General features: G+C 68.8%; 190 protein-coding genes, 3 tRNA genes and 6 pseudogenes (2 of these 199 only partly in view). 101 read left to right on the top strand and 98 right to left on the bottom strand.

Going from position 1 to position 230,686, the window contains the following annotated elements; translation table 11 throughout:
• Positions 1 to 370: the final stretch of a threonine/serine exporter ThrE family protein gene (locus ACH4EW_RS08230; protein ID WP_398253112.1), read on the top strand. Its footprint begins 1,334 nt before the window's first position; only the last 370 of its 1,704 coding nucleotides appear in the window; its start codon lies beyond the left edge, outside the window; its stop codon occupies positions 368 to 370.
• A gap of 224 nt (positions 371 to 594) precedes the next feature.
• Here the strand turns inward: ACH4EW_RS08230 and ACH4EW_RS08225 are convergent, their stop codons facing one another.
• Positions 595 to 1,305 (bottom strand): DedA family protein, encoded by a 711-nt coding sequence (locus ACH4EW_RS08225; protein ID WP_398253109.1) that lies wholly within the window; start codon positions 1,303 to 1,305, stop codon positions 595 to 597.
• A gap of 150 nt (positions 1,306 to 1,455) precedes the next feature.
• On the opposite strand from ACH4EW_RS08225, the gene ACH4EW_RS08220 reads away from it, so the two are divergent.
• A complete protein-coding gene (locus tag ACH4EW_RS08220; RefSeq protein WP_398253106.1) occupies positions 1,456 to 1,821 on the top strand; it encodes a YbjQ family protein in 366 nt (121 codons plus the stop codon).
• Positions 1,822 to 1,867: 46 nt separating this feature from the next.
• On the opposite strand, the gene ACH4EW_RS08215 is transcribed toward ACH4EW_RS08220, so the two are convergent.
• On the bottom strand, positions 1,868 to 2,626 hold the full coding sequence (locus ACH4EW_RS08215; RefSeq protein WP_398253103.1) for a MerR family transcriptional regulator: 759 nt from the start codon (positions 2,624 to 2,626) through the stop codon (positions 1,868 to 1,870).
• Positions 2,627 to 2,874: 248 nt separating this feature from the next.
• On the opposite strand from ACH4EW_RS08215, the gene ACH4EW_RS08210 reads away from it, so the two are divergent.
• From ACH4EW_RS08210 to ACH4EW_RS08200, 3 genes are all read left to right on the top strand, one after another.
• Positions 2,875 to 4,110, top strand: a complete 1,236-nt coding sequence (locus tag ACH4EW_RS08210) for an ion channel protein (protein ID WP_398253350.1) — start codon at positions 2,875 to 2,877, stop codon at positions 4,108 to 4,110.
• Between the two features lie 169 nt (positions 4,111 to 4,279).
• Complete coding sequence (wrbA, locus tag ACH4EW_RS08205) at positions 4,280 to 4,903, top strand: NAD(P)H:quinone oxidoreductase (protein ID WP_398253100.1); 624 nt, start codon at positions 4,280 to 4,282, stop codon at positions 4,901 to 4,903.
• 69 nt (positions 4,904 to 4,972) lie between these two features.
• The gene (locus ACH4EW_RS08200) at positions 4,973 to 6,397 is read left to right on the top strand and encodes a glutamate decarboxylase (protein ID WP_398253098.1); all 1,425 of its coding nucleotides are present in this window, start codon (positions 4,973 to 4,975) and stop codon (positions 6,395 to 6,397) included.
• 52 nt (positions 6,398 to 6,449) lie between these two features.
• Here ACH4EW_RS08200 and ACH4EW_RS08195 read toward each other — a convergent pair whose 3' ends face one another.
• The 4 genes from ACH4EW_RS08195 to ACH4EW_RS08180 form a co-directional block, all read right to left on the bottom strand.
• Positions 6,450 to 7,091 (bottom strand): PadR family transcriptional regulator, encoded by a 642-nt coding sequence (locus tag ACH4EW_RS08195; RefSeq protein WP_398253095.1) that lies wholly within the window; start codon positions 7,089 to 7,091, stop codon positions 6,450 to 6,452.
• Positions 7,092 to 7,124: 33 nt separating this feature from the next.
• On the bottom strand, positions 7,125 to 7,661 hold the full coding sequence (locus tag ACH4EW_RS08190; protein ID WP_398253092.1) for a DinB family protein: 537 nt from the start codon (positions 7,659 to 7,661) through the stop codon (positions 7,125 to 7,127).
• A 91-nt stretch (positions 7,662 to 7,752) separates the two neighbouring features.
• Positions 7,753 to 9,210, bottom strand: a complete 1,458-nt coding sequence (locus ACH4EW_RS08185) for an aldehyde dehydrogenase family protein (protein WP_398253089.1) — start codon at positions 9,208 to 9,210, stop codon at positions 7,753 to 7,755.
• 54 nt (positions 9,211 to 9,264) lie between these two features.
• Positions 9,265 to 10,146 (bottom strand): helix-turn-helix domain-containing protein, encoded by an 882-nt coding sequence (locus ACH4EW_RS08180; RefSeq protein ID WP_398253086.1) that lies wholly within the window; start codon positions 10,144 to 10,146, stop codon positions 9,265 to 9,267.
• 327 nt (positions 10,147 to 10,473) lie between these two features.
• Here ACH4EW_RS08180 and ACH4EW_RS08175 point away from each other — a divergent pair, with 327 nt between their 5' ends.
• Entirely contained in the window at positions 10,474 to 10,974 is a 501-nt protein-coding gene (locus tag ACH4EW_RS08175; protein WP_398253083.1) for an ATP-binding protein, read from the top strand.
• A gap of 70 nt (positions 10,975 to 11,044) precedes the next feature.
• Here ACH4EW_RS08175 and ACH4EW_RS08170 read toward each other — a convergent pair whose 3' ends face one another.
• The 6 genes from ACH4EW_RS08170 to ACH4EW_RS08145 all read right to left on the bottom strand — a co-directional run bounded on the left by ACH4EW_RS08170 (position 11,045) and on the right by ACH4EW_RS08145 (position 16,605).
• Positions 11,045 to 11,287: a DUF397 domain-containing protein gene (locus ACH4EW_RS08170; RefSeq protein WP_037690973.1), complete on the bottom strand. Its 243-nt coding sequence runs from the start codon at positions 11,285 to 11,287 to the stop codon at positions 11,045 to 11,047.
• Positions 11,288 to 11,535: 248 nt separating this feature from the next.
• Entirely contained in the window at positions 11,536 to 13,701 is a 2,166-nt protein-coding gene (locus ACH4EW_RS08165) for an FUSC family protein (protein ID WP_398253080.1), read from the bottom strand.
• Between the two features lie 149 nt (positions 13,702 to 13,850).
• A complete protein-coding gene (locus ACH4EW_RS08160) occupies positions 13,851 to 15,053 on the bottom strand; it encodes a DUF2786 domain-containing protein (protein WP_398253077.1) in 1,203 nt (400 codons plus the stop codon).
• Positions 15,054 to 15,251: 198 nt separating this feature from the next.
• Complete coding sequence (locus tag ACH4EW_RS08155; protein WP_398253074.1) at positions 15,252 to 15,857, bottom strand: hypothetical protein; 606 nt, start codon at positions 15,855 to 15,857, stop codon at positions 15,252 to 15,254.
• 153 nt (positions 15,858 to 16,010) lie between these two features.
• Entirely contained in the window at positions 16,011 to 16,346 is a 336-nt protein-coding gene (locus ACH4EW_RS08150) for a hypothetical protein (RefSeq protein ID WP_398253071.1), read from the bottom strand.
• A 67-nt stretch (positions 16,347 to 16,413) separates the two neighbouring features.
• Positions 16,414 to 16,605 carry a hypothetical protein gene (locus ACH4EW_RS08145; protein ID WP_398253347.1) on the bottom strand — a complete coding sequence of 64 codons (192 nt, stop codon included), beginning with the start codon at positions 16,603 to 16,605 and terminating at the stop codon, positions 16,414 to 16,416.
• 177 nt (positions 16,606 to 16,782) lie between these two features.
• On the opposite strand from ACH4EW_RS08145, the gene ACH4EW_RS08140 reads away from it, so the two are divergent.
• Entirely contained in the window at positions 16,783 to 17,622 is an 840-nt protein-coding gene (locus ACH4EW_RS08140; RefSeq protein ID WP_398253068.1) for a Scr1 family TA system antitoxin-like transcriptional regulator, read from the top strand.
• Complete coding sequence (locus ACH4EW_RS08135; RefSeq protein ID WP_398253065.1) at positions 17,619 to 17,828, top strand: DUF397 domain-containing protein; 210 nt, start codon at positions 17,619 to 17,621, stop codon at positions 17,826 to 17,828. Before ACH4EW_RS08140 ends, ACH4EW_RS08135 begins: the two co-directional genes overlap by 4 nt.
• A 413-nt stretch (positions 17,829 to 18,241) precedes the next feature.
• On the opposite strand, the gene ACH4EW_RS08130 is transcribed toward ACH4EW_RS08135, so the two are convergent.
• Positions 18,242 to 18,727: a hypothetical protein gene (locus tag ACH4EW_RS08130; RefSeq protein ID WP_398253062.1), complete on the bottom strand. Its 486-nt coding sequence runs from the start codon at positions 18,725 to 18,727 to the stop codon at positions 18,242 to 18,244.
• Between the two features lie 103 nt (positions 18,728 to 18,830).
• Positions 18,831 to 19,037: a hypothetical protein gene (locus ACH4EW_RS08125; protein ID WP_398253059.1), complete on the bottom strand. Its 207-nt coding sequence runs from the start codon at positions 19,035 to 19,037 to the stop codon at positions 18,831 to 18,833.
• A gap of 155 nt (positions 19,038 to 19,192) precedes the next feature.
• Here ACH4EW_RS08125 and ACH4EW_RS08120 point away from each other — a divergent pair, with 155 nt between their 5' ends.
• From ACH4EW_RS08120 to ACH4EW_RS08090, 7 genes and pseudogenes are all read left to right on the top strand, one after another.
• Positions 19,193 to 20,518: an XRE family transcriptional regulator gene (locus ACH4EW_RS08120; RefSeq protein WP_398253056.1), complete on the top strand. Its 1,326-nt coding sequence runs from the start codon at positions 19,193 to 19,195 to the stop codon at positions 20,516 to 20,518.
• Positions 20,519 to 20,594: 76 nt separating this feature from the next.
• Entirely contained in the window at positions 20,595 to 21,416 is an 822-nt protein-coding gene (locus ACH4EW_RS08115) for a class I SAM-dependent methyltransferase (RefSeq protein WP_398253053.1), read from the top strand.
• A gap of 345 nt (positions 21,417 to 21,761) precedes the next feature.
• Positions 21,762 to 22,223, top strand: a pseudogene (locus ACH4EW_RS08110) (class IV adenylate cyclase); the annotation flags it as partial.
• A 541-nt stretch (positions 22,224 to 22,764) separates the two neighbouring features.
• Positions 22,765 to 23,805, top strand: coding sequence for a DUF1259 domain-containing protein (locus ACH4EW_RS08105; RefSeq protein WP_398253051.1), 1,041 nt, complete (start codon positions 22,765 to 22,767; stop codon positions 23,803 to 23,805).
• Positions 23,806 to 24,042: 237 nt separating this feature from the next.
• Positions 24,043 to 25,248, top strand: a complete 1,206-nt coding sequence (locus ACH4EW_RS08100; protein ID WP_398253048.1) for a cytochrome P450 — start codon at positions 24,043 to 24,045, stop codon at positions 25,246 to 25,248.
• Positions 25,249 to 25,718: 470 nt separating this feature from the next.
• The gene (locus ACH4EW_RS08095; protein ID WP_398253045.1) at positions 25,719 to 26,774 is read left to right on the top strand and encodes a type III polyketide synthase; all 1,056 of its coding nucleotides are present in this window, start codon (positions 25,719 to 25,721) and stop codon (positions 26,772 to 26,774) included.
• 128 nt (positions 26,775 to 26,902) lie between these two features.
• The gene (locus ACH4EW_RS08090) at positions 26,903 to 28,597 is read left to right on the top strand and encodes a bifunctional 3'-5' exonuclease/DNA polymerase (protein ID WP_398253043.1); all 1,695 of its coding nucleotides are present in this window, start codon (positions 26,903 to 26,905) and stop codon (positions 28,595 to 28,597) included.
• Between the two features lie 6 nt (positions 28,598 to 28,603).
• Here ACH4EW_RS08090 and ACH4EW_RS08085 read toward each other — a convergent pair whose 3' ends face one another.
• Both ACH4EW_RS08085 and ACH4EW_RS08080 read right to left on the bottom strand, forming a co-directional pair.
• Positions 28,604 to 28,840: a hypothetical protein gene (locus tag ACH4EW_RS08085; protein WP_398253040.1), complete on the bottom strand. Its 237-nt coding sequence runs from the start codon at positions 28,838 to 28,840 to the stop codon at positions 28,604 to 28,606.
• A 302-nt stretch (positions 28,841 to 29,142) separates the two neighbouring features.
• Complete coding sequence (locus tag ACH4EW_RS08080) at positions 29,143 to 29,817, bottom strand: 4'-phosphopantetheinyl transferase (RefSeq protein WP_398253037.1); 675 nt, start codon at positions 29,815 to 29,817, stop codon at positions 29,143 to 29,145.
• Positions 29,818 to 30,053: 236 nt separating this feature from the next.
• Here ACH4EW_RS08080 and ACH4EW_RS08075 point away from each other — a divergent pair, with 236 nt between their 5' ends.
• Positions 30,054 to 31,352, top strand: a complete 1,299-nt coding sequence (locus ACH4EW_RS08075) for an MFS transporter (RefSeq protein WP_398253034.1) — start codon at positions 30,054 to 30,056, stop codon at positions 31,350 to 31,352.
• 82 nt (positions 31,353 to 31,434) lie between these two features.
• The gene (locus tag ACH4EW_RS08070) at positions 31,435 to 32,445 is read left to right on the top strand and encodes a 3-oxoacyl-[acyl-carrier-protein] synthase III C-terminal domain-containing protein (RefSeq protein WP_398253031.1); all 1,011 of its coding nucleotides are present in this window, start codon (positions 31,435 to 31,437) and stop codon (positions 32,443 to 32,445) included.
• A gap of 226 nt (positions 32,446 to 32,671) precedes the next feature.
• On the opposite strand, the gene ACH4EW_RS08065 is transcribed toward ACH4EW_RS08070, so the two are convergent.
• The 6 genes from ACH4EW_RS08065 to ACH4EW_RS08040 form a co-directional block, all read right to left on the bottom strand.
• Positions 32,672 to 33,142, bottom strand: coding sequence for an SET domain-containing protein-lysine N-methyltransferase (locus ACH4EW_RS08065; RefSeq protein ID WP_398253028.1), 471 nt, complete (start codon positions 33,140 to 33,142; stop codon positions 32,672 to 32,674).
• Positions 33,143 to 33,347: 205 nt separating this feature from the next.
• Positions 33,348 to 34,613, bottom strand: coding sequence for a beta-ketoacyl-[acyl-carrier-protein] synthase family protein (locus ACH4EW_RS08060; RefSeq protein WP_398253025.1), 1,266 nt, complete (start codon positions 34,611 to 34,613; stop codon positions 33,348 to 33,350).
• Positions 34,610 to 36,118, bottom strand: a complete 1,509-nt coding sequence (locus ACH4EW_RS08055; protein ID WP_398253022.1) for a class I adenylate-forming enzyme family protein — start codon at positions 36,116 to 36,118, stop codon at positions 34,610 to 34,612. The genes ACH4EW_RS08060 and ACH4EW_RS08055 overlap by 4 nt, the downstream gene beginning before the upstream one ends.
• Positions 36,115 to 36,411, bottom strand: coding sequence for a phosphopantetheine-binding protein (locus tag ACH4EW_RS08050; protein ID WP_398253020.1), 297 nt, complete (start codon positions 36,409 to 36,411; stop codon positions 36,115 to 36,117). The genes ACH4EW_RS08055 and ACH4EW_RS08050 overlap by 4 nt, the downstream gene beginning before the upstream one ends.
• A gap of 46 nt (positions 36,412 to 36,457) precedes the next feature.
• The gene (locus tag ACH4EW_RS08045) at positions 36,458 to 36,637 is read right to left on the bottom strand and encodes a hypothetical protein (protein ID WP_398253018.1); all 180 of its coding nucleotides are present in this window, start codon (positions 36,635 to 36,637) and stop codon (positions 36,458 to 36,460) included.
• Positions 36,638 to 37,532: 895 nt separating this feature from the next.
• Positions 37,533 to 38,033: a hypothetical protein gene (locus tag ACH4EW_RS08040; RefSeq protein ID WP_398253015.1), complete on the bottom strand. Its 501-nt coding sequence runs from the start codon at positions 38,031 to 38,033 to the stop codon at positions 37,533 to 37,535.
• Between the two features lie 349 nt (positions 38,034 to 38,382).
• Here ACH4EW_RS08040 and ACH4EW_RS08035 point away from each other — a divergent pair, with 349 nt between their 5' ends.
• Entirely contained in the window at positions 38,383 to 39,801 is a 1,419-nt protein-coding gene (locus tag ACH4EW_RS08035) for a helix-turn-helix domain-containing protein (RefSeq protein WP_398253012.1), read from the top strand.
• Positions 39,802 to 39,897: 96 nt separating this feature from the next.
• Here ACH4EW_RS08035 and ACH4EW_RS08030 read toward each other — a convergent pair whose 3' ends face one another.
• The 7 genes from ACH4EW_RS08030 to ACH4EW_RS08000 all read right to left on the bottom strand — a co-directional run bounded on the left by ACH4EW_RS08030 (position 39,898) and on the right by ACH4EW_RS08000 (position 55,388).
• Entirely contained in the window at positions 39,898 to 41,646 is a 1,749-nt protein-coding gene (locus tag ACH4EW_RS08030) for an acyl-CoA dehydrogenase family protein (protein ID WP_398253009.1), read from the bottom strand.
• The gene (locus ACH4EW_RS08025; RefSeq protein WP_398253007.1) at positions 41,643 to 41,987 is read right to left on the bottom strand and encodes an acyl carrier protein; all 345 of its coding nucleotides are present in this window, start codon (positions 41,985 to 41,987) and stop codon (positions 41,643 to 41,645) included. Before ACH4EW_RS08025 ends, ACH4EW_RS08030 begins: the two co-directional genes overlap by 4 nt.
• Before the next feature lie 256 nt (positions 41,988 to 42,243).
• Positions 42,244 to 43,485, bottom strand: coding sequence for a cytochrome P450 (locus ACH4EW_RS08020; RefSeq protein ID WP_398253004.1), 1,242 nt, complete (start codon positions 43,483 to 43,485; stop codon positions 42,244 to 42,246).
• Positions 43,486 to 43,516: 31 nt separating this feature from the next.
• On the bottom strand, positions 43,517 to 44,293 hold the full coding sequence (locus tag ACH4EW_RS08015) for an SDR family NAD(P)-dependent oxidoreductase (RefSeq protein ID WP_398253001.1): 777 nt from the start codon (positions 44,291 to 44,293) through the stop codon (positions 43,517 to 43,519).
• A 49-nt stretch (positions 44,294 to 44,342) separates the two neighbouring features.
• Positions 44,343 to 45,422, bottom strand: a complete 1,080-nt coding sequence (gene gntD / locus ACH4EW_RS08010; RefSeq protein ID WP_398252998.1) for a guanitoxin biosynthesis L-enduracididine beta-hydroxylase GntD — start codon at positions 45,420 to 45,422, stop codon at positions 44,343 to 44,345.
• A gap of 202 nt (positions 45,423 to 45,624) precedes the next feature.
• Entirely contained in the window at positions 45,625 to 52,125 is a 6,501-nt protein-coding gene (locus ACH4EW_RS08005) for an amino acid adenylation domain-containing protein (RefSeq protein ID WP_398252995.1), read from the bottom strand.
• Positions 52,122 to 55,388, bottom strand: a complete 3,267-nt coding sequence (locus ACH4EW_RS08000) for an amino acid adenylation domain-containing protein (protein ID WP_398252993.1) — start codon at positions 55,386 to 55,388, stop codon at positions 52,122 to 52,124. Before ACH4EW_RS08000 ends, ACH4EW_RS08005 begins: the two co-directional genes overlap by 4 nt.
• Before the next feature lie 314 nt (positions 55,389 to 55,702).
• Between ACH4EW_RS08000 and ACH4EW_RS07995 the strand changes: the two genes are divergently transcribed.
• The 3 genes from ACH4EW_RS07995 (at position 55,703) to ACH4EW_RS07985 (ending at position 58,719) form a co-directional block, all read left to right on the top strand.
• Positions 55,703 to 57,334, top strand: coding sequence for an AMP-binding protein (locus tag ACH4EW_RS07995; protein WP_398252990.1), 1,632 nt, complete (start codon positions 55,703 to 55,705; stop codon positions 57,332 to 57,334).
• 102 nt (positions 57,335 to 57,436) lie between these two features.
• Entirely contained in the window at positions 57,437 to 57,778 is a 342-nt protein-coding gene (locus tag ACH4EW_RS07990) for a PadR family transcriptional regulator (protein WP_398252987.1), read from the top strand.
• Positions 57,775 to 58,719 carry an HAAS signaling domain-containing protein gene (locus ACH4EW_RS07985; RefSeq protein WP_398252984.1) on the top strand — a complete coding sequence of 315 codons (945 nt, stop codon included), beginning with the start codon at positions 57,775 to 57,777 and terminating at the stop codon, positions 58,717 to 58,719. The genes ACH4EW_RS07990 and ACH4EW_RS07985 overlap by 4 nt, the downstream gene beginning before the upstream one ends.
• Positions 58,720 to 58,861: 142 nt before the next feature.
• Here the strand turns inward: ACH4EW_RS07985 and ACH4EW_RS07980 are convergent, their stop codons facing one another.
• Positions 58,862 to 59,878 carry a diiron oxygenase gene (locus ACH4EW_RS07980; protein WP_398252981.1) on the bottom strand — a complete coding sequence of 339 codons (1,017 nt, stop codon included), beginning with the start codon at positions 59,876 to 59,878 and terminating at the stop codon, positions 58,862 to 58,864.
• A gap of 208 nt (positions 59,879 to 60,086) precedes the next feature.
• On the opposite strand from ACH4EW_RS07980, the gene ACH4EW_RS07975 reads away from it, so the two are divergent.
• The 3 genes from ACH4EW_RS07975 (at position 60,087) to ACH4EW_RS07965 (ending at position 67,743) form a co-directional block, all read left to right on the top strand.
• Entirely contained in the window at positions 60,087 to 60,875 is a 789-nt protein-coding gene (locus ACH4EW_RS07975; RefSeq protein ID WP_398252978.1) for a thioesterase II family protein, read from the top strand.
• A gap of 242 nt (positions 60,876 to 61,117) precedes the next feature.
• Positions 61,118 to 67,534 carry an amino acid adenylation domain-containing protein gene (locus tag ACH4EW_RS07970; RefSeq protein ID WP_398252976.1) on the top strand — a complete coding sequence of 2,139 codons (6,417 nt, stop codon included), beginning with the start codon at positions 61,118 to 61,120 and terminating at the stop codon, positions 67,532 to 67,534.
• Positions 67,531 to 67,743: an MbtH family protein gene (locus ACH4EW_RS07965; protein WP_398252973.1), complete on the top strand. Its 213-nt coding sequence runs from the start codon at positions 67,531 to 67,533 to the stop codon at positions 67,741 to 67,743. Before ACH4EW_RS07970 ends, ACH4EW_RS07965 begins: the two co-directional genes overlap by 4 nt.
• 192 nt (positions 67,744 to 67,935) lie before the next feature.
• Here ACH4EW_RS07965 and ACH4EW_RS07960 read toward each other — a convergent pair whose 3' ends face one another.
• The 14 genes from ACH4EW_RS07960 to ACH4EW_RS07895 all read right to left on the bottom strand — a co-directional run bounded on the left by ACH4EW_RS07960 (position 67,936) and on the right by ACH4EW_RS07895 (position 90,919).
• The gene (locus ACH4EW_RS07960; protein WP_398252970.1) at positions 67,936 to 70,869 is read right to left on the bottom strand and encodes a hypothetical protein; all 2,934 of its coding nucleotides are present in this window, start codon (positions 70,867 to 70,869) and stop codon (positions 67,936 to 67,938) included.
• 2 nt (positions 70,870 to 70,871) lie between these two features.
• Positions 70,872 to 72,755 (bottom strand): HSP90 family protein, encoded by a 1,884-nt coding sequence (locus ACH4EW_RS07955; RefSeq protein WP_398252967.1) that lies wholly within the window; start codon positions 72,753 to 72,755, stop codon positions 70,872 to 70,874.
• 57 nt (positions 72,756 to 72,812) lie between these two features.
• Positions 72,813 to 73,796, bottom strand: coding sequence for a hypothetical protein (locus tag ACH4EW_RS07950; protein ID WP_398252964.1), 984 nt, complete (start codon positions 73,794 to 73,796; stop codon positions 72,813 to 72,815).
• A gap of 213 nt (positions 73,797 to 74,009) precedes the next feature.
• A tRNA-Thr gene (locus ACH4EW_RS07945) sits at positions 74,010 to 74,083 on the bottom strand.
• Between the two features lie 119 nt (positions 74,084 to 74,202).
• Complete coding sequence (locus tag ACH4EW_RS07940) at positions 74,203 to 75,729, bottom strand: alpha/beta hydrolase (protein ID WP_398252961.1); 1,527 nt, start codon at positions 75,727 to 75,729, stop codon at positions 74,203 to 74,205.
• Between the two features lie 147 nt (positions 75,730 to 75,876).
• A complete protein-coding gene (locus ACH4EW_RS07935) occupies positions 75,877 to 77,082 on the bottom strand; it encodes a DNA polymerase III subunit delta' (RefSeq protein ID WP_398252959.1) in 1,206 nt (401 codons plus the stop codon).
• Between the two features lie 188 nt (positions 77,083 to 77,270).
• The gene (gene tmk / locus ACH4EW_RS07930; RefSeq protein WP_398252956.1) at positions 77,271 to 80,480 is read right to left on the bottom strand and encodes a dTMP kinase; all 3,210 of its coding nucleotides are present in this window, start codon (positions 80,478 to 80,480) and stop codon (positions 77,271 to 77,273) included.
• Between the two features lie 260 nt (positions 80,481 to 80,740).
• Positions 80,741 to 83,608, bottom strand: coding sequence for a type I DNA topoisomerase (gene topA, locus ACH4EW_RS07925; protein ID WP_398252953.1), 2,868 nt, complete (start codon positions 83,606 to 83,608; stop codon positions 80,741 to 80,743).
• Positions 83,609 to 83,949: 341 nt separating this feature from the next.
• On the bottom strand, positions 83,950 to 84,147 hold the full coding sequence (locus tag ACH4EW_RS07920) for a hypothetical protein (RefSeq protein WP_398252950.1): 198 nt from the start codon (positions 84,145 to 84,147) through the stop codon (positions 83,950 to 83,952).
• Between the two features lie 199 nt (positions 84,148 to 84,346).
• Positions 84,347 to 85,861: a methyltransferase gene (locus ACH4EW_RS07915; protein WP_398252948.1), complete on the bottom strand. Its 1,515-nt coding sequence runs from the start codon at positions 85,859 to 85,861 to the stop codon at positions 84,347 to 84,349.
• Between the two features lie 101 nt (positions 85,862 to 85,962).
• The gene (locus tag ACH4EW_RS07910; RefSeq protein ID WP_398252945.1) at positions 85,963 to 86,580 is read right to left on the bottom strand and encodes a small secreted protein; all 618 of its coding nucleotides are present in this window, start codon (positions 86,578 to 86,580) and stop codon (positions 85,963 to 85,965) included.
• Between the two features lie 305 nt (positions 86,581 to 86,885).
• The gene (locus ACH4EW_RS07905) at positions 86,886 to 89,327 is read right to left on the bottom strand and encodes a sodium-translocating pyrophosphatase (protein ID WP_398252942.1); all 2,442 of its coding nucleotides are present in this window, start codon (positions 89,325 to 89,327) and stop codon (positions 86,886 to 86,888) included.
• 296 nt (positions 89,328 to 89,623) lie between these two features.
• On the bottom strand, positions 89,624 to 90,106 hold the full coding sequence (locus ACH4EW_RS07900) for an ATP-binding protein (RefSeq protein WP_398252939.1): 483 nt from the start codon (positions 90,104 to 90,106) through the stop codon (positions 89,624 to 89,626).
• A 459-nt stretch (positions 90,107 to 90,565) separates the two neighbouring features.
• Complete coding sequence (locus tag ACH4EW_RS07895) at positions 90,566 to 90,919, bottom strand: STAS domain-containing protein (protein WP_003967428.1); 354 nt, start codon at positions 90,917 to 90,919, stop codon at positions 90,566 to 90,568.
• A gap of 78 nt (positions 90,920 to 90,997) precedes the next feature.
• Between ACH4EW_RS07895 and ACH4EW_RS07890 the strand changes: the two genes are divergently transcribed.
• Positions 90,998 to 93,535, top strand: a complete 2,538-nt coding sequence (locus tag ACH4EW_RS07890; protein WP_398252935.1) for a DEAD/DEAH box helicase — start codon at positions 90,998 to 91,000, stop codon at positions 93,533 to 93,535.
• On the opposite strand, the gene ACH4EW_RS07885 is transcribed toward ACH4EW_RS07890, so the two are convergent.
• From ACH4EW_RS07885 to ACH4EW_RS07860, 6 genes and pseudogenes are all read right to left on the bottom strand, one after another.
• On the bottom strand, positions 93,417 to 93,797 hold the full coding sequence (locus tag ACH4EW_RS07885; protein ID WP_398252933.1) for an Rv3654c family TadE-like protein: 381 nt from the start codon (positions 93,795 to 93,797) through the stop codon (positions 93,417 to 93,419). The genes ACH4EW_RS07890 and ACH4EW_RS07885 overlap by 119 nt on opposite strands.
• 122 nt (positions 93,798 to 93,919) lie before the next feature.
• Positions 93,920 to 94,276 carry a TadE family type IV pilus minor pilin gene (locus tag ACH4EW_RS07880; RefSeq protein WP_398253344.1) on the bottom strand — a complete coding sequence of 119 codons (357 nt, stop codon included), beginning with the start codon at positions 94,274 to 94,276 and terminating at the stop codon, positions 93,920 to 93,922.
• 40 nt (positions 94,277 to 94,316) lie between these two features.
• Entirely contained in the window at positions 94,317 to 94,517 is a 201-nt protein-coding gene (locus ACH4EW_RS07875; protein WP_398252930.1) for a DUF4244 domain-containing protein, read from the bottom strand.
• A 58-nt stretch (positions 94,518 to 94,575) separates the two neighbouring features.
• Positions 94,576 to 95,370, bottom strand: a complete 795-nt coding sequence (locus ACH4EW_RS07870) for a type II secretion system F family protein (protein WP_398252927.1) — start codon at positions 95,368 to 95,370, stop codon at positions 94,576 to 94,578.
• Positions 95,367 to 96,248: a type II secretion system F family protein gene (locus ACH4EW_RS07865; protein WP_398252924.1), complete on the bottom strand. Its 882-nt coding sequence runs from the start codon at positions 96,246 to 96,248 to the stop codon at positions 95,367 to 95,369. Before ACH4EW_RS07865 ends, ACH4EW_RS07870 begins: the two co-directional genes overlap by 4 nt.
• Positions 96,245 to 96,556 (bottom strand): annotated as a pseudogene (locus ACH4EW_RS07860) (ATPase, T2SS/T4P/T4SS family); the annotation flags it as partial. The pseudogene ACH4EW_RS07860 and the gene ACH4EW_RS07865, both read right to left, overlap by 4 nt.
• 73 nt (positions 96,557 to 96,629) lie before the next feature.
• On the opposite strand from ACH4EW_RS07860, the gene ACH4EW_RS07855 reads away from it, so the two are divergent.
• The 11 genes from ACH4EW_RS07855 (at position 96,630) to ACH4EW_RS07805 (ending at position 106,610) form a co-directional block, all read left to right on the top strand.
• On the top strand, positions 96,630 to 98,177 hold the full coding sequence (locus ACH4EW_RS07855; protein ID WP_398252921.1) for a recombinase family protein: 1,548 nt from the start codon (positions 96,630 to 96,632) through the stop codon (positions 98,175 to 98,177).
• Entirely contained in the window at positions 98,174 to 98,524 is a 351-nt protein-coding gene (locus ACH4EW_RS07850; protein ID WP_398252918.1) for a hypothetical protein, read from the top strand. The genes ACH4EW_RS07855 and ACH4EW_RS07850 overlap by 4 nt, the downstream gene beginning before the upstream one ends.
• Positions 98,521 to 98,847 (top strand): hypothetical protein, encoded by a 327-nt coding sequence (locus ACH4EW_RS07845; RefSeq protein WP_398252915.1) that lies wholly within the window; start codon positions 98,521 to 98,523, stop codon positions 98,845 to 98,847. Before ACH4EW_RS07850 ends, ACH4EW_RS07845 begins: the two co-directional genes overlap by 4 nt.
• Positions 98,848 to 99,342: 495 nt before the next feature.
• Positions 99,343 to 99,567, top strand: a complete 225-nt coding sequence (locus tag ACH4EW_RS07840; protein ID WP_398252912.1) for a hypothetical protein — start codon at positions 99,343 to 99,345, stop codon at positions 99,565 to 99,567.
• Positions 99,564 to 101,021: a phage/plasmid primase, P4 family gene (locus ACH4EW_RS07835; protein ID WP_398252909.1), complete on the top strand. Its 1,458-nt coding sequence runs from the start codon at positions 99,564 to 99,566 to the stop codon at positions 101,019 to 101,021. The genes ACH4EW_RS07840 and ACH4EW_RS07835 overlap by 4 nt, the downstream gene beginning before the upstream one ends.
• A 606-nt stretch (positions 101,022 to 101,627) precedes the next feature.
• The gene (locus ACH4EW_RS07830; RefSeq protein WP_398252906.1) at positions 101,628 to 102,515 is read left to right on the top strand and encodes a hypothetical protein; all 888 of its coding nucleotides are present in this window, start codon (positions 101,628 to 101,630) and stop codon (positions 102,513 to 102,515) included.
• Positions 102,516 to 103,126: 611 nt separating this feature from the next.
• The gene (locus tag ACH4EW_RS07825; RefSeq protein WP_398252903.1) at positions 103,127 to 103,462 is read left to right on the top strand and encodes a P27 family phage terminase small subunit; all 336 of its coding nucleotides are present in this window, start codon (positions 103,127 to 103,129) and stop codon (positions 103,460 to 103,462) included.
• A gap of 1,007 nt (positions 103,463 to 104,469) precedes the next feature.
• Positions 104,470 to 104,736, top strand: coding sequence for a hypothetical protein (locus ACH4EW_RS07820; RefSeq protein ID WP_398252900.1), 267 nt, complete (start codon positions 104,470 to 104,472; stop codon positions 104,734 to 104,736).
• Entirely contained in the window at positions 104,717 to 105,235 is a 519-nt protein-coding gene (locus tag ACH4EW_RS07815; protein WP_398252897.1) for a DUF6879 family protein, read from the top strand. The genes ACH4EW_RS07820 and ACH4EW_RS07815 overlap by 20 nt, the downstream gene beginning before the upstream one ends.
• 9 nt (positions 105,236 to 105,244) lie before the next feature.
• Positions 105,245 to 106,093 carry a helix-turn-helix domain-containing protein gene (locus ACH4EW_RS07810; protein WP_398252894.1) on the top strand — a complete coding sequence of 283 codons (849 nt, stop codon included), beginning with the start codon at positions 105,245 to 105,247 and terminating at the stop codon, positions 106,091 to 106,093.
• A gap of 283 nt (positions 106,094 to 106,376) precedes the next feature.
• Entirely contained in the window at positions 106,377 to 106,610 is a 234-nt protein-coding gene (locus ACH4EW_RS07805) for a hypothetical protein (protein ID WP_398252891.1), read from the top strand.
• A gap of 247 nt (positions 106,611 to 106,857) precedes the next feature.
• On the opposite strand, the pseudogene ACH4EW_RS07800 reads toward ACH4EW_RS07805, so the two are convergent.
• Positions 106,858 to 107,712, bottom strand: a pseudogene (locus ACH4EW_RS07800) (TadA family conjugal transfer-associated ATPase); the annotation flags it as partial.
• Positions 107,709 to 108,809 (bottom strand): septum site-determining protein Ssd, encoded by a 1,101-nt coding sequence (ssd, locus tag ACH4EW_RS07795; RefSeq protein ID WP_398253341.1) that lies wholly within the window; start codon positions 108,807 to 108,809, stop codon positions 107,709 to 107,711. The pseudogene ACH4EW_RS07800 and the gene ssd, both read right to left, overlap by 4 nt.
• A 527-nt stretch (positions 108,810 to 109,336) precedes the next feature.
• On the opposite strand from ssd, the gene ACH4EW_RS07790 reads away from it, so the two are divergent.
• Positions 109,337 to 110,176: an HAD family hydrolase gene (locus ACH4EW_RS07790; RefSeq protein ID WP_398252888.1), complete on the top strand. Its 840-nt coding sequence runs from the start codon at positions 109,337 to 109,339 to the stop codon at positions 110,174 to 110,176.
• Positions 110,177 to 110,628: 452 nt separating this feature from the next.
• On the opposite strand, the gene ACH4EW_RS07785 is transcribed toward ACH4EW_RS07790, so the two are convergent.
• Complete coding sequence (locus ACH4EW_RS07785) at positions 110,629 to 111,453, bottom strand: oxidoreductase (protein WP_398252886.1); 825 nt, start codon at positions 111,451 to 111,453, stop codon at positions 110,629 to 110,631.
• Positions 111,454 to 111,555: 102 nt separating this feature from the next.
• Here ACH4EW_RS07785 and ACH4EW_RS07780 point away from each other — a divergent pair, with 102 nt between their 5' ends.
• From ACH4EW_RS07780 to ACH4EW_RS07750, 7 genes are all read left to right on the top strand, one after another.
• Positions 111,556 to 112,551, top strand: a complete 996-nt coding sequence (locus tag ACH4EW_RS07780) for an ATP-binding protein (protein WP_398252883.1) — start codon at positions 111,556 to 111,558, stop codon at positions 112,549 to 112,551.
• Between the two features lie 815 nt (positions 112,552 to 113,366).
• The gene (locus tag ACH4EW_RS07775) at positions 113,367 to 116,102 is read left to right on the top strand and encodes a bifunctional SulP family inorganic anion transporter/carbonic anhydrase (RefSeq protein ID WP_398252880.1); all 2,736 of its coding nucleotides are present in this window, start codon (positions 113,367 to 113,369) and stop codon (positions 116,100 to 116,102) included.
• Positions 116,103 to 116,341: 239 nt separating this feature from the next.
• Positions 116,342 to 118,306 carry an acetate--CoA ligase gene (gene acs / locus ACH4EW_RS07770; RefSeq protein WP_398252877.1) on the top strand — a complete coding sequence of 655 codons (1,965 nt, stop codon included), beginning with the start codon at positions 116,342 to 116,344 and terminating at the stop codon, positions 118,304 to 118,306.
• Positions 118,307 to 118,552: 246 nt separating this feature from the next.
• Entirely contained in the window at positions 118,553 to 119,959 is a 1,407-nt protein-coding gene (gene nhaA, locus ACH4EW_RS07765; RefSeq protein ID WP_398252875.1) for a Na+/H+ antiporter NhaA, read from the top strand.
• Positions 119,960 to 120,006: 47 nt separating this feature from the next.
• The gene (locus ACH4EW_RS07760) at positions 120,007 to 120,540 is read left to right on the top strand and encodes a phage holin family protein (protein WP_398252872.1); all 534 of its coding nucleotides are present in this window, start codon (positions 120,007 to 120,009) and stop codon (positions 120,538 to 120,540) included.
• Positions 120,537 to 121,628 (top strand): alpha/beta fold hydrolase, encoded by a 1,092-nt coding sequence (locus ACH4EW_RS07755; RefSeq protein ID WP_398252870.1) that lies wholly within the window; start codon positions 120,537 to 120,539, stop codon positions 121,626 to 121,628. Before ACH4EW_RS07760 ends, ACH4EW_RS07755 begins: the two co-directional genes overlap by 4 nt.
• Positions 121,629 to 121,734: 106 nt before the next feature.
• A complete protein-coding gene (locus ACH4EW_RS07750) occupies positions 121,735 to 121,929 on the top strand; it encodes a hypothetical protein (RefSeq protein ID WP_398252867.1) in 195 nt (64 codons plus the stop codon).
• An 84-nt stretch (positions 121,930 to 122,013) separates the two neighbouring features.
• Here ACH4EW_RS07750 and ACH4EW_RS07745 read toward each other — a convergent pair whose 3' ends face one another.
• From ACH4EW_RS07745 to nth, 3 genes are all read right to left on the bottom strand, one after another.
• Positions 122,014 to 123,219 (bottom strand): MarP family serine protease, encoded by a 1,206-nt coding sequence (locus ACH4EW_RS07745; RefSeq protein ID WP_398252864.1) that lies wholly within the window; start codon positions 123,217 to 123,219, stop codon positions 122,014 to 122,016.
• A gap of 88 nt (positions 123,220 to 123,307) precedes the next feature.
• A complete protein-coding gene (locus ACH4EW_RS07740; protein WP_398253338.1) occupies positions 123,308 to 124,054 on the bottom strand; it encodes an NUDIX hydrolase in 747 nt (248 codons plus the stop codon).
• A gap of 122 nt (positions 124,055 to 124,176) precedes the next feature.
• Positions 124,177 to 124,980, bottom strand: a complete 804-nt coding sequence (nth, locus tag ACH4EW_RS07735; protein ID WP_398252861.1) for an endonuclease III — start codon at positions 124,978 to 124,980, stop codon at positions 124,177 to 124,179.
• Positions 124,981 to 125,464: 484 nt separating this feature from the next.
• Here nth and ACH4EW_RS07730 point away from each other — a divergent pair, with 484 nt between their 5' ends.
• Positions 125,465 to 126,139, top strand: coding sequence for a Crp/Fnr family transcriptional regulator (locus ACH4EW_RS07730; RefSeq protein ID WP_014046869.1), 675 nt, complete (start codon positions 125,465 to 125,467; stop codon positions 126,137 to 126,139).
• Positions 126,140 to 126,471: 332 nt separating this feature from the next.
• On the opposite strand, the gene ACH4EW_RS07725 is transcribed toward ACH4EW_RS07730, so the two are convergent.
• The 4 genes from ACH4EW_RS07725 to ACH4EW_RS07710 form a co-directional block, all read right to left on the bottom strand.
• Positions 126,472 to 127,302: an MBL fold metallo-hydrolase gene (locus ACH4EW_RS07725; RefSeq protein ID WP_398252857.1), complete on the bottom strand. Its 831-nt coding sequence runs from the start codon at positions 127,300 to 127,302 to the stop codon at positions 126,472 to 126,474.
• The gene (locus tag ACH4EW_RS07720; protein ID WP_398252855.1) at positions 127,299 to 128,207 is read right to left on the bottom strand and encodes an NUDIX hydrolase; all 909 of its coding nucleotides are present in this window, start codon (positions 128,205 to 128,207) and stop codon (positions 127,299 to 127,301) included. Before ACH4EW_RS07720 ends, ACH4EW_RS07725 begins: the two co-directional genes overlap by 4 nt.
• 169 nt (positions 128,208 to 128,376) lie before the next feature.
• Positions 128,377 to 128,847 carry a RidA family protein gene (locus ACH4EW_RS07715; protein ID WP_398252853.1) on the bottom strand — a complete coding sequence of 157 codons (471 nt, stop codon included), beginning with the start codon at positions 128,845 to 128,847 and terminating at the stop codon, positions 128,377 to 128,379.
• Entirely contained in the window at positions 128,847 to 129,005 is a 159-nt protein-coding gene (locus tag ACH4EW_RS07710) for a DUF4177 domain-containing protein (RefSeq protein WP_003967454.1), read from the bottom strand. Before ACH4EW_RS07710 ends, ACH4EW_RS07715 begins: the two co-directional genes overlap by 1 nt.
• Positions 129,006 to 129,076: 71 nt before the next feature.
• Between ACH4EW_RS07710 and ACH4EW_RS07705 the strand changes: the two genes are divergently transcribed.
• Together ACH4EW_RS07705 and ACH4EW_RS07700 are read left to right on the top strand one after the other, a co-directional pair.
• Positions 129,077 to 130,063: an ArsA family ATPase gene (locus ACH4EW_RS07705; protein ID WP_398252851.1), complete on the top strand. Its 987-nt coding sequence runs from the start codon at positions 129,077 to 129,079 to the stop codon at positions 130,061 to 130,063.
• The gene (locus ACH4EW_RS07700) at positions 130,060 to 131,448 is read left to right on the top strand and encodes an ArsA family ATPase (RefSeq protein WP_398252848.1); all 1,389 of its coding nucleotides are present in this window, start codon (positions 130,060 to 130,062) and stop codon (positions 131,446 to 131,448) included. The genes ACH4EW_RS07705 and ACH4EW_RS07700 overlap by 4 nt, the downstream gene beginning before the upstream one ends.
• A gap of 13 nt (positions 131,449 to 131,461) precedes the next feature.
• On the opposite strand, the gene ACH4EW_RS07695 is transcribed toward ACH4EW_RS07700, so the two are convergent.
• Positions 131,462 to 131,812, bottom strand: a complete 351-nt coding sequence (locus ACH4EW_RS07695) for a WhiB family transcriptional regulator (RefSeq protein ID WP_187438703.1) — start codon at positions 131,810 to 131,812, stop codon at positions 131,462 to 131,464.
• 386 nt (positions 131,813 to 132,198) lie between these two features.
• Here ACH4EW_RS07695 and ACH4EW_RS07690 point away from each other — a divergent pair, with 386 nt between their 5' ends.
• Positions 132,199 to 134,406 carry a transglycosylase domain-containing protein gene (locus ACH4EW_RS07690; RefSeq protein WP_398252845.1) on the top strand — a complete coding sequence of 736 codons (2,208 nt, stop codon included), beginning with the start codon at positions 132,199 to 132,201 and terminating at the stop codon, positions 134,404 to 134,406.
• 96 nt (positions 134,407 to 134,502) lie between these two features.
• On the opposite strand, the gene ACH4EW_RS07685 is transcribed toward ACH4EW_RS07690, so the two are convergent.
• The gene (locus tag ACH4EW_RS07685; protein WP_398252842.1) at positions 134,503 to 134,967 is read right to left on the bottom strand and encodes a GatB/YqeY domain-containing protein; all 465 of its coding nucleotides are present in this window, start codon (positions 134,965 to 134,967) and stop codon (positions 134,503 to 134,505) included.
• Positions 134,968 to 135,046: 79 nt separating this feature from the next.
• On the opposite strand from ACH4EW_RS07685, the gene ACH4EW_RS07680 reads away from it, so the two are divergent.
• On the top strand, positions 135,047 to 135,985 hold the full coding sequence (locus ACH4EW_RS07680; protein WP_398252839.1) for a metallophosphoesterase: 939 nt from the start codon (positions 135,047 to 135,049) through the stop codon (positions 135,983 to 135,985).
• Positions 135,986 to 136,083: 98 nt separating this feature from the next.
• Positions 136,084 to 136,157: transfer RNA gene (locus tag ACH4EW_RS07675), tRNA-Pro, on the top strand.
• Between the two features lie 203 nt (positions 136,158 to 136,360).
• On the opposite strand, the gene ACH4EW_RS07670 is transcribed toward ACH4EW_RS07675, so the two are convergent.
• Positions 136,361 to 136,531 (bottom strand): hypothetical protein, encoded by a 171-nt coding sequence (locus ACH4EW_RS07670; protein ID WP_398252836.1) that lies wholly within the window; start codon positions 136,529 to 136,531, stop codon positions 136,361 to 136,363.
• Between the two features lie 123 nt (positions 136,532 to 136,654).
• Between ACH4EW_RS07670 and ACH4EW_RS07665 the strand changes: the two genes are divergently transcribed.
• Positions 136,655 to 137,470 carry a hypothetical protein gene (locus ACH4EW_RS07665; protein WP_398252833.1) on the top strand — a complete coding sequence of 272 codons (816 nt, stop codon included), beginning with the start codon at positions 136,655 to 136,657 and terminating at the stop codon, positions 137,468 to 137,470.
• 74 nt (positions 137,471 to 137,544) lie between these two features.
• On the opposite strand, the gene ACH4EW_RS07660 is transcribed toward ACH4EW_RS07665, so the two are convergent.
• The 3 genes from ACH4EW_RS07660 to ACH4EW_RS07650 form a co-directional block, all read right to left on the bottom strand.
• Positions 137,545 to 139,056: a LacI family DNA-binding transcriptional regulator gene (locus ACH4EW_RS07660; protein WP_398252830.1), complete on the bottom strand. Its 1,512-nt coding sequence runs from the start codon at positions 139,054 to 139,056 to the stop codon at positions 137,545 to 137,547.
• Positions 139,057 to 139,088: 32 nt separating this feature from the next.
• The gene (locus ACH4EW_RS07655; RefSeq protein WP_398252828.1) at positions 139,089 to 139,466 is read right to left on the bottom strand and encodes a helix-turn-helix domain-containing protein; all 378 of its coding nucleotides are present in this window, start codon (positions 139,464 to 139,466) and stop codon (positions 139,089 to 139,091) included.
• A 126-nt stretch (positions 139,467 to 139,592) separates the two neighbouring features.
• Positions 139,593 to 140,105: a multiprotein-bridging factor 1 family protein gene (locus ACH4EW_RS07650; protein ID WP_398252825.1), complete on the bottom strand. Its 513-nt coding sequence runs from the start codon at positions 140,103 to 140,105 to the stop codon at positions 139,593 to 139,595.
• 294 nt (positions 140,106 to 140,399) lie between these two features.
• Between ACH4EW_RS07650 and ACH4EW_RS07645 the strand changes: the two genes are divergently transcribed.
• The 4 genes from ACH4EW_RS07645 to ACH4EW_RS07630 all read left to right on the top strand — a co-directional run bounded on the left by ACH4EW_RS07645 (position 140,400) and on the right by ACH4EW_RS07630 (position 145,177).
• Entirely contained in the window at positions 140,400 to 141,656 is a 1,257-nt protein-coding gene (locus ACH4EW_RS07645) for a DUF3631 domain-containing protein (RefSeq protein WP_398253335.1), read from the top strand.
• Positions 141,657 to 141,888: 232 nt separating this feature from the next.
• Complete coding sequence (locus tag ACH4EW_RS07640; protein WP_398252822.1) at positions 141,889 to 142,698, top strand: DUF2637 domain-containing protein; 810 nt, start codon at positions 141,889 to 141,891, stop codon at positions 142,696 to 142,698.
• Positions 142,699 to 142,832: 134 nt separating this feature from the next.
• Positions 142,833 to 143,483: a MobC family plasmid mobilization relaxosome protein gene (locus ACH4EW_RS07635; RefSeq protein ID WP_398252819.1), complete on the top strand. Its 651-nt coding sequence runs from the start codon at positions 142,833 to 142,835 to the stop codon at positions 143,481 to 143,483.
• Positions 143,480 to 145,177, top strand: a complete 1,698-nt coding sequence (locus tag ACH4EW_RS07630; protein ID WP_398252816.1) for a relaxase/mobilization nuclease domain-containing protein — start codon at positions 143,480 to 143,482, stop codon at positions 145,175 to 145,177. Before ACH4EW_RS07635 ends, ACH4EW_RS07630 begins: the two co-directional genes overlap by 4 nt.
• Here the strand turns inward: ACH4EW_RS07630 and ACH4EW_RS07625 are convergent, their stop codons facing one another.
• Together ACH4EW_RS07625 and ACH4EW_RS07620 are read right to left on the bottom strand one after the other, a co-directional pair.
• Positions 145,178 to 145,735, bottom strand: a complete 558-nt coding sequence (locus ACH4EW_RS07625) for a flavoprotein (RefSeq protein ID WP_398252813.1) — start codon at positions 145,733 to 145,735, stop codon at positions 145,178 to 145,180. It abuts the gene before it with no gap.
• The gene (locus ACH4EW_RS07620; RefSeq protein ID WP_398252810.1) at positions 145,732 to 147,009 is read right to left on the bottom strand and encodes a helix-turn-helix domain-containing protein; all 1,278 of its coding nucleotides are present in this window, start codon (positions 147,007 to 147,009) and stop codon (positions 145,732 to 145,734) included. Before ACH4EW_RS07620 ends, ACH4EW_RS07625 begins: the two co-directional genes overlap by 4 nt.
• Positions 147,010 to 147,184: 175 nt before the next feature.
• On the opposite strand from ACH4EW_RS07620, the gene ACH4EW_RS07615 reads away from it, so the two are divergent.
• From ACH4EW_RS07615 to ACH4EW_RS07585, 7 genes are all read left to right on the top strand, one after another.
• Complete coding sequence (locus ACH4EW_RS07615; protein ID WP_398252807.1) at positions 147,185 to 147,619, top strand: ATP-binding protein; 435 nt, start codon at positions 147,185 to 147,187, stop codon at positions 147,617 to 147,619.
• A gap of 39 nt (positions 147,620 to 147,658) precedes the next feature.
• Positions 147,659 to 148,942 (top strand): UDP-N-acetylglucosamine 1-carboxyvinyltransferase, encoded by a 1,284-nt coding sequence (locus ACH4EW_RS07610; protein ID WP_398253332.1) that lies wholly within the window; start codon positions 147,659 to 147,661, stop codon positions 148,940 to 148,942.
• On the top strand, positions 148,939 to 150,171 hold the full coding sequence (locus ACH4EW_RS07605) for a metallophosphoesterase (protein WP_398252804.1): 1,233 nt from the start codon (positions 148,939 to 148,941) through the stop codon (positions 150,169 to 150,171). The genes ACH4EW_RS07610 and ACH4EW_RS07605 overlap by 4 nt, the downstream gene beginning before the upstream one ends.
• Positions 150,171 to 150,710, top strand: a complete 540-nt coding sequence (dcd, locus tag ACH4EW_RS07600; RefSeq protein WP_398252802.1) for a dCTP deaminase — start codon at positions 150,171 to 150,173, stop codon at positions 150,708 to 150,710. The genes ACH4EW_RS07605 and dcd overlap by 1 nt, the downstream gene beginning before the upstream one ends.
• On the top strand, positions 150,707 to 151,243 hold the full coding sequence (locus tag ACH4EW_RS07595) for a dCTP deaminase domain-containing protein (RefSeq protein WP_398252799.1): 537 nt from the start codon (positions 150,707 to 150,709) through the stop codon (positions 151,241 to 151,243). The genes dcd and ACH4EW_RS07595 overlap by 4 nt, the downstream gene beginning before the upstream one ends.
• The gene (locus tag ACH4EW_RS07590) at positions 151,240 to 152,361 is read left to right on the top strand and encodes a glycosyltransferase family 4 protein (RefSeq protein WP_398252796.1); all 1,122 of its coding nucleotides are present in this window, start codon (positions 151,240 to 151,242) and stop codon (positions 152,359 to 152,361) included. The genes ACH4EW_RS07595 and ACH4EW_RS07590 overlap by 4 nt, the downstream gene beginning before the upstream one ends.
• Positions 152,362 to 152,459: 98 nt before the next feature.
• Entirely contained in the window at positions 152,460 to 153,497 is a 1,038-nt protein-coding gene (locus tag ACH4EW_RS07585; RefSeq protein ID WP_398252794.1) for a serine hydrolase domain-containing protein, read from the top strand.
• A gap of 5 nt (positions 153,498 to 153,502) precedes the next feature.
• On the opposite strand, the gene ACH4EW_RS07580 is transcribed toward ACH4EW_RS07585, so the two are convergent.
• The 3 genes from ACH4EW_RS07580 to ACH4EW_RS07570 form a co-directional block, all read right to left on the bottom strand.
• Positions 153,503 to 153,811: a hypothetical protein gene (locus tag ACH4EW_RS07580; RefSeq protein ID WP_398252791.1), complete on the bottom strand. Its 309-nt coding sequence runs from the start codon at positions 153,809 to 153,811 to the stop codon at positions 153,503 to 153,505.
• 132 nt (positions 153,812 to 153,943) lie between these two features.
• Positions 153,944 to 154,249: a hypothetical protein gene (locus tag ACH4EW_RS07575; RefSeq protein WP_398252788.1), complete on the bottom strand. Its 306-nt coding sequence runs from the start codon at positions 154,247 to 154,249 to the stop codon at positions 153,944 to 153,946.
• A 93-nt stretch (positions 154,250 to 154,342) separates the two neighbouring features.
• Positions 154,343 to 154,915: a hypothetical protein gene (locus tag ACH4EW_RS07570; protein ID WP_398252786.1), complete on the bottom strand. Its 573-nt coding sequence runs from the start codon at positions 154,913 to 154,915 to the stop codon at positions 154,343 to 154,345.
• 239 nt (positions 154,916 to 155,154) lie between these two features.
• On the opposite strand from ACH4EW_RS07570, the pseudogene ACH4EW_RS07565 reads away from it, so the two are divergent.
• Positions 155,155 to 155,830 (top strand): annotated as a pseudogene (locus ACH4EW_RS07565) (serine hydrolase domain-containing protein); the annotation flags it as partial.
• Between the two features lie 20 nt (positions 155,831 to 155,850).
• Here the strand turns inward: ACH4EW_RS07565 and ACH4EW_RS07560 are convergent.
• Positions 155,851 to 157,044, bottom strand: coding sequence for a hypothetical protein (locus tag ACH4EW_RS07560; RefSeq protein WP_398252783.1), 1,194 nt, complete (start codon positions 157,042 to 157,044; stop codon positions 155,851 to 155,853).
• A 147-nt stretch (positions 157,045 to 157,191) separates the two neighbouring features.
• Here ACH4EW_RS07560 and ACH4EW_RS07555 point away from each other — a divergent pair.
• The 6 genes and pseudogenes from ACH4EW_RS07555 to ACH4EW_RS07530 form a co-directional block, all read left to right on the top strand.
• Positions 157,192 to 157,409, top strand: a pseudogene (locus ACH4EW_RS07555) (glyoxalase/bleomycin resistance/dioxygenase family protein); the annotation flags it as partial.
• Between the two features lie 141 nt (positions 157,410 to 157,550).
• A complete protein-coding gene (locus tag ACH4EW_RS07550) occupies positions 157,551 to 157,886 on the top strand; it encodes a hypothetical protein (RefSeq protein ID WP_398252781.1) in 336 nt (111 codons plus the stop codon).
• Positions 157,887 to 158,959: 1,073 nt separating this feature from the next.
• Positions 158,960 to 159,487, top strand: coding sequence for a hypothetical protein (locus ACH4EW_RS07545; RefSeq protein WP_398252778.1), 528 nt, complete (start codon positions 158,960 to 158,962; stop codon positions 159,485 to 159,487).
• A gap of 15 nt (positions 159,488 to 159,502) precedes the next feature.
• Positions 159,503 to 162,076: a hypothetical protein gene (locus ACH4EW_RS07540; RefSeq protein WP_398252776.1), complete on the top strand. Its 2,574-nt coding sequence runs from the start codon at positions 159,503 to 159,505 to the stop codon at positions 162,074 to 162,076.
• Positions 162,073 to 162,852, top strand: a complete 780-nt coding sequence (locus ACH4EW_RS07535) for a hypothetical protein (protein WP_398252773.1) — start codon at positions 162,073 to 162,075, stop codon at positions 162,850 to 162,852. The genes ACH4EW_RS07540 and ACH4EW_RS07535 overlap by 4 nt, the downstream gene beginning before the upstream one ends.
• Positions 162,849 to 163,049, top strand: coding sequence for a hypothetical protein (locus ACH4EW_RS07530; protein ID WP_398252771.1), 201 nt, complete (start codon positions 162,849 to 162,851; stop codon positions 163,047 to 163,049). The genes ACH4EW_RS07535 and ACH4EW_RS07530 overlap by 4 nt, the downstream gene beginning before the upstream one ends.
• 120 nt (positions 163,050 to 163,169) lie before the next feature.
• Here the strand turns inward: ACH4EW_RS07530 and ACH4EW_RS07525 are convergent, their stop codons facing one another.
• Positions 163,170 to 164,303, bottom strand: coding sequence for a barstar family protein (locus tag ACH4EW_RS07525; RefSeq protein ID WP_398252768.1), 1,134 nt, complete (start codon positions 164,301 to 164,303; stop codon positions 163,170 to 163,172).
• Between the two features lie 484 nt (positions 164,304 to 164,787).
• Between ACH4EW_RS07525 and ACH4EW_RS07520 the strand changes: the two genes are divergently transcribed.
• The gene (locus tag ACH4EW_RS07520) at positions 164,788 to 166,905 is read left to right on the top strand and encodes a hypothetical protein (RefSeq protein ID WP_398252765.1); all 2,118 of its coding nucleotides are present in this window, start codon (positions 164,788 to 164,790) and stop codon (positions 166,903 to 166,905) included.
• A 281-nt stretch (positions 166,906 to 167,186) separates the two neighbouring features.
• Positions 167,187 to 168,203, top strand: a complete 1,017-nt coding sequence (locus ACH4EW_RS07515) for a hypothetical protein (protein WP_398252762.1) — start codon at positions 167,187 to 167,189, stop codon at positions 168,201 to 168,203.
• 1,036 nt (positions 168,204 to 169,239) lie between these two features.
• Here ACH4EW_RS07515 and ACH4EW_RS07510 read toward each other — a convergent pair.
• Entirely contained in the window at positions 169,240 to 169,470 is a 231-nt protein-coding gene (locus ACH4EW_RS07510) for a hypothetical protein (RefSeq protein WP_398252759.1), read from the bottom strand.
• A gap of 194 nt (positions 169,471 to 169,664) precedes the next feature.
• Between ACH4EW_RS07510 and ACH4EW_RS07505 the strand changes: the two genes are divergently transcribed.
• Both ACH4EW_RS07505 and ACH4EW_RS07500 read left to right on the top strand, forming a co-directional pair.
• Positions 169,665 to 170,456 carry a hypothetical protein gene (locus ACH4EW_RS07505; protein ID WP_398252756.1) on the top strand — a complete coding sequence of 264 codons (792 nt, stop codon included), beginning with the start codon at positions 169,665 to 169,667 and terminating at the stop codon, positions 170,454 to 170,456.
• Positions 170,457 to 170,652: 196 nt separating this feature from the next.
• Complete coding sequence (locus ACH4EW_RS07500) at positions 170,653 to 171,078, top strand: hypothetical protein (protein ID WP_398252753.1); 426 nt, start codon at positions 170,653 to 170,655, stop codon at positions 171,076 to 171,078.
• Between the two features lie 276 nt (positions 171,079 to 171,354).
• Here ACH4EW_RS07500 and metG read toward each other — a convergent pair whose 3' ends face one another.
• The 4 genes from metG to ACH4EW_RS07480 all read right to left on the bottom strand — a co-directional run bounded on the left by metG (position 171,355) and on the right by ACH4EW_RS07480 (position 175,789).
• Positions 171,355 to 173,076: a methionine--tRNA ligase gene (gene metG, locus ACH4EW_RS07495; protein ID WP_398252750.1), complete on the bottom strand. Its 1,722-nt coding sequence runs from the start codon at positions 173,074 to 173,076 to the stop codon at positions 171,355 to 171,357.
• A gap of 378 nt (positions 173,077 to 173,454) precedes the next feature.
• Positions 173,455 to 174,960, bottom strand: a complete 1,506-nt coding sequence (locus ACH4EW_RS07490) for a LacI family DNA-binding transcriptional regulator (RefSeq protein WP_398252747.1) — start codon at positions 174,958 to 174,960, stop codon at positions 173,455 to 173,457.
• 30 nt (positions 174,961 to 174,990) lie between these two features.
• Positions 174,991 to 175,341 carry a helix-turn-helix domain-containing protein gene (locus ACH4EW_RS07485; RefSeq protein WP_398252744.1) on the bottom strand — a complete coding sequence of 117 codons (351 nt, stop codon included), beginning with the start codon at positions 175,339 to 175,341 and terminating at the stop codon, positions 174,991 to 174,993.
• A 196-nt stretch (positions 175,342 to 175,537) separates the two neighbouring features.
• Positions 175,538 to 175,789, bottom strand: a complete 252-nt coding sequence (locus ACH4EW_RS07480) for a helix-turn-helix domain-containing protein (RefSeq protein WP_398252742.1) — start codon at positions 175,787 to 175,789, stop codon at positions 175,538 to 175,540.
• A 624-nt stretch (positions 175,790 to 176,413) separates the two neighbouring features.
• Here ACH4EW_RS07480 and ACH4EW_RS07475 point away from each other — a divergent pair.
• The 6 genes from ACH4EW_RS07475 (at position 176,414) to ACH4EW_RS07450 (ending at position 182,472) form a co-directional block, all read left to right on the top strand.
• Complete coding sequence (locus ACH4EW_RS07475) at positions 176,414 to 177,331, top strand: hypothetical protein (protein WP_398252739.1); 918 nt, start codon at positions 176,414 to 176,416, stop codon at positions 177,329 to 177,331.
• Positions 177,328 to 178,026 carry an ATP-binding protein gene (locus tag ACH4EW_RS07470; RefSeq protein ID WP_398252736.1) on the top strand — a complete coding sequence of 233 codons (699 nt, stop codon included), beginning with the start codon at positions 177,328 to 177,330 and terminating at the stop codon, positions 178,024 to 178,026. Before ACH4EW_RS07475 ends, ACH4EW_RS07470 begins: the two co-directional genes overlap by 4 nt.
• Before the next feature lie 94 nt (positions 178,027 to 178,120).
• Positions 178,121 to 179,416, top strand: coding sequence for a hypothetical protein (locus tag ACH4EW_RS07465; RefSeq protein WP_398252733.1), 1,296 nt, complete (start codon positions 178,121 to 178,123; stop codon positions 179,414 to 179,416).
• Between the two features lie 540 nt (positions 179,417 to 179,956).
• Positions 179,957 to 180,244, top strand: coding sequence for a mobilization protein (locus tag ACH4EW_RS07460; RefSeq protein WP_398252731.1), 288 nt, complete (start codon positions 179,957 to 179,959; stop codon positions 180,242 to 180,244).
• Complete coding sequence (locus ACH4EW_RS07455) at positions 180,241 to 181,983, top strand: relaxase/mobilization nuclease domain-containing protein (protein WP_398252729.1); 1,743 nt, start codon at positions 180,241 to 180,243, stop codon at positions 181,981 to 181,983. The genes ACH4EW_RS07460 and ACH4EW_RS07455 overlap by 4 nt, the downstream gene beginning before the upstream one ends.
• Positions 181,984 to 182,091: 108 nt before the next feature.
• Positions 182,092 to 182,472: a hypothetical protein gene (locus ACH4EW_RS07450; protein ID WP_398252726.1), complete on the top strand. Its 381-nt coding sequence runs from the start codon at positions 182,092 to 182,094 to the stop codon at positions 182,470 to 182,472.
• 250 nt (positions 182,473 to 182,722) lie between these two features.
• Here the strand turns inward: ACH4EW_RS07450 and ACH4EW_RS07445 are convergent, their stop codons facing one another.
• Positions 182,723 to 183,547: a DUF317 domain-containing protein gene (locus tag ACH4EW_RS07445; RefSeq protein WP_398252723.1), complete on the bottom strand. Its 825-nt coding sequence runs from the start codon at positions 183,545 to 183,547 to the stop codon at positions 182,723 to 182,725.
• Between the two features lie 336 nt (positions 183,548 to 183,883).
• Positions 183,884 to 184,222, bottom strand: coding sequence for a DUF317 domain-containing protein (locus tag ACH4EW_RS07440; RefSeq protein ID WP_398253330.1), 339 nt, complete (start codon positions 184,220 to 184,222; stop codon positions 183,884 to 183,886).
• Positions 184,223 to 184,623: 401 nt separating this feature from the next.
• On the opposite strand from ACH4EW_RS07440, the gene ACH4EW_RS07435 reads away from it, so the two are divergent.
• Entirely contained in the window at positions 184,624 to 185,328 is a 705-nt protein-coding gene (locus ACH4EW_RS07435) for a nucleotidyltransferase domain-containing protein (RefSeq protein ID WP_398252720.1), read from the top strand.
• 137 nt (positions 185,329 to 185,465) lie between these two features.
• Here ACH4EW_RS07435 and tyrS read toward each other — a convergent pair whose 3' ends face one another.
• From tyrS to ACH4EW_RS07415, 4 genes are all read right to left on the bottom strand, one after another.
• Positions 185,466 to 186,869 (bottom strand): tyrosine--tRNA ligase, encoded by a 1,404-nt coding sequence (tyrS, locus tag ACH4EW_RS07430; RefSeq protein WP_398252718.1) that lies wholly within the window; start codon positions 186,867 to 186,869, stop codon positions 185,466 to 185,468.
• Between the two features lie 338 nt (positions 186,870 to 187,207).
• The gene (locus ACH4EW_RS07425) at positions 187,208 to 188,422 is read right to left on the bottom strand and encodes a damage-control phosphatase ARMT1 family protein (protein WP_398252715.1); all 1,215 of its coding nucleotides are present in this window, start codon (positions 188,420 to 188,422) and stop codon (positions 187,208 to 187,210) included.
• Between the two features lie 55 nt (positions 188,423 to 188,477).
• The gene (locus ACH4EW_RS07420; protein WP_398252712.1) at positions 188,478 to 189,449 is read right to left on the bottom strand and encodes an FAD-dependent oxidoreductase; all 972 of its coding nucleotides are present in this window, start codon (positions 189,447 to 189,449) and stop codon (positions 188,478 to 188,480) included.
• Positions 189,450 to 189,459: 10 nt separating this feature from the next.
• Positions 189,460 to 190,905 carry a carph-isopro domain-containing protein gene (locus tag ACH4EW_RS07415; protein ID WP_398252710.1) on the bottom strand — a complete coding sequence of 482 codons (1,446 nt, stop codon included), beginning with the start codon at positions 190,903 to 190,905 and terminating at the stop codon, positions 189,460 to 189,462.
• A 203-nt stretch (positions 190,906 to 191,108) separates the two neighbouring features.
• Here ACH4EW_RS07415 and ACH4EW_RS07410 point away from each other — a divergent pair, with 203 nt between their 5' ends.
• From ACH4EW_RS07410 to ACH4EW_RS07370, 9 genes are read left to right on the top strand one after another with little or no spacing between them, the layout of a single operon-like run.
• Positions 191,109 to 191,624, top strand: coding sequence for an ATP-binding protein (locus tag ACH4EW_RS07410; protein WP_398252707.1), 516 nt, complete (start codon positions 191,109 to 191,111; stop codon positions 191,622 to 191,624).
• Between the two features lie 59 nt (positions 191,625 to 191,683).
• Positions 191,684 to 193,003: a glycosyltransferase family 4 protein gene (locus ACH4EW_RS07405; RefSeq protein ID WP_398252705.1), complete on the top strand. Its 1,320-nt coding sequence runs from the start codon at positions 191,684 to 191,686 to the stop codon at positions 193,001 to 193,003.
• Entirely contained in the window at positions 193,000 to 193,998 is a 999-nt protein-coding gene (locus ACH4EW_RS07400) for a D-2-hydroxyacid dehydrogenase (protein ID WP_398252702.1), read from the top strand. The genes ACH4EW_RS07405 and ACH4EW_RS07400 overlap by 4 nt, the downstream gene beginning before the upstream one ends.
• A 3-nt stretch (positions 193,999 to 194,001) precedes the next feature.
• Positions 194,002 to 195,111 carry a radical SAM protein gene (locus tag ACH4EW_RS07395; protein ID WP_398252700.1) on the top strand — a complete coding sequence of 370 codons (1,110 nt, stop codon included), beginning with the start codon at positions 194,002 to 194,004 and terminating at the stop codon, positions 195,109 to 195,111.
• Entirely contained in the window at positions 195,111 to 196,232 is a 1,122-nt protein-coding gene (locus ACH4EW_RS07390; RefSeq protein ID WP_398252697.1) for a hypothetical protein, read from the top strand. Before ACH4EW_RS07395 ends, ACH4EW_RS07390 begins: the two co-directional genes overlap by 1 nt.
• A 17-nt stretch (positions 196,233 to 196,249) precedes the next feature.
• Entirely contained in the window at positions 196,250 to 197,041 is a 792-nt protein-coding gene (locus ACH4EW_RS07385; RefSeq protein WP_398252696.1) for a radical SAM protein, read from the top strand.
• A gap of 22 nt (positions 197,042 to 197,063) precedes the next feature.
• Positions 197,064 to 198,788 (top strand): carbamoyltransferase, encoded by a 1,725-nt coding sequence (locus ACH4EW_RS07380; RefSeq protein ID WP_398252693.1) that lies wholly within the window; start codon positions 197,064 to 197,066, stop codon positions 198,786 to 198,788.
• Positions 198,789 to 198,793: 5 nt separating this feature from the next.
• Complete coding sequence (locus tag ACH4EW_RS07375) at positions 198,794 to 199,408, top strand: HD domain-containing protein (RefSeq protein ID WP_398252690.1); 615 nt, start codon at positions 198,794 to 198,796, stop codon at positions 199,406 to 199,408.
• Complete coding sequence (locus ACH4EW_RS07370; RefSeq protein ID WP_398252687.1) at positions 199,405 to 200,391, top strand: glycosyltransferase; 987 nt, start codon at positions 199,405 to 199,407, stop codon at positions 200,389 to 200,391. The genes ACH4EW_RS07375 and ACH4EW_RS07370 overlap by 4 nt, the downstream gene beginning before the upstream one ends.
• A 7-nt stretch (positions 200,392 to 200,398) precedes the next feature.
• Here ACH4EW_RS07370 and gltX read toward each other — a convergent pair whose 3' ends face one another.
• The 5 genes from gltX to ACH4EW_RS07345 all read right to left on the bottom strand — a co-directional run bounded on the left by gltX (position 200,399) and on the right by ACH4EW_RS07345 (position 207,328).
• Positions 200,399 to 201,772: a glutamate--tRNA ligase gene (gltX, locus tag ACH4EW_RS07365; protein WP_398253327.1), complete on the bottom strand. Its 1,374-nt coding sequence runs from the start codon at positions 201,770 to 201,772 to the stop codon at positions 200,399 to 200,401.
• Between the two features lie 131 nt (positions 201,773 to 201,903).
• On the bottom strand, positions 201,904 to 202,635 hold the full coding sequence (locus ACH4EW_RS07360; protein ID WP_398252684.1) for a restriction endonuclease: 732 nt from the start codon (positions 202,633 to 202,635) through the stop codon (positions 201,904 to 201,906).
• 604 nt (positions 202,636 to 203,239) lie between these two features.
• Positions 203,240 to 205,093: an ATP-dependent nuclease gene (locus ACH4EW_RS07355; RefSeq protein ID WP_398252681.1), complete on the bottom strand. Its 1,854-nt coding sequence runs from the start codon at positions 205,091 to 205,093 to the stop codon at positions 203,240 to 203,242.
• A 667-nt stretch (positions 205,094 to 205,760) separates the two neighbouring features.
• Positions 205,761 to 206,417, bottom strand: coding sequence for an Eco29kI family restriction endonuclease (locus ACH4EW_RS07350; RefSeq protein ID WP_398252678.1), 657 nt, complete (start codon positions 206,415 to 206,417; stop codon positions 205,761 to 205,763).
• A 71-nt stretch (positions 206,418 to 206,488) separates the two neighbouring features.
• Positions 206,489 to 207,328, bottom strand: coding sequence for an Eco29kI family restriction endonuclease (locus ACH4EW_RS07345; protein WP_398252675.1), 840 nt, complete (start codon positions 207,326 to 207,328; stop codon positions 206,489 to 206,491).
• A 119-nt stretch (positions 207,329 to 207,447) separates the two neighbouring features.
• Between ACH4EW_RS07345 and ACH4EW_RS07340 the strand changes: the two genes are divergently transcribed.
• The 9 genes and pseudogenes from ACH4EW_RS07340 (at position 207,448) to ACH4EW_RS07300 (ending at position 217,573) form a co-directional block, all read left to right on the top strand.
• Positions 207,448 to 208,800, top strand: coding sequence for a DNA cytosine methyltransferase (locus tag ACH4EW_RS07340; protein WP_398252672.1), 1,353 nt, complete (start codon positions 207,448 to 207,450; stop codon positions 208,798 to 208,800).
• Between the two features lie 4 nt (positions 208,801 to 208,804).
• Positions 208,805 to 209,605, top strand: a complete 801-nt coding sequence (locus ACH4EW_RS07335; protein WP_398252669.1) for a very short patch repair endonuclease — start codon at positions 208,805 to 208,807, stop codon at positions 209,603 to 209,605.
• Positions 209,606 to 210,540: 935 nt separating this feature from the next.
• A complete protein-coding gene (locus tag ACH4EW_RS07330; RefSeq protein ID WP_398252666.1) occupies positions 210,541 to 212,886 on the top strand; it encodes an ATP-binding protein in 2,346 nt (781 codons plus the stop codon).
• Positions 212,883 to 214,547, top strand: a complete 1,665-nt coding sequence (locus ACH4EW_RS07325) for a DEAD/DEAH box helicase family protein (RefSeq protein WP_398252663.1) — start codon at positions 212,883 to 212,885, stop codon at positions 214,545 to 214,547. Before ACH4EW_RS07330 ends, ACH4EW_RS07325 begins: the two co-directional genes overlap by 4 nt.
• On the top strand, positions 214,544 to 215,143 hold the full coding sequence (locus ACH4EW_RS07320; protein WP_398252660.1) for a hypothetical protein: 600 nt from the start codon (positions 214,544 to 214,546) through the stop codon (positions 215,141 to 215,143). Before ACH4EW_RS07325 ends, ACH4EW_RS07320 begins: the two co-directional genes overlap by 4 nt.
• Positions 215,144 to 215,152: 9 nt before the next feature.
• On the top strand, positions 215,153 to 216,505 hold the full coding sequence (locus ACH4EW_RS07315; protein WP_398252657.1) for a sigma factor-like helix-turn-helix DNA-binding protein: 1,353 nt from the start codon (positions 215,153 to 215,155) through the stop codon (positions 216,503 to 216,505).
• 147 nt (positions 216,506 to 216,652) lie between these two features.
• A tRNA-Pro gene (locus ACH4EW_RS07310) sits at positions 216,653 to 216,719 on the top strand.
• A gap of 60 nt (positions 216,720 to 216,779) precedes the next feature.
• Positions 216,780 to 216,964 (top strand): annotated as a pseudogene (locus ACH4EW_RS07305) (hypothetical protein); the annotation flags it as partial.
• 135 nt (positions 216,965 to 217,099) lie between these two features.
• Positions 217,100 to 217,573 carry a carboxymuconolactone decarboxylase family protein gene (locus tag ACH4EW_RS07300; protein ID WP_398252654.1) on the top strand — a complete coding sequence of 158 codons (474 nt, stop codon included), beginning with the start codon at positions 217,100 to 217,102 and terminating at the stop codon, positions 217,571 to 217,573.
• Between the two features lie 163 nt (positions 217,574 to 217,736).
• On the opposite strand, the gene ACH4EW_RS07295 is transcribed toward ACH4EW_RS07300, so the two are convergent.
• The gene (locus ACH4EW_RS07295) at positions 217,737 to 218,240 is read right to left on the bottom strand and encodes an FBP domain-containing protein (RefSeq protein WP_398252651.1); all 504 of its coding nucleotides are present in this window, start codon (positions 218,238 to 218,240) and stop codon (positions 217,737 to 217,739) included.
• Between the two features lie 1,104 nt (positions 218,241 to 219,344).
• Here ACH4EW_RS07295 and ACH4EW_RS07290 point away from each other — a divergent pair.
• A complete protein-coding gene (locus ACH4EW_RS07290; protein WP_398252648.1) occupies positions 219,345 to 220,142 on the top strand; it encodes an SGNH/GDSL hydrolase family protein in 798 nt (265 codons plus the stop codon).
• Positions 220,143 to 220,217: 75 nt separating this feature from the next.
• Here the strand turns inward: ACH4EW_RS07290 and ACH4EW_RS07285 are convergent, their stop codons facing one another.
• On the bottom strand, positions 220,218 to 221,054 hold the full coding sequence (locus ACH4EW_RS07285) for a class I SAM-dependent methyltransferase (RefSeq protein ID WP_398252645.1): 837 nt from the start codon (positions 221,052 to 221,054) through the stop codon (positions 220,218 to 220,220).
• A gap of 70 nt (positions 221,055 to 221,124) precedes the next feature.
• Between ACH4EW_RS07285 and ACH4EW_RS07280 the strand changes: the two genes are divergently transcribed.
• Both ACH4EW_RS07280 and ACH4EW_RS07275 read left to right on the top strand, forming a co-directional pair.
• Positions 221,125 to 223,023, top strand: coding sequence for a S9 family peptidase (locus ACH4EW_RS07280; protein WP_398252642.1), 1,899 nt, complete (start codon positions 221,125 to 221,127; stop codon positions 223,021 to 223,023).
• A 211-nt stretch (positions 223,024 to 223,234) separates the two neighbouring features.
• The gene (locus tag ACH4EW_RS07275) at positions 223,235 to 224,125 is read left to right on the top strand and encodes an SURF1 family protein (protein WP_398252639.1); all 891 of its coding nucleotides are present in this window, start codon (positions 223,235 to 223,237) and stop codon (positions 224,123 to 224,125) included.
• Between the two features lie 98 nt (positions 224,126 to 224,223).
• On the opposite strand, the gene ACH4EW_RS07270 is transcribed toward ACH4EW_RS07275, so the two are convergent.
• The 7 genes from ACH4EW_RS07270 to ACH4EW_RS07240 all read right to left on the bottom strand — a co-directional run.
• The gene (locus tag ACH4EW_RS07270) at positions 224,224 to 225,450 is read right to left on the bottom strand and encodes a hypothetical protein (RefSeq protein WP_398252636.1); all 1,227 of its coding nucleotides are present in this window, start codon (positions 225,448 to 225,450) and stop codon (positions 224,224 to 224,226) included.
• 71 nt (positions 225,451 to 225,521) lie between these two features.
• Complete coding sequence (locus tag ACH4EW_RS07265; protein ID WP_114245292.1) at positions 225,522 to 226,097, bottom strand: SigE family RNA polymerase sigma factor; 576 nt, start codon at positions 226,095 to 226,097, stop codon at positions 225,522 to 225,524.
• A gap of 360 nt (positions 226,098 to 226,457) precedes the next feature.
• Positions 226,458 to 227,522, bottom strand: a complete 1,065-nt coding sequence (locus tag ACH4EW_RS07260; RefSeq protein ID WP_398252633.1) for an aspartate-semialdehyde dehydrogenase — start codon at positions 227,520 to 227,522, stop codon at positions 226,458 to 226,460.
• Positions 227,519 to 228,790 carry an aspartate kinase gene (locus ACH4EW_RS07255; RefSeq protein ID WP_398252630.1) on the bottom strand — a complete coding sequence of 424 codons (1,272 nt, stop codon included), beginning with the start codon at positions 228,788 to 228,790 and terminating at the stop codon, positions 227,519 to 227,521. The genes ACH4EW_RS07260 and ACH4EW_RS07255 overlap by 4 nt, the downstream gene beginning before the upstream one ends.
• A gap of 417 nt (positions 228,791 to 229,207) precedes the next feature.
• Positions 229,208 to 229,867, bottom strand: coding sequence for a DUF5063 domain-containing protein (locus ACH4EW_RS07250; protein WP_398252627.1), 660 nt, complete (start codon positions 229,865 to 229,867; stop codon positions 229,208 to 229,210).
• Between the two features lie 113 nt (positions 229,868 to 229,980).
• Entirely contained in the window at positions 229,981 to 230,580 is a 600-nt protein-coding gene (gene recR, locus ACH4EW_RS07245; RefSeq protein ID WP_398252624.1) for a recombination mediator RecR, read from the bottom strand.
• An 82-nt stretch (positions 230,581 to 230,662) separates the two neighbouring features.
• Positions 230,663 to 230,686: the 3' end of a YbaB/EbfC family nucleoid-associated protein gene (locus ACH4EW_RS07240; protein ID WP_266365457.1), read on the bottom strand. 312 nt of this gene lie beyond the right edge of the window; 24 of the gene's 336 nt are visible here — the last part of the coding sequence; its start codon lies beyond the right edge, outside the window; the stop codon is at positions 230,663 to 230,665.

Below are 230,686 nucleotides of genomic sequence, written 5' to 3'. Positions count from 1 at the left end.
CTGGGTGATCTACGGAGCGATGGCCAGGACCGGCGACATCTCGCCGGTGCTCGCGACAGCGACGGCGGCCGGCCTGGTGGGCCTGTTCGGGCAGCTGTTCTCGCGCTACCGGTACACCTCGTCACTGCCGTTCATCACGGCGGCGATCGGTCCGCTGCTGCCCGGCTCGGCGACGTACTTCGGTCTGCTGGACGTGGCACAGGGCAATGTGAACGCCGGGCTCGCCTCACTGTCGACCGCGGCGGCGACAGCGCTGGCCATCGCGATCGGGGTGAATCTGGGAAGCGAGATCTCCCGGCTGTTCATGCGGGTGCCGGGGGCGATCGGCGGGGCGAACCGCCGCGCGGCCAAACGGACGCGCGGCTTCTAACGACCTCACCCACGATTGGCAGTGGGAGAAGGAGCGGTGTCTGGGGCCTTCGAATCCAAGGCGGAGGAGGGAGGGTGGCGAATGGGGCCTCCCCTGCTCGAGCGAAGCCGAGAGCTCGGGGAACATCGCGACTGACGACAACGCGGGAGGCGGAGGTCTCAGACGCTGCGACGCCGCTGCCAATCGTGGGTGAGGTCGTAAGAGCCCGCCGGTACGGCTCCGGGTCAGCGCTTGGCGTGGCGGCCGCGCTGGCCCACGGACGGGCTGCTTCCGGCCGGGCCGTGGCCCTCGCCGCCGCCCGCCGCCGCTTCCTTCTTCGACCTGGAGCGGGCGCGCAGGAACTCGATCACGATCGGCATCACCGAGATGAGCACGATCAGGATGAGAATGCCCTCGATGTGCTTGTGGACGAACTCGATCTTCCCCAGGCCGGCGCCGAGCAGTGTGACCCCGACGCCCCAGAGCACACCGCCGATGATGTTGAACATGATGAACGAGCGGTAGTTCATCCGGCTGACACCGGCGATGATCGGCGTGAACGTACGCACGACGGGCACGAAGCGTGCCAGGATCAGCGACTTCGGTCCGTACTTCTCGAAGAACTCGTGGGCCTTCTCGACGTTCTCCTGCTTGAAGAGACGGGAGTCCGGCCGCTTGAAGAGCGACGGGCCGACCTTCCGGCCGAAGAGATAGCCCACCTGGTCGCCGGCGATCGCCGCCAGCGCCACCAGGAGGCAGACCAGCCACAGCGGGTACTCCAGCTTGCCCGCGGTCACCAGCAGACCCGTGGTGAAGAGCAGCGAGTCACCGGGGAGGAAGAAGCCGATCAACAGTCCGGACTCGGCAAAGACGATGAGAAGGACGCCGATGAGTCCGAACGTGCTGATCAGATAATCCGGGTCCAGCCAGCTCGGGCCGAGCGCAAGCGTATTCAAGGGTCCGGGGCTCCTGGATCGATCGATGGCAGCTGCAGTGGCCGCCCCAAGCTATCAACGCGAGATGACGTCCCCGGGTTCCAGTGGCCTGTGCAAGGATGCACACTCCGGCGAACCGGGGCAAAACCTTTCTTCAGGAGGTACCGCACGATGGGCATCGAGGAATACGGCGGCGGGCAGTCGGGCCGGCCCGACGTCCTGGTCGTCACCACGAATGACATACCGGGCTACCAGGTGACCCAGGTCATCGGAGAGGTCTTCGGCCTGACGGTCCGCTCCCGCCACCTGGGCAGCCAGATCGGCGCCGGGCTGAAGTCGATGCTCGGTGGCGAACTGAAGGGGCTGACCAAGACCCTCGTCGAGACCCGGAACCAGGCGATGGAACGGCTCGTCGAGCAGGCGAGGGCCCGAGGTGCCAACGCGGTGCTGATGATGCGCTTCGATGTGACCGAGGCGGCCGACGTGGGCACGGAGGTATGTGCGTACGGCACGGCGGCCGTGATCACCAAGAACTGAGGGACGCGCCCACGGGGGGCGAGGGTGCCCCCACCCCCCGTAACGGCTACGCGCGGCGCTCCGCGTTGGCGTCGATCGCGTCCCGCAGGTGCTCGGCCAGGCCCGGCCGCATCGAATCGTAGTAAGCGCGGAACCGCGGGTCGGACACATACATCTCGCCGAGCCCCCGGTGCATCTCGGGCGTGCACTCGTAGAACCACCCGGTGATGTGGAGCCGGTGGGCCTCAGCAAGGTCCATCGCCCGTTCGCCGGTGGCCGGCTCGCCGGCCTCCATCAGCGCGCTGTAGGCGGCGCCCCAGTCGGCGACCTCCGCCTGCATCCGTTTCCAGTCGTCCTTGGTGTACCGGGCGGCCCGGCGCTGCGACTCGGTGTACGCGGCGGTGCCGCCCCAGCGGCGCTCGGCCTCCTCCGCATGCTCCTCGGGGTCCTTGCCCCCGAAGACCTCGAACTTCTCCTCGGGCGTGAGGTTGATGCCCATCTTCCGTGCCTCCATGGCTGTTTCGACGGCGGCGGCCATCTTTCGCAGTTCGGCGATCCGGTCGGACAGCAGCCGGTACTGGCGCCGCAGATGTTCCTGCGGGTCCGCGTCCGGGTCGTCGAGCAGTACCGCGATCTCGTCGAGCGGGAAACCGAGCTGCCGGTAGAACAGGATCTGCTGCAGCCGGTCGAGGTCACCGTCGTCGTAACGGCGGTGACCCGCGTGACTGCGCCCGCCGGGCGAGAGCAGTCCGATGCCGTCGTAGTGATGCAGGGTTCGCACCGTCACTCCGGCGAATCCGGCGACCTGTCCCACGGAGTAGTCCATGACTCCCCGCTCCCTTCTCGTTCCGGGTACGCACCGAGCCTGAGTCCTGACGTGACGTGAGGTGCAAGCCCGAAACGCCGCCATCCCGGCCACCCGCGGGGCTTATACAACTTTTGCATCGATATGGTGATCCGGTGGCCACAGATTCTCCCGATCCGACCAGAGCCGTTCCCGCCGTAAGCACTCCGGCCGAAACCGCTCTCGCCGTTGCCGATCCCGCCGAAACCGCTCTCGCCGAAACCACCCCCATACGCCGGCTGCTGCCCGTCATCGTGCCCGCGCTGGTCGTCGGTACCGTCTCGGCGCTCGTCCTGCTCGGTGTCAGCCGGCTCGCGGAGGAACTGCAGGCCGTGCTCTGGGGGACGCTTCCCGACGCGCTCTCCATAGGCCGCTACTCCACGTTCTGGATGATCGCGGTGCTCACCACGAGCGGGCTGGTGGTCGGGCTGCTCATCCGGGCGGTGCCCGGCCATGCCGGCCCCGATCCGGCGACCACCGGACTGGTCGATCCGCCGCTGGCGCCGGGCGTGGTCCCCGGGCTGCTGCTCGTGACGGTCCTCACTTTGGCGGGCGGGATCAGCCTCGGTCCGGAGAATCCGATCACGGCCGCCAATGTCGCGCTGGCCTACTGGCTCGGCCGACGGTTCGCGCCCGGCACCCCGGCGGCGCTGTGGGTCCCCCTCGCCGCGGCCGGCACCATCGGCGCACTCTTCGGCACCCCGGTCGCTGCCGCGCTGATCCTCTCCGAAACCCTCGCCTCCCGTGGCCAGCCCGGTGCGCTCTGGGACCGGCTCTTCGGCCCGCTCGCGGCGGGCACCGCCGGTGCACTCACCACGACACTGCTGGCCCACCCCAGCTTCGACCTGCCGCTTCCGGCCTACACCCACCCGCACTGGAGCGATCTGCTCCCCTCGGCCGTCATCGCCGTGGCGGGCGCGCTGCTCGGCCTGATGGCGGTGTACGCCTTCCCGTATGTGCACCGGGCCTTCCGGGCCCTGAAGCGCCCTGTCCTGGCTCTGACCCTCGCCGGGCTGCTGCTCGGCCTGCTGGGCGCGCTGGGCGGCCCCCTCACCCTGTTCAGGGGGCTCGACGAGGTGAAGGAGCTCGCCGCCGACCCGAGCGGCTGGTCGGCCGGGCAGTTCGCGGTCATGGCCGTGGTGAAGACGGCCGCACTGCTGATCGCGGCGACCTGCGGCTTCCGGGGAGGACGGATCTTCCCCGCCGTCTTCGCGGGAGTCGCGCTGGGACTGTGCGCCCATGCCCTGGTCCCGTCGGTGCCGACGGTGCTGGCGGTGACCTGTGCGGTGCTGGGGATGCTGCTGGCCGTCACCCGGCAGGCCTGGCTGAGCCTGTTCACCGCTGCGGTGCTGGTCGGCGACGCGGCCGTGCTCCCGATACTGTGCATCGCCTCGTTGCCGGCCTGGTTGCTGGTGACCGGGCGGCCGCAGATGCAGCTGCACGAGGACGGCACGCCGCTGAAGTAACGACCTGGGGACCGACAGGGAGCGGGCTCGCGCCGCCCCGAGGCCGTAAGCCCGGTCCGGCCCCCTGGCTCCGCCGCTCGGCGCGCCGGATGCCCCTGACTTCCGTATCGTCGCATCCATATGGATACGTCTTGATATGTCCCGTCAGGCCCTGTCGGAGGTTTCCGCGATGCCCACGCCCGTCAACGTCGCCGTCATCTACTACTCCTCGACCGGCACCATCGCCACGATGGCCAAGGCCATCGCGCAGGACGCCGAGAAGGCCGGTGCGGAGGTACGGCTGCGCAAGGCCGGTGAGCTCGCCCCGCAGGCGGCCATCGACTCCAAGCCGGCCTGGGCCGCCAACGCGAAGGCGACCGCGGACATTGCCGAGGCGTCGAAGGACGACGTGATCTGGGCGGACGCCGTGATCTTCGGCACGCCGACCCGGTTCGGCAATGTCGCCGCCCAGCTCAAACAGTTCATCGACACCCTCGGTGGCCTCTGGCAGGCGGGCCGTCTCGCCGACAAGGTCTACAGCGGCTTCACCTCCACCAGCTCCCCGCACGGCGGCCAGGAGTCCACGCTGCTCGCCCTCTACAACACGGTCCACCACTTCGGCGGCATCCTGGTCGCCCCCGGCTACACGGACCCGTCGAAGTTCGTCGACGGCAACCCTTACGGCACCTCGCACGTCGCGGGGGAGGGCGACATCCCGGTCGGCGTGCAGACCCTGACCGCCGCCCGGGTCCAGGCCGAACGGGTCGTGAAGTTCACCCGGGTCATCAAGGACGGGCTCGCCGCCGAGAGCTGAACCACCGCGCACCGACAGGACCGTCGCGGGTCGCCATGACCGCCGGGAGCCGAGAAGGGCTGTTCGCCTATGCCTCTCCACAAAGGTTCACCCCACGGGACGGAACCGTCGAAGGAACGCCGCAGGCTCGCCCTCAACCCGTTCTTCGGGGAGGCCGACCCGACCGCCGGGATGGAGTTCGCGCCGCCCCGGCACCGGCTGCCCGACGGGCCGATGCCGCCCTCGACCGCGTACGGCCTGGTCCATGACGAGCTGATGCTCGACGGCAATGCGCGGCTCAACCTCGCCACCTTCGTCACCACCTGGATGGAACCCGAGGCCGGGGTGCTGATGGGCGAGTGCCGCGACAAGAACATGATCGACAAGGACGAGTACCCGCGCACCGCCGAGCTGGAACGGCGCTGCGTGGCGATGCTCGCCGAACTCTGGAACGCCCCCGACCCCTCGGCCGTCGTGGGCTGTTCGACCACGGGCTCCAGCGAGGCCTGCATGCTCGCCGGCCTGGCGCTGAAACGCCGTTGGGCAGCCAGGAACGCCGACCGCTACCCGGCGGCCGCCCGGCCGAACCTGGTCATGGGCATCAATGTGCAGGTGTGCTGGGACAAGTTCTGCAACTTCTGGGAGGTCGAGCCGCGCCTGGTCCCGATGGAGGGCGAACGCTTCCACCTCGACCCGCAGGCCGCGGCCGGCCTCTGCGACGAGAACACCATCGGCGTCGTCGGCATCCTCGGCTCCACCTTTGACGGTTCGTACGAGCCGGTCGCGGAGCTCTGCGCGGCGCTGGACGCCCTTCAGGAGCGCACCGGCCTCGACATCCCCGTCCATGTCGACGGGGCATCCGGTGCGATGGTGGCGCCGTTTCTGGACGAGGACGTGGTGTGGGACTTCCGGCTGCCCCGGGTCTCCTCCATCAACACCTCGGGGCACAAGTACGGGCTGGTCTACCCGGGCGTCGGCTGGGCGCTGTGGCGCTCGCCCGCCGAGCTGCCCGAGGAGCTGGTCTTCCGGGTCAACTACCTGGGCGGCGACATGCCGACCTACGCACTGAACTTCTCCCGGCCCGGCGCACAGGTGGTGGCGCAGTACTACACCTTCCTGCGGCTGGGCCGGGACGGATACCGGGCCGTTCAGCAGGCGTCCCGGGACGTTGCCGTCGGGCTCGCCGAGCGGATCGAGAAGCTCGGGGACTTCCGGCTCCTCACCCGGGGCGACCAATTGCCCGTCTTCGCGCTGACGACCGCCCCGGACGTGCAGGCGTACGACGTCTTCGACGTGTCGCGGCGGCTGCGTGAGCACGGCTGGCTGGTACCCGCGTACACGTTCCCCGCCAACCGGCAGGATCTGTCGGTGCTGCGGGTGGTGTGCCGCAACGGCTTCTCGTCCGACCTCGCCGAGCTGCTGCTCGAGGACCTCCGGCTGATCCTGCCCGAACTGCGCAGCCAGCCATACCCGTTGAGCCGCGACAAGCAGGCGGCGACGTCCTTCCACCACTGAGAGCCCTCAGTGGCCGATCCGGTGCGCCTCGGACCTCATGCGTCAACCTTGATCACTCGTCGTCGCCGGGATCGTGGACACCTGTCGCGTACGGGTTCTTCTGCCCCTCGGCGAGCACGCCGACGAACGGTTCGCCCTCCCCCGCGAAGGTGTACGCCCCGCCCTCGATGCGGGCGATCAGCCCGCGCGTCCACTCGGCCCCGGCGTCCGCCGAGTGGACCCACATGTTCATGATTTCGCCGATGTGACCGATCGACTCGGGCCCGGCCTCCGGCGTGTAGTACTCGGTGGCCGAGGCCCGCCAGGCCGTGAGACCGGCCACCCTCTCCTTGAGCAGCGCGATCGCCTCGGCCCGCTCCAGGTCGACGATGCCGCCGAGGCCCGCCGACAGCACGTCCAGTTTCTGGTCGTACGAGGTCAGCGCCGCACGCAGCAGCGTCAGGTACTCCTCGTTGCCCCGATCGGTGATCTCGTACTCGGTACGGGGCGGGCCGCCCGCCGTGCTCGGAGCGGTCTCGTGGGCGACCAGCAGCCCCTGCTTCGCCATCTGCTTCAGTGCGTGATAGACCGATCCGGGCTTGGCGTTGGACCACTCGTGCGCACCCCAGTACTCCAGGTCGTTACGGACCTGATAGCCGTGCGCCCGGCCGTGCTGACGCACGGCGCAGAGGACCAGCAGCCGGATCGCGGACATGTCACGCACCCTTTCTATTCAACTTTGACGAGACTATCCCTCCGCCTCGGCGACCAGCTCGAACGCGGTACGGCCGTCCAGGGACTCCCGGATGATGTCGGCGTGCCCGGCGTGCCGGGCGTGCTCCTCGACGAGATGGAGCAGCAGCCAGCGCATCGAGACCCGCCCGTCCTTCGGGAACCACGGCGTATCGGGCAGCGGGAAGGTGTCGTCCATGCTGGGCACCGAGCGGATGAACTTCTCCACCTCGGCCGCGACACCGTCCCAGAACTCCAGCATCCGCTCCATGGTCTCGTCGCCGACGAGCCGGAAGCTGTCCGCCCAGGTCTCCTCGTCGCGGTATGTCTCGCTCGGCCGCTGCTGAGCCATCCGCAGCCAGTTCAGCTCGACCTCGGCGACATGCTTGAGCAGCCCGGAGAGGGAGAGTTCGCCGGCGCTGGGCCGGCTCGCCGCCTGTTCCTCGGTCAGACCGATGAGCGAGCGCCGGATCGCGCCGCGCTGCGCCTCGACGAAGGAGAGAAGCGCGCCGCGCTCGTCGCCGTGGGCTTCCGCGGGAACGTGAGTGACCATGATGTCCGCCTTGGGGAACCGTGCCGGTTTCTTCCTGACACCGACCAAGCTACGGGCCCTTGCGGTCGTCTTCTGTCCTCAACCATCGGTGTCAGAAAGGGAATGCCGTCCGGCCGTGCTGGATGGACATCCACTTCTGGGTGGTGAAGGCGTCCACGGTCGCCGCGCCGTTCACCCGGCCGATACCGGAGGCCTTCTCGCCTCCGAAGGCCACCAGCGGATCGTCCTGGACGGTGGAGTCGTTGACGTGGAACATCCCGCTGACGACTCGCTGCGCGAACCGCACCCCGCGCTCGGCGCTGCGGGTGTGCACCGCGCCGCTCAGCCCGTACGGGGTGTCGTTGGCGATCCGTACGGCATCGTCCTCGCCGTCGACCGTCACCAGCAGCGCGACCGGGCCGAACACCTCCTGGGACAGCAGCGGGGAGTCCTCGGGAAGCCCGGTGAGCACGGTCGGTTCGACGAGGCTGCCGCGGGTCCGGCCCCGCACGAGTGCGGTGGCCCCCTCGGCGATCGCCCGGTCGACCAGGGCGGTCAGGGCGTCGGCCTGGAAGGTGCTGATGACCGGGCCGATCCGGGTCTCCGGGTCGCGCGGGTCGCCGGTCCTCAGCGCGGCCACCCTGGCGGTGAACTTCTCGGTGAACTCCCGCTCGACACCGCGGTCCACCAGGAGGCGGTTGGCGGCCATGCAGACCTGCCCCTGGTACACGAAGCGGCTGAAGACGGCCGCGTCGACCGCGTAGTCGATATCGGCGTCGTCCAGCACCACCAGGGCGCTGTTGCCGCTGAGTTCGAGGATCGTCCGCTTGAAGTGTCCGGCCGCGGTCGCGCCGACATGGCGGCCGACCCGTTCCGTGCCCGCGAAGGAGATCACCTTGGGTACGGGGTGCTCGATGAACGCGTCCCCTATTTCGGCGACATCGGTGATCAGTACATTGAGCAGTCCGGCGGGCAGTCCGGCGTCCTCGAAGATCTTGGCGATCAGTCCGCCGCCGACGACCGGGGCATTCCGATTGGGCTTGATGACGACCGCGTTACCGAGCGCGAGAGCCGGTGCGACGGACTTCATCGTCACCAGGAAGGGGAAGTTGAAGGGGCTGATCACCCCTATGACACCGACGGGCTGCCGGTAGAGGCGGTTCTCCTTGCCGTCCACCGGGGAGGGCAGGATGCGGCCCCGGGGGCGCAGCGCCTGCTGGACCGCGTCACGCAGGAACTCCTTGGCGACGCGCACCTCGTACTCCGCCTTGAGACGGGTGCCGCCCAGCTCGTCGACGATCGCCTCGACGATGTCGTCGTGCAACTCCTCGGTGATGCGCAGGGCACGTTCCAGGACGCTGCCGCGCTCGTACGGGCCGGTGGTGGCCCAGGACCGCTGGGCGCGCTCGGCGGCGCGGTAGGCCAGGTCGACCTCCTGCGCGGTCGCGATGGTGATCGCGGCGAGTTTCTCCCCGTTGTAGGGATTGAAATCGATGATGTCCCACGAGCCGGTTCCGGTCCGCCACTCACCGTCGATGTACTGGTCGGCCAGCTCGTAGAAGAAGGACATGCGATCCCTTAATTCAGGTGCAGACTCCCGTCGAACCGTCATCGTACTGATGAATCAAGTGAGTTGAAGTAGACCGCGGAGCAGATCACGGCTCTCCTCGGGGCCGGGGCTGTCCTCGTGCAGCCGCGCCATGGCCTTTTCGTACTGAGCGACTTCTTCGGCCTTGTCCAGATAGAGCGCACTTGTCAGCTGCTCCAAATAGACGATGTCCGACAGATCGGATTCCGGGAATCGAAGCATCGTAAAAGAACCGCTCTCCCCCGCATGCCCGCCAAAACTGAAGGGCATCACTTGGAGAGTGATGTTGGGCTGTTCCGACATTTCGATCAGATGCCGCAATTGTCCGCGCATCACTTCACGGTCGCCGTACGGCCGACGCAGCGCCGCCTCGTCCAGTACGGCGTGGAAACCGGGTGCGCGTTCGGAGACGAGGGCCTTCTGGCGCTCCAGCCGCAGCGCGACCCGGCGGTCGATCTCGACGGCCGGGGCGTCGCCCATGCCCCGGGCGACGACCGCGTGCGCGTACGACTCGGTCTGCAACAGGCCGTGGACGAACTGGACTTCATAAACCCGGATGAGCGATGCCGCTCCCTCCAGACCGATGTACGTCTGGAACCACCCGGGCAGTACATCTCCGTAACTGTGCCACCAGCCCGCCACATTGGCCTCGCGGGCCAAGCCGAGCAGGGCGTCGCGCTCCGCCTCGTCCGTGACACCGTAGAGCGTGAGCAGGTCCTCGACATCCCTGGCCTTGAAGCTCACCCGTCCCAACTCCATGCGGCTGATCTTCGATTCGGAAGCCCGGATGGAGTAGCCGGCCGCCTCGCGGGTGATCCCGCGCGAGTCGCGCAGCCGCCTGAGCTGCGAGCCCAGCAGGATGCGCCGCACCACAGATCCACTCGACTCGCCTGCCGCCACTGGTCCGGCCCTCCCCATCGCTTCCTGGAAACCGGAGCTCCCCCCAGAACCCCAAGTGCCGGATTCTGCCACCAAAACGCTTCAGCCCGTACTCGTTCGATTACGGAAATGAGAAGACTCACGGCAAGCTACGAAAATACACGCAGGAAGAAATGACCAAGAACCGGCACGGGGTCGGACAGGTCAGGCGCGTGCACGTGCATCTGCCCTTGCATCTGCCCTGCGCATTCGGAACGATGGTCCTCGCGCACCTGCGTGCTCGTTCGTGTTGTGCCGCTGTTACCCGCAGTACCGATACAGCCGCGAATCCCGGGAGTGCCTCGCATGGGGACGAATGGATCGACGATGCTCGAGCCGTTACGGCAGGGGCTTCCCCCCATCGATCCCTCAGCCGCCTCCGGATCGGCCACCTGCACCTTGCCCGCCCGCTACGAAGCCGTCGGCGGGGCACGGCAGTTCACCAGGACGACGCTGAACGGCTGGGGACTGGGTGAGCGTTTCGACGACGTCGCACTGGTCGTCTCCGAACTCGTGACCAACGCCCTGCGGCACGCCCTGCCCGCGGACATCGCGCCGACGCCTCAGGAGCCGCCCGTACGGCTGCACTTGATTCGCTGGAGCTCGCGCCTGGTGTGCGCCGTGCGCGACCTCAGCCAGGAGAGCCCCATGGCCTCCGAGGCTCCCGACTCGGCGGAGTCGGGCCGCGGCCTCTTCCTGGTGGAGTCCTTCAGCGACTCCTGGGGCTGGCACCCCTCCCCCGTTCTGGGAACGGAAAACCGGAACACCGCGGCAATACCGCGCGGCAAGGTGGTCTGGGCACTGTTCCGGCTGTCCGACGGAAGATGACCCGCGCGGCGACCGCGCGGGCCGGCGGCGGGAGGCGGCGGGGGCGGACGCCGCCCCCCGCGGGGCGCGGTCAGCCGCCCGCTATGAGGTGGTCGAACTCCCCGTCCTTCACCCCGAGCAGCAGCGCCTCTATCTCGGCCGGCGTATAGACCAGGGCAGGCCCGTCGGGGTGGCGTGAATTCCGCATCGCCACATCCCCGTCGGGCAGTTTCGCGAACTCCACACAAGATCCCTGGGAGTTGCTGTGTCTGCTCTTCTGCCAGACGACTCCGCGAAGCTCTGTGGCCGCCATGCCGTTGTACACGTGGTGCACAGGACGCTCCCCGAGTTGCAAGGTGCAGGTGTCAATTGCCTCGGATCATAGCTCTGTTCAATTACGCCTGCATGAGCAGATGCATGAGCGAATGCACGTGCACGCGGGGTATTCCTGTGATTACAGCTCCGGCCACAGAGACAGACGCACGAGACACCTGTTTGGCTCCGCGCACCCCGAGTTGGGCACCCCATCCCGGGGGTGCGCGGGCAACCCGGCGCGGCCTTTCGCCGACAAGGGGGAATTCCTCAGGCTCCCGGTGAGGGCGGCGGCTTCGGGGGGTGCCGGTTCGGCTTCGACGCCCCGTCCAGTCCCCGGGAGAACTCCTCCAGGACTTCGAGGAGGAGGCCTGCCCCGTTCCGTACGAACGGGTCCTCCTCCCCCTCGCCCGTCCTCTGCTGCGCGTCCCACCGCGCCAGCGCCTCACGCACTTCCGCCCAGTCCGGTACGCGCCGCTCCCGCACTTCCTTCGCGCCCTGTTCGGTGGCCCGGCGCAGCGCTTCGGCCAGGTGCGCGGCGGCCGGTACGGGGGTGGCGCCGCCGCTCGGGAGGTGGGCCTCCAGCAGCATCGCGACCCGGCCGAACTGGGCGAGGGCGTGCTGGGTGTCGTCGGCGGCGGCATGGGAGAGGCCGCGGTTGCGTACCGGTTCGTGCCGCGCGGCGGCCAGCGCCTCCTGCCAGGCGACGCGGGCCTCGCGGGTGTCGAGCAGGGCGGAACGGACGTCGTCGTGGCCGCGCTCGGCCGGTTCGGCGTACTGCTCGACGACCGAGGCGGCGTACCGCCCGTCCGCCTTCAGCCAGTCGCCGAGCCTGCCGCGAAGCCTCGGGGTCTCCCAGGCCGGGTAAGCCGCGTACGAGATCATCGCGAGGAGGCCGCCGACGAGGGTGAGGACGACCCGTTCGAACACGGTCTGCGACCAGTTGTTGCCCGCCATGCCGAGCAGAAAGACGACGTACGCCGAGACACATGCCTGGCCGACCACGTATCCGGTGCGCATCAGCAGATACATCAGCAGGGCGCAGAGCACGGAGAGCATCGCGGTCAGAGTCACACCGGGGTGGGTGATCTCGACGATCGCGGTGGCGAGCGAGACGCCGACGATCGTGCCGCCGAAGCGGGCCACGGAACGCCCGTACGTCTGGGAGAACTCCGGCCGCATCACCATCACGGCCGCCATGGGCGCCCAGTAGCCGTGGCCGAACGGCAGCGCGGCGCCGATGAGATAGCCGACGGCGACGACGACGGAGACCCGCACGGCGTGCCGCAGGATCGGTGAACCGGGGCGCAGTTCGGCGCGCATCGCCTTCACGACGACGGGGACCAGCCGCAGGAGGGTGGGCCGGCGGCGGTGCGTGGCGGGCGTCTCCTCCCCGGCGGCCCTGATGGTCTCCGCCGCTTCCTCGGCCTCGGCCCGCTCCTCCTTCGTCCCCTCGCCCTCGGCCGTCTCGATGACATCGGAGAGCAGCGCGCCGAGCCGTTCGGCGGCGCGGCGGGGCGGTCCGGCGAGGAGAGTGCCGGTGTCGGGGGTCTTCAGCGCGGCGACGGCGGACGGGGAGAGCTTCACCGGTTCGCCGTGGCGGATCGCATGGGCCGCCGAGTCGAGCACGGATCCGGCGGCGGCGAGGAGCTCGCGGACCCGGTCCCGCTCGGGCCCCTCGGACGGAACGCCCATCGCCGGGTCCGCGAGCGAGGCGAGCACCGGCCTGATCCGTTCGGCGACACCGCGGGGGCCCCGCAGCTCGGGCGGCCGGCGGCGGGCCTGCCACGGGGTGACGGCGGCCGCGCTGCGGGCCTTCATCAGCGGCACCGGGTCGAAGGCGGCGAGCGGGTCCTGGCGCAGTCGCCGGGCGTAGCCGGCCTCGGCGGCCAGCGCATCGGCGAGGGCGTCACGCTGGGCGCCCCATCTCCGTACCGGGAACAGGACGATCAGCGCCGCCTGCACCACACCGCCGAACAGCATCATCGCGGCATGCACGGCCGAGTTCGCGACGGAGGTGGGCAGGGTGACCGTCACCAGCATGATCGCCACGTTGGACGACGCGATGATGCCGCCCGTCGGTCCCGCCGCCCAGGCCAGGCCCGCGAGAAACGTCCAGAGCACCAGGAGGGCCAGGAACAGCGGCATGTGGGAGCCGGTGAGAAAGCCGAGGAACGTCGACACGGCGAGGCTCGCCCCGGAGACCAGGGCGAGGACCGGCCGGGGACGCCAGCTGCGCTGGAACGTCGCGATGGCCGCCTGGAACGCGCCGAACGCGGAACTCGCGGCGACGACGGGCCCGAAGAACGCGAGGCTGATCCCGATGACGAGGGCGAGCCCGGCCGCACCGCGGATCGCGACGAGCGGTTCGAGACGCCGCCGCTCGATCGTCAGCCCCGAGCGGGCGGTCTCTTTCAGCGCCCAGAGCCAGCTCATGCCCAGAGCCTAGCCGGAATACCCGATAAGCCCGAGTTGCCGGAAATATAAGAGGTTTCTAGTGCCGTGACGGGGGCAGACCCTGCCGGTCGCGGTGCTAGCGGTTCCCGCGCCTGCCGTGACGGGGGCAGACCTTGCCAGTCGCAGCGCTAGCGGTTTCCGCGCCTGCCGTGGATCCCCGGCCCGCTCCCGCCCATCCTCGCCCGGTCCGCCGCGGCCGTTCCACAGGTCCATCCGTCGAGGTCCGTGGCGCCCCGCACGCGCGTGGTCGTGGTCTCGGGGAACATCCGCTCGGCGGTGTCCGTGACGGCCATGTCGCGGGCGGCGAGGACCGGGAGCAGATGAGGTGCCGCCACCCCTGCGGCTTCGGATCCGGTCTCGGCCTCGACTTCGACTTCGGCGGCCGCGGTGACGCGGGCGGTGTCGGCGACGAGCCTGCTGCCCAGGCGCTGGGCGTACGCCATCAGGAAGGACTGCCTGAACGTCTTGGTCCGCTTGCGTCCGCCGGCCCGCTGGCCCGCCTCCGCCTTGGTCATCGCCACCGTGCCCTGGACCAGCAGGGAGGTGTACAGCATCTCCACGGCCTCCAGGTCCGGCTCGAAGCCGACCACCGTGGAGAAGCCGAGGTCGCTGTTCCACACCGCTCGGCAGCGGTTCGCGGAGGCGACCGCGTCGAGCAGGATCGCCTTCGCCGTCTCGTACGGGGCATCCACCCCGATCCGGCACGCCCCCGGCGCCTCCTTGCTGTGGGTACGGGCGGCGAGCAGGGCCTCGTCGATGGAGTGCCGGGCCATCAGCTCCTGCGCCTTGGTGGTGAGTGCCTCCGCCTCCTCGGGGAAGCCGGTCGCCTCCGCCTTGGCGAGCAAGGCACGGATCCGGGTCAGCATCCGGGGTTCGTCGTGTGCGGGCGGCAGGTGCGGCCCGTGCGGGGAGGTGCCGGGCGGCGGCCCGACCGGTTCGATGGCGGGGAGCCTGAGCAGCAGCCGGTACAGGCCGAGGAGGGCGGAGGCGTAGGAGAACCGGTCAGGCCTGTTCCGGGGCGGCGCGGCGGGGAGCCCGTCGAGCTGGGACCGCCAGCGGGGCGGCAGCTGCTCGTACCGTCCGGTCTCCGACGCGATCAGCCCGGCGGCGAGGCCGACCGCGGTCTCGTCGCATTCGCGGCGGACGATACGTACGACGTCGGCTGGCTGCCAGCCGCGCTCCCAGGCCCGGCGGACGAACTCCTCGCCGCGCCTGACCAGTTCTGCGTCGGCCGTCGGATCGGCGGCCAGGAGGGAGGCTCCGGTGTCGAGACCGGCGTCGCCGTCCGAGTAGAGGGCTGCCGCGAATGCCTGGTCGATCACCGGTTCCATGAGGTCAGGGTAGGCAAGGCGCCGGGCGGACGGGACGCCGGACGGGTCCTGCCCGCGCCCGCCCCTGCAGGTCGGAGACCTGCCCGTACCGCCCGTCCACACCCTGTGGATATCGCACACGGCTTGCTCAACCCTCAGCCCCGCCCTCGGTGGGGTCCGAGGACCGACCCCTTTGAGGGGGAGGCGGTGTGGTCCGGGCTATGGAAGGCCGACGGTCGTCACACCGCGCAGTTCGCGGTGGAGGCGAGACGCCAGCATGCCGGGGAGCCGGGGCTTGTCGTACGCGGAGAGCACGTCGCGCTCGGAGGTGTGCCATCCGGTGTCGGTCAGCCGGTAGAGGGTGCCCGACACCCCGTAGAGGCGGGGCTTGCGCACCCGCAGTACGACGTACTCGGCCCTGCACAGGAACGGGCACTGCCGAACCGACACCCGTACGTGCTCGGCGCACAGCGGCGGCATGGACGTGATGGACCTCTCCGGCCACGTCGGGGGCGAGCCCTCGCGCCGCCAGTCGATGAACAGCCACCCGTTCCGGTCCCGGTCGGCCGGCCCGCCGCAGACCTGGCACAGCATGTCCTCCATGCATGCGCGCTGCCGCCGCACATTCATGCAGTCGTACAGAACGCGCCCGCCCGTGGACTCGGACACGCGGACCCACAGGTTCCCGTGATGGTCCCGGTCCTCCGGGCGCGTGTTGCGGTACGCGAGCCGCGGCCCACCCGGAGCAAAATCGACCTTCAACTCATTTTCGAGTCCGGGCAGTTCGTCGGTACGTGACGCGACGTACGGCGTCAGGAGAGGCATGGGACAGTCCCTTTCGGCTGTCGGATGGAACCGCCCGACTGCCACCGCCCCCAGAAACAAGGGGACAGCCTGGCGGAATCTGCGGGGGCTACGGGTCTTGCGAGGTTCGCGGGGCACGCGGAGTTCGCGGGTTCTGACGGGTTCGGCGAGGGGCTACGCGGCGATCGGCGCGCCCGCCTCGGCGGCGGACTCCGCTGCTTCCGGTACTGGTACGCACAGCGGGCGGGCGGTGAGCCCGTACCAGCATGTTCCGTCCCCGGTGATGAACTCGAACTCGATCCCTGCGGCGAGGCGTTGCAATGCTTCATCCTGGCGTTGGTCGTCGGCGGCCCGGGCACGTAGTGCGGTCGGTGCGTCGGGCACGGGCGACGGCACCGGCCGTAACACGTACGGGGAAATCCACGGGGTGCCCTGGTCCGGGTCCAGCCCGTTGGCGAGCCGTACAGCTTGCCCGTGCAGCCACCGGAGCGCGAGCCGGGGCGACGCCACGAGAGTCCCGCCCAGGTGGACGGTCGTCCGGCCGTCACCCGCATACGCCCCGCAAGGAACAGCCCCGTCACAGCAGCTCACCACGGCTACGACGGTTGGCACGGGCGAGTTCGGCACGCAACCGCTCTATCGGGTCGGCCGGCCGTACGCCCTCGGGGACGACGGTCCACTCGACCCCTCCACCGACCGGACGCAGAGACCACTGGCCGCACCACTCACCACGAAACTCGCCGACCCGATCCTGCGATAGGTCCACCATGAGCGTGCCGGGGACCGGGGCCGGGGCGCGTGGGGGTTCCTGTTCGTTCGAGGCACCGTTCTTCACAGACACGGACCACTCCTCTCCGTAGTGATTCCACTACCAGGGCGACCCAGAGTGACCTACAGTCAGCTTCCCTTCAACTAGCCGAAACCGAAGGAAGAGAAGGGTTGCAACATGGTCAACCGCAGGGAGTTAAACCCGGAATCAAGCCCGGAGGCGGCCTACGGGGCCCGTGTGCGCAGGCTGCGGGAGGACCGTGGCTGGAGCCAAGAGGACCTAGCCGGGAAGGTGGCATATTCCAGCCAGCATATTTCTGCTGTTGAAACTGCTCGGAAACCGCCGACCCTTCCCTTCTCACGCAAGGCCGACCTCGTCTTCGGTACTGGCAGTTCTGCCGAGTCGTTCGAGCGCGAGTGGCGCGACATGCGGCATGGCGTACTGCTGGAGGGCTTCCCGGAGTACGTCGGGTATGAGGGGCGCGCGGTAGAGATCCGGCTGTTTGAGATCGGGCTCATCCCTGGCTTGCTTCAGACACCGGAGTACGCACGGGCCTTGGCGGATGGTGACGTGTGGCGTGGTTCCATCACGCCTGGACAGGCGGATGAACGTGTCTCGTTCCTGGCGGAGCGGCAGGCGACGTTGGCGAGGCCCCGGCCGCCCATGATGCTTGTTGTGATGGACGAGAGCTGTCTCCATCATGCCGTCGGCGGTCCGGATGTCATGGCAGCTCAGCTTCAACGGTTGGCCGAGGTCGCGTCCCTCCCTAACTGGATGCTCCAGGTGTCACCCTTTGGCATAGGGGCACGTCGCTCGTTCAATCTTCCGCTGTACCTGCTGACACTGTCGGACCGCACGGTCATGTCCTACGCCGAGTCCGCCCAGCAAGGCCATCTTGAGCGGGAAACCACGTGCGTACTCCCCTTGCTGACGGCCTACCATCAACTACAAGCCGAGGCGTTGTCCCAGGCGGAATCCGTAGCGTTGTTCCACCAGTTGCGAAAGGGCCTCCCGTGACGACCGAATCTCCCCGTTGGTTCAAGTCCTCGTACAGCTCGAACGGTGGCGCCTGCATCGAGGTCGCTGTGAACCTCGTCACCCCGAGTGGCTTGGTCCCCGTCCGTGACTCGAAGAACCCGGGCGGTCCAGCGCTGAACACCTCCGCCGAAGCGTTCGCATCCTTCGTGGCGGGTGTCAAGTCCGGGGAACTCAAGGCGACCTGACACGTAATCAACAACTGTTGGCCCCAAGATGTCCCATCGCGCTCAGTGCGGTGGGACATCTTGTCATGCGATGTGCACAACGTGGCGATGGACTCATGTCCAGCTACGCGAGGTCATCCCCGCGTGCACGGGGATGACCCGGGGGCGGTCGACCGGAGCGGTCTTGTTGGGCTACACAGCAGGCTGTCCGCTGCCGGGGCACATCTCTTGTGATCCCTGTGCCTGATGCATGGTGGTCGGGGTGCCGGGCGCGGAGCCCACGATGGCGCCGCAGACGGGGCATCCGCCCTCGCACAGGCCGGGGTCGAATCGGTGGCCGGGGCTGGTGTGACTGCACATATCAGTTCCTCCTTGACGGGGCGGTGCTGACAGGTGGTGCACTTGCACTCCGGCCCGGCCGGCGGGGCGGAGAGTCAGAAAGCGGACTGAAGATCGAACGGCTGTCCGCCCTTGCCCTGACCTGCACGGGCAGTGTGCTGGAACAGGATGAAGATCTTGGACTCGCTGTGGAACACGAGGCCCACCCCCGGGTGAGTGTTCGGCTCGGCCGCCATCTCGCCGGACGTGTAGGCATACACGTGTGCAATCTCGGCGTTGCCCGCGTTTGTGAACATGGCCGCCAGGTACTGCTCAGCCCGCGCGGGGGTGATCTTGCCGTCCTCGTACAGTTCCGGTACAGGGACTTCGACCGGAGGCTCATCCATGACGGGCACTTCCGGGCGGTCGTACTTGTCGCTGGTGGACGCGGCGGTGATCGCCGCCCACAGCTGCGAACCGGTGGTGAAGGTGATGTGGACTCCGAACGGCCGGCCCTCCTCCTGCCAGGGCTCGGCAGCCTGCACATCCGGGGCTTTCATCAGAGTCTCGACAGCGAATTCTTGGAAGCGCGCGGGTCGCATTTGTGATCATTCCTTCCGAGGCGGCCGAGTCAGTCTAGGGGGATGGGGCGCGCGATTCCGGCTCGCTGAGGGGTGGGCCCGCCCGTGACTGGTCAGCGCATGATCAGCCGCGAGCGGGAGTCATTTGGCGGGCCAGGCCCGACCCGGCCGGTCCCACGAGGACCTGGAGCTGTTCCTGCCGCTGCCGCAGGGTGTCGGAGTTGCTGTCGCAGATCGCGACGAGCTCGGCCCTGCTGGATGCGAGCAGGCCGGGCAGGTGGTCTTCGATCGCCTGGTGGCCGAGGCCGATGACCGCAGCGCGTCGTTTCATGCGCGGACTCCTTCCGCTTCGTGAAGGAACATGTCGGTGCACGACGAGTAGAGCCCAACTCCTGGTCACCATCCAGGCGTTGCCTGTAGTCCCGAGGTTGTCCCGCTATCGCCCGCAGTAGCCTCACGGTCACCGTCAATGATGGGATTGGCCCCGTGGACGACCAGATCCGGCACCCCCTCGCGTATGCCCGCGCGCTTCGCGGCTGGTCCCAGACCGACCCCGCGGCCCGCATCCACCACGCTGCCAGGAACAGGCCCGAGGGGCTTCGCTCCGGCACCGACAAGGCCGCCGTCAGCAAGTGGGAGAACTGGCGGAAGACGCCCAGCATCGAATCCCAGCTCCTGATCGCCGAAGCCTTCGACGTCCCGATAGGTGACCTGGAAGCCTTCGAGTGGCCTCACTGGCTCCCCGGCCAGGAAAAGCCAGTGCCGCTCGGATCGTCGTTCATCGTCCACGCACTTCGAGACGCACAGAGAGCCACAATGGACCATCGCCGCCGCACCTTCATGACCTTCAGCGCGCTCGCCCTGGCCGGGCTCTCCACCCAGTGGGCCACCCTCGAACCCGACCGGCTCACTACCTCCCTGAACGGCAAGCGGGTCGACGGCGAACTGGTCGATTGGTTGGAGGACACCAGCACCAAGCTGACCGCCATGCCCACCGAACAGCGCCAGCACACCGCGAAGCTGATGGACGCCCAGCTCGACACGGTCACCGACTTGCTTGAGCAAGGCCGCTACACCGAACCCGTCGGCCGACGGCTTCACCTGCTGGCCGCCTCCCTGGCCAGCACCTGCGGCTGGCACCGCTTCGACCAGGGGCACCACTTCACGGCGGGCAAGCTCTGGAATGCGGCTCTCACCAACGCGCACGCCGCCCGCGACCGCGACCTCGGCGCCGGTATCCTCTCAGACCTCGCCTACCAGTCGATCTGGCTCACTCAGCCCGACGCCGCCGTCGAACCGCTCAGCCAGGCCCTCATCCACACCCAGCACCCCACCGCCCGTTCCCTGCTTCACCTCCGCCGGGCCCGCGCGCACGCCGCCCTCGGTGCCACCGCCGACTGCCACCGCGACCTGGCCGCTGCGGAGATCGCCCTGCTGACCGACAGCCCCGACCCGACACCGGCCTGGTGCCGGTGGATGAGCACGGCGGACCTGGCCGTCGACTCCGGCCAATGCATGCTCGACCTCGGCCGCACCGACGACGCGCACGCCCACATCGACGAGGGCATGAGCCTGCTGCCACGCTCCCGCGACAAGACCCGCGGGATCTTCCTGACCTACGAGGCCCGCAGCCTGCTGAAGGCCCGCGAGGTCGAGCAAGCCGTCGCCGTCGCGAACCAGTCCCTCGACCTCGCCACCCGGATCGGCGCCGAACGGTGCGTCACCCTGGTGCGCGAACTCGCTCCGGGGTTCAGGCCGTACCGGCAGGTAGACGGCGTCAGCGACCTCATGGACCGCCTCCGGGCCGGCTGAGCAGGGGCGGCCTCCGCGTCCGCATCCACGAGGTGACCCGCCGGCCCGCTCTCGCCAGCAACCCCACGGAGCCACGATGACCGCCCAGCCCGCGCGTGATCATTTGGTCACCGACCGCAGCCTTCTCTCCACCAAGGCATACGGCACGGGCCAGCACCTGGCCGCTCGCCAGTCTCTCTACCAGTGGCAAACGCCGCGCCACGATCTTCCGGGCATCGTCGTGAACGAACTGGCCGGCATACGCGGCGCGGTCACGGACGTGGGTTGCGGGAACGGGAGGTTCGTAGCCCGGGTCCGGGAGGACCGTCCTGACCTGACCGTCCTTCCCATGGACATTTCTCCCGGCATCCTCGGCACCACTCCCGGAGCCGTCGTCGCGGACATCCAGCAGCTGCCCATCGCGCACGGAGCCCTCGGCGCGGTCCTTGCGCTGCACATGCTCTACCACGTCGAGGACCAGGCCCAGGCCGTGCGGGAACTGGGCCGGGTCCTGGCACCCGACGGCATCGCGGTCATCTCGACCAACAGCCGGACCGACAAGCGGGAGCTGGAAGATCTCTGGCGTAGTGCCGCAGGTGACGTGCTGGGTATCAAGGAGGGGCCGGCCCGCGTGCAGTTGTCCGCCCGCTTCACCTTGGAGGATGCCCCGGTGGTCCTCGGCGCGGTCTTCGGTGATATCCGTACGATCCTCCTGCGCGGGGTGATCGCGGTGACCGACGCCGAACCCGTCATCGCCCACTTGGCGTCGTACGAAGCCTGGGCGGACCAGATGGGCGTGCCGTTCGAGGAGACGATCGAGCGCGCGCGAGAGCGGGTCAACGAGGCCATTCACACCGAGGGCGCGTTCCGTGTCACCTGCCTGGGCGGCATGCTCATCTGCCGGGAAACCCGGCTGTAGGCCAGTGGACCATGTGTGGACCGCCATCGGCGGCGAGGAGCCCCGAGAGCGGGAAACGAGCAGGTCAGCCACGTTGAAGACGCTTCCCCCAGCACCCTCTTGAAATCCGTAGGGACGTGAAAGCGTTCCCGTGGGTTCGAATCCCACCGCCCCCGCAGGTCATAGACATGCTGGTCAGAAGGGGTACCTCTCGTTGAGGGGCACCCCTTCTGCATAGAGGGTGTCTCACCTTGATCCGGTTCTGTCGCATTGCGGATCAGCGCGTGTGGACCAGGCGTGGACCAGATCTTGGCCGGTTGCCCCAGCTCAAGCAGTCTCTGCCACTGTGAGAGAAAGGACCTTGCGCAGGTGTTCTCCAAGACCATGTTCACGCGTCTGATCTTCGAGAACGACGCCGTTCAAGGGGAGCAGTGGCTGCGGCTGCGCGACGAGGGGGGTAAGACGACGCTGACGCTGAAGCAGGTCACCGACGCCAGCCACATCAACGGCACCACGGAGATCGAGGTCGAGGTCAACGACCTGGAGAGGACCGCCGAACTCCTCAAGGCCCTCGGCCTCCGCCAGGTGCGCTACCAGCAGAACTACCGGGAGGAGTGGCAGCTCGACGGCGTCACCTACGATCTCGACACCTGGCCCGGCCTGCCCACCTTCCTGGAGATCGAGGGCCCCTCGGAGCAGGCGGTGCGCGAGGCGGCAGCCGCGTTCGGCTTCGACTACACCGAAGCCCGCTTCGGCAGCATCGACCTGATCTACAAGAGCGAAGCCGACAGGGACATCCTTGCCGAGCCCGCCCTCCTGTTCGCCTGAGCCTCCCTCGCCCCTCCGCGCCCCCGACGGTCAAGCCACCGTTGGGGGCGTACGCGTCTGGCAACGCTGAGTCGGTACTGGGCGTTCGCGCCCGGTCCAGAGGGTCACGGTTCACCCGTCGCCGAGAGGGAACAGGTTACCGTCGGCCCCGACCTGGCCGACGGCACGGGACCATCCCCGCGTGGGCGGGGAGCAGACTTCCTGACCTGCGGGTTTAGGCGGCGGGGTGGCTGTTTTTACTTACTTTCTTGAATCGCGACATTGAGGACAAAGGACTCCTTCTGGCACACCATCACGGTCACACCACCAGGCCGCGCGAAAACCGGGCACGCGGGCGCGGGCAGCGTGCGACATGGAGACTACTCGGCCGCCACGGCTGCCGTCGGCCCCTGGCGGGGATCGCCAACACAGGGTCAGCTCTCAGGAGACGCGTGACCCGTCAGGACTATTGGTCCATCCGGCCCGACCTTCTGACGAAGAATCCCCTTTCATCCTTTTGTTCATGTTTCGCGTGTTTTCATCTCGCCATGGAGGCGATCACGTGAAGACCCATGACAGGACCGAAGACCGACAGCAGAACGCGAACGCACGGGCGTTCACCTCACGACGGCGGATGCTGGCGGCAGCGGCGCTCGCGCCGGTGCTGAGCGCCGCAGGAGCGTCCACCGTCGCCGCGCGCGCCCTGCCCAACGACCCCATCGGACCCACTGGGCCCTCCGCGCCGGGGCACCACAGGCGGATCAAGCCGGTGCCCACCGGCCTGGCGGACTGGGCGGGCGTAGCGAAAGCACTGGGCCGCACCGGCGACATGCTGCGCGCAACGACCTACCACACGGCCTTCCCCCGGCGGGATCTTCGGGTGGTCTCCGACGGCGTCGTCGTCACACCGGGGCTCGCGCTGGGCACTCATGTGGCCTTCGTCCGTTACGCCGACGGCAGCACGATGCTCATGGGCGACGTGGTGGTCACCGAGAACGAGCTGCAGTGTGTGACCGATGCCTGGCAGGCGCACGGAATCGAGCAGACCGCGCTCCACAAGCACCTGCTCGCCCAGACCCCCGACATCTGGTGGACCCACGTCCACGCACACGGTCACGACGCGGTTGCCCTGGCCCGCGGTCTGCGCGCCGGACTCGACCGCACCGGAACCCCGCCCGACCTGCCGCCGGGCCCGCCGACCCCGATCGACCTGGACATCGCCGGAATGGAGGCGGCGCTGGGCACCAAGGGCGTCAGCGACGGCGAGGTCTACAAGTGCGTCTTCCTCCGCCGCGAGACCATCGCGGACGGCCATCTGATCCTTCCCCCCGGCCTGGGATCGACCAGCGCGTTCACCTTCCAGCCGCTGGGCGGCGGCCGGGCCGCGCTCGCGGGCGACTGCGCCATGCTCGCCAGCGAGGTCCAGAACACACTGAAGGCCCTGCGGCGGGGAGGGATCAAGCTCGTCGAGCTACACAACCACCACCTGGCGGAGGACCCCCGCCTGTTCTTCACCCACTTCTGGGCCGTGGGCGACGCCGTCGAACTCGCCCGGGCGCTGCGCCCCGCGGTCGAGGCCACCAACGTCGTACCGTCCCTCTGAGGCCGACCGTTCACGCCGAACGCGCCTGAATCCGCCGAGTTCGTCGGGCCGCACCGACCGAACAGGGTCGCTGGACCGATTGCGCCGGTCCAGCGACCAGGCCTGTCGAATCCGTTCTGCATATGGACCAATCGGCCCGAGGTGGCGCGTGCCTGCGCGGGTGACCGGGCACCCATGTCTCGTCCAGCCCGCAGATCCCTCGAAACGCCCGTCAGATCCCCCCCTCTGGAGCTCCGCATGGAACCAGCCGCCGGCGCACGGTACTGCCCGTTCGACTATGCCGAGGCCCTCGAATTCGACCCGGTGCTCAGGCACTTGATGACCGAAGAACCCGTCTCCCGCATCCGGCTGCCGCACGGCGAGGGCGAGGCATGGCTCGTCACCGGCTACGACGACGTGCGCACGGTTACCACCGATCGGCGCTTCAGCCGGAGCGCCATCATCGGCCGTGACTTCCCCCGCATGACCCCTGAGCCGATCGTTCAGGACGAAGCGATCAACGTGATGGACCCGCCGGGCAGCAGCCGCCTGCGCAGCCTGATCTCGAAGGGCTTCGCGCCTCGTCACATGGAGCGCATGAGGGTGCGCACCCAGCATGTCGTGGACGAGTTGCTGGACCGGATGGAGGAGCACGGCGCCCCCGCCGACCTCTTCGCGCATCTGGCGGACCCGCTGCCTCTGATGACCATCTGCGAGGTCCTCGACATCCCCGAGGGCGACGACGCTCAACTGCGTGCCCACGCCCGGACCATGATGGACACGACCGTCGAGAACCGGGACAACGCGGTACGGTCCAAGGCCGATCTCCGCGCCTACTTCCAGAAGTTGACGGCGCAGCGGCGCGAGAACCCGGGCGACGACCTGATCAGCGCGCTGGCCACGGCTCGCGACGGGGACGAGATCCTCAATGACCAGGAACTGACCGTGATGGCCATGGTCCTGCTCATCACCGGCCAGGACACCACCACGTACGAGATCGGCAACATCTGCTACACGCTGCTCACCAGGCCGAACGAGCTGGCCATGTTGCGCGAACGCCCCGACATGCTCCCGCAGGCCATCGAGGAGCTGCTGCGCTTCATCCCCTTCCGCAAGGGGGTCGGCATCCCCCGTGTCGCCACCGAGGACGTGGAACTGAGCGGGGTGATGATCCGGGCGGGGGACATCGTGCATGTCTCCTATCTGACGGCCAACCGCGACCCCCGGAAGTTCGACCGGCCCGACGAGCTGGACCTGGAGCGGCAGGGCACGTCCCATATGACCTTCGGCTGGGGTGGCCACCACTGCCTCGGCGCCCCGCTCGCCGCCACGGAACTGGAGGTCGCCATCGGTACGCTGCTCAAGCGCTTCCCCACACTGAAACTGGCGACGCCCGCCGAGGAGGTGCGCTGGAACAAGACCTCGATCTGGCGCTATCCCCTCGCACTGCCTGTCACCTGGTGAGAGGGGCGGTTCGGTAACGCACCGGGCCTCTGTGCACGGACAGTGACTTTCATTGATGACGCGTCGACTTTCATTGATGACGCGTCGCAGCAGGACGCCCGGCAACCCGGAACGATCCCGGGGCGCCGGGCGTCCTGCTGCGCGCGGTGCGGCTGCTCGACGTGCGGCCCTGATCCGCCTGCCGTAACGTGATCCCGACGGCCACCCGAGCCGTGGCGGATCAGCATCCGCCCATGAACGGCAGCAGTGCCGCGACCTGCAAGGTTTGCCCAGTCGCGGCACCAGAACTCAGTCTTCGACGGTCGGCCCGTCCGCGCCCGTATACAGGGGTACCGAACCCGGCGCAGGAATCCACCGAAGCTCCGTTTCGCGCGGCACCGCGCGTGCGGAGCTTCGGTGACCACTCCCGCGTCGGTGAACACCCCGTTCCTGGCCCGGCGGTGTGGACCAAGTCCGCTAGGAGGAGTTCCATGGCGGTTCTCTGCAAGCCGGCAATCGAGGTTCCCGAGTACGTCATCACCAACGAGGAAACCCTGGAGCTGGCCCGACGGTTGCACGGCGACCATCCGCAGATCGACCTGGTCCTTCGTCTGATCGAACATACCGGGGTGCGGAAACGGCACCTGATCCAGCCGATCGAGAAGGTGCTGCAGCACCCGGGCTTCGATGCCCGCAGCATCACCTACGAACAGCAGACCAAGGCCCGGGTGCCGGCAGTGGTACGCCGGGCACTCGACCACGCCGGACTGGAGCCGCGGCAGATCGACTTGATCGTTTACGTCTCCTGCACCGGTTTCATGATGCCTCCGCCGACCGCATGGCTCATCGGCGAGATGGGCTTCCGGCCGGAGACACGGCAGCTGCCGATCGCCCAACTCGGCTGTGCCGCGGGCGGCGCAGCCGTCAACCGGGCCCATGACTTCTGCACGGCGTACCCCGACGCCAATGCGCTGATCGTCGCCTGCGAGTTCTGCTCGCTGTGCTACCAGCCCACCGATCTGGGTGTCGGATCGCTGCTGTCCAACGGCCTGTTCGGCGACGGCATAGCCGCCGTCGTGGTCCGCGGCAACGGTGGCACCGGAGTGCGCCTGGAGCGCAACGGCTCGTACGTCATTCCGGACACCGAGGACTGGATCTCCTACGCGGTCCGGTCCACCGGATTCCACTTCCAGCTCGACAAGCGTGTGCCCGGAACCATGGAGCCCCTCGCCCCGGCCCTGAGCGCCGTCGCGGAGGAGCACCGGTGGAACGCCAGCAAGATGGACTTCTACATCATCCACGCGGGCGGCCCGCGCATCCTGGACGACCTGAGCCTCTTCCTCGACGTGCCGCCGGAAGCGTTCCGCTTCAGCCGCGCCACGCTCACCGAGTACGGCAACATTGCCAGCGCGGTGGTGCTCGACGCCCTTGGCCGCCTGTTCGACGAGGCTTCGGCGCTTGACGGCCACCGCGGTCTGATGGCCGGCTTCGGCCCCGGCATCACCGCCGAGATCTCCCTGGGCTCCTGGACGACGGGCTCCGATTGAGGCCGGTCGGCACATGGGGGGGAGAAGGATTGGCGGAGCCATGGTGATCGACGACAACGCGGCAGATGTGCGTGCTCAGCCCCGCGCCCCCGCCCCCCTTGTCAGTGCCGGGTGCCAGACTCGACAACATGACCGAACGTTGGGCTCTGGCCACCACGGAGAACGGCGGCGCCCTCCTCGTGCCGCTGGACTCCACCGGCCTGCCCACCGCCCCGGTCCTGACAGAACCCGACCTCGTGGAGGCGGTCCGCTCCCGCCCGGCTGTCACACGCTGGGTCTGGCGGTCCACCGCCGAGATCTACCCTCGCCTGCTCGCGGCCGGCGTCCCCGTGGCCCGTTGTTACGACATCGAGGTCGCCGAGTCCCTCCTCCTTGCCCACGAGGGCCGTCTCGGCGAACCCCGTTCCGCAGCCGCCGCCCACGCCCGCCTGCGCAACGCCCCCGTCCCCCCCGATCCTCCGCCGCGCTCCGCCGAGCCCGGCTCGCAGTCCGCCCTCTTCGAGCCGCAGTCCGGCACGGACCTGCCCTTCGACAACCTGCTCCAGGTCTACGCCGACCAGCTCCGCCGCCACGACGCCACCGCACACCCGGGCAGGATGCGCCTGCTGACGGCCGCCGAGTCGGCCGGCATGCTGGTCGCCGCCGAGATGAACAGGTCCGGCCTCCCCTGGCGCGCCGACGTGCACCGGGACGTGCTCCACGAACTGCTCGGCGAGCGTTACGCGGGCGGCGGCGAGCCCCGCAGGCTGGCCGAGCTGGCCGACGAGGTGTCGGCCGCCTTCGGCAGACGGGTCCGCCCCGACCTCCCCGCCGACGTGGTGAAGGCGTTCGCACAGGCGGGCATCAGAGTGAAGTCCACCCGGCGCTGGGAGCTGGAGGAGCTGGACCATCCGGCGGTGCAACCTCTCATCCAGTACAAGAAGCTGTACCGGATCTGGACGGCGCACGGCTGGAGCTGGCTCCAGGACTGGGTGCGTAACGGCCGCTTCCGCCCCGAGTACCAGCCGGGCGGCACGGTCAGCGGCCGCTGGACGACCAATGGCGGAGGGGCGCTGCAGATCCCCAAGGTGATACGGCAGGCGGTCGTCGCCGACGAGGGGTGGCGCCTCGTCGTCGCGGACGCCGACCAGATGGAGCCCAGAGTGCTGGCCGCGATCTCCCGCGATCGCGGACTGATGGAGGTGGCGGGCCATGACGGCGATCTCTACACGTCGCTGTCGGACCGGGCCTTCCACGGCGACCGGGACCACGCCAAGCTCGCCCTGCTGGGCGCTGTCTACGGCCAGACCTCGGGCGACGGGCTGAAGAACCTGGCAGCTCTGCGCCGAAGATTTCCACTGGCCGTGGCCTACGTCGACGATGCGGCGAAGGCAGGCGAGGAAGGCCGTCTCGTACGGACGTGGCTGGGCCGGACCAGTCCCCCCGCGGCCGGGAGCGGGGAGAGCGAAGAGGCCGGTATCCTTCAGGAGAGCACGGAACAGCCCTCTCCGGACGGAGAGTTCACCCCTGGTTACGCATCGTCGAACGCCCGCGCACGGGGGCGCTTCACGCGAAACTTCGTGGTGCAGGGCAGCGCCGCGGACTGGGCGCTGCTGCTCCTGGCCGCCCTGCGTCAGTCGCTCGGCTCCGCCGGTCTCCGGGCCGAGCTGGTGTTCTTCCAGCATGACGAGGTGATCGTGCACTGCCCTCAGGAGGAGGCCGAGGCGGTCGTGGAGGCGATCCGGGCAGCCGGTGATCTGGCCGGGCGGACCGCCTTCGGCGAGACACCGGTGCGTTTCCCGTTCACGACGGCGGTGGTGGAGCGCTACTCGGACGCGAAGTAGTGCCGATCACCCGCCGGAGCCGGGCGTACCGGGCCCTGGGGGCTCCCCGCTCTCCCGCTGTTCACCCTTGTCCGGCCCGGAAGCAGGTCGCGCGCGCGATCCCTCGCCGAACCCGGCCAGCCCGTGGTCGTAGTGCGCGGGACGCAGATGCTGATGCCGGTGCCGGGCATTGAGCAGATGAATGACGAACGCCGCGATCGCGATCATCGCGAGGACGACAACGACGGTGACCAGAGTGTTCATGCGGTACGGGCCCCCTTCGATGCGCAGGCCGACAGAGGCGGCTCACCGGGAGCCGTACACATCCAGGCTACTCCGCGGACCAGCACCCGCCCGCTGGACAGCGGCCCCACGGATCCGGCAGGAGAACCCTAGGGCGTGTTTCGAAAGTGGCGTCGTCCGCCCGCAGGGCGGGGCCGGGGGTGTCCGGTGCGTGCGATCGCAAGGCGGAGGGAGGAGAGCGCAGCGGGCTGCGCCGACGACCGACAACGCGGCGAACGTGCGTGCCGGACACCCCCGGCCAGACGGGACTTTCGAAACACGCCCTACCGGCCTGCAGTGCGCGGCACCACCACTACGGTGAGCAGAAACCCGGAACGCGCGGCCCAACGGCCCGTGATGCCCGCCGCGCAGGGGCCCGCAGGGGGCATCGCGGCACTCGGCGGCACCGTACGGAACGTGCCGTCAGGCCGCAGCCGTACCGCGAAGTCCTGGAAGCCGAATCGGGTTGGCGTCCAGGGTGCAAACGCTTTGTAGGAAGCCTCTTTGGCGCAGAAGAGCAAACGGTCGAGCGGCAGACCGGCATCCTCCGGGAACTGCTGCCGGAGCCAGTCGCTCTCGGGTCCCGTGACGATCCGGGACGCGACGACATCGGGAAGGGGCTCCTGGGGCTCGGCGTCGATACCGAGAGCGGCGAATTCCGCGGTGCGCGCGACGGCAGCCGCGCGATAGCCCCGACAGTGGGTCATGCTGCCCAACACGCCCGCCGGCCAGCGGGGAGCGCCCAGCGGACCCGGCACGAGTGGCGTCGGCGCCACCCCGAGACGGGCCAGCGCCGCGCGGGCGCAGCCTCGCACCGTCGTGAATTCCTTGCGCCGCTCGTCGCACACTCCGTCCACCACAGCCTGTTCGGCAGGGAAGAGCGTGGCTGTCGACTCCGGCCCCGAGTCGCCGAACGCGTCCTGGGCACGGACCCCCGCAGGCACGAGATCAGCGATCACACCCGAACTCCTCGCAGCGCGGGCAGTCCCTTCCGCGCATCACAGTGCCGCACCATCGACGGAGATCGTAACGACCTCGCCCGCGTCCCGCCCCGTACGAGCGGCAACTCACCCCCGGGAGTTGCCGGTGTGCTGCCTGGTCCGGCCCCTGACGCATCGACCAGCATGCAAGCACAAGGTCCACGGCGCACGCCCGGACGAGCACGAAACACCAGCGGGCGGGGAGACGGGTACCCATGGCGCAGTCGCGTCCCGAGGAGACTGAGGAAGCTCCGGCAAAGCTTCCGTCGCTGTGGCGCAACCGCGACTACATGTACTGGTGGTCCGGGAACGGCCTGTCCACGCTGGGCACCAGCGTGTCGACGCTCGCCTTCCCGTTGCTCGTCCTCCACCTCACCGGATCGGCGGCGCAGGCCGGCATCATCACCGTCCTGCACATGATCGGCAGTCTCGCCACCCTCATCGTGGGTGGAGCGCTGGCGGACCGGGTGTCCCGCCGCGCCATCATGTGCCTCGCCCCGCTGGTCCAGGCGTTGTCGATGGGCGTCGTCGCCCTGCTGGTGTACCGCGGCGACCCGTCGATCAACCTGATCGGCGCGATGGGTCTGGTCAGTGGGCTCGCGGCCGGGTTGAGGGCCGGCGTCTCGATGCCGGTGCTGCGCCGCATTGTCCCCAAGGAGCAGGTCACCAACGCGACGGCGCAGGGCATGGGCCGCGACATGGTCGCCCAGTTGGTCGGTGCTCCCCTCGGTGGCCTGCTGTACTCCATGGGACGTTGGATCCCGTTCCTCTTCGACGCGGTCTCCTTCCTCTTCGTCACCCTGGGCTCCGCGCTGATCCGTCGGCCGCTGGGCCCGGACCGGCGCACCGACGACGCGGCGCAGGCCGGCCTGGCCGCGGACGTGCGCGACGGCCTGCGCATGATCAAGCGCAGCGACTACCTCGTGTTCACGCTCGTCTGGGGAGCCCTGCTGAACGCCGTGGCGGAGGGTTTCACCCTGCTCTTCGTCGTACTCGTGCAGGACCGCGGCGGCAGCCCCACGGCAGTCGGCACCGCGACCTCGCTCGCGGTCACCGGCGGCGTCATCGGAGCCGTACTCGGACCGTGGCTGATGCAGAGGCTGGGCGCACGGCGCGTGCTTCTCCTCTCCGCGTGGGTCTTCGTGACGTCCTTCGCCGTCGTGGTGCTGGTCCCCCGGCCGTGGCAGATCGGTCTGGTCATGATGGTCGCCATGATCGGCATGGTGCCGATCAACGTCGTCACCGAGTCGTACGAGGTCCGCCTGGTTCCGGATCAGTACCTGGGCAGGGTTGCCGCAACGGGCCGGTTCTTCATCCAAGGGGTGCAGTGGGTCGGTCCGCTGGGAGCGGGCGTCCTCGCCGACGCGGCGGGGGTGGACCGGGCCATTCTCATCATGGCGGCGGCCATGGCCCTGCTGGCGATCGTGCTGCACGCCGCCCGGCGGTACCTCGCGATCCTGGACACTCCGCTGGCCGAGGTGCAGGAACTTCCCCTGCCGGCCACCACCTCTTGAGCCGGGCGCCGGATCCGGCAGCCCAGTCGTCGACGCAGGACTGATCACCGTGGGAGTGGAAGGACAACAAGTGGAGGCGTCAGTGAAGTTGGGCATCGTCGCGACCGGCAGTGCGTTCGGTGAGCGACGGACCGTGGCTGAGACGGCGTGGGAGTACGTGCCCTATCCCGAGGAGGTCGCCGGTCTGGGATACGAGGCCTATCACCGAGTGGCCGACGGCGTCACCGCGACCGGCCTCGCGGCGGAGGCGGCCCGCGAAGCCCTGGAGAACGCGGACCTCGGCATCGCCGACGTCGACCTGATCGTCGTCGGCAACTCCGATGTCCCCGAGTACCTCGGCTGGGACGGCTCGGCGGCGGTGGCCAAGGCACTGGGCGCCCACGGCACGCCCACGGTGCTCTTCACCCAGGCCTGTGCCGCCTGGTCGCTGGCGCTCGATCATGCGGCGGGCGCGATGGCACTCTCGCCCGACACGAACACCGTGTTGGTGGTCCTGGTCAACGTGGTCAGCGAGACGCATTCCAACCGGATGGACTTCAACGGTTCCATCGCCAGTGACGGTGCCGTCGCCGCCGTCCTGCGCCGGGGGCATCCACGCGTCCGCCGGCTCTCCTCCGCGCGCTTCACGAACCCCGAGTTCGCGGATCTGTTCCGCATCGAGTTCGGCGGTTCCGCCGCCCCCGTACCGCCCGCGGGCCAGAAGCACCTGGACCCGATGGTCGCGGTCTACGAGCACTTCGGCCGGGACCCCGAGCGCCTCCAGGGATTCGTGAAGGAGATCGGCGGGCGGCTCGGGGATGTGGTCGACCAGGCCCTCGCACGTGCCGGCAGGGACCGGACGCAACTCGCCCGTCTCGTCTACCTCAACGACAACCAGCAGGCGATCCGCGCCGCAGCCGACGCGGTCGGCATCCCCATCGAGCGCACCAACGCCGAACTGGCCCGCGAACTCGGCCACATGGGCGCGGCTGACCAGCTGATCTGTCTGTGGCAGCACATCGAGGCCGGAGAGCTGGCGGCGGGCGACCTCGTGGCACTCGCGGGCGTCGCGTCACCCGGCATGCACTGGTTCTGCACGCTCATCGAGGTCTGAGCCAGTACAGGTCGCTGCACTGGTTGTTCATCCTGTGGCCCGGGATCGCTCCTTGAGCGTCTCGGGCCGTTCAGCAGTTCTGCCGCCGCCGGCTCCCGCGCCCTGCGCCGCTCCCGAGGACTCGCCGGAACTCACGTCCAGCACACCGTTGGCCGGCCAATACATCGACCGGCCAACGGCGTGCTGCACGCTTGTCCGCGGCACCGCGGGCCGCGAGAGGCGAGTCTCAGTCCCGCTCCGCCATGAGTTCCTCGATGTGGGCGTTGATCCTGTATCGCTTGAGGGCATCGGCGGTCAGGAAGGCGGCACCGGTGACCTCGCCCACGCAGTCCGTCGAGCCGCAGGCGCACCGGAACGGGCTGGACATGTCCCACTCGGTGGAGGGATAGAAGAAGGTCAGCTCGTCACCGGGCTCGATCCGGCAGGTGCTGACGACCTTGCCGGCGACGGCGTCCACGAAGGTGTTCGGGTCGCAGGAGTGGTTCAGGAACCGGATGTCGTTCCCTATGACGTGCAGGTTCCGTTCGACCTGGATCGTGTACCTGGAGGCGTCCGCCGGGACGCAGTCGCTCAGGGGCATGACCTCGGCTCCCACCTCGATGACCGTACTGGCCACCAGGCCGGTCCCGGCGGTGCATCCCGTGGCGGTCCGGTAGTTCTTCTCCACCGTGAGCTGGTCACCGTGCAAGTTGCTCATGACTGTGGTGCCTTTCGTCTCTTCCGTTCCGGCTGTGCGCAGCCGGTTCCGTGCGTCCGCCCACCGGCTTCAGCTCCTGCTGTTCCGCGGTGGGCCGACATCCCATTGGGGCGGGCTTGTTGGATGGACAAGGGGACGGCTGTGGCGTGGGCGGGCCGGTTCGTTCCCGGCCCGCCCACCGCTCCATCGGGTCGCGCGGCGCCGGTCAGCGGCCGTCGAACGACCTCACGACGAGCACGGCGTTGTGACCGCCGAACCCGAACGAGTTGCTCATGGCGGTACGGATCTCGCGCCGCTCCGCCTCCTGGGTGACGAAGTTCAGCTCCGGATCCTCGGGGTCCGGGCAGTTCGTGGTCGGCGGTACGGTTCCGGTGCGCATCGCCTCGACGGTCACGATCAGGTCGACGGCGCTCGCCGCGCCCATCATGTGACCGAGGACGGACTTCACCGAGGTGGTGGGAATCTTGGCGAGACGGTCTCCGAACACCTCTCGGAGAGCCACGATCTCGACCCGGTCTCCGCCGGCGGTCCCCGTGGCATGGGCGTTGATGTAGTCGATGGCGCTGACGTCCGTGTCCGCGTCCGACAGCGCCAGCCGCATCGCCCGTTGCAGCCCCCGTCCCTCCGGGTCCGGAGAGGTCAGGTGGTAGGCGTCGGTGGTCGCGGCGTAACCGACCACCTCGGCCAGGATGTCGGCGCCCCGCCGCATCGCGTGCCCGGCTTCCTCCAGCACCACCACACCGGCGCCGGCGCTCATCACGAACCCGTCGCGCCCCAGGTCGAAGGGGCGGCTCGCACCGGCGGGATCGTCGTTCCGTCTGGACAGCACCCCGGTCCGCTCGGTCGCCGCCATGTCCACCTTGGTGAGGCAGTCGTCCGACGCGCCGGCGATGACCACATCGGCCATGTCCGTCGCGATCATGCGCGCGGCGTCGCCGATGCAGGTCGCACCCGTCGCGCAGGCCGTGCTCATCGCGCCGGACGGGCCCTGCGCGCCGAAGCGCATCGCGACTTCCACGGCCGCGGAGTCGATGCCGCCACTGACGGCGAAGTACGGGCTGACGCCGCGGGGGCCGTCGGCGATCAGCGCCTCCGTGGCCGCGATGATCGTCTTCTCCGCTCCGTAGCCCGAGCCGATGAGCACCCCCAGCCGGTCGGGCCGGGACATCGGCATGGTCAGGCCCGACGAGTCCACCGCCTGGACCGCGGCGGCGAGCGCGTACTGGGCGAAGGGGTCCAGGCGCCGGACCGCCCGTTTCGGCATGAACACAAGGGGGTCGAAGTCACGCACCTCACCGGCGATGGTCACCGAGAGGCCGGTGGTGTCGAACCCCGTCACCGTGTCGATCCCGCTCCGCCCGGACAGGAGCGCCTGCCACAGGGACGGGATGTCCGGGCCCACCGGTGTGACCGCGCCGCAGCCGGTCACCACGACCCGTCGTGGTGTTTCCCGTACCGCTCCGGCCCTCACAGCACGGCTCCGTTCCGCGTGCGGCCGCTCCATATCACCGGGTGGTCGTCGCGCAGCAGCAGCCGCAGCCGACCGGTGTCGATCTTCCCGTTCCGGTTCAGCGGAAGGTCGGGGACGACCACGACGTGGTTGGGATGCTCGTACGAGGCGAGCATCGAACAGATCAGTTCCCGCCAGAGCTGCGGGTCGCCCTCGTCGGGATCGGCCACGACGAAGATCAGGCGGCTTCCCCACCTCTCGTCGTCGACCGGAACGACCACGACCTGCCGTCCGCAGCCGCTCGCCTTCGCGGCGAGAGCCTCCGGATAGAGCAGATGTCCCATCCGGTGGACGGCATGGGAGCGGCCGATGACAAACAGGTCGCCGTCGTCCGAGAGATAGCCGAAGTCACCGGTCCGGTACCACTCGCCGGTCTGTTCTCGAATCGTTCCGTCGGGTTCGAGATAGCCGGCCATGCCGTCCGGGGACCGCACCCAGATCTGGCCGAACTCCGCTCCCGCCGAGTCATCGGGGCCGGGCGCGCCGTCGCCGCTCTCAGGGGCCACCCGGACGTCGATCCCCTTGAGCGTCCTGCCGCATCCCAGCGGATGAGCGGGGGTGGCGAAGGCGACGTTGCCCAGCTCGGTACTGCCGTAGCCGTCCAGCAGCGGGGCGCCCACCAGGGACCGGAACCGTACGCTCAGCGTCTGGTCCAGGGGGGAGCCGCCGGTGCACCAGAGACGGACGCCCTCCAGACCTTCGAGCAGCCCCGGGTTCCGCTGGGCCAGGTTGAGCAGGCTCCGGTACGTCGCCGGCGTGGCGTCGACGATCGTGGCGCCGTGGGCCGCGCCCGCCCTGATCGCCAGGTCGATACGCCGGAACGGGGAGACCAGCATGGAAGCGCCGGCGAGATAGGCGAGAAAGATGAGCGAGAGCCCGTACTGGTGGGAGAACGGCAGCAGCGGAAGGAACGTGTCGCTGTCCCGGTAGCCCATGTGCGCCACGGTCCGCCGCAGGTTGGTGAGGAAGCCTCCCCCCGGCTTGACGATCGCCTTGGCCCTGCCCGTCGATCCGGTCGACCACGCGACCAGGGCATCGGTGCGCCTCTGCCACCTGGAGAAGTCCAGATCGGTGGGCGCTTCGGAGGAAGGACCGGGAGCGGCTGTGAGGCTTTCGAGACTCAGGAAGCGCGGCGCGCCGGGTCCCGGGCACAGCCCGTCGTCCGGACCGTCGCCGATCACCCAGCGAACCCGGCACTGCTCGATCACGGTACGGGTCTCCGCACCGGTCTGGCGGTGGTCCAGGAGGACCAGGGACGCGTCCAGATGCGCGAGCGCCAGCAGCGCGTACACATACGCTGCGGAGTTGTCGGCCTTGAGTACGACCCGGTCGCCGGGCCTGAACCCGTGCCGTTCCATTTCCCGTGCGACGCCAAGAGAGGCGGCCACCATATCGGCCCGGCTCGGAACCTCGACACCGTCCGTGACTTCGGTTTGGACGAGCGTCGTCGCCGGTGCTCCGCTCACGACGCGCCGCCACCGGCCGCGGCCCGCTCAGCGGCCTCCCGGATCGCGCGCACGGAGCGGAAGTTCCTGGGGGACAACTCGTCGTACGGCAGTGTCACGCCGTACCGCTTCTCCAGCCAGGCCGAGACGTGCAGCACGCCGAGACTGTCGATCACACCCTCGGCCAGCAGGTCCTGCTCCGCGTCCAGGCCGTCCGCGTCGTCGTCCAGGAAGTGGTCGATCACGAACCGGGCGATCTCCTCCTCGGAGATCGTGGGCACCTTCATCAGTGCGGCGGGGTGCTCAGGGGGCATGGTTGTCCTCTCGGAGAGTGCGCGGGTCGCTGGCCGCTTCATGTCGTCAGACTTCGATGAGCGTGCGGAACCGGTGCGTTCCCGGTACCGCGAGGGCCACGAGATCGCCCGGCGTCCGCTCCCCGGCCCGTATGTGCTCGTCCAGGCGGACAAGTTGGCCGACCGCGCTCATGTGCCCGGGCCGATGCCACTCGCTCCCCCATCCGCCTGCTGCCTCGTCGGCCATGCCACGTGGCGTGAACCCCCGTCATGGATGCTCGGCGATGCCTCACCGCTCGACCAGGCAGCACACCGGCAATTCGAGGGGACACAGCACCGGCAATTCAGGCAGCAGAACCCTCTCCCAAGACCCGCTGCACGCCCGGCTCTTCACCCCGCCCGCGAATTCGCCCAGGGACGGCGACCTCGGAATTCGCACCACGCCACAGCCGACCACTGCCCTGGCCACGCGGGGCGAGTGGACTGCGCGGGATTCAACGAACTCCCGGTAACACGACTGTTTCTGACTGTGAAGATGTTAAGGAAACCCTAAGCTGGAATTGTGGCCGCGGTCATGGCAGATTGTGTTTGGGGTTGATTGGCTCTATGGGACCGGTCGGCCGTGCGGACCGTCATCGGTGAAGCGGGGACATGACCCGATTTGCCGAGTGCGGGCAAGTACCGCAACGCGGAAGACGAACTGAAGGAGTTTTGGATCGAGAGCGGCGGTGACTGCGCAGGTCTTGATCACGCGTGAGTGGTCGGCAGCCAGGTGTTTGCGGTGAAGTGAGCGCGGAGGTGATGGGGTTGAGGCCGTGTTTAGTGGCGGTGGACAGGCGGGAACGCACGAGGAGCCGGCGGCTCACGCCGGTGCGTGTGCACCAGCCGCCGGAGGTCTCCGCCTGGACTTCGGTCCTGCGGATGTCCTGCTCGGCCTGGCTGTTGGTGAAGGACACGGTCGGCTCGCACAGGAAGCGCAGGAAGTCGTCGCGGCGGGCCATCCGGTCGGCGAGCTGCCAGGCGAAAGGTTCCTTCTCCCCGGGTGGAGGGCCGGCGTCGGCGGCCCGGCCGCAGCGCACCGCGTGGCGGAAGCGTTCGGTGAATCCGGTGACCTCCTGGCTGGCGAGGATGGTTCGGCCCGCTTAGCAGACGGCGTGGGCATCGGTACCGGCACCTGTGACGGCGGTACCGGTGAAGTACGGCAGCACACCGGCTGCCTTCACCACCTCCGCTCCGCGCCGGGGGTGAGCGATGTACCGGGTCAGTCGGCCGACGGCCCGTTCCGGTGCGGCGGCCAGGAAGCCCTCCGAGAGGCCGGAGCCGGCCGACGCGGCGGTGCGGGCACTGGGCAGACGCTGCTGGACCTGTGCACAGACGGCCGGCGCGGCCGCGCCGGGTCCGTACCGACAGAGCGCGATGACACCCTCCGGCGCCACCGCCATGAGCGCTTCACCGCAGTCGGCGCACGCGGAGGGCCGGTGCTCGGCGATCTCGTCCGGATCGGCAACCCGTTCCAGGGTGCGGTCCTCGTGGCCCGGCCGGTCCTCACTGCGACGGCCCGGCCACCGACGCCGATAACGCGACGCGGGCTTGCGGAACGGCGATGTGGACGAGGGCGGCTTGGAGTGATTCGAAGATCCCACGGCTAGACGCCGCTTCAATTCGGCGTTCGCCGGCCGCACCCGGCCTCGACTGCGGATCCACAATCACGTGCACGAGATCGTCGTACGACGATGACGCTTCGCCAGAGCCGCGAACCGGTCACCGCCAGGTCACACGACGTCGTGAGCAGTCGAGGTGCGGAAGCACTCGGCGAACCATTTCTTCACGGGCTATTGACGCCCATCCGCAGCGGTGCGCCTCCGTCGGATTCTGAATGCCGTCCCGCGTGACCAGCGGAGCCGGTGCTCACCGATTCGCGCGCACGGTCCCATTCGTGTGCCCAGCGTGAGGTGCACACGACACAGCTCATCTCAGGGGGATGACTTTTACATGCAGGTTCCGAACGACCTCTTCCCGTTTGACAGAACAGATATCCGCCAGCTGCGGGACTTTCTTCTCAACCAGCGCAGAGTCTCCGGCTGGACGCAGGAGGAGCTTTCCGAGCGCTCCGGCGTCAGCGTCCGCACGATTCGCAATCTGGAGACCGGCTCCAACACCAACCCGCGCCGGACCTCGGTGGGACTGCTGCTCTCCGCGTTCGGTGTCACCGCCACCGACATCTCCGAGACTGTGCTCTGGGGCAGTGCGGGCTGGCCGGTGCTGCCCGAGCGGCGCCCGGAATCGCACCAGTCGAACGCGTCGGCACTCCCGCCGTGGCGTGGCCCCCGGCCGCTCAACGATCCGCTGGTGGGCCGGCAGGCAGACCTGCGGCACGTCCTGGCCACCACACAGCGCAGCCGGCTCGTCGTCCTCACCGGCGCCGGCGGCGTGGGCAAGTCCCGTCTCGCCCACGCGGCAGCGGCCCGGCTGCGACCGCTGTTCCGGGACGGGGTGGCCATCGCCGAGCTGCACGACTGCCCACCCGAACACCGTGACCCCGCTCTCGCGAACAGAGAGCTGATGCGCATCGTCCGGGAGCTGGACAGCGAGGACGCCCTGCCGCGCGACAGCTCACAGACCGGGCGGCGGCTGCTGGTCCTGGACAACGCCGAGCATGTCGCACACCAGGCGGGACGTATCGCGCGGCAGCTGCTCGGCGAGCATCCGGGGCTCCATCTGCTGATCACCTCGCGCCGCGCCCCGGCCGTCGGTGCGGGCGAGACCTGGGAGGTCGAGCCGCTGCGGGTCGACTGCCAGGGGGACGACAACGCGACCGTGCCGAGCGCGGTGGAACTCTTCCTGCGCCGGGTGCAGGCCAGTCTGCCGACTCTCGACCTGGACAACTGCCTGCCAATGGTCAACAGGCTGTGCCGGCTCCTCGACGGCGTACCGCTGACCATCGAGATAGCCGCCCAGCGGCTCAGATCGCTTCCGCTCACCTCGCTCCTCAAGGACGGCACGCTCTTCCACCTGCTCGACCAGGTCGACGCGGGCGATCTGTCCCGGCACCGCACGCTGTCAGGAAGCGTGCGGTGGAGCTACGAGCTGCTCCCCCAGCCGCATCGGGAACTGCTGCGCGAACTCGCCGTGCTGCCGGGTGCCTTCTCCCTGGACGACGTACTGAGGGCGCAGCAGGGCAGTCGCTCCGGGGCGACGCGGGTCGCCCACCTCCTGGCAGAACTCGCGGATGCCTCACTGGTCCACATCGAGCGGCAACTGGATTACAGATACCGCGTCCATTCGCTCGTACGGCACTGCGTGCTCTCGCAGGTGGGCCGGCCCGGCGCCTCGGGGCCTGGCCGGTTGCCCGCGCAGGGCGGCCCTTGGCCGGTACCCGCGGACAGAGCTCGGCGTCCCGCCATGCAATGACCTCGGCACCGGTCCGGCGGCATCGGACACCGCGGAGGGGCCGCGGTGCCATGGCGGGGCCTAACGACCTGGGGGATAACACGGCTGCTGTCCTGCTCAGTCGCCGACCACCCCCGCGGCTTCCTTGACGGCTCGGACCGAGAAGTACTCCGGGCCGTCAAGGCTCGACAGCATCCGCTCCTCCAGCCACGGCAGGAAGCTCTCGTCCAGCTCGGCCGTCGGCTCCAGCCGCTGCAGCAGCCGCTGCAGCACCAGCACCAGCCAGCCGGTGCCGCCGGCCGAGGAGCGCTCCCGCTCGAAGGAGTACAGCCAGGTGTAGAGGCAGGAGGCGGCCGCGTGGTGAACGCAGTGCTCGGCCGCCTGGTCCTGCCCCCGCACCGTCGCCGCGTCGAGCGATTCGGCGGCGATCCGGGTGTAGAAGGCCGTCCGGCGCGCGGAGAGTTCACCGACGACCTTGATGAGCGCGGCGGCCTCGGGCGGCGGCAGTTCGCGCTCCGCGATCCGCAGGGCCTCTTCCACGGCCGGGCTCCAGCCCCGGGTGATCTCGTCCTCGGTGGCGTTGGTCAGCCGGAGCGCCCGCCCCGACGGATGCCAGACCGGGGCTTCCTGCGACCAGTCGAAGAGCTGCCGCAGCACGTCGTCACCGCCGGGTGCCGGACGGTCTGCCACCCGGGCCACGGCCGGCAACTGCGAGGCGACGCTGTGGAGGTTGACGTGCGTCGTGCCCTCGAAGATGCTCGCGATCGCATGGTCGCGCTGCAGCTTCTGGAACGCACCCGAGGCCACGCCCTCGCGCAGATAGCTGCGTGCCCCCAGGACCCGGGCGGCCTCCTGCACGACCTCCTCGCCGAGCGTCGGAACCAGGTACTTGACCACGGAGGACCACAGGCTGAGCCGGGACGGCACGACGGACAGCGAGCGCGCCACCGGCAGTGCCGTGCACTCGGCGATCAGCAGATCGAGGTACGAGTTCACCAAGTGCCGCCGGATGACGGGGATCCGGTAGATCTCCTGCCCGTACAGCACCCGCTCCTGCGCGTGACGCAGCGCGATCCGCAGCACCGAGTCCATGGTGCCGAGGGACAGTCCGCCGATCGCCGTGCGCGTGATCTGCAGCACCTGCAGGATCTCCGCCAGGCCCGCACCGCGGCGGCCGAGCAGCGCTCCGGCGGGCACCTTCGTCCCCCGGAAGGTGATCCCGCTGAGGTCGTGCCCCCGCAGGCCCACGGTTCGTACGAAGGGGTGGTTGTCCCAACTCCCCTCGTCGAGCTGCTCCTTGTCGAGCAGCAGCAGTGACGAGCCGGCACCCTCGACAGCGGCGTAGACCGTGACGAAGCGGCCCCGGGTCGCATTGCCGAGGGGCCACTTCTCGCCGGTCAGGACGAACCCGTCACCGTCGGGCACCGCCGTCGTCTCGTTGGTTCCCAGGTCGCTGCCGTGGTCCGGCTCGGACACCGCGAAGCAGGCGAGGTCCCCGTCGAGGATGCCCCGCGCGACCTTCTCGCGCTGCTCCTCGTCACCCCACAGCCACACCGGGTTGACGCCGAGGATCGCGGAGCCGAACATCACCGCGACGGTCAGATTGCGGCGTGACAGGGAACGGGTCAGCAGGAAGAGCTGTTCCAGGTTCCGCAGGCGGCCGCCGAACTCCTCGGGCACCAAGTACTGCGCGAATCCCCATGACTTGACGAGTTCCACCGCGCCCGGGGGCAGGGCGCCTTCCTCCTCGTGCGCGACCGTCTCGGCGTAGCTGAACGGGCCGGACGGAGCGGCCGGGTCACCGAGCACCCGCTCCAGGTCCGCGGCCAGTTCGTAGGCCGGGCGGTCGAAGGCGCGGCCCGTCACGCCGCGGGGCCTTCGTAGCCGTAGCGGGCGAAGACGGACGTCACGGCGTCCTCTTCGGGCAGCTGCGCCCGGCCCTCGGTCACCTCGGCGCAGACCAGCGCGATCACGTCGCTGACGCGCTCCAGCTTCATGGCCTCCTCGGGGTTCAGCGGCCGGAGGTCGTACAACTCCTCCAGGTTGTAGCCGAGTTCCGCGAGCACGAGGGAGTGGAAGCCGAGGTCGCCGACGAGGCGCTGCTCCGCCTCGATCCGGGGGAGCTTGCGCGGTGCGATCAGCTGCACCAGGCCGCTCACCACGGGAGAGACGGCTTCGGTGACGCCGGCGGCAGGGGTCTGAGTCATGCGATCGACGGTAGGGCGGGCCCACCACCGGGCCCAGGCAACGGACCCGGCAAACACACGGCAACTCCACTACCGCCAGGCACACTTACGATTTGGGGGCCGATAGACCGACCGGCAAATGGGGGCGTCCCCCATTTGCCGGTCGGTCCATGCTCGAATTGCCGCCGCACTGCCGGGCCGCGGCTCCCGGCCCGGCGAGCCCGTTCCGGAGGCGTCGACGACAGCCGTGCTCGACGTCCTGGTGCCGCGACCGGCACTAGCGGAGGCCGGCGGGTTCGGCGGTGAGGGACACCGGCTGCGTTGACAGGCCGCTCAGGAAGTTGGAGTACACGTAACGGCACGCACCTGCCGGCCGGGCCTCGGCCACCAGCTCGCGCAGGCTCTCCAGGAGAGCCGTCAGCTCGGCTCGGGCCAGGAACGCGCCGAGGCAGAAGTGCGCTCCGTGCGCGAACGACAGGTGCTTGTTGGGGCTGCGCGCCAGATCGAAGTCGTCGGGCCGGTCGAAGACCCGCTCGTCGCGGTTGGCGGAGGCCATCCAGGTGGTGACGACGTCGCCGGCCTCGACAAACTGGTCGCCGAGGAACACATCCTGAGTCGCGGTCCGTCCGCTGTGCAGGGCCGGGGTCGTCCAGCGCAGCACTTCCTCGACCGCCGAAGCCGTGCTCACCGCGCCGGTCTTGAGCGCCTTCCACTGGTCGGGCCGCTCCATCAGCGCCTGCAGACCGCCGACCATCGAGAAGCGGGTCGTCTCGTGCCCGCCCATGATGATGCTGTAGCAGTTGAAGACGATTTCCTCGTGGGTCAGCGGCCGCCCGTCGATCTCCTTGGTCACCAGGAGGCTGACCACGTCGTCGTACGGCTTCTCATGGCGTGCGGCGGCCAGTTCGGAGAAGTAGAGCAGCAGGCCGTTGCGCGACGACCAGGTCGCCTCCTCGTCGGGGATGCCGTCCGCGGAGGACAGCGCGGAGGAGGTGAGGTCGATGATGTGCTGCCGGTCGGAGGCCGGCACGCCGAGCAGGTCGCAGATCGCGGCGAGCGGGATGTGCGCGGCGACGTCGGCGGCGAAGTCCACCTCGCCCCGCTCCACCGCCTCCTCGACCAGTCGCCGGGTGCCGCGCCGCACACTCTCGACCACGACGTCGAGAGAGCGGGGCGAGAACGGCTTCAGCAGGGCGCTGCGCAGCGCCTTGTGCGGTCGGCCGTCGGTGACGGCCAGCATCTTCCCCGCTGCCGAGTCGCCGCCGGACAGCAGTGTGTCGAGTACGTTGCCCTGCTCCGAGGTGAAGGTCTCGCTGTTGTTGAGCACCGAGACGATGTCGGCGTAACCGGACACCACCCAGAAGCCGGGGGCGCTCCCGGTCTCGGGCTGCCAGTGCACCGGCGCTTCGGTGCGCAGGTGGCGCCAGATCGGCCCGAGGTCGTAACCGGCGTGCAGCAGCGGATCGGCGAGATCGATTTCGCCGATCCGGTCCGGGGTGAGCGCGGGGCGGGTGTCCATGGTTTTTTCCTCGACCTCTGTGGTGTGCCGGTCAGTCTTGGTTCAGCGGCTTGGTGGGGCCGGGGAAGAACGCGGTGGTGGCACCGGCGGTCTCGGCGCCGTCCACCACGAACTGCTGGCCCGAGACGAACGACGCCTGTGGGGAGGCCAGAAAGTGGAAGACGTCCGCGATCTCCTCGGGAAGGGCGTGCCGGCGGGCCGGGATGCGTTCGTTGACCTCGTCGAGCATGGCGTCGGTGTACTCGGCGCGCTGCATGGGAGTCAGTACGGCGCCGGGTGCGACGCACGCGGTCCTGATCAGCGGGCTCAGCTCGACGGCGAAGGTCTGGCACAGCGAGGCCACGCCCGCCTTGCTGGCGTTGTAGTCCGCGTAGAGCGGGTAGCCGCGGGAGCCGTTGACGGACGCGGTCGCCAGCAGTACGCCGTCGCCCTGGCGCAGCATGTGCGGCGTGGCGTGCCGCCACAGGGCGAGCACTCCCATCAGGTTGACGTCCAGGGTGCGCCGCGCCTGGGCCTCGGTGAGGTCGAGGATGCCGTGCCGGACGCTGATGCCCGCGTTGGCGATGACGACGTCGAGCCGGCCTCGCTCGGCGTGCACCTGATCGACGGCGGCCTGGACGCCGGACCAGTCGGCGACGTCCAGCTCGATCCAACGGAGGTGGCCGCCGCCCTCGCGGGGCCCGTCCTCGGTGCCCGGTGCGGGCGGCCGCAGGTCGAGGTTGACCACGTAGTCGCCGGAGCGGGCGAACCGCTCGGCGGTGGCCTGCCCGATTCCGCTGGAAGCGCCGGACACGACGACTGTGCGCATGGGTTTCTGCTGCCTTTCTGCGGGTACGGCGGGACGGTGCGGGGCCGGCTCAGACGATGACGCGGTGGTGGTCGAACGCGTAACCGCTGAAGTTGCGCCGCAGATTGCGGCTGACGGTGAGCTTCTTGAGCCAGCGGTCGGTCCCGTCGTACCGGGCCGTGAACGGCCGACGGCCGTGCACGGCCCGGTAGTTGTCCACGAGCAGCATCGAGCCGGGGCCCACCGCGATGTCCTGCTGCACCCGCTGCAGCTCGGCCATGAGCCGGTCGAGTGCGGCCTCGGCCTCGACGTCTCCTGAGCCGACGTGCATGAAGGGCCGGTCGATGCGCAGGTACGGGTTGAGCCGGTCGCCGAAGAGGACCGCGGTCGGCGTGGGCCGGTCCACCATGTCCTGGAACTTGGCCAGTGCGGGGTGGCCGGGGGCCGCCGCCGCCAGCTGCCGGATGTGCTCGGTGTCCGGCAGGATGTGGAAGCGGGCCTCGGCGAGCACCTCGCGGTCACGGTCGTCCAGCCGTATGTCGCGTACGGAGGCGATGATGGTCGGCACCCGGTCGAAGTTGCGCAGACCGAGCAGCAGCAAGTAGTCACAGCGGTTCGGGTGGAAGCCGTCCTCGGTGTGGAACTCGAGGAGGCTCTCGCTGCCGTATCCGCTCTGCCGGTCCTCGTCGCCGCGGATCGGCAGGATGTTCTGGATGATGCGGCCCTCCTGAAGGGTCGCCCAGCCGAACGGATCGCCCAGCACCATGCCGCAGAGCGCCAGCCACAGCTCCTGCTCCCGGGCCGCCTTGCTGTGGATGGCCTCGCGCCAGTGTCCCGGCGTGGGGCCGAGCCGGGCGTCGTCCACCGGGAAGCCGTGCACCAGGGCGGCGGCCGCCCGCTCGGTCCGGCGGTAGGAGAGCAGGAAGGAGCGCAGCCCGGAGGGCAGCAGCTCCTCCGCCGCGTGGGCCCGGTCGTAGAACTCCGGCAGGTCGGGTGCCCCGTGGGCGTCACCGAGCCGCGACGCCGCGTCGCGCAGCCGGGCGACCTCCTCGGCGTCGAGGTGGTATTCGAGCGGGGTGTCGACGTGGTCGCTGTCCCGGGCGGCCGTGTCCGGGCGGGACGCGTCAACAGCAGGGGGGAAGGTTGTCATGTCGTTGGTCCTCACCAGGTCGTGACCGCTCGGGTCGTCCGTCGTCCGGTCCTGTGCGGTCCGCGCGTTGCCGCCGGATCGCGTGGTGGTGCCCACTGGACCGGCCGAGCAGGGTCCCGGCCGTACTGGTCCAGCGGTCGTGCGAGTGGTGCAAGTGGTGCGAGTGATGCGAGTGGTGCGTACGGTCAGCCGCTCGGGCCGGCTACTGCCAGTCCTCGGCGAACTCCGCGAGTTCGTCCTCGTCCAGGACGAGCAGCGGCTCCGCCGGACCGGCCTCGTCGCCGTCCGGGCCCGGGTCCGGGGCGAGCTCCTTCACCGCGGCGGCGAGCGCTGCCACGGTCTTGTGGGTGAACACGTCGCGGGGGCCGATGTCCAGGCCGTCCGCGCGGGCCAGGGTGACGAGCTTGATCGAGATGATCGAGTCGCCGCCGAGGTCGAAGAAGCTGTCGTCGACACCGACCCGCTCCGCTCCCAGCGCCTTCGCGAACAGCGCGCACAGCTGCTCCTCGCGTGCGGTACGGGGTGCCCGGCCCGTGCTGCCGCCGGAGAAGTCCGGCGCGGGCAGGGCATTGCGGTCGAGCTTGCCGCTCGGTGTCACCGGCAGCCGGTCGAGGACGACGACGGCCGCGGGCACCATGTACTCGGGCAGGGCGGCGGCGACCCGGTCGCGCAGCGCCGCCGGATCCGGCCGGCCGGCCGGATCCGGGGCCACGTACCCCACCAGGCGCCGGAGGCCGGGCTGGTCCTCGCGGACGACCACGGCCGCCTGGGCGACCAACGGGTCGTCGGCCAGTACCGCCTCGATCTCGCCCGGCTCGATCCGGAAGCCGCGCACCTTGACCTGCTGGTCGGCCCGGCCCAGGTACTCCAGGACTCCGTCCGGGGTGCGGCGCGCGACATCGCCGGAGCGGTACATCCGCGTGCCCGCCGGGCCGAAGGGGTCGGCCACGAAGCGTTCCGCGGTGAGCCCGGCCCGGCGCAGGTAGCCGTGCGCGAGGCCGTCGCCCGCCAGGTACAGCTCTCCGGGCGCCCCCGCCGGGACCGGCCGCAGCGCGTCGTCCAGCAGGTACACGCGGGCGTTGACGACCGGCTCGCCCAGCGGCGGGCTGGTCCGGCCCGCCAGCGGACGGCTCATCGTCGCCATGACGGTCGCCTCGGTGGGGCCGTAGGCGTTGACCATGCGGCGTCCGGCCGACCAGCGTTCGACCAGGTCCGGCGGGCATGCCTCGCCGCCCACGACGAGGGTGACACCGGGCGGCAGACCGTCCTCGGGCAGCACGGCGAGCGAGGACGGCGGGAGCAGCAGCGTGGTCACACCGTGCCGGGACACCGTCGCTGCCAGGGCCGGCCCCGGCAACAGCTCGTCGGCGGTCGCGATGACCGCGCTCGCCCCGGTCAGCAGGGCGGTGGCCAGCTCCCACACCGAGGCGTCGAAGCTCGGCGAGGCGAACAGCAGCACCCGCTCGTCCGCGCGCAGGGCGAGCCCGTCGCGCTGCTGGTCGACCATGGCCGCGATGCCGAGGTGGGGTACGAGCACGCCCTTCGGGCGACCGGTCGACCCGGAGGTGTAGATCAGGTACGCGGTGGTCCCGGGCCGCAGCGGCGCCGAGCGGTCCGCGTCGGTCAGGTCCGCGTCGGACAGGCCGGCGATCCACTCCGCCGCCTCGCCGAGGAGGTCGATCGAGGCACCGGCCATCGGTGCGGAGCCGTCCAGGAGCAGCGTGCGTCCGGCGCCCGCCTCGGCCATCAGGTCCGCCGCCGCACCGGTGGTGAGGACGAGGTCGGGCCGCGCGTCGTCGATGACGTAACGGAGCCGTTCCAGCGGATAGTTGACGTCCAACGGCAGGTAGGCGGCGCCGGTCTTGAGGACGGCCAGGACCGCGAGGACGGACCGGGCGGACTTCGGCATCGCGATCGCGACGACGCACTGCGGGCCGATGCCCCGGGCCACGAGCGCCCGGGCGAGCCGGTTGGCCTGCGCGTTGAGTTCGCCGTAACCGACCGCGAGCGTGCCCTCGTACACCGCGACGGCGTCGGGCCGGAGCCGTACCTGCTCCTCGAACAGCTCGGGGAAGGTCGTGCCCGGCAGTTCGCGGTGTGCGCCCGCGGCGGCTTCGAGCAGCCGGCCGCGCTCCTGTGGCGTCAGCAGGTCGATCCGCCCGAGGGGCACCGTCGGCTCGTGGACGAAGCTGTCGAGGACCTTGCGCACCCGGGTGAGGAGTGCGGTGGGCAGCTCAGCGGTGAAAAGGTCGGCCCGGTAGCTGAGTTCCAGACTCAGCCGCTCGCCGGGCATCACAACCAGACTGAGCGGATAGTGGGAGGCGCCCGGCACGGGCTCGTCGTCGAGGGACAGGCGCAGGCCCGGGACCTGCTCCTGGATGGCCGCCCCGTCGAAGGGGGTGTTCTCGAACCCGATGACGGTGTCGAAGAGTTCGCCGAGACCCGCGATCCGCTGCACCTCGGTGAGACCCAGATGGTGGTACGGGCGCAGCTCGGCCTGCTGGGCCTGCAGGTCGGCCAGGGCGAGGCCGAGCGGCCGTGCCGGGTCGAGCCCCACCCGGACCGCGACGGTGTTCATGAACAGACCGACGATCTCCTCCGCGCGCGGGAGCTCCGGCGGACGCGCGGCGGTGGACGCGCCGAACACGATGTCGTCCCGGCCCAGCAACTGGCCCAGTGCCATGGCCCAGGCGCCCTGCACCACGGTGTTGAGCGTCAGGCCCGCGGCGCGGGCCGCGGCGGACAGTGCCGTGGTCTGCGCGGCGTCGAGGACCGACGTGACCAGATGGGGCACGGCCGCGGCGGCGGCCTCGGCATCCGGGGCGACGAGCGTCGGCTCCTGGAATCCGGCCAGTGCCTCGCCCCAGGCCTTCGCGGCCAGCTCGTCGTCCTGGTCGCCGAGCCAGCGGAGGAAGTCGGCGAACTGCGCGGGCGGACGGGCCCCGTCGGTGCCGCCGCGGGCGTAGAGCGCGAACAGGTCGCGGAAGAACAGCGGGAGCGACCAGCCGTCCAGCAGCCCGTGGTGGTACGTCACGAGCAGCAGGTGCTCGTCGGCCGCGAGCCGGACCAGGGTGACCCGCAGCAGCGGAGGCTTCGCGAGTTCGAAGCGCCGGACGCGGTCCTCGTCGATCAGCTCCGCGAGGCGCGGGCGGCGTTCGTCCTCGTCCAGTCCGGAGAAGTCGACCTCCTGCCACGGCACGGACACGTTCTCGTGCACCAGCTGGACCGAACGGCCCGTGCTCAGGAGCCTGAAGGAGGCGCGGAGCGCGGTGTGGCGGGCGAGGACCGCGTCGACGGCCTTGCGCAGCACGGCGGGCGAGAGCGTACCGGTGAGCTTGACGGGTGCCTGGGCGGTGTAGACGTCGACGCCGTCGGCGGCCAGCAAGGCGTGGAAGTGCATGCCCTGCTGGAGCGGAGTCAGCGGCAGTACTCCGGCGGTCCGGTCTCCGTCCGCGTCGAGTTCCGCGCGCTCCGCGTCGGTCAGGACGATCAGCGGCCCGTCGGCGGGGGCAGCCGCTCCGTTCGTACCGTGCGGGTCGGCGTCCTGGGCCACCCGGGCGAGCCGGGCGATGGTCTTGTGGACGAAGACATCCTTGACGGTGAGAGCCAGTCCGGCCCGGCGGGCCCCCGCCGCCAGCTGCATCGAGATGATCGAGTCGCCGCCGAGGTCAAAGAAGCTGTCGTCGACACCGATCCGCGGCCGGCCGAGGACCTCGGCGAACACCTCGTGCAGCACACGCTCCCGCTCCGAGGAAGGGGCCCGGTACGCCGCCGAGGCCCGGAACTCCGGGGCCGGCAGCGCCCGCCGGTCCACCTTGCCGTTCGGAGTCAGCGCGAAGGCGTCCACCACCATCACCACCGCCGGAACCATGTACTCCGGCAGCCGCCCCGCGACGAACTCGCGCAGCGCGTCGGTCCGTACAGGGGCGCCGGCGGCAGGACGCACGTATCCCACGATCCGCTGCACGCCCGCGCCGTCGGCGGACACCGACGCCACTGCCTGGTCCACCGAGGGGTCCGCCGCCAGTGCGGCTTCGACCTCGCCCAGTTCGATCCGGTGGCCCCGGATCTTGACCTGGAAGTCCGATCGTCCGCAGTACTCCACGTCGCCGTCCGCCCGGCGACGTCCCAGGTCACCGGTGCGGTACATGCGGGCGCCCGCCGGGCCGAAGATGTCGGCCACGAACCGCTCGGCGGTCAGGCCCGGACGGCCGAGGTAGCCGCGGGCCACCCCGTGGCCCGCGATGTACAGCTCGCCGACCACTCCGGCCGGCACCGGCCGCAGCAGGGGGTCGAGCACATACACCCGGGTGTTGTCGGCGGGGGTGCCGATGGAGGGCCGGGCGGATCCGTCGGCGTGGCAGAGCATCGCGTCGACCGTGCACTCGGCGGGACCGTACAGGTTGTACACCGACAAGCCCGGTACGGCCTGCAGCTCGTCCCACAGGGCGTCGCCGACCTCCTCGCCGCCGAGGGCGAGGGTGCCTGTGCGGTGCCGCTGCCCAGCCGTCTCGAACATGCCTGCCGCCAGCATCTGCCGGGCGACGGACGGTGTGGTGTCGAGGACGTCGACCGCCGCGCCCACCACGTAGTCGACGAGCGCCAACGAGTCCTTGCGGACGGTGTCGTCGACGATGTGCAGTTCGTGTCCGGCGACCATCCACAGCAGCTGGCTCCACGAGGCGTCGAAGCCGAGCGAGTTGGTGAGTGCGGCGCGCAGCGTCCGGCCGCCCTGCCTGGCCTGCTCCGGTTCGAAGAAGTTCGCCCGGTGGCTGTGGAACATGTTGACCAGGTTGCGGTGCTCGACGGCGACGCCCTTGGGGCGGCCGGTGGAGCCGGAGGTGTAGATGGCGTAGGCCAGGTCGGCGGGGCGCAGCACGCCGAGGCGGTCGCCGTCCGTGAGGTCCGTCGCGTCCTCGGGCCGTACGGTCTCGTCGGCCCGGAGCACCGGCACTCCCCCGGGCACGGCCGACGCGGTGGTGCCGTCGGCGAGGAGGAGCGCGGGACCGGCCTCCTCGCAGATCGCCGCGATCCGCTCGGCGGGATGGTCGGCGTCGATCGGCAGGTACGCGGCGCCCGACTTGAGGACGGCCAGGATCGCCGTCACCGCTTCGGTGGTACGGGGCAGGGCGACGCCGACGAGACGGCCCGGTCCCGCGCCGTGGGCGACGAGCAGCCGGGCGAGCCGGTTGGCGTCGGCGTTGAGCCGGCCGAAGGTCAGACGGGTCGTGCCGTCGACGACGGCGCAGGCGTCAGGGGTCGCGCGGACCTGCGCCTCGAACAGCTCGGGCAGGGTCCCGGCCGAGTGCGTGACGGTGCGGCCGCTCGATGCCCGCAGGATCTCCTGCTGCTCGGCGGCCGAGCGCGACGGCAGCCGTCCGGCCGGCAGCTCGGGCCGGTCGGTGATGTCCTGCAGCACGGTGCACAGGCGCGAAAGGATGCCGGACGCCGCTTCGCCGGTGTAGACGTCCTCGCGGTAGTTGAGTTCGAAGCGGAGCCGGTCGCCGGGGTGGACGGCCAGGCTCAGCGGGTAGTGGGTGCCTTCGAGCGTGTCCTCGACGACGTCCCGCAGCATGGTGACGTCGAGGCCGGGTACCAGAGAACTCCGGACGGCTTGTTCGACGGGGACGTTCTCGAAGGCGATGGTGGTGTCGAAGAGCTCGGTGACGCCGACGGCGCGGTGGATGTCGGCGAGGCCGAGGTATTCGTACCCCATCACTGCCGTCTGCTCGTCCTGGATCCGGGCGAGCAGGTCCGCCACCGGTTCGGCCGGGTCGACCCGTACCCGGGCGGGGACCGTGTTCATCATCAGGCCCACCATGCGGTCGGCCGCCGGGAGTTCCGGCGGGCGTCCGGCGACGGTGTTTCCGTAGACGATGTCCTGACGTCCGGTGAGCACGGTCAGCAGCAGTGCCCACGCGCCCTGCACCATGGTGTTGGTGGTGAGCCCGTGCGCGCGGGCGGCCTCGACGAGCCGTGCCGTCTGGGTCTCGGACAGGTGCGCGACCACGCGCTGCTGGACTCGGTGGGACGAACCGGTGCCCGCTCCGTGTCCGACCAGGGTCGGTCCTTCGACGCCGGACAGCGCGGCCTGCCAGGCCCGCTCCGCCTCGGCGTGGTCCTGCTCCGAGAGCCAGCCGAGGTAGTCCTGGAAGGGGGCGGCGGGTTCCAGCTGGTCCGCCTTGCCGCCGTCCCGGTAGATCCGGAACAGGTCGCCGAGGATCAGCGGGAGCGACCAGCCGTCCATCAGGATGTGGTGGTTGGTGATCACCAGGACATGCCGGTCGGCTGCGAGCCGCACCAGCGTGAACCGCAGCAGCGGCGGCTTCGTCATGCCGAAGCGGCGGGAGCGGTCCTCGGCCAGCAGCCGGGCGAGCCGCAGCCGGCGCTCGTCCGTGCCGAAGCCGGAGAGGTCGATCTCTTCCCACGGCGCGTCGACCTCCCGGGCGACGGCCTGGACGGCCTCGCCCGAACGGCGCTGCAGGAACCCGGCTCGCAGGCTCGCGTGGCGGGCGAGCAGAGCCGTGCAGGAGTTGCGCAGCGCCTCGGCGTCCAGGGCCCCGACCAGCTCCAGGGGCGTCTGTACGTTGTAGAAGTCGACGTGCTCGCTGTTGGCACTTCCCTCTTCGAAGAGGGAGTGGAAGAGCATGCCCTGCTGCAACGGCGTGAGCGGCAGCACCGCTTCCAAGGATGTCTGTCTCACAGTGATGTCTCCCACTGGGCTTCGAGCTCGTCGAGCTCGTCCGCGTCGATCTGCACCAGGCTCCCGGTACGGGGTGCTCCGGCTTCGGGGTCGGTGTCCTGGGCGATCCGGGCGAGCCGGGCGATGGTCTTGTGGACGAAGATCTCTTTGACGGTGAGAGCCAGTCCGGCCCGGCGGGCCCCCGCCGCCAGCTGTACCGAGACGATCGAGTCGCCGCCGAGGTCGAAGAAGCTGTCGTCGACACCGATCCGCGGCCGGCCGAGGACCTCGGCGAACACCTCGTGCAGCACACGCTCCCGCTCCGAGGAAGGGGCCCGGTACGCCGCCGAGGCCCGGAACTCCGGGGCCGGCAGCGCCCGCCGGTCCACCTTGCCGTTCGGAGTCAGCGCGAAGGCGTCCACCACCATCACCACCGCCGGAACCATGTACTCCGGCAGCCGCCCCGCGACGAACTCGCGCAGCGCGACCGGGTCGAGCCGGCCGGCCGCGGCGTCGCCGGTGTCCGCGGCGGGCACGACGTACGCGACGAGCTGCCGGAACCCCGGACGGTCCGTACGGACGATCGCGACAACGTTGCCGACGCCGGGCGCCTGCGCGAGGACGCTCTCGACCTCGCCCAGCTCGATGCGGAAGCCCCGCAACTTGACCTGGCCGTCGGTGCGGCCCAGGTAGGTCAGTTGGCCGCCCGCCGTCCACCGGGCCACGTCACCCGTCCGGTACATCCGCCCGCCGGGCGCGCCGAACGGGTCGGCGACGAACCGTTCCGCGGTGGTCAGGGGGCGGCCGAGGTAGCCGCGGGCGAGCCCGTCGCCGCTCAGGTACACCTCGCCCGCGACTCCGGGAGGCACGGGCCGCAGCGCGTCGTCGAGCAGCCGGACCCGGGTGCCGAGGACCGGGCGCCCCATGGGCGGGACGATCCGCCCGCACAGCGGCTCGCTCATGGTCGCGATGACCGTCGACTCACTGGGGCCGTAGGCGTTGACCATGCGCCGGCCGGGCGACCAGCGCTCGACCAGGTCCGGTGAGCAGGCCTCGGCGCCGACGACCAGGGTGATGCCCTCGGGCAGTCCTGCCGGGGGCATGGCGGCCAGTGCGGAGGGGGCGAGCAGCAGACAGCCGGCCCCGGTTTCCTGGACGAGGTCCGCCAGTTCCTGCCCGGGGGCCAGCCGCTCGGCCGGGGCGACGACGGCACACGCGCCGGTGAGCAGTGCGGTGCACAGCTCCCACACCGATGCGTCGAAGCTGGGCGACGCGAACTGCAGCACACGGGTCTTCGGCGTCACCTCGAGGGCGGCGGCCTGCTGCCGCGCCAGAGCGGCCAGACCCGTGTGCTGGACGACCACGCCCTTGGGGCGGCCGGTGGAGCCGGAGGTATAGACGACGTAGGCCGGGTGTTCCGGCAGCAGCGGCGCCCGGCGCTCGCGGTCCTCGAGGTCGGTGCCGGGCTGCTCCGCTGCCGGGGAGCCGACGGGGCTGCCCGCGTCGTCCAGGTACAGCCGCGGCACTCCCGGGGCCAGCGTCCGGTCGTCGGCCTCACTCGTCGTCAACAGGAGCAGCGGGCCGGTGTCGTCGAGCATGCCGGTGACCCGGGCCCGCGGGTAGTCGAGGTCGACCGGGAGGTAGGCGGCGCCCGACTTCAGCACCGCGAGCACGGCCGTCAGCGCGGCGACGCCGCGCGGCAGGGCGACAGCCACCAGGCGCTCGGGTTCCGCGCCCCGCTCGACCAGTGCCCTGGCCAGACGGTTGGCGCGGGTGTTGAGCTCCGCGTAGTCGATGGGCCCGGCGGACCCGGCGGACCCGGCTGCGGAGATCACCGCGGGCGCGTGCGGGGTCCGGCGGACCTGCGCCTCGAACAGCTCGGGGAAGGTCCGGGGCGCGACCGGCTGCGCCGGATCCGGGGTCCCGGCGCCCGCGGCGAGTACCCGGATGCGTTCGGCGGCCGTCAGGACGTCCACCCGGGCGAGCGGCAGGTCCGGCGCGGCGGCGAGGAACCGTCCGAGGAAGTCGAGGAACCGGCCCTGGTGCTCGGCCAGTTCCTCCGCGGTGTAGCGGTCGGGGTTGGCCTCGAACTCGATCCGCAGGTCGCGGCCGTCCGGACCGGGGTGGCAGGTGATGTTCAGGTCGGACACCTGTCCGCCCGACAGCGCCGTCAGGACCGCTTCGCGCCCGGCGAACGGGGTCTCGGAGCCGGACGGCATGATGTTGACGAGCACACCGAAGAGCTGCTCGTTCGAGCCGAGGAGCCGCAGGTCGCGCCGGAGTTCGTCGTACGGGTGACGCTGGTGCGTGAGGAGCTCGCCGAGCCGCTGCGCGACGTGCCGGACCAGCTCGGTGCGGCTGTGCGCGGGGTCGACGGTGAGCCGCAGCGGGAGCGTGTTGGAGAGCATGCCGGGCACGTTGTGGGAGTTCGCGCCGAGCCGTGCGGTGACGGGGACACCGAGGGTCAGGTCGCGGGCCCCGGTCATGCCGTGCAGGTAGGCGGCGACGGCCGCCATCATCGCCACCGTCCACGGGGTACGGGCGGCCCGCCCCGCGGTGTGCAGTGCCCGCAGCTCGGCCTCGGGCAGCGCCGTGGTCGCGGAGAGTGCTATCCCCGCGGCGCTCGTCGGCGTTCCCGGCGCCAGGCTGACGGTCTCGGGCCGGTCGGCGAAGGTCCGGGTCCAGTAGGCCGTGTCGGCGGTGCGGTCCTCCGACGCGCGGTAGGCCGCCTCGTCCGCCAGCAGCGACTGAAGACGGCCCAGCGGCTCGCCCGTCGGCTCGCTCCCCGCGGCGAGCGCCTCGTAGACGGCGGCGATCCTGCGGGAGTGCAGCATCGAGCCGTAACCGTCGGACAGGATGTGGTGGCTGCGCTGGTACCAGAGGTAGTGGTCCGTCCCCACACGCATGAGCACGTGCACGGACAGCACGTCCGTCAGCAGGTCGAGCGCGGTGGCGCGGTCGCGGTCCATCAGCGCGCGGGCCGCGGCGAAGGGGTCCTGCTCCGCGCTGAGGTCGAGCTCCTGCCACGTCGAGCAGCCCGGCGCGACCGGCCGCTGATACGGGCCGTCCGGCCGTTCCACCAGTTCGACGTCGAAGGTCCCGCTCTCGCCCTCCGCCCGGCGGATGGCGCGCCGCAGCAGCTCACCGTCCACCGGACCCCGGATCTCCATGACGACCACGGTGTTGTAGGCCGGGTTGCCGGGGTCGAGCCGCTGGGCGAAGAACACTCCTCGCTGGGCAGCCGTCAGCGGAAGCAGACCGTTGTCGGCGTCGCCTGAAGTCATGGGATGGTCGCCACTCTTTCGTGCACACCGGCGGGCCGGCAGCTCGGTTCCGACGACGATGGTGCATCGCCCGCGCGGCCGCCCACCAGGCAACCGACCGGCAATCGGGGTGCTGGTCGAAATGCCGCCCGGCCCCGCGTGAGTTACCGGCCGCTTGCCTGGCGGCCGCGGGAGGCGCGTGGCGATGATGCGCAGCATCCGGGCACGACACCGCGCCCCCGTGCGTACCGGACGTGCCGTTGAGACCGACCGGCACATGGGGGGCGACGCCCCCCATGTGCCGGTCGGTCTAAATCCTGGAGAGGACAAGTACGTTGGGAATCCCGGACCGGGGCCTGCTCACGTGGCTGGACGAGGCATCCACCGAACGCGGCCTGTACTACGCCAACCGCGGGGACGACTGGGACTTCTGGTCCTACCGCGACCTCGGCCAACTGGTGCTGAGGACGGCCGCCGCGCTGCGGGCGAAGGGCGTCGGGGAGGGCGACGTGGTGGGCCTGGTGCTGCGCTCCAGCCCGGGCTTCGTCGCCGGATTCTTCGGTGCGCTGGCCGCCGGGGCAACGCCGTGCTCCATCGCCCCGCCGTTCGCCTTCCAGCGGGCCGACGAGTACGAGCAGCACGCGGGTCATCTGTTCGAGACCGCTCGGCCCAAGTACACCATCTGCGACGACGAGTCGCTGGAGCGGATTCGCAAGATCACCGCCCCGGTGGGCCTGACCGAACCGGAGATCTTCGAGGAACTCGTCGCCGGTGTCGGCCCGTTGGAGAAGCCGCTGCCGCTGCCGGAGACCGCGCTGCTGCAGTTCACCTCGGGGTCGAGCGGCTTCTCACGCGGCGTGCGGATCTCCGCCGACGCCCTGCGGGCCAACCTCACCGGCATGCGCCGCTGGATCGGCTGGACCCCGGACCACCCCGGCATCAGCTGGCTGCCGGTGCACCACGACATGGGCCTCGTCGGCTTCCTGCTCAACGCGGTCGTCACCGGCTGCGACGGCTGGATGATGCAGCCGGACGACTTCATCCGCTCGCCGCTGCGGTATCTGCGCTGCATCAGCGAGAGGGGCGCCGCCATGACGGGCATGCCCAACTTCGGCCTGGCGTACATCCTGCGCCGGGTCAAGCCGGCCCAGCTGGAGGGGCTGCGGTTCGACTCGATGCGGGCCGTGATCATCGGCGCGGAGCGGGTCGACCCGCAGGTCCTCGATGACTTCCACGCGCTGCTGGGGCCGCACGGCCTCGACCGCGGCACCCTGCTCCCCGCGTACGGCGGCGCGGAGGCGACTCTCGCGGTGACCGGACTGCGCCCCGGGGAAGGCTGGTCGACGCAGGTGCCAGACGACGGCGACGCGTCGTCCCTCGCCGGAACCGCGGTGGTCGGCTGCGGCCGTCCGCTGGAGGGCCGGACGGTGACGATCGTGTCGGAGGACGGCGAGGAGCTGCCGGACGGGCAGGTCGGCGAGATCGTCGTCACCGGGGTGTCGATCGCGAGCGGGTACATAGGTGACGCGGGCTCAGCCTCCGGCACCAGCCTCGCCGGGGCGGGGCTGGATTCCGGGGACGCGGGCTTCGTGCGCGACGGGCAGCTGTTCGTGATCGGCCGGCTCGGTGACGGGCTCAAGGTGAGCGGGAAGATGGTCTTCGCCGAGAGCCTGGAGACCCTGCTGCACCAGCGGGGGATTCCCGAGCGCCGCGTCGCCGTCCTGCTCGGCGTCCGGGACGGTGTGCCGACAGGCGTGGCCGTGTTCGGCGGGGTACAGCCCGGCTGGCGGGAGAGCGCCCACGAGGTCCTGTCCGAGTGGCTCGGCGATGCGCACCTCCAGGCCGTCGAGCTGCCCCGGGGCGGCATCGCGGTCACCTCCAGCGGGAAGCCCCGCCGCCGGGTCATCTGGAAGGCGCTGTGCGCGGGTGAGTTCTCCGATACCACTGTGCCGCTGACCGCGGAGTGACCCGGGCAAAGACGGGACGGGGGTGACGCCGCCAAGCCGCTGGAGCGTCACCCACTACCGTCGGGGTAGCAATAGTGTGCGCCACACACTATTGTTTCTCTCGTGTCCTCCGTAGAAGAGCTGACTCTTGCCCAGGCCCATGAACTGCGCCGCGGGACGGTGGTCCTGGCCTGCCTGGCGCTGCTCCGGGAGCCGAGTTACGGCTATGCGCTCCTGGAGACGCTCAACGGCGCCGGGGTCACTGTCGACGGCAACACCCTCTACCCCCTGCTGCGCCGACTGGAGAAGCAGGGCCTGCTCACCAGCGAATGGAATACCGACGAGTCCCGGCCACGGAAGTTCTACCGCGTGAGCCCCGACGGCTCCCTGGTGCTCACCGGCCTGGTCCGCGAGTGGCAGGACCTCGCCGCCTCGATCTCAAGACTTACCAAGGAGAATGGATGAGCACGACCACGCTCACCGAGCGCTACGTGAACGAGGTCGTCCGGCGCCTCCCGGCGGACCAGCGGGACGACATCGCCGACGAGCTCCGCGCCATGATCGCCGACACCGTCGAAGCACGTGACCCGGCCGGTGCTCAGTCGGCGGAGCGCGAGGTGCTCACCGAGATGGGCGACCCCATCCGGTACGCGGCCCGCTACACGGACCGCCCGCTCGCGCTGATCGGGCCGGACTACTACCCGACGTACGTCCGCCTGCTGACGCTCCTCCTGAGCACCGTACTGCCGGCCATCACCGTCGTGTTCGTACTGATGGAACTGGCCGACACCCAGGACGTCGGCGCGGCCGTCGGTGAGGGCGTCAGCACGGTGCTCACGGTCGGCGCCCAGATGATCGCCGGGCTCACCGTGGTGTTCGCCCTGGCCGAGCGGGTCCGCAACCGCGACGGTGAGCTCGCCCGTACCGCCGACTGGACCCTCGACGACCTGCCCGAGGAGCGGCAGCCGGACAAGGGCGGCGTCGTGGCCTGCGCCGGGGCGGCGTGGTACACGCTGTTGATCTCGCTGATCGTGTGGCAGCACGTCGCGAAGCCCTTCCGGGCCGACGGCGACAGCCAGGGCATCGAGGTGCTCGACCCGGCCCTGTGGTCGGGATGGATCTGGCCCGTCCTCGTCGGCCTCGCCGGAATGCTGGCGGTCTCGCTGGCCCGGGTGACCGCGCGCGGCTGGACCGTTCGGCTGGCCGTCCTGAACGCCGTCGCCCAGGCGGTGTTCGCCCTGCCGCTGGCATGGGTCCTCCATCGCCGGCTGCTCTTCAACCCGGATTTCCTGGAGGTCGCCGGCACGGACGCGCTGACGCAGCAGGTCTACTCGGGGGCGGCGGTGATCGTGCTCGTCATGGGCGTGAGCGCGGTGGTGACGGGCTTCCGCTCGGTGCGGCGCTGACGGTGCCCCGGCGACCTCGGCCGTGCTGACGTCCGGTGCGGCGGACCATGCGGCGGTGCCCGGGCGAACGCGTTCACGCGCGCGTTCGCCCGGGCACCGTGAAGCCGGCCAGAAGCCCACCATGTTCGGACGGGGCCGGCCGTCAGCGGATCCGCATGGCTTCCGGGCGCACCAGGTTCTCGGCGAGCAGCAGCTCCTTCACCTTGTCCGAGAGCATGTCCAGCTGCCGGAGCACATGGATGACCTGCTGGAACAGCATCTGCCGGTAGGTGGCCATCATCGGGTTGGTCCGGGCGAAGTGCAGACCCTTGTCCACGTCGAGCTCCATCCGCTCCCAGACCTCACGCAGCATGAACCGGCGGGACATCAGCTGGATCGCCTCCAGCAGGAAGTCCTCGCGCTCGCGCAGTTCGGCGGAGGTGACCTGCCCGTACATGCCGGTGAGCGCGGTGACTCCGAAGGCGATGTGCCGGGCCTCGTCCTGCGCGACCATCTTGGTGATCTGCCGGATCACCGGATCGCCGAAGCCGCTGCTCGCGAGCCGGAGCGCGGTGATCGCCAGGCCCTCGACGACCACCTGCATGCCGAGGTAGACGATGTCCCACCTGGACTCCGACAGCAGGTCGTGGAGCAGCGTCTTGAGTCCGGGGTTGATCGGGTAGACGGATTTCAGCTTCTCGTCGACGTAGCGCCCGAAGGCCTCGACGTGCCGGGCCTCGTCGGCGACCTGTGAGGCGGCATAGGTCTTGGCATCGAGGTCGGGCACGGTCTCGACGAGGCGGGCCGTGGTCACCAGCGCGCCCTGCTCGCCGTGCAGGAACTGGCTGCACATCCACGCCTGGTACTCCCAGCGGAACTGGGTGAGCAGTTCGCGCGGCACCGGGCTGCCCTCGCCGACGACGAAGGACGCGAGCCTCGCACCGTTCTCCTCCGTCAGTTCGGCGCCGAACCGGACGTCGTGATCCCAGTCGATGTCGGTGGTGGCGTTCCACTGCGAGACCTTGTTCTTCTCGTAGAGGTTCCACACACGGCTGTCGCGGTCGCCGTAGTTCCAGTTCAGGCAGGCCTTGAACATCGCATCGACCTCCATGAGGTCGGCCTTGACGGCGTCCAGGGTGAAGAGCGTCGTGTCGGACGCCTCGTCGGGAACTGTGGTCATTGGATTGCGGTCCACCCCTCGGGCCCGGAACAGGACTGTTTTCCGCCAGTCTTGGTGGCCTGCGGAACCCGCCTCCAGGCAGTGGTCCGGGCAACTTGGCGGCAGACCGGTTGCCGGTCCCCGTGCCTGGTCCCGCCGGCACCGCCGCCCCACGATGAGCGGAACAGGCTGCCGCCCTCGATGCGAACCGGCCGACGAGAGGAGCCATATGGGAACCCCTGCCGCCACACCGGCCACCTCCCTCGGCAGCGCGCCGACGCCCGACCGGGACCGTCCGTGGATCGTCGGCCGGGTGACCGTGCCCCGCCCGCGGCTGCGGCTGATCTGCCTGCCGCAGGCGGGCAGCAGCGCGGGCTCGTTCGCGCCCTGGCGCCTCGTGCCGCCGCCCGGGGTGGAACTCGCGACAGTGGAGCTGCCCGGTCGGGGCGTGCGCAGCGCGGAGCGAGTGCCCGACACCCTCGAAGAGCTGGCCGATGACGTGATCGATGGCATTCCGGACGAACTCGACGGGCCCTATGCGCTCTTCGGGCACAGCTTCGGCGCGCTGCTCGCCTACGAGATCGCCGTACGCGTCAGCCGGCGCGGTCTTCCCGCGCCCCGCGCGCTGCTCGTGTCCGCTTCACGGGCGCCGCACGCCCCGGTGCGCAGGCGGGTCTCGGATCTGGACGACTCCGGTCTGCTCGCCTGGCTGGACGGGTTCGGCGGCTTCCCTCCGGAACTGGCGCGCTACCCGGCGTACTTGCAGTACGCGCTGCGTACGATCCGCCGCGACCTCGCCCTCACCGAGGTCTACCGGGCCGCCGGGCCGGTACCGGTCGACTGCCCGCTGCACGTCTTCGGCGGCACCGAGGACCCGCTCGTGAGCGAGGCGCAGCTGGAGTCCTGGCGCGACTGCGCTGCGGCCGACTTCACGGTCCGGCTGCTGCCCGGCGGGCACGACTACCTCTTCACCGGAGCGTCGGCCACACTCGACGCCCTCGTGGCGACGCTTCGCTGACCGGCGTCGGGGGCGAGGCCGTAAGAGCAGGCGCCCTCCATCGGAGCTGATCCGCTCACCGGTAGTCCGGTCCGGCCGAAGGGCCGGTGCCAGGCAGGGAAGCTGCCGGTCGGCTGCCTGTCCCGCACTCCGGCCGTGGGAGAGCATCGCCCTGTCGGTCGTATCCCCCCTCCCGTTCCACAGACCGCTACCCGCCGCAGTCCACACCGTCCGCCTACGGGGAAGACCTCACAGTGAACGAAGTGCCTCAGTCGCCGATCGAGTCCGCACTGCCCCTCACGCCGCTGCAGGAAGGCATGCTCTTCCACGCGCTGTACGACTCCGAGGCCGTGGACGTCTACAACATCCAGGCCGACTTCGAGCTGCTCGGGGATGTCTCGGCAGAGCGGCTGCGCGCGGCCTGCGCCGCCACGCTCGCGCGTCATGCCATCCTCCGGACCGGCTTCCGCCTGCGCGGGAACGGGCAGCCGGTGCAGCTGGTGCGCCGCTCCGTGGAGACGCCATGGACGGAGCTCGACCTGTCCGCGGAATCCGAGTCCGCGGGCCGGGAACGGCTGCTGGCCTTTCTTGAGGAGGAGCGGCTGCGCCGCTTCGACATGGCGGCGCCGCCGTTGATGCGGTTCGCGCTGATCCGGCTGGCGGAAGGACGGCACGCATTCGTTCTGACGTACCATCACATTCTTCTGGACGCCTGGTCGTTGCCGCTGGTGCTGCAGGACCTGCTCGCGCTGTACCGGGGCAACGGCGAGGCGGACAGCGGGCTCGCTCCCGTCACCCCTTTCTCCGACTTCCTGCGGTGGCTCTCCCGGCAGGACCGCCCCGCCGCGGAACAGGCCTGGCAAGGCGCCCTCCAGGGCCTGGAGGAACCGACGCTCGTCGCTCCCGGCGCGCCGTCGGCGGGCGCCGGCGCGATGCCCGGACTGACCTACATGACGCTCCCGGAGCACACGACCGAGGCACTGTCGGCGATCGCCCGGCAGCACGGCCTCACCCTCAACACGGTGGTACAGGGCCTCTGGGCGCTGCTGCTCTCCCTGCTGACCGGGCGGGACGACGTGGTCTTCGGCCAGACCGTGCACGGCCGCCCGCCGCAGTTGCGCGGCGCCGATTCCATGGTGGGCCTGCTCATGAACGCGGTCCCGGTCCGGGTGCGGATCGCCCCCGCGGAGTCGATGGCCGCCCTCTTCGCCCGGATCCAGGACGAGCAGTACGGGCTCGACCCGCACCACCACCTCGGGCTGGCCGAGGTGCAGCGGCTGGCCGGGCTCGGCGCGCTCTTCGACACCTCGACCGGGTTCGGCAACGCGCCCTTCGACTGGGCATCCGTGCAGGAGATCGTGCCCGGCCTGCGGGTGGCTCTGCTGGAGGCAGACACAGAGGCGAGCGGGCAACAGGAGATCACCGGCTCCACCCACTACCCGCTGAGCGTCTTCGCCACCCCCGGCCCCCAACTGCGCCTCGAACTCAACTACCGCACCGATCTGTTCGACGCCGACCGCATGGACCTGATCTGCTCCCGGCTGCGGTTGCTGCTCGACACCTTCGTCGAGGATCCCACGACCCCTGTCGCGGCCATCCCGCTGATGGCTCCCGACGAGCGGGCCCAGGTGCTGGACGCATGGGGCAGCGGCGGCCCGGGGACAGAGCCGCAGCCGGCTGCCGGGCGCCGGCCGGCGACACTCCCCCAGCGGTTCGAGGAGCAGGTGCACGCGACGCCGGAGGCGATGGCCGTGGCCGACGCGGAACGCTCGCTCGACTACCGCGGTCTCGACGAGGCGGCCAACCGGCTCGCCCGGCTGCTGCTGGCGCGCGGGGTACGGCCCGGTGACCTCGTCGCCGTGGCGCTGCCGCGCTCCACGGACCTGGTCGTGGCCCTGCTCGCCGTCCTGAAGACGGGGGCCGGGTATGTGCCGATCGACCTCGGATACCCCGAGGAGCGCATCTCGTTCATGCTCGACGACGCCGCTCCGTCGGTCGTCCTCTGCGCCGACATCACGCATCCGGCGCTCACCGGGCGCCCGTCGGTGGTTCCGGTCGCCGATCCGGCCGTACGGAACGAGCTGGCACTGCTGCCGGGGCACCGGGTGGACGACTCCGAGCGCGGTGCACCGGTGCGGCTCGCGGACATCGCCTACGTCATCTACACATCGGGATCGACCGGCCGCCCCAAGGGCGTCGCGGTGGAGCACCGTACGGTCGACGGCTACCTCGACTTCGCCCGCGCGGCCTACCCGGGCCTCGCCGAGCAGGCTCTGGTGCACTCGCCGCCCTCCTTCGACCTCACCGTCACCGGCGTCTTCGGGCCGCTGCTCTCGGGCGGCCTGGTGCGGATCGTCGACCTGGACGACTTCGACGCTCCGGTCGGACACGGTCCCCTGGGCGGGGCGCCCGCGTTCGTGAAGGCCACGCCGAGCCACCTGCCGGTGCTGGCCGCGTCCCAGGAGTGGTACTCACCGACCCGTGACCTGGTCCTGGGCGGAGAACAGCTGACCGGCGAGGCGCTGGCGGAGTGGCGCGAGGGCCACCCGGGGGTGACGGTCGTGAACGAATACGGCCCCACCGAGGCGACCGTGGGCTGCATGGAGTACCGCCTGGAGCCCGGGGACCCGCTGCCGCAGGGCGCGGTGCCGATCGGCCGGCCCGTCGCCGGTGCCCGGACATATGTGCTGGATGCGCTGCTGCGCCCGGTACCGCCGGGCATCCCCGGCGAGCTGTACATCGGCGGTGCCGTACTCGCCCGTGGATACGTCAACCGGCCGGGTCTCTCGGCGTCCCGCTTCGTCGCCGATCCCTTCGGCGCGCCCGGCACCCGGATGTACCGCACCGGGGACATCGCCTGGTGGCGGCCCGACGGAGTCATGGTCTACGGCGGCCGGACCGACGACCAGGTCAAGGTGCGCGGCTTCCGGATCGAGCTGGGCGAGGTCGAGACCGTGGTCGCCTCCGACCCCGCCGTCGCACAGGTCTCGGTGGTGGTCCGGCAGGACCGGCTCGGGGCACCTCGGCTGGTGGCGTACGTCGTGGCGGCGGCCGGCCGGGACGCCGAACTCGCCACGCTCGACGAGCGGATCGGGGCGCGGCTGCCCGCGTACATGGTTCCGGCCGCCTTCGCAGAACTGCCCGCACTGCCGTTGACGCCGAACGGCAAGGTCGACCGGGCGGCACTGCCCGATCCGGACGCGGACGAGGCGCCACGGCAGCGGACGCAGGCGCCGGGGGCTCAGCGGAGCCCCGAACCGGACGAGCGGGCCGGGGCAGCGAGCCCCGAACCGGATGAGCCGGCCGACAGCCCCCGCCCGGCCGCCGACATCGAGGCGATCCTCACCGGGTTGTTCGCACAGGTCCTGGCCCTGGCCGACGCGGAACCCGGAGACGACTTCTTCACCCTCGGCGGCGACTCCATCACCGCCATCCAGCTCGTCGCCCGCGCACGCAAAGCAGGCGTGCGCCTCACCCCCAAACACCTCTTCACCCACCGCACTGCCACCGCGCTCGCCGCATTCCTGCTGCAACAGGGCGAACAGAAGACGGCGGGAGGGTCCCGCACGGGTGGCGAGGCGTCCTCCCCGACCGCCGCCACGCCGATCATGCACTGGCTGCGGGAGAACGGCGGGACGGTCGACGCCTTCCACCAATCGACGCTGCTGCGGGTGCCGCCCGGGCTCGGCACCGAGAAACTGGCCCTCGCGGTCCGGGCTGTCGCCGAGCGGCACCAGGCGCTCAGCGGGCACCTGCGGCCGGACGGGTCCCTCGCCCTGGAGCCGGTGAACCCGGCAGGGCTGCGGGGCCGGGTGCGGCGGGTCGACGTCTTCGGCCTCACCCCCGACGGCCTGCGCGCCCGGATCGCCGAGTGCGCCCGGGAGGACGCCGGGGCGCTCGCCCCGCGGGACGGCGCGATGCTGCGGGTCACCTGGTTCGACGCCGGCGAGGGCCGGCAGGGCCGGTTGCTCGTCACCGTCCACCACCTGGCCGTCGACGCGGTCTCCTGGCACATCCTGCTGACCGACCTGTACACCGCCTGGGAGAGGGCGGTGGCGGGCACCGTCCCACGCCTGGAGCCGGTTCCGGTCCCGCTCCGGGAGTGGAGCCGTGCGCTGCACACGGCCGCGAAGACCCCCGCCGTGCTGGACGAACTTCCCTTCTGGCACCGGACCCTGGCCGCGAGCGGTGCCGCGCTCACCGATGCCCGGCTCTCACCGTCCAGGGACGTCTACGCGGCAGCCGGCGAGCTCAACCTCACGCTGCCCACGGATCTGACCGCGTCACTGCTCACGACGATTCCGGCCGCCTTCGGCAGCCGCACGGACGAGGTCCTGCTCACCGGCCTGGCACTCGCCGTCGCCGCCTGGCGGCGTGACCAGGGCCGTGGCGACAGCACCGCGGTGCTGGTCGACGTGGAGGGACACGGCCGCGAGGACATCTCCGAGGACATCGACCTGTCGGAGACCGTCGGCTGGCTCACCTCGCTGTACCCGGTACGGATCGACGCCGGGTTCGGCGACTGGGCTCCGGACGGCGACCCGGCGGACGCGCGCCTCGGCGAGGCCCTGAGCCGGATCACCGCCCAGCTCGCGACGGTCCCGCGGCGCGGGATCGGATTCGGCCTGCTGCGCCATCTGAACCGGGACACGTCCGTCGGGCTGTCCGCCTGCCCGGCCCCGCAGATCGGGTTCAACTACCTGGGCCGACAGGACGGTTCGGGCCAGGAGGACTGGGACGTGGCGCCCGAGTCGGACGCGCTGCCCGTAGGAGCCGATCCCCGGATGCCGATGTCCCACGTCGTCGAGGTGAACGCGGCGGTCGAGGACACCCCGGCGGGACCGCAGTTGGTCGCCCACTGGTTGTGGGCCCGCCGCCTCCTTCCCGAGGCGGACGTGAACGCGCTGACCCGGCTCTGGGTCGAGGCGCTTCGTGCACTGGTGGCGTACGGAACGGCCGCACCGAAGTCCGGCCTGCGTCCGGCTTCCGCGCACCCCGTGGGAGCAGGGGAGGTGGACGAGGAAGAGCTGGCCCGGCTCAGCACCCGCACGGGCCTGCCCCTCGCCGAGGTGCTGCCGATGACGCCGCTGCAGGAGGGGCTGCTCTTTCACGCCCGTTACGACAGGCGGGACTTGGACGTCTACAACGTGCAGATCTCCCTGGAGGTACAGGGCGCGCTCGACCTCGATCGGCTCCGGGACGCCTGCGATGCGGTGCTGCGGCGCCACCCGATGCTGCGCGCGGGCTTCCTGCAGCTGCGGTCGGGCGAGCCGGTGCAGGTCGTCCCCGAGGGGGTCCGGATGCCCTGGCACTCCCACGACCTGACCGGCCTCGACCCGCAGGAGCGGGCCGAGCGGCTGGACGCGCTGCTCGACTCCGACCGCCGGCGGCGGTTCGACCCGGCGCTGCCGCCGCTGATGCGCTGCACGCACATCGCGCTGGCCGATTCCCGGAACCAACTGGTGCTGACCATGCACCACCTGATCGTGGACGGCTGGACCACCTCGCTGGTGCTGCGCGACCTGCTCGCGCTGTACGACGGGGCCGGTGGCGAGAGCGGCCTTCCGGCGCCCGTCCACTACCGCGACTACCTGCGGTGGCTGGCCGCCCAGGACCACGACGAGGCGCGCGCCGCCTGGCGGGAGGCGCTGGCGGGTCTGAAGGAACCCACGCTGGTCGCTCCGGACGTGGACACCGCACGGGTGCGTGCGCTGCCGGAGCGCATCGCCGTCGAGCTGTCCGAGGCGGAGACCGCCGCGCTGCGCGATACGACGCTCTTCCGTGGCGTCACGCTCAACACACTGGTCCGGGTGGCATGGGCGCTGTGCCTGCACCGGCAGACCGGTCAGCGGGACATCACCTTCGGCGCCACGGTCTCGGGCCGGCCGGCCGAACTTCCGGGCGTCGAGGAGATGGTGGGCCTGTTCATCAACACCGTGCCGGTACGGGTGCGTCTGGACCCGGCCGAGCCGGTGGGTGAACTCGTGGACCGCATGCAGCAGTTGCATGCGGAGCTCCTCCCGTACCACCACCTCGCCCTGACCGACATCCAGCGGGCCGCGGGTCTGGGGACACTGTTCGACAGCTGCGTCGTCTTCGAGAACTACCCGAACGCCGAGAGCATGCCGAGCGGTCCGGACGACGACCTGCGGTTGCTGGACATCGCCGGTTACGACGGCTACCACTATCCGCTGAAGCTGATGGCCGCCCCCGACGAGCGGCTCCACCTGGAGGTCAGTTACCGCCCCGACCTCTTCGACGCCGATCTCGCACAGCAGGTGGCCGACTGGCTGCGGTCCCTGCTGACCGAGCTGCCCCGTTCGCTGGAAGCTCCGACGGAGCGGTTCCTGACTTCCGCGGCGCCGTCGGCCGTCGGGCCCGGGCCGCAGCAGGTGCTGCTGTGCGAGCTGATCGCCAAGGTGCTGGGACGCGCCTTCGTCAGCCCTGACGACGACGTGTTCGACCTCGGCTGCACCTCGTTGACGGCGCTGCGCCTGGCGGGCCGGATCGAAACGGCGCTGGGGCGGAACGTAGACATCGAGACCGTCTTCCGCTGCCGCACCGCGCGGGCCCTCGCCGAGGCGCTCACGTCGGAACACCACGAAACTCCAGTCCCGAACATCTCGCTACCCGACAGCCGGCGGGCAGCCGGCCCCGAACAAGAAGGACTCAACCCATGACGAACCCCTTCGACAACGAGGACGGTACGTTCCACGTGCTCGTCAACGAAGAACGCCAGCACTGCCTGTGGCCCGCATTCGCCGTGGTGCCCGCGGGCTGGGACATCGTCGTAGCCGAGACCGACCGGCAGAAGTGCCTTGAGTACATCGAGACGAACTGGACGGACATGCGTCCCGCGAGTCTTGCCCACGCGGCCGACGCGTCCTGAGAGGTGGCCACAACGGACCGAAGGCCGGCGACAGCTGTCGCCGGCCTTCGGTCCGTCCGGGCAGACCACGCACCGGCGGTTCACCGGTGCGATCGCGACGCTGAACACCCCCGGGCCGTCGCCGGGACAGCCCGGCAGAGGCGCCGTCGAGTGACCCGGCGAGGAGTTGCCCCGGCAACCGCGCCCGCCGCGTCACTCCTCGTCGCGCAGCCGGGCCGCCAAGGAGCTCAGCGGCTCGGCCTCCTCGGTGTGGCCCAGGGCGGTCAGGCGGGAGACCGCCGCGTCGAGGCGGTTGAGGGCGGGGGCGGGGCGTTTCAGGTACATACCCTCCACGGCACCCGCGAGACGGACGCACTCGGCCCACTCGCCGGCGCGGTCCTCCTCCGGTCCCGGCTCGCCGAGCAGGGCGAGGGCCTTCTCCAGGGCGGCCAGGGCGTCCTCGTACTCACCGGCGTAGGCATTGACCCGCCCGTGTTCGTAGGCCAGGGCGCTGTCCAGGGAGCGGCCGCAGGCCTCGTACGCGGCGGCGCGGGCCGCGTCGGCGATCCGGCCGGCGTCGGCGAGGAGGGCGAGGGCGTCGGCCAGGCCGTCGGGCCCCTGCTGCTGGGCCTGAAGGCGGGCGAGTTCGCGCAGGCAGTTGCTGAGCTGCTCATAGCGCGGGGCCCGGGCATGGGCGGCGAGTGCCTGGTCCGCGGCCTCGCGGGCCCGGCCGAACTCGCCGGACTCGCCGAGGAGTACGGCCGTCTCCGCGGCGATCATGGCATGGCTCCCCGGGTCGTCGTCCCAGCCGGCCGACTCGGCCGCGAGGGCGACGAACTCCGCCGCGGCGGCCTTGATGTCCTCCCCCGCGTGCAGCGCGCGGGCGCGGGTCAGGCGCAGCTGAGCGACAAGCCGGTCGTCCTGTTCTCCGGCGGCAACGTCCGGTTCGGCCAGGAGGGAGTCGAGCAGAGCGATGCAGTCCTCGACGCGGCCCAGGTCGAGGCAGAGCTGAGCCGCGTTGCTGTACGCGCAGAACGCGTCCGTCCGGCTGCCGCGGCGCAGGTCCAGCTCCGCCGAGCGCGTCAGGTGCCGCAGTGCCTCGTCGGGGCGACCGAGGTGCATGCAGGCCTCGGCCAGATCACCGTGGAGGCGGGCGGTGTCGACCACGTCGGCCGGCCAGTCGGTGGCCAGTCGCAGGCTCTCGGCCAGGTCCGCGTGCGCGGCCTGCGCGTCCCGGAGGCCGAGCTGGAGCCGGCCACGCAGTCCGAGCGTGCGGGGCAGGTGCCAGGCGGGGCCGTGCGTCCTCAGCCGGTCGAGGAGGCCGTCGGCCTCGGTGACCGCGGCGGGCAGGTCGCCGGAGATGGCGTAGGTGCTGGCCCGCAGCAGCAGGGCGCCGGAGATCTGCCCGACGACGTCGTGCCGGGTGGCGAACGCGTGCAGCAGGTCCACCTCGGCAAAGACCGGCGCGACGTGCTCCTTGCTCCCCGACGTCTGCAGGCGTATGCCGAGCGCGGTCGCCCGCAGCCGCAGCAGGCGGGCCTCATGGTAGGGGGCGAGGCCGGGCGTCTCCTCGTGCAGCCGGACCACGGACGCGTGGGCGGCGGTCAATGCGGCGGCCTTCGCCTCGGCTCCGTCGACACCCTCCGCGGGGATCTCGGCGGCGGCGAGCAGGGCGCAGGCGCGGGCGAGCGCCGCGTCACCCGGCACTCCGGCGTCGTCGTACAGGCCGGCGGCCTCCTCGTGGAGAGCGGCGGCGTCGGCGAACTCGTCCTTCTCGCCCGCCCGGCTCGCCTCGTCGCTCAGCAGGTCCGCGCACAGCTGTACGAGCGGGCCCACGGACGGGTCGTCGGGGTGGGTGTAGTCGCGGGCGGCGACGAGCGTGCGCAGCTGCGCCCAGCAGGCCTGTGCACCCGGGTGCCCCTGCTCGTCCAACGCCCGTGCCTGGCAGATGAGTTCCGGCAGCGAGTCCGGGACAGCGGCGGTCGTACGGGTGGCGGGCGCGGCAACCGGGGCGGCCGGGGTCACGTCGTCGAGGCTGCGGGTGCGCAGGGTCAGTTCCAGCGCGTCCAGGAGCGGGGCACGGTCGAGGCGGGCCCTGCGGCGGTCGGTGTGGGCCGTGGTTCCGTTGCGGGCGTCGAAGCGGGCGGCGAGGTCGTCGGCGCGCCCCCGCACCTCGGCGCGCAGGCCGGCCACCGTCCAGGTGCGGCCCGCGTACCCGGCGGCGGGCAGTTCGCCGTGGCCGAGAAGCTCGACGCGCTGGAGGAGGACCTCCACGCTGGTGAGGAAGTCGAACAGGTCCAGCGGCGAGTCCACCTCGTCGAACAGGTTCCGGTTCTCGGCGAGCAGTTCCAGGCCGCGTGCCTCGTTGCCGGTCAGCGCGCAGAACTCCAGGTGCCGGCCGACCTCTCCGGACATCGAGGGGTTGCGGCGGCAGCCGCGGTAGCCGGCGAGGTGCAGTTCGCGGGCCCGGTCGATGCGGCCGGTGCGCAGCAGGGGCAGCAGCGCGTGCGAGACGGAGCGGGCCGGCTCCTCCTGGCAGGATTCCTTGCCGGCCAGGACGGGCTCCCAGACGCCCAGCGCCCGCTCGTCGTCGCCCGCCGCGAGGTGGTACAGGGCGCGCTCACAGACCTCGCAGGCCTCGCAGTCGCTGAGCTCGGTCCGGCGGCGGCCCGCCCACAGCTCGTAGGCGAGGGCGGTGTCCTCGCCGACGTGGGCGGCGAGCTGGTACGCCTGTCCGTAGTAGGGCTGGAGGCCCAGGCCGGCCTTCTCGTACCGGTCGCGCATCTCCGTCAGCCACTGGCGCAGGCTGGCCAGTGGCATCTCGGGCAGCGCGCGCAGGGCGTTGGCCACCCACTTGAACCGCCAGAACAGCGTGTGGCGGCGGCGTTCGTCGAAGACGTCGGGCTGCTCGTCGAACAAGGTGAGCAGGCGGGCGAAGACGACGGGCGACTTCCGGGGTTCGGAGCCGTAGGTGTACGCCTCCTGGAGTTCGAGGAGCGCGTGAACGAGCGGGACGGGCTCCGCGAACTGCTCGGCGGCGTCCACGAGTTCCTCAGCGGTGACGGTGCGGGTGCGGCCGTAGGGGCGCCGGTCGTTCTCCTGGAGCGCCCGGTACAGCTCGTCGGTGGTCTGGGGTGCGGTCGTCATCGTCAGCTGTCCTTGCGGAGGGCGTGGGCGAGGAGGTCGAGGAAGGAGCGGTTGATGAGGCTCGATTCGGCGGGCCTGAGCGGGCGTCGGGACAGCAGCGCGGCCTGCCCGTAGAGGGCTTCGGCGCTGGTGCGGGCCAGCTCGGGCTCGTCGATGGCGACGGCGGCGCGGACCAGCGGGTTGAGCTGGTTGAGGATCAGTTGGGCCTGCGGGGCCTCCTGGCGCAGAGCGCCGAGGATGTCGCCCCACAGGCCGCCCTCCTGCTCACGGGCGAGCTGGGAGCGAGTGCGCTCGTGCCGGGCCTCGCGGCTGTCGACGAGGAGGGCGGGGGCGGAGGCGGGCTGGAAGGTGCGCAGCGCGACGTCGCAGTCGAAGACGGCGAGAGCATCGCGGGCCAGGGCGAGGTAGGCCACGGCGGCCAGTTCCGTCTCACGGTCGACGGGGTCGAGGTGGGCGGTGAGAGTCGCCGGGTCGAGGTCGGCGACGCTGGCCTCGGGCCTGATCTCGGGCAGCCGGTGGACCAGTTCACGGTCGTATGTGTAGCCGCCGTTGACGACGCCGAGCCCGGCGGCCGAGGCGATCGCCGCGACCTGCCGGAACTCCTCCACGCTCGACGTCACGAGCACGGTGCGGTGGGCGCGCGCGAACTCGTCGAGGGTGGTGTGCCCGTCGGTGGTCTCGAACGGCAGCCAGGGCAGCAGCATCCGCAGGATCTCGTCGTCGTGCACCGCGAGCGACTTCACGGCCAGGTGGTGGGCCTGGAGGAAGCGGGCGAGCAGGTCCGGGTCGCTGGCGGCGGCCCGGGCAATCCACGCGCGCAGCCGCTCGGCGAGGGCGTCACGAACGGCGGCGAGCGTGTCGTCCTCGTACAGGGACTCGCGGGACGCCGTCGGGCGCAGGCTCTCGGCGTCGACGACGCAGCGGACGAAGAACGCCCACTCGGGCAGGATCTCCTCGGCCTGCTCGGACAGCAGCATGCCCTTGACGTGCACGCGGTGGCCGTGGCGGCGCCCGGCCGGCACCGCCTCGGGCAGCACGCACGCGATGCCCTTCAGGCCCACGGCCGGCAGGTCGAGCTCGATGGTGTCCAGCGGCGTGAACCCGAAGACCTCCTCGCCGTACGCGGCCAGCGCGCGCGAACGGGCTCCCGGGGTGGGGTGCGTACGCGCCCATGGTGCGGGCTCGGGGTTGACGGACGCACCCGGGCCGCCCGTGCCGTCGTCGAAGGTCACCGGGTGGCGCAGCAGGGAGCCGAAGTGCCGGGCCAGCGCGTGCACCTGCACCGGCCGGGTCCACTCACCCGTGTCGGCGCGCGGCGTCAGCGTGACGGTGGTACCGGGCCGGGGGCGGGCGGATGCGGGCAGGGTGCGGACGGTGTAGCTGCCGTCGCCGCGTCCCCGCCACTCCACGGCGCATGCGTCGGGGGTACGGGCGGAGCGGCTCAGGACATGGATCTCGTCCGCGACCAGGAAGCAGGAGAGCAGGCCGATTCCGAACTGGCCGATGAAGTCGCCGCGTTGCTCGGCGATCCTCCCCCAGCCTCGAATGGGCTCGTCCGGGGCGACCCCCATGGCACGCTTGCTGCTGCGGCCGATCGTGGCGAGGAAGGTGTGCACGTCGGCCTCGGTGAGACCGACGCCGTCGTCCTCGATGCGTACCACCGAACCGTCGGCGTACAGGCGGATACCGAAGGCGTCGGCGGGGGCGTCCGGTTCGAGACCGTGCCGGGCGGTCAGCGCGTCCACCGCGTTCTGCAGGAGTTCGCGCAGGTAGACGCGAGGGCTGGAGTAGAGGTGGTGGGAGAGGAGATCGACGAGGCCGCGCAGATCCACCTGGAAGGTGCGATCGGCGCCGGCCGGGGTCGCGGCGGTGTCGGGAAGAGTCATCGGGCAGTCCGAAGGGGGAGAGGCGACTGGTGGCGAGGGGCCGGTGCCTGCGTGCGCTCAGACACGGTGGCGGCGGGCAAACTGCTTCTCGGGCTCAGCGAAATAGGCCCAGGGCCAGCTGGTGCAGGCGCCGTCGAGCGCCTGGAAGACGCGCCGGACCGTGTGGCGCTCATCGGCCAGCGACAGGGCCATGGCGAACGTGTTGAAGTCGTGCTGCCATCCCGGGTGCCGCGCGTAAGCGGGGTGGAGGATGCTGTGGTCGGCCGCGTCCCTCAACTCTGCCTGGATCTCCGGAGTTTCGAGGCAGTCCGCACGGTCCGACTCGACCCATTCCTCGATGTACGCCATGGCGATCACGCAGCCGAGCCGGTGCCCCTGCGGGGCACGGGCGAGCGCGTCACGGGCGAACGCCAGGGCCTGGCCCAGCTCGCCGCCCCAACGCGGCTGCAACTGCGACAGCCACTCGACGTGGGTATCCAGGTCCAGCGGGTCGCGGCGCAGGGCAGCGTCGAGCCGGGTCTCGTTGACGGCAAGTCCCAGCGACATGCCGCGGCCGGAGGTGAGGAGGCGGCGCCACGGTGTGACCCACTCCGGCCGCAACTCGGCGGCCTCGAACAGCTGCTCCTCGGCGATGCGCAGCCGCTCGTGGAAGACCCGCCACTGCTCCTGCGTGACGTTCACGGCACGCGCGGCAGTACGCGCTTCCCAGCCCCAGCTGATGTAGCGCGCCCCGGATATCAGCAGAGCCGTCGCCCGGTGCTCCTTGTCCTCCTCGACGGCCCGGCCGATCCAGTCCTGCACACCGTCCAAGTCGGCCAGCTCACCCAGCACTTGGTGGTCGCGGCCGAGATCGAAGGGGGCCAGCGCCGCCTTGACCGCCTCCCAGTCACCCGCGTCGGCCCACTCCACCAGCGCGAGCACCCGCTCGTCCCCGAGCGCGCGCAGCTTGTACATTCCGTTCTTCTGCCTGCGCGGAACGGGAAGGGCGTGCGGATCCGCCGCCGGTCTCTCCCCACGCCCGCCGAACAGCTTGCCGAACATACCGCGCCCTCCCCTGGTCCCGCATGATCGTCCGGTGCAGCATAAGCGGCCCCACCGACATCGCCTCCCCAGGGTGTTCACGGGTGCTTCACGAGTCCGGCCCCGGCTCCGCCCTCTCTCTGTGGGCGTCGCCGTCGCGTCCGCTGAATGACAAAACCCCATGAATGACAAAACCCCAGCTCGGGTTGGATTCCGACCTGGGGTTTCAAACTGAGCCGCCTTCGGGATTCGAACCCGAGACCTACGCATTACGAGTGCGTTGCTCTGGCCAACTGAGCTAAGGCGGCACACCCTGTCGCACCATGGTGCGATCAGCAGCGTCGCCAAGTCTACACAGTTTCCGGGGGTGCTCCGTACCAGCCCGGCTCTGGACCGTTTTCGCTGGTCAGTGGTGGGCCGGACGGGATCAGGAGCACATCGTGCCGTCGGCCGGCGGGGTGCCGTCCAGGAGGTAGGTGTTGATCGCCGTGTCGATGCAGTCGCTGCCGCGGCCGTACGCCGTGTGGCCGTCACCGCGGTAGGTGAGGAGGGTGCCGGAGGAGAGCTGGCCGGCCAGGGACTCGGCCCACTTGTACGGGGTGGCCGGGTCGCGGGTGGTGCCGACCACGAGGATCGGGTCGGCACCCTTGGCCTCGATGCGATGGGGGGTGCCGGTGGGGCGGACCGGCCACTGGGCGCAGCTCAGGGCGGACCAGGTGAAGGTCCTGCCGAAGACCGGGGACGCCTTCTCGAAGCCGGGAAGGGCCTGGGCGGCGGCATTGGCGTCGGCGAAGGCGGGCGGCAGATCCAGGCAGTTCACGGCGGCGTTGGCGGACATCAGGTTCGCGTACCTGCCGTCCGGCTTGCGTTCGTAGTAGCTGTCCGACAGGGAGAGCAGGCCGGAGCCGTCGCCCTTCTCGGCGGCGGTGAGGGCATCGCGGAGCTTCGGCCAGGTCGACTCGTCGTACATGGCAGCGACGACTCCCATGGTGGCGAGGGATTCGGTGAGCTCGCGGGAGGTGCCGGTGGGGATCGGCTTGGCGTCGAGGCCTGCGAAGAGCTGCTTCAGGCGGGTGGCCGCGTCGGCGGCGGAGGTGGTGCCGAGCGGGCAGTCGGCTTTCTTCACACAGTCGGCGGCAAAGGACTGGAACGCCGTCTCGAAGCCTGCGGTCTGGTCGCGGTTCACGTCGACGGCGGGGAGCGAGGGGTCCATCGCCCCGTCCAGGACCAGGCGGCCGACCCGGGCGGGGAAGAGCTCGGCGTACATCGCACCGAGGTAGGTGCCGTATGACGCCCCGACGTAGTGCAGCTTCTCGTCACCGAGCAGGGAACGCAGCATGTCCATGTCGCGGGCCGTCTCGACGGTGGAGACATGCGGGAGGATCTCGCCCGAGCGCCGCTCGCAGCCGCTTGCGAACTCCTTGTAGGCGTCGCGCAGCCTGTCGACCTCGGCTGCGTCGTCCGGGGTCTGGTCGACCTGGGTGTGGGCATCCATCTGCGGACCGGTGAGGCATTCGACGGGCTCGCTGCGGTCCACGCCGCGAGGGTCGATGGCAACCATGTCGTAGCGGGCCCGGACCTGGGCGGGGTAACCGATGGCCGCGTAGCTCTGGAGATAGCCGATGGCCGAACCGCCGGGGCCACCAGGATTCACCAGGAGGGAGCCGATCCGCTTGCCGGGCCCGGTGGCCTTCGCGCGGGAGACGGCCAGCTTGATGTCGCCGCCGTCCGGCTTCTCGTAGTCCAGGGGCGCCTTCATCGTCGTGCACTGGAATCCCTCGGTGCCGCAGTCCCGCCAGTTCAGCCGCTGCGCGTAGTACGGCTTGAGCGCGGCGGGTACGGATGCGACGGACGGCGAGGCGGTCGTGGAACTGCCGCCGCTGCAGCCGGAGACGAGGAGGCCGGCAGTGCCGAGCGTGGTGGCAAGCATGCGGAGCGGGCGCCTGGTGTCCATCCCCGGAGCGTAGTCGCCGTATGACGGCCCACCCGATTTCCTGCTCGTAAGGGTGAAAAGCGGTGACAAACGGTGACGTGCGGACATGCGGTGACGTACGACGACAAGTGCGGCACCGAGTGGCGATGGGCGAGGCGATGCGTGGGCTCAGCCCGCACGCAGCGCCATCGTCATCGCCTCCACCGCGAGCAGCGGTGCCACGTTGCGGTCCAGCGCCCGACGGCAGGCGATCACCGCCTCTATCCGGCGCAGGGTGCGCTCGGGCGTGGAGGAGCGGGCGATGCGGTCGAGGGCGTCCTGTGCGTCCATGTTGGCGATGGCGATCCGCGAGCCCAGCTGGATCGCCAGGACGTCGCGGTAGAAGCCGGTCAGGTCGCTGAGCGCGAGATCGAGGCTGTCGCGCTGGGTGCGGGTCCTGCGGCGCTTCTGCCTGTCCTCCAGTTCCTTGATCACACCTGCCGTGCCGCGCGGCATCCGCCCCCCGGCGGCGGCGCCGAGAGCGGCCTTCATTTCTTCCGTCTCCTTGGCGTCGACCTCCTCCGAGACCTGCTTGGCATCATCGGTGGCGGTGTCGATCAACTCCTGGGCGGCCTTGAGGCAGCCTCCGATGTCCTCGACCCGCAGCGGAAGCTTGAGCACGGCGGCGCGACGCGAGCGGGCCTTCTCGTCGGTGGCGAGGCGGCGGGCCCTGCCGATGTGGCCCTGGGTGGCACGGGCGGCGGACGCGGCCCGCTCCGGATCGATGCCGTCGCGCCGGATCAGGACGTCGGCGACCGCGTCGACCGGGGGCGTGCGCAGCGTGAGGTGACGGCAGCGGGAACGGATGGTGGGCAGCACGTCTTCGAGGGAGGGCGCGCAGAGCAGCCATACCGTGCGCGGCGCGGGCTCCTCGACCGCCTTCAGCAGGACGTTCCCCGCGCCTTCGGTGAGCCGGTCGGCGTCCTCCAGGACGATGATCTGCCAGCGGCCGACGGCCGGGGAGAGCTGGGCGCGGCGGACCAGCTCGCGGGTCTCCTTCACACCGATGGAAAGCAAGTCCGTACGGACCACCTCGACGTCGGCGTGTGTACCGATGAGACTGGTGTGGCAGCCGTCGCAGAAGCCGCAGCCCGGTGCCCCGCCGAGGGCCCGGTCCGGGCTGGTGCACTGGAGGGCGGCGGCGAAGGCGCGGGCGGCGGTGGAACGGCCGGATCCCGGCGGGCCGGTGAACAGCCAGGCGTGGGTCATCTTCGACCCCGAAGGCACTGGTTCCCCCGCGGAGTGGGCGGTGACCAGCGCATCGGCGTCCCGGGCGGCGGCACCGAGCTGTTCCTGCACCCGGTCCTGACCGACCAGGTCGTCCCATACGGTCATGGGTCACCGCCCTTCCGGTGGTGTGTGCGGCTGCGCGGCGGTCGTGCGGCGCGGTCGCGCGGCTGTGATGCCGCTGCTTGTCGGTCCGGCTTCCCCGATCCGACTCCCATTGTGGGGGACGGATCCGACAGTCCCGGCAGCACGGGCGGGCCGGCTGCCGGGCGGGCCCGCCCGGCAGCCGTCGCGGATCAGGGGCGCGGGTGGTGTCCCCGGCCGGAGGGACCCGAGTCCTCGTCGTCGCGGTGGTTGCCCAGCAGTTCGTCCGCCAGCGTCGGCAGATCGTCCAGCGGGGTCTCCTCGGCCCAGTCGGGACGAGAGCGCCGGCCCCGGCGCTTTGGCTGTTCCGAACGCTCCTGGCCGTCCCAGTGGTCCTGAACCGGCTGCGGGGCGGCCGCGTGCGGGTCGCTGATCTGCGGAAGCTCGCGCGTGCGCTCGTTCTCGCTCTCCGGAGCGGAGCCGGCCGGGCGCTCGTCACGGAAGATGCCCCTCGGCACCCGGTCCGCCGGATTCGCGTCCCGAACGTCCCGAACATCCCGAACATCCCGCGTGTCCCGAGCAGCCTGGGCGTCGCGTACGTCCCGTACCGGAGGAAGAACCGCCGTCTCATCCGCGGCCCCCGTCGCCCCAGGGCGCCCGGACCTGTCGGAGGGCCGGTCGTGGACCTTCGGAATCATTGCCGTCTCGGCCTCGGCGGAGGGCGAGGACGGGCTGACCGGCGAAGGCACCGACTGCGTCACATCGTTCGGGTTGACGATCGGTGTCGGCACCGTGATCTCGTTGTCCGGCACGGACTCCGCCGCCCGGGCCGTCTCCGCCGCGGCAGCCGCCTCGGCCTCGGCCTGCCGACGGGCCTCCTCGGCCCGCAGCAGCGCCTCCTCCGCCTTGCGCTGCTTCTCCAGCCGCCGTGCCTCGGCCTCCTTGCGCAGCCGGGCCTCCTCCTCGGCCTGCCTGCGCAGCCTGGCCTGCTCGGCCTCGCGGGCCGCTTCCTCGGCCGCCAGCCTGGCCCTCTCCTCCTCGGCCAGACGCCTGGCTTCCTCGGCCCGCTGCCGGGCCTCCTCCGCCTGGCGTTCGGCCTCGCGCCGCTGTGCCTCCTCCAGCTCGCGGCGCTTGCGCTCCTCCTCCTCGGCGCGGAGCTTGGCGAGCTGTTCCTGCCGCTCGCGCTCCAGCCGCTCCTCCTCGGCCTTGCGGGCCGCTTCTTCCTCGGCCTTGCGCCTGGCCTCCTCCTCGGCGGCCTTGCGCGCCTCCTCCTGGGCCTTGATCTCGGCCTCGGAGAGCGGAAGGAGCTGGTCGAGCCGGTGGCGTACGACCGTGGTGATCGACTCCGGATCCTGGCCCGCGTCCACCACCAGGTAGCGGCTCGGGTCGGCCGCGGCCAGCGTCAGGAACCCCGACCGTACCCGGGCATGGAACTCGGGCGGCTCGGACTCCAGCCGGTCGGGCGCCTCGGTGAACCGCTCCCGCGCGGTCTCCGGATCGACATCCAGCAGCACCGTCAGATGCGGTACGAGTCCACTCGTCGCCCAGCGCGAGATCCGGGCGATCTCGGTCGGAGAGAGATCACGGCCCGCGCCCTGGTAGGCGACCGACGAGTCGATGTAGCGGTCGGAGATGACGATCGCGCCGCGCTCCAGCGCCGGACGGACGACCGAGTCGATGTGCTCGGCGCGGTCGGCGGCGTACAGGAGTGCCTCGGCCCGGTTGGAGAGCCCGGCCGACGACACATCGAGCAGGATCGAGCGCAGCCGCTTGCCGACCGGGGTCGCTCCCGGCTCGCGGGTGACGACGACCTCGTGGCCCTTGGCGCGGATCCACTCGGCGAGCGCCTCGACCTGGGTGGACTTGCCGGCGCCGTCGCCGCCCTCCAGGACGAGGAAGAAACCGGTAGCGGCGGGTGCGACGGCCGGGTCGCCGCCGCGCAGTGCCTCGCGCAGATCGCGGCGCAGCGGCACTCCGGAGCGGTCGTCCGTCTTGGCGAGGACGATCGCGGCGACGGGCAGCAGCAGTGCGCCGATCAGCATCAGGGTGAAGGCCGCTCCGCCGTGGGCGAAGACGAAGCCGCCGGAGGTCAGCCGGTGGGTGCCGATCGCGGCGGCCAGCAGTGGGCCCGCGAGCGCGCCGAGCGCGATGAGGACCCGTACGACGGCCTGGAGGTGTTCGGTGGTCCTGGCCCGGCGGGCCTCCTCGGTCTCCTGGTCGACCAGGACGTGACCGGTGCCGGCGGCGACACCCGCCGCGTATCCGGCGAGCACCGCGATCATCAGCACGGTCGCTGTGTCCGGCACGAGCCCCATGGCAAGGAGTGCGATGCCCGTGACCGCGGTGGCCAGCGCGAGCAGCCGGCGCCGCGACAGCGCGGGCAGCACCTTCCCCGCGGTTCGGATGCCGACGCCCGTGGCGCCGGTCAGGCCGAGAATCAGCAGAGCGAAGGTGGCGGGGCCGCCGCCCAGGTCGGCGGCGTGCAGTACGGCGACGGCGGCAGCGCCGGCAATGGCTCCGGCGACTGCGGCCGAGGCGCCGACGAGCAGCGGTACGGATCCGGTGCGGCCCTTGTCGGGTCCGCTGCCGGTCGACGGACGGCGCAGGCCCTCCAGCGGCGAGCGCGGACGGGGCGTCTGTGTGCCGGGCAGTTCCAGGAAGTACAGGATGGAGACCGAGGCCGAGAAGAGCCCGGCCGCGACGTACGAGCCGAGGGCCGCCTGGTGGAGCGAGAACCACTCCACGCCCGAGCCCAGCAGATTGCCGATGAGCGTGGCGATCAGCAGGACGGCCGCGGCGGCCGGAATGGCGGCGAAGTCGGTACGGATGGAGAGCCGGCGCAGTGCGTCGAGGCGGTCGGGCAGCGGGCGTACCGCGGCGCCTTCGGGGGGCGGGGCGGGCAGCAGCGCGGGGGCGGCGCCGTCCTTGGCGACCGTCCACAGGCGTTCGGCGGCGCCGACGACGAAGACGGTGATGAGGATCATCATGAGTGCCTTGTCGGGCATCCAGTCGATCCACAGCGGGGCGACGACCAGCAGCGCGAGCCGCAGCCCGTCCGTCCCGATCATCAGCCACCGCCGGTCCAGCGATCCTCCTGGCGCGGTGAGCGTCGTCAGCGGCCCCAGGAGTACGGCTCCAAACAGCACCGTGGCAAGGATCCGGGCGCCGAACGCCGCGGCGACGGCAAACGCCGCCCCGCGGTACCCGGCTCCGAATGAGCCCTCAAGGACCGCCGCTTGCAGCGACAGCAGCACCAGCACGAGAAGGGCGAGTGCATCGCCGATACTGCCGACGAGCTGGGCGCTCCACAACCGCTTCAGCGGGGGAACACGCAGCAGGGCTCGTACGGCGCGCTCGCGTGAGTCTGCGGCAAGTGTGTCGGAGATGGGGCTCACGACCGTTGGCTGCTCGGCTCGCGTCATCCGCCCAGCCTATCCGGAGTGGTGGGGTCCCCGGAGGTCCCGCCCGAACATATGGTCGTCCGAGGTGGGGTGCGGGGGCACCTCCAGTCCCTCCGGCGCTCGATGGCGGGATTCGGGGCAGAGCCCCGGTTCCGGGAAAGGGCGGGCAGGGAAGCAGGCCCGCCTCAGGCGCCCCACCCTTGCCCCCCGACCACGCGGCCCCGGTACACAAACGCCAAAGGGACTGGAAGGCCCAGCCCCTTTGGCGATCGGTCGTACGGTCAGTCCTCCACAGACGCCGCGGTCGTCTTCTTCGCCGCAGTCGCCTTCTTGGCGGCGGTCGTCTTCTTCGTGGTGGCCGTCTTCTTCGCCGCAGTCTTCTTGGCTGCCGCAGTCGTCTTCTTGGCCGCCGTCTTCTTCGCGGTCGTCTTCTTCGCGGTCGCCTTCTTGGCCGGGGCCTTCTTCGCCGTCTTCTTCTTGGCGGGCCCCTTGGCGCGCTTCTCGGCGAGCAGCTCGTAGCCGCGCTCCGGCGTGATGGTCTCGACGCTGTCGCCGGTTCGCAGCGTCGCGTTGGTCTCGCCGTCGGTGACGTACGCGCCGAAGCGCCCGTCCTTGACCACGACCGGAGCCCCGCTCACCGGGTCGGTGCCCAGCTCCTTCAGCGGCGGCTTGGCGGCCGCGCGGCCGCGCTGCTTGGGCTGGGCGTAGATCGCGAGGGCCTCTTCGACGGTGATGTCGAAAAGCTGTTCCTCGGAGGTCAGCGAACGCGAGTCCGTGCCCTTCTTCAGATACGGGCCGTAGCGGCCGTTCTGCGCGGTGATCTCGACGCCGTCGGCGTCCTCACCGACGACACGCGGCAGCGACATCAGCTTGAGCGCGTCGGCCAGCGTCACCGTGTCCAGCGACATCGACTTGAAGAGCGAGGCCGTCCGCGGCTTCACCGCGTTCTTGCCGGTCTTCGGGGTGCCCTCGGGCAGCACCTCGGTGACGTAGGGGCCGTAACGCCCGTCCTTGGCGATGATCTGGTGCCCGGTGACCGGGTCCGCGCCGAGCTCGTAGTCGCCGCTCGGCTTCGCCAGCAGCTCCTCCGCGTATTCGACGGACAGCTCGTCGGGCGCCAGGTCCTCCGGCACGTCCGCGCGCTGGTGGCCCTCGGCGTCCTTCTCACCGCGCTCGATGTACGGGCCGTACCGCCCGACGCGCAGCTTGATGTCGTTGCCGACGGGGAAGGAGGAGATCTCCCGGGCGTCGATCGCGCCGAGGTCGGTGACGAGATCCTTCAGACCGCCGAGGTGGTCGCCGTCGCCGTTGCCCGCGGCGGAGGCCGCGCCGCTGACGGCGTCGTCGCCCTCGCCGAAGTAGAAACGCCTCAGCCACGGCACGGCCTGGGCCTCGCCCCGCGCGATGCGGTCGAGGTCGTCCTCCATCTTCGCGGTGAAGCCGTAGTCGACGAGCCGGCCGAAGTGCTTCTCCAGCAGGTTGACCACGGCGAACGAGAGGAAGGACGGGACGAGCGCCGTGCCCTTCTTGAAGACGTAGCCGCGGTCCAGGATCGTGCCGATGATCGAGGCGTACGTCGACGGGCGGCCGATCTCGCGCTCTTCGAGCTCCTTGACCAGCGAGGCCTCGGTGTAGCGGGCCGGCGGCTTGGTGGCGTGGCCGTCGACCGAGATCTCCTCGGCGGACAGCGCGTCGCCCTCGGCGACCTGCGGGAGGCGCCGCTCACGGTCGTCGAGCTCGGCGTTCGGGTCGTCGGCGCCTTCGACGTACGCCTTCATGAAGCCGTGGAAGGTGATCGTCTTGCCGGACGCGGAGAACTCGGCGTCGCGGCCGTCGCTCGCCCGGCCACCGATCTTGACGGTGACGGAGTTACCGACCGCGTCCTTCATCTGGGAGGCGACGGTCCGCTTCCAGATCAGCTCGTAGAGCCGGAACTGGTCGCCGGTGAGGCCGGTCTCGGCCGGGGTGCGGAAACGGTCGCCGGAGGGGCGGATCGCCTCGTGCGCCTCCTGCGCGTTCTTGACCTTCCCGGCGTACGTGCGCGGCTTGTCCGGCAGGTAGTCGGCACCGTACAGCTGCGTGACCTGCGCCCGCGCCGCGGAGACCGCGGTGTCCGAGAGGGTCGTGGAGTCGGTACGCATATAGGTGATGAAGCCGTTCTCGTACAGCTTCTGCGCAACCTGCATGGTGGCCTTGGCCCCGAAGCCCAGCTTCCGGCTCGCCTCCTGCTGGAGGGTCGTGGTGCGGAACGGGGCGTACGGCGAGCGGCGGTACGGCTTCGACTCGACGGACCGTACGGCGAACGTGGCGTCGGCGAGCGCGGCGGCAAGGGCGCGGGCATTCGTCTCGTCCAGGTGCAGCACCTGGCCGGAGCCGGACTTCAGCTGCCCGTCCGGACCGAAGTCACGGCCCTGGGCGATGCGGCGGCCGTCGACCGCGCTGAGGCGGGCGGCGAGGGCCGACGGGTCGGAAGCGTCACCGGCGCGGCCGGTGGCGAAGGTGCCGGTCAGGTCCCAGTATTCGGCGGAGCGGAAGGCGATGCGCTCGCGCTCCCGCTCGACGACGAGACGGGTCGCCACGGACTGCACGCGGCCGGCCGACAGGCGCGGCATGACCTTCTTCCAGAGGACCGGCGAGACCTCGTAGCCGTAGAGACGGTCGAGGATACGGCGGGTCTCCTGGGCGTCGACCATGCGCTGGTTGAGCTCGCGCGGGTTGGCGACGGCCTCCCGGATCGCGTCCTTGGTGATCTCGTGGAAGACCATCCGGTGGACCGGGACCTTGGGCTTGAGCACTTCCTGCAGGTGCCACGCGATGGCTTCGCCCTCGCGGTCCTCATCGGTGGCGAGGAAGAGTTCGTCGGACTCGGCGAGGAGCTGCTTGAGCTTCCTGACCTGCGCCTTCTTGTCCGCGTTGACTACATAGACAGGCTGGAAGTCGTGCTCGACATCGACGCCGAGCCGACGCACCTCGCCGGTGTACTCGTCAGGGACCTCTGCGGCGCCGTTCGGCAGGTCGCGGATGTGCCCGACGCTCGCCTCGACGACGTATCCGGGGCCGAGGTAGCCCTTGATCGTCTTCGCCTTGGCAGGCGACTCGACGATGACGAGTCGGCGGCCGCCCTGTGCGGTCTCGCTGGTCGGGGACAACTTCGCTCTTCTCTCCGGTCGACACTCGGTGGGCATCCGGGCAGCGCGATGACGCTGCCGACGGTGCTGTCGCTGCGGAGTGTGACGGTACAACCCGCCCCCGTGTCAAACGGCAAAAGCCCGCAACGGCCACTCGAACGGTAACCCGACTTCCGCCATTCCTGCCGCCCGGACTGCCCGTTCCGCGGTGCATGCGACCGCTGCCTGCGGGTTTCCGGTTGCTGCGGCGGCGCTGCGGCGGCGCTGCGGGCGTCGGCGGCGAGCGGCGGACCATCCGGGCGTGTTCCCTGTCACTGCCCGCCGTGCTCTGCGGTTCCCGGCCCAGTCCGGCGGGAAGTGGATCAGATGCGGGTGAAGCACCACACACCGAGGACGAGAAAAAGTACGCCGAACACAGTGGCGAGAGCGGCGGACGCGACGGGGCTCACACCGTGCGCCACCGGCGCACGGTGGTGCACGCGCGCCCCAGTCCACAGCAGCAGCGCGGCGCCGAACAGCGCGAACGCTGTTCCGGCGAAGACAGCAGGTCCGCTCTCCACGTCCGTACGCCTTCCTGTCCCTGATCGGCCGGGGCCTACGCCATCCGGTCAGGGGGAGGCTGCCACCCCAGGGCGTCGCGTACGCGAACCCCGGGTGAATGGCCGGATTCACACATCTGGAGAGCGCAGGACCGAGGCCGGAACCGGAACCGGGACCAGGGCCAGGGGCAGGGGCAGGGGCAGGCCCGAAGCAACGCCATCAGCTCGTCGGCGGCACCGGCTCCAGGAAGCCTTCCTCCACCAGCAGTCGGATCGCCTGCGGGGTGCGGTCACGCAGCAGCACGGGGTCCTCGCTCATCAACTGGGCGATCGCGTCCAGGATCCGGCCGGCGGGCAGCGTCCCGTCACACACGCCCGCGAAGCCGGCGCCGACGGCGTCGACCTTCGTCGCACGCCGCATGCCGCGGTTCTGACGCAGCACCACATGCTCGGGGTCCTCCGCGCCCGGAAGCCCGACCTGCTCCTGCACGACCTCGGCAGCTAGGGCGAAATGCCCGGCCAGGAGCGCCGCGTCATCCTGTTCACGGAGGTAGTCCTGGCGGGCGAAGTGGGCCTGGACGGCCGGTCCCAGCGGCTGCTCCACCGCGTGCGGCCACTCCTCGATCACGACGGACGGGTTCCCGGCGGCAGCCGCGGCGGACTTCCGCAGGGTGATCCAGCCGAAGCCGATGCCCTTGGTCTTGCGGGCCTCGAACTCGTCAAGCCAGGCGTCGTACCGCGCGGCGTACTCGGCGGGGTCCGTGCGGTGGTCGCCGCTGTCGCGCAGCCACAGCTCCGCGTACTGCGTGACGTCCTGGACCTCTCGCTGCACGATCCAGGCGTCGCAGCCGTACGGCACCCAGGAACTCAGCCGGTTCTGCCACTCCTCGCCCTCGATGTGCTGCCAGTTGGCGAGGAAGTGGGCGTATCCGCCTTCGTTCAGCCGGTCGCCCGTCTGCTGCACCAGGGTCCGGCACAGGTCGTCGCCGCCCATGCCGCCGTCGCGGTAGGTGAGGCGGGCGCCGGGCGAGATGACGAACGGCGGGTTGGAGACGATCAGGTCGTACGTCTCGGTTCCGACCGGCTCGTACAGGGAACCCTGGCGCAGTTCGGCCGGGGCGACGCCGGACAGGGCGAGCGTCAGCCGGGTGAAGTCCAGCGCACGCGGGTTGAGGTCGGTGGCCGTGACCCGGGTGGCGTGCTGCGAGGCGTGCAGCGCCTGGATACCGGATCCCGTACCGACATCGAGCGCGGAGGCGACAGGCGTACGGACGGTGATCCCGGCGAGCGTGGTGGACGCCCCGCCGACTCCGAGGACCACACCCTCCTCGCGCGAACCGATGCCGCCCGCGCCGCCGACCGCGCAGCCCAGGTCGGAGACGATGTACCAGTCCTGTCCCTCGGGCCCGCTGTACGGGCGTACGTCGACCGTGGCCCGCACCTCGTCGCCGGTCCGGGTCACCCAGCCGCCCTCGATGCACTCGGCCAGTGGGAGCGCGGCACGGGCCCGCTCGCACGGGACGGGCTGCTGGAGCAGGAAGAGCCGCACCAGTATCTCGAGCGCGGAGTCGCCCCGGGTGGCACGCAGCGCCGGAACCGTCTCGCTGCGGGCGAGGGCGGCGTAGGCCGGCGCACCGAGCAGGTCGAGGAGCCCGTCGGCGGTGAAGACGGCGGCGAGCAGGGCTTCGCGGAGCCGGGGCGAATGGTCGGGCGCGGGAAGACTGGTCGTACTCACCCACCCATTGTGGCCGCTCCCACCGACAACGGCAGCGGCCCGGCGCCCACCGGGGCCGCCGGGCCGTCCGTACAACCGCTGCTTCCGCTACAACCGCTCGGTTACGACTTCTTGCTCGGCGAGGCCGAGGGGGAGGCCGACTCCGAGGAACTGGCATTCGGCGGCGCCGAGGCCGTCGGCTTCTGGCAGCCCTTCTGCTTCGCCATCGCGGTGCCGACCTCGCCGGACTGGAGCTTCCTCAGTGCCTCGTCACCACTGGTGCTGATCTTGTTCAGCTCGTCCGCGATGCCCTTGAGACCATCGGCGAACTTCGCCTGGTCCTTCGTGTCGAGGGCATCGACCCTCTTCTGCAGGTCCGCGTACGCCGCGGAGGATGCGTTGAGCTCCTTCACGGCCTCCTTATGCGTGGTCTCGCCGCCCTCGACCGGCGGCGCGCCCGCCGAACCGACAGCCGTGCCCAGCGCCTTGTACGCCTGCGAGATCTGCTGGAAGGCGGCCGAGTCGGTCCTCTGGACATCGGCGGGCTTGCTGTTGTCGGCGGTCTGCTGCTGGATGGCGGCGTTGGCGTTCGCGATCTTCTGCAGTTGGGGCTGGACCTGGTCGCAGACCGTCTTGGCCCAGTCGTTCACCTTGTCGCTGTTGTCGTCGCTGCTGCAGCCCGACAGCGTAAGTACCAGTACCGCACCGCCGGACAGCGCGGCCGCAACCTTCTTGTTCACCGGATCGGTCCCTTCCAAGACTCTCGGCCCGGAACTTACACGGCGAGCGCCATCCACCTGGAGGCCAGACGTCCTATAAGTGGCCTTTTGTAGCCATTTGCACCAAGGGAAATGAGGGAGATACAACTCACCCACACAGCCCTTCGGGCACTGGAACACTTGTGCGAACAAGCCCACGGACGAGCGTATCGGCCGGCGTAGCGAGATCAGCACACGACCGGGCGGACGACACTTCAGGGTGCGTCGCCCGCCCGGTCCTTGAGCCGTGGCCGGCTACATGCCACCGGCCTCTTCCCGTCGCCGCGTCACGAAACAGCCGCCTGGTCGGCCGATTTGGCGGGTCCCCCGCCACCGTCGGCGGGGTTCTTCTCGTCCCCCACGGCGATCCCGCGCCGTTTGGAGACGTAGACCGCGCCGATGATGACGGCGACGGCGAGCACCGCCACCACCGCCCGTACGCCGATGCTCGCGTCCTGCCCGTAGCTGAACTGCACCACTGCCGGGGCGATGAGCAGTGCGACCAGGTTCATCACCTTGAGCAAGGGGTTGATCGCCGGTCCTGCCGTGTCCTTGAACGGGTCGCCGACCGTGTCACCGATGACGGTCGCGGCATGGGCCTCGCTGCCCTTGCCGCCGTAATGACCGTCCTCGACGAGCTTCTTGGCGTTGTCCCACGCTCCACCGGAGTTGGCGAGGAAGACCGCCATCAGTGTGCCGGTACCGATGGCGCCCGCGAGATACGAACCGAGCGCCCCGACGCCGAGCGTGAATCCGACGGCGATCGGTGCCAGGACGGCGAGCAGGCCGGGCGTGGCGAGCTCGCGCAGGGCGTCCTTGGTGCAGATGTCGACGACCCGCCCGTACTCCGGCTTCTGGCTGTAGTTCATGATCCCGGGATGCTCGCGGAACTGCCGCCGCACCTCGTAGACCACGGACCCGGCGGACCGGGACACCGCGTTGATCGCCAGCCCGGAGAAGAGGAAGACGACCGCGGCACCGAGGATCAGGCCCACCAGGTTGTTGGGCTGCGAGATGTCCAGACTGAGTGCCATCTCCCCGGCCCTGGCCCCCACGCCGTCGACCGCCGTGGCGATCGCGTCGCGGTACGAGCCGAAGAGCGCCGACGCCGCCAGTACGGCGGTGGCGATGGCGATGCCCTTGGTGATGGCCTTTGTGGTGTTGCCGACGGCATCCAGGTCGGTCAGGACCTGAGCACCGGCGCCCGTGACGTCACCGGACATCTCCGCGATGCCCTGCGCGTTGTCGGAGACCGGCCCGAAGGTGTCCATGGCAACGATGACACCGACGGTGGTGAGCAGCCCGGTCCCCGCCAGGGCCACCGCGAAGAGCGCCAGCATGATCGACGAACCGCCGAGCAGAAACGCCCCGTAGACGCCGAGGCCGATCAGCAGCGCCGCGTACACGGCGGACTCCAGACCGATGGAGATACCGGCGAGTACGACAGTGGCCGGACCGGTCAGCGAGGACTTGCCGATGTCCTTGACGGGCCGCCGGTTGGTCTCGGTGAAGTAGCCGGTCAGCTGCTGGATCAGGGCGGCCAGGACGATGCCGATGGCGACGGCGACCAGGGCGAAGACCCGTGGGTCGCCGCCGTGCGAGGTGATGGCGCGGTCGGTGACGCCTTCCAGATCCGCATACGAGGACGGCAGATAGACGAACACGCCCACGGCCACCAGGACGAGCGAGATCACCGCGGAGATGAAGAATCCGCGATTGATGGCGGTCATCCCGCTGCGGTCGGCGCGCCGCGGGGCGACCGCGAAGATCCCGATCATCGCGGTGACCACGCCGATAGCCGGGACGATCAGCGGGAAGGCCAGTCCGGAGTCGCCGAAGGCGGCCTTGCCGAGGATGAGCGCGGCGACGAGCGTCACGGCGTACGACTCGAAGAGGTCGGCCGCCATGCCCGCGCAGTCACCGACGTTGTCGCCCACGTTGTCGGCGATGGTGGCAGCGTTGCGTGGGTCGTCCTCCGGGATGCCCTGCTCCACCTTGCCGACGAGGTCGGCGCCGACGTCCGCGGCCTTGGTGAAGATGCCGCCTCCAACCCTCATGAACATGGCGATCAGCGCAGCGCCAAGACCGAAGCCCTCCAGAACCTTGGGCGCGTCGGCGGCATAGACGAGGACGACACAGGAAGCACCGAGCAGCCCGAGGCCCACGGTGATCATGCCGACCACGCCACCGGTACGAAAAGCGATCTTCATCGCCTTGTGCGAAACAGCGGTGAGATCTTTTTCGGGTTCACCTTCTGCGGGGGTCGCCTCACGCGCAGCAGCAGCCACTCGGACATTACTGCGTACGGCGAGCCGCATCCCGATGTATCCGGTGGTCGCCGAGAAAAGCGCACCCACCAGGAAGAACAAAGAACGGCCCGCGCGCTGCGACCAATTGTCGGCCGGAAGCAGCAGAAGCAGGAAGAAGACCACGACGGCAAAGACGCCGACAGTACGCAACTGCCGGGCCAGATAGGCATTCGCCCCTTCCTGGACGGCGGCCGCGATCTCCTTCATACGGTCGGTGCCCTCACCGGCCGCCAGCACCTGGCGCACCAGCAGCCGGGCGACGACCAGCGCGGCGATGGCGACGACCGCGACGACGACCACGATGACGCGGTTGTCATGGGTGAGCACCGCGGCCGCGAGAGATGCGGGTCGGCCGGAAGGTGTGGAAAGTGCGGAATCGTGCGTCAGTCCTGCCAGTGGGGTGTTGAAGAACTCCGCCATACGTCCTCCTTGACGCTCAGCGCTCAAGACGTGGACGGATTGTAAGGAGTGGGAGCCGATCAAAACAGTGCACGGTAAATGCAATTGACCTGCACGGGCGGATCGGCAAATGATCGCGGCTGCGAATCGACTCGAATGCAGTAACGGGGCAAGCGCATTTTCTGTAGATCAATGATCACACAGAAATGAAAAAAGGCCCTGCTTGGCAGGGCCTCAAAAGGCGGATCAAGAAATGGATCGCGAGATGGATTCGGAGGGATCGGGACGGCCGGACCGCCCGTGACGCCTGCGGCGCCTCAGGGAAGCAGCGTCACGGGCGTCTTCGGCCAGCTCATGCGGATCACTCCGCCGTTGGCCCCCGATCTGACTTCCACATCATCGACGAGGCCGCTGATGACCGCGAGACCCATCTCGTCCTCGCCATCGGCGTCGGCGCCGGAATCCGGCCCATCGAGTCCCACTCCGGGCGTGGCGCCGCGTGTCGCGGAGGCCCCGGCGGGTCCGCCGGGAGCGGGCTCGGCGCCCGGTCCCGGCACCTCGTCGCCGACCTCGATGGAGAAGGACTTCTCCTCCTCGGTCAGAAGGACGGAGACGGGAGCGGTGATGCCATGGCTGCGGTGCAGCCCGACTGCGCGGCTGCAGGCTTCACCGACGGCGAGTCTGACCTCGTCGAGCACGGCCTCATCGACCCCTGCCCGGCGCGCCACGGCAGCTGCCACGAGGCGGGCCGTCCTGACGTGTTCGGGCTGGGCACTGAAGCGGAGTTCAACGGTGGCCATGCGATCCCCCTCAGACATACGGGCGTGCATCCCAGGGGCCGGGCAGGCCGCCCGACACCCCTGCTCTTCTTCCGGTCTTCATCCGGCTCTTGTTCCCGTCTTCTTCCGGAACCGTCTTCTTCCGGAACCGGCGAAGCCGCCGGCCGACCGGCTTGGCCGCCGACCGTCGGCTCACCGACGGACAGCTACCGACCGACAGGCAAACGGCCCACTCCGAAGTGACCGGATGCCAAACGGTCGGCCGACAAACAGCTGGTCGGCAGACGACCAGTCGGCTGACCGACCGGACGCCGACCCGTTGCCGAGCGGTCGGGCACTGGCTACCCAGCTCCCGTCCACTGACCGCCCGACCGGCCGACTGCCTGAAACAACCGGCGGTCAGGCCGCCTGCGTCACACCGGCCGCCGGTCACGGCTACCGGTACACCGACCTCGCTCCGGACCGGCCGCGGACCGACCGTCAGTCGGTGGCCGCAACTGCCTCGTCGACCGTGGTGTGAATCGGGAACACCTTGGTCAGACCAGTGATCCGGAAAATTTTCAGAATGCGCTCCTGGTTGCAGACCAGGCGCAACGAGCCCTCATGGGCCCGGACACGCTTCAGGCCGCCCACGAGCACGCCGAGGCCGGTGGAGTCGAGGAAATCGACGCCTTCCATGTCGACAACCAGGTGGTAGCTGCCGTCATTCACCAACTCGACCAACTGCTCGCGCAGCTTGGGCGCGGTATACACATCAATCTCGCCACCGACCTCGACGACCGTACGGTCGCCACCAGGGCCGGACACATTGCGAGTCGACAAGGACAGGTCCACGGATCCTCCAGCACCTTGCTATCGAGCGGTCGCCCCTCAGTCTCCCCGGCGGAGCCAGGGGACGGATCGCCAGCCGCGATGGCATTCAATCACTTACCAGCAGCCATGCACGACGCCTTGGGACCATTGTCCGTCACGCCAGTGACACACTCGGTGTCGATGGCCAAGAATCACCGCCCCAGTCGACCACCCGAGAACAGGGACTCCCGCCCCTCTCCCGCCATGGTCCTCGACCGGCTCGCCGCAGCGGCGGACCGGTCCGCGCGCATCACTCATACGGAGCACTTGCCCCCGCGTACGGGAACCCATGCCATCTGGCCCGATCGCATCCGGCCAGATGTGATCGCCGCGATCCAGAAGGCCGGAATCGACCACCCTTGGGCGCACCAGGCGGCAGCAGCCGAGCACGCTCTGGACGGCGAGTCCGTGATCATCGCCACCGGCACGGCGTCCGGCAAGTCGCTCGCCTACCTCGCCCCGGTGCTCACCGTCCTGCTTGACGGCTCCGCGGCCCCGAACGGCCGTGGCGCGACCGCCCTGTATCTCGCCCCCACCAAGGCCCTGGCCGCTGATCAGAGGCGCGCGGTGAAGGAACTCGCGGCACCGCTCGGCAACGCCATCAGGCCCGCGGTCTACGACGGCGACACCCCGGTCGAGGAACGCGAGTGGGTGCGCCAGTACGCCAACTACGTCCTGACCAACCCCGACATGCTGCACCGCGGGATACTCCCGTCACACCCCCGCTGGTCCTCCTTCCTGCGCGCCCTGCGCTTTGTCGTCATCGACGAGTGCCACACCTACCGGGGTGTCTTCGGCTCCCACGTCGCCCAGGTGGTGCGCCGGCTACGCCGCCTGTGCGCCCGCTACGGAGCGAATCCGGTCTTCCTCCTCGCCTCGGCCACCGCGGCGGAGCCCTCCGTCGCAGCGGGCCGCCTCACCGGTCTCCCGGTCAGGGAGGTCACCGACGACGCCTCGCCGCGCGGCGAAATGGTCTTCGCCCTGTGGGAGCCGCCCCTGACCGAGCTGCACGGCGAGAAGGGCGCACCCGTCCGCCGCACCGCCACTGCCGAGACCGCCGACCTACTCACCGATCTGACCGTCCAGGGCGTCCGCTCGGTCGCCTTCGTACGCTCCCGGCGCGGCGCCGAACTGATCTCCGTCATCGCCAAGGAACGTCTCTCCGAGGTGGACCGCTCCCTGCCCGCCCAGGTCGCCGCCTACCGCGGGGGCTATCTCCCCGAGGAACGCCGCGCCCTGGAGCGTGCCCTGCACTCCGGCCGGCTCCTCGGTCTGGCCGCCACCACTGCCCTCGAACTCGGCATCGACGTTTCCGGCCTGGACGCCGTCGTCATCGCGGGCTATCCCGGCACCAGGGCATCGCTGTGGCAGCAGGCAGGCCGCGCCGGACGCTCCGGCCAGGGCTCCCTGGCCATCCTGGTGGCCCGTGACGACCCGCTGGACACCTTCCTCGTCCACCATCCCGAGGCGCTGTTCCAGCAGCCCGTGGAGTCGACCGTCCTCGACCCGGACAACCCGTACGTCCTCGCCCCGCACCTGTGTGCCGCCGCTGCGGAGCTCCCGCTCACCGAGCCCGACCTGGAACTCTTCGGCCCCGCCGTGCCCGAACTGCTGCCGCAGCTGGAGGCCGCGAAACTGCTGCGCAAACGGGCATCCGGCTGGCACTGGACCCGCCGTGAGCGCGCCGCCGATCTCACCGACATCCGCGGCGAGGGCGGCCGACCCGTCCAGATCGTCGAGGAGGGCACCGGCCGGCTGCTGGGCACCGTCGATGAATCGGCCGCGCACACTGCCGTCCACGAAGGCGCCGTCCACCTCCACCAGGGCCGCACCTATCTGATCCGGAAGCTGGATCTGGAGGACTCGGTGGCGCTGGTCGAGGAGGCCGACCCGCCGTACTCGACCACCGCACGCGACACCACCGCCATCGCCGTCCTGGAAACCGATACCGAGATCCCGTGGGGTGACGGCCGGCTCTGCTACGGCTCCGTGGAAGTCACCAACCAGGTCGTCTCCTTCCTGCGTCGCAAACTGATCACCGGCGAGGTCCTCGGCGAGACCAAGCTGGATCTGCCGCCCCGCACTCTGCGCACGCGCGCCGTTTGGTGGACGGTCACGCAGGACCAGCTCGACGCCGCCCGTATCAACCCGGAGATCCTGGGCGGCGCCCTGCATGCCGCGGAGCACGCGTCGATCGGGATGCTGCCACTCTTCGCCACCTGCGACCGATGGGACATCGGTGGAGTTTCCGTGCCGTTGCACCCGGACACCCTGCTGCCCACGGTCTTCGTGTACGACGGTCATCCGGGGGGTGCCGGATTCGCCGAGCGGGCCTTCCACACCGCCCGTGCGTGGCTGACCGCGACCCTCCAGGCCATCGCGTCCTGCGAATGCGAGGCGGGCTGCCCGTCCTGCATCCAGTCCCCCAAGTGCGGCAACGGCAACGATCCGCTGCACAAGCGGGGCGCCGTGCGCCTACTCAGCGAGCTCCTCCGGTCCGCGCCGCCGGCCCCCGGAGGGCCGAGCTCTCCGGAACCGTCACAGGCGGTGGCTCCGGAGAGCCGGGAGCAGCCGCCGGAGGGCCGGCCCGGGACCTGACCGCCGGTTCGTACGGCCCGGAACTCACCCGAGCCGTCACATCGGCGATCTCCCCGCGCACCGTGCACCGCACCAGCACCGCCCCCTGCGCCGCAGCCACCTCCTCGGCCGCCCCGCACGCCTCCTCGGGCCCTTGCAGGGCCCGGTCGGCCGCAGCCAGGGCTGCCAGGTCCGCCGCACCGGCGGCCCGGTGCCGAACGACCACCACCTGTCCGAGCGCCAGCACGACCGCGAACACCGCGCACAACGTGGCCGTGGTCATCGCCACCCACACCGTCGCCAGGCCTCTGTCCCGGTCCGGGTCCCGGCCTCGATTCCGACCGCGATCCCCGCTCCTGTACAGCCACCCGAAGGCAGCCTTCCGGGCTCCCCCGCCTGTCCCGGTCACGGCGTCACCCCCACCGTGTCCTCGGCCAGTGCTGCCGCCTCCGCATGGAGCTCGAGGGCCAGTGGGCCGGGTCCGGGCATCGGCGCCACCACTCGTACCCGCCACAGGTCCCCGGCCCGCTCCATCGCGACTTCGGCCCCACCGGGTGCCGCCGAACGAGTGGCTTCCAGCACCTGCGCCTCGGGTTCCGAGCGGGCCGCCGCCCTCGCCCCGGCCCTGGCCGCGTCCACGCACCGGATCTGGGCGGAGGCGGCCATCAGCGCCCAGACCAGCGCCAGGGCGAACACCACCAGCACCGGAATCGCCATAGCCGCTTCCGCCGTCACCGCACCCCGGTCTCCGCCCCCGCACATGGTCCTGGAACGATCTCCGGCGCACGCCCCGGAACCGCTCCTAGAACTTCGCATCGAGCGCTTCCTTGAGCAGTGACTGCAGTGCGGACATGACCGGCTGGCTGGTGACCACCTTGTAGAGCACCGCCGCGAACGCACAGGCCGCGATAGTCCCCACCGCATATTCGGATGTCGTCATTCCGCTGTCCGACCGGACTCGGCGCACCATGCTCTGCACCCAGCCCCTGATTCGCTGCGCCATTTCAACCCCCGCAAAATGCGTAATTCATATCGAGTAGATAATTACTAGTACTTTTCTTTCATCCGGTGTGAAGCAGGCCGGTCGCCAGACCGATCACCACCGGCGCCACTCCGACCGCCAGGAAAGCGGGCAGAAAGCAGAGCCCGACCGGTGCGGTGATCAGCACGCCTGCCCGCTTGGCGCGCGCCACGGCCGCGCTCGCCCGCTCCGCCCGCATCGCCTCGGCCAGCCGCGCCACCGGCTCCGCCGCCGGAGCCCCGGTCGATCCCGCCCGGTCCAGGCAGCGGGACAGCGCACCCGCGCCCGGTATCTCCCCGAAGCGCCCCCAGGCCACAGCAGGTTCACCACCGAGCCGGATCTCCGCCGCCGTCTGCACCAGACGCACGCCGACCGATCCGCCCAGCGACTCCCCCACCGCCTCCGCCGCCTCTCGGGGCCCTGCTCCGGCCGAGATGCAGGCCGCCAAGAGGTCCGCTGCCAAAGGGAGCTGACGCACGACCTGCGCCGCTTCGACAGCACCGACGCCCGATTCGCGGTTCCGCCGCGTCAGCTGCCACCTCCAGGCGCCGTACGAACCTGCCAGTCCGGCCGCAAACCCCGGCAGGCCGCCGATGAGGACCCAGCCCATCGCCACAGCGCCCAGTGGCGCGATCCATTCCTTCACCCGTGCGCCGGGCACCGCCCGCCCGCGCCGACGCTTCTTTGGGCCGATGGCCAGCAGCACCGCACCCCGGCGGCGTACCATCCGCCTCCGCCGCCGGGCCGCCAAGGCGAGAACCAGATACATGACCGTGCCCAGAACCGCCCACACTGCCGCCACCCGGTGGACGCCTTCTCCGGCGGCCCCGTTCATTCCGCCTCCCCCGCCCGTACGATCCGGCCGGCCCAACAAAGCCCGATCGCCTCCAGCAACCCACCCGCCACCAGACAGACCAGCCCGGCCGGTGTGTGCAGCAGCACCTTCAGCGGATCGGCTCCGAGCGCCGCCCCCAGCCCCAGACCCAGCACCGGCAGCAGCGCCAGCACAGCCACCGTCGACCAGGCACCCGCCAGTTGGGCCCGCAACTCCTCCTGTCTGCGCCGCTCTGCCCGCAGCGCACCCTCCAGACGGTCCAGGCCCGCCGCGAGCCCGGCCCCGCCGTCCACAGCCACCCGCCAGCAGGCCGCCACCCCGGCAAGCCCGTCCAGACCCGGCTCCCGAGCCGCCTGCCCGAGCGCCCTCGGCACATCGCCACCGAACCGCGCCGCGGCGGAGACGCCAGCCTCCGCCGTTCCCATCACCCCGGTCCCGCGGACAGCGACGAGCAATGCCTGCCCCGGCTCGTGTCCGGCCCGCAGCTCACCCACGACGGCACTGCACAGCGCGACCACCCCATCGGCCCGGCGTTCCCGCTCCTGCGTCAGGGCCCGTCTCCGCAGCCACCGCCGCACCAGCGGCACCGCCACCGCCACCGCCAGCACCGGCAGCAAGGATTCCCCCAGCACAGCGATGGCCAGCGCCACCGGCAGGCAGAGCCACTCCCGCCGCGCCCGCAACCGTTCCCGGGACCAAGCCCGGATCCGCCCCCAGCGCTCACGCAGCGGCGACTCAACCACCCCGTCGACGAACAACAACCGCGCTCGCCGACGCCCCTGGTCCTGTACCACCATCAGCCAGGCCGCCGCCCCGAGGCACAGGACCGCCGCACAGTTCGCGGCCACCGACAGACCCGCCGTCGCGCCACCGCTCACAGCGCACCCCCGATCAGCGTCCGCAGCCGTCCCCAGCCCCGCTCCTGCACAAATCCGTCGGCGCCCCAGCGCAGCGCCGGCACGGTCACCACCAGCCCAGCCACATCCCGCTCCAGGACCTGCACCTCGGCGATCCGACGTTGCCCGGCCCGGTCCCGTACGAGATGGACCACCACCGACAGCGCGGCCGCCAACTGGCTGTGAAGTGCCGTCCGGTCCAGTCCTGCCGCCGTCCCCAATGCCTCAAGGCGGGCCGGAACATGCTCGGCAGCATTGGCGTGAACCGTCCCGCAGCCGCCTGAGTGCCCCGCCTAACCGTGCATAGCGGTATGGCGTCGATTCGCCTCCCTCTACCGGGGGCGTGACTCGCTCGGGGTCCGCATGAGCCAAAAGACCGTTGTCATCTACGACCGCCTGTCCCGCCTGTTCGCCGAGGAAGCGCCAGACCACCGCATTGCCATCTGCAAGGCGTACGCCGCACAGCGCGGGTGGAAGGTCGTACACATCGCCACCGACACGAACGTCAGTGGTGCAAGCAAGCTGGAAGACCGCCCCGGTATGCGGGAGGTCCTGGCGTGGATGCCCCGCGCTGACTACGTCCTGGCCGCCAAGCTCGACCGGTACGCCCGCAGCGTCCTGGAGTTTCAGCGGCTACTCGACGCCGCCAAGACCACGAGCACAACCGTGGTCACCGCCGATGGTGTGGTCAGCCCCGAAAACGCGAGCATCATCATCAACGTTCTCGCGGCGTTCGCTGAGTACGAGCGCGACATGATCAAGGCCCGCATCACGGACTCAAAGAAGCACTTCCGGGCACGGGGCAACCACCTTGGCGGACTGGCCCCGTACGGGTACGCCGTCGATGGGCCGGTGAACAACAAGCGATGGGTCATCGACGAGACCGCCGCTGCCATCGTCCGCGAGTGCGCCGATCGGCTCATCAACCACGGCGGCTCTCTGACGGGTCTTGCCCGCGAACTGAACGAGCGCGGCGAACTCCCGCCCGCCGACCACGCACGCCAGCGGGACGGCCGGAAGCTGCGCGGGCAGCGCTGGCACTGCACGACCCTGCGCGATGTCCTGTACACCCCGGCGCTGCGCGGCTGGCTTGTGCAGTCGATCCCCGGCGAGAAGCGGGGCGCGCTCACCAATCAGCCCGTACTCGACGCCGAGGCCAACCCCATAGCCGCTGGCCCACAGATCCTCGACGGTCAGACCTGGACGGCCCTCCGCTCAGTACTCGACGGCAAGGCCAAGGGGCGCGGCAGCGAGCGCAAGGGAAAGGCGCTGCTCCTCCACATCGCTCAGTGCTCCGAGTGCGACGGTCACATGTACAAGCAGCGCCGTTCCGTCAAGGGCAAGGACTATTCGCCGCACGTCTGCCCCGAGGGTGTCGGCAAGCACGGCTCACACCGTCCGAACGTGGTCACCGCCCGGTATGTGGAGGAGCTTGTCAGCAGCGAGTTCCTGCGCAAGTTCGGCAACTTCAACTTGCAGCGCTGGACCGAACCCGACGGCAGCGCGGTACTCCAGCTCTCCGAGGTGACACAGCAGATCGAGCGGCTTGCCGGGAACCTTGCGCAGCTCGACCCGAGCGGCACGGCGGCGCGCGTGGTCATCACACAGCTAACGGCTCTTGAGAAGCGACAGGCTGAGTTGCAAGCCGAGGCCGAACACGCCGTGGGCCGATGGGTCGATGCGGGCGGCACCGTGGCGGACGCGTGGGAACAGCGCGACGAGGAGGGGCGGCGGGCGCTGCTCATCGACCTTGGTACGCGAGTCGTAATCCGACCGGCCACACCCGGGGCACCGAAACGGTTCGATGCATCGCGGATAGCGATCACGTTCGACGGCCCGGCATGGCTCCGGGACCTCGACCCGGCAGAGGCAGAACTTGCGGCCATCGCGCAGGACGAGGCGACGGCATGAGCACCCAGGAAACCGCGCTTCACGCGCTGCTCACTGCCGACGTTGACCGGCTGACAGCAGAACTCCGCCGGATGCTGCCGACAGCGCCGAGGGAGTACCGCCCGTGGGTTCGCCTCTCGACAGCGGAGCGAGCCGCCGAGGTCTATTTCACGGCCGACCGGAACCGCGCTGCGGCAGATCTGCGAGAGGCCGAGGACCGGCTAGCGGAGTTCGAACGGGTGCGCGCCACCCTGCCCCCGCTGGTGCTCCGACTCTGGATAGAGGGCAGGTACGGCAGCCGTCTGTCAGCACCCGTCCGTAATCTGCACTCAGACGCCAGCACAGTACGTATGGAGCACGCAGCATGACCCCCGAGGAGATAGCCGCCGAACTCATGGCGACCGTGGCCCGTAACACCCCGGCCCGGATTGCCCAGCGGGAGCGCGAGGAGCGTTCGGCCCCCGTGATTCGGCGAGAGGTTGTGAGGCGGAAGCGAACGGCGGCACTCGCTGAGGAGCGGGAGCGGCAGCGCCAGGAGCGGGCGGCCGAGAGGGAACGCCAGCGGACCGAGAGGGCGGCTGCGCGGACGGCTGCGGAGGCTGAGTTGAAGCGGGTCAAGGCGGAGCGGGCGGAGCGCATGAGAGCGGCTGTTGAGAGGCAGCGGCAGAGGGACGCCAGCAAGGCCGCGTAGGCCAGTCAGAGAACCTTTGAGAGCCCCGGTGAGGATTCCCCCGCCGGGGCTTTCCCGTGCCCGCAGACGGCCGCCTAAGCGCCGCCCCCTCTCTCGCTGACCACGGATGCCGGACCGGTCCCCGCAGGCCGCCAGAAGGCCAACCGCAAAGCCGTAGCCAGACAATTACTTACAGTTACCAAAGCGGTCGGCCGGCTCGAATATGACGGGTTTTCAGGAACGCTTAACTGGCTCACCTCGTAGCGAATGAAGGCACCGAGAGGGTGCCTTTCTTTTGGCCCTGATTTGGATGCATCCAAAAAGGAGGAACCCTCATGCGCGCCAAGTGCGAGTGCGGACAGCCGCTAAAGCCGTACTGCGGTAAGGGACAGCGGCCCCGCTGGTGCTCGCGTAGCTGCCGTAGCCGCGCCTACTACCAGCGCAAGACATACGGCACGACCCACTAACCACCCCTGAACGTCAAGGGGTGCTCAACAGCACCAAGGAGAACCCGACATGACCGAGGCAGAACGACAGCGCGCCCGCGTAGACGCACTCATTGTGTGGTTCGAGGAACGGCTAGAAGAACTCAACTTCTATGGCCCCGGATCGGTACCACTCGACCAACTTGTATTCCCCGACCCATACCGGACGGCCGACGCTCCCGAGAGCAAGCCGCGCCGTGACCGTAACGCCAGCAACACCGCCGCCGCCCTCGCATTCCTGGAGAACGACAAGTGACCACCTTTGATGCCGCCTACTGGACCCGTCAGCGCGACCTACTAGCCATCGACCCCGAGGTTCGGCACGTGAACTTTGCGCGGTTCGTTGCCGACCAGTGCGGGCACGAACTACGACACGTCCAGCACGTTGGTTGGTACCGCTGGAATGGGCGTGTCTGGGAGGCGACCGGCGACGACGGCGCAGCCATGCAGGCCGTGACAGACGGCGCAAAGGAACTCATGCGGCGCGGGGTAGAGAACTCCGCCGACATGGGTTGGGCTGCTGCTGCGGCTAACAAGATGCTCGTAAACCACCAGCGCCGCGCGATGGTTTCCGAGATGGCTGTACTTCCACAACTCCGCTCCTCCGTAGATGAGTTGGATGCACAGCGGCACCTGCTGACGTTCCAGAACGGCACCGTGGATCTCCGCACCGGGGAACTCCGCCCGCACGATCCGGCCGACATGCTCACGCAGTGCGCCAACGTCGATTACGTGCCCGATGCCGAGTGCCCGCGCTGGCTGCGGTTCGTTGAGGAAGTGTTCCCCGATGACTCGGATATGCAGCGCTACTACCAGACCTTTCTAGGCATGGCGATTACCGGCGAGGTGCGCGAGCACGCGCTAGGCGTTTGGTACGGCGAGCACGGCCGGAACGGCAAGGGAACCACCATCCGCACCATGCAAAAGGTGTTCGGAAATGACGTAGTCCATGAGGTGCCGTTCACCATCTTTGAGAACGTGCGCGGGCAGGCTGTCCACACCGAGCAGATAGCAGCGCTGCGAGGAAAGCGGCTCGTGGTCGCGCAGGAGGGAAACCAGGGTGTGCCCATGAATACGGCACTACTCAAGAATCTTTCCGGCGGGGACCGAATCAGCACGCGTCACCTTCACGGAAAGGTGTTCTCTTTCGACCCCACCTTTACCATCGTGCTCGCTACCAACTATCTGCCGGAATTCGGCTCGGGCGGTGCTGCGCTGTGGGCCCGCACTAAGGCAATGCTGTTCGGCGTCTCGTTTGCCGACCGGCGCGACCCCGACCTAGAGCCGACCATTCAGGGGCCCGAGCGAGAGGGTGTGGCCGCATGGGTAGTGCGCGGAGCCGTCCGGTACTACAGCGAGGGGCTACGCGACACGCTAAGCGTCATTGCGGCGACCGAGCAGCACAAGGAAGAGGTAGACCCGCTAAAGCCTCTCGTGGGCGAGGTGTTCGAGTACGACGAAGACAGCGAGGTTAAGCGGTCCGACTTCAACCGGGAGTTGAAGGAGTGGCGCGACGACAACGGCGACAAGTCAGCCAAGTACGCGCCGAGCAACGTCAAGAATCACCTAAAGACGAACGGCGTTACCGAGGTGCAGCGCAAGGGCAAGGGTTGGATGTACCGGGGGTTGTATCTGCTGTCCGACCCGCCCGCGCACGTCGCTAAGGCGGAGGCGTATGGGCCCGGGATTCTCGACCAGACGCAGCACTGACAGCGGATAGGGCCGCTAAAGCGGGAGGGGGTAACAGAAAAGTTGTTACCTGTACCTAGCTCCTATATACGTATGGGAAGAAGGTACAGGTAACAAGAAATCTGTTACCGCCCCACAGGCTTTCGCGGCTTTCCCGCTGACCCCCGAGCCGGCCGTCACGGTCAGGTAACGAATAGCCGCACGGCGCTCGCTATTCCGAACCTTTCCGTCCTTTCGCTTAACCCACACACCTCGTAGAGAGAGAACGGCAAGAGCCGTTCATGAAACCAATATGTGCGGACCCCGTCACCTGTCGAACCCCACACCCGACCAGAGCGCGGACGTTTTAGCTTGTTGGATTCAACGAGGTTGCCTCTCGTTCCTTGGTGCGCCGAGGGCCGGTCAGACCCTTCCCAGTCTGGCCGGTCGCTCAGCACCCCTAAACGTCAAGGGGTGACCTCCTGCGGCTGTCACCCGCAATTCCCCTAATTCTTCGATGAGTTGAAGTCACGCACGCATTGTCGGCGTACTCCTCGTCGGTGGGCCCCCTTGCCCGCTGTGGTCTGTGACAGAGACCCGGCGAGTAAGGGGGCCTTTTTCGTACCCAGGAACCGAGAGGTAACCTCGATGGAATTTGCAAGCAATGATTACCGCAAGGCAGTCACCTACACCGACGCAGCCGCCAAGCGGATTGAGAAGCTGGAAAGCGTTGTCCACAAGGCCACGCGACCGGACGATATTTGGACGCCGGACTATCAGATCCTCGGTACCAACCCGTGGCACTGCGACCTGGCCCCGGCTATAGCCGCTGACCGTTGGGAAAAGGTCGCGGAACTTGACCAGCTTTGTTACGACCTAGAGGAACGGTGGTATGAGCTGGAGAGCGAGGCCGAGGACACCCGCAAGAACGCCGCAAAGGCACATGCCGATGCGCTGCGGAAGGGCACCAAGACGCCAGCAACGGCCACGAAGTCGCTAGAGGCGTACGCGGCCCTTGAAGGTTGCTCGCTGGCGCTCACGGAGACGGCCAACGAACTTCGCCGGGCGCGGGGAACATATGAGGCACTGCTAAAGGATCGCGCATTCCTCAACGAGTATCGCACGGCTGTTATCGCCGAATTCAACGCACGTCGGAAGCAGGCCGCCGAGGCTTTCAGTGCTGCGGCCGGTGCCATCAATGCGACGCGCAGCCGTTACAGCACGCTGCACACGCTGACCATGGGCGGCCTACTCGATATCCCCGAGGACGCGCAGGGGTACCTAGTTCTGCACGGTAAGGGCTGGGGGCAGGCTGACCTATCGTCCGCTGTAGATGTGATCTCCCGGCAGGTAAACGAAACCGACCCGTTCCTCTCGGGCGAGTTCCTGACTGCGTCTATGGATGAGATCAGCGCTAAGGCTGTGGAGACGGCCGAGGAGATCAAGGCTCAGCTTTACCCGGATCGGCAGAACTATCTAGCCCAGATTGGCGGCGTCATGAACACCGGCCTAGGGGTTGCATCCAGTTATAAGTAGCGGGCGGCAGTAAGCGGGGTCGGCTCGGCAGCAGTCACCGGCCCCGCTGTGCACACGAGAGGAATTGCCGCTATGGCATGGGCAACCAGCAACCGGCGCGAGCGGCTACCCGCCAATTGGGCGAAGTTGCGACAGCGCGTAATCCGACGGGCGGGGGGTCGCTGTGAGGGGGTCCTACTCGATACCGGGCAGCGCTGCGGAGAATCGGGCACAGACGTTGACCACATCACCCCCGGGGATAACCACGCCCTAGACAATCTGCAATTGCTGTGCCGTTGGCATCACACGCGGAAGACGCAGGCTGAATCTGCGGCGGCTCGTTCGTTGGCCCCCCGGCCACAATCTGAGATTCCCAGGGTGCAGCGGGAGGCCACGCCCGACCCTTGGTGATCCACGCTGCGAGCGCTGTGAATCTCTGAGTTTGGATCAAATTTCACGGAGTGTAACAGCCGACTGAGACCACAGAAAGTAACCAAAGGGGAGGGGGTAACCCCCTTTCGGCACCTTTCCGGACCGCTAGCGTATAGCAGGCGAGAATCTGCCTGCGCAGCCCCAGAACCAGTTAACCCGCCGTGACCAGCACAAACACCCGCACCCTGGGAGGGGGCACAATGAGTAACCAGAAGATCAGCGCAGAATTCCGCCTAGCCGTGCTCGCTGAATTCGAGCTAGAGAACTACGAACTAACCACCCTTGATCGGGTGTGCTCCGTGCTGGATCAGATCCAGGAAATGGAACACGACGTCAAGACCCGTGGCGCTGTCGTTCGCGGCATCCGAGGGGGCATCGGCCCGAACCCTTGCCTAAAGGAGATTCGCGCCGCCGAGGCATCGTTTATGGCGTTGGTCCGCTCCCTCGGACTGAATGATGCAGACAGCGGGCCGGGCATGTCGGCATCGGCGGCCGGTCGACTGATGGCCCGAGCTAAGCACGGGGTGCGTCGGTAATGGCAAGGCGTAAGCGTAATGACGCACCGGTTGATACCGGCCCTTCCGCTGTAGATGTTGAGCTAGCGCGTCGGTACGTCGCCGCTGGCCATTTCCTACAGGTGCGAGATTTCAGCCGCCCACTTGCCGAAAGCGAACTAGAGGCCGAGGCGCAGGAGTGGGCTACTCGAATTCATCACATGTCGGCGCTGCTCTAAGGGGAATGATGAACAAGACAAAGACTCTCAGCGTGCGTCACACGGATGCCTCCCGCGCAAACCTCGCTGTCATACAGCGGCTATCCGGTTGTGAGACAGCGAGCGAGGCTGTCATACGCGCACTGGACCTGTACGCCGATTACCTGCGGCACCCGCCCGGCACTGTCCTACATGCGACCGGTCACACGCGCCGCGCGGAGGTTGCGAGTGTCTGACGGGAGGATGTGCCAGCGGCCCGGCTGCGAGCGACCCCGTCAGCCTCGGTGCAGCGGGGGACCGAGTCGCCCTTACTGCGGTACCCGCTGTCGACAGTGGCACCGTTCGTTCGTCGCATTCAGCGAGGGTGGCGCATCGCTCGGGCGGGACGCGGGAACGGACGCCGCACTGTTCGCCGAAACCCTCGCTGTCGGCGTGAGAGACCCCGGCAATCTGCCGGTGCTGCATGAGCTGTTCGCCGCCTACGGCCGAGAGTGACCACCCCTGAACGTCAAGGGGTGCTCATGACCCCCGATGACCGGCCCCGCTGTGGGTCTGGCCGTCGGGGGTTTTCTGCGTTCCTGGGGCACCTTCGAAAGAAGGGGGGGAAGTCCGGCCGGCTGAAGGGTGCCGGGCAGTGTCCGCCCCGAGATTGCAAGGGTTTCGTGCCCCTTCGATTCTCAGGCCGAATGGCCCACACCCGTCCCGTTGTTGTTTCTGACGGTCCGTCAGATATCACCGAGGAACGACCCCCGGGTCGCCCTCTTGCGCTGATCACGCGTAGGGGTGACGCTCGTGCACGGACGTGCAACCGACTCGGCAGAGGAGAGCCCAATGGCCCTAAAGTTCCTGGGGATTTGGCCAAACACCCCCGACGACGGATCGCCCACGATCTGGCTGGACGACACGACCGGCGACCTGATCATTCAGTCATGGACGGCGGACGAGGAGACCGTCCGGCAGGCGCAGGAAGTCGGCTCGGTGCCGGGTCACTCCACGGACGTTCCGGATCATGAGAGCGTGATCCGGCTTCCCGCGAACATGCTCCAGTTCATCCCCCGCCCGGACAGTGAGGACAACGGTGGCAACAGCGGTACGTGAATGCCTCGCAAAGGCGCAGCGCTCGGCGATGCACCTTGAGATGCGGGATAGCTACATGCGGGATGACCCGGAGTTCATCCGCTGGCAGGAAGGGCACCGGTACGACCCGGCCGACCGCGAATCGTGGTGGCGCTCGTGGCTGGACGTGGTGGCCGAGACGACCGGCCGAGGGGTTCACATGCGCCGCCTGCGCGTCGTCTCCGAGCCGCTGAGCGACTACGTGCGGTACGAGTACGACGGCACCTTTACGAACGTGGCAGCGGGTGAGGACGTGCGTTGGTTGCCTCGGTCGCTGGCCCGTGGCCTCTTGCTCCCCGCGCTGGACGGGTGGGTCATGGACGAGGAAACCGTGATCCTCCACCACTTCAGCGGAGAGGGTCAGTGGACCGGCCCGCGCATGGAGGTCCACCACGATCCGGAGTTGGCCGCGCGGTATGCGACGGCGTACGAGGCGGCGTGGCAGCGGGCCATCCCGCACGCGGAGTACCGGCCGAGCTGATCACGCACCATGGCTGTCTCTGCATCTTCCAGCGCCCAGCAGGCCCGGCAGGCTCTCGCGGATCGTCTCGCGGAACTCTGCCGGGATGCTGGCCTGTCCGGGCTCGACCTAGCCGAGCGCTGCGAGTGGAGCCGGTCCAAGTCGTCTCGGATCATGAACGCCAAGACGCCCCCGTCCGCTGACGACATTCGGGCGTGGTGCAAGGCGTGCGGGGCCGAGGAGCAGACCGAAGACCTGGTTGCCATGCTGCGGACGGCCGAGGGCATGTGGGTTGGCTGGCGACGCATGGAGCGGGCCGGACTCAAGCAGGCTCAGGAGGCGCGCCTACCGCTGTACCAGCGGACCCACCGTTTCCGCTCGTACTCCTCGTGGCTCGTGCCCGGCATGATCCAGACGCAGCCGTACACGACAGCAGCGCTACAGGCGATCCAGCGACGGCGCGGCCTGGTGGACGACGTGGCCGACGCTGTGGCCGCGCGCATGGAGCGTCAGCGGGTTCTGTACGAGGGCGGCCGACAGTTCGCGTTCCTCGTTGAGGAGTCGGTTTTGCGGGCCGGAATCGGCGGCGCTGAGGTCATGTCCGGACAGCTCGGCCACCTGATCTCGATTGCCTCACTTCCCAATGTCAGCTTGGGAGTTGTGCCCATGACGCCCGACCGGGAGCGCTGGCCAGCCGAGGGGTTTTGGATCTACGACACAGCACAGGTCAACGTCGAGTTGATCTCTGGCTATCTCACGCTCACGCAGCCCAGCGAGGTAGCCATGTACGCCGAGACGTTCGCGGAGCTGGCAGCGCTGGCCGTCTACGGGGCCCCCGCGCGTGCGCTGATCACATCGGCCATGGATGCCCTCGCGTGATTCGCGTGCAACCTCGTGCAATCTCCTGGGAGTTGGGGTTCCGCTCTCTCTAGCTTGGTCGTCATCGGACCACGTGAGGGGACGGCGACGCGATGGCGAGCAAGACGCAGCAACCCGAGACAGACGCAAGCCAGTGGGAATACTCGACCTACGCGCCCGCTGGCGAGACGTGCCCGGCGTGCATGAAGCCGATCAAGAGTCTTGAGCGCTGCCGACGCGGAACGCTCGAACGGCAGTCAGGCCCGCCCGTCGTCGTCTACCGGCACGCCGACAGGTGCCCGCAGTGAACACCCCGGCGCGGGTCCGCAGACAGCGGGAGGAGTCGCTACCGGCCCCGGAACTGGTGTCCCTCATAGACGACCCCAGCGGCCCGTACGCGGACTCTCCCGAGGGTTGGTGGACCGAGTACGGCGGTGCGCTGGACGTGCGCTCTGGAGTCGTCTACCTGCCGCCCACGGCCCCGCTCCCGCCGTGCCCGTTCCCGTGCCGGACGTGCCGGGCGAAGGGTCGCCAGTGAGACGCACGCGCGTCCTGGTGCTCGCCCTCGCTGAGTTTCTGGCGTGGTCCCTCGTGGGCCTGGTGTTCTCGCTGCTCCTCTAGGTTCCGCCTCACCCGTGCTCGCGGCGGCGCGATGCGGTGGGGGCGGGGGACACTCCCCGTTGCCGACACAGCGAGGGGCGGACCGGCCCCGTTCGTGCGCTTCCCCCGTGGCGTATGGGCGGGGCTCTCTGCCGCTGGCGAGTGCCTATGTATGGTTAAGCCAGGCACTCACCCTCGTGGCCAGTGTTCAGCGCGGCCAGCAGGTCGGTGACCTCAGCGCCCCGCACCTCCCCAACCACCAGCCGGTCGGGCCGCATCCGCAGCGCCTGCCGCACCAGGTCCCTCAGGGTCACTCGCCCCGCGCCCTCCTGGTTGGCAGGGCGCGACTCCAGGCGCACCACATGCGGGTGGTCCGGCCGCAGCTCCGCCGAGTCCTCGGCAAGCACGATTCGCTCACGCTCCCCGACCGCACCCAGCAGGCTCGACAAGAGGGTCGTCTTCCCGGCCCCCGTCCCCCCACTGATCAAATACGAGACCCTGGCTTCCACCAACGCCCTCAGTAACCGGTCGCCGCCCGGCGGCACGGTCCCCGCCGCAATCAGCTCCGCCAGCGAGAAAGCCATGGGCCGCACTACCCGCAGCGACAGACACGTCGAGCCGACGGACACCGGCGGCAGCACGGCATGCATACGGGTGCCGTCCGGCAGCCGTGCGTCCACCCAGGGCCGGGCGTCGTCCAGCCGCCGCCCCGCCACGGCCGCCAGCCGCTGCGCCAGCCTGCGCACGGCGGCAGCGTCCGGAAAGGTCACCCCGGTGAGTTCGAGCCCGCCGCCCCGGTCCACCCACACCCGGTCCGGCGCGGAGACCAGGACATCCGTCACGGCCGGGTCGGCAAGGAGCGGTTCCAGCACCCCGGTCCCGACCAGCTCGCCGCGCAACTCATCGGCCACGCCGAGCACTTCGGCATCGCCGAGCAGCCGCCCCTGGGCCCGAAGAGCTGCCGCGACCCCGGCCGGGGTCGGCGCCGCACCGCTCTGCGCCAGCCGCTGCCGTACGGCATCGAGCAGCGTCTCGGTCATGGCGCACCCCCACCGGCGCGTCCCCCTGTGCCCTCCGGGGCGAGTGCCCGCTCCCAGAACGCCGTGCAGAACCTGGCCAGTGGACCGCGTGCACTGCCGCCAGGCGGTGCACCGCCGTCCTGGGCGGCCAGCAGCCCTGCGTCGAGCGGGAGTTCACCGGCAAGCGGCAGCCCCAGCGCCCGCGCCACCCACCGTTCGTCGAGGCCCGCCGCATACGGACCGCGTGCCACCACCCGCAGGTCGTCCAGAACCATCCCGGCCATCGACGCCACCCGCTTCGCCGCCGCAACTGCACGAAGCTCTCCCGGGACCACCAGCAGCCCGAGGTCCAACTGTGCGAGCGCCTCGGCCACCGACTCGTCGACCCGGCGCGGCAGGTCGACGACGACCACCCCGCCGAGCCTGCGCGCGGCTGCCAGCACGGCCTGTATGGCCTGTGGCGGGATGACCACCCAGTCGTCGCGGCCCCAGCTGAGCACCCGCAGACCGTGCAGTGCGGGCAAGGACTCCTCCAGTGCGCCTCCGCCGACCCGCCCTTTGGAATGGGCGAAATCCGGCCACCTCATCCCCTCGGCCCGTTCGCCGCCGAGCAGAACATCGATGCCCCCGCCGAGCGGGTCGCCGTCAATCAGCATGGTCCGCCGTCCGGCCCTGGCCGCGGTCACCGCGAGGGCGCAGGCAAGTGTGGATGCGCCGGATCCGCCCCGTCCGCCGATCACCCCGACGGTGAGTGCCGGCCGACCCACTCCTTCCGCCGCATTGGCGATCTGATCGACGAGCCAGCCCTCCGAATCGGGCAGCCTCAGCACATATTCGGCCCCGATCTCCACGGCGCGGCGCCAGACATCCGGGGCGTCCTGATCCCGGCCGACAAGCATCACACCGCGCCTGCGCGCCGCTCCGCGGCACCGCTGGGCGGCATCGTCCCCCACGAGAATCATCGGGGCCTGCTCCCAGCTGCCTCTATGTTCGGGCAACGAGTGATGAACTTCTGGTTCCGCTCCGGCGGCCGCGCACAGACGCAGCAGATCGTCGAGGAGTTCCACATCCTCGGTCACGATCAGCGGTCCGCCCCGCCGCTCTTCGGCGGTCGGCATACGATCCCGTGCGATGGATTCAGCCACGATCTCCGCCCCCTTCTCACTGCACCTTCATCGCGGTTCGCGGTGATCTCGGAGCGTTCCAAGATCGGCGATTCCACAACCCGCGGACTTCGCGGCTGGAATCACCGTGCAACGCTTCGGAAAATCGTGTGGATCTTGCTCAAATACTGTGGACAACTCCACCGTTGTGAATATCTCTGTCGCTCATCCCGGTGACTTCCGGAGAGCAGCACTTCCACTACGCACCGTGACGATTCAGGATGGTGAAAGACGGAACCAGAAGCGGGCCGTCACGGCCGAAATGGAAGGAAAATGTCTGATTCCGAACGACAGAAGCACGTCCGGACATGCGACGACCCCCGCCGGGGGGGAGAGCGGGGGTCGTCCCCACGGCCGACTCGGGGGGGGAGGAGCCGGACCGGGTTAGCACGGTCGCGAACGATCCGTGACTTCCATGGTGTACCCGAGAGCCTTCCCAGGCAAACCCACGCGCCAGAGTTTACGCCGAATGGTGGGCCCCTATGCTCTGCCTTGTGGAAAACCGCTTCTTGCCGCGCACAGCAGCCTTCTTTGACCTGGACAAGACGGTCATTGCGAAGTCTTCGACGCTGACCTTCAGCAAGTCCTTCTACCGAGGCGGGCTGATCAACCGCCGCGCCGTACTGCGCACTGCGTACGCACAGTTCGTGTTCCTTGCCGGGGGCGCAGATCACGACCAGATGGAGCGGATGCGGGAATATCTCTCCGCGCTCTGCAAGGGCTGGAACGTCCAGCAAGTGAAGGAAATCGTCGCCGAGACCCTGCACGATCTGATCGACCCGATCATCTACGACGAAGCGGCGACGCTCATCGAGGAGCATCACACCGCCGGGCGGGATGTGGTGATCGTCTCGACCTCGGGCGCCGAGGTGGTCGAGCCGATCGGCGAACTGCTCGGCGCCGACCGAGTCGTCGCCACCCGGATGGTCGTCGGTGACGACGGCTGCTTCACCGGCGAGGTGGGGTACTACGCGTACGGGCCGACGAAGGCCGAGGCGATCAAGACACTCGCAGTGTCGGAGGGATACGACCTCTCACGCTGCTACGCCTACAGCGATTCCGCGACCGATGTGCCGATGCTGGAGTCGGTCGGCCACCCGCACGCGGTGAATCCGGACCGCGCCCTGAGGCGCGAAGCGACCCTCCGCGAGTGGCCGATTCTCGTGTTCGACCGACCGGTTCGACTGAAGCAGCGACTGCCCACGTTCTCGATGCCGCCGCGCCCGGCGTTGGTCGCGGCGGCAGCACTGAGTGCAGCCGCCGCGACAGCGGGACTGGTCTGGTACACCTCCCGCCGCCGCAGCACCACGGCCTCCCTCTGATGATCGGGCCGGGAGACCGATCGGTCCAGTGCATGCGGCCGAGCCGAGTTGTCCAACTCGCCCGTAATTGAACCTAAAAGTAAAGAAGTGTGGCCGACACTACCGCTCACACCAGCTCAGGAGGTAGAAAGGATTCAACGGCCCGCGAGACCAAGGACGTCCGAAAGGATTACCTGATAACGCAGAGAAGGCCCCACGGACCGAGCATGAAAACCGAGCACCCACGCGACGTCGACCCGTCGATTACGGGCCAGCCGCACCAGGGAACGGGCAAAGCCCCCGACCTGATGGGCACATATCGAGGACGCATGGTAACTGGGTAGACGTGCCAGCGGCGGTACCGAGGACGGTGCCGCCGCAACCCTTTTACCGGGCAGTGGAGTTGCCACGGTGAAGCTATTCATTCGCCCCACCCGGTTGCCGCGCCCACTCCTAAGGGCCCCGCCGCCCTGCTATGCGGCGCCGCGCTGCAGCGCCTCGCACACCGCCGTCGATTCCCTGACGCCCAGCTCCACGGCGCGCCCGCAGTGCGCGATCCAGGCTGCCATCCCATCCGGCGTCCCCGACAGATAGCCCTCGAACGCAGCGATGTACGCCGCCCTCCCCTGCTCGGCGTGGCCCACCTCGGCGGGGCAGATCGATTTGGGGTCGAGCCCGCTCCCGATCAGCACGATCCGCTCCGCGGTACGCGCGACGAGGCCGTTGTACGAACCGAAAGGACGCAAGGCCAACAGTTCACCGTGCACAACTGCCGCCGTCACCAGCGCGGGCGCCGCAGTACCCGAAAGGATCAACCCGGAGAGCACTTCCAGCCGCCCAGCCACCTCCTCGGCATCCGGCAACGGCGCTTCGATCAGCGGTTCGTCCACGGGTTCGCCCGCCAGCCGCGGCCGACCGACAGTATCCTCGGGCGCCGCGCCACCGGCCGCAACCAGATGCAGCCGCGCCAGGACGCGCAGTGGCGACTGCCGCCAAATGGAGAGCAGTTGTCCCGCTTCGGCAGCGAGCCTGAGGGCCGCCCCGATCACATGCGCCTCACCGTCGCCGCTGAAGTCGGTGCGCCGGCGCACCTCCTCCAGATTCCAGTCAGCGCCGGACAGCGCCGCCGAGCCACGGGCACCGCGCAGCGCCGCTTCGGCGGTGACCTCGTTACTGCGGCGCCGCATGACGCGGTGACCGTAGACCCGGTCGACGGCCTTGCGTACGGAGTCCACCGCGTCGGCGACCCCCGGCAGGGTGCCCAGGGTGGCGAGCGGATCAGAGGCAGTCGTACTCATAAGTAGCGAGGCTACGCGTCCCCCTGCACCGATACCGGCGGGAGTGGCCTTCTTCACGAAGCGCGACAGCGGAGTGCAGTCGAGCCGCTACCCTAGGTGAACATGAAGATCGCTTTCGTAGGGAAGGGCGGCAGCGGCAAAACCACGCTGTCCTCTCTCTTCATCCGCCACCTTGCCGCCAATGAAGCCCATGTCGTCGCGGTGGACGCCGACATCAACCAGCACCTCGGGGCTGCGCTCGGCCTCGACGACCACGAGGCCGCGGCGCTGCCCGCCATGGGAGCCCAGCTGCCTCTGATCAAGGAGTATCTGCGCGGCAGCAATCCCCGTATCGCCTCCGTGGAGACAATGATCAAGACAACTCCGCCCGGCGAAGGCTCGCGGCTACTGCGGGTCCGCGAGGACAACCCGGTCTACGACGCGTGCGCCCGCACGGTCCGGCTCGACGACGGGGAGATCCGGCTGATGGCCACAGGGGCGTTTACCGATTCGGATCTGGGTGTGGCTTGTTACCACTCCAAGGTCGGTGCAGTCGAGCTCTGCCTCAACCATCTGATCGACGGCCCCGACGACTATGTCGTCGTTGACATGACAGCAGGTTCGGACTCCTTCGCTTCCGGGATGTTCACCCGCTTCGACATGACGTTCCTGGTCGCCGAGCCGACCCGCAAGGGCGTCTCGGTCTACCGCCAGTACAAGGATTACGCGCAGGACTTCGGGGTCGCGCTGAAGGTCATCGGCAACAAGGTGCAGGGCGAGGACGATCTGGACTTCCTGCGTGCCGAGGTTGGCGACGATCTACTGGTCAGCGTCGGGCACTCCGACTGGGTACGGGCCATGGAGAAGGGCAGGCCGGCCCGCTTCGAGCTGCTGGAGGCGGACAACCGCATGGCTCTGCAAGCACTGCAGAACGCCGCGGAGGATTCGTACGAGCAGCGGGACTGGGAGCGCTACACGCGACAGATGGTGCACTTCCATCTGAAGAACGCGGAGAGCTGGGGCAATGAGAAGACGGGTGCCGACCTGGCGGCCCAGGTCGACCCGGCCTTCGTGCTCGACGAGCGGTACGTGCAGGACGGCGCCGCTCAGCCTGCCTGATCTGTCAGAGCCCCGGCCGGGAGGATGCCATCGTTCCGGCCGGGGCTCCGTTACGCCCTCAAGTGGCAGTCGCATCCGAAGGGTGTGCAGTTCGGTGGCCGTGCGTGGCACCGAACTGCGTCACCGAGCCGGCGACTGACCCGATCCGCACCCGGCATGAGCCCTGTCGGCCCCCGACGCGCGGTCCGTTTCCGCCTCGGACGCCCGGCTCAGACCGACCGGCAAACGGATCACTTGAGACGTCGGGTGGTGGGGCGTCCCAGCGGTGTTCCAGGAGTCGCGGCAAAAGCCCGTCGCCGCGCTGCGGCCACCACATTCTCCCGCCCCTCCGGACGAGGGGTGCGCCCGCCGATGAGCTCCTTGCCCGCCGAAGAGAAGCCGCTGCTCGCGCTTGAGACCGGAGGACGTTGGCCTTCCAGCTCCCCACAAAGACTTGGCCTGGTCGCTCTCGCTCTTCCACTCATCGACGGACCAGGTGCCGATACCACCGTCGGGGCCGCAGAAGTGGCTATTGAAGTGGGTGCCGATCTCGTCGCCGCCCTCCCAGGCGGGAAATATGCATTGAATTGCTGACGTAGCACGGTCAAGAGCGCGTGCATCTCTGTCGGAATGAGTCATGACAGGTCATATGAAAAGCGGCTTATTCACTTGAATAGGTGAATGAATGATCCATTTGACCTCAACCATGGACGCAGATCTTTACTCTCCATTACGATCTGTTTACTGAGCGTTGAGAAATCCCGCCGCTGCACGCCGTGAACCACGGCCGCGTCCCCCACGTTCCGCGACCGCGCTGCCCCGGAGGAGACGGGAACATGTCTGCTTGCGTCCCCACTCGTCATGACCACACATCCCGCAGTTCGCGCCCATCCCGCGCCTCGGGAATCAAACGACCGCACAGCCCACCACCGCCGCAGCGCGGCGGACGATTCCGCATCGCGGGCGCCGACCTGTCCGCATCGATCACGGTCTTCCTGCTCGCCGTCCCCATGTCGCTCGGCCTCGCCGTCGCCATGGACGCCCCGCTGGAGGCAGGCCTCATCGCCGCCGCGATCGGCGGAATCGTCGCCGGACTGCTCGGCGGCACACCCCTCCAGGTCAGCGGCCCGTCCGCCGGACTGACCGTGGTCACAGCCGAGTTGATCCAGAACTACGGCTGGCGCACCACATGCGCTGTCACCATCGGCGCAGGACTTCTGCAGATACTGCTGGGCTCGTTGCGGGCGGCGCGCAGCGCTCTCGCCGTCAGCCCCGCCATCGTGCACGGCACCCTCGCCGGCATCGGCGTGGCCATCGCACTCGCCCAGCTGCACATCGTGCTCGGCGGCTCGCCTCAGAGTTCGGCCGTCGCCAACGCCCTCGCCCTCCCCGACCAGCTGGGGAGAGTGAGTCCGGCCGCCCCGCTGATCGGCATGCTGACCATCACCGTCCTGATCCTGTGGCCTCGGCTTCCGGGGCGGATCGGCCGAGTGGCACGGCGGATTCCGGCTGCCCTCGCCGCGGTGGTGACCGCGACAGCCGTGGCTGCGATCGCGGCGCCCGGGATCGCCCGGGTCGATCTGCCGTCCTGGCGCTCGCACGCCCTGCCGGAGATGCCCCACGGCCCCGTACTCGCCCTGGCCACTGCTGTGTTCACAGTGATGCTGGTGGCCAGTCTGGAGTCGCTGCTCGCCGCGGTCGCCGTGGACAAGCTGTCGGCCGAACGCGCTGGCGAGCAACCAGCGACCCGGTCCAAGGACGACTTGACGTCGGCCTCAACCTCGGCCTCGGGTTCGGATTCGGTTTCGGATTCGGATTCAGCCTCGGGCCCGGGCCCGGCGTCTTCGTCCCCACCGGACCCGCTCGTAAGACGCTCCGATCTCGACCGTGAGCTGCGCGCCCAGGGCATCGCCAACACCCTGTCCGGGCTGGCCGGCGGGCTGGCGGTGTCCGGCGGTGCCGTGCGCAGTTCGGCGAATGTGCGGGCCGGAGCGACGGGCCGTGCCTCCACCGTGCTGCACGGCGTCTGGGTGGTGCTCGCCGCCGGGCTGCTGGTCACCGTCCTGGAGCGGATCCCGCTGGCCGCGCTCGGCGCGCTGGTCATGATGGTCGGCATCCAGATGGTGAGTTTCGCCCATATTCGCAATGTCCATAAGCACCGGGAGTTCCTGGTGTACGGGGCGACCATCACTGGCGTGATCCTCTTCGGCGTGCTCAAGGGTGTGGTGATCGGCATCGCGGCGGCGGTGGCCGTCTCCCTGCACCGGCTGGCCCGGACCGGGATCACCGTGACCGAACAGGACGGCCGGCATCTGGTGGTCGTACGGGGCCAGTTGACGTTTCTCGCAGTGCCCCGGCTCAGCCGGACGCTCGGCCAGCTGCCCCCGGGCGGGGATGCCGTCGTCGAGCTTGACGGCTTCTTCATGGACCATGCGGCGTACGAGGCAATCCAGGACTGGAGCACTGCCCAGACGGCCCACGGCGGCCGCGTCGTCTTCACCGGCAGGTCCGGCGGCCGGATCGCCGAGCCCGCATCGGCGGCGCATTCCTGCTGCCACCCCTGGACGCCGTGGCGCAACCATCACTGCCACGACCGGCCCGAGCAGACGCCCGAGACCCACCATGGCCGCCTCGGCGCGGGCCCAGATCCCAGCTCCGGATCCATCGAGGACCGCGCCCTCGAGAACGACACCCCTCACGACGCCACCGGAGCCCACAGCACCCCCGGCCCGACCAGCTCACCCGCCGCCACCCCGCGCCGGACCGGCGGCAACCACCTGGTCAGCGGTCTGAGTTCGTTCCAGCGGAACACCGCTCCGCTGGTGCGCGAGGAGCTGGCCCGGTTGGCCCGCGAGGGTCAACGCCCCTCCCATCTCTTCATCACCTGCGCCGACTCCCGCCTGGTCACCAGCATGATCACGGCGAGCGGCCCGGGTGACCTGTTCACCGTGCGGAACGTCGGCAATCTGGTACCCCCGCCGGACACCGAGTCGGGTGACGACTCGGTGGGCGCCGCGATCGAGTACGCGGTGGATGTGCTGAAGGTGGAGTCCATCACCGTCTGCGGACACTCCGGCTGCGGCGCGATGCAGGCTCTGCTCGGCACCAGGCCGGACCCGGACACTGCGCCGACATCCCTGTGGCGCTGGCTGAGACACGGGCTGCCAAGCCTGAAGAGGATGGCGTCGCGGCATCATGCCTGGGCCCGGATCTCCGGCCGCCTTCCGACCGATGCGGTGGAGCAGCTCTGCCTCACCAATGTGGTCCAGCAGCTGGACCATCTGCGGGCCCATGAATCAGTGGCGCGGCGGCTCGCCGAGGGCACGCTCCAACTGCACGGGATGTACTTCCACGTAGGCGAGGCGCAGGCCTATCTGCTGACCGAGGGCGCGAGTGCCGGACTCGCGCTCGAAGAGGTCTTCGACCGCGTGGGCCCTGGCGACACCCACGCCTCGTCCGATTACTACGCCTCGACCGACTCCCGTTCCCCCAGCGATGCCTGCACCCCCGGGCCCACCGCCGCCCCGGGTGACCCATCCGGTTCCGGCGAGTTGGAACGTACCGGCGTCTGAACCGCGTTCGTCCCCGGTCCGTGAGACCTTGTGGCCCCGCCTCCGAACCGCTTCGAATCGCTCCGTGCCGCCGTGCTCCGTACTGCGTTGCACTGCGGCGCCCCGCGCCGGACCGCACTTGGAGGCGGGACCGTGTCTCCATACACGAGACACAGGTCTAAACCAATTCCGGGCAGACACTTGTCACCTGGCCTTTGGCCTGATGAGCTATACGACGGGACACAACGGACACCCTGGGAATGGGAGATGTCGTGAGCAACGAAAGCCTGGCCAATCTGCTCAAGGAGGAGCGGCGGTTTGCACCGCCTGCCGATCTGGCCGCCAATGCCAACGTCAAAGCGGAGGCGTACGAGCAGGCCGAGACGGACCGGCTGGGCTTCTGGGCCGAGCAGGCCCGTCGCCTGACATGGGCCACTGAGCCGACCGAGACGCTCGACTGGAGCAACCCGCCCTTCGCGAAGTGGTTCGCGGACGGCAAGCTCAACGTCGCGTACAACTGCGTGGACCGCCATGTCGAGGCCGGTCATGGTGACCGGGTCGCCATTCACTTCGAGGGCGAGCCCGGAGACAGCCGCGCCATCACCTACGCCGAACTGAAGGACGAGGTCTCCCGCGCCGCGAACGCTCTCACCGAACTTGGTGTAGGCAAGGGCGACCGGGTCGCCGTCTATCTGCCGATGATCCCCGAGACCGCCATCGCGATGCTGGCCTGCGCCCGCATCGGCGCCGCGCACTCGGTGGTCTTCGGTGGCTTCTCCGCCGACGCCATCGCCGCCCGTATCCAGGACGCGGATGCCAAGGTCGTCATCACCGCCGACGGTGGCTACCGCCGCGGCAAGCCGTCCGCGCTCAAGCCCGCCGTGGACGACGCCGTCTCCCGTTTCGACAGCGTCGAGCATGTCCTCGTGGTGCGGCGCACCGGCCAGGACACCGCGTGGACCGAGGGCCGCGACGTCTGGTGGCACGAGATCACCGGCCGGCAGTCCGCCGAGCACACCCCTGAGGCGTTCGAGGCGGAGCAGCCGCTCTTCATCCTCTACACCTCCGGCACGACGGGTAAGCCGAAGGGCATCCTGCACACCTCCGGTGGCTACCTCACGCAGGTTGCATACACCCACAACGCGGTCTTCGACCTCAAGCCGGAGACCGATGTCTTCTGGTGCACCGCCGACATCGGCTGGGTGACCGGCCACTCGTACATCGTCTACGGCCCTCTGGCCAACGGCGCGACGCAGGTCATGTACGAGGGCACGCCCGACTCCCCGCACCAGGGGCGTTTCTGGGAAATCGTGCAGAAGTACGGCGTCACCATCCTCTATACGGCGCCGACCGCGATCCGTACGTTCATGAAGTGGGGTGACGACATCCCCGCCAAGTTCGACCTGAGCAGTCTTCGGGTCCTCGGTTCGGTCGGTGAGCCGATCAACCCCGAGGCGTGGATGTGGTACCGCAAGCACATCGGCGCCGACAAGTGTCCGATCGTGGACACCTGGTGGCAGACCGAGACCGGAGCGATGATGATCGCGCCGCTGCCGGGCGTCACGGAGACCAAGCCGGGAAGTGCCCAGCGTGCTCTGCCCGGTATCTCCGCCACGGTCGTCGATGACGAAGCCAACGAGGTTCCGAACGGCGGGGGCGGCTACCTCGTCCTCACCGAGCCGTGGCCGTCGATGCTCCGCACCATCTGGGGCGACGACCAGCGCTTCATCGACACCTACTGGTCGCGCTTCGAGGGCAAGTACTTCGCGGGCGACGGTGCCAAGAAGGACGAGGACGGCGACATCTGGCTGCTCGGCCGGGTCGACGACGTGATGCTCGTGTCCGGGCACAACATCTCGACCACCGAGGTCGAGTCGGCGCTCGTGTCGCACCCCTCGGTCGCCGAGGCCGCCGTGGTCGGCGCCGCCGACGAGACGACCGGCCAGGCCATCGTCGCCTTCGTGATACTGCGCGGTGCGGCTGCCGCCTCGGACGAGCTCGTCGGGGAGCTGCGCAACCACGTCGGCTCCGTGCTCGGCCCGATCGCCAAGCCGAAGCGGATCCTGCCGGTCGCCGAGCTGCCGAAGACCCGCTCCGGCAAGATCATGCGGCGTCTGCTGCGTGACGTCGCCGAGAACCGCGAGCTGGGCGATGTCACAACGCTCACCGACTCCTCGGTGATGGATTTCATCCAGACCCAGTTGCCGTCCTCCTCCGAGAACTGACCGCGGCGAGTATCTCCCCGAGGGGCATCCGGCAACGCGCCCGGTGCCCCTCGGGCATTCAAGGCCGCCCCCATATGCCGGTCGGTCTAAGGTGAAGATCACCGGATACAGCCCAGCGCACCCCAGGTACAGTGGCAGCCGCGTCAACAAAGCAATAAGAAATCTCCACAGGGTGTGCCGGGAAGTCTGGTCGGCAAGTGCATCAGCCATGCCATCGCTGCCGTACCGACCCGGAGGTCCTCACTCGTGGCCGCGCCCACCCCCACACCCCCTTCCTCCCGACCCACCTTTCTCGGGCGCCTGTCCCTCCCTGAGCGGAACTACCTCGCGGACGCCCTGCGCACCGAGACCGTCGGCGGGGTCATCCTGCTGGTCGCCGCGATAGCCGCCCTGGTATGGGCCAACACCTTCGGTTCCAGCTACGCGGCCGTCAGCGACTTCCATTTCGGTCCCGAGTCGCTGGGCCTCAACCTCTCCGTGGAGCACTGGGCCGCGGACGGGCTGCTTGCGATCTTCTTCTTCGTCGCGGGCGTCGAACTCAAGCGGGAACTGGTCGCGGGCGAACTGCGCGACCCCAAGGCGGCCGCCCTGCCGGTCGTCGCCGCACTGTGCGGAATGGCGGTTCCGGCCGTCGTCTACACACTCGTGGCCGTGACCGGCGGAGGTTCGACGGACGGCTGGGCCGTACCCACCGCCACCGATATCGCCTTCGCGCTCGCCGTCCTCGCCGTCATCGGCACCTCACTGCCGAACGCGCTGCGTGCGTTCCTGCTGACCCTCGCCGTCGTCGACGACCTCTTCGCGATCCTGATCATCGCTGTCTTCTTCACCGAGAAGATCAACTTCATGGCGCTGATCGGCGCCTTCATCGGCCTCGCCGTGTTCTATCTGCTGCTGCGCAGGAATGTGCGCGGCTGGTACATCTACGTACCGCTCGCCCTGGTGATCTGGGGCCTGATGTACAACAGCGGCATCCACGCCACCATCGCCGGTGTCGCCATGGGACTGATGCTCCGCTGCACTCGGCGGGACGGCGAGACCCACTCCCCCGGCGAGCACATCGAGCACCTGGTCCGTCCGCTGTCGGCCGGAATCGCCGTGCCGCTGTTCGCCCTCTTCTCGGCTGGTGTCTCCCTCTCCGGCGGCGCACTGGCGGACGTGTTCAAGCGGCCCGAGACGCTCGGTGTCGTCCTGGGGCTCGTCGTCGGCAAGACGATAGGCATATTCGGCGGTACGTGGCTGGCCACCCGCTTCACGAAGGCGGAGCTGAACAAGGACCTGGCCTGGGCGGACGTCTTCGCGGTCGCCTCGCTCGCCGGGATCGGCTTCACCGTCTCGCTGCTCATCGGTGAAATGGCCTTCGCCGGCGACGAGAGCATGATCAACGAGATCAAGGCCGCCGTGCTGCTCGGCTCCCTGACGGCCGCCGTGTTCTCCGGCGTACTGCTCAGACTCCGGGTACGGACATACCGGACACTGTACGAGGCGGAGGAGCTCGACGAGGACGAGGACGGCGTGCCCGATGTCTACGAGCAGGACGACCCGGAGTACCACCTGCGGATGGCCGCGATCTACGAGAAGAAGGCGGCGGAGCACCGCCGCCTTGCCCAACTGACGGGGGCAGCGAGCAGCAAGCCGGACAGTCCGGCATGATCTGACAGCAGATGTGTTGAACAGGAGAGCAGGAGAGGGAGTCAGGGATGAGCGACCCCGGCAACAACGCGGGCAGTGCCGACCGCAGTCTCGGGCAGCTGGTCGCCGCGGCGACGGCCGAGATGTCCGCACTGGTGCACGACGAGATCGCCCTGGCCAAGGCCGAAGTGCGGCAGGACGTCAAGCGCGGCGTCACCGGGAGCGTGGCATTCATCATCGCGGGTGTGCTGATTCTGTTCGCGATCCCGGTGCTGAGCTTCGCGGCGGCGTACGGAATCCACTACCTGGGGCCCAGCCTCGCTCTGTCGTTCACGATCGTGGGCGTCGCCTTCATCCTACTGGGGGCGTTGCTCGCACTGTTCGCCTTCTCCAAGCTCAAGAAGGTGAAGCCGCCGGAGAAGTCCATCGCTTCGGCCAAGCAGACGGCGGCCGTGCTGCAGGGCGTCAAGCCGCACCCGCGGCCCGCCGTCACGGCGGGGACGAGCCGTCCGGCCGCAGTGGGCAGCACGCCGGCGGACAAGGCCCCGGGACAGTCTCCGGTCCAGGACAAGGCGTCCACTGTGGCACGCTCGTCCACATGACGGTCTCCGATTCCAGTACATCCGGCCCGGTAGGCCCGGAAGGTCAGGCAAGCCCGGAAGGTCAGGTAAGCCCGAACGGCCAGGCGGGCACAGACGGCTCCAAGGGCTCGACCGGCCGCTCAGGCCCTTCGGGCCCCTCCGACCCACCGAGTTCACCCATCCCGGTCGGCTCCGGTGGGCCCGTGCGGCTCGACGGGCCGTGGACCCACCGGGACGTGGCTGCCAATGGCGCCCGCTTCCACATCGCCGAGCTCGGCGAGGGGCCGCTGGTGCTGCTGCTGCACGGCTTCCCGCAGTTCTGGTGGACCTGGCGCCATCAGCTCACCGCACTGGCCGACGCCGGTTTTCGCGCCGTGGCGATGGATCTGCGCGGGGTCGGCGGCAGCGACCGTACGCCCCGGGGTTACGACCCCGGCAACCTGGCACTCGACATCACCGGCGTGATCCGCTCGCTCGGCGAACCGGACGCCGCCCTGGTCGGCCACGACATGGGCGGCTACCTCGCCTGGACGGCCGCGGTGATGCGGCCGAAGCTGGTGCGCCGCCTCGCGGTCTCCTCGATGCCCCATCCACGCCGCTGGCGTTCCTCGATGCTCTCCGACTTCGCGCAGTCCCGCGCGGGCTCGTACATCTGGGGCTTCCAGCGCCCGTGGCTGCCGGAACGTCAGCTCATCGCCGACAATGCGGCGTTGGTTGGCCGGTTGATCCATGACTGGGCAGGCCCCCGGACCCCGGAGTTCCCCGACGATGCGGCGGTCGACGTCTACCGGCGCGCGATGTGCATTCCGTCAACGGCACACTGCTCGATCGAGCCGTACCGCTGGTTGGTGCGCTCCCTGGCACGTCCGGACGGAATCCAGTTCAACCGGCGCATGAAGCGGCCGGTGAGAGTACCCACACTGCATCTCCACGGTTCACTCGATCCGGCGATCCGTACGCGGAGCGCGGCGGGGTCCGGCGAATACGTCGAAGCGCCGTACCGTTGGCGACTTTTCGACGGTCTGGGGCACTTCCCCCACGAGGAGGATCCGGGCGCGTTCTCGGCCGAACTCATCAACTGGCTCAAGGATCCCGAGCCCGACCGGTAGCCGTACGGACACAGTTGTCCGACGAACGGCCAATTGCCCGGCGCATAGGCCAATTGGCTGACGGATGGGCGGTTACCGACCATGAGGCACGGGCAGACGTCGGGGTATGGGCTGGACGCACGACTTCGGTGACGCAGCACGCAACCGTCGCTCGACCGCCGCGGCGGGTCCGAGCACTCATGAGAGGAACGGCCCCCAGGGCCGGGTGCACGACATGCATGATCCCGGGCTCGGTATTCCGCGCATTCTGCGCCGTCGGGCCCGCTGGGTCTCGGCGCGGCTGCGCCATCCACGCGGATGATGTCCGCCCTGGCCGGCCGGTGAGCGTTCACCGACTTGGGGAAGTGCCGGACGCCCCGGCCAGACAGGACTTTCGAAACACGCCCTAGAGGGCGCACGTCTGGCTGTCGACCTGCTGGTTTGCGGTGCGGCCGTGCGCGATGTCCTGGCGGATCTCGTCGGCCGTCAGCGCGTAGCCGGTGTCGGGGTCGTCGAGCGACTTCGCGAAGACGACTCCGTACACCTTGCCGTCCGGGGTCAGCAGCGGTCCGCCGGAGTTGCCCTGACGGACGGTCGCGAAGAGGGAGTACACATCGCGGCGGACGGTTCCCCGGTGGTAGATGTCCGGTCCGTTGGCGTCGATGCGCCCCCGGACGCGCGCGGCCCGTACGTCGTACGAGCCGTTCTCCGGGAAGCCCGCAACGATGGCGCTGTTCCCGGTGTCGGCGTCGTAATCGGTGTCGGTGAACTTCAGCGGCTTCGCGTCGAGGTCCGGTACGTCGAGTACGGCAATGTCGCGCCGCCAGTCGTAGAGGACGACCTTCGCGTCGTACAGCCGCCCCTGGCCGCCGATCTGGACGGTCGGCTCGTCGACGCCGCCGACGACATGGGCGTTTGTCATCACCCTGCGGTCGGAGAAGACGAAGCCGGTGCCTTCGAGGACCTTGCCGCAGCTCGGGGCCGTACCGACGACCTTGACGATGGACTTCTTGGCGCTTGCCGCCACGGGGCTGCCCGCCAGCGCCGGGTCCGGGGCCCGGACCTCGGTGATCGGCTCGTTGGCGAAGGGGCTGAAGACCTGCGGGAAGCCGTTCTGCGCAAGGACCGAGGAGAAATCCGTGAACCAGGTGGAGGCCTGGGCGGGCATCACCCGGGAGATGCCGAGCAGGACCGAGGAGCCACGGACCTCCTTGCCCAGCGTGGGCAGTGAGGTACCGGCCAGCGCGGAGCCGATCAGCCAGGCGACCAACAGCATCGCGACCACATTGACCAGGGCGCCGCCGGTGGCATCGAGGGCGCGCGCGGGCGACCACGTGATGTACCGGCGGAGCTTGTTTCCGACGTGGGTGGTGAACGCCTGGCCAACCGAGGCACAGACGATCACGATGACGACGGCGACGACGGCTGCCGTCGATGAAACCGCGGAGCCGTTCGTCAGCTGGTCCCACAGGAACGGCAGCAGATAAACGGCGACGAGACCGCCGCCCAGGAACCCGGTCACCGACAGGATGCCGACGACGAACCCCTGGCGATAGCCGATGACCGCGAACCATACGGCGCCGGCCAGCAGCAGGATATCCAGCACATTCACCGTCTATAGCCTCGCAGATTCGTCACCGGGCTTGTTCCTTCGGCTGGGGCCGGACAGGGCCGGACGGCACAGCACGGGGGTCAGCGTGTCATGCGCGCCAGTCGAGCGGCACCTGCTTGGCGGTGTCCCACGGGCGCTCCCAGCCCGCGAAATGCAGAATCCGGTCGATCACTCCGGCTGTGAAACCCCAGACCAGGGCGGATTCGACCAGAAATGCCGGACCACGGTGACCGCTCGGGTGGACCGTGGTCGCACGATTGGCCGGGTCAGTGAGATCCGCCACGGGGACGGTGAAGACCCGGGCTGTCTCACCCGGATCGACGACGCCGACCGGGCTCGGCGACCGCCACCACCCGAGGACCGGCGTCACGACGAAGCCACTCACGGGGATGTAGAGCCGGGGCAGCACTCCGAAGAGCTGCACTCCGTGCGGATCGAGGCCGGTCTCCTCCTGGGCCTCCCGCAGAGCGGCCCTGAGCGGCCCTGTGGTGGCCTGGTCGCCGTCCTCCGGGTCCAGGGCGCCGCCGGGGAAGGAAGGCTGCCCAGCGTGGGAACGCAGGCTTCCGGATCGCTCCATGAGGAGCAGCTCGGGACCGCGCTCACCCTCCCCGAACAGTACGAGTACGGCGGACTGCCGCCCGGCGCCGCTCTCGGGCGGCAGAAAGCGGCTGAGCTGGTCCGGCTCGACCGTCCGCGCGGCGCGGGCCACGGGGTCGAGCCACTCGGGCAGGCCCTCGGTCGTGACGGTGATGGCTCCGTCGTGACCTGCGCCTGCCGTGGCGGCGGCAGCCGCTGCCACCGCCGCTGCGGGGCTGACGGCCGCTGGGGTGACCATTGTGGATCTGACCGCCGCGGGCGCGGCGGCCGCTTCCGTGCTCTGTTCGTGCGTCTTCATAGGCACCCCTCGTCTCACAACGCCTGTCGTCACTCATTTCGTTCCGGAGCGAGCGCCGTGCGTCAGTCGGCCCCCAGGGCCGGCGCGGGCTTGCCGGGGTAGTCCGCCGGCGGGCTCAGCCGCTGACCGGGCTGACCGCCCATCTCGTACTTCAGCAGCTTCCTGGCCTTCTCCGGGTCCGTCTCGCCCTCCCCGTACGCCGGGCAGAGCGGGGCGATCGGACAGGCGCCGCAGGCGGGCTTGCGGGCATGGCATATGCGGCGGCCGTGGAAGATGACACGGTGCGAGAGCATCGTCCACTCGCTCTTGGGGAAGATCGCAGCGATCTCGGCCTCGACCTTCTCCGGGTCCTCCTGCTCCGTCCACTTCCAGCGGCGGACCAGGCGCCCGAAATGGGTGTCGACCGTGATGCCCGGCACGCCAAAGGCATTCCCGAGCACGACATTGGCGGTCTTGCGGCCGACCCCTGGCAGCGTGACGAGGTCGGCGAGCCGGCCCGGCACCTCGCCGCCGAACCTGTCCCTGAGCGCCACGGCGAGGCCTATCAGCGACTTGGTCTTGGCCCGGAAGAAACCGGTCGGCCGAATGAGCTCTTCCAACTCCTCCGGGACGGCAGCGGCCATGTCCTCGGGGGTGGGGTAAGCGGCGAAGAGGGCGGGGGTGGTCTGGTTGACCCTCAGATCGGTGGTCTGGGCGGAGAGGACCGTGGCGACGAGAAGCTCGAAGGGGTTCCTGAAGTCCAGCTCGGGGTGGGCGTACGGGTAGAGCTCGGCGAGCTCACGGTTGATCCTGCGGGCACGACGGACCATCGCCAGATGCGATTCGGGTTTCGTATCGGGTTTTGCACCGGATTTCGCGGGCTTCACGGTGGCTTTCGCAGTGGACTTCGACGCGGGACTCACGGTGGACTCGGCTGCTGCCCGTGCGGCGGACTTCGACGACGGCTTCGCGGCAGACCGCGTGGCCGGCTCCGTCGAAGACTTCGCTGCAGACTCCACCGCGGGCTTCGAAGCGGGCTTCACCCCGGCCCTCGGGACCCGCTCACCCAGAGGGCGTTTTGTCGCTTTTTTTGGGCGACTCGCAACTTGTTCGCCCACAGCGGAATCACGGCCTTCCGACACCCCATCAGCCCCTTTGGCCTGCGCTCTCACCGGCGACTTGGACACCCGGCCAGCCTAGAGCCATGCACTGACATCCGCCCCGTTCACCGCGTATCCACCCCCAATCGGCCCCCTGCCTCACGTTTCGGCACGCCCGTGCGTCAAACTGGTTTGTGATTGATCGCACTGTTTTACCGTCCGGCATGATGGGGACCACGGTTCCCTGAACAGGCCGACAAGGAGAGAACTCGTGGACGACGTTCTGCGGCGCGCCCCGCTTTTCGCGGCGCTCGATGATGAGCAGGCCGCGGAGCTCCGCGCCTCGATGAGTGAGGTGACCCTCGCACGCGGCGACGCGCTCTTCCACGAGGGCGATCCGGGCGACCGCCTCTATGTGGTCACCGAGGGCAAGGTGAAGCTCCACCGCACCTCCCCCGACGGGCGCGAGAACATGCTGGCGGTCCTCGGCCCCGGCGAGCTGATCGGTGAGCTGTCCCTCTTCGACCCGGGCCCGCGCACCGCCACCGCGACCGCGCTGACCGAGGTCAAGCTTCTCGGCCTCGGCCACGGCGACCTCCAGCCCTGGCTGAACGCCCGCCCCGAGGTGGCCACGGCCCTTCTGCGCGCCGTCGCCCGCCGACTGCGCAAGACCAACGACCAGATGTCCGACCTGGTCTTCTCGGACGTACCTGGCCGGGTCGCCCGTGCCCTCCTCGACCTGTCGCGCCGCTTCGGCGTCCAGTCCGAGGAAGGCATCCATGTCGTCCACGACCTGACCCAGGAAGAGCTGGCCCAGCTCGTCGGCGCCTCCCGCGAGACGGTCAACAAGGCACTCGCCGACTTCGCCGGACGAGGCTGGCTGCGCCTGGAGGCGCGCGCCGTGATCCTGCTGGACGTGGAGCGTCTGGCGAAGCGGTCCCGCTAAGGCGTGTTTGGCACGTGGCGCCGTCCGCCCGCAGGGCGGGGCCGGGTGCACCCGGTGCGTGCGAGGCGCAGGGAGCGCAGCGGGCTGCGCCGACGACCGACAACGCAGTGAGCATGCGTGACGCCCGCGGCCATACGGGACCTCCGAAACACGCCCCGGCCGGCCTGTCGGCCGACGACCGGCCGCCGGCTCTGTACGCGAGGCCCTGCCGCATGGCGGGGCCTCGCGCGTATCCGGCCGTCCCAGATCAGCCCGTCCCAGATCAGCCCGTCCCAGATCAGCCCGTCCCAGATCAGCCCGTCCCAGATCAGCCCGTCCCAGATCAGCCCGTCCTAGATCAGCCCGTGCTCTCTCAGGTAATCCAGCTGCGCCAGCACTGAGAGTTCCGCCGCGGGCCACAGGGATCGGTCCACGTCCGCGTACACCTGCGCCACCACCTCCGAGGCCGTCCGGTGCCCGGCCTCGACCGCCGTCTCCACCTGGGCCAGCCGGTGCGCGCGGTGTGCGAGGTAGTACTCGACCGCTCCCTGCGCGTCCTCCAGCACCGGGCCGTGCCCCGGCAGCACCGTGTGCACGCCGTCGTCGACCGTCAGCGAACGCAGCCTCCGCAGCGAGTCGAGGTAGTCGCCGAGCCGCCCGTCCGGATGTGCGACGACCGTGGTGCCGCGTCCGAGGATCGTGTCCCCCGTCAGCACCGCCCGGTCGGCAGGCACATGGAAGGAGAGCGAGTCCGCGGTGTGCCCGGGGGTCGGCACAACGTACATCTCCAGGCCGCCGGTGGTGATCACATCGCCCGTGGTCAGGCCTTCGTCGCCGAGGCGCATCGCCGGGTCCAGGGCACGCACCTTCGTACGGGTCAGCTCGGCGAAGCGCGCCGCGCCCTCCGCGTGGTCGGGGTGTCCGTGGGTGAGGAGAGTGAGCGCGATCCGGCGGCCCGCCCTCTCAGCGGTGTCGATGACAGCCCGCAGATGTATGTCGTCCAGCGGGCCCGGGTCGATGACGACCGCGAGGTCGGAGTCGGGCTCGGCAACGATCCAGGTGTTGGTGCCGTCCAGCGTCATCGGCGAGGCGTTGGGGGCGAGGACGTTGACGGTACGGGCGGTGGCGGGGCCGGAAAGCGCCCCGCCGCGTGGCTGCCCGGGCAGCGCGGCCGCGTCGCTCATACGTTTTCTCCTCCCGCACCACCTGCACTGTCCGGCCTGCTCGGGATGTGCTTGGTGAACTCCTCGTGTCCCGGCCAGCTCAGCACCAACTCGTCACCCTCCAGCCGCGCCTGTGCCAGTACGGGGGTGAGGTCCTGGGAATCCGCCGCCTTCAGGGCCTCGGCGGCTGTCCCGTACGGCCTGAGCGCCCGCAGCGTCGACACGGTCGGCGGCATCATCAACAGCTCACCCCTGTCGTAACCGTCGGCGGCCTCTCCAGGCCCGATCCACACCGTGCGGTCGGCCTCCGTGGAGGCGTTGCGGGTGCGCTGGCCCTCGGGGAGCGCGGCGACGAAGAACCAGGTGTCGTAGCGGCGCGGTTCGAACTCGGGGGTGATCCAGCGCGCCCAGGCACCCAGCAGATCGGAGCGCAGTACCAGCCCGCGCCGGTCCAGGAACTCCGCGAAGGACAGCTCGCGGGCGACCAGTGCCTCACGGTCGGCCTCCCAGTCGGCGCCTGTGGTGTCACTGACGACCGTGTCGGCGCTCGGGCCGGCGAGGAGGACACCCGCCTCCTCGTACGTCTCACGGACCGCCGCGCAGACGATGGCCTGCGCCTCGGCCGGCGTATCGACGCCGAGCCGCTCGGCCCAGCTCTCCAGCGCGGGCCCGGCCCAGCCGACGAGCCGGTCGTCGTCGCGCGGGTCGACTCCGCCACCCGGATAGGCGTACGCCCCACCGGCGAAGGCCATGGAGGCGCGGCGGCGGAGCATGTGGACGGCGGGGCCGCCCTCGGTGTCAGCGGCAGGATCCCGGAGCAGCATCACGGTGGCGGCCCGCTTCGGGGTCGCGGCCGTCAGCTCGCCTGCGGCGAGTGCCCGGATCCGGTCGGGCCATTCCGGTGGGTACCACTGACCATTGGACATGGCCGGAGGCTATCCGGAACCGCGACGATGTTCGAGAGGCATGTTGATCCGTACATGTCCCGTACACACTTGATCCCGTCCGGTCGTCACGACCGGACGGGATCAGAGAAACGGCAGCGGACGGGAGCGGACGCCGGCGACCACCGAAGGATCAGGACGGACGTACGGCTCAGGCCCCGACCAGCTCGACCTGGACCTCGACCTCCACCGGCGCGTCCAGCGGCAGCACCGCGACGCCCACCGCGCTGCGCGCGTGCACGCCCTTGTCGCCGAGAACCGCGCCCAGCAGCTCGCTGGCGCCGTTGATCACGGCGGGCTGCCCGGTGAAGTCGGATGCCGAGGCGACGAAGCCCACGACCTTCACGACTCGCGCGATCCGGTCCAGGTCGCCCGCGACGGACTTCACGGCGGCCAGCGCGTTGAGCGCGCAGGTCTCCGCCAGTTCCTTGGCCTCGTCGGCCGTGACCTCCGCACCGACCTTGCCGGTGACGGCGAGCTTGCCGTCCACCATCGGGAGCTGGCCGGAGGTGTACACGTACACGCCCGACTGCACGGCCGGCTGGTACGAGGCCAGCGGCGGCACGACGTCCGGCAGCGTCAGCCCGAGCTCGGCGAGCTTCGCCTCGACGGCGCCCGCCATTACGCCTTCTCCCGCTTCAGGTAGGCCACGAGCTGCTCGGGGTTGTTCGGGCCGGGAACGACCTGGACCAGCTCCCAGCCGTCCTCGCCCCAGGTGTCCAGAATCTGCTTGGTCGCGTGCACGAGAAGCGGCACGGTCGCGTATTCCCACTTGGTCATGGCCCGACTGTAATGCCTGGCGCGCACAGCCTCGTGCGTAGCCCGCGGCCCGACTGGTTAGGCTCGAATACGTGAGCAGGTTCCAGGTCGTCAGCGGCAAGGGTGGTACCGGTAAGACCACGGTTGCCGCCGCCCTCGCGCTCGCCCTCGCGACCGAGGGCAGGCGGACCCTCCTCGTGGAGGTCGAGGGCAGGCAGGGCATCGCCCAGCTCTTCGAGACGGAGTCCCTTCCGTACGAGGAGCGCAAGATCGCCGTCACGCCGAGCGGCGGCGAGGTGTACGCCCTCGCAATCGACGCCGAACGCGCCCTTCTCGACTACCTCCAGATGTTCTACAAGCTCGGCAGCGCGGGCCGGGCTCTCAAGAAGCTCGGTGCGATCGACTTCGCCACCACCATCGCGCCCGGTGTACGGGACGTTCTGCTGACCGGCAAGGCCTGCGAAGCCGTACGCCGCAAGGACAAGCAGAACCGGTACGTCTACGACCACGTGATCATGGACGCCCCGCCCACCGGGCGCATCACCCGCTTCCTCAATGTGAACGACGAGGTGGCGGGGCTGGCCCGGATCGGACCGATACACAATCAGGCGCAGGCCGTGATGCGGGTGCTGAAGTCGCCCGAGACCGCGGTCCATCTGGTGACACTGCTGGAGGAGATGCCGGTCCAGGAGACCGTGGACGGCATCGCCGAGCTGCGGGCCGCGGAACTGCCGGTCGGCCGGGTCATCGTGAACATGGTGCGACCGCATCTGCTGGACGAGGAGGCGCTGCGCAACGCCGCGGGCGGTCGCCGCAAGGAGATCGCCAAGGCGCTGACCCGGGCGGGCGTGACCGGCTCCGCGGGCCTCGTACGCCCCCTGGTCGAGCAGGCCGCCGAGCATGCCCAGCGGGTCGAGCTGGAGCGCGAGCAGCGCCAGGTGCTCGCGGGCCTGGAGCTGCCGGGGTACGAACTCCCGCTGATCGGAGAGGGCATGGCCCCGGCCGGGCTCTACGACCTGGCGACCGAGCTCGGCAAGCAGGGCGTGGGTGACGGGGTGGGCGAAGGGGTGGGCACATGACACAGGACACGGACACGGACGCTGAAACGGACGCGGCCGCGGGCAGCGTCACCGCCACGACCACCGCACCCGCCCCCGCGCTGGAGACCGACGCATTGCTCGACGACCCCGGCATCCGGATCGTCGTGTGCTGCGGTTCGGGCGGGGTCGGCAAGACCACGACCGCCGCGGCGCTGGGCGTACGGGCGGCCGAGCGCGGCCGTAAGGTCGTCGTCCTCACCATCGACCCGGCACGCAGGCTCGCCCAGTCCATGGGCATCGACTCGCTGGACAACATTCCGCGCCGGGTGTCGGGCATCGACGGCGAGAGTGCCGGGGAACTGCACGCCATGATGCTCGACATGAAGCGGACCTTCGACGAGATCGTCGAGGCGCACGCGGACGGCGAGCGGGCCCGCGCAATCCTGGAGAACCCCTTCTACCAGTCCCTGTCGGCCGGTTTCGCGGGCACGCAGGAGTACATGGCGATGGAGAAGCTCGGGCAGCTGCGAGCGCGCAACGAGTGGGACCTGATCATCGTCGACACCCCGCCGTCGCGCTCCGCGCTGGACTTCCTGGACGCACCGAAGCGGCTCGGTTCGTTCCTGGACGGAAAGTTCATCAAGGTGCTGATGGCCCCGGCGAAGATGGGCGGCCGGGCCGGGATGAAGTTCCTCAACGTGGGCATGTCGATGATGACCGGCACCCTCGGCAAGTTGCTCGGCGGTCAGTTCCTGCGCGACGTACAGACCTTCGTTGCGGCGATGGACACCATGTTCGGCGGCTTCCGTACCCGGGCCGACGCCACGTACAAACTGCTGCAGGCGCCCGGTACGGCATTCCTGGTCGTCGCGACACCGGAGCCGGACGCTCTTCGTGAGGCGGCGTACTTCGTGGAACGGCTGGCCGCGGAGGAAATGCCGCTGGCCGGCCTGGTGCTCAACCGTGTCCATGGCAGCGATGCCGCCCGGCTCTCCGCCGAGCGCGCACTTGCGGCCGCAGAAAATCTTGACGGGGTCGGCATTGTGGATCAGACGGCCGGGAAGGCTGGACTTCGTGACCCGGCCGACTGGTCGGTCCCCTCCGAAACCCTTGTCGATCCCGATGCTTCCGAGCACGACAACTTCGAAGACCTCGAGCCAGATCCCGAAGCCGCAACCGAATCCAGGACCGCGACCAAGGCCGCTTCCGTCGAGCAGCTGACCGCAGGCCTGTTGCGGCTGCACGCGGAACGAATGCAGGTGGTCGCGCGCGAACAACGCACACGCGACCGCTTCACCGCGCTGCACCCGGAGGTCGCCGTGACCCAAGTGGCCGCGCTGCCCGGTGACGTGCATGACCTCGCAGGGCTTCGGGCCATCGGGGACCGGCTCGCGACCGGTTCCGCCCCGGCCGGAGCTGCGTAGCCGTCCGTACGTTCTACCCCACCGCGGCGTACCTCTCGTGCAGTTCGTCGTCGTCCAGCCCGATCGCCACGGGCAGGATGCCCGCGGACTGCTCGTACTCGCTGCGCGCGGTCTCCAGTAGTCGGCGCCAGGACGTGACGGTGGGTCGCCTGCGCAGCAGTGCGCGGCGCTCCCGCTCCGTCATGCCGCCCCACACGCCGAATTCGACGCGATTGTCCAGCGCATCGGCCAGACACTCGGTCCGCACCGGACATCCGGTGCACACCGCCTTGGCCCTGTTCTGCGCTGCCCCTTGTACGAACAGTTCATCCGGATCGGTAGTGCGGCAGGCTGCCTGCGCACTCCAGTCGGTTACCCAGCCCATCACGGCGCCGTCCTCTCCCGAATCGAGGCTCCCCCACGGCGGTAGCGGCATATTCACCGCTGCCAGTTGAGGACGTTACGGAAGGCGGCGACAGCACAACACCCCCTTCGGGCCCAATCTTGGATGGCCCGAACGGACTATGCGTATACGGCAGATCACCCAGGGGAGTGAGGCGAGGACATACCTGAAAACCCCAGCAGAATCAGGACAGTTCGCCTGAATCACAACGGACATTCGATGGCAAAGAGGGTGAATTCGGGAGCGCCTGAACTCGTGGCCGAATCGTGCACAGGGGTTGATGCACAACGGGACTGCCGTGACAGTTGAGAGCAGCTTAGGCCAAGGCATATACGTGTGTCCGGCGAATGAGAACGTAGGCTGCCCCCATGCCAAAAAAGCGCTCGGGCGGGGGTCTCACGACGACCCAGCAGGCCGCCAAGTTCCTCGGTGTCGCCGCACTTTCCGGAGTTGTGCTTGCGGGCATCGCGCTGCCGGCCGCCGGAGCACTGGGTCTCGCCACAAAGGGGACGGTCGAGGGATTCGACGAGATCCCGGCCAATCTCCGGACTCCGCCGCTGAGTCAGCGCACCGAGATCCTGGACAGCAAGGGCGGATTGATCGCCTCGGTGTATTCGCGCGACCGCACAGTGGTCGAACTGAAGGACATCTCGCCGCACATGCAGAAGGCGATCGTGGCGATCGAGGACGCCCGTTTCTACGAGCACGGGGCAATCGACCTCAAGGGCATCCTGCGCGCGCTGAACCGCAATGTGCAGGATGGCGGGACCACGCAGGGCGCCTCGACCCTCACGCAGCAGTACGTGAAGAACGTCTTCGTCGAGCAGGCCGGCGACGACCCGGACAAGGTCGCACAGGCCACTCAACAGACCATGGGTCGCAAGATCCAGGAGATGAAGTACGCGATCCAGGTCGAGGAGAAGCTCGGCAAGAAGCGGATACTGGCGAACTACCTGAACATCACCTTCTTCGGACAGCAGGCGTACGGCGTCGAGGCCGCCTCCCAGCGCTACTTCTCCAAGTCGGCGAAGGACCTGACGCTGGAGGAGGCCGCGCTGCTGGCCGGCCTCGTGCAGTCGCCGAGCCGCTACGACCCGGTCAACGACCCCACCGAGGCGACCAAGCGTCGCAACACGGTGCTCCAGCGCATGGCCGACGTCGGTGACATCTCGCAGGCCGAGGCCGACAAGGCGAAGGCGAACCCGATCAAGCTGAAGGTCCAGAAGCCGAAGAACGGCTGCATCACGGCCGTCAGCGGCGCCGGCTTCTTCTGTGACTACGTACGTCACGTCTTCCTCACCGACCCGGTCTTCGGCAAGACCAAGGAGGACCGGGCCAAGCTCTGGAACCGGGGTGGTCTGACGGTCCGCACGACGCTCGACCCGCAGTCCCAGCAGTCGGTGCAGAACTCGATCAAGGACCACGTCTACAAGTCGGACAAGGTCGCGACCGCCGTGACGCTGGTCCAGCCGGGTACCGGCAAGATCATGGGAATGGGCCAGTCCAAGCCGTACGGTTTCGGGCCCGACGAGACCCAGTACAACTACTCGGTCGACAAGAGCATGGGCGGCTCGAACTACGGCTTCCCGACCGGTTCGACGTTCAAGCCGTTCCTCGCCGCAGCGGCCATAGAGGGCGGCAAGCCGGCCACGCAGACCTACCCCTCCCCGTACGAGATGGACTACCCGGACACTGTGCAGTCCTGCGGGAAGCCGTGGGTCAACGACGGCGTGCCGAAATATCACCTGGAGAACGAGAACGAGTCCGAGAGGGGGCCGTACGCGCTGAAGCAGGCGATGGAGAAGTCCGTCAACACCTACTTCGTGCAGATGCTCGAGGACATCGGCATGTGTCCGGTTTCGCAGATGACCGACAAGCTGGGCATAGTGCAGGGCGACGGCACCAAACTGCCGCAGAACCCGTCCACACTGACCCTCGGTTCCAACGGCCTGTCGCCGCTGACGATGGCCAGCGCCTACGCCGCCTTCGCCAACCGCGGTACATACTGCACACCGATCGCCATCGAGTCGGTCAAAACGGCGGGCGGCACCTCGCTCCCCGTACCGAAGACCACCTGTTCGCAGGCGATGTCGCAACCGACGGCGGACACCATCAACACCCTGCTGCGCGGCGTCGTCGACTCCGGTACGGGCCAGCAGGCCGGCCTCCAGAGTCGCGACAACGCGGGCAAGACCGGTACGACCGACGCCCGTAAGAACGCCTGGTTCGTCGGCTACACGCCGAACATGTCCGGCGCCGTCTGGGTCGGCAGCCCGAGCCAGAGCGTCGAGATGGTGAATATCACCATCGGTGGCGTGTACCAGGCCAAGGTGTTCGGCGGACAGGTCCCCGGACCGATCTGGCGCGACGCGATGACGGGCGCGCTCGATGGAGTGGCCGCTCCCGCCTTCAGCGCTGTCGACATCCCTGACGCGCCGGAGCGCAACGATCGCGAGGGCTATGGGTGGCCCGGTCACGGGGGCGAGAGGCCCGGCGCCAACAACGCGCCGAACCAGACCGGCGGGAACACCGGCGACCGCGGAGGGCAGACCAACGGCGGTGGGCAGGGTCCCTGACCCGTACGGTTCACGCACATGAAGATGGGGCGCCCCGGATCGATCCCGATCCGGGGCGCCCCATTCCGCGCATCGCTGTGCGTATGTCGCGCTGCCTCAGCCTGCCAGGAGCTTCTTCACCGCCGCGGCCACGCGGCCGCCGTCCGCGCGCCCCGCGACCCTTGGGTTCACGATCTTCATGACGGCACCCATCGCCCGCGGTCCCTCGGCCCCGGCGGCCTTCGCCTCCTCGACAGCGGACGCCACGATCGCAACCAGCTCGTCATCGCTCAGCTGCTTCGGAAGGTATGCGTCGAGCAGCTCACCCTCCGCCTTCTCACGCTCGGCCTGCTCGGTCCGGCCGCCCTGAGCGAATGCCTCGGCCGCCTCGCGGCGCTTCTTCGCCTCCCTGGCGATCACCTTCTGCACCTCGTCGTCGGAGAGTTCGCGCGCCGTCTTGCCGCTGACCTCCTCCTTCGTGATGGCAGTGAGGGTCAGCCGGAGCGTGGACGAGGTCAGCTCGTCACGCGCCTTCATAGCCGTGGTGAGGTCTTCCTTGAGCTTGGACTTGAGCGTGGTCATGTGCTGATTGTGGCAGGTACGGGGCGCCCACCGCCCGCAGGTTTTCTTCCCGCCGCACCGTGTCTGCGACGATAGGCGCATGCGCGCACGCTACGGAGTACCCCTGAAAGTCACGGCAGTCGGCGCAGCGGTCGGCGCTGTCGGCCTCGCCTACGCCGCCGGATTCGAGGCCCGCTCGTTCCGCCTGCGACGGGTAACCATCCCCGTACTCCCGTACGGGGCACGACCGTTGCGCGTACTCCAGGTTTCCGACATCCACATGGTGAGCGGCCAGCGCAAGAAGCGCACCTGGCTGCAGTCGCTGGCCGGTCTGCGCCCGGACTTCGTCGTGAACACCGGCGACAACCTCTCGGACCCCGAGGCCGTACCCGAGCTGCTCGACGCACTCGGTCCGCTGATGCAGTTCCCGGGTGTGTACGTCTTCGGCTCCAACGACTACTACGGCCCCAAGCTGCGCAACCCTGCCCGCTACCTCTTCGAGAAAGCCCAGGGCAAGCACGGCCTCAACGGGAACGCTCCGGCGGTCGGCGTGGTCCACAACCCGTGGGAGCCGATGCGCGACGCCTTCGACGAGGCGGGCTGGCTGGGCCTGTCCAACACCCGCGGCCACCTCAAGATCGACGGCCTGGAGATCGCCTTCACCGGCCTGGACGATCCGCACATCAAACGCGACCGCTACGCGGAGGTGGCAGGCGGCCCCGAGACGGGCGCCGACCTCTCCATCGGCGTGGTCCACGCCCCCTACCTGCGCTCGCTGGACGCCTTCACAGCAGAGGGCTACCCCCTGATCCTGGCCGGCCACACCCATGGCGGCCAGCTCTGCATCCCCTTCTACGGCGCCCTGGTCACCAACTGCGACCTGGACACGGACCGGGTCAAAGGCCTCTCCACCCACTCCGTCGAGGACCACCGCGCCTACCTCCACGTCTCCGCGGGCTGCGGCACCAACCGCTACACCCCGGTCCGCTTCGCCTGCCCGCCCGAGGCCACCCTGCTGACGCTGACGCCCCGGGACTGAGCACCCACGGCCCCCTCGCGCTCAGCGGCACATGAGGATTTCGTCTGCGGGCGCGAGTGGGCTAAAGTAATCGATGTCGCCGGGACATAGGCGGCGATCGGGGTGTAGCGCAGCTTGGCAGCGCGCTTCGTTCGGGACGAAGAGGTCGTGGGTTCAAATCCCGCCACCCCGACAGCTGAAACACCAGGTCAAGGGCCTGATCCGCATCGCGGGTCAGGCCCTTCCTGCGTCTCCGGTGATCGTTTGGGAGAAATCTGGGAGAAGATCTTGGTCGGGGTCTCCCAGCCCTCGCCGCCCCCGACACCATCCGCGCTATCGCCATAGGCACCTCAGCGCTACACGTTCGCGAACTCTGATTACCGGAGCCGCTGGGGGTCAAAGGCCGACAACTGTTGCCAATAGGGCAGCCATGGCGATACCGGCCATCACCCCGCTTCCCAACCCTTCCTTGCGCCAGACGCTGTATGCCGTCGCTCCCGAGACCGCGATGATCAACAGCCAGCGCGCCGGCAGGAGGCTGTCTGCCTCGTTGCCATCGATGTTCATCAGAGCCTCGCATGCACTCGTAGGGGTTCTGGTTCTCGCGGCCGGCCCGCATCTCCAGCTTCGCCATGGAACAGTGGCCGAGCCAGCTTTCGAGGGGTGTCACGAACCTGGGGAAGGTGTCACGTGGCAGAGCGCGAGGATCCGAGGGGCCCGGAGGACCGGCTGTACGACGTGCTGCTTGACGCCGCCTCTGAGACGACATCAGTCCGACTGAAAGGCGGAACGGAAGCCCGCTTCGAATCCGACCGAGCCGTAATCAGCTACAGCGACGTATACGGCGCTCCGTATGTCGCAACTGCGCGCGTGGCAGGAGGCAGACCTGTCCTCACTCATCTCGCAGCAGGTTCACCTGATCCAAACGCCGCCGCCCTGAGTCCTGCGAGGCTGCAGCGAGCAGCCGTCGTAATCTCAGAGCACCTCGCCGAGGTGTACAGGGTGGGCTGGGAACAGCGCGGGAAGCAGCTGGCGGCATGTGTCTTCCGTCGGCTCGGCGATGCGGGTCAAGGCGTCGCCGAAGAGGACTGCCTCCATGCCGCGGTTGTGTACAGCATCGCCCTGCTCTTCGGTCAGGATCCGATCCCCGCCGTCAGGGAGCACTTCGGGATCTCCGAGTCCACCGCGAGACGTCGTATCCGGGTGGCCAGAGACGACCTCCACCTACTCAAGCCGTACTCCGAGCTAGTGAAGGGCAGCATCCCCGACGAGGCCGACGACATCCCATGGCTCGATCCGGATGACCCCCAATTCCTCGCCCACATCACCAAGTTGGACGAGGAGATGAAGCTCATCTTCGCACCGGGTCTCTACTCGATCATCAGGAGCACCATGTTCTTCGAGATGCTCATGCTGGTGATCGATGGGGACGGTGAGGGCCAGGAGGCTTCGGAGGAAGCTCGTGCTGCAGCACGAGCCCTCTTCGATGCCATGACTCTGCCCTAGGCGGTTATCGAAGGCGGCCCCCTTCCCACACGGCTGACGCCCGGCGTAGTCGCCGGGCGTCAGGCTGGGTGGATTCAGTTGTGTGCACGGGCCTGGAGCAGCCTGTTCAGCACAGCCACAGGCGAGCACGGGCACATCGCAAGGCGAGCATCCAGCGCGGCTTCCCATTGCTCGGTGAGGCCGGCCATGAGGCGTTTACGCATGCCGGACGTGACGTGGGCGTAGCGCGCGGAGACCGAGCCGTCGACGTGGCCCATGCGGTCGTCCATGAGCACCTTCTCGGTGCCGAGGTCCTCCATCATCGTCCGGTGCGTGTGACGGAGACCATGGGGCGTGAGGCCCTTGGCGATCGGGAGCCAGCAGGCGTCCGCCCGAGCAGCAGCTCCTCGACCTCGGGCCGGGACGCCGGGCCACGGCTCGCCGAGGATCGGCACCGGGCGGGCCTCCTGGGGTGCCTTCTTCGGGTACCAGCCGGAGACCGCCGGGGTGAACAGCCAGGTGGCGAAGCCGTTTCGGCGCCAGTGGGCCGCGTGCTCCGACATGGTGCCGCCTCGTATGAACCCGAGCTCTGTGATGGCGAGTTCGACGCGAATGCGGGTGTCCTCGCGTACGCGGTCGGGGTGGTTGAGGACGTTCGAGACCGTGCCGGTGGAGACTCCGGCGCGGCGTGCGACGTCGACGAGCTTGGCGCCCTGGTGTCCACCGGTGCGCGCCGTTCCCTGGCCTCGGAAGACGTACGTCCTGCCGTGGCAGGGGCAGGAGGTCGGCTTCGTACGGGCGATGTGGTTGAAGACCAGGGCCGACAGCCAGTCCGTCGAGTCGATGTCGCGGTAGCTGTCGTCCTTGGGCGGGCAGCGCACCAGCTCGCCGGTGTCCAGCTCGTACAGCTGCCACTCGACGCGGAACGCGCCAGGCCGGACAAACTCCGTTTCCAGGCCGACGATTTCGCCCCACCGTTTGCCGGTGTAACCCTTGAGGACCGTGGCGACGAACTCGTCGTCGCGGCCGGAGAGCAGGGCCGCCCGCTCGGCAGTGAGCAGGATGCCGAGCGCGTCGGTGACGACCTTCTCCGGGCCCCGGTCACGGGAGCGGCCGGCGCGCTTGCCCCGTCCGCGCCGCCTGGCCGCCGGGTTCGACGTGATCAGGCCCTCGTCGATCGCGTCCTCGAAGATCAGGTGCAGCGTCGCGCGCCAGGTCTTGACGCTGGAGGCCGCGTACGCAGCCCGCTCCTTCTTCTCCCACAGCTCGACGTCCGTACGCAGGACGCCCGCGAGCGCCTTGTCCTCGAAGTCGGGGAGCAGGTGCTCCTCGATGTGGCGTTTGTAGTTCTGCATCGTCGAGGCGGCCAGGTCCTGGGCGGCGTACCAGCGGCTCGCGTACTCGCCGAAGGTTTCCTGGCCGAGGCCCGGATCGCGCCACTGGCCACGGCGAACGGTCACCTCTTCGGCGTCTGCGGCCTGCTTGGCCTCGCGCTTGGTGGCGAACTTGACCACGGCGCCCGTGGAATCGGCGACGGTGCCGTACTTACCGTCCTTGATCTTGTAACGGCCACGCCAGTAGCCGCTGCGCTTCTCTGCGTACCCCACAGATTTCCCTCCCTTCTGGCGTGTGGGGTGCGTTAAGCAGCGGTTCCGTACTGGGACTTGGCCATCCGGCGCGGCGGCCGGGCCTGGAGCCGGACGGTGGGCACAGCCGCATCAGGCCGGTGCCGAGTGGGAGGCTTGCGCGTCGGCGCAGCAGCGACGCCAGGGCGCTGCGCATTCACGGCTGGGCGCTCTTCGTGCATGCGGATGATCTCCGCGAGGTGCTCGTCCGAGAAGCGGTAAGCACGGCCGACGCGGGTGAACGGGATGAGCCGACGGCGAGCTCGGTCCTTGACCCACCAAGCGGAGCAGCCGAGTACGGCGGCGACTTCCTCGGGGACGTAGAGGCGCGGCAGGCCGGCCTCGGCGGGCGAAGTCGGTTCGGAGGCAGGGGTTATCGCGGGTTGACGCAAGGGGTGGGTCCTCTTCTGGCGGGTCCAGGGCGCGGCAACGCCGACCCGCCGGTCGATCGCTAGGGATGTGGGTGAGGTGCCCGGCCTGGGGGTTTGCGGGTCCAGGTCGGGAGGGAGTGCCGGAAGCTATGCCTCGTCGGTGGGGCGACCGTCGCGGTCACCGGGCGGAGGGCCATGCATCTTCAGCATGGTCTTGCTGGCCTCCTCCGCGATGGCGCTCTGGACCATGAGGTCGGCTTCCTCGCGGATGTCGGGGTGCTCGGCGAGGTAGGTATCGAGCGCGTCGCGTGCCTCCGTGAAGGCCATGTTGGCTTTCTGGGTCGCACGGAACGCGTCCACGACCTCGTCGATGAGCTCCATGGCACGGGCCTTGGCCGCCAGCTGCGGTGGGCCGACGAGGTTGCGCAGGTCGATGCCGAAGACCTCGGCGAAGCCGATGGCGTCGTCGAGGTTGATGCGGCGCTTCCCGTTCTCGATCCGCCAGACCGCGGACGGGTTCATCTCGAAGCCGGCCTCGTTGAGCCGGTCGGACAGGGCATTGGTGCTCCAGCCGCGCGCCTCGCGCTCCACCCTGATGCGGGTTGCGACGTTCGCCTCGCCGCTGAGCAGGACGCCCTCGGACGGTTCTTCCTCCGCCACCGGCACCTCCTTCCGTTCGTAGCGATGTACTGCGATTTGCAGCACAATCTCAACAGTAACACCTCACTGCGAGATGCAAAAGACTTCTGCGATCCGCAATTCATGTGGCATAGTGGTGGCATCCCCACCCCACCGACCTCAGGAGTCCGCACGCCCGCACGTCACATGAAAGAAGCCCCCGGCGATGCCGGGGGCTCAAGCGCAAACCTCTCAACCGCCATCCCTAGCGATCAACCTGCGGAGTCCGGGATTGCCGTCCCATATGGCCCGCAAGCAGAGGAGCTGATGCCCAGTATGACCGATGCCCAGCCGAATACGCCATCCCTTCCCGACGGCTCCGGCACGTCGTGGCCCCCAGTCGCCGCCCCCGGCCAGTCGTCCGGCGCCGCTGTGCCTTCGGCAGAGGAGGGCCACGATGACGCCGCCTCGTCAACACCGCTGCCCGAGGGGACCCAGATCCTGGACGACCTGCGGGCGCAGCTCAAGCGGTATGTGGCGATGCCGAACGAGGAGGCCGTCACGGCGGTGGCGCTGTGGATCGCGGCGACGCATCTGCAGCGCGCGTGGCAGCACGCACCTCGCCTGGCGATCGTCGCTCCGGAGAAGCGGTGCGGTAAATCGAGGCTGCTGGATGTGGTGACCGAGACGGTGCACAACCGTCTGATCACGGTCAACGCCAGCGCGGCGGCGATCTTCCGGTCGATCGACGGGGACGACCCGCCCACCCTCCTGGTCGACGAGGCCGACACGCTCTTCAGCAGCCCCAGGGCCGCGGAGAAGAACGAGGAGGTGCGCGGGCTGATCAATGCCGGGCACCAGCGCGGCCGGCCGACGCTGCGAGTGTCCGGGCCCGAGCACCAGGTGCAGGAGTTCCCCACCTTCGCCATGGCCGCGCTCGCCGGGATCGGCGACCTGCCCGACACGATCCAGGACCGGGCGGTGGTCATCCGCATGCGCCGCCGCGCGGCGGGCGAGAAGGTGGCATCCTTCCGCACCGGCCGGGACACCCCCGCCCTGAACGCGATCCGCGACCGCCTCCACGCCTGGCTCCAGCCGCTGTACGCGCAGGCCATGGAGATGGAGCCGCCCATGCCGGTCGAGGACCGCGCGGCGGACACCTGGGAACCGCTGGTCATCATCGCCGACCTCGCCGGAGGCGACTGGCCCGCGCTCGCCCGCACCGCCTGCCGCACCATGACCGACTACGAGGCCGGTCAGGACGAGGAGGGCGGCCTGCGCACCCGTCTCCTCGTCGGCATTCGCCGCGCCTTCGCCGCTGTGGGCGATCCGGCCGTGCTCAGCACGAAGCACTTGCTGGAGTCCCTGAACGCGGACAGGGAAGCACCGTGGGCGGAATACGGCGCCAACGGGCTGACCCCGCGCGGACTGCAGCTGCTCCTGAAGCCTTACGGCATCGGCTCGGCCAACCGCCGCTTCCCCGACAGCACCCAGGCCAAGGGCTTCGCGCGCAACCAATTCCTCGACACCTGGGCGCGCTACTGCCCCGAGCCGAAGGCGGCAGACGAGCCGCAGCCCGGCCCCGCAGCCTGACTCGACTCCACTCGCATCACTCGTCCCTGCGCAGGTCAGCGCAGGGACGAGTGAACAGCCCGCAACGAGTCGTCTCGACATCACCACGCCACTCGTACCTGTGCTGACCAGGCACGCAACGAGTGGTACGAGTCCCAGCACCTCGCAGCCACAGCGCCGTGCCCCGCCGCCCTGGCTGCTCGTAGGTGCCCCCAACCACCGGAGGTCTCCCCTGCCCCCGCACGAATCCGCCGTGCCCGAATCCGACGTGCCCAAGACCGGCGCCATCCGCTTCGGCATCGCGCTGCTGGGCGCCATCGGCTTCGTTCTGTCCTACGACGCCCTGCGGCAGATGGCCGTCGCCGCCCACATCCGCCCGCTCTTCGCCATCGGCTTTCCCCTCGTCATCGACGGATTCATCGCCATCGGCATCGGGACCCTGCTCTTGGTACGCACCGCGTCGAAGGCTGCCCGCCTGTACGTGTGGATCCTCGTCATCCTGGCCACCGCGCTCAGCATCTGGGCCAATGCGCTCCACGCCGTACGCCTCAACCAGCAGGCCCTGGGTAGCGGCCTGCAGCTCGGCGACTGGACCGTAGCCGTGCTCTCCGCGCTCCCGCCGCTCGCGCTGGCCGGCGCGGTGCACTTCTACCAGATCATCCAGCGTGACCTCGCGCTGGCTGCCGATCGGGAAGACACCGATCCGGTTGCCGGCGGCGCCACCTGGGACGTCCAGCTGCCTACGCAGTTCAAGGTGGCGGGCGTCCCGGCAGACGTGGCGGAAGACGCTGCCGATGTGGCGGATTCCTCCGCCGCTTCCCCTGTGTCCGACGAAGAGGAGGTGGACGCCGTCGATCCCGAACTACTCGCTGTCGCCCGGCGTGCGCCTCGAGGGCGCGGAGGCAAAGCCTCACGCCGCCACATCGAGGAAACGGTTCGGAGCACCGGGCGCACAATCGGCAAGGACGAGGCTGAGCGCGTCAAGGACGCGCTACAGACCGAACTCGACGAAGCCGCAGCATCCGAACCGAGCGAGACCTCGCTTGCGGCGATCGCTTCCTGACCACCGGCCGCTGCCAACCGCGTCCCGCATCTCTCGTCCCCGCGCACGTCAGCGCGGGGACGAGTCCCCCTTCGGCGACGAGTCGACCCGACATCACCGCACTCCCCGATCCACACCCCACCGAGTAGGTCACCATGCCCGCACCACAGCACGAACTGCCCACCATGCAACAGGAGATGACCACAACCACAGCAACCACCACCGCGTCAGCAAGGTATGCCGCTGGACCGTCCAAGGACCGGTCCCACGGGGAAGCCTCCGCCCCGGGGGTGGCGGAGGCGGTCGGGCACCAGGGGGTGCCCGATCCGGAGAAGCCCACCGATACCCAGCCGCCGTTGCCGCGTGCCGCCGACGAAGCAGCCTTCCACCGTGTCGCCCGCCGCCGCGCCCGCGACACCCAGCAGCGCAAGCAACGCGTCGACGCCCGCTACAGCACCACCGAGAAGACCAGGATCGTTGCCAAGGCCCGCTCTCTGAACATCTCCGGCGCCCACCTCGTCGCCACCGCCGTCATGGCCTACATCGACGGCGACCTCACTCTGGCCGGCCAACGCTCCGCCGTCGACGACTACATCGACGAGCTGAACGCCCTGCGCCAGCAGGTCGCCAAGATCGGCCACAACGTCAACCAGATCGCCCGAAAGCTCAACTCCGGCGGCCAGCCCCACTCCGGGGACAGCGACTTGCTGGCCCAGACCGATCGCACCCTGGACGCCGTCGGCACGGCCGTACGCCACATCGGGCACGCCGCGAACCAGGCCGTCACCAACAAGGCGGCCCGATGATCGCGAAGATCAGCAGCGGCAAGAGCACCGCCGGCCTCATCCGCTACCTGTACGACACCAAGAAGGCCAAAGACCACACCGACCCCCACCTGGTCGCCTCCTGGGACAGTTTCGCCCCCGACCCCGGCCGCACCGACGACTTCGATGCAGCCAAGAAGCAGCTCGTCGCCGACCTCGACCTGCACGTCAAACAGGCGAGGCGGCTCGGCCGCGCCCCCGAACAACACGTGTGGCACTGTTCGATCCGCGCCGCCGAGACCGACCGCCTCCTCAGCGACGACGACTGGGCCGACATTGCCCGCCGCATCGTCACCGCCACCGGCATCGCCCCCACGGACGACCCCGACGCCTGCCGCTGGGTCGCCGTCCGCCACGCCCCCGACCACATCCACATCGCCGCCACCAAAGTCCGAGCCGACCTGCGCACCGCCCGCCACTGGAACGACTACCTCACAGCCGACCGCGAACTCGCCACCATCGAGAGGGAGTACGGGCTGCACCAGGTCGTGCGCGGCGACCGCACCGCCGCGAAGCGGCCCACCCGCGCCGAACAAGAGAAGGCCACGCGCTCCGGCCAGACCCGCACAGCCCGCGAGCGCCTTCGGACCATGGTGCGCACCGCCACAGCAGCCGCCACCAGCACCGAAGAGTTTCTCCACCTGCTCCAACACACCGACAGCGTCCTCGTCGACATCAAGCACTTCCCCTCCGGCGACGTACGCGGCTACACGGTCGCCCTCGCCGACGACACCAATCAGAACGGCGAACCGGTCTGGTACTCCGGCTCCACGCTCGCCCCGGACCTGTCGCTGCCCCAGATCCGCCGACGCCTCGACGCCACCGACCAGCAGCAGCCGGAGCCACGCAGGACCAGCCCCTGGCACCAGGCGACCGCCGCCACAGAGCGCATACCCCACCACCTGGAACACCAGGACGATCCCGCCGCGCAGGCACACCTGGCAGCCTTCGGCGAAGCCCTCGATGCCCTGCCACTCCTCGCACCCCAGGGTGTTCGGTTCCCGCTCCGTCGGGCTGCCGAGGAGTTCGAGCGAGCCACCCGCTCCCGCATCCAGGCCGATCACCAGCACGCCCGTGCCCTGCGCGGCGCCGTGCGGGCCATGGTCCGCGAGCCCGTCCCCAGGAACGGCGCTCTGCTGGCGATGTTCCTCGACACCGCGATCCTCGCCGTCATCGCCGCCGCCCGCTGGCATCAGCGCCGCCACCACGACCAGCAGGTAGCCGCCGCCCACCGAACCCTGCTCCACCTCCAAACTGCCTACGACCAGACGGCACCCCAGCCCCTAGCCGCGCTTGCCCAGAGGCGCCCTCCCCAGCACGTGGTGGAGCGGCACATCCTCCTCATCCATCAGGCCATACCCGAGTACGCAGAACAGATCCTGGAGGACCCGGCATTTGACGCGCTCGCTGCCGTGCTCGCGGACGCCAAGACGTCAGGGCATGACCCCAAGCAGCTACTGCAGCAGGCCGCCGACCAGCGTGCGCTGCACGATGCCCGCCACCCCGTGCGGGTCCTGACCTGGCGCGTCCAACGCCTCAGCGCAAGGCCGGCACCCAGCGCCCGCGCCCGTGCGGCACAGGCCCGGAGCACGACATACCGGCCTGGCGAGTCCGTACCGACTGCGACCGCTGCAGCGGTTTCGCCGCCGCAGCCCTCAAGGTCTCGACGGCGCTGATCAAGGCCGCGCGGGCAGCTTGGGCGTGAGCAGCTCCAGGGCCTCCGCCCAGCGGAAGCGGTCGGCCCCACCACCGGCCTTCGGCCTGTGGGGCTCGTACGAGCCGATCAGGACGCCCATCTCACGGAGCATGTCGAGGCTGCGTGCGTACGCGGGGTGGGCGGCCTGGGCCGCGTTCAGGTACGGGAGCGCGGCGATCGGGATGCCCATGCCGTACGCCTCGCACAGGATGCCCAGCGCGAGGGTGTCGGAGATGCCGCCCGCCCACTTGTTGATCGTGTTGAACGTCGCCGGGGCCACGGCGATGGCGTCGGCAGGCGGAAGAGGCCGCGGATCGCCGGGCCGGCGCCAGGCCGAGCGGATCGGGTAGCCGGTCTGCGCCTCGACCGCCCCGGTGTCTATGAAGCCGAGGCCCTGCGGGGTGGCGACGACGCCCACGTCCCAGTTCGCCTCCTGGGCGGTGGTGATCAGCTTGCCGACGTCACCGGCGATGCCGGACGCGCACACGACGACGTACAGGAAGGGCTTCTTGGCCTGCGGCTCGGGCTGATCACTCACGCGGGGACTCCCAGTTGACGGCCGAAGCGGTGCAGTTCAGGCAGCGTACGACGACGGTCCCGGGCAGCCATGTCGGCGACCAGCTCACGGACTGCCGGGCGGCGGATGTCCTGGGCCGCGCAGCTCTCGGCGATGCGCAGGGCCTGGTAGCCGTCGGTGAGGCGGCCCTGCTGGTTGTAGGCGCGGGCCGCCTCGACCCACAGGGCGGCTCGGCGCTCGGGCACGGGGATGTGGCGGCGCATGAGCGGCCGGGCCGTGTCGAGGGCGACGCCCGCGTCACCGAACGCGACCGCCGCGCTGAGCCCGTGCAGGGCGACGTTGGTCGGGCTGAAGTTGGCCCAGGCGTCAGGGCTGTCGAGCGCGACGAAACGGGCGACCTCCTTCGCCTCGGTGAGGAAGTCCTGGGTGGCGGAGCGGTCGCCACCGCTGCTGGCGGCGGTGACCCCGCGCAGAAGCAGCAGGCCGAGCGCGGCGAGGTACTTCGGGGAGCGGCGGTCGTACGAGCCCGTGAGCTGGTCGGCGGTGTGGCGGACGAGCGTGACGGCCTGCGCGGTGTGGCTGTCACGGGCCAGCGCATGGGCATGGACACGGACGCTGGAAGCGAGGACGACGGGATCGCCGGAGCGTTCGGCCTCGGCCATGGCGCGTCCGACCGCGAGCCAGGCGTTGCCCTGGTCGCTCTGTTTGAGCAGCAGGCTCGCCGAGGTCTGGAACGTCGTGGCGAGGAGACCGGACAGCTCGGTCGAGCCGGGGTTGTCGCTGATGGCCTGGCGCAGCTGTCCGATCAGGACCGGCAGGGTGCTTTCCAGTCGCCGGTAGTCGCAGGTGCAGAACAGACGCCGTACGCCCGCGACCTGATCCTTCAGGCTCTGGAGGTCCGGCACGGGTTCGGCCGGTGCCTGGGCTGTCCCGGGCAGCAGAGCCTGGACCAGGTCTTGGTTGACGGTGCTGGAAGCGGCCGGGGCTGCGAGTGCGGCGATGCCGGCGGCGAGAACGGTACGGCGGCGCATGTCTTCTGTCTCGGAGTCGGAAGAGGAAGGGCTGGTGTCCGGTACGGCGGCGAGGCCGAGGTCGTGCGGCGGAATCGCCAGTACCTGCGCAACCTCGCGCAGCATACGGACGTCGCCTGTACCCCTGCCGTTCTCCAGACGGCTCACCTTGGACTGGTGATAGCCCAGGGCGGAGGCGACGTCCGCCTGTGAGCGCCGTTGTAATACGCGCGCCCGACGGATCACTTCGCCGATCCGTCTCTCTTCGCTCTGCGCATCGGCCATCTGTGCCACGGCTCCTCCCGCCGTCGCTGATCCTGCCTGATCAACTGAGCGTAATCGAGTGGCAGTTCACCGTGATGCAGCTCCTGCATGAACGATGCAGCACCGGCAAATGCCCTGGTCCGAGAGGCCCGCACGGCGGTTGCGTGGAGTGCCGAACCGATCCAGGAGGCCACTGATGGAAGTGCACCACATCCGGGTTCCCGTCTCCGGCACACCTGCCGGTGCCGCGTCCGCGCGCCGGCGGATCGCCGAGGAGATGCGGACGTGGGGCGCCGGGCTCGGGCCCGAACTCCTGGACTCGGCCGAGGTGGTGGCCTCCGAGCTGATCACGAACGCGCTGCGGCACGCGCGCGGAGGCCCGATCACGGCCGGCGTCGATCTGAACGGCAAGGCCCTGCGTATCGCGGTGACCGACACCAGCTTCGCGACCCCCGAGGTCGGCCTGCCGGACACGGAGGCGGAGAGCGGACGCGGCCTGTTCCTCGTAGCCGCGCTCGCGGACCGCCACGGATGCGCCCCGCTGCCTTCCGGTAAGCGCTGCTGGGCCGAGTTCGAGTACATGGACGCCCCCCTGCCCGCCACAACACACCTGCCTCAACATAGGAGTTGACTGTTGACAGCCGTACGCATTCCTCCAGTCGCCGCAGAAGTGGTCGCCGTACGACCAGGCGCCCCGCTCGCCGGGGCGGTAACCGTCGACGGATCGAAGAACGCAGCCCTGCCCCTGATCGCCGCTGCTGCGGCCATGCGCCGACCGGTGCACCTGAGCAACGTCCCGGCAAATACGGACGTCGAGACGATGCTCGCCCTTCTCCGGCAGGCCGGCTGGCACGCCACCCGGTCGCTCAGCGATCCCCACGTCACGGTGATCCTGCCGGGCGACGGACCACGTCCCGAGTCCGGTTTCGAGTTCGCGGCCCACATCCGGGCCTCGTACTACCTGGTCCCGGCGCTACTCGGCGCGTACGGACGGGCCCGCCTGCCCTGGCCGGGCGGTTGCGCCATCGGGCAACGCGGGATGGAGCAGCACTTCAAGGTGTACGAGCGCTTCGGTGACCGCTCGTACGTCGACGACCATGGCTACCTCGTGGAGGAGGCCACGGGCGGGCGCGGGACGGTGTCGATCACGCTGCCTTTCCGGTCCCGCGGAGCGACTGTCGCCGCTCTCCTGCGCGCGGTCGTCGCCGGGCAGCCGCTGCGTCTGGGGCAACCGAACCTGTCGCCCGAAGCACTCAGTGTCATAGAGGTGTTGGAGATCGCGGGGTGGGAGTGCCAGGTCAGCGAGACCGTCCTCGTACTCCGGCCGCCTCGGTCCGTGTCCGATGACGTCCTTGCCTGGAGGGTGCCCGGCGACAAGATCGAGGCAGGCACTCTGGCCTGCGCGGTCGCGGTGAGCGGCGGCAACGCACGCATCCTCGGCGTGCGCCGCGACGACATCGCTCCCCTGGTCGCCGTACTGCGCCGACTCGGCGTCCCCGTCGACGCCAAGGACGGCTCCCTCACCATCCAGGCCGAGGACGCCTGCGCCACTGGCCTGCCGCTCCGAGCCGTCGCCTCCCTGGCCCCCGGCGGCCTGGACGCGGACTTCGAGCCCCCGCTGATGACCCTGGCCCTCACCCTTCCCGGCACCCATCTGTTCGCCGACGACATCAACCCCGGCCGCCACGGCAACCTGCTGCCCCAGCTCGTGCGCCTCGGCGCCACGATTCACGAACTGTCGCCTACGCGCTGCCAATTCGACGGGCCGCAGCAGCTGACGGGTGCCGGAGTGGAGGCCACCGACATCCGTACGGGCTCCGCCCTGCTCATCGCCGGACTCACCGCTCACGGCGTCACCACCCTCGGCGGCCTCGAACAACTCCGTCGCGGCCATGCCGACCTGCCAGTGAAGCTGCACGCCCTGGGCGCCGACATCTGCGAGGTGATCCCGTGAACCGGCAGTTCCAGAAGGTCGTCGCGACGACCGACGTCCACTCCGTCTTCGGCTCGGCCTCCCCGATGCTCGCCCACCTCCACGCCGCCAGGTCCGACAGCCTGATCGTGGACTGCGGGGACTTCTTCGAGGGCAGCGGCTTCTACCGCCTCGGCAAGGGGCGCATCGAGCGTGCGGTCCTCACCTCCCTGTACGACGTGCTCGCGCCCGGGAACCACGGCTGGCCGCACTACTTCGAACCGCAGCTGCACCGGATGACGGTGTGCGCGAACGCGACCGATGACAGCGGTGCGCCGCTCTTCGACCGTCTCTGCGTCCTGGACATCGGCGGACGACGGGTTGCCGTCACGGCGCTGATCGGCCCGCAGGCGTTCAACGCCATCCCGTCCGCCCAGCGCGCCGGGCACCGCGTCGGCGACCCCGCTCAGGCCCTGCGCACGGTGATGCTGGAGCACCACCACCGCGTCGACGCCTGGATGGTGCTGTCCCACTCCGGCTTCGAGGAGGATCTGAAGCTGGCCGAGTCCTGCCCGTTCGCCGATGTCGTCTTCGCCGGGCACTGCCACAGCGATGTCCTCGGCCCCGCACGCGTCGGTGACACCCTGGTGGTCAAGGGACGCGAACTCGGCGCGGGGTATGCGGTCGCAGAGCCGGTCGACGGCGGCTGGGCCGCTCGCAGCTGCCTCTTTCCCGACGTCACGGAGGTCCCACGCGACCTCGCCGCGCTGTTGGACGAGATCTCAAGCATCGACCAGCAGTTGAGGGGTTCCGTCGGCACCTTGAGCGAGCCGTACCGCAACACGTCCCTGGACCGCCGACGGCTGCTCGAAGAGATCGCCGGACGTCTGCACACCGGCCTCGGAGCCGACACGGTCGTCCTCAACGAGACGGCTCTGCGTACCGTCCAGCTCGGAACGGCCCTCTCCCTCGGCGACCTGCTGGCCATCGAGCCGTTCGGCAACCAGCTCGTGCAGGCGTTCCTCCCCGAGGACGACGCCCAGGGCCACGACGAGCTGCTCAGCCGCTTCGCCAAGGTCGTCGGCCCTCTCGTCGTCGCCCCCGCTCCCCTTCCGCCGGCGATCCGCACCGTGCTGACCACCGACTACCTCGCCGACAGCTTCCTCGGCGGACGAACTCACCAAGCGGGCATCCGCCTCGGGCAGGCCGTGCACCACGTCCTGACCTCACCGCCGCCCGGATCCGCCGAGCCCGACGAAGGAGAACACTGATGATCCTCACCGGGCCCGAGATCAACACCGCCGTGGCCGACGGCCGCCTGCGCATCACCCCCTTCACCCCGGACCAGACGAACCCCAACAGCTACAACGTCCGGCTCGGCCCGACCCTGCTGACGTACACCTCCAAGGTCATCGACGCCCACCGTCCCAACCTCACCCGCTCGGTCCTGATCGGCAAGGACGGTCACGTCCTCCAGCCCGGCGAGCTGTACCTCGGCCACACCGTCGAGGAGGTCGGCTCAGACGTCTTCGTCCCCCTGCTCTTCGGCCGCTCCTCGGTCGGACGCCTCGGCCTGTTCGTCGAGATCACCGCCCCGATTGGTGATCTCGGCTTCCACGGCCAGTGGACCTTGATGCTCTCGCCCGTCCGACCGCTGCGGGTCTACGCGGGCATGAAAATCGGCCAGGTCATGTTCTTCGCCTCGACCGGCGACGTCGATCTGTACCGCGGCAAGTACCAGGGCGCCGCCGGCCCCCAGCCCTCCGGCTACTGGCGGGACGCTGCCCCCATCCCGGTGGTCGCCTCGTGATCCTCACCGGCCCCGCCATCGCCGCCGCTGTCAGCACGGGCGAGATCACCATCGCCCCCTACGACCCCGCGCGCCTCTCACCCAACGCCTACGACTGGCGTCTCGGCGACACCATCCGCGTCTGTGCCGGCGACCTGGACGCGGCAACGCCCACAGCCTTCACCGAGCACCCCATCCCCGCCTCCGGCCTGATCCTGAAGCCAGGCGTGCTCTACCTCGGTGCCACGCTGGAACGGACCGGCTCGGAAACGTACGCGCAGCTACTGAACGGCGACCGCACCATCGGCGCCCTCGGCATCTGGGTCCACGTCTCAGCCCCACTCGGCCACCAAGGGCACGCGATCCGCTGGACCTTGGAGATCCGCGCCGCTCTACCCACTCGGGTCTATCCGGGAATGACCTTCGGAAAGCTCGTCTTCCTCACCTCCCTCGGCACCCCTGCCAGCTACCAGCAGGTGCACGCCAAGTACGCGGCCACGAAGGGCATAGACATCTCCCGTCTGTACGAAGAGATCCCTCAAGGAGCGCTGTGAATCCCGCCGTAAGCCACGACGCGGGTCCGGTGCCCGCGACCTTCCTCGACCTGCCGGCCGGAAGCCCCGGCGGCAGCGTCGAGCTCTTCCTCGACCTCTACACCGGGGATCAGCCGCTCATCCCCGCGCAAGCATTCATGCTGGCCCCTGCCGGGGCCCAACCTCGTCTCCCCACCAACCTCGGCCTGCTGACGGCACCCGGCAAGTGCCTGGAGGGTCCAGCGTTCGCACGTTACGTCGCAGCTCTACGACGCGCCTTGGTGGCCGCGGTCGACCCGGCCCAGATCGAGGTCCTGCACCTGCAGCACCTCGCCTTCGGCGCCACCCCCGCACTGCTCCGGGCCCTGCCATCGCGCCCCAGGATCGCCCTCGTCCACGGCACCGACCTGATCTTCGCCGAAGCACACCGCGATCAACTCCAAGTGCTCCGCGAGACAGCGCGGGCAGCCAACGCCATCGTCGTGCCCACCAAGGCGATGGCGGACCACCTTCTGAAGCTCGCCCCGCAGACCGACCGCCGAAAGATCGTCCACGTTCCCTGGGGCATCCCCGATCGTCTGCTCACTGATCCACCGTTCAGACCCGCCCGAACCCCGACCAGCCACCTACGACTCTTGTACGCCGGTCGCCTGACCGCCGAGAAGGGCGTCGGGCACCTGATCACCAGCGTGTCAGCCCTTCCAGGAGTCGAGCTGAGCATCGCCGCCCCCAGAGCCCAGTTCCACGCCATGGCCCCGCTCCTCAAACGGGTCGGGGTGCGGCCGCGATATCTCGGCTGGCTCCGGCGTCCACAGCTGTGGAAAGCCTTCGCCGAGCACGACCTGCTGGTCATGCCCTCCACGACGCTGGAGGCCATGGGCCTGGTCGCGCTGGAGGCCCAAGCCTGCGGCCTGCCCGTCTTGCACCAGCCGGTACCCGGCCTCAACGAAGTCCTCGCAGCGTCCGGAGTGGCTACCGACTTCACGCACCCCGCCGCACTCGCGCGCGAGCTCGACCGGCTCCGAACCGCACCGGGCCTGCTCCCCGCCCTTCAGCAGGCGGGCTACGCGAACGCCGCCCACTACCCGCTCTCGGCGACAGCTAGAACCCTGGCCGACCTCGGCCGCCAGCTCACCTGAACACGGCCATGGCCCGGTCTCGACGCGCCATTGCCCTTCCGTCTCCACCCGCGTCACTACGCTGACGCGGCGGGACACCGATTGCGAACAGGGAGACCATGACGTACCGCACCGACCGTATCGAACAGCTCCTGAGCGAAGGCGTCCGGGACAAGGTCTATCCAGGTGCCGTATGGGCTGTCGGTGACGCCCATGGCACCCACGCCCAAGGCTTCGCCGGAGTCCTCGACCCCGCCGAGCCGGACGTGCCGATGCGACTCGACACCGTCTTCGACGCCGCCAGCCTCACCAAGATTCTCGCCGTCTGGGCCTCGATCGGGGCGCTATGGCAAGAGGGCAAGCTCGACCTCGACGTCCCGCTCGGCGCCTTCTGGCCCGAGGTCGACGGACACCCCCTGGAAGCCGTGACCGCTCGCAACCTCCTGACCCACACCGCCGGTCTACCGCTGCGAGCCCAGCTCAAGAACCTCTACGGCACCGACCCTCAGGACGTCCGCGACGGAGTCCTGCACGAGGCCCTGCACCGGCCGCCGGGCGAGGCCGTCGAGTACACCGACCGAGCCGCCCTCATCCTCGGATACCTGGCCGAGCACCTCTCCGGACAGCGGCTCGACCAGCTCGTCACGCAACGGACCTGGCAGCCACTGGGCATGGACAACACGTGCTTCGGACCACTGCCCGCCGAGGTCACTGCACGCTGCGCACCAACCGAACTCGACCAGGACACCGGCACCCACCTCAAGGGCGTCGCCCACGACTTCTCCGCCCGACTCCTGGGCGGAGTCTGCGGCATCGCCGGCGCCTTCACTGTCCTCGACGACCTCGGCACCTTCCTGCGCCACATGCTCGCCTCCGCCCCGGACCGAGCCGGGTTCGGCCCCGCCTGGACCACGGAGTCACTGACCATCCAGACCGGCAGCCTGGAGCCGACACGCGGTCTGTTCTGGCACCCAGCCCCCGGCAGCGACTCCGCCGACGGCATCTGGGTCCACTACGGCTTCACCGGGACCGGCATGTGGATCTCACCCCAACAAGGCCGATGGGCGGTGCTGTTGACGAACAAGCTCTACTACACCCGCGATCGGCAGCCCTTGACCGAGGTCCGCAACGCCTTCCGGGCCCTCGCGTTCGCCTGAGGCAGTCAGTACCCGAGGTAGCGCAGGCCGTCCTCCAGGGTGGAGTGGAAGCGGTCGGCGGGACCGGAGTTGCGGTTGTACCAGGCCGCATCGAGACGCGGTTCCCGCGCCTGGTGACCAGCCCTGCAGCGCAGACACACCGAGTCATCGCGCGTACAAAGGACGATCCAGTCCCGGTACTCGGCGCACGTGGGGCACGCAAGAACCTCGCCGTCAATAAAGAGTGGCCGCTCCCAGCGCATCATGAAACCTTCCACGTCCTGCCGCGACGGCGCCCGGAAGTCCGGTGGCAGGGAATCGGACTGCTCCGCCACCTTCGGAGCAGCCGTCGGACTTGGAGGGTCGGGCAGGGGCCATTCGGTACGTAATCGCGTGCGGTGAAAGTGCTGGTGGGCAGCCCAGCCCGAGGGCGCTGGCGGTCACACGCCCTCCATCCTCTGGTCGTCCTATAGGTGGTCGAGAGGTTCGGCGGCGTACGTTCCGTCGCCCAGCGGGGCATCGGTCAGCTCGAAGCGTTGGGGCAGGCTGCCGACCCGGCGGGTGACAATGCTGCCGGGGACCCGGGTGGTCTCGTAATACAGAGGAGTGCCGTCGGCGCCGGCGGTTCCAAGCAGACTGAAGCGGCGCAGCACGCGGGGAGGTGTCGGGGTGGTTCGGCGACGCCGGTAGAGCCAGCCGGCTGCGGCGGCGAAACCGGTGACGACCAGGCCGACTGCAATCGGGATCAGGAACTTGTCGAAGAGCGCGGACACGGCGGCATCACTCCTGCGAGGCGGGTAGAGCCCGCCGCTGCGACGGGCCGCGCCGAGGATGCAGCAGGCGGGGGTTAGCCGCGCAACCCCCGTTCATCTGGTCGCTCCGCCCGGGAAGTTGGGTGCGGACGGCGGATCGTCGTGCAGTGCGTTCGGTACGTCGTCGTCGGCTCCCCAGCCGGCATTTACGGCGAACGCAGACGGCGCCTCCTCGTCCCAGGGAGGCCGGGACGTGGTGGCGTCGTAGTGGGCGAGGGCCGCGCGGAAGGCGAGTAGGTCCTCACCGGACATCTCGTAGGCCGATGCCTGCCGCCACCCGTCCTGCGGGCCGCCGCCGTAGATCACGGTTACGGGCGCCTCGGTGCCTTCGGGCCACCAGCCGTGCTTGTAGCCTCGCTTGAGGGCGTAGGTCAAGGCCACGGTGGGGCCGCGCAGTCCGCGCGGGAATGCCTCGCGCAGCACGGCGGCCTCCAGATGGCCGTCGGACTCGACGACCAGGCGCACAAACTGGCGCGCGTCCTCATTGAGTGTGCTCAGGAAGACCATCGCCCGGTCGCTATCCCATGCGGTGTCGACGGAGACGGCCAAATCGTCTCGGTGCTCGGCGAGCAAGGCGAGGAGTTTGCGCTCGAACTCCTCGCTCGCACCTTCAATGGTGATGATCACGAAAACCTTCCGCAGCACTCTATGCGAGCCGTGTCGATCGCTATAGGTAGTGTTGCGGACGGGGGCCGAGTTGTCTATAGCGATGACGTAGTGGTCTATAGAGCGCCAGCTTCTTGCCCATCAGGAGCCAGGCGCGACGCTCGACAAAGACATCGCCCAACTCGCCCGCCGTATCCGGCGCGAGTCCGGGGACGTCATCCTCTTCCAGCAGGCGCAGCTGACGGCCGCAGGTCAGTTGGGCGCACTCCCCGAACCTCTACGGCACCGACCCGCAGGACGTCCGCGACGGAGTCCTGCGTACAGCGCTGCGCCGGCCGCCGGGCGAGGCCATCGAGTACACCGACCGCGCCGCCCTCGTCCTCGGATACCTGGCCGAGCACCTCTCCGGGCAACAGCTCGACCACCTCGTAGCGGAATGGCCCTGGCAGCCGCTGGGCATGCACGCCACCCGCATCGGTCCGCTTCCTGCTCAGGTTGCCGCCCGATGCCGCACCAACCGAGCTCGACCAGGACACCGGTAGCCACCTCAAGGGCGTCGCCCACGACTTCTTCGCCCGGCTCCTGGGCGGCGTGTTTGGCATCGCCGACGCCTTCACGACCCTCGGCGTCTTCCTGCGCCGCATGCTCACCACCACCCCGGGAAGAGCTGGGTTCGGCCCGGCCTGGACCGCAGAGTCACTGACCGTCCAGACCGGCGACCTGGAGCCCGTACGCGGCCTGCTCTGGCACCCGGCGCCCGGCACCGACCCTGTCGACGACACCTGGGTCCACTACGGCTTCACCAGCACCGGCATGTGGATCTCACCCCGCCAGGGCCGATGGGCGGTACTCCTGACCAACAAGCTGTACTACACGCGCGACCGGCAGCCCCTGGCGGACGTTCGCAATGCCTTTCGCACGCTTGCCTTCTTCTGACACAAGCCCTGCGGAGACGCTCACCTGGGGATGACCAAGTCCCGAAGCTGCGAAGGGGTTGGTCCCTTGTCGCGGTAGATCAGGATGCCGACGGTGATCACCACCAATGGCAGCAGTGCGGTGAGCGCGGCATCGGGCAGACCCGCGAACGCCGCCATCGCCATCGCAGAGATGACAACACCTCCAAGTGCCACCAAGCGCAATCCTTCACGGTGGACGACCTTCGGAGCGTCACCGATCTGCTCTTCGTCGAGCAAGTGGCTGACCCTTCCCTCCGCATAGCGCTCCGCAATGGTCAGCAACATGACCGCCATGTCCTGCAGAGCCTGCTTCGGATCCGAATCCTGCCGAGCTTCAGCTTCCCGCAGTGCCCCGACAACCCGGCCGATGTGGTCCACCGTGGCTCGACGTTGATGGGCTCGCGCCCTGCCTCGCCGCACGTGGGGAGCCTGCCACAGGACACGCTCAACTGTGCTCAATGAGACCTTGGGAACGTCATCCCCCGCTTCCTCGCTGTTCAGCTTCTCGAACTCGCGGCCGCACTCGACGGCTGCCAACACCAATGCGACGACTGGCCAGCACAGCGAGAAGTCGGTATGGCTCCTGTCTCCCCGCCGGCGTGACCTGTCCCGTGCCCTCCGCTCTCGGTGCTCCGGCCGCTGAGCGACTACCGAAAAGACTCGGACGAGCAAAGGGAACAAGGCCATCAGGACCATCACCACGATGAGGAAACGCAGCCCCGTAAAGGCGTCCCCTGGCCAGTTCCACGACCGCACAAAGTCCGCGAGAGCAGTCGCCATCTCTCGAAAGTAATCGACCGACGATCTGGGGCGGGGAGCCTGGTCCGTCGGTGGAGGACGCCAGGTCAAGACTTCCTGCGCGTTCCATGCCAAGTAGGCGCAGAACGCAAGAAAAATCCCCGAAACGGGGAGAGAGATCTGTGCCGCGTACCACCATCGCACCACCCACTCAGGAGTGAGTCCCTGCTCTACAGGCACAGACCTGCCAGCAAGCGCCGACGGCAGCACCTCGTGCGCTTCTCTCAGGAGTGGCTCCGCATGGTCAACGGCAATCCGCCGCCGGCGCTGCCGAACGGCCCGGCTCACCGCGCGCACGCGTGCCCGTGTCCAGCTCTGAAACGGGACGTAAGACCATAAGAGGACAGGGATGGCTATGAGGCCGCCCAGAATAAGCAGTTTCAGAAGTGCCTTCACGCCCCGCAGTCTTACCAACCAGGCGAAGGCGCACTCCTGATGTAGGCAAGTGTGAAGCATTGGGCACTGGCTCGCCCGACCTGCGTGATGTGTAGCGCCGATCCGTCCCACCCCTTCCGACCACTTGGGGTCCGGACCACCCCGCGGGTCGCCTACACCGAGCAGGTCAGTACCAGCACCCGCCTCGAGGGCGCCGGCCTGGCAACCTTCGAGGAGAACGACACCTCCTGCTGCTACGCCCTCCAGGACAAGGCGTGGGTCACCGGCCCGGCAAGGAGCCGTGGGAGGTCTACGTCGTCAAGGCCGAAGCCGACCCCCTCTGCAAGAGCGCCGGCAGCGCCCCGGACGCGTGCTGCGGAAACTGAGCTTGACGCTCCATGGCGCTCATCGCTGCTCTGCTGAACTCAGGGCCGTCGGCGCCCGGGCTTGCAATCGGCACCCAGGTACAGGTTTACCGTCGGAGGTGTCCCCCCCCCACCAGGGGCGTGATGACGGGAGTGAGCGCGATGAGTGATCTTGCGTGGGTGCCGCAGTCCTGCACCTTGCCTACCGAGGAGCGGCCCCTGCGGGTCGCCGAGTGGGATGCGCTGTTCTCCGAGCGGCTGACCTCGCGTTCCCGCCCCCAGCCCCTCCACCTGCGCCTTGACCTGGCCGGCGGTCAGGGAGTGGAGGACCGGGTCCGGGACCTGGTGGAGCGCGAGAGCGGCTGCTGCTCATTCTTCACCTTCACCACGACTCCCGGCCAGGACCTGATCCGGCTGGACATCTCGGTGGATCAGGCGCACGAGGAGGTCCTGGACGCCCTGGCCGTCCGGACCGCTGCCGCCCGGGAGCAGCGGTGAGCACGGGCATGCGCAGCGGGCACGACCTCCCCCCTCCAGGCTGGGAAACCGAAGCGGCCGACGGCACGCTGGGAGCCGTTTGGGAGCCGACTCGCTCCCCGAGCCCACCCGCCACCACGCAAAACCCTTTGAGCACACGCACCTGACCTGCGCAAACGTCATTCATCCAGGTGTCGAGCACGCCCGAACCTCATTCGGGACGAAAGGTCGTGGGTTCAAATCCCGCCACCCCGACAGCTGAAACACCAGGTCAGGGTCCTGATCCGCATCGCGGGTCGGGCCCTTCACTCGTTCCTGGAGATCGTCTGGGAGAAATCTGGGAGAAGATCTTGGTCAGGGTCCACGGGCAGCCCTCCCAGCTCGAATGGATAGGCAGCGAGGATCCATTCAGCTCCGAACAGCTCGTCCGGACTCACGTGCAGCAGGGTGTTACGGGCTGTGGGCCACATGCGCCAACCGACGGCGGCCAGGGTCTCGCCGGTTCGCTCAGCGAGGGCGCCATCGTCACCAGCCAAGTGGCACGGTGTGACCCAGTACATCGGGTCCGGTGAGGAAGGGCGGGAGGATTCGTCGGGGTGATGCGGGTACTGCGGCGCCTCCGTAGCTCGACGGTCGTTCTTGCAGCAGGGCGTTGTACGTTCACATGCCGTGCGGCGGCGCACCAGTCTTTTCGAGATCTGTTCTGCCTGCCCCCGGCGAACTGCTTTTTTTCTGCGCCTCAATTGAGACCTTCGACGATCGCTGAGTCATGCCAACTGGCTACAGCGTCCCTCCTGAGGGCACGCGGAGTCGGGCGCTCCTTTTGCGTATTTCGGCCATACCGGGAAGCTCTCGCCTGAGCCATTCCGCATAGTTCCGGCCGGAAGTGCGTCTGCCATATGCGCGCCAGCCGGGCACCAACTGACTGCGCCCACGTCAAGGGCATCGCACACATGAACGCCAGGAGTGTTTGGGACATCACCGTGGGTGACCGGAAAGCCCCTTCTCTCTGAGTGACAGCAACCGTACCGTCAGTCAGGTTTTGCGCCCGCGCGTACACAGCGGGTCGCGCAATCAACGGGGAGGGCACATCCGTGGATCCACTGACGTTTCCGATGCTCGTCGGCACCGCACTCACCGAGGCGGTCAAGTTCCTGTTCGACCGGGCCGGAGCGGTCCTCGATCGGCGCGCTGGTCGGGTTCCCGTGGAGGAACCGGAGCAAGTCGATGGACAGATCGGGGCGTTGACCGTCCGCCCGGCTGAACTGTCCTCTGCGCGGATCGAGCGCATCACCGAGGCTCGGGGAGCGCTCCAGGTGTATCTGACCCGCCCGGCGCTGCTGCAGGGAGACGATGCGGGGCTCAGGGATCTGTTGGGTGCGCTCCGCCTGGACTTGGAGGAGATCTACGGGCGCCAGCTACCTTTCGGCGACGAGGAGGAGCGGCCCGCGCGCCCGGGCGTCTCCGTCACGCAGCGCGCGGAACAACTCACCGGCCACCAGGTCGGTGTACGTGCGCAGGAAATTTCCAGGACGGGCCGCGTTCGCGTGGACCAGTCCGCGAAGGTCGTCGAGGCGGCAGCGGAACAGGTCGGCGTCGAGATCGACGGAACCATCGGCTGAGAGGCGGCCCAACCGATGGCTCTCGACGATGAGCAGGACTTCATCCAGCAGCAGTCCGTTCCGGCTACCGGAAGCCCATATAGCGCTGCCGAAGAGTTGCGCGGACGTCCACCGCTACTCGACCAGTACAGCGACGTAGACCAGACCAAACACACAGAGGCCGCCGCCTCCGCCGACACGCCCACCCCAGTCTCCGAGGCCGACACCGAGTCAACAGTGCCCGCTCGTCCCGAAGTGATCGCGTCGGCGAGCTCACAGTCAGGATCCGCGCCCACGCTGTATCCCCCTGCCCCTGCCATCCCACCGAACAGCCCGGAACCCGCCGCTCATCGAGAAGCTGAGCGGGGCAGGACGGAACAACCGTCCCCCGAGGCGATCGAAGCCGTCGGGCAGGCGGCCACGCTCCAGCGCGCGTTGATCAACCTGGGCGAGATGATCGGCACGAAGTACGTGTTCGAGCAGACGCTGGACGCCGACGCGCCCATCGACGCCGAATACTTGGCAGTGATCCGCAGGGTTTATGCCAAGCCCCGCTCAGAAGACACAGACCGAACCCGCAGCCCCTTCGCCCAGGCCCTTCAGGTCCTGCGACCTTCAGGTTCCGTCCTGGTCATCAACCGCCCACCCAACAGCAGCAGAACCACGACCGCATACGCCCTTCTCGACCAGCTGGTGGAAGAAGGTTTGATCTCGGAAGTACGGCCCCTCTCCTTCGGTGGATCCCAGCACTTCCCCGCCCGACGTCTGCCTCATGACCGTCGGTGCGGATTCCTAATCGAACTCCCGCCAGACGAAGACGGATTCCAGGTAGCCGACACATTTGGTTCCGGCCTGGGGAAGCTCGGTGAGCAGCTGGCCCGACGAGACAACCGACTCATCGTCCTGACCCGACCGGAACAGTGGCGACGAATCAGCCACGGCGCGCCGCCGAGTGCTGCGCCAGATCTGGGCGAGATCCATCCTCACGACATCGCCACGCGCTGGCTGCTGGCGCAGGAGCCGTCGTTCCCCGTCAATGCCTGGCTCGGCAGCGCCGACATACGCAGGCTCATCGACGGTATGACGCCCACGGACATCTTGAACGTCACTCCCCTCATGCTCGATGAGCACCGGACCGCCGAGCAACTCGCAGCCGATGCACTCTCGGACGTAACTCGGGATTCGGCGCAGCAAACGCCTGCCGAGCGGCGCCGCTCCCTCGACGACCAGATTTCCAATGTCGTGGCTGTCCTCAGCAACTGGGAAGACGCACTCTACGAGTGGCACGAACCAGAAGGCCGCGTCCGGACCAGCTTCGAACGGAACTTCCTCCTCACCGCAGCGGTCCTGCGCGGTGACCCGGTAGGCCACGTGTACGCCAAGGCAGCGGAGTTGACCGACACGCTCGACAAACGCGACACGCCTGTCCCTGTCCACGGGCAACAGGCACCAGGCGTGATCGCCATGACCAAGGCCATCAAAGCGCGCCGCGAGGAGGACGGGACCCTCCGTTTCGACCGGCCGCACTGGGATGACGCCGCGATCGAGTATTTCTGGAACGACCGGCCGCTGGCCCGCACCTCCTTCTTGAAGTGGCTCGCCCAAGTCCCCATCGATGACACAGGGACGAACAAGGAAGCCCTGGAAACCATCACCAAGGACGCCCGTCGCGCCTTGGCAGCCCGCATCGGTGAGTTCGCGCTGCGCTGGGCCGTACGCCATCGCAGACAAGAACCGCTAGAGGCGATCGTCACGGCGTGGTACGCACACGGCACGGACAAAGAACTGTGGCCCTTAGCCGTGAAGTTGCTCGACAACGCGGCGATCCATGCAGCCAGCGCTCCGTACGTGCACTCCCTGTTACTTTCCTGGGCCAAGCGCAAGGATGCCTCCCTCCAACAGGCCGTCGTCGAGGTCTGCACCGGACAGTTCGGACGACGTCACACCGGGAAGGCGCTACGCCGCCTGAAGCGCGTGGCCAACAGCGGGCTGCCGGAGGTCGTGGACAGCCTGCGCGAAGCGATCCAGGTGCTGTGGGCGGACACCTCCGTGCGGAAGACGCTCTTCGGGTACGTCGTCGATTGGTGCGGCGACGAGAAGATCCGGGACACCGTTGGCCACCGTACGTTCACCGCTCTCGCCGCGTCGTCTGCGCCAGAAGCCGACCGAGTGCCGCTGGTGCTCCACAGCGACACCACGCCTGACTCCGACGAAGAGGAGGACTTCCGGCCTCCAGTCGCCGGCCTTGTCACCGGGTGGCGCACTCTCCTACGTCAGGCAACCGGAGCGGCGGGGGATCGCGAACTCGACCGAGCCATCTTCCTGTGGCTCGATGCGGCTCTTGAGCGGCCGCCTCTGCGAACGATCATCCTCGACACCCTTCGGCGGGCCGTCGACGTCCGCGGCCCTGAAGGCCCGACCCTGCGCGAGGCTCTGCGTACCTGCTCACAAGTATGGGTTCAGAGCGAAGACCGCCCGTACTCGCACGACCGGGCCAACCTGAAACTCGAACTCTCCTCTCTCCTCGACGCCGACCTCGCCAAGGTCCAGCGCCTCCTGCTGCAGGAAGACCCCGAGGCAGACACGTCAGAGGAGCGCGAAGCCGCATGAAGCGTCGCCCCGCCCCCGAAGGCGCCGCCCAACCGGGCGGCGCCACCTGGGTCTCCACCTTCTCCGACCGACCACGCAGCGCGGACCCGACGCTCCACTTCCGCGCGCACGTCCGAGCGACATGGCGGCGACGTGACGACACCGACATCCCCGCGGCCCCGTACGCAGCCGGGCAACTCGTCAGGGCCGTGATCGATGAAGCAGCCGCCGCCTGCGATGTCCTGCGCCCTGACGCCGCTGAGCAGGACATTGGCACTGCACTCGCCAAAGCCCTGCCCCTCGGGGGCGTGGGGGTTATCGTCGTGGACGCCACCGTGAGTGTCGAGGTGGACGAAGCAACCCAGAAGGCCGCGCTCGCCGCGGAACAGCTCCAGCAGAACCACCGTCGCCAGGAAGAGCTGCTGCGTCGCGAACTCGAGCTGGACGAGCTGGCCCGTCGCCAGGCCAAAGCGCGCGAGGAATTCCTCCAAGAACACATCCTCGCCAACCCCGCTGCCGCCCGTCTCTACACAGCCCTGGAAGGCTCGGCCGAGAACTGGCCCCGCCTGGGCGGCCCACCAGCCGGTACGGATCTCGAAGATCTGGTCCGCACGGTCAGGCAGTGGCAACCTGGACAGCAGTGGGTCGTTATCGCTCAGGTGATCCACGATTTCGTCGGCAAGCTGACCCCTGAAGGCTGCAAGGAACTACTCGTCCTACTTGCAGGCACCGTAAGAGCATTCGGTGACGAGGACGCCGCCCGTGCCCTCACCGCCATCGCCGGCGAGTTCCAGTGAAGCTGATGCTCCTGCGCTGGCTTCTCGATCCGGTCACCAGCTTGCTGGCGGTGCGGCTTCGTGCCCAGAAACACGGACGTATGTCGTACGAGGCGGCCTGGCGGCTGGCCCGCGTCACTCGGCACCCTGACGAGATGGGGTATCGCCTGCACGGCCATCTCCCGGAAGACCCCACGGAGGTGACCGAGCCGCCGTGATCGCAGCCAGCGTTCCCTAACCGCCCAACGTGAACGTGGCTGCGGCCGATCAGCCCCCTGACTGCGCGTTTACAAGATCCGCGGGTGAGGGTGCGAACAGGCCGGGACGTCGCGCCCTTGTCACTGGAGAACAACCGTGACGCCGAAGGATTCGAGGAGCCGCACGATCTCCTCGAAGTAGCTCAGCCCCTTCTCGGCGTCCCAGATGTCGTCCGCCAGCGCCTGGCGAGCGACGTCGGCGTCGTGCCAGATCAAAGTGAAGGGTGCGGTCACACCGAAGCCACCGTGCAGGCAGTCCTTGAAGGCGTTCCATTCCCGGCCGTAATAGCCGCCAGGTCCCGCCAGCGCCTCCGCCATCGCGCAGTGCAGGCCAGGCACGTCCGTGACGTACGCACCGTCGAGATGGTGGACACCGCCCGAACGGTCCGGGCCCTGTCCGCTCATGCCGGTGGCGGTCAGGTCGAGCCATTCGGACCTGCCCTCAGCGGAGAGCGGAGCCCATTGATTACTGATATCCGGGGCGCCCCTGTACCAGGTCTCCCAGATCGAGCGGGCCAGTAGCGGCGGCCTCTCCTCACCGCCGTCGGTGAGCTTGACGTCGAGGAGACTGCCGCCCAGTACGGACGGCCGGGCGGTCTCGATGCGCAGGTGGACGTTGTGGCGATACATCACTCGGCCGGCGCGGTCCAAAGCCCACAGCCCCACCCAGTCCCGGTCCCACTTACGTGGCCGTCGCAGGACAGCAAGTAGGGGTTCCGCAGGCTCGCAGCCAACGAGTCTCATCGGCACGGGCGCCGGGGCACCTCGCGTCACGAACAGCCCGTCCACAGCCAGGCACTGGCCGACCGAACCGGGCGTCCCCGTGGGCCCTGCGAACAGCTTGAACCGCGGCGGCGTCGGAAGGGTGTGTGTCCAGGCGTGCTCTTCCTCGACGCCCGCCCCGACCACAATGTCCACCAGGGCCTGATCGTCCCGGTTCGGCTGATGGGCGATGACGACGCAGTCGAGCAATGACCACCACTGCAATGCCTGATCTTCGTCCCAGACCTCGATGCATACGTCACCCAGCAAGGCGGTTGATGCCCGACTCGGCATCAGCGCATCGCGGAGCAGCCCCTCGGGATCACATCCCCGCAGCGTCAAGACCTCGCGCGGCGGCGGCACCTTGTCCACGAACATGCCCTCGACACCCGCGCACCGCCCCCAGAACTCATCCTGGTCGTCTTCGTCCTGGTGGACCAGCAGGTACTTCACCGGGAAGCCCCGTTCCCAAGCGGCATGATCTCCGACCTGCACTCTGCCCCCGCCCACCCGCACACTCGTCTCCCCTCAATTCTCGCGGTTGGTAGATCACGCTCGCAAAGGCCAATGTGTGACCAGGTGGCCCAGTGAGCCTCGTCGGGACAGGAGCCAACTCATCTCGAAGGGGGAAAATCAGGCATCCTAGAGGGTGCCGTCTACCTCAAGGCTGCAAGCTCTTCCGGGCCCTCGCGGCCCGGGGGAAGACGGAGACTCTGTGCAGCAAGCCGCCGCGAGTGCATCGCAGTCCGCCCGCGCCCATGAACCGAACACTGCATCAAACAAGAAACGCTGGGCGGATCCTGGGAGATGGCCTTCTCCCAGAGAGCAACCAACGCCCCGTCACGCCGTCGCACGCCAATCCACCAACCTGCACGTATGCAAGATCCGAAGATGAGGACCTTCACCGAACCTCGTCCAGAATCAAGAGGTAGTGGATTTGACCGACGATGGAGGCATCCACGTTCCGAAGAGGGGAGCTTCAGTGGGAAACAGCGGCGGTGCTGCGACACATTCCGGGATCGACTTCCAGCAGCGCATCGCGGCTCTCATCATGAGCCACATGCTGTGCGATGCCTCAGAGCTTGATCTTCTGGGGTTCGGCGACGTGCAGGTTGACGAGTTGCGCTTCGAGACAGCGGACGACATCGACGACCTCGTACTGGTCGGCCCAGCTGGTCGACTGTTCATCCAGGCGAAGAACACGATCAGCTTGTCCGCAGACCCCACGTCGGACTTCGGATCCGTCTTGGCCCAGTTCGTCGGTCAGTACGTAGGCAACAACCGTCCAGGCGATGTGTACGTGCTCGCCACCTCGATAGAAGCCTCCGCCAACGTGCGGAAAGTGCTTCGCAAACTCACCGAGGCCGCTCGACTCAACGGGGCCGGCAGCAAGACGTCTCCTCTGACAAATGGGGAGAAGGACGTCCTGCAAAAGACCGAGGCAGTCATCAGCTCCCACTACCAGGCCGTGGCCGGCACCCCGATCCCACCAGCGGATATCCACCGCATCCTGGCCAGGATGCGGATCTGTTCTCTGGACATCAGAGAAGGAGGGGCCCTGGAGTCTGCTGCTCTGCTGATGCTGGGCAGCAAGGCCGTGGTTCCTCCTCGATTGCTGTGGGGCGCCCTGATCGCGTTCTCGGTCTCCCTGGCCAGAGATCGCCTCACCCTCAGCGCCGCCGGCCTGAGGGAGCGCATGGGCAGGTACGTGAGCAAGCCCTCTAACGTCGACGGCACATACGACGGGGTCGCCTCGGAGCTCTTCACGAAGGACCTTCTGTCCGGCCTCTCATACGGGCGGGAGGTCGTGCTGGTGAGAGACCCGTTCGAGGGGTGCGACTTCCTCATCACGGACGTCAGGCGGTTCGACGACACCGGTGCGAGGCGCGCGAAGTTCAGCGAAGGCCATGTGGGACTGGCCCAGGGACAGAGGTGGGAGCTCGTTGGTCGCTGGGCCACCTATGCCGGACTCGAACGCTACATGGACCGTCATCTCGACGAGTACCAGGAAACACGGTTGGTCGTAGCTCCCTCTAACTTCGCTGATGACCCCAATGGAGATCTCGCGGCACTCGCCCACGGAGCTCAGTGCGCATCCCTGGCCTCCGGCATCGAGGACCCCTTCTTGTGCAGGCACTGCGGCGACTCCATCTCGGAAGACGGAGCGCCCATGGTCGAAGTGGACGAGGAGGGCGTGCCAGCAGACGTCGGTCTCGTGCACGAGTCATGCCGCACTTCCACGGACCGCGTCCTCGGAGGAATCGATGCAGCCATTTTCCGGGAGAACGGGCTGCTGCGAAACTTCGACTACAAAGGGTGGCTGGCTGCGGTTCAGGGGGGACAGTGGCTGTTTGGCGGCCTTCTGAAGTCTTCGTTGAAGCTCGCCCCCATCGCCTGGAAATCCGAGTACGACGACTTCTCGCAGGGCACCTGGTGCGTCGAACTCGCCGTAGAGGACGGGACCGCCCGTTACGGCACGGACCGCGGGCGAGTGAGCCGGTTCTCGGCACGCGACGCCGCACACACCGCAGAAGTAATGAACGGTGGGATCTCGCAGGCCCGTGAGGCTGGTGACCCCCTCTGCTACGCAATCGACGGCTCCGCCTACGGCCCCTACTCTCACCTCCTCAGCCAAGGTCACGATCCTGTGCCCTGCACAGAAGCCAAGGCTGTGCGATACACCCGCGCCATCGGCGACGCCTACTCCGACTGCAAGCGGTATTACGCCCCACTCGCCTACCTCGTAGACGCGAAGACGGGCGACCCCATCGTGGTGGAAGGTGTGATCTCCCTGCTCCAAAACCCCTTGGAGCTGGACGCGTACCTCCAAAACTGGGCGCGAGCAGGCATCGAACTGCCCGACTTCACCGTGTCGACAATTCTGACTGACGAACAGTTCGATCGCTTCGTACGGCTGATGATGACACGCGGAATCCGCATCGTGATCAACCCGAAGCTGACGCTGCATGGCGAGCTGGTGAGCGGCTACTGGGTGGAGAACTTCGAGCAACTGATGCGCTCCGCCTCCCAAGGCGCAGGGGCCGGTTATTCGTGAGCGATGCATAAGTGGTAACGCCCAGCAGGAAAGCGTCCGACCGACACCTTAATAAACTGCAGAACCACTGCGGGTAGTTACACATGCCGTCCGCTTGCCGCGAAGGCGCTATGATCCGGCGAGGCGACCACGCTCGCCGTTACGTCGGACCTGGACTCCTCCCGCAGTCGTCCAGGGTTGAGGGCGCAAAGTGCCGTCGGGCGCGCGTGAAGCAGAGCTGTTGTTCCTCCTATGGGGCGCAGTGGGCGGGAGCACTGAGGCGCGCCCACCAGGAGCCGGACATGACGCTCGACAGGGACATCACCGAACTCGCACGCCGAATCCAGGACGAGTCGGAGGGCACCGTCCCCTACCAGAAGGCAAGGTTGGCCGCCGCCAAGGAGTTGGGCGGACTGCCCGTCCACAGCATGTCGGCCGAGGACCGGATTGAGCTCCGTGCCCAGTACACCTGCGAGAGCGTGGATGCCGCCAGGTTCGCGATCCGCGGCGGCATTCACGGGCTGGGCCTGGATCACTGCTCGGACGAGCAGCGGTCCTTTCGAGTCTTGTTGGCGCTCGCGCTCTTCAACGGCAACGTATACACAGGCCCGACGGCGAGGTGGAACTACGCGGTTGTCGCCTCGTACGACCCGGTGATGTCGCCCCGTCGGGACCGGTTGGTGATGGTGGCGGAGCGCGCCCCGGAGAACGTGGCCAGCCGGCTGCTGCCCGCTGCTACGGGCAGTTCGCGCGGTGTTCCTGGCCTGCGGTACGAGGATACGTATATCTGCCATGAACATGTCTCTGTCCGCCTGCGTCATCTGCCGACTGGTGCGCGGCTGACCATTACCGGGGACCCGGCTGGATGCGAGCGCGACGGTAAACGCAGCCTCGTGCCCCGGGACCGCTATCTCACGATCGACAACGACCTCATGGCGCACGAGCGTCGTGCACTGGCTGAGCTTCCCCCGATCTCGGGCGATGCAGCCATCCTGCTGGCCGGCCTCGTGTCCCGCTACAACCTGGTGGACCGACGGGGGAGCTGGGCGACCAGCTTGTCCTGGGATCCTCTGGAGCGCCCCGGAGTGGAACGCAGGAGTGAGCCGGATGTGCTCCGGGACGGTGCCGTGCGCCGACTGTGGGGCGCTGGGGATTCGTGGGAGTTCCGCTGGACCGGCTACCCCGAACCCTACGACCTGGCCCGGGCCTTGACCCACCGGGAGGCCGGAATCAAGGGCGCGAGAGTCACCCGCCACGGCGATGCCTACCGGGTGCTGTTGGGCACCGCCTCGCTCGACCTCTGCGAGGGGGAGGACTGATCCGTGTCGCTTCTCATCGACCATCCGGAGTCCGTGTCCGTGCTGGTGACTACCGTCGTCCTCGGAGTACTCCGCTTCACGTTCCCGAAGGACTCCCGCCATCGCCTGGAACTGTGGAAGGCAGTCCTCGAACACCGGCGCCGACGCTGGCAGGTGACGGAGCGCCGCCGTGCGACTGCGCGATCCGGTAGGTCGGGCCAGCTCCGGCATTCTTCCGGATCGATGCGACGCGGCGATCGGTGAACCCCACGCAGCCAATTCGTCAGCATTCGGGTCATCCTCACCTGCGGCTGCTCCATCAAAGACCTCCGCACCTTCGCCGCACAGACGAAGGAGCAGAAGGGTTGGGCCATCGCGACGAGCGACGGCTGGGGAAGCAGCCGCGGTCCAGCCGGGACGACGCACTCCCTGCACGCTCACCGCAAGAGCCTCACCTGATACGCAAACTTGCTGTAGCAACCGGGCGGCTCCGCACTGAGTCCGCAGGTGGTCGACCCTCGCTCGGAGAAATCTGGGAGATGATCTTCATCTGGAAGCCCGCCGAGACCACGCGAAAGTATTCGGGACCAAGCTCCTGACCAGCACTGATACCCATCGTGGCCTGTCAGGATCTGGCTCGAACCTCATTCGGGACGAAGAGGTCGTGGGTTCAAATCCCGCCACCCCGACAGCTGAAATACCAGGTCAGGGGCCTGATCCACTAAGTGGATCAGGCCCCTGAGTGGTTTGTGCGGGCGTCTTGGGAGCCATTTGGGAGCCGAGTGCGGGAGGCGGCTCCCAAACGGCTCCCCGAGGGGACTGGAGGCCAACCGTGGATCGGGGCTACCCCGGGGCCGTACCAGTCCTTCGCTCGGCGCGCTCGGCTCTTGCTGTCCGACGGGGAGAGCCGCAGCCCCTTCCCCAGCCAGTTCGGAGAGCGGAATCGGCGCGGTCGGCCGACAACCATGAAGAGACGATCCAAATAGGGAAGAGCCCTACCTGACCCTGTGGTGACCGCTGGCAGGGTCCGCTGCCGCCTTGTCTAAGGGGCTGCGGCTCAGCTGCCAGCGCGTCGATACTCCACGGGCCTCTCACTCACCTTCACGATCGCCCCGGCATCAGCAAGATCTCGAAGCACCTGGCGTGCCCGTTTCTTCCCGATCGCCACGTCAGCGGGACGGTATCCCGCTCCGAACAGGGCCGCCAAGGCGCGTTCGGCATCCCATGCCCCGTGGAGGGTCTGGATGGCCTCGCTAAGGATCTCGGCGTGTGTCTGGGCGCTGCTCACATGTCCTCCGCGGCTGCCTGCAAACTCGCCCTACCGTAATCGCCAGTTGGGCGCGCAGGTTGGCCATATGTCGTATTCGCTCGCCGACGGGCCGGAAGAGCGGCGCTCACGATCGGTGCCGGGAGACGAGGTGTGCCTGCATTCCGGCGCGAACGGCGCCTACCTCCCTTGTGGCGTTGCTATCGTCAGCGCCATTGAGCGAGCCCGATTCCTTCCCAGATCGGCCCGTTGGCATCCGCTCGGCTGGTGCCCGCATACAGGTCGGCGCTCTCCTGGCGAGCCTGACCATCCACGAGAGGACTTCAGTGAGCGGCCAGCTCCCACCGATGCCTGAACAGCTTCCCCAGCGACCCAAGGGCGTCAGGAACCCGTGGAAAGCGGCCACGTTCTGCCTGGCCGGCGCGCTCATGGTGACCGCTACAGCACTCGTCTATACCGCTACGGGAGGCCAAGGGGAGGCTCCCGACGCCTCAGCCGATCCGTCACCCTCGATCTGGCAGGACGACCGCCCCAGCGCTGACACCGCACCCGTCGAGACCGCATCCCCCACCCCAAGTCGACTGGCCGACCTCAAGATCGGGGACGAGGCCCGCAACGGCGGCGCCGTCATTAAGGTCGCCAAGGTCCGGGAAACTGAGTCGATCAACGTGGCCGGTCGGGTTAAGAAGGCGGGAGGCGACGCCAAGTACGTAATCTTGGAAACCGTGGTTTTCAACGACTCCAAGGCCAGCATGGACCTCACCTGCTCGCTGCCCATCGTGAATAGCCTGCTCGACGAGCAAGAGCGACGCTACGACACCATCGATGACCTATACGAAGTAGCAGGCAATCCCGAGTGCAACGAGCAGCTTCAGCCGGGCTTCAAGGATGAGATGCTGTTTGTCTACCGGGTCCCGAAAGACGCGAAGATCATCGCCTGGGAGTTCTCCGAGTACGACCTCACTTCGAATCGGGAACCGTCGACCATCACACTAGACAGCGCCTGAGGCTTCAGAGGCTGGGGGCGACATGGGCAGCCTGTACGGACATCGAGCACAACCAGTGCTTGTCCCCGCCCTGGCTGGGCCCTGGCATCCCTGCCGTGCGAGGGTGGCCGCCCCTCCGACCGTATGAGCGATTGTGGTAGTTGCGGCGTCACTGTACGTTGCCGCGTACGGATTGATTTGGCTTGGAGGGGGCGGAATGCCTGAGTACGGCCGCGCGGACAACGAGTGGGACATACTGGTGGAGGCCGGGCGGGATTTTCTTGTCGAGCGCGCGAAGCTCGGCAGGCTCACCTCATACACAGAGCTCAGCGTCACTGTGGCCCGGCGAACCGGCTGCCGTGCCTTCGACTTCGAGCGTGCTGATGAGCGGGCGGCCATGGGGGAACTGCTGGGACGGATCGTGGTCCAAGATCAGGAGATCGCCCCCTCCGACCCTCCTGTCATGCTCTCGGCACTGGTGAATTATTTGGGTGCCAACGACGCTGGACCCGGTTTCTATCAGTTGGCCAAAGACCTGCAGCTTCTGCCCATGAGTGCGTCCTCGGACGAGAAGTTCGAGTTCTGGATCAAGCAGGTAAAACGGCTCTACGAACGCCATGGGGCCAGGCCGGCCGTGGCCTGAGCAGTCCGGGCCATTGCAACGCGTGCTCAGCAGAGCGCTAACGGTCGATCGCAGGCCCAGCAGCTGCTTTCGGACGAAGAGGACAGCGCCGACCCGCGTGTCAGCGCCGGCGCCGGTTCGCTTCGGCTTCGAGGAATGCCCAGCTTCGAAACGTGCTGATGGCACTGTTCGACGAATACGAATCGGTTCGGCAACTCGGTACGCCACGAATCGTCCGGGCACCCCCGCGCCCGTACCACCCGATGACGTCGCGTGATACGGGCGCGGACGCCGCCGTCAGGCGTCGGCACCACCGAAGCGCTCGCGGTAGGACTCCAGTTCCTCCCCTGTGATCTTCGCGAAGAGAACCGGCGGCACGGTGAAGGCCGTACCGGCCGGGACGGCGTCCAGGGACTTGGCCTGCTCGGCGGTCACCCAGGTCGCGGTGTCGGCTTCCAAGGCGAAGGCATCGCGCATTGCGGCAGCCGAGGCGGGGATGAACGGCTCGGAGACGATCGCGTAGAGGTGGATGAGATTCATCGCCGTACGCAGGGTCAGGGCCGCACCCTCCGGGTCGGTCTTGATCTCCAGCCAGGGGGCCTTCTCCTCCAGGTAGGAGTTGCCCGCCGACCACAGGGCACGCAGCGCGGCCCCGGCCTTGCGGTACTGGAGGGCCTCCATGTACTCCTCGTACTCGGCCAGCAGCCGCGCGATCTCGTCCCCCAGCCGCGCCTCCACCTCGCCGGCCGCGTTGCCCGCAGGAACGTCGCCCCCGAAGCGCTTGCGGGAGAAGGACAGCACGCGGTTGACGAAGTTGCCGAGAGTGTCGGCCAGGTCCTTGTTGACCGTGGCGGCGAAGTGCTCCCAGGTGAAGGAGGAATCGTCGGACTCGGGGGCGTTGGCGATCAGGAAGTAGCGCCAGTAGTCGGCCGGCAGCGTCTCCAGTGCAGCGTCGGTGAAGATGCCCCGCTTCTGGGAGGTGGAGAACTTACCGCCGTAGTACGTCAGCCAGTTGAAGCCCTTGACGACGTCGACCTTCTTCCACGGCTCCCGCACACCGAGCTCCGTGGCCGGGAACATCACCGTGTGGAACGGGACGTTGTCCTTGGCCATGAACTGGGTGTAGCGCACGGTGTCGTCGGCCTCGTACCACCACGACTTCCAGTCGCGGGTCTCACCGTCCGGGGCAGCGTCCGACCATTCCTTCGTCGCACCGATGTACTCGATCGGGGCGTCGAACCAGACGTAGAAGACCTTGCCCTCGGCCGCCAGCTCCGGCCAGGTGTCGGCCGGGACCGGCACACCCCAGTCCAGATCCCGGGTGATGGCCCGGTCGTGCAGGCCCTCGGTCAACCACTTGCGGGCGATCGAGGACGACAACTGCGGCCACTGCCCCTCGTGTAGCGCCACCCACGCCTCGACCTCGTGCTGGAGCTTCGACTGGAGCAGGAACAGGTGCTTGGTCTCACGGACCTCCAGCTCGGTGGAGCCGCTGATCGCCGAACGGGGGTTCAGCAGGTCGGTCGGGTCGAGCACGCGGGTGCAGTTCTCGCACTGGTCGCCGCGGGCCTTGTCGTAACCGCAGTGCGGGCAGGTGCCCTCGACGTACCGGTCGGGGAGGAATCGGCCGTCGACGGGCGAGTAGACCTGGCGGATCGCCCGTTCCTCGATGAAGCCGTTCTCGTGGAGCTGGCGCGCGAAGTGCTGCGTGATCTCGACGTTCTGCTGCGAGGAACTGCGTCCGAAGTAGTCGAAGGCGAGCTGGAAGCCGTCGTAGACGGCCTTCTGGTCGTCGTGGGCCTGCGCGCAGAACTCGGCCACCGACAGCCCGGCCGCCTTGGCCGCCAGCTCGGCCGGCGTCCCGTGCTCGTCGGTCGCGCAGATGTAGAGGACGTCGTGACCACGCTGGCGGAGGTACCGGGAGTACACATCCGCCGGAAGCATCGACCCGACCATGTTGCCCAGGTGCTTGATCCCGTTGATGTAGGGAAGCGCGCTGGTTACCAGGTGTCGAGCCATCCTTGGATGCTCCATTTCGTACGTACGGCGCCGGTGACGGTGCCACGGCGGGCCAAGACGGGAGGGTGCGGTGGGCGCGACCTTCAGGTCGCTCAACCGTGTCACGCGTCGTGACGGTCGGGTCTGCAAGCCGCCGCAATCGTATGGCACCCCGGCGCCACCCCGGCGAGCCTTTATCCCTTGGCCGAGCGCTCGCGGAAACGCGCTCGGCCGTCCGAGACAGGCGGCCAAGCGAGTCTCGGACGGCCGAGGCGGTCCTCATATTAGGGGCCGTATCGCGGTGGTTGCGCGCTCCCTGTGCCCTCCAAGGTGGAAAAGGTGATTCACATGATCTGAATCACCCATTGCCAGCAGGCCCGGGCTTGGCCACGTCCCGTGCTACGGGCGTACTCGCAGGAGGGCATCGAGCACGCGTACGGGCGAGGTGGGGCACATCGCCAGCCGGGCATCGAGGGCCGTCTCCCACTGCTCTGTCATCCCGGCCATGAGGCGCTTACGCATGCCAGGGGTGACGTGGGCGTAGCGCGCCGATACGGAACCGTCGATGTGGCCCATACGCTGGTCCATGAGGACCTTCTCGGTACCGAGGTCTTCCATCACGGTTCGATGGGTGTGGCGCAGGCCGTGGGGTGTGAGGCCCTTCGCGATCGGGAGCCAGCAGGCATCGGCCCGGTTGCCGGCACCGCGCCCCCGTACTGGGACGCCGGGCCACGGCTCGCCGAGCAGAGGAACGGGGCGCGCCTCCTGCGGGGCCTTCTTCGGGTACCAGCCTGACACCGCCGGGGTGAACAGCCAGGTCCCGAAGCCGTTCCTGCGCCAGTGAGCCGCATGTTCCGCCACGGCTCCGCCACGCACGAACCCGAGGTCGATAACGGCCCTCTCCACCCGTATTCGGGTGCCCTCAGCGACGCGATCAGGGTGGTTGAGGACGTTGGACACCGTCCCCGTGGAGACCTCGGCCCGGCGTGCGACGTCGACGAGTTTCGCACCCTGGTGCCCTCCAGTACGAGCCGCGCCTTGGCCACGGAAGACGTAGGTCCTGCTGTGGCAGGTGCAGGGCGTCGGCTTCGTGCGGGCGACGTGGTTGGCGACCAGGGCGGACAGCCAGTCCATCGAGTCGATGGTGCGATAGCTGTCGTCCTTGGGCGGGCAGCGCACCATCTCGCCCGTGTCCAGCTCGTAGAGCTGCCACTCGACACGGACGGAGTCAGAGCGAACGAACTCGGTCTCCAGCCCGACGATTTCGCCCCAGCGCATCCCGGTGTACCCCTTGAGGACCACGGCGACGAACTCGTCGTCGCGGCCGGACAGCAGGGCGGCCCGTTCGGCGGTGAGCAGGATTCCGAGCGGATCGGTGACGACCTTCTCCGGGCCTCTGTCACGGGAGCGGCCCGCGCGCTTGCCCCGTCCGCGTCGCCTGGTCGCCGGGTTCGACGTGATCAGCCCTTCGTCGATCGCGTCCTCGAAGATCAGGTGGAACGTGGAGCGCCAGGTCTTTACGCTGGAGGCCGCGTACAGGGCCCTTTCCTTCTTCTCCCACCGGTCGACGTCCGAGCGCATGATGCCGGCGAGCGCATGGTCCTCGAAGTCGGGGAGGAGGTGCTCCTCGATGTGGCGCTTGTAGTTCTGCATGGTCGAAGCCGCCAGATCCTGGGCCTCGTACCAGCGGCTCGCGTACTCGCCGAACGTCTCCTGCCCCAGGGCGGGGTCGCGCCAGTCGCCGCGTCGGTACTTGTTCTCGGCCTCGCCCGCCGAGCGCTGGGCCTCGCCCTTGGTGGCGAACTTGATGACCTTGCCATGCTCGTCGACGACCGTGAGGTGCTTGCCGGGAGCGGTCTTGTATCGGGCACGCCAGTAGCTTCCGCGCTTCTCCGCGAAACCCAAGTACGTTTCCTTCCTCTTCGGTGCGGCGTTCTACGCGGCGATGTCGAATGCGGCTCGGTCGGATCGGCGCGGCGGCCTGGCGCGCAGGCGGCCGGAGGGTGCACCCGACTCGGGGGCGCTGGAGCGTCGGGCAGGTGCTGCAGGCAGGGCACCGGGGGACGGCGGCCGCGCAGCGACGGTCGGTCGCTCCTCGTGGAGGCGGATGATCTCGGCGAGATGGGCGGCGGTGAAGCGGTAGGCACGGCCCACGCGAGCGAAGGGGATCTGGCGACGGCGGGCGCGGTCCTTGACCCACCAGGCAGAGCAGCCGAGCACGGCGGCGACCTCTTCGGGGCGGTAGAGGCGGGTCGGCGCGACCTCGGCACCTGGCTGCTCAGCCACGCGGGATCGCCTCCTTCACGGTCCAGCGGCGGAAGGGCGAACAGGCAGGGGGAATGGCCTCTTGGTGCAAGGGAGTTCCTTCTCTGGCGCGGGGGTGTGACTCGTGACGCGCCGGTTGATCACTTGGTACGGGCGAGGTGATGTAAGCGGACGCTGCCGGGTGTTGGCCCACCCGGAAAGCGTTGCGAGCGCTCCGCTAACTCGTCTCGGCGAGCAGCGTGAGCGGCGAGACGTCGAGGGCGGCCGCGATGGCGACGAGGTCGTCCGCGTCGCAGCGGCGCTGCCGGCATTCGATGCGGGACAACATCGTGATGGTCATGGGGCGGCCGAGCGCGGTCACCCGTTCGGCCAGCTGGCGCTGAGCGAATCCACGCGTTGCGCGGGAACGGGTAATGGCGCGGGCGGTCAGCACACCGGCCGGACCAATTCCCAGAGGGATTTCAGGCATGCGTCTGTTGTAGCTCTGCATTACCGGTTTGGGTAACCGGCGATCTGCTGCTATGTTCCACGTCTTTTTTGTCAGATCTGGTCCTCTGGCTCCCGAGAGCGGCGCAACATAGCCCGGAATCCGCCGTTGACCAAATCCCTATGCCCATCCGGAAGGCGCGCCACCTTCACCTGCCCTGACGTGGGTTGTTGCATCACCCGGTCGTATCAGCCAGCTCGCCAACGCCGGCTGGCCACGATTTGCCAGCCGCCCCTTTTGTGCCACTTCTAGGTCAACCGCCAATTCGGGTCTACCGTTATAGAGAGGCCGTGCACGGCGCGTTCACCGAGAGCTGTTTGCTTTCTCGGCGGAATGCTGGACTTGTGCGGGGAGGGTGTGGCTGTCTTGGCCATGCGCCGGAACCCTTACGGCTCCGAGCACATGAAAAACCCCCGGCGGGCCAACGCCGGGGGCCAGGGAGTCCCCTACCGATATCGCCCGTACCTGAACGATCAAGACGGTGGCGGTCACAACGCCACCGGGTGAGGAACCGTCTATGCCCCAACAAGCTACAGCCCTCGCGGCCGTAGTCGCATCCTCGTCGCCGAACTCCTCTGCTCTGCCCACGAAGGCGGGGCGATAGGCATGGCGCGGATACGCACCATCAAGCCGGAAGCCTTCATCTCCGAGTCGCTCGCCGCAGTGAGTGTCCACGCAGAGCGGACCTTCTTCGGCCTCCTCACCCAGGCAGACGACCACGGCCGCTTCCGAGATCAGGCCGCCGTCATCGCCGGCGCCCTGTGGTCCCTGCGCCCCGAACACGGCCCGCTGGAAGTCGAGGACGACCTCACGCAGCTCGACGGTGCCGGTCTGATCTGCCGGTACGAGGGCGACGACGGTAAGCGATACCTGCACATCGTCACCTGGGCTCGCCACCAGAAGATCAACCGGCCCAGCGGCAGCCGCTGCCCGGCCTGCCCGCGCCACCAGGGCGGCCGATCGGCCGAGCCGGCCTCGCCTGTTCACGGTGTCCTCCGTGAACAGGCCGTGAGCCCTCACGGTGGAGGACCTGAGGGGTCCCGCGAATGCAGCGAGCCCTCCGTGAACCGGGAAGTCGCAGGTCAGGGCAATTTCAGTGAGCCCTCACCACAACGACACGAGCGTGCAGTGAGGACTCAGGGTCCGGATCTAGGACCTAGGATCCTGGATCTAGGATCACCTCCGGTGGGGAGCGCCAGCGCCCCCGCGCCACCCACCGTCTCGGGGTCGATCTCGGCCAAGGACCTGGTCAGCGAGTACGTCGCCTCCTGCGAACACCGCCCGCCCAGCGACGTGCTGGGCCGCCTCGGCAAGACGGCCGGCAAACTGCTCGGGGAGGGCATCTCTCCCGACCATATCCGCGCCGGGATGATCCGCATGCGTGCCAAGGGCCTGTCCGTGAGCCTGCTGCCGAGCCTGGTCAACGAGGCCATGAACGCCCCTCATGCAGCTGCCGCCCCGCACCGGGCGTGGACCAACCCGGCGCCAGCTGACGTCGAGGCAGCCTACGGAGGCCAGCTGTGACCACAGCCGCCACCAGCAATGAACCTCAGCGCATCAGCTCCCTGGCGGCCCGCCTCGGCACGATCCTCGCCGACCGGGGCATCGACGCAACCGCCGTACCCGTCGAGGCGCCTTCGGAGCGGGTGACCGCACTGGAACTGGCCGAGGCCCGTATCCCGCCCCGCTACCGCCACGCCCTCGCCTGCCACCAGCAGGTAGCCGCCTGGGCCGACGAGGTGGCCCTCGCCGCGCGGCCCGGCCCGAGCGGCACCCTGGGCATCGCGCTCGGACCGTCCCTGCTGATCGCCGGCCCCACCGGCACTGGCAAGACGCACCAGGCGTACGGCGCGGTGCGGTCGCTACTGACCGCCGGGGTGCGCCTGCGGTGGGAGGCAGCCACCACGGCCGACCTGCATGCCCGCTTGCGCCCACGCGCCGGCCACGACGCCGAGCGAGACCTCGCCACTCTCAGCAGTTGCCCGCTGCTGATCCTGGACGACCTCGGCGCGGCCAAGCAGTCGGAGTGGACCGAGGAGATCACGTACCGGCTGATCAACCGCCGCTACACCGACCTGCTCCCCACGCTCATCACGACCAATCTGCCGACCGCCGCGCTGCGCGACGCCGTCGGCGACCGCGTCGCCTCCCGCCTCGCCGAGATGACCACGACCGTCGTCCTCACCGGCGCAGACCGCCGACGCCGGCCCAGCGCCTGACCGCACGGCGCCGACCCACCTCATCCCTTGCCCAAGCCGCCCGCCCCGCCCATGCCTGCCCAAACGGCGCGGCGGCCTCTCTGGAGACCCCTGTATGACGCAACTCGCCCTGCCCACGCTCGGGCACTGGACCTCGACGTCTCTCGCGCTTACCGCCCTCCTGGGCGCTTGCACGATGCTGCTGGTCGGCTTGCTGATCTACCGACGCACTACCCGAAACCGCAGCAAGCACCAGCCCGGAACGCCCGCAATCAGGGTCGCCGCACTGGCCGCAGTCGGCTGTACCGCCTACAGCGCCGACACCAGCTGGCGGTTCGCCGCCGACTACCTGGACATGAGCGGCACCACCGAGCGCATCGCGATGTTCGCCGCCGCCGAACTCGCCATCTTCGCCACGGCGCTGCTCGCGCGACAGAACCTGCACGGTCCCAAGCAGGCACCCGGCCTGCCCGGCGCCCTGACCTGGGTGATCACCGCTGTGCAGGTGATCCCCGCGTACGCCGAGTCAGGCGTGGTCGGCGGCACAGTGCGAGCCTTCGTAGGCCCGGTCATGGCCGCGCTGCTCTGGCATCAGGCCATGGGCATCGAACTGCGCATCCGCACGCCCGAGGCCGCTTCCCATAGCGTGCTCGCCCGGGTCGGGCGCGAAGTACGCGAACGTCTTCTCTCCCGCCTTGGCATCGCTGCGCGCGATCGTGATGCCGCGCAGATCACCCGCGACCGGGCCACCCGCAAAGCCGTCGCCCTGGCCGCCCACCTTGCGGAGCGAACCCAGAAGCAACGCACCGGCTGGCGAGGTCGGCGCACTTCACGACAGTTGTCACAGGCCATCGCCCAAGCCTCGGTGGGCATCGACCAGCGCCAGCGCGAAGTGCTGCTGCAACAGCTCGCCGTCCGCCGTCACGCGACAGCGCTCGCCACGATCGAACTGGCATCACCTTGGACTGCTTCCACTTTGGATGAGGGCGCGACGTGTCGCGGCGAGATGATGACGCCCCAGCGCAGCCAGCCGGATGCCGAGTACGCCTTGGACAGTGAGGTGTCCAAGGAACACCCCGACTCTGGCCTTCGTATCGAGTTCCTACCTCCTCGATCCGTGCAGAACCAACTCCCCCTGCACGATTCGGCACCCACTCCCGAGATCACCGAGCCGTCCCCCGAAGACGACGTCCCCACGGCGCAACGTTACGGACGTCCTCCCGGTGCCGAAATGGACGAACTACTCGCGATCGGCCGCGGAGCCATCGCCATGCACGGAACAGCCACCCGCGCTGTGCTGCGGAACGCCATCCGCAGGGCCGAACTCACCATCTCCGAAGACCGGCTCACCGAACTCAAGGCCCTCCTAGCCGCAGAGCAGGGCGCCAAGACCAGCATCCCGACGGGCTGACCGGATATCCGGTCAGCCCCGAACGCCCGCACGGGGACCTGTGGACCAGCAACTCCGTCTGGTCCACAGCCCCGCCTCATTCGCGCCGCTATGCCAGGCAGACACGGCCCTCCCCCGCGATTCTCCGCTCGAACCAGCGGGAGGCGGGGCTGCTGCCCGTGCGTCGGCCTGGTGCGCTCTTCCCTCCCCCACTAGGAGCTGCTCTCCATGCAGGATTCGTGCACCAACAGCCCGGAGCACCAGAACGCGACCCAAGCCACGCCAGCCCAAAGCGGAGCAAGTTGGAGGTTCGGACACTCCCCCGCCGGGGGAGCGTCCGAACCAGACCCCGCCCCGGGGGTGGCGGGGCCCGACCAGCGCCAGGGGGCGCCGGACGGGAAGGCTGCGACCGGGGGCGGATTGCAGCCAAGTACGGCCAGCCACAAGCGCCGGGCCAAGGGGAAATCACGTCCGCGTGACAAGAAGCAGCGCCCCGCCCAGAGCGTCCGCCTCAACGAACGCGAACACACACTCATTCAGGCCGGCGCCGACGCTGTCGGCATGAGCGTCGCGGGATTCCTTGCCCACTCCGCCCTGGCCGCCGCCCGCGACCAGACCCGCACCGCCGCAACCATCGCCGCCAACCACGACGTCCTTACCGAGCTCTTCGCCACCGGCCGCAAGCTCGGCTGGGCCGGCAGCAACCTCAACCAGATGACCAAGGCCCTCAACTCCGGCGGCGATATCGCGCGCATTGAGGAAGCCCTCGACAACGTCCGCCGCGCGGCCACCGCCACCAGGGCGGCCGTCGAGCGGATCAACAACTGGCAGAAAGACGAAACCGCTTGATTCCCCGTATCCACAAGCAAGGCAGCAGTACCCGCGGGCTGCTCAACTACCTCTACGGCAAGGGCACCCGCGAGGAGCACGTCGACCCGCACCTGGTCGCCTCCTTTGACTACCTGATGGCACCCGACCCCGGCCGCGACCCCTCCGCGACGAAGGAAGATCTTCAACGGCTTCTCGATCAGCCACTGCACCTGCTCGACAAAGACCAGCGGCCCGACCAGCACGTGTGGCACTGCTCTGTACGCGCCGCGGGCACCGACCGAACCCTGAGCGACGAGGAGTGGGGCGACATCGCCCGCCGCATCGTGGCGGCCGCCGGCATCGATCCCGGCGGCGCAGACAGCGCCGGGTGCCGGTGGGCCGCCGTCCGCCACGCCGACGACCACATCCACATCATCGCCACCCTCGTACGCGAGGACGGCCGCCGCCCCAACCACCACCGCTCCGGCCAACGCGCTCAGGCCGCTGCCCGCCTCATCGAGACCGACTACGACCTGCACCGCGTCACCCCTGGCGACGGCACCGCAGCCAAACGCCCCACCAGCGCCGAACGCCACAAAGCCGAACGGCAGGGGCGGGAACGTACGGCGCGGGAGAAGCTGCGCGAGACCGTACGCAGTGCCTCGGCCGGCGCCGCCTCCACGGATGAGTTCTTCGACCGTCTGGCCGCCGACGGTCTGCTGATCCGCAAGCGGATCGCGCCGTCGGGCGACCTGCTCGGCTACAAGGTCGCGCTGTCTGACGACCGTAACAAGGACGACGAGCCAGTCTTCTATGCCGGCTCCACACTCGCACCCGACCTGTCCCTGCCCCGCATACGCGAACGCTGGTCCCTGCACGCAGTGTCGGTCTCCGAGGGCGGGCCTGAGCCGGTGCGGCCCGCCCTACCGCCGGTGACCCATCCCGCGTTCGCTCGGCGCCGGGCCGCCGCTGCCACCTGGCAGGCTCTGTTGATCATTGATCACGGCGACGACGGCATGGCAGCCGCGCAGATCGCCGCAGCAGGGGAGGTCCTGGACGCGCTCGCCAAGACCTCTGCCGCCCACAATCGCGCTGAACTCCGGCAGGCGGCCTTCGTGTTCGAGCGGGCCAGCCGCTCCCATGTGCGTGCCGTACGCGGGCGTGAGATCGCCCTGCGGCAGGCCGCCCACGATCTCGTCCACAGCGGCCCCGCCCTCGGCCGTGGCGAAGACGGAGCCACCACGGCGATGGTCATCGACATGGCCGTCTTCCTCGCCATCACCGCGGCGAACTGGCACGCCAAACGGCACCACAGTCAGCAGGCAGCCGCAGCCCAGCAGGCCGCCGAGCATCTGCGCGCCGCCTACCAGGCCGCCGCAGCCCACCCCATCGCCACCCTCCGCCAGCGAGGCCAGCGCCTATCGCCGCGGATCCGGCAACGGCAAGCCGATCTCCTGCACCAGGCGCTGCCGGAGCTCGCGGAGCGAATCCAGGCGGAGCCCGGCTGGCCCGCCCTGGCCGCCACCCTCGCGGACGCCCGGCAGGCGGGCCACGACCCGGCCGCACTGATCGCCGAAGCCACCCGACGTCGCGAACTCGACACCGCCGCCTCCATCAGCGACGTCCTCGTCTGGCGTCTGCGCCGCAGCGCCCACCTGCCCGCCGCACCCGAAAACCCCCAGGCCACACCCGCCCGAGACGGCCGGCGAGCCCCGGCCCCAACCCCCGCCACACCACCTGCGGCCAGGGCAGCGAACCCCTCCAGCCGTCGGCCCTGACCCGGGGAAACGGCCGCAACATAGCCGACGATCGCCGGTTAGCCAAACCGGCGGTTCTCCAGACCATTGATGCACCCCAACCGATTCCGCGAGGAGCACCACACCCGTATGGCCAATCCCGACATCAACCCCTACGTATTCGCCCTTCTCTGCGACTCGGACTTCAAACGCCGAGACGATACCGGCACGTGGTCCCACCGCGACGGACGCCCGTTCAGCAAAGAGGAACAGGCCCTCGCTGGCAGGGCAACCCTCGCCGAATTCGAAGAGCTGAGTGCGCAGCTCACGCGGTACCGGAAATACGTGCAGGCGATACACGACGCCCCTGAAGTCATGAACCGATTCCTTGCCCCATTCATGAAGCAGCTCACTGAGAAGAACCTCGGCAACGCCGTCGGGCTCATGAGCAAGGATGAACGGGCCGAGTTCAATCGCCTGTTCGCACTCGCGGACGAACGGGTGCGTCCCTTCATCGCCAACACCTTCTGACGAAGGGCCCCTTCACTCATTGACCAAGGCGAGGTGATGGCCTGGCCGGAGCGCTTATCGGCCCCGGCGATCGGTGCCAGGAAGGATCAAATGAGCACCATCTCTCGGCAGTGCCCACGAGCTGGACACAGCATCCAACACTGACACGGGTCCGCCTCGGTAGCCGCCCGCTACACACAGAAGCTGTCCGAGCAGCGCGAAGCCGGGCCACCTGAACGGGAGGCCCGGCTTCATGGCGCGGGAGTACTGCTCAACTGGCAGGGGCACGCAGGAGCCGGTCCCGTGTGCTCTCCGGCAGCACCCGGCGTAGAACCGGTGCGGTGGAGCTGAGCGAGGAGGCAAACGCGGCGGCAAGGCTGTGCGGCACGCTTGCACTAAACGACGCAGCCCACAGATACGAGGCGCCCATGCCCGGCTCAGCCCACGCCTGCCAGCCAGTCGCCCCTGGCTCCTCCGCCTCGACGCTCAGGGCGCGGGGATCGGTGTCCTGAATGAGGGGTGGGATCTCACCGAAGCTGAGATGGGAGGTAAAGGTGGGGTGCATCGCCACCGAGTCGGGCTGGTCGACGTCGCGGAGCCAGCCGTGCTCCGCGACAACATCCATAACGAGCTCGGGACCGATGAGCGCCGTGGTGGGCTGGTCGCGGGCGTCGAGCGCGAGGAGAAAGTCGCAGAGGACCTCGCCCGGCATGCCGAGGGTGAAGTAGGCCGACCACCGCGCAAGCGGGCTGTCTGGGTGCTCGCGGGCGGAAATCTGCCAGGCGATCGGCAGCTCGCCCAGGTGGAACGGCTCATCCGGCAGCACCCATTGAGCCCACCGGAGGGTGTCAGGGCTGATGTGGAGGACGGTGCTGCGCACGACCTGCCGGTCCTCCCATGCCTCGTTGGGCTCCTGCCGCCCGCGGACGATCACGAGGCTCGTCCAGCCGAGGTCGGCGAGCGTGTCAGCGACGGCATCGTAGAGACGTCCGTCATCACCGGCCAGGTGCCGGGGGCCGACCCAGTACGCAGGCAGAGCGCCCCGGCTCGGAGTCGACGGGTCTAGCAGAGGGTCGGGATACAGGAGCGCCTCCAAGGCTTAGGTGCGGATCTACTTGCCGCCAGCAGTGCGGCAAGGGCGGCGGCGCCTGGACGCCTACCAGTTCAAAGCGACGGCCGCCACGGGCGGCAAGGATCCGATCGACGACCTGTATCGCGCGGTGGGGCATGGGAGACAGGTTCATCAACAGCCGCAGGGGCGCCGTCCGTTCACATACAGCTGGGTAGTCAACGACGTCACCGACGGTCATTCCCCACAACTCCGGGGAAGCGTCATTGCTCCGGGCAGCGGGCTGACGGACGTAAAGTACCGCCCAGTTCGATGAGCGAAGGAGCTGTCAGCACCCGAGTCAGCCGACGCCGGCTGTTGTACTCACCGGGGGCGAGTGGTTTCCAGCACGCGCGTCACAGCGGCGGCGACGACATCGGACGGCGTCTCGGTGTCGAAGGAGATGCTGTACCCAGGCACCCTCGTGGTACCAGTGACGGCGATCTTCCAGCCTTCGCCATCGGCCCCAGGGCGGCCGAGCGGAAACCAGCCCAAGTAGAACCGGCCGTCCTTCGAATTGACGTGCACGTCGGCGCGGTCGTCCACAACCATGTGGAAATCCTCGGCGGAGAACTGATCCATCACGAGCGTGGGCTGGCCTGAGCCAAGCTGCCAGTCTCGCACTTTCAGGGCCTTGACGGTGGTGGAGAAACCGGGGCTCATGGATGCCACGGTCACGGCGATCACCTCTCTGACCTGGGGTTCCAGAAGGTCGTCTACGTTGACATCCTTCTGCGCCCGCTGGCCAGTCATTCGCGACTCTTTCCTGTCTGCCCCCGGCGAACTGGGGCACGGACTACTTTCCTGCGCCGCCCGAAGCACCGCATAGAGGCGGTCTACCCCAGCCACGCTCCTCTGCGAGGCAACAGCGTGAGCCGCGTCAATGTCACCGCCGACCGAGGCCAAGGCCATCGCCTGAGACCACTCGGCACCCTCTCGCCGACTGGCAGGCCGCCTCCGTCCGGGACGTGCGATGCAGCAGCAGTCGATCTCAGGAGATAGCACCGCCCGTATCCCCGAAGAAACCCCGTGCGCACGATAGGCAGAGTGCTGATAGTTGCTGCATGGATGCGATTGATGCTGCGCGTTCCGTTGTAGCGGAACATCACCCTGACGCTCGGGCTGCGTTCCTCGGAGGCAGCGTCGTGACGGGCCGCCGCACGGCGATGTCGGACCTCGACATCGTGGTGCTCCTCCAGGGACCCCCAGCCCCGTACCGAGTAAGCCTCCAGAGCGGTGAGTGGCTGGTGGAGATGTTCGTGCACACCGAAGCGACGTGGCACGCGTACATCCAGCGGGAGGTACGCAAGCGCCGGTCACCACTGCTCTGGATGTGTGCCGACGGGATCCTGCTCTTCGACAACGATGGAGTCGGAACTCACCTCGCCGCTGAGGCCCGAAAGCTGACCGCCGCGGGACCACCCGTGGTGGCGGCCGAAGAGATCGATGACCGCCGCTACGCGATCACCGACCTCCTCGACGACCTCGCGGGGAGCACCGACCAGGGCGAACGGTTGTTCATTGCCACCGAACTGGTGCGAAGAACCGGCGAGTTGGCGCTGACCGCTGGCGGATCGTGGAACGGGGGCGGGAAGTGGCTAGCCCGCCGCCTTGAGACCACGGCTCCGGGGCTCGGCATGCGCCTGCATGATGGCCTTGGTGAAGTCTTGGCGGGGCGGATGGAGCCCCTCGCGGCAGTCGTGGACGAGGTGCTGGAGGAGGTCGGCGGTCGGTTATGGGTCGGCTACAAGCGCGGTGGAACTCCATGAACGAGGTCGCCGTACGGCGGCAGGCCCGCGTTGGAATGGTCCTGCGTCGCGCGCACAGCTCAGCCTCACGGTGTCGCACAGAGGCCCGAGGGCGACGGCGCCGACCCCGCGATGCGGGCCGGCGCCGGGTCTCAATCTCAGGCGTCGATGCGGGCCACCTTGCGACCCACCTTGAGGTACAGCTCGACGCCGTCGAGTGCCCCAACCTCGCTCACCACTGCGTCGAGCGCCTGCTGGACGGAAGCCTCCGTGAGCTGAGTGGTCTGCTGCTCTCCGTCTGCCTCACGGATAAGACGCAGGCCCTTCTGCTGAGCCACACGACGCACGGCCGAGATGCTGGGGGCAAAGTCCAGCGTGCGGCTGATCAGGGCCCCGAGGGTGTCCTCGGCGTGCTCCTTCAGGGATACGACGGGGAGGTTCTGGGTGTCCCCGAAGGACCGCTTGGAGAAGCGGGCCGTGAACTCCGCGCGGGCGGCGGCCGCAACGTGCGGGCCGTGGAGGGCTGCCACCACCTCCCCGGCGAGGATCCGCTTGACGGCCATCGGGTGCGCGGTTCCCTCCTCCAGGCGCTTGGTCACCACGCGGATCTCGTCGTCCGTCCACTCGGTGAGGAGCTGGAGGTACGGCTCGGTCAGGTGGTCGGGGATGGACATCAGCCGACCGTAGACATCATCGGGCGTTGCCGTCAGGCCCACGTAGTTGCCCTTGCTCTTGCTCATCTTGGAGCCCGTGCCGTCGGTCCCTTCGATGAGCGGGGTGGTGATGACGACCTCGGGCGTCTGCTCCGAGATCTCCATGACCTTGCGGCACATCTGGAGGTTCAGCAGCTGGTCGACTCCGCCAAGTTCGACGTCGGCCGTGATGGCCACCGAGTCCATCGCCATGACGACGGAGTAGACGAACTCGGCGATGGACAGGCCCTGCCCCTCTGCGAGCCGGGTGCGGAAGTCCTCACGCTGGAGCGACATGGAAACGGGTACTCGGGCGAGGATCTCGACGAGCTGCGGGAGGCTGACCTTGTTGAGCCACTCACCGTTGAAGCGCAGGTCGGCACGCTCGAAGTCGATGAACGGTGCTACCTGCTGCTGGTACGTGCTCAGATTGCGGGCGATGTCCTCGTCTGTGAGAGCCGGCCGTTCAGAGGAGCGTCCCGAGGGATCACCGATCTTCGCCGTCACGTCACCGATGATGAAGACGACGTGGTGGCCCATACGCTGCAACCGGCTGGCGATGATGATCGGCACCGCGTGGCCGAGGTGGACGTCGGGCGAGGTCGGGTCGATGCCGTACTTGATGACGAACTTGCGCCCCTCTGACCGCGCGGCTTCGATCTTCTCGGCAAGTGCCGCAGCCGAGGGGATCAGGTTGATGGCGCGCCCCTCTACCAGCGCGGCCTGCTCCTTGGGGGAAAGGTCGGAGAGGTCCAGGGAGCGCCGGGCTGTTGTCTTGTCGAGCAGCTGCGAGACCGTATAGTCCGCGCCCAGGTCCGCTCCATCGAGGATGTGCATGACACTGGTGACGGACTCACTCAAACGGCTCATGGCGCCTATACGCTCCTGCGTTGGACAACTGGCCTGGCCAGTACGAGGGTTGGAAGCGGCGATTTTATCATCGCCACCCTCGACGCATCGTCGGATTGATTATAAATGACCCTTTTGCCCCCCGGGTCGCCGTCAGCCGCACCAGCGGCCATCCCACGATCGTGCTGGAGAGGGACCGGAGCCACAGTGTTATCGGGTCATGCGCACGGAGCATGACCGTGAGCATTCCTGCGGGGCTCGTCCCCGTCGGCGAAGCCAAACGCGAGCGGCCGGGCAGACAATGCCCGGCCGCTCGCAGCGTGAAGTCCGATGAGTGAGGATTCGTATCGCCGCCAGATCTACCGTCGAACCTGGATCAGAGCGTGAGTGCCACTCGTACGCCAGGCGGAGCCGGACCGTTCGAGGACCTCCAACGTCCCCTGCTCCACCCCCACGATGACATCGGACTTCAGGGTGCGGAGCGCCGAGACAGCCCCCGGGAAGTACGTGGTGAGGTTCGCGAACGACGCCGTCGCGTCCCACATTCGATCGCCCACAAGGCGGCGGTAGTTGAGGTCGCCCTTCAGGATGGTGAGCGTGACGGCCTCAAACTCCTTCCGCAGGTCCTCGGGCATGTCCTCGTACGGCAGCGGAGCGCAGAAGAACGGATGGGTCCGCACCTCCAAGTGGCCTGTCGCCATGGCCTCCCAAAGGCGCCCGCCGATCTTGCCGGCTTCACCGGGCGCGTGGTTGAGGCGGCGGAGGCAGTCGACGACGTCCGACGTCATCGCGTCGGAGACGTAGTACGGGTAGGGCTTGACGTGGAGCACGACCCGCTCGGCATGCCGGTGCACGAGGAGGTGATCAATGAGGATCAAGTCAGGGATCAGCTCCCGCCCCGCGTTGTCCGCTACCACGGCGACCGTGGAGCCAGCTCCGGCGGGCAGGAGATGCCACAGTACGGCGCTATCGTCGGCGACCAGGCCATCGGCAGCGTCGCCGGACGCCGACTCCCCCGCCGAAACGCAGAAGCCGAGGTCAGCTCGGTTGCCCCAGAGCGAGGCGTGCAGCAGAGACGTAGCGGACTCGTCGGCGAGTGTGTCGAGGGCCCGCAGCTCCTCGTCCACCGGCTCGCCGCGCAGTTCGGCCTGCTTGAACGGCGCGAAGGGGTCGACTCCCTGCCACGGCCCGGGACCGAAGTACCCGACCGCGCCGAGGAGCCTGCGATAGAAGTAGCTTTCCGCCCACAGGAACGGGGTGTCGAACCACGATCGCCCGAAGTGCTCCCGCCCCCAGTCCGACCACTGCCCGTGATCGTGCTCCGCAGGGGCGAGCGGTTCGATGACACCGTTGGTGATCTCGTCCAGGAGGGCATCGAGGGCCTCGTGCTGTCGGCAGCCGTACAGGAAGGCGTTTCGCACCTGCTGGATCAGGGCCGGATGGCGTTTGGCCAGGACACCCCAGGCGAACGAGCCAGGCTCGTTACTCAGGATGACCGGCGCGCCGGTTCCGGCAGCCGGGCCGGAGCCGCGGCCGGCCTCATCGCCCGCGGTGCGGGAAGTCTTCTCTGCCATGGTTTCCAAGCCCTCCGCTTGTCGCACATGTGTCCTAGGGGATTCGCGATCCACTTCAGTGACGGGCGGCCAAGCCGTCACTCGCCAGCAGCGTCCTGACCTCCTCGCCACACCCCCACGAGAGCGTGACCCCGGCTCCCCCGTGCCCGTAGTTGTGCACGACCACCGTCCCGTCCTCCCAGCTTTGCGTCTCCACGCGGACCGTGGCGCGAGTCGGTCGGGCACCCATGCGGTGTTCGAGGACGCGGGCATCGGCAAGCCGGGGCTCGATCTCGGCACAGCGGGCGAGAATCGCGGCCGCTGCCTTCTCGTCGGGGGCCAGGTCACCCTGTCCGTCAATGGCCGTGCCGCCCAGGACAACGGTGTCGCCATGCGGGTAGAAGCACAACAGATCCGGCGATGCGCCTGTGTCCTCGGAGAAGAACTCGGTCAGGCCCGGATTGGTCACGACGACATGCTGGCCACGGATCGGGCGGAGATCGGGGTCCGGGACCAGCGCACGAGCACCAAGGCCCGTGCAGTTGACGATCACCGTGGCGGAGCCGACGTCATCGAGTGACCTGAGAGTCCGCTGTTCGATGGTGCCTCCGGCGGCGCGGAGGCGGCGCAGGAGGTAGTCCAGATAGACCGGCATGTCGATCAGCGGAACGGTGAACCGGTACCCCGCGGTGAACCCGGCCGGGAGTTCGGCCGCCTCACAGGAGCGAAAGCCGGGGAGTGTGGTGGCCCAGTCCGGCGGGGTTTCGGCCGTACGCGACGCCTCGATGCCGTTCGTAAGCCGAACTCCTGTAGCTGGGTCCTCCGCCAGCGTCCGGAAGATCTCCAGCGACAGCTGTCCCCACCGGTCGACCTTGTTCTTCGGCTCGACCAAATACGGGCCCCACATCGCGCCGGCGGCCAACGACGTGACGCCTGGAATTCCCTCGGCGATCACATGTATCGGTGTACCGGCTTCGGCGAGTAGGACGGCGGTCGTCAGCCCCGCCACGCCTGCCCCGGCAACGACAACTCGCTCCCCTGCGGTCATGGCCACGACCCTAACGGCCGTGAGACGCCGATGGGGCGTGCCGGTCGAGGGCGCTCTCCAACGAGGGGAGGAAACTGCGGACGTACGGGTTCCGTTGCCGGCGGCGGAGGTCCTCCACGAGCTGCCTGAGCAGCCCAGCGCTCCTGGGCGAGCGGACGGCGTCGAGTCGATCCGCCGCGATCTGCCCGACCTCACATGCGGTCTCCAGCTCACCGTGGGCGCTGTGCCCGAGGGCCAGCCACGCACCTTCGAACATGGCCCTGCGCTGGCTCGGGTCGCCGCGCGGAACCTCGTACGCCCCCGATCGCAGCAGCTGCGTTCCTTCATCGAGGAAGCGTCGGCCCTTCGCGGTGTTCCCCGCCTTCTGCTGGACGCGCCCCATTTTTACAAGGGAGTACCCAGCCTGGCAGTCCAGGTGGTTGTCGGTGAGGAAGTACATCCAGCGCGGCTCGTCGGCCCCATCGTCGCGGCTCGCGATCAGGTCCCGTGCTGTACCTCGCGTGTGGGCGAAGTCGTTGTCGCGGCCTGCTGTGGCGTACGCGTAGGCAACCCGGGACAGCACAGAGGCCCGGACGGCGGCCGGGGCCGCGTCGCTGGCCCGTCGGGCTGCCTCGCCGAGGGCGATGGCGTCGGCGGGGTGTCCACGGCTGGCTGCCTGGAACGAGAGGTCTCCCAGGATGTGCGCGCAGAGAGGCAGGTCGTTGACCTGGTGGGCAGCCCGTAGGGCTGTGGCGAAATAACGCTGGGCCAAGCCGTGATCGGCCGCGTCGAAGGCCATCCAGCCAGCAAGCTGCCCGATCTCTGCGAGGGCGCGGATCAGCCGGGTGGTGACGGAGGGGGAGTGCCCGCCCTCGTGAATCAACAGGCCCACGGCCCGGAACTGGGCTCCCACGTACGGAAGATGGCGTGCGCCGCCGTGCTCGTCGTCGAGCATCTGGAGCATGGGCAAGTGCTGCTCGACCTGATCGATCAGCGGGTCGCCTCCGACGACCTCCGTCAGCCTGGGCGTGTACTGCCCGCGTCCCGCGGTGCCGTCGAGATATTGGGCGACGACCGAGATCAGACCTGCCCCGGAGATCGCCAGGAAGCGTCGGCGGTCGACGAGTCCTCCCATGACCCAGTCCTCCACAATCGCCTCCAGCCCCTGCACGGTCCAGGGCCGCGCAAGATCCGTATCCGCCGGAATGAGAGCCGAGGAGTCACCGGCGCGCCCCTGCCACAGCTCGGCCACCGAAAGCGTTCGGCCCAGCTCCTGTGACAGTACATAGGCAGCCATGACAGGCAGCGGTGTGCGTGGCAGAGATCCGGCGTCTCGCCAGTGATACGGGGCCGATTCCGCGACAGTCCCTGTGCCGAAGACCCTGTTGAGCTTTCGCGCGAGCGCCTTGGGGCTCCACCCGAGTTCGTCCAAGCATCTCGCCAGTACAGCATTGGGCTCGCTGACCTGCATTGCCACGTCCGACCGCCTCACGCCCCAGTGGTTCGTCAGTCCCCCTTGCGCTCCCCATGGTGATACCTGAGGGCGACTGATTCACCTGCATCACACGGTAGTTGACCGAGTTGACCGACTCATCGGGTCCTGCCCAGCTTCCTTCTCCGATGTTCTTGGTTCCCGGCAGAAGACAGCTCTTCAGCCGCCGACGGAGAAGGGATCGGGTCTTGAAACACCAGGCAAGCACCTCCCAAGACCGCCCGGGCAGTGTGCTGGAGCGCGGCAACAGCCGCATCAGACCGGAGCCCACGCACCCACGGTCGAACCGTGACATCACGGCCACGCTGATCACCGACCTGCCCTTCGGCCCGAGAGCTGCTGAAGTCGCCCGCGAAGCCATCGCTGTCGCGCTCCATGGGGAAGCGGCGACCGAACTGCTCGACGACGCCCGCCTCGTCGGATCGGAGCTCGCGACCAACGCGTTCACCTCAGGCACCCCTCCCCTGGTCCTCTGCGTCGATCACCAGAGGCCGAGCGCCGGCCGGTTGGAGGTGGAGATCACCGTCACAGACGGCGGCTGTTCGCTCCCCGTAACCCCTCCCCCACCGGAGCCTCCAGACGAAGCCGAGTCGGGACGAGGGCTGGTCATCGTTGAGGCACTGGCCGACTCCTGGTCCCTGACGACCAGCGTCCACGGAAGCCGCGCCTGGTGCCGGCTGAGTCGCTCCGTCGGCAAGCACTGACCCCACGTTCCCTGACATTCCTCGCCCGAGGTATCTCGTCTCGAAGGAGGCACCCCACGGTGCGACTCAAGCACCCGATCACGCCTACGGCCCCTACCGAGGTTCCAAGCACCCCGAACGCCCCCTGGGAGCCACGCATCATCGTCGCGCTCCACGAGGGCTTCTACGGGACCAGTTCGGGCACCGGCTTCAGCAACCGAGCGTTCCTCACCGCGCTCGCCCGTCTGCTGCCACCCGGCCGACTGGCAGTGATCGCGACGCGAGTCCCCCAGACCTCGGGTGCCCACGACGCGCAGTGGGCCGCCGAAGTCCGGCAGATGCTCGGTCGGGCAGGGGCCGAAATCATCACGGTCCCCGACGGCCATGAGCTCACAGAATCGGTCCACGGCTGTGAGCGGCTGTGCGACCTCGTCGCGGAAGGTGCCGTGCGCGTAGCCGGCCGCGCAGGGCGTTCCCTGCTGGTCGGGCTCGACGTGCCGTTCCTCGGGCTTGCCCCATACACGCCCCCAACCATGGAGCTGCTTCTTGTCCCGCGCTCGACCGCGGCGCTGACCAAGCGCGACGACCGGGTACGCGTGAGCTGGGAGCGGTCCGGTTTGCGAGCCGCAGCCGCGCGGGGAGGCCGAGTCGGCGCGATCTCCACCCACATGCGAGAGCACCTCGTCGTGGGCTGCGCGGTCCCCGCTTCGAGCGTGATCAGCATCCCGAACGGGCTGATCCTGGAGGAGACCGGCACACCCGCCGCCGCGCTCCCTCTACCCGTCAATGCCCGGGGAGGGTTTCTCCTGGCCCTGGGACGTGCCGACCCCACCAAGGGCTTCGAAGATCTACTGGAGGCGCTACGCATCCTGAAGACGCGAGGCGTCCGACTTCCCCACCTGCTGTTGGTCGCCGCGACGGCCGACGAAGCCGAGCGTCCCATCCCGTACCAGGAACGGCTGACCGCCACCATCCAGGCTTACAGGCTGGACGCGACGCTGATCACCCGCTTCAGCCCGGCGATCCGCAGCTGGCTGCACAGCCCGGCGCTGCGAGCAGTTGTCGTGCCCTCCCGGGAGGAACCCTTCGGCCGGATACCGCTGGAAGCGTTCGCGGCGGGTGCGGGCCCGGTCGTGGCGACGACCGCGGGCGGGCTGGCCCAGACCGTCATCGAGGGCGAGACCGGCTTCACCGCGGCTCCGGCCCACCCGGCATCCCTGGCCGTCGCCATCCACCGGGCCCTGACGCTCCTGCCCCGAGAACGCGCCCGGCTCAGGAGCTCCGCGACCGCGCTTCTTCGCTCACGGCACGACTACGAGGTCAGCATCGCCTCTGCTCTCGGCCGCGTCGCTCCTTGGGCCCTGGCCTCCTCGTCCGCGACGGGAGATGCGACACGATGAGCCGCCCCGTCGTACTGATCAGCCTTGAGTCCCCCCATGCTTTCTGGCGGTTGTCGACCGAGCACGAGCGATCCCTGCGTACTGCCTTCCCGGACGTCGAGTTCCGTACCGCGACGGCCGAGGACCTGCAAGGTCAGCTCCGCTACTCGGAGGTGTTCTTCGGGTGGCGGTTCGATCCGACGTGGCTGTCCGGCGCACCGCATCTGAGGTGGATCGCCTCACCGGCCGCAGGCACCGATCATCTTCCGGTGGCCGAGGCGCACGCTGCCGGGGTTGCCCTGACCCGCTCGTACGGCTTCCACGGCCGCCCCATGGCCGAGCACGCCATGGGACTCGTCCTCGGCTTCTCCCGCGGCCTGTTTCTGAGCCAGCGCTTCCAGCGGAACCGAAGCTGGTGGAAGGACGATCTGGCCGAGGAGTTCTTCGACCTGGCCGGTGCGACGATGACCATCGTCGGCTGCGGCAGCATCGGCGGACACCTCGCCCGTACCGCCCGCGCTCTCGCCATGGACGTGATCGGCGTTCGTCGCACCCCACCCTCCGTGCCGGGTGACGGCATCACGTGGTTCCACGCGTCCGCGGTCGCCCAGGCGGTCGCAGTGGCCGATGTCGTGGTCAACCTGCTGCCTGCCACGCGGTCCACACACCGCTTCTTCGACCAAGGCTTGTTCTCGGCGTGCAAACGCGGCGCGGTCTTCCTCAACCTCGGCCGGGCGTCAACTGTCGACCAGCAGGCCCTGCTCACCGCGCTCGACTCCCGGCACCTGCGCGGCGCCGCCCTGGACGTGACCGACCCAAGACCGCTGTCCGCACGCGACCCGCTGCGGCTCCACCCTCGCGTCGTGCTGACGCCCAAGAGTGCGACGTTCTGCCACACGTACATGGACGAGGCGGTCGCGTTCTTCGCCGACAACCTGCACCGCTATCTCACCGACCGGCCTCTGAACGGACTGGCCGACGTTTCCCCTGCCCTCTCTCCCCTCGCAGGAGGCTGACCGATGCTCGACATCCGGCACCACGACCTCGCCGCCGCCTTCGCCAACGTCGGCCGCAACCACCCATACCTGGCCTTCACCCTGAACTCCTTGTGCAACCTGGACTGCGTCTTCTGCAAGCCACGCTGCATGCCGGACTACGGACACAAGGACCGGCCACTGACCGCCTCCGACTATGCCGCCATCGCATCGGAAGCCGGCTCCTGGCAGGTGAGGAAAGCCCACTGCTCCGGCGGGGAGCCGACCCTGCGGGCGGACATCGTCGACGTGATCGGTGGCCTTTCTGACGGCCTCGGGCCCGGGGCCGCGATCGGCATGACCAGTCACGGCAACCTGCGACGCGGGCTGAGCGTCGAGCAGCTCCAGCGCGCCGGTCTCACCTACCTCAACGTCAGCCTCCACAGCCTTGATCCGGAGCGGTCCGGCACGATCATGGGCGGCGGCGACCCGCGTACGACCCGGGAAACCATCGACACCGCCCTTGCCTTGGGCCTGCGAGTGAAGGTCAACTGCGTCCTTCAGCGCACCTACCTGGAAGACGGGTTCACCGTCGCCGAGTTGGCACGTGACCTCCCCATCGCCGTCCGTCTGATCGAGCTGCAGAACATCGGCCCCGCGCAAGCTCTGTTCGATACCGAGTTCATCAGCGAGGCCGAGGTCCGCGCCCGTCTCCATGACTGGTTCACAGACGCGGGAGAGGTCTCTCGAGACCAGCTCGGAGTCCGAAGCCCCGGCCAGTACCTGCGCCCCGACGGCTGGGCCGGATCGATCGGCTTCATCTCCAACTCCAGCTGTGCCACCTGCTCGGACGCCAACCGAATCAAGATCACCCCTACGGGCGTGGCCAGGCCCTGCATCCTCCACAACCGCGACATCCCCCTGAAGGCCCACCTGGCCAACGGCACACTCGCCGATGCCTTCGCCCATCTCTTCCAGGCCATGCTCGAACGCAACACGAACGATGCCTGGCAGGGCTTCCACTACGTCGATTACGACCTGCGCTGGGATCGCATGGAGCGCCCCGAAGGCGCCCCGGTACTCCCTCTGCTGCCCGTCATCAACACCGGCACGGCCCAACCGTCATGCGCCCGTCGTGATGCCGGAGAGCGGTGATGGCTACGTCCGCGACCGAGACACTGCCGCTGTACGCGGCGCTCGGAACCCTCTACGGAAACGAGCTGGAAGCACAGGGTGTGGGGGCGGCGACGCTCACGCACAAGTGGCAGCCAGCCGACCTGCTCGCACCCCACTCCGACCTCGACGTACGCGTCCTGCTCCGTGACGCCCCACCGGACTGGTGGGAATGGAACCACCGTCTGGCCGCCGCGCACCGGAACGTCGTCAGCGGCGAGATCTCCCACCGGCGTCTCCTTGAGCATCCGCCAGGGTTCGCGTTCACCCTCGCCGAGGCGGACGGCGGGCTCATCGCGGCCCCTGAACTCGCCACCTGGAGCCCGATCGGCACCAGTACACGAGGGTTCCAGCGCTGGAAGTCGCACGCGCAGATGGCTCCCTGGACCTGGCTCGACGAGCGGTTCTACCGCGGCATCCTCCAGGCCCGGCTCGGGGGCCGGTACCAACTGGCAGCAGACAGCACGGACAACGTAGTCGAGGATGTCGCCGCGTACCAGCGTCACTGCGTCGCCTGGCACTACCTCGCTCCGTGCTGGTTCGCCGCCGCCGCGCTGGCGACCCGGACCCGCTGCCCCGGCAAAACAGCCGCCCTCACCCAGTGGCGTCCCGACGGGCTGGAAGGGTATGCCGAGCTGTTCCTGCGCCACACAGTCCCCTCCGCCGACGCACCCGTACGCAGCGCACGGCATCTACTCCGAGCCGCTCATGCCGCTCTCGAAGCAGTCATGCGCCGCGTTCCCCATGGAGACACACCCGTCGACGCCGACGAGGACTCCTCACGCATCGCCTGGGTGATGACCGCCGGCATGCTCCGCGTACGAATCGCCCGCTGGCTGTACTACCTGGATCCGCCGCCCGGTGTCGCGACCGAGTACTTGATCGCACGCGAGGCGAAGGAGCTGCGCGCCGCCGCCAAAACCCTGCGTACTCTCGCCGCCGACGAGGCGGACCCCGCCCGGGGGCTGGCCGGCCGGATGGCCACCCTGATCCCGACCGGACCCACCACCGCCGACACCCTGCGCGAGTCGCTCGCGCTCTGGGGCCAGGAGCGATCCGTGGTGCAGGACTTCCTCACACTCCCGCCGACACGACACCTCTGACGCAAGGAGCCAGCGCCATGTCCCTGCGAGACCTTCGACCCCGATCCCTCAAGACAGCCAAGGTCAAGATCACGACGAAGTGCAATCGCTCCTGCGACTTCTGCATCTTCGCCGACGGCGCCCAGGGCGAGAACATCTCCCTGGAGTTGTTCTCCACCATCCTGACCCGTCTGGAGAGCATTCCGTTCCAGCAGCTTCACATCAACGGCGGCGAGCCCACCGTCCACCGGGACTTCCCTGCGCTCAGCGACGAGGCGCGCACTCGCCTGCCCGACACGGTCATGGTCCTGGGCACCAACGCGATCACCCTCGCCCGCAACCAGCGGATCATGGACGCCACGCTTCGGTCGTACGATCAGGTCCTCATCGGTTGCGACGACGAGCACGAGAACTACGACGAAGTACACGCCGTCGTCCCCCGCCTCCGCGCGGCCGGGAAGACCGTGGTCGTCAACAGCGTCCTGGAGGGAATCAGCTCCACCCACCTCATGGAGATCGCGAAGCTGTGCGCGGAGCACGGAGCGATCCACGTCACCAACCACGTTCACCACGTCGATGTCGGACAGCCGGTCAACGAGCTGGGCGGAATCTGCGACCGCTACCTCGACCAGCACCTGATGATCGAGATGGACGGGTCCTGCTACCGCTGCTTCAACGCCATGGCCAAGGACGACAGCGAATTCAGCGTCTGGGACGAGGACTTCACGGCCAAGGTGTTCGCGCCTCGAAGCCACCACTTCCGGTTCTGCCTGCGCTGCCACGAGTACACCGACTCCGGATCGCCGGTCCTGCCCGCCCTCGCCGTCTGAACACAGCCTGGAGGTCTCTGTCATGCCCGCAGTCCTCGGACTGAACTTCCACCACGACACATCCGCCGCGTTAGTCGTCGACGGCCGCCTCTACGCGGCCGAAGAGGAACGCTGGAGCGGAATCAAACACCACCGGTACGCCAGGAAGGGTGTACTCACCGCTCCCACCCGCTCCCTCCAGTGGTGCCTGGAGGCCGCCGGGATCGAACCGCAGGACGTGGACACGGTGTGGGCGGCATCCATGCGCCCCAACCCTGCCGCCGGCTGGTGGCTGGCGGAGGAACGCGACGAACTCGCCGCTCTGCTTCCCGCCCCGCTCGGCGAGCACCTACGGCTGCTGTCCCACCACACCGCGCACGTCCTCTCCGGCTACCTGCTCTCCGGGCACGACCACGCGGCCGGACTCGTCATTGACGCCGGCGGCTCGTCCCTCGGCGCCGACTTCGGGCCCGGCCGCGAGCGCATCACCGGCTACGACCTGCGGCCCGACCGCATCGACCGCGTGCACCAGGGCATGCCCGTCGTCGTTCCCGGCCCGGTCGGGCCGCGACGCGTCCACTCCTCGCTCGGCCACTTCTACCGCAACCTCGCCCGCCGGGTCGTCCCACCAGGAGACGAGCCAGAAGGCAGCATGATGGCGTTGGCCGCCTTCGGAGACCCTCACCGCTTCGGTCCGCAGCTCCGCGAGCTGCTCCGACTCGGCGACGAGGGCGAGATCCGCGTCGCCCACCCCATGGGCTCAGCCGACGGCGATACGCCGCTCCTGATCGGAGGGCGGTCCTGGACCGCCCGCAACGCCGCGGAGCAGCCCGAGACGGAACGCGCGGACCTGGCGGCCGCCGTCCAAGAGATCTTCTCCGAAGCAGTCGTCCACGTCGCCCGTCACGTTCAACGGATCACCGACGCAAGCACTTTGGTGTTCTCCGGTGGATGCGCGCTGAACTCCCACCTCAACGGCCGCCTGGCCGACGAGAGCGGGTTCGCCAACCTCTTCATAGCCCCCGCGCCCCACGACGCGGGCACCGCCGTCGGCGCGGCACTGTACGGCTGGCATTACCAACTCGGGCAGGAGCGACTCCCCGTGCCGACCGACGCGGCCTGGGGCCCGTACCCGGGCGCCGTGCCGGAAACGGCCGTACCGCCCGGGTACCGCGCGCTCAATGGGTTCGGTGAAACGCTCGCCCCGACGGTGGCCGCTCTCCTCGCCGAGAACCATCTGGTCGGCTGGGTGCGGGGACCGCTCGAATTCGGCCCACGTGCCCTCGGGCATCGTTCGATCCTCGCCCACCCGGGGAATGCCAGCACCCGCGACCGACTCAATACGACCAAGAGGCGGGCCGCGTACCGCCCGTTCGCACCCGCGGTCCTCGCCGAACACTCCGCGGAGTGGTTCGAGACGGCGGGCGACCCGTTCATGAACCGCGTCGCCCGCGTACGGCAGAACCGCGCCGGGCACATCGCCGCGGTGACCCACCACGACGGCACAGCCCGCGTCCAGACCGTCGGCGCCGATCACCAGGGCCTGCGCGAGCTGCTGGAACAGTTCCACCACCGCACCGGCCTGCCGCTCCTGCTCAACACGTCCTTCAACCGGAAAGGCGCCCCCATCCTGCGGACCGCCGCACAGGCGGTGCTCGCCACAGCCGACCTCGGGCTCGACGCACTCGCCGTCGGCGACACGCTGCTCCTCGCCGATCACGTACCTGATCCCCACGAGCCGGCCCGAACGGGTCTGCGGTCGCGGTGAGACGAATGGCCATCATCGACCTGGACCACATCCTGACCACGCTCGGCGCCCCCGCGTGGGAAGCGCGTAGCCAGTCCCGCGCCCGCGTGGCCGCCAGCATCGCCCTCTCCGTCTACGCCGGCCACACCCGCGACCAGGGAACGCCCTACCTACTCCACCCGCTCGCCGTGGTCGATGTCCTTCGGAGCGAGCTCGGCGTGACGCTTCCCGAAACCCTCGTCCTCGGTCTCCTGCACGACGCCCTGGAAGTAGACGCGGGTTCGGAAGCGCTCCTCGTCCACCAGCTGGGCGGGACCTTCACGACCCGCCTGCGAGCGATGACGGCCGACCACCGCCTCGAAGGGCGGCCCAAGGACGCCGGAGACGAGGCCCGTTGGCGTGCCAAGCAGGCAGCGTTGCCGTCCGAGGAACTCCTCGTCCGGCTCGCTGACCGAATCCACAACCTGCGCGACCTCAGCGCCTCGCCGAACCTCGACCGTCAGGGGAAGTACCTCCGTAGCCTGGCCGACTTCTACCTCCCGCTCGCCGAGGCCGCCCGGCCCCTCAGCCCCCACCTGGAAGCCGCATACGCACTGCTCCACACCGAGTACATCCGCCATCAACAGGAGGTACGCCCGTGAAACAGATCGTGCACTCGCTGGAACCGGTCGGCCGCACGGGAGGACGGGTCTACCTGCGAATGCTCCACGAAGCGACGGCCGAGCACGTCGAGTGGCACACGGTGCCGGATCACAAGCGAACCTACCGCGTCCGGCGCTGGCGCAAGCTACGCCACCTCGCACGCCTGGCTCCGACCGTCCGCGCCCTGGACGGAGCGGTCGGCACCTTCGTCTGGGACGACCTGAGTCTGCTGCTCTTCACGCCGGAGATGCGGGCCCGCACCGTGTTCCTCCTCCACCACTATGAGCCGCTGCAACACGACTCCGCGCCCTTCGAGGCGATGCTGTGGGAGAAGCTGTTCCGCGTTCTCCCTCAATGCGCGGCCGTCGTGTGCGTGGCACCGTACTGGGCCGACTTCCTCCGGTCCAGAGGCGTGCGCAACGTACGGGTCATCTACAACGCCTTCGACCTGACTGAGGTCGAGCGAGCACGGCGCATCGACCGGACGACGTGCCGCGCGGAGTTCGGCCTTGATCCGGACACGATCGCCGTCTACACGGGCAAGGCCGTCCACTGGAAGGGCACGGGCCAGGTCGCCGGCGCCCTGGCCGACGCGTACAGGATGCGAGTGATCACGAGCGGCAGCAACACGATCGGATTCGACGGCGCCCACTACGACGTGCCGCGCGACCAGTACCTCAGGCTCCTGCGTGCTTGCGACGTCGGTGTCTTCGCCCCTCGGATGAGGGAGGGCTGGAGCCGCTGCGCGGCCGAGGCCCTCCTCCTGGGACTGCCGTGTCTGATCCGCCCTCTGGCGGGGCTCGGCGATCTCGCCACCCTGACCAGCCAGCCGGCTCCCGACCTCGGTCGCCTCCAGGAGCAGGTCCGGGAACGCGCCGCAACCCCCCAGGCCGAGTCCAAGAGCGCTTACGACGCCCTGGCCCGGTTCGACCTGGGGTACTTCGGAAGTGCCTGGGGCGACCTGCTCGCGCAGGTCGCCTGACCAGGGTCTACGCCTGAGCCACGAGCTTCTTCGACGCCGCGTCCAGACGAGCCAGAACCTTGTCCCTGCCGAGCACCTCCATGGACTCGAACAACGGCAGGCCGATCGTCCGCCCAGTGACCGCGACCCTGATGGGCGCCTGGGCCTTCCCCAGTTTCAGGCCGTGCTGCTCGCCGACGGCGAGCAGCACGGCCTTGAGGTCGTCCGCCCGCCACTCCGCGACGCTGTCCAGCTCGGCACGGGCGTCACGCAGTACATCGGCTGCGCCCGCCTTCATCGCCTTGTTCCACGACGCCTCGTCCTCGACCGGCTCGTCGAGGAACAGGAAGTCCACGTAGCTCGTGATCTCCGACAGCAGCGCCAGCCGCGTCTGGGCCAGCGGCGCCACGGTCTCGAAGACGGCCTGGTCGAACGCCTCCGGCCGCCACGGCGCGTACGGGGCCACCAGCCAGGGCGCGCACGCCGCGGCGAACTGCTCCGGCGCCAGGTCGCGGATGTACTCACCGTTGAACGCCGTCAGCTTCTTTACATCGAAGAAGGCCGGCGACGTGCCGACGTCCTCGATCCGGAAGCGCTGCTCCAGCTCCTCGTACGGCAGGATCTCCTGGTCATCGCCGGGCCCCCAGCCAAGCAGCATGAGGTAGTTCACCATCGCCTCGGGCAGGAAGCCCTCGGCGAGATAGTCCTCAAGCGCGACCTTGTCCCGCCGCTTCGAGAGCTTCTGCCGCTTCTCGTTCACGATCACGGGCAGATGCGCCCACACCGGCGGCTTCGCACCGAGCGCCTCCCACAGCAACTGCTGCTTCGGCGTATTCGACAGGTGCTCATCACCGCGGATGACCTGCGTAATGCCCTCGTCCAGGTCATCAACCACGTTGGCGATCAGGAAGACCGGGGACCCGTCGCCACGGGCGATCACGAAGTCCTCGATCGCGCTGTTCGGGAACGCCGGCTCCCCACGGATCAGGTCGACCACGACAGTCTCGCCCTCGTCCGGCGTCCGGAACCGCAGCGCCCGGCCCTCCTCGAAGGCCAGCCCCCGCTCCCGGCAGAACCCGTCGTACCCGAGGTGATCCGACCCGGTGCGCTCCTTCAGCTGCTCCCGAGTGCAGTCGCAGTAGTACGCCCGGCCGGCCGCGAAGAGCTGCTGGGCCGCTTCCCGGTGCCGGTCAGCGTTGTGCGACTGGAAGTACGGCCCCTCGAAGGCCGCGTCCTCGCCGTGGATGCCGATCGCCGCGAGCGCGTTGATGATCCCGTCGATCCACTCCGGCTTGTTCCGGGCCGCGTCGGTGTCCTCGACCCGCAGGACGAAAGTGCCGCCGGACTGTCGCGCCACCACCCAGTTGTAGAGAGCGGACCGTGCACCACCGACATGGAACATGCCGGTCGGGGACGGGGCGAAACGAACGCGAACCGGGGCAGTAGACATGCGCTCCAGAGTACCGATGCCCGACACCCGCCCCGGACCACTCCGCCTATCCGCGCACGGTCGTTTTCCGGCCGTCCTCGCCTCTACTCGCACGTCTCTTTCCACCGCTCTCGGTGTCGCCGATCCCCTTGTCCGAGGCCGTTCACCGCGCCGAGCGACAGCAGCGAGGCCCCGTTGTTCCACAGCCCGAGGTGATCGCGATGGACGGCGAGGATGCCGTTCTCCGTGGCGGACTTCTCAGCAGGGCCGCTGAAGTACGTGGTGGCCACGAAGATCGCCACGTCAGCCTTGAAGTGCACCATCGCTCCGAGTGGGTCCCGCACCTCCCGGCTGGGGATCTTGCTCTTGGGCGTGTACCGCTTGCATTGGATCACCATGCTCCGCCCATCCGGATGGACCCCCAAGACGTCAGCCCCGTTGTCGTGAGAGCCGCCGCCCTTTCGAACGTCCGTGCTCCCATCTCGCCGGCACAGGTCCACGACGAAATCCTCGAACTCCGTCCCCGTCATCGCGTCGACCTCGGCTGGCGTCCGATGCCCAGCCTTCACGGCCTCGTCCTGTTGCCATCGCCGATCACCTCCCTTGATCAGCCGATCCGTCCGCCACAGCCACCACCCGCCGACAGCAACGCCACCCAGCACGAGTACGCCCACGACGTACGGCCAGACGCCGCCCAGAACACCATCAGCGGGACGACAACCACGCCACCGCCGATAGCGCCAGTCATGAGCCGTTACTCCCGGCGTTTCCGCGCCGCCGATCCTCGCCCGCTTCGCGCCGACGCCATGATCCTCCTCAGTCCAGAGCAGCGGCATCCGGAACTCCGATGGATGTCCGTAAGGGCGCGGATCAGCCATTGGCTAATACGAGGAGGCGACAAACAGCGGCAGGATCAGCACGAGAGACGCTTCAAAGGCCGCCCGTCACCAGACTCGACGCCTAGGAGCGGCAGCCGCGCGTCGACGTGCTCCTGGTCAGCTCCTGCACCAAGCGGAGTGGATCTCGAGCTGGCGTCGCGGGTGGCCTGGATCACCGCGCCTCCGGCGGCGCGGTGTCGTGCGCAGCACCGAGGTCGGACGAAGAACGGCACCAAAAAAAGAACTCACCAGTGGCCAGCAACTTTCTTCCGTTTTAGCGTTTAATGCACCACTCAAAATAGGGGTGATGTCAGTGCCGTAGGGAAGAATCATCTGCGGGGAGGAAAACTCATGACTGACGAGCGAGATGCCTCTGACCAGCGCATACCGGCTCCGGGCGGCTGTCGTTGGTGTGGGGTTGAGGCGCGGGAACACGCACAGCGTTGGAAGTCCCCGGTGGGTTGGCACAAGTGGGAGCCTCCAACGCTGGAGCAACGCAAGGAGCGCATGCTTGCGCGGCGGCGTCGCAAGATCGGTGACGCCAAGACAGTGCTGCGCGCCGTTAGCCTGCGGCCAGCTTTCTGAGCTCGCCAAAAATCTCCCGTAGCTGCGCCGGGACCTGATCCGGGCTGGTGAGTGTACTCACCAGCCCGAACATCATGTCGGGCTTGCCGCTGGGGCCGTTTGGACTTCCCTCTCGAAGCATGTTCAGCACTTCCTTGCTGAACTTCTTGCCGGGGCGCTGAACAGCGAAGTCGCTTGCTGTCCACGGCTCATCTTTCGGCCAGAGCTCGTTGGCAGCTGCGGCCCACAGACCGTCGGTGAACAGCTCTTCCAGTTCGTTGAAGGCATCTGGTTCACCCACAAAGCGGACTACGTCATCGACGGCGCTGCCGAAGAACTGCTGGAGACGGGCCTCCTTGAAGAGCCCCTTGGGCAGGGCGCGGCTGTCGGCATCCACCATGAGCATCACAGATCGGCCGTGTACGACCAGGTAGTGGGCCAGATGCAGCGCCCCCTCGTTGTTGAAACACGCCCACAGGGCGATGCCAGCCGACTGGAGGGGCAGCTCTTCCGACAACCGGAACAACGTGGGGATCACTCGTTGTTCCGTCTCGCCCTCGACAGCCAGGAAACAACGCTCATGCAAAAGTACCGAGTTGCGCAGCCCCACCGCCGCGGCGATACGGCCCAGGTGACCGTCAATCTCATCGTGGGTGTCAGCCCCCAAACGCTCCATCAATGTCCGCCCATCTTCCAGCCGCAGATGTACGACATCGGCGATGTCGACGCCGTCGATGAGGTTCATGGAGTGAGTGGCAACGATCACGTTCACGTGGGGCAGCGCACTCTGGTCACGAATGAGCTGCATGATCTTGCGCTGGTGACCATAGTCGAGATGGGTGTCCGGCTCGTCGTAGATCACAATCGTCTGCACCGGCGGTGGGGCATCCTCGGTAGCACCAGGCTCGGTAGCACCGAACTCCTCATCGGTGAGGAGCTGGCTGGTCCACTCCCAGATCGCGAGGGAGATCCGGCGCCCGCTACCCAGGCCGGAGCGGTCCAGGCCAACTGCTTCACCCTTCGTACGAGCAATGCGCAGCGGCGTGCCCCGAAGGCCGTGGGAAAAGGAAACCTCGGGCTCGACGTACACCTCGGTCAGGTCGTCGCAGCGGCTCTGAATGTGCTCACACAGAGACTTGGCGTCACTCTGGAGGCGCTCCTTGATCCCGTCCTCGATCGACTGCAGACGCCCCTGAAGCGTGGGGTCTGCCATGTGGGCCTGAAAGCGCCCCATCAGCGCCGTCTTGACGGCACCGTCAGGGTCGGTCGACTTCCCGTCGAACGGCATGAGCCGAGGCAGCCTGCGCTCCATGCCCTTCGGAGCAGGCGCCCAGTCCGACGTGGAGGCATGCGTCAGGCCGTACTTACGCAACGCCGGCTCAATGTCGCCGCGCTTGATAGACGACATCTCGGGAAGAAGCTCCTTGGCCAGTGCTCTGACCTCAGCCACGGACAGCTGGGAAGGTTCACGCAGTCGCTCGTCGTCCGCAAGCGGCGCCCAGCATTCCAGCACAGGAGCCTCGTCAGCTGCGGCACGTCGCCGTACACGCAACTCCTGGGGGAGCCCGAACTCCTCCTGCTCCCAAGGATCAAGAGTGAACTGCCCCTCCACCCACGTGGTCTCACACCGTGAGAGAGGTACAGAGCCGTCGACGTCAGCGGATGGCGCGATCTCATACGTTCTGTCATCCTCGGTCAACTGGTCATTACCCACGAGGAACGCCAGCGCGGCGAGCACTGCACTCTTACCGCCGTCGTTCTGGCCGGCGAGGATGGTCGGCGTGCTGACCGGGATGTCGCGGACGTCCTTGAGGGACCGGAATCCACACACGTTAAAGCTGTGCATGTGCACCGTTCTCAGCCGCTCCGTTCCCTTGCGCCGAGGGCAGCTAGAGCTGCCTTAGCGTTTCACTAAAGCCATTGACCCGGGGAGCAGTCATCCCAGACGCATCATCTTATGTCCTGCGGCAACGCCTGGTTGATGTCGGGAGCGGAAGTGACCGAATCAGACCGATCCGCTCCGGGAGCAGCCCCTCTCGCGGAGTAGTGATCTCAACCCTGGGGCAGCGCCAGCCGATTGGCGCCGCCCCGGCACCTAGCTTGTACAGACCGGTGGGCTGGTCTCACACCTCGATCACGGGCGCGACTCCGAGATGAGCTATCCCCGGATCGGATGAGATCAGAGGCGGGGCGTGACCACGTCGATGCCCTATTCGGCCGCTGTCCACAGGGGCCTGTGATCAGGGCGCTGCCCTGAGATCTCTCGCCAGCCCCCCGATGCCGACAATCGCCTTGCTCTTAGCCGATCACCGACGCTCAGGGGAGCAAGGACGCAACGCTGTTCCACCGGACCAGGTGGTTACGGTGGAACAGCACAATCGCGTCCCACCGTCGCGAACCGTTCGGCCGGACCGGCGCGATACGTAGCGACCACTAAAGATCGCCACGTCAACCTTGAAGTACCCCTTCGGCCGAGCAGGTCACGGACCTCACGGATCTTGTTTTTGGGCAGTCAGTGCTCACGGGGTGTCGAGATCCAGGTAGCGATCGGTGGCAGGGTGGGGCCACGTCAGCTTGTCGTAGTCGCTCACTTGCCGCGCAATGTGAGCTTCCACCTCCCCGACCAGCTCCTGGACGTCGTGGACAACGCCACCGTGAGTGCGCCGACGCCCGTCATGCACTGTGTCCCACTTGCTCTTCTTGCTCTGGCGAGTCGTCGCCCCCTGCTCTTTACTGCCGAAGCCCTTGAGCTTGCTATTCCAGACCGGCGTGTACCCGACTCTCAGCGCGTTTTCTCCCAGGTCGGCGTGTACATCGGGCAGCAGGAGGGCCCGGAACCGGAACTCGGCGATCGGCAGGCCGCCTTCCATGATCGACAGACGGTGTTGCTTGAGCCTGCTGTGGAGGGGGTACCGTTCCCGAACCCTCTCACCAGTAGCGCTGTTACTGGAAAGGGCCTGCCCCGCGTAGACGGGGATTTGAAGGCTGGCGAGCGGGAGGTACAGGTCTACGCTCGCACCGCGGTAGTACAGGGCGTAGAGCCCGGAGCCCTCGAACCTCGGGATCTCGTGCGTCATGGAGACCAGGGGCTGCCGCTCGAAGGTCTCACAGATGGTGTTCGCGATCTGCTCTGTCGACAGAGGGTCAAACGACGCGGGGGTGTACTTGGCGGGCATGGCTTCCTGATCGGTGATCGACCCGTGCGGGGAGGTTGGGGCGGGCTATGTTCGGCTTCTGCGTTTCCTGGTCACTCGCCGACGTCGAAGAGATCGTCCTGGGTGATCTCCTCGGGCGATGCCTCAGGCTCGGTCTCGACCACTCTCCCAGACCGGTAATACCGCCAGGCGCTCTTGTACTCGTTCGAGGAGTCCGCGTACATGATCACGTACCCCATGAGGGCGGCGATCTGCCACGCCTCTGGAAGCGTCTCGGATACCAAGTGGAACGCCTTGTCGGCGGACAAACCAGCCTGCGGCACGGTCAAGAAGGTCGCCTTCGAGCGCGGCGGCTCGGCGTACCGGAAGTTGTAGGGCAGTCCGTTCTTGAGCGCCTTGAGGAAGGCGCTCAGCGCGATCTGTCCGGGCTCCAGGCCCTCGACGGGACGGTCCAGATCGATCGGGTAGACGACGTCGAAGTGGTTCTTCTTAAGGACCGTGCTGTCACGCTGACGCCCCGGGTCCTTATTGCCGAACCCGTTGTTGTTCCACGGTATGCCGCCCACTGCCTTGTGGTGGCTTATGAGCAGCCGCTCGGGCGCCAGGGCTGAAAAGTCCTCATCGACGTACAAGCAGGAGAACATAACGTCGCGGAGGTCGATGTTGCGCCGGCCCGAGAGCTTCTGTAGATGGTTTGCCAGTCGACCGGGCAGGGACTCATCAGCCTTGCCCACGTAGACGAAGTGACCGTGAAGGTAGAGCTGGTAGACGCCGGGCCGCTCATCGAGACTGGCGAGGTACGGCTCGGCGAGCGGAGCGCGACCGAGGTGTGTCAGCGCCTGGGCTAGTTGATCACCAAGGGCCCTGGTGATGCTCAGCCGGAAGTCGTCGTGGTAGGTGCCACGACCATCTGACTTGGCCGCCTGTGTCATCCCCTTGGGCTCCGTTCTGCCGCGTTGATCACTACGGACCCTATGGTCTTGCTCACTTATAGGCGACCCGTTCGAGTGAAAACTCGCCATGATCGCAAACTCCGCGGTATGGTTTCCCCATGGTTGACCTGCCTGAAGAAGCAAAGAAGCCGCGCACCAGCGTTGAACTGTTCGCGGGTGGTGGCGGCCTTGCCATGGCAGTCCATCAAGCGGGCTTCCGCCCGCTCCTGTTCAACGAGTTCAACAATCGGGCCTGCGAGACGCTCATCGCTAGCGCGCGGAAGACCCTCGGCACCGACGGCTTGGTGCGCGTCGAAGGGAAGAACCCCAAGCCGCCGCAGCCGGGGCAGCCAGCCCCCCTCTACCCGGGAGATGTGCGCGACCTGGACCTGAGCGCCCTCCAAGGGGAGGTCGACGTCCTTGCCGGAGGCCCTCCGTGTCAGCCGTTCAGTGCCGGCGGGGCCGCCAAGGGGGACGAGGACAAGCGCAATATGTTCCCGGCCATGTTCAAGGCCGTGCGAGAGATGCGCCCGAAGGCCGTTATCTGCGAAAACGTCCGCGGGCTGCTGCGGCCGTCATTCGCCGAGTACTTCCAATACATCCAGAATGAGCTGTGCCTTCCGTTTGAGAAGCGCGTCGACGAGGTCAAGTGGCAGGACCACAACGCCCACCTGACGCGCATTATCGACAAACTGTCCGATGACGACAATGACCCGGATCACTACAAAGTCGTGATGGTGCGGGTCAACGCCGCCAACTATGGAGTTCCACAGGTACGCAACCGCGTCGTGATCGTGGCCTTCCGAGCTGACCTCGGTGTGGACGTCGACGCCTTCGAAAAGTACGTCAATACGGAGAGGTTCTCCGAGGCTGCTCTCCACCGATCTATGCGCGATGAGGATGGGCCTTACTGGAGGCGCCACCCTGAAGTTGATGAATACGTTCGCGACCAAGTGCGAGCGCGCCTTCCCAAGGTGATTAAGGAAGACGACTTCCTACCGTGGCGCACATTGCGTGACGCCATTCAGGGCTACGGCACTGACGTGAAACTCCCTGCGCTGCCTACTGTCGACCTGGCACGGCTCCACGAGAAATACGACTTTGGCCGGGAGATCGATGTCGTCGGTCACATCGGATGGCCTGGAGCCCGCATCTACAAGGGGCACACTCCAAACGAACTCGACCGTCCCGCGAAGACGGTCAAGGCTGGCGTTCACGGAGTGCCTGGAGGCGAGTCCGTGATGCTGCTGGACAAGCGGGTCCGCGACGCTTCGTCGCCCGAAGGCTGGACCTACTCGCACCGATACATGACCGTGCGCGAAACCGCCCGGGTAATGACGTTCCCTGATGAATGGCATGGCTCGGGCCCCCGCGGCGAGCAGATGCGCCAGCTGGGCAACGCCGTGCCAGTCGTCCTGGGCGAGTTCTTCGCCAAGGCCGTCGCCGACGCCCTTGCCGCAGCGGGACACTAGAACCATGCCGCAGACAGGTACGGGGGGCCGCTGGAGGGACAGACTGCCTCCTGAGCGCGCGTACAAGCGTCGAGCTGGCGCGGCCGCGCCAGCGGTTGAGCAAGACCGCGCCGCCGGCGGTCGCAATCAGCGCAATGTCGACCTGGGGGACGGGCGTCTCGCCCGAGCCTCGATCACTCTCCGCTTGTACCGGAGCACACGGCGCATTCGCGCTTATCTGCGCTGGTCGCAGGACGGCAGGACAGAGGAGAGATACGTCTGCGAGGTCGAGTCCGACTCGCGTAAGCAGAATCTCGTTGAGGCATGGCGACAAGCGCGAGCGAAGGGGTTCCTGGCGAAAGATGCATTGCCGCCCGAGTCGACCGCGTCGTCGCTCGGTGTGCGGGCCTCGATGCGCGGCAACCGCAGCAGGGATACCAAACCGGAACTACTGCTTCGCGGCCTGCTCCATCGCCGCGGCATGCGCTACCGGGTCGACACCCAGCCAATCGCTGACGTCCGACGCAAAGCCGACCTCGTCTTCCCCCGCGACCGCATCGCGGTATTCGTGGACGGCTGCTTCTGGCATGGATGCCCGGATCACTACCGGCCCGCAACGAAGAACGCGGACTTCTGGCGGGAGAAGATCAACGGCAACAGGGCGAGGGACGCTGAGACGAACGAGAGGTTGACGGCGGCTGGCTGGACAATCATCCGCGTATGGGAGCACGACGATCCTGCCCAGGCAGCGAATCAAATCGAGAACGCTGTTCGGCGAAAGCGCGACTCGGCACACCTCGATCGTGCTAAAGCCGACGCCCATTGAGCGAGTCGCTGACAGCGTCATCCAGACGGCGCAGGACGATCCTGCCGTCCCCGTCGCTGTGAGCCAGCACTGTCTCACCAGGGTTAATCTCAGCCTCGACCAAGATACTCATGGGCAGGGCCACCATGCCGTCATCGCCGACGGTGACTTCGGATGGGCTTTGAATCATCGCTCCAGCTTTCCCTGCATGGGGAGGGGTGGGATCGGGCGCAAGGGAGCGTGGCGGTGGGTAGGGCAGCCTTCCTGACGAGGGCGTGAGGCGCCTGCAGGGGCCGAGGCGTAGGCGCGAGGCTGATGGAGGAGCGACCACTGTTGGCGGTGTCGATCCCGTCACCGTTCCCGGGGAGAGCCTCAATGCGCGGCAACCGCGGCAAGGGTACGGGCCGGGGCCTGTCTACAGGCAGGGTCTGCGCTGTGGCGTCCCCGTGCGGCGGACAGCCGACCTCATCTCCAGGAAGGGTCCACGTCGCGGTCCTAGCGACCGACCAATACCGGCTTGGCTGCCCCGGAGCATCTGCGCCTGCGGCGATCAACAGCGCCTTCTGGCGGGACGAATCGGCTCCAACCCGACTTGGATGCCGAGACAGATCGGATCCTCACCGGGGAGGGGTGGGACGTTCTGCGATTCCTCGGGCCCTGATGCCGCCGCAGAACGCGTCGCAAACCTGGTGCGAGAAGGTACCGCGGTGGCGGCGGCCACCCGATTCTCTATCACCCACAACCGAATCATCCCAGTTCGCGGTGTTTCAACACCTTCATCCCCTCCGGCTGGCCACACGATTCGCCGGGGTTCGCAAATTTCGGACGGATTGTCAGAGGCACCTTCTACCCTCGGGATCGAATGCTCGACTCATGAGACTCGGGCGGCTTCGCTGTGCCCACGCACGGAGAGGCCGCCGTGAAGCGTCCCGATCCATCAGGAGGGTTCCGCCGGAGTGAAGATCACCCCTTCCGCCCGCGTGCTGAGCATGCTAGGCGAGATCGATTTCGACGAGTGGCAGTGCGTGGCCGAACTCGTCGACAACTCCTTCGACAACTTCCTCGACATCCTCCGCTCGGAGATGGAGTGGCCAGCGGACGACTTCACGGTCGTCGTGACCCTGCCGTCGTCCCCGAAGGGAATCCTGGAGGTTCGAGACACCGGGCAGGGCATGTCGTACGACCGTCTCGCGCGCTCGGTGCGGGCCGGCTGGTCCGGGAACGACATGCACGACAAGCTCGGCCTGTTCGGCATGGGCTTCAACATCTCGACCGCGCGCCTCGGTAGACGCACCCGCGTACTGACGACCCGCGTCGGCGACACGGAATGGATCGGCGTCGAGATCGACCTCGATCAGATCAAGGACGACTTCGAGGCGAAGGACATCACCGAGCCGAAGAACGACCCGTCCCAGCACGGCACGAGGATCATCGTCGACCGCCTGCAGCCGGCGCGTGCCGAGTGGCTGCGTCGCAACGGCGCCTCGCTCCGCAACATCCTGGGGTCTGTGTACTCGTGGATCCTCGCCGAGCATCCTTTCGACCTCTACGTCGGCGGAACCCGGGTCAAGCCGGTCCGCCACTGCCGTTGGGACGACGACCGTTACGTGCTCTACAACGGCAAGGAGCGGATCCCCGCGTACATCCCGATCGATGAGAAGCTCCAGGACGGGATCGCCTGCAGGGACTGCGGGGAGTGGCAGATTGGCTCGGGTGAGATCTGCTCGGTCTGCGGCAGCGGCAACCTGACCGTGCGCGAGCGCCGGATCCACGGCTGGCTCGGCGTCCAGCGCTACCTCGACAAGACCGAGTACGGGATCGACTTCCTGCGCAATGGCCGGAAGATCCTGCGTTGGGACAAGCAACTTTTCACCTGGAACAACCCCGACGGGCGTGAGGGAAACGAGGAGCCCGAGTACCCGGTCGAGCTCGCCCACCAGGGCGGCCGCCTCATCGGCGAGGTTCACCTCGATCACGTCCCCGTCACCTACCAGAAGGACGCCTTCGAGTACGGGGACCGTAGCTGGCTCACCGCCGTGGAGCTGCTGCGTGGTGTGGCGCCGCTCCAGCCCAAGCGCGCCCAGGGGCTCAAGTACCCGGAGAACGAGAGCCCACTCGCCCTGCTGTTCAAGGGCTTCCGCCGCAATGACGCGGGTCTGCGCTGTCTCGTCCCCGGTGACGGTCAGAAGCCGGTCCACGCTGCTACTCGGGACTGGGGTCGGAAGTTCCAGGCCGGCGACCTGGAGTTCCAGACGGACGAGCACTGGTGGCAGGCGGTCTTGCGGCACGAGGAGATCAAGAAGCAGGGCAAGGAGGCCAAGACGGCGGCCAGTGTGCCAGCGCAGCCCGACGAGCAGGCTGTCCTGGACGCCCTCGGCCTGCCCATCAACATCCCCGCCTCCGGAAGCGCCCAGCCCGAGACCGAGACTGTCTCCACCGTCCCCGCCCCGCCCGTGGTGGTTAAGGAAAGGACGGAGACCCGTGGTGAGCGCCTGGCCCGGTACGAGAGCGTGGCGTCGCCACACACCTACCTGACTCGATCGTTCGGGCACCCCGAGCTCGGTTACGTGAAGGTGCGGACCCTGCTGCTGAAGCCGGGCGAACGGCTTCTCGACGACAACGGGCTGCACGCGCCGGTCCTCCTCGATCAGCGGTCCGGCAACGAGCTCACCGCCCTCGTCGACGCCGAGCACGCCGCGTTTCGGCGTTTTGGCGCGGACTACGCCGATCTCCTGCTGGTCGAACTGGCTGCCGTCCTGAAGGTGCGGGCGCGTTCTGATTGGAGCCCGTCCCAGCTCGTCGCCGCGATCCGTGCCGAGTCGCTGCAGGACAGCGCGCTCGACGGCACCACCGTCGGCGCGGAGGCCCGCGACCTCCTCGCGGAGATCCGCGAGCGTGTGGCCGAGACCCTCAACCGGAGTGGCGACTGCACGACCGCTTACGGTCACCTCTCCAAGGAGGAGGAGACCGCGACGGAAGAGGCGATGATCGCCGCAGGACGTGTCGGCCTCGTCAGCCGTCTCGGCCTGGACTCCGGGTTCGTCCACCACGTTCCCGCGCTGGCTCTGGTCCGGCTCGTCGAGGCGATGCCGGCCTCATTCATGGATGGCGCCGTCTTCCGTGGCCTGTACGCCAGGGTGTCCTCGCCGTCCGGGAAGGCCCTGAGCCTGGCCCGGGTCACGGGCTGCCTCGCGGACGTCGCGACGCTCGGCACCTTCGCAGGCGAGGCCACCGCGCCGCAGCTGCGGCGCGCCCGCCTGAGCATCGCCCTCCTGCGCGACGAACTGGCGGGCGAGGAGTGACCGCCGCGTTCCTGACGGCCGCCGAACTCCGCGACGGCGGCCCGGAGGGACTGACCAAGGCGCTCGAACGGACCCTGTGGCACCTGGGATTCCAGGACGTCCGTGTCATCGACGGCGCCCACGACAACGGCGCCGACCTGCTCGCGGTCCGCGACCGCGAGCAGTGGGTTTTCCAGAGCAAGTGGAAAGCGCACGGCCCGGCGGACCACGCGGGCGTAGACGACCTCGAGCGCGCCCGCACCCACTACCGCGCCGACAAGGCCGTCTTGGTCACCAACACGGACATCACCGCGCCGGCCGAGGCGCGGCGCCGGGCGCTGGCGGGGATCGGCGTCGACATCACCCTGTGGCACGGGGCCACTCTGGATGCCATCGGTCAGAGGATGCCCGACCGTGTGCCGGCCCCCTATGCCCTGCGGCCGTACCAGGAGCGGGCCGTGGCCGCGATCGAGCGGGACCTCGACGCCGAAGGGACTGCGCTGCTGGTCCTGGCGACGGGACTAGGCAAGACGGTCGTAGGCGGCGAGGTCATCGGTAACCTCCTCGCTTCGCGACCAGACTCGCGTGTCCTGGTTGTCGCGCACATGCGCGACCTGGTCGGTCAGCTGGAGAAGGCGCTGTGGCGGCACATCCCGAAGAGCGTGCCCACCCGTCTTCTCACTGGCGAGAACAAGTCCAGTGCTCTCGACGGCGTCGTCGTCGCGACTGTTGAGTCGGCGCTGTCCGCCGCGCGCGCGGGGTACGAACCCGACCTCATCATGATCGACGAGACCCATCACGTGGCCGAGACCGGCCGGTTTGCGGAGCTCCTCGATCTGTGCGGGACTGCGGGGCGATTCGGAGTCACCGCCACCCCTTGGCGTGGTGACAAGTTCGACATCACCGCCCGGTTCGGCCGCCCCAGCTTCAAGATGGGTATCGCTGAGGGGATGGCGGCGGGCTATCTGTCGGCCGTCGACTACAAGTTGTACGCGGACGGTGTCGACTGGGACGCAGTCCAGGACATCAGCCGTCACGGCTACTCGATCAAGGACCTCAACCGGCGCCTGTTCCTCCCCCAGCGGGACGAGGAGATCGTTGAGCACCTGCGGGTGGCGTGGCGGGAGACCGTCGAGCCCCGCGCCATCGTGTTCTGTCAGACAATCGAGCACGCCGAGCATATGGCGGGTCTCCTCGCCGTGTCGGATCCGGCGTGGGGCAATGCCTCCCACCTGCACAGTGGTCTGCCGAAGCGTCACCGGGACGTCCTGCTCAATGAGTTCCGTCTCGGACGAGTCCCAGTGATCACCTGCGTGGACGTGTTCAACGAAGGCGTCGACGTGCCCGACGTGAACCTGATCGCCTTCCTCCGCGTCACACACAGCCGGAGGATCTTCGTCCAGCAGCTTGGCCGCGGGCTGCGACTGAGCCCCGGCAAGAAGGCTCTGAAGGTCCTCGACTTCGTCACCGATATCCGCCGTGCCGCGGCGGTGCTGAACCTGCGCCGGACGCTGGAGGCCGAGGAGACCGAACACCTCGAACTCCCGCACGTCTCCCGGATCGAGTTCCAGGACGAGACGGTCGGTTCCCTGATGGACATGTGGATCCAAGACGCTGCCGACCTCGAGACCGCGGCGGACGAAGTCCGCCTCCAATTCCCCCTGCCGAAAGGAATCCTGTGACCGACTACAAGATCCCGACCGCCGTCGAGAAGGCCGTGGTGACGCGGATCTACGCCCAGGCCGACGAGGCCCACTGGCCGCACCTCCAGGATGCGGACCGCACCCGCCTGTACCGGGAGTGGACGGAGGACCCGGAGATCGGTGGCCGCCTCCTCGACTTCGTGGGGCAGCGGGCCAACATCCGCCCCTGGCTGAAGGACTGCCCCATGAAGGAGTACGAGCGGGCACGGCGTGGCGAGGGTAAGTACGCCAAGTACGTGACGCGGCCCGCGGCGACGCTCGAGCAGATGGTCGCGGCGACGTTCGGCCCCGGCTGGGAGGTTATCCCGGAGACCACTCAGCAAAAGCCGATGCGTGCGCGAATTCGCGAGGTCGGGACGGAGGACGAGGAGCAGCACTTCGTGGCCGGCACAACGGCGAATCTCAAGCACCTCGTGTGGCCGGCCATCCTCGACCGATCCACCGGGGAGACCTGGCCCTGGACGATCTGCGTCGTCGATCCGTTCCGCGCCCCCGTGTCACCCGAGAAGAAGGAGGAACACCGACGCATGGCCGAGTTCCTCGGCGTACAGGTCGTCTATTTCAACGAGATGTAGGGGAAACCGATGGGGGACGAGTGGTCGTTGGACCAGTGGCTGGTTAGGGCGTGGGAGGCCGAGGTCTTCGACGAGCGTGAGCGGGCCGTCGTCGCGGGCCGATCCGAGGGCCGGACGCTGGACGAGGTCGGGTCGGCACTCGGGCTGAGCCGCGAGCGAGCGCGCCAGATCCAGAACCGGGCGCGGAAGCGGCTCGCGGACATGGCGGACGTCATCCAAGACGGCTGGCGGGAGACGGCCCGCGCCACGGGCACAGGCCCAGCCGGCCTGCGGGAGACTTTCGCCGCCGCGCTCGGAGTCGTCGACCACCTGTTGCTGGACGAGCTGCTGACCGCAGCGGGGCTGGACGCGCCGCGGACGTGGGCAGGGCCCTTGCGTGGCTGGTGGAGCGCCGATCCAGGGGCGTTGGGCGGTGCGCTGCGCCGTCTGGTCGACGCCGCGCCCTTCCGCGGTGACGACCTCGGTCGGGCCGCCTCCGAGGCCGGACTGCCCGCCGGTCTTCCCCTGACCTGGCTCCTGAGTCACTCCGAGTCGCGGCTTGCCCTGAGCCCCGACGGGCACTGGGTCCGCCGCAAGGCACGGGGACGCGACGCGGCGTACCTGTGGCTGTTGGAGACCGGGCGCCCGTGCCGGGCCGAGGAGCTGCTCGACACGATGGCCGCGACGACCGTCGCGGCCGTGCGGGAGGCGCTGCGCCGTGACGACCGGTTCCGGCAGATCCGCCCCGAAGGCACATGGGCCCTGGCCGAGTGGACGCACCTGCGCGTGTCTACGTACGCCAGTGCGGTGGAGGCGATGGTCGCGGTGGTCGCCGAGTCCGGCCCCCTCTCCCAAGCGCGGCTCTTCGCCAGGGTGACGGAGCTGTACCCGGTCACCTCGTGGCGTCTGAAGCAGTGTCTGCTGAGTGACCAGCTCGGCGAGACCCCCGACGGCCTCGTCGACCTCGTCTCTCGCGGCGCCCGCCCCTTTGAGGAGGAGGAACCGGCCCGGCCGGACACGATGGCAGTTGAAGGCGAGGTCCTCGGCGTGCGTATCCCCGTGAACCGGGACATCCTGCGTGGCAGCGGCGTCAACGTGAACACCTGGCTGACCTGGCGACTCGGGCTGCGCAGGGCCCCAATGAGCCGCACATTCACCACCCCCGGCGACCACGCGCCGCTCGTCGTCCGCCGCGGCACCAGCAGCGCCCAGCTCTCCAGCCTGCGCCGCCACGCGCTCGAACTCGGGGTCGTCGATGGTTGCGTGCTCGCCGTCCTCCTCCGCCTAGATGACAACACCGCTCGCGTCGGCCACGGCTGTGTGCCGGATACCTGCCCGGCGCGGCAAACGCGGGCCACCACTCCGCTGGCGGTGAACGCCTGACCGCGCCCTGCAGATGCCCCGTGGGCTGAAGGTCTGACCCTTTCCCGCCGGGAGCCATCTGGGAGCCGACCCGCTCCCCAAGCCCCTTCCAGACCAGCCGAAACCACCGCATCCCAACGCCATGACCAGGCAAAACAGAAAACAACCCGGTGTCGATCTTGACCGATCTTCGTTCGGGACGAAGAGGTCGTGGGTTCAAATCCCGCCACCCCGACAGCTGAAATACCAGGTCAGGGGCCTGATCCACTCAGTGGATCAGGCCCCTGAGTGGTTTCTGGGGTCATCTTGGGAGCCGTTTGAGTACTACAACGACTCTGCCGCCCCGAAGGCGAATACCCTCATCCCGGCCAGCAACCTGCTCGTCGCCGGCACGGCGTCATTCTGCTCCGGCGTCGTCGCGACACTGGCCAGTGGGCGCTGCCCGGTGGTGCCCAGGACATCGGCGAGACGGCCGCCCAGCGGTCCTGAACTTCGTCGCGGGTGGTCCCTGCCGTGGCGCGAGAGGGGAAACGCACGTCACATTCGCTCATGTCACATATTGCCGAGCTGTTCCGTCAAGGAGGTGTAACCACCACCAACGGCAAGGAGTGCACCATGGAAGCTCGGTTGAACCTCTACGCCAACCCGGTCGCGGCCAAGTTCGGGAAGCACATCGCCTCTGCGGTCAAGGTGATCGCAGACTCGCCACTGCCGGCCGCGACACAGGAACTGGTGAAAATCCGCGCCAGTCAGATCAACGGCTGCGGCTTCTGTACCGACATGCACACCAAGGACGCCGCGCACGCCGGAGAGACCCCGACACGCCTCAACCTGGTCGCGGTCTGGCGGGAGGCCAAGGTGTTCACCGACGCCGAGCGCGCTGCCCTGGAGCTGACGGAGCAGGGCACCCGCATCGCCGACGCGGCCGGCGGCGTCACGGACGAGGCCTGGGCGAACGCCGCCAAACACTACGACGAGGACCAGCTCGCCGCCCTGGTGTCGCTCATCGCGCTCATCAACGCCTTCAACCGCGTGAACGTCATCATCCAGCAGCCCGCCGGCGACTACCAGCCCGGCCAATTCGGATAACCAGCGATAGCACACGCCCCGGGCCCCCTCGCCGGGCCCGGGGCGTTGTTCCGGGAAGCCCCACTACGCGTCGGTAAACGGCACACCCAGGCCACCGAGCAGATCATCCGAACGAGATCGCCTCATCGCGCAGGCCCACGGGGCGTCGCCCGCGCGCCATGCCTTACGCCGCGGTGACCTTGGCCGCGAAGCCGGCCAGATTGCCCGACATGCGCCCGAGGCGCTCGTCCAGCGTCAGGGACTCCTCGTATCGTCCGGAACGCAGCTTCGGCCGCCGCTTGCCGCGCAGATACAGGGAGCAGGCGAGGTCCGCGCAGATGTAGATGCCGACCGTGTTGCCCTCGCGGCCCCGGGCACCCGCCAAGGGGGCAGCGAGCAGGGCGACCCCGGAGGAGGCGTGACCTGTCAGGCAGATCTGGCACATGCTGGACTTCACGGCGCTGGTCCGCCTCGCGGAGGGTATACGCAGAGATATCCCCAGCGGACCCTGTGCTCGGGGCACCACGAGGTGGGCGCGCAGAGGCGCACCCGGATCCACCCATCCCAAGAAGTCCAGGTCCTCCCAGGGAAGTTCGGCGAAGTCGAGCGGCAGCCGAAGCCGCGCCGCCTCACCCCTGGTGCAGTTCACGAAGGATGAGCGGATCTGTTTCTCGCTGAGCGGTTCCACGGGCATCGACCCTATGTCCGCCCCGACCGGCCCGCATCTCAATATTCGCGTGATCCGCCGCCCAGAACCTGCATCGCCCATGGGCTCCCTCCCGGACCCGGCGGAGCACGTCCGAGGTGGAGCGACAGGTGCCCCGGGCGCCCATGTGGCGCGGATCCGATCCGTGAACGGCGGGGCGAACACCCGGCCTGCGGCCGGTTCCCTGCCGGCCCGCGCCAGTATGAGCACATTCGCCAGCAGCCACCCGAGATGCACCCTTCATACCCACATGCGACTCTGGTACTGGCCCATCGTCCGGTATCCGCCACAGGAGGCACGATCGTGGGCAAGAAGCAGAGTCGGCAGAACCGAGGCGCCCGCACCGGCGGCCACGAACGCAGCGCTCCTCCGGAGACGAAGGAACAGCCGACGCGGCCAACGGCTCCCAAGGACACGGTGCACTCGATCTCAGAACAAGTCTCACACCGGAAGCAGCGGAGGTTCGGCCACAACTGACCCTCGCAGATGTACGACAACCGCCCTCTGTGGTGACACCCCCGTCGGGATGCCACCACAGAGGGCGGTTTTGTCATGCTCCACGACTTGGCCGTCCATCGACTCGAAGCCAGTCCCGGAACGGTTCTTGACGGCTTCTCGATAGGCGCTTCCAGGGGTGCGGTCCTGCGTTCGCCGCCGTCCGGCCGGAGCGGGAGCCGGACGAGCGGCGCGGCCGGCCTCGCCCTTCCGCTTCACGGCCTTGCTCACGGCAAGGACCGCATCGACGTTCGATCGAGCCCGTACGGTCGCCGAGATGCAGGCGGTGCGCCGCGAGCGCGAACCGCCTGTCGGCGAACAGGTCGCCGCATCGAGTCGGGCCCCACTTCCCGTACCCCAAGGGCCCGTTGATCGCGGGGGCAGGCCGCTGCCCGAAAACGCAGGTTCCGTACGCAGATCCAGGCAGGCCGAGAGGTTTGTCTACGCGCGGAGCTATCGCGACCGAACGATCATTCGGGCATATCAGACCAGTTCTTCTGCAGCTATTACCTGCGAGTACTAACAGCTGCTAGAAACATGGCGCTCACTCACCCCCCTTACCACTCCTCACACTTCAAAGGGCTGACAGCCATGTACGTACGAAGATTCTGGGCGTCCGCATCCACGCTGGTCCTCGCCGCCGTGGCCGCTCTGGGCGTCGCCCAGCCGGCCTCGGCATCCTCCGCCGGTGGGTACGTCGCGCTCGGCGACTCGTACTCGTCCGGCGTCGGCGCGGGAAGCTACCTCTCAGACAGCGGCGACTGCCGCCGCAGCACCAAGGCCTATCCCTATCTGTGGGCAGCCGCGAACTCACCTTCCTCTTTCGCCTTCGTCGCCTGTTCGGGCGCCACGACGAGTTCGGTGGCCGGCAGCCAGCTGGGCGCGCTGAGCTCGGCCACCGGACTGGTCAGCGTCACTGCGGGCGGCAATGACGTCGGCTTCGCCGATGTCATGCAGGATTGCGTGCTGTCCGGCGAGGCCACCTGCCTGAGCAGGGTCAGCTCGGCCGTGTCACAGATACAGAACTCGCTTCCTTCCGGCCTGCGTTCGCTCTACGGCTCCATCCGGTCGCGGGCCCCGCAGGCGCATGTTGTGGTGCTGGGCTACCCGCGCTTCTACCAGCTGAGCGGCAGCTGCATCGCCGGGCTCTCGGAGAAGGAGCGGGCGGCCATCAACAACGCGTCCGACGTCCTGAACGGCGTCATCGCCAAGCAGGCGGCCAACGCCGGTTTCACGTTCTCCGGCGTGGCGGACGAGTTCACCGGCCATGAGCTGTGCTCCGGCGACGCATGGCTCAACAGCGTGACGCTCCCGGTCTACAACTCGTACCACCCCAAGGCCTCCGGACAGTCGGGCGGCTACCTGCCGGCCTTCCGCTCGGCCGCGTAGGACGCGGACGACGGAGGTACAGAAGTGCGGCTGGCGCCCGGGGGCTTCCGGCCGCCCGCCGCACTCCTGTTGCGTTCAGGAGTCGGCCGGCCGCGATGCCTTGATCGAGTACATCAGCGGGATGCGCGGACGGTTGACGGGGAAGCGGTAGTAGCCGTCGCCCTGCCGCTCCAGCGCCTCGAAGCGCGCGAAGAGCGAGGCGTCGTGCTCGTGCAAGAACTCGATCCGCAGCCCGGAGGCGGCCAGCGCAGACACCACGTCGCCGATCGGGTGCTGCCATTCGACGCTGCGGTTGTGGACGGTCGGTGCGTCAAAGTCGGCGTACGTGCCCGGCGTCTCGTCCACCCATGCGTCGCGGCTGAAGTAGTCGTGGACGATCTCCGCGCCGGTCGAGTCGTCGAGGCAGTCCGTGAGCGGATGGAACTCCGCAAGGTAGAGGAAGCCGCCGGGCGCCACGAGCGACGCGGCGGTCTCGGCCCAACGCCTGGTGTCGGGCAGCCAGTTCAGCGCACCGATGCCCGTGTAGACGATGTCGTACGAAGAGTCCGGGACGACCTGCGCGGCGTCATGGACATCGGCGGCGACGAACGCCGCCCGGTCCTGCGTGAAACCGAGTTCGCGGGCCAGACCGCGCGCGGTCTCCACGGCCGGTTCGGAGAAGTCCAGACCGACGACGTGCGCGGCACCGTGCCGGGCCCAGGAGAGGGTGTCGACCCCGATGTGGCACTGCAGATGCAGCAGCGACTTGCCCGTGACGTCGCCGACCTCGGCGAGTTCGAAGTCGCGCAGGGCGTCCTTGCCGGCGCGGAAGGACGCCAGGTCGTAGAAGTCGCTCCCGGCGTGGATGGGGACCCGCTCGTCCCAGCGCGCGCGGTTGGCCTCGTGCCAGTCGGCGGGGGTCGGTGCATACATGTCCGGGAGGTTATCCACAGGCTGCGGACGACGCGAACGAATTATCGGCGTTCCGGCGCAGAATGGGGACATGACTGAGATCACTGGCTCGACGGCCCTCACCGCACCAGCGGCTCCCACCGCACCGGCGACCGCTTCCGTACCGGAGTGGGAGCAGCGCTTTCGGGCGCCGCGGGTGTCGTTGCCCGACTGGGCGGAGGATGCGCCGGATCGCGCGCTGTTCGTCTCCAATGCCACGGGGACGTACGAGCTGTACGCATGGGACCGTGCGACCGGCGAGCAGCGCCAGGTGACCGACCGGCCGAACGGGACGACGGACGGTGTGCTGACACCGGACGGCGAGTCGATCTGGTGGTTCAGCGACACCGATGGGGACGAGTTCGGGGTGTGGATGCGCCAGCCGTTCCAGGGCAGCGAGGGCGAGGAGGCTGTGGACGAGCCGGCAGCACCCGGTCTCGGTGCCTCGTACCCGGCCGGGCTCGCGATCGGGCGTGACGGTACGGCGGTGGTCGGCCGTTCGACCGACGAGGACGGGACGACGATCCATGTCGTACGGCCCGGGGCCGCGCCCGTCGAGATCTACCGCCACCGCGAGTCGGGGAGCGTCGGCGACCTGTCGCACGACGGGACGCTCATCGCCCTGGAGCACACCGAGCACGGCGATGCGATGCACTCCGCGCTCCGCGTGGTGCGGCCCGACGGGTCGACGGTCGCCGAACTGGACGACACCGAGGGCGGTACGAAGGAGCTGGGCCTGTCCGTGCTGGGCTTCGCCCCCGTCGCCGGGGACACCCGGCTGCTGGTCGGGCATCAGCGGCGGGGCCGCTGGGAGCCGATGATCTGGGATCCGATGACGGGCACGGAGACGGACCTCGCGATCGACCTGCCCGGTGATGTGGGTGCCGAGTGGTATCCGGACGCCTCCGCACTGCTGATCGTGCACGGATTCGAGGCCCGCAGCGACCTGTGGCGGTACGAGCCGGGAGCGGGCAGCGTTCCCGTCCGCGTGGAGACCCCCGCGGGTTCGGTGTCGGGTGCCACGGCCCGGCCGGACGGCACGGTGGAGTACCTGTGGTCGTCGGCCGCGCACCCGCCCGTCATCCGGTCCACCTCGGGCGCGGCGGTGCTCGATCCGCCCGGCTTGAAGGCTCCGGCGTCCGTACCGGTGGAGGACGCGTGGGTGGACGGGCCCGGGGGCCGTGTCCACGCACTCGTGCAGCGGCCCGCCGCCCCGGCAAAGGGCCCGTTCCCCACCGTCTTCGAGATCCACGGCGGCCCGACCTGGCACGACAGCGACGCCTTCGCCTCCGGCCCTGCCGCCTGGGTGGACCACGGCTACGCGGTCGTCCGGGTCAACTACCGCGGCTCCACCGGATACGGCCGCGCCTGGACGGACGCACTCAAGCACCGGGTCGGCCTGATCGAGCTGGAGGACATCGCCGCGGTACGGGAGTGGGCGGTGAAGTCCGGGCTCGCGGACCCGGCGAAGCTGGTCCTGGCCGGTGGCTCCTGGGGCGGCTACCTGACCCTGCTCGGCCTCGGTACGCAGACGGACGACTGGGCCCTGGGCCTGGCTGCGGTCCCGGTCGCCGACTACGTCACGGCGTATCACGACGAGATGGAGGACCTGAAGGCGATGGACCGCACGCTGCTGGGCGGCACACCGGAGGAGGTTCCCGAGCGCTTCGAGGCCTCGTCCCCGCTGACGTATGTCGACGCCGTCCGGGCTCCGGTCTACATCTCGGCGGGCGTCAACGACCCGCGCTGCCCGATCCGTCAGATCGAGAACTACGTGGACCGTCTGAAGAGCCGTGACGCGGTGCACGAGGTCTACCGGTACGACGCGGGACACGGTTCGCTCGTCGTGGAGGAGCGGATCAAGCAGTTCCGGCTGGAACTCGACTTCGCCCAGCGCCACCTGGCCGCGGATACCGTCCCCGCCGCCCCGTCGAGCCCGTCCGGCGAATAGAGGCGACCGCGCCCTCCCGCACGCAGCCCCCACCATCGGCCGGCCCAAGCCCGTCCGGCGATTTGAGGACAAAGGCGGGGACCGGCGGCCAACGCCGGGACGGTCGGGGCGCCGCGACCGGTGCCCGGCCGGCACCCCCGCCGGGCACCGGGCCGCGCCCCACCCGGCACCCCGTTCCGGCCTCCCGGAGCGAGGACCGTACCGTGGAGGGGTGTACCGGTTCCTGCTGACCCCGCGATGGTGGGGGATCAACCTCTTCGTCGTGCTGGCCATCCCGTTCTGCGTCTTCATGGGCACCTGGCAGCTCGGCCGCTTCGAGGACCGCGTGCAGACGCACGACGCGGCCGAGAAGCAGCCCGCCCCGGGCACGAGGGCCGCCAAGCCGATCGACGACCTCCTGCCCGTCGACACGGTGACTTCGGGCCGCCCCGCCACCGCCACCGGCCGCTACGCCGACCAGTTCCTGGTTCCCGGCCGCGAGTTGGACGACAAGAGCGGCTTCTATGTCCTGAACATGCTCCGTACGGACAGCGGCAAGGCCCTGCCGGTGGTACGCGGCTGGCTGCCCGGCAAGCCCGGCCAAACCGCCGTGCCCGCCGCACCGACCGGCGAGGTCACGGTGACCGGCGACCTCCAGGCGTCCGAGAACGCCGGCACCCCGGGCGTCGACACGGCGGGTGGGCTCCCGGACGGCCAGCTCGGCATGATCAGCGCCGCGACCCTGGTCAACCTCGTCCCGTACGACGTCTACGACGCATGGGTGACGGTCCAGGACACCGGCTCCAGCAGCGCGCTGCGTCCCGTACCCGCCGCCGTACCGGAGGGCACCGGGCTCGATCTGAAGGCCTTCCAGAACCTCGGCTACACCGGCGAGTGGTTCGTCTTCGCCGGGTTCGTGCTCTTCATGTGGTTCCGGCTGGTCCGCCGTGAGGCCGAAGGGGCGCGGGACCTGAAGCTGGGCCTCGTCGAAGGCGCGGATGCGGATGCGAATGCGCGCACGGAAGCAGACACAGACGAAGCGGGCACGGAAGCAGACACAGACACCGTCCCCGCCGATCCCTCCGATCCCTCCGACTCCGACGTGAGCGCCGGCACGGCCTGAGACAGAAAGCCTGAGACAGACATACGTGAGGGGGCCCGCCGAATCGACCGGCGGGCCCCCTCACGTATGCGTTCGCACCCCTACGCCGTCACCCCGCGTCACGTCGCAGGGGCCAGCAGCCCGGTCCAGTAGATCGTGCCCGCGCAGGCATTGGGGATCTTCGTCTCCGCGACCGGCGCCCCCGCCTCCGGCGTGTGCGTCACGGAGACGCTGCCGTCCAGCATTCCGCCGCCGTCCTCGCTGCCGAGCTGCGCAGCCGTGTCCGTGGTCCCGTCACTGATACCCGTACCGGTACCGGCGGAAGTGCCGCCACCCGCGCCACCCTCGCCGTCCGTCGGTGTCGGGCTCGGTGAACCTCCGGAGGTGGGACATGTGTCCTTCGGCACCCAGGCGAACTTCACCTCGTACGACATGGCCGGCTTCAGCAGCACCGTCCCCTGCTCCTGCGAGGGGTCGGGCAGTCCGGCTGCCGCGTCACCCGCGGTGTGCCGGACGACCGTGATCTTGGCAGGGTCGGCCGCGCCCATTGCCTGGAATCCCACGCTGCCGCTGCTGCTCACCGAACAGTCCGTGCCGGAGGCATTGGCGATCCGGAACGTGCCGTACACCGTGCCGTCGGCACCCGGCAAGCCCGTCTCGGCCGAGGCGACATCGAGCTGTCCCGAATCGCAGGCCGGCACGGATGCCACCTCGGAGTTGGCCGGGTCGGCGCCCCCGTCGACCTTGCCGTCGGCACCCTTGCCACGGCTGTCGGACGGACTGTGCGTGCTCGTCGGCTGGTTCCGGCCGCCGTCGGCCTGCTCGTCGGTGCTGCCGCCGCCGCTCTTCCCGCCGGCTTCCGAGCCGCTCCCGGTGCTGCTGCCTCCCTGCTCCTGCTCGCCGTGTCCGGCTATCGCGGTGGTGGCGGCGTTCGAACCGTCGGAGTTCGCGACATGGACGAAGGCGGGGACCGCGGTGCCGATGAGCAGCGCCGCCGCCGCCATACCGACGGCCGCCTGCCGCCGCCTGGCGCGCCGGGCGGGTACCGCGCGGCGCAGACGGTCGAGGGTGCCGTCGCTGGGTTCGATGTGCTGGACGGCCCCGCGCAGCATGCTGCGCAGCACGACCTCGTCCATGTCCGAGCCGCCGCCCCCCGAACCGGAACCCGCGCCCGGGCCCACGCCGAAGAGGCTGCTCAGCCCCCTGAGCTCGGCCGTCTCAGCGGCTGCGTCGCCCTCACACAGGCCACCCGCACCACCCGCGGACCCGAGGTCCCGATCCGCGCGACCCGTATCCGAGTTCGCGTCCGGGTTCGCATGCGAAGCGCTCTCCGGCCCGTCGTTCACAGTTTCGTTTCCAGTCCGGTCATTCCGATGCTCACGCTCGTGGCCGTTCTCGTTCCTGCGGTAGCGCCGGCTCATCCCTGCGCCTCCATCACGACGCGCAGCGCCGCGATCCCACGGGAGCCGTAGGCCTTGACCGAGCCCAGGGATATGCCCAGCGTCTCGGCCACCTGGGCCTCCGTCATGTCCGCGAAGTAACGCAGGACCAGCACCTCCCGCTGGCGCCGTTGCAGCCCCCGCATCGCTTTGATCAGCGCGTCCCGCTCCAGCTGGTCGTACGCGCCCTCCTCCGCGCTCGCCATGTCCGGCATGGGCTTGGAAAGCAACTTGAGCCCGAGGATGCGGCGGCGCAGCGCGGAGCGCGACAGGTTGACGACGGTCTGGCGCAGATACGCGAGTGTCTTCTCGGGGTCCCGTACCCGGCTGCGCGCAGAGTGCACGCGGATGAACGCCTCCTGCACGACGTCCTCACATGAGGCGGTGTCGTCCAGGAGCAGAGCCGCGAGGCCAAGCAGCGAACGGTAGTGGGCCCGATAGGTCTCGGTGAGATGGTCGACCGTGGTTCCGGCAGCCACGCTCTCCTCAGCGCCCTCGCGCTGCGACGGCAGCCGTGCCGGACGTGCAGCGGGCATGGGCGCAATCACCGGCATACCGCCGGGTGCGCGGGGCCGTCTGAGCGGAAGCACCGAAGTGCCGCGCAAGGGACCCACCACTGTGATATCGAGAACCTCTGCCACGCCAGTTGGACACGTTTCCCCCCGTCAGGGTTGTACGCGCGCGGCATCGCGTTTGACGCGATGCGACATGCCCTCATACGTACCTGCTCTTCCACAAATGCCCCGAATACGCGCCCCGCCTCGCAGGAAGTGACCGCATAGACGCGCGCTCCCCGGCCGGCGGTTGCAGCAGGCCGGAAGGTCATCGTCGGATACCCCGACACCCCAGCTCAAGAGGTTCAGACCTTCAACTTGCTCACAGGGCATTCACAGAGAATACAAAACAGGTTCGATTCAGACCGGGGGAAATTCAGCGGCCACCGATTCGGCGATCTGCGCCACGTTCAACGCCGCCCCCTTGCGGAGGTTGTCACCGCAGACGAACAGTTCCAGGCCCCGGGGATCGTCCAGAGACCTGCGCACCCGTCCGACCCAGGTCGGATCGGTGCCGACGACATCGGACGGTGTCGGGAAGTCCCCCGCCGCCGGGCTGTCGTACAGCACCACGCCCGGTGCCGTCGCCAGGATCTCGTGGGCGCGGTCGACCGCGATCTCGTTCTCGAACCGCGCGTGCACGGACATCGAGTGCGTCGCGATGACGGGTACGTAGACACACGTCGCCGCCACCCGCAGGCTCGGCAAATCCAAGATCTTGCGGCACTCCTCGCGGATCGCCAGTTCCTCCGACGACCAGCCGTCCCCGGCCTCGGTCCCGGCCCAGGGCACCACGTTGAGGGCCACCGGCGCGGCAAAGGGGCTGCCTTCCGCGTCCCCCATGGCCCGGCGTACGTCTCCGGGCTTCGTACCCAGTTCCGTACCGGCCACCATCGACAGCTGTTCGCGCAGCGCCGCGACACCGTCCCGGCCCGCCCCGCTCACCGCCTGGTACGAGGAGACGACCAGTTCCCGAACCCCGAATTCGGCGTGCAGCGCGCCGACCGCGACGATCAGCGAGAGCGTCGTGCAGTTCGGGCTCGCGACGATGCCGCGCGGCCTGATCCGTACGGCATGCGGATTGATCTCGGGTACGACCAGCGGAACGTCCGGGTCCAGCCGGAACGCGGCGGAGTCGTCGATGACGACCGTGCCCTTGGCGGCGGCGATCGGTGCCCACTGCGCGGAGACGGCGTCGGGCACCAGGAACAGCGCCACGTCGGTGTCGTCGAAGACGTCCTCGGTGAGTTCGAGGACCTCGCTCTCCTCTCCGCGTACGACCAGCTTGCGGCCGGCCGAACGCGGCGAGGCGACCAGCTTCACCTCGCCCCAGACATCCGCATGCTGCGAAAGGATCTGGAGCATGACACCGCCGATCGCCCCGGTCGCTCCGACGACCGCGAGCGAGGGACGGCGGGCAGTCATCGGCCGGTGCCCCCGTAGACGACGGCCTCGTCGGAATCGCTGTCGAGACCGAAGGCGGTGTGCACGGCGCGCACGGCCTCGTTGACGTCGTCGGCGCGGGTGACCACCGAGATGCGGATCTCGGACGTCGAGATGAGCTCGATGTTCACACCGGCGTCCGACAGCGCCTCGAAGAAGCCTGCCGTGACACCCGGGTTGGTCTTCATGCCGGCGCCGACCAGGGAGATCTTCGCGATCTGGTCGTCGTAGCGCAGCGACTCGAAGCCGATGGTGCCGCGGTTGCGCTCCAGGGCGTCGATCGCCTTGCGGCCCTCGGCCTTCGGCAGCGTGAACGAGATGTCGGTCAGACCGGTCGACGCGGCGGAGACGTTCTGCACCACCATGTCGATGTTGACTTCCGCGTTCGCGATGGTGCGGAAGATCGCGGCGGCCTCGCCCGGCTTGTCGGGCACGCCGACGACGGTGATCTTGGCCTCGGAGACGTCATGGGCGACTCCGGAGATGATCGCGTGCTCCACCTTCTGGTCCCCTTGCGGCTCGTTGCTGACCCAGGTTCCGCGCAGTCCGGAGAAGGACGAACGGACGTGGATCGGGATGTTGTAGCGACGTGCGTACTCAACGCAGCGGTGCAGCAGCACCTTGGAGCCGGACGCGGCCAGCTCCAGCATGTCCTCGAAGGAGATCCAGTCGATCTTCCGGGCCTTCTTCACGACCCGCGGGTCGGCGGTGAAGACACCGTCCACATCGGTGTAGATCTCACAGACCTCGGCATCCAGCGCGGCCGCGAGCGCGACTGCGGTGGTGTCGGACCCGCCGCGACCGAGGGTGGTGATGTCCTTCTTGTCCTGGGACACACCCTGGAACCCCGCGACGATCGCGATGTTCCCCTCGTCCAGTGCCGTACGGATACGGCCCGGCGTCACATCGATGATGCGCGCTTTGTTGTGGACCGAGTCGGTGATGACGCCTGCCTGGCTGCCGGTGAACGATTGGGCCTCGTGACCGAGGTTTTTGATCGCCATCGCCAGCAGGGCCATGGAGATCCGCTCTCCGGCGGTCAGCAGCATGTCGAACTCACGCCCGGCAGGTATCGGGGATACCTGCTCGGCGAGATCGATCAACTCGTCCGTCGTGTCGCCCATCGCTGACACCACGACAACCACCTGGTTGCCGTTCTTCTTGGCATCGACGATTCGCTTGGCGACGCGCTTGATGCCTTCGGCATCGGCTACGGAGGAGCCTCCGTACTTCTGCACGACAAGGCCCACGTGCGCTCCTCGCTCAGTCCATTACTGCGGTCGGCTCAGTTTAACGAGCAGTCCGGAAACGCCCCGCCTATATCACATGTTGAGATGTCCCGCTCAACACGTGATCATCGGCGTGCCGCCCCGAACTGCTCGTACGGGGCTGCTGCCCGCCGATCGGGCCCCTACTCCCGTATGTGGGCCGGCCCACATATGCGGCGAGCCGGGTCCACGATTCACGAGCCACCTGTATCCAGCGTGGACCGGAACCCCACGGTCCGCCCTTCGGAGGCCCCCACCATGCGTAAGAGCCTGTCGGGTGACCTCCGATTGGAGAGGTGGCCCGACAGGCTCTGGTACTGCAACGACACGTCCGCCGTCCCCGACCCTGGCCGCCAGGTCGGGTGTCACGTTGCCGCGAGGGCAGGTGGGTGCCGGGCGCTACTGCACCGGTCGCAGCCCCAGCGGCCCCGCGATCTCCTCGGCCATCACCCGGCCCGCCTCCTCGGCCAGCTCGTCGTCGGCGGTCTCCGAGTCCGTGTCCAGGCCGTCCAGCTCCTGAAGGGGCTGGTTGAGGCGGATGTGGGCGATCAGGGACTGGAGGGCACGCAGAGTGGCGGATGCGGTGGAGCCCCAGTTGGAGAAGTAGGAGAACTGCCACCACCACAGGGCCTCGGTCGTGCGGTCCTCTTCGTAGTGGGCCAGGCCGTGGCGCAGGTCGGTGACCAGGTCGGCCAGGTCGTCGGAGATACGGGCCGGCACCGGGGCCTTGCGGGGCTCGTACGGGTCGAAGACCTCGGAGTAGACGTCGATCGGCTCCAGCAGGGCGGCGAACCGCTCGCGCAGGCCGTCGGCGTCCGGCTCGGCGCCCAGATCCGGCTCGTAGCGCTCGTCGGGGACGATGTCCTCGTAGGCGCCGAGCCTGCCGCCCGCCAGCAGCAGCTGGGAGATCTGGAGCAGCAGAACGGGGACGGCCTCCTCGGGCTCCTCGACCTTGGACACCTCCGTGACCGCGACGATGAACGTCTTGATCTGGTCGGCGATCTGGACGGCGAAGTCGTCCGGGGCCTGCGTGACGGAGTTCAGCGTGGCGTCAGACATCGAGGGGACCTCCCGTGGGCACGGTCGCGAACGGTGAGTAGAATATAGCGTCGCCGAACGCAAAGCCGTCGTGAGTCGATGCAAGAACATCGGACGTCGTCATCGTGAAGGCTTCAGACATCGAGCAGGCGCCTCCCCTCGAAAGCGCGGCCCAGGGTGACCTCGTCCGCGTACTCCAGGTCGCCGCCCACCGGCAGGCCGCTGGCCAGTCTGGTGACCCGCAGGCCCATCGGCTTGACCATCCGCGCCAGGTACGTCGCAGTGGCCTCGCCCTCCAGGTTGGGGTCGGTCGCCAGGATCAGCTCCGTGATCGAGCCGTCGGCGAGACGGGCGAGCAGCTCGCGGATACGCAGATCGTCGGGGCCGACACCCTCGATCGGGCTGATCGCGCCGCCGAGCACGTGGTACCGACCCCGGAACTCACGGGTCCGCTCGATCGCGACGACATCCTTCGGCTCCTCGACCACGCAGATGACCGTCTGGTCGCGGCGGGCGTCCCGGCAGATGTTGCACTGCTCCTGCTGAGCGACATTGCCGCAGACCGAACAGAACCGGACCTTGTCCTTGACCTCCAGGAGGGCATGGGCAAGGCGGCGCACATCGGTCGGCTCGGCCTGCAGGACGTGGAAAGCGATCCGCTGCGCGCTCTTGGGACCGACGCCGGGCAGCCTGCCCAGCTCGTCGATGAGGTCCTGAACCACGCCTTCGTACAACGGAACGCCTTCCTGAATGAGCTATGACTACAACTTACGAGTTCGGATCGCAGGTCAGAAGAGACCTCAAGGATCAGAAGAGTCAGAAGGGGAGGCCGGGCATGCC

Origin of the sequence: Streptomyces sp. NPDC018000, assembly GCF_044328025.1 — a bacterium.
Lineage (GTDB): Bacteria > Actinomycetota > Actinomycetes > Streptomycetales > Streptomycetaceae > Streptomyces.
The sequence above is the reverse complement of the archived record's forward strand: the minus strand, read 5'-3'. Positions and strand labels throughout refer to the sequence as shown.

Coding starts and splice junctions, on each gene's coding strand:
- ACH4EW_RS08220 (WP_398253106.1), top strand. CDS start 1,456: ATGGGCATCGAGGAATACGGCGGCGGGCAGTCGGGCCGGCCCGACGTC.
- ACH4EW_RS08215 (WP_398253103.1), bottom strand. CDS start 2,626: ATGGACTACTCCGTGGGACAGGTCGCCGGATTCGCCGGAGTGACGGTG.
- wrbA (WP_398253100.1), top strand. CDS start 4,280: ATGCCCACGCCCGTCAACGTCGCCGTCATCTACTACTCCTCGACCGGC.
- ACH4EW_RS08200 (WP_398253098.1), top strand. CDS start 4,973: ATGCCTCTCCACAAAGGTTCACCCCACGGGACGGAACCGTCGAAGGAA.
- ACH4EW_RS08195 (WP_398253095.1), bottom strand. CDS start 7,091: ATGTCCGCGATCCGGCTGCTGGTCCTCTGCGCCGTGCGTCAGCACGGC.
- ACH4EW_RS08190 (WP_398253092.1), bottom strand. CDS start 7,661: ATGGTCACTCACGTTCCCGCGGAAGCCCACGGCGACGAGCGCGGCGCG.
- ACH4EW_RS08185 (WP_398253089.1), bottom strand. CDS start 9,210: ATGTCCTTCTTCTACGAGCTGGCCGACCAGTACATCGACGGTGAGTGG.
- ACH4EW_RS08180 (WP_398253086.1), bottom strand. CDS start 10,146: ATGGGGAGGGCCGGACCAGTGGCGGCAGGCGAGTCGAGTGGATCTGTG.
- ACH4EW_RS08175 (WP_398253083.1), top strand. CDS start 10,474: ATGCTCGAGCCGTTACGGCAGGGGCTTCCCCCCATCGATCCCTCAGCC.
- ACH4EW_RS08165 (WP_398253080.1), bottom strand. CDS start 13,701: ATGAGCTGGCTCTGGGCGCTGAAAGAGACCGCCCGCTCGGGGCTGACG.
- ACH4EW_RS08160 (WP_398253077.1), bottom strand. CDS start 15,053: ATGGAACCGGTGATCGACCAGGCATTCGCGGCAGCCCTCTACTCGGAC.
- ACH4EW_RS08155 (WP_398253074.1), bottom strand. CDS start 15,857: ATGCCTCTCCTGACGCCGTACGTCGCGTCACGTACCGACGAACTGCCC.
- ACH4EW_RS08145 (WP_398253347.1), bottom strand. CDS start 16,605: ATGGTGGACCTATCGCAGGATCGGGTCGGCGAGTTTCGTGGTGAGTGG.
- ACH4EW_RS08140 (WP_398253068.1), top strand. CDS start 16,783: ATGGTCAACCGCAGGGAGTTAAACCCGGAATCAAGCCCGGAGGCGGCC.
- ACH4EW_RS08130 (WP_398253062.1), bottom strand. CDS start 18,727: ATGCGACCCGCGCGCTTCCAAGAATTCGCTGTCGAGACTCTGATGAAA.
- ACH4EW_RS08125 (WP_398253059.1), bottom strand. CDS start 19,037: ATGAAACGACGCGCTGCGGTCATCGGCCTCGGCCACCAGGCGATCGAA.
- ACH4EW_RS08115 (WP_398253053.1), top strand. CDS start 20,595: ATGACCGCCCAGCCCGCGCGTGATCATTTGGTCACCGACCGCAGCCTT.
- ACH4EW_RS08100 (WP_398253048.1), top strand. CDS start 24,043: ATGGAACCAGCCGCCGGCGCACGGTACTGCCCGTTCGACTATGCCGAG.
- ACH4EW_RS08095 (WP_398253045.1), top strand. CDS start 25,719: ATGGCGGTTCTCTGCAAGCCGGCAATCGAGGTTCCCGAGTACGTCATC.
- ACH4EW_RS08090 (WP_398253043.1), top strand. CDS start 26,903: ATGACCGAACGTTGGGCTCTGGCCACCACGGAGAACGGCGGCGCCCTC.
- ACH4EW_RS08085 (WP_398253040.1), bottom strand. CDS start 28,840: ATGAACACTCTGGTCACCGTCGTTGTCGTCCTCGCGATGATCGCGATC.
- ACH4EW_RS08075 (WP_398253034.1), top strand. CDS start 30,054: ATGGCGCAGTCGCGTCCCGAGGAGACTGAGGAAGCTCCGGCAAAGCTT.
- ACH4EW_RS08065 (WP_398253028.1), bottom strand. CDS start 33,142: ATGAGCAACTTGCACGGTGACCAGCTCACGGTGGAGAAGAACTACCGG.
- ACH4EW_RS08050 (WP_398253020.1), bottom strand. CDS start 36,411: ATGCCCCCTGAGCACCCCGCCGCACTGATGAAGGTGCCCACGATCTCC.
- ACH4EW_RS08045 (WP_398253018.1), bottom strand. CDS start 36,637: ATGGCCGACGAGGCAGCAGGCGGATGGGGGAGCGAGTGGCATCGGCCC.
- ACH4EW_RS08035 (WP_398253012.1), top strand. CDS start 38,383: ATGCAGGTTCCGAACGACCTCTTCCCGTTTGACAGAACAGATATCCGC.
- ACH4EW_RS08025 (WP_398253007.1), bottom strand. CDS start 41,987: ATGACTCAGACCCCTGCCGCCGGCGTCACCGAAGCCGTCTCTCCCGTG.
- ACH4EW_RS08020 (WP_398253004.1), bottom strand. CDS start 43,485: ATGGACACCCGCCCCGCGCTCACCCCGGACCGGATCGGCGAAATCGAT.
- ACH4EW_RS08015 (WP_398253001.1), bottom strand. CDS start 44,293: ATGCGCACAGTCGTCGTGTCCGGCGCTTCCAGCGGAATCGGGCAGGCC.
- gntD (WP_398252998.1), bottom strand. CDS start 45,422: ATGACAACCTTCCCCCCTGCTGTTGACGCGTCCCGCCCGGACACGGCC.
- ACH4EW_RS08000 (WP_398252993.1), bottom strand. CDS start 55,388: ATGACTTCAGGCGACGCCGACAACGGTCTGCTTCCGCTGACGGCTGCC.
- ACH4EW_RS07985 (WP_398252984.1), top strand. CDS start 57,775: ATGAGCACGACCACGCTCACCGAGCGCTACGTGAACGAGGTCGTCCGG.
- ACH4EW_RS07980 (WP_398252981.1), bottom strand. CDS start 59,878: ATGACCACAGTTCCCGACGAGGCGTCCGACACGACGCTCTTCACCCTG.
- ACH4EW_RS07975 (WP_398252978.1), top strand. CDS start 60,087: ATGGGAACCCCTGCCGCCACACCGGCCACCTCCCTCGGCAGCGCGCCG.
- ACH4EW_RS07965 (WP_398252973.1), top strand. CDS start 67,531: ATGACGAACCCCTTCGACAACGAGGACGGTACGTTCCACGTGCTCGTC.
- ACH4EW_RS07960 (WP_398252970.1), bottom strand. CDS start 70,869: ATGACGACCGCACCCCAGACCACCGACGAGCTGTACCGGGCGCTCCAG.
- ACH4EW_RS07955 (WP_398252967.1), bottom strand. CDS start 72,755: ATGACTCTTCCCGACACCGCCGCGACCCCGGCCGGCGCCGATCGCACC.
- ACH4EW_RS07950 (WP_398252964.1), bottom strand. CDS start 73,796: ATGTTCGGCAAGCTGTTCGGCGGGCGTGGGGAGAGACCGGCGGCGGAT.
- ACH4EW_RS07940 (WP_398252961.1), bottom strand. CDS start 75,729: ATGGACACCAGGCGCCCGCTCCGCATGCTTGCCACCACGCTCGGCACT.
- ACH4EW_RS07935 (WP_398252959.1), bottom strand. CDS start 77,082: ATGACCGTATGGGACGACCTGGTCGGTCAGGACCGGGTGCAGGAACAG.
- tmk (WP_398252956.1), bottom strand. CDS start 80,480: ATGACGCGAGCCGAGCAGCCAACGGTCGTGAGCCCCATCTCCGACACA.
- ACH4EW_RS07905 (WP_398252942.1), bottom strand. CDS start 89,327: ATGGCGGAGTTCTTCAACACCCCACTGGCAGGACTGACGCACGATTCC.
- ACH4EW_RS07900 (WP_398252939.1), bottom strand. CDS start 90,106: ATGGCCACCGTTGAACTCCGCTTCAGTGCCCAGCCCGAACACGTCAGG.
- ACH4EW_RS07890 (WP_398252935.1), top strand. CDS start 90,998: ATGGCATTCAATCACTTACCAGCAGCCATGCACGACGCCTTGGGACCA.
- ACH4EW_RS07885 (WP_398252933.1), bottom strand. CDS start 93,797: ATGACCACGGCCACGTTGTGCGCGGTGTTCGCGGTCGTGCTGGCGCTC.
- ACH4EW_RS07880 (WP_398253344.1), bottom strand. CDS start 94,276: ATGTGCGGGGGCGGAGACCGGGGTGCGGTGACGGCGGAAGCGGCTATG.
- ACH4EW_RS07875 (WP_398252930.1), bottom strand. CDS start 94,517: ATGGCGCAGCGAATCAGGGGCTGGGTGCAGAGCATGGTGCGCCGAGTC.
- ACH4EW_RS07870 (WP_398252927.1), bottom strand. CDS start 95,370: ATGAACGGGGCCGCCGGAGAAGGCGTCCACCGGGTGGCGGCAGTGTGG.
- ACH4EW_RS07855 (WP_398252921.1), top strand. CDS start 96,630: ATGAGCCAAAAGACCGTTGTCATCTACGACCGCCTGTCCCGCCTGTTC.
- ACH4EW_RS07850 (WP_398252918.1), top strand. CDS start 98,174: ATGAGCACCCAGGAAACCGCGCTTCACGCGCTGCTCACTGCCGACGTT.
- ACH4EW_RS07845 (WP_398252915.1), top strand. CDS start 98,521: ATGACCCCCGAGGAGATAGCCGCCGAACTCATGGCGACCGTGGCCCGT.
- ACH4EW_RS07840 (WP_398252912.1), top strand. CDS start 99,343: ATGACCGAGGCAGAACGACAGCGCGCCCGCGTAGACGCACTCATTGTG.
- ACH4EW_RS07830 (WP_398252906.1), top strand. CDS start 101,628: ATGGAATTTGCAAGCAATGATTACCGCAAGGCAGTCACCTACACCGAC.
- ACH4EW_RS07825 (WP_398252903.1), top strand. CDS start 103,127: ATGAGTAACCAGAAGATCAGCGCAGAATTCCGCCTAGCCGTGCTCGCT.
- ACH4EW_RS07820 (WP_398252900.1), top strand. CDS start 104,470: ATGGCCCTAAAGTTCCTGGGGATTTGGCCAAACACCCCCGACGACGGA.
- ACH4EW_RS07810 (WP_398252894.1), top strand. CDS start 105,245: ATGGCTGTCTCTGCATCTTCCAGCGCCCAGCAGGCCCGGCAGGCTCTC.
- ssd (WP_398253341.1), bottom strand. CDS start 108,809: ATGCCGACCGCCGAAGAGCGGCGGGGCGGACCGCTGATCGTGACCGAG.
- ACH4EW_RS07790 (WP_398252888.1), top strand. CDS start 109,337: ATGCTCTGCCTTGTGGAAAACCGCTTCTTGCCGCGCACAGCAGCCTTC.
- ACH4EW_RS07785 (WP_398252886.1), bottom strand. CDS start 111,453: ATGAGTACGACTGCCTCTGATCCGCTCGCCACCCTGGGCACCCTGCCG.
- ACH4EW_RS07780 (WP_398252883.1), top strand. CDS start 111,556: ATGAAGATCGCTTTCGTAGGGAAGGGCGGCAGCGGCAAAACCACGCTG.
- ACH4EW_RS07775 (WP_398252880.1), top strand. CDS start 113,367: ATGTCTGCTTGCGTCCCCACTCGTCATGACCACACATCCCGCAGTTCG.
- acs (WP_398252877.1), top strand. CDS start 116,342: ATGGGAGATGTCGTGAGCAACGAAAGCCTGGCCAATCTGCTCAAGGAG.
- ACH4EW_RS07760 (WP_398252872.1), top strand. CDS start 120,007: ATGAGCGACCCCGGCAACAACGCGGGCAGTGCCGACCGCAGTCTCGGG.
- ACH4EW_RS07755 (WP_398252870.1), top strand. CDS start 120,537: ATGACGGTCTCCGATTCCAGTACATCCGGCCCGGTAGGCCCGGAAGGT.
- ACH4EW_RS07750 (WP_398252867.1), top strand. CDS start 121,735: ATGGGCTGGACGCACGACTTCGGTGACGCAGCACGCAACCGTCGCTCG.
- ACH4EW_RS07740 (WP_398253338.1), bottom strand. CDS start 124,054: ATGGTCACCCCAGCGGCCGTCAGCCCCGCAGCGGCGGTGGCAGCGGCT.
- ACH4EW_RS07725 (WP_398252857.1), bottom strand. CDS start 127,302: ATGAGCGACGCGGCCGCGCTGCCCGGGCAGCCACGCGGCGGGGCGCTT.
- ACH4EW_RS07720 (WP_398252855.1), bottom strand. CDS start 128,207: ATGTCCAATGGTCAGTGGTACCCACCGGAATGGCCCGACCGGATCCGG.
- ACH4EW_RS07715 (WP_398252853.1), bottom strand. CDS start 128,847: ATGGCGGGCGCCGTCGAGGCGAAGCTCGCCGAGCTCGGGCTGACGCTG.
- ACH4EW_RS07710 (WP_003967454.1), bottom strand. CDS start 129,005: ATGACCAAGTGGGAATACGCGACCGTGCCGCTTCTCGTGCACGCGACC.
- ACH4EW_RS07700 (WP_398252848.1), top strand. CDS start 130,060: ATGACACAGGACACGGACACGGACGCTGAAACGGACGCGGCCGCGGGC.
- ACH4EW_RS07695 (WP_187438703.1), bottom strand. CDS start 131,812: ATGGGCTGGGTAACCGACTGGAGTGCGCAGGCAGCCTGCCGCACTACC.
- ACH4EW_RS07690 (WP_398252845.1), top strand. CDS start 132,199: ATGCCAAAAAAGCGCTCGGGCGGGGGTCTCACGACGACCCAGCAGGCC.
- ACH4EW_RS07685 (WP_398252842.1), bottom strand. CDS start 134,967: ATGACCACGCTCAAGTCCAAGCTCAAGGAAGACCTCACCACGGCTATG.
- ACH4EW_RS07680 (WP_398252839.1), top strand. CDS start 135,047: ATGCGCGCACGCTACGGAGTACCCCTGAAAGTCACGGCAGTCGGCGCA.
- ACH4EW_RS07670 (WP_398252836.1), bottom strand. CDS start 136,531: ATGAACATCGATGGCAACGAGGCAGACAGCCTCCTGCCGGCGCGCTGG.
- ACH4EW_RS07645 (WP_398253335.1), top strand. CDS start 140,400: ATGACCGATGCCCAGCCGAATACGCCATCCCTTCCCGACGGCTCCGGC.
- ACH4EW_RS07635 (WP_398252819.1), top strand. CDS start 142,833: ATGCCCGCACCACAGCACGAACTGCCCACCATGCAACAGGAGATGACC.
- ACH4EW_RS07630 (WP_398252816.1), top strand. CDS start 143,480: ATGATCGCGAAGATCAGCAGCGGCAAGAGCACCGCCGGCCTCATCCGC.
- ACH4EW_RS07620 (WP_398252810.1), bottom strand. CDS start 147,009: ATGGCCGATGCGCAGAGCGAAGAGAGACGGATCGGCGAAGTGATCCGT.
- ACH4EW_RS07615 (WP_398252807.1), top strand. CDS start 147,185: ATGGAAGTGCACCACATCCGGGTTCCCGTCTCCGGCACACCTGCCGGT.
- dcd (WP_398252802.1), top strand. CDS start 150,171: ATGATCCTCACCGGGCCCGAGATCAACACCGCCGTGGCCGACGGCCGC.
- ACH4EW_RS07585 (WP_398252794.1), top strand. CDS start 152,460: ATGACGTACCGCACCGACCGTATCGAACAGCTCCTGAGCGAAGGCGTC.
- ACH4EW_RS07550 (WP_398252781.1), top strand. CDS start 157,551: ATGAGTGATCTTGCGTGGGTGCCGCAGTCCTGCACCTTGCCTACCGAG.
- ACH4EW_RS07540 (WP_398252776.1), top strand. CDS start 159,503: ATGGCTCTCGACGATGAGCAGGACTTCATCCAGCAGCAGTCCGTTCCG.
- ACH4EW_RS07535 (WP_398252773.1), top strand. CDS start 162,073: ATGAAGCGTCGCCCCGCCCCCGAAGGCGCCGCCCAACCGGGCGGCGCC.
- ACH4EW_RS07515 (WP_398252762.1), top strand. CDS start 167,187: ATGACGCTCGACAGGGACATCACCGAACTCGCACGCCGAATCCAGGAC.
- ACH4EW_RS07500 (WP_398252753.1), top strand. CDS start 170,653: ATGCCTGAGTACGGCCGCGCGGACAACGAGTGGGACATACTGGTGGAG.
- metG (WP_398252750.1), bottom strand. CDS start 173,076: ATGGCTCGACACCTGGTAACCAGCGCGCTTCCCTACATCAACGGGATC.
- ACH4EW_RS07480 (WP_398252742.1), bottom strand. CDS start 175,789: ATGCCTGAAATCCCTCTGGGAATTGGTCCGGCCGGTGTGCTGACCGCC.
- ACH4EW_RS07475 (WP_398252739.1), top strand. CDS start 176,414: ATGGCGCGGATACGCACCATCAAGCCGGAAGCCTTCATCTCCGAGTCG.
- ACH4EW_RS07465 (WP_398252733.1), top strand. CDS start 178,121: ATGACGCAACTCGCCCTGCCCACGCTCGGGCACTGGACCTCGACGTCT.
- ACH4EW_RS07460 (WP_398252731.1), top strand. CDS start 179,957: ATGAGCGTCGCGGGATTCCTTGCCCACTCCGCCCTGGCCGCCGCCCGC.
- ACH4EW_RS07450 (WP_398252726.1), top strand. CDS start 182,092: ATGGCCAATCCCGACATCAACCCCTACGTATTCGCCCTTCTCTGCGAC.
- ACH4EW_RS07440 (WP_398253330.1), bottom strand. CDS start 184,222: ATGAGCCCCGGTTTCTCCACCACCGTCAAGGCCCTGAAAGTGCGAGAC.
- ACH4EW_RS07435 (WP_398252720.1), top strand. CDS start 184,624: ATGGATGCGATTGATGCTGCGCGTTCCGTTGTAGCGGAACATCACCCT.
- tyrS (WP_398252718.1), bottom strand. CDS start 186,869: ATGAGCCGTTTGAGTGAGTCCGTCACCAGTGTCATGCACATCCTCGAT.
- ACH4EW_RS07425 (WP_398252715.1), bottom strand. CDS start 188,422: ATGGCAGAGAAGACTTCCCGCACCGCGGGCGATGAGGCCGGCCGCGGC.
- ACH4EW_RS07420 (WP_398252712.1), bottom strand. CDS start 189,449: ATGACCGCAGGGGAGCGAGTTGTCGTTGCCGGGGCAGGCGTGGCGGGG.
- ACH4EW_RS07400 (WP_398252702.1), top strand. CDS start 193,000: ATGAGCCGCCCCGTCGTACTGATCAGCCTTGAGTCCCCCCATGCTTTC.
- ACH4EW_RS07395 (WP_398252700.1), top strand. CDS start 194,002: ATGCTCGACATCCGGCACCACGACCTCGCCGCCGCCTTCGCCAACGTC.
- ACH4EW_RS07390 (WP_398252697.1), top strand. CDS start 195,111: ATGGCTACGTCCGCGACCGAGACACTGCCGCTGTACGCGGCGCTCGGA.
- ACH4EW_RS07385 (WP_398252696.1), top strand. CDS start 196,250: ATGTCCCTGCGAGACCTTCGACCCCGATCCCTCAAGACAGCCAAGGTC.
- ACH4EW_RS07380 (WP_398252693.1), top strand. CDS start 197,064: ATGCCCGCAGTCCTCGGACTGAACTTCCACCACGACACATCCGCCGCG.
- ACH4EW_RS07375 (WP_398252690.1), top strand. CDS start 198,794: ATGGCCATCATCGACCTGGACCACATCCTGACCACGCTCGGCGCCCCC.
- gltX (WP_398253327.1), bottom strand. CDS start 201,772: ATGTTCCATGTCGGTGGTGCACGGTCCGCTCTCTACAACTGGGTGGTG.
- ACH4EW_RS07360 (WP_398252684.1), bottom strand. CDS start 202,635: ATGCCGCTGCTCTGGACTGAGGAGGATCATGGCGTCGGCGCGAAGCGG.
- ACH4EW_RS07350 (WP_398252678.1), bottom strand. CDS start 206,417: ATGCCCGCCAAGTACACCCCCGCGTCGTTTGACCCTCTGTCGACAGAG.
- ACH4EW_RS07345 (WP_398252675.1), bottom strand. CDS start 207,328: ATGACACAGGCGGCCAAGTCAGATGGTCGTGGCACCTACCACGACGAC.
- ACH4EW_RS07340 (WP_398252672.1), top strand. CDS start 207,448: ATGGTTGACCTGCCTGAAGAAGCAAAGAAGCCGCGCACCAGCGTTGAA.
- ACH4EW_RS07335 (WP_398252669.1), top strand. CDS start 208,805: ATGCCGCAGACAGGTACGGGGGGCCGCTGGAGGGACAGACTGCCTCCT.
- ACH4EW_RS07315 (WP_398252657.1), top strand. CDS start 215,153: ATGGGGGACGAGTGGTCGTTGGACCAGTGGCTGGTTAGGGCGTGGGAG.
- ACH4EW_RS07300 (WP_398252654.1), top strand. CDS start 217,100: ATGGAAGCTCGGTTGAACCTCTACGCCAACCCGGTCGCGGCCAAGTTC.
- ACH4EW_RS07290 (WP_398252648.1), top strand. CDS start 219,345: ATGTACGTACGAAGATTCTGGGCGTCCGCATCCACGCTGGTCCTCGCC.
- ACH4EW_RS07285 (WP_398252645.1), bottom strand. CDS start 221,054: ATGTATGCACCGACCCCCGCCGACTGGCACGAGGCCAACCGCGCGCGC.
- ACH4EW_RS07280 (WP_398252642.1), top strand. CDS start 221,125: ATGACTGAGATCACTGGCTCGACGGCCCTCACCGCACCAGCGGCTCCC.
- ACH4EW_RS07265 (WP_114245292.1), bottom strand. CDS start 226,097: ATGCCGGTGATTGCGCCCATGCCCGCTGCACGTCCGGCACGGCTGCCG.
- ACH4EW_RS07260 (WP_398252633.1), bottom strand. CDS start 227,522: ATGACTGCCCGCCGTCCCTCGCTCGCGGTCGTCGGAGCGACCGGGGCG.
- ACH4EW_RS07250 (WP_398252627.1), bottom strand. CDS start 229,867: ATGTCTGACGCCACGCTGAACTCCGTCACGCAGGCCCCGGACGACTTC.